The organism is Hymenobacter lucidus (assembly GCF_020447265.1).
GTDB classification, from domain to species: Bacteria; Bacteroidota; Bacteroidia; order Cytophagales; family Hymenobacteraceae; genus Hymenobacter; species Hymenobacter lucidus.
Genome location: NZ_JAJADR010000002.1, coordinates 632333 through 861144 on the forward strand (window position 1 = coordinate 632333; position 228812 = coordinate 861144).

Genomic DNA, 228812 nt, shown 5'->3' on the forward strand with positions numbered 1-228812 from the left:
CGATTAGGGACGACAGGATTTCGTTGATCCTGGCAATTACGGACGTCTGTCCCTGAATCTTGATTTCGTTGCCTCGCGAAATGATTTTGCTGCCGGGAAAGGCCGCGGCCAGCTGGCGGATGTTCTGGTTGTCGGGTCCAAGGAATTCGACAAGAGAGACGTTTTCGAGCGTGATGATTTTCTCGACCAAACTGTAGTTGCTTTTAAGCTGAGAGAGTTAGAGAATGATGATGGCAAAAGGGCGGCTGGTTCCGCCCAAATCGCCTACTTTTGCCGCCCCTAAAGCAGGGTAAACAATAGTACGAATAACTGAGAAATTCCGGCATGGGGCTGATTACGTTTCTGTCCGACTTTGGCTACCGCGACCATTACGTGGCCGCCGTGAAAGCACGGATTATGCAGCTGGCGCCCACCCAACCGGTTCTGGACATCAGCCACGCTGTCGAACCCTTTAACATCGCGCACGCCCTTCACGTTCTCGATTCCGTATTTCGAGACTTTCCCAAGGGCACGGTGCACCTCATCGGAGTGAACGACCACGGCGGCAGCAAGGGCAGCTGGCAGGCGGCGCTCTTCGAGGACCATTATTTCGTGGCGGCCAACAACGGCCTGCTGGCATTGCTCACCGATGGCAAGGCCGATGAAATAGTGAAGCTGCCCGCGCCGTCTACCTCCTCGCCTACCCGCGACATACTGGCCCCGGCCGCCGTGCATCTGGCCCAGGGCGGCCTGCTCACCGACCTCGGCCCCGCCGCCACCGACTCCTACCAGCTTCTGAACCGGCAGCTGCGCCTGCAGGACAACCGCATCACCGGCCACGTCATCCACGTCGACCACTACGGCAACCTGATTACCAACATCAGCCGCACGGCCCTGGAGGTTATCGGCCGCAACCGGCCCTGCACCATTCACTTCGCCCGCGAAACCGTGCGCGACATTGTCCCTCACTTCCAGGCCGCCGACCCTGGTGACGCAGTCTGCATCTTCAACAGCCAGGGCCGCCTGTGCATCGGCGTCAACCAGGGCAACGCTGCCGAGCTGCTGGGTCTCTACTTCGATTCACAGGTCGATATCCGCTTCCCGGCGGAAGGCTAAGCCGTTGGCTTTTGTCGGCAAAAACCCGTTTATTGAGCTGGAAACAGGCTTTATTAATCGTTTATTTATTATGTTAAGTAATTAAGGTCATTCTGTCAGCTAAGCCTTTTTCCGTCTTAACCCATTATATTTCATGCTGATTCGCATTGTGCGCCTGACGCTGCAGCCCGGACGGGTAGCCGATTTCCTGGCCATATTCCGGGACTCGGAAAATCAAATCCGGAATATGCCCGGCTGCCGCCACTTAGAACTGTGGCAGGATGCCGACGCGTCCAACATCTACTGCACCCACAGCCACTGGGACTCGGCCGCCGACCTGGATGCTTACCGCCACTCGGCGCTGTTTGGGCAGGTGTGGCCGGCTACCAAGGCGCTGTTTGCGGCCCCGCCCCTGGCTTTTTCCGTATACCCGGCCAGTGTGGAGCCTACCACCCCCTCCCTGCCCACTACCTAATGACAACCGACTACTTCGAATTCTACGGCCTGCCCGAAAGCTTCCAGCCCGACGCGGCCGCCCTGAAAAGCAAATACTACGCCCTCAGCCGCGAGTACCACCCCGACTTCCACGCCACGGCCGCGCCCGAGCGGCAGCAGGAGATATTACAGCTGGCCACGCGCAATACCAACGCCTACCGCACCCTCTCCGACCCCGACCAGCGCATGGCCTACATCCTGCACCGGCACGGGCTATTGGAGGAAGGCAAGCAGGAGCTGCCCCCGGATTTTCTAATGGAGGTAATGGAGCTCAACGAGCAGCTGATGGAACTGGAGTTTGAGCCCGACCCGGCAGCCGTGCAGCGCGTGGAGCACGAAACCCAGGCCCTGACCGACACGCTCGACGCGGGCATTGCGCCGGTTCTGGCTGGCTATGAGGGCCTCCCCGCCGACGTGCGCCCCCAGGCCCTGCAGCAGATTCGCACATATTATCTCAAAAAGCGGTATTTGTTGCGTATTCACGAAAGTCTCGCTAAGTTTGCAACCCGTTCCTGAGTCGTGGGAACGGAAAACGCCCGGATGGCGGAACTGGTAGACGCGTCGGTCTCAAACACCGATATCGAGAGATATGCCGGTTCGATTCCGGCTCCGGGTACTTTGGGAAGGTGAAAACTTCTCAGCCGTAAAGCGGCCTTTCTGAGCAATCGGGAAGGCCGCTTTTATGTTTTTTGGTGTCTTGGTTTAGATTTTTTGAACCCGCCCCACTCAACCATCCGGAGTGAAGAAACCGTACTACCCCAGAGGTTGCACCCGCTGTGCCACTGATTTCATTTCTTCCCTTCCGATTTATATGGCCCGTTTTACCCGCGCCGATGCCGTTACTCAGGCATTGCTGAGCCCGTTGATTCCCGTTTTTTACCACTCCGAAGGCCCGTATGCCCGGCGCGTGCTACAGGCCTGTTACGAAGGCGGTGTGCGGCTCTTCGAGTTTACCAACCGCGGGCCCAATGCCTTTAACATCTTCGCCGACTTGCAGCAGTTCGTGGAGGCCGAGTACCCAGATCTGCTGCTCGGGGCTGGCACTATTTACACGGTAGAGGAAGCCGAGCGGTTTATTGCGGCCGGCGCCGACTACATCGTGCAGCCTATTATCGGAGCGGATGTAGCCCGGCTGTGCCAGCAGCAGGACCTGGCTTGGCTGCCCGGCGTTTCTACGCTCAACGAAATTTACCAGGCCGAGCAATTGGGGGCAGCTTTTGCCAAGCTGTTTCCTGCCAGCGTGCTGGGCCCCGATTACCTGAAAGCTGTCCGCGGCCCCTTGCCGCAGGTGCGCTTTATGGTCACCGGCGGCATTCAGCCCACCCCGGAGGCCGTAGCGGCCTGGATGCAGGCCGGCGCAACCTGCGTAGGCGTGGATTCCCGGCTGCTGAAAACTGACGACCCGGCCGCGCTAACCGCACAGGTACGGCAGTTACTGGCAGCTATGAAGCCCGAAGTGGTTTAGCCAGCAGCGCCCGGCGCAGAAGGTTGTTTTCTCTAACCTAAGTGAACAGCAAGCCTAATACAAGCAGCACCAGCGTTGCCACCCTACTACCAAGACTGGACCTTACGACGAACGGGCGCCTTGGTAGACTTGGACTTCGGGGCAGCTTTCGTTTTTGACGCAGCCGGTTTGCGGGCTGGGGCTTTCTGCAATTTTTTCTTAGCTGGAGCTTTTTTGACTGCGGCTGCTTTCAGGCTGGCGGCTGTGGGCTCCACTCCATATTTTGCCTGAGCCGAATTCGGGCCGGAACTCACGAACAGATCGAACTCGACGCGGCGGTTACGGGCGCGGCCGGCTTCGGTGGTATTGCTGGCAATGGGGTGGCGCGCACCGTAGCCGCGCATGTCGATGCGGTTTTCTGCTACTCCTTTCTCCAGCAGGTAGCGACGCGCAGCGGCGGCTCTTTCCCGCGACAAAGCCAGGTTGAACGCCGCCGGCCCCTTACTGTCGGTGTGGCCGGCAATGCTCAGCGAATAGTCGGGGTACTCGGCTAGCACCGGCACCATGGCATCGAGCGTGGGATACGAGGAGGGCAGCAGCACCGCTTTGTTCAGCTCGAAGCGGATGGATTTGGTGGCTTCGCGCAGCTTCTGCCGCACCGCACTCACAATTTCGGGGCAGCCGCCGTTGCTGGCTGGGCCGGCACTGTTGGGGCAGCGGTCCTGGGCATTGAGCACGCCGTCGCCATCCGAATCCGGAGTATTAGGCGCGGGCGTAGCAGCGGGAGCAGCCGTCGAATCGTTCGGGATGGGGCAGCCGGTGAAATCGACGGTAGTGCCGGCGGTGGTATCCGGGCATTTGTCTTCCGCATCGGTGATACCGTCGCTGTCGGCGTCGGGGCAGCCGCGCAGCTCGGGCGGGCCGGCGGCATCGGGGCAGCTGTCTTCCTGGTCGGTTACGCCGTCGTTGTCTTTATCGGGGCACCCGCGCGACTCGGCCGAGCCGGCTTCAGTGGCGCAGGCATCGAGGTAGTCGGGTACGCCGTCTAGGTCACCATCCAGCGGGCAGCCGCTTTCGTTTACGGCCACTCCCTGGGGCGTGCCGGGGCACTTATCGAGTCGGTCGGCCACGCCGTCCTCGTCCATATCGAGAGCTTGGCCCATGTTAAATGTCAGGCCCACGGTATGCTGCAGAAACCGGTCGGCCCACCGCGGCGTCACCAGTTCAGCCGTGCCGTCGAGGTTGGCATTGAGCGGCAAGTGCTGACCGCTTTGCACAAACAAGCTGACGCCACCGCCCAGCCGGAAGTTGATACCGGCCGCCGTAAACAGGTCGACATAGCCTTTGTTGATATCGAGGCGGGTGATACTGTCGCGCCGGACCGCCTGGCTTGTATACGTCCAGCCGGAGGAGGCCAGCAGGTAGGGCTGAAAAAACGCATTTTCCTTAAGCGCCCAGCCGTTGTTGAGCTTGAGCTTGAAGCCCAGATTGATGTTGATCAGCGTGGTGGCAAAATAGTTATTGGCATTGCGTCGTCCGGTCAGCTCGCCGTAGAATATCTGGCTATTGAGGTCGAGGCCGCGAAAAAGGTACTGATTGATGGCCAGGCCGGGCGCAATTTTGATGTTGTCGGTCTTCCAGAAATCGGAGCCGAAGTCGCCCTTGTACTGCAGGCCACTAACCAGCAGGCCGACGCTGGTGCGGCGTTCGGGCGTTTGGCCCAGAATGGGCTGATAAAGCGCCAGCAGGAAAAATCCGGTCAGCAGCAGTCGGAAGTTGAGGAGCAAGTGTTTCATCGGGGGCGGCAGTACATAGGGCAAACTATCCGGCAATGGGTATACGGGCTTACCTGCTGTTCCACGGAAGCAACTTAATAATACACTTATTTCTGCTTTAGCCCACGCCTTTAACTAGCAGGCCAGCATAATTTCTATCGACCAGCAACAACGACGGCGCCGCGCCGGCACCGATAATCTATTCTTGATGGAAGCAGAATACTCAGGTAACATAGCAGTGGCACCTTTGCACCAGTAAATCACTCAAGCAAACTCTGTAGCCATGAAACACTTGCTGAAACGCTACCTGCTGTACGTCGCTGCGTCGCTGCGGCCGGCTACGCCCCGCCCAAAGTCCGGCAATGCTCCTTCCCTATTTGTATGATTTGGGCGGCCTGCTCGGGCTGTAGTTACCGCCCCCCCGTTGGGGTGCCGTACTGCGCTTCGAGCAGAGCGGCCCGCTCCTGCGGCAAAGCCTGGTAAACTTGCACCTAAATTATTGACAGCACTTCCTCCGGGTGGGAGGCAAGCAGCTTAAATATTTATTCCCTCTCGTATTATTCTGTATCTGCTACTATTTTCAGATTTAATAAAAAGCGGCCGGAGCATAGTGCTCCGGCCGCTTTTTGGTTTGCGCAAGTTTCCTTCTGTTGGTTCAGCAGCCCATTAGTAGTTTATCTGGAGTGTCTCCCCTTACGCCACAAGCTACTGTACAGCGGCCGTATAGCTAGTAGAATAGGGCTTATCGATTTTATAGTGTTACTAAAGCAAGTTATTCGGTAAGGCGGAGGTATATTTGAAACTATTTCTGTTCAGCTTAGGCTAACCGCCTGCGTTGATTCTTACGTCTGTTTTCCTGTTTGCCGCCTTATTTTTACCTGTTTCGTGCCTCGTTCAGCAGTACCTAGTTCTACTCAATCGTTACGTATAGCATTTATCAGTTCCTGCACCGGCGAGTGGGGTGGCAGTGAAGAACTTTGGGCGGGCACGGCCCTGTTGCTGGCCCAGGCAGGGCATACGGTGCATACTTTTAAAACCAATGTGCATGCTCAGCACCCACGGTTGATAGGGTTGCGGACGGCGGGGGCGGGCACTACTGAGCTGGCGCCATCGGTTTCACTGCTACGCCGCCTCACCAACCGCCTGCTGCCCTCACGCCGGCAATCGACTAGCGACTCATTGGTAATGAACGTTTTACGGCGGGCATTACGCAGGCTTCAACCCGATCTGGTGCTTATTTCCCAGGGTTCTAACTACGACGGCTACCGATTTGCCGACGTGTACCGCCGCGCCGGATTCGCTTATGTGCTGCTCTACCACAAAGCGACCAACTCGGCGGTTCCGCAGCTGTTTGAGCGTCAGTTGGTGCAGCAGGTTTATCAGGCCGCCCGGCGCAGCCTTTTTGTGTCGAAGCACAATCTTGAGCTCACGCAGCTGCAGTTGGGCTTGGTGCTGCCAGGTGCCGAAGTAGTCCGGAATCCATACAATGTACCTTTCCAGGGTGAGCTAGCCTGGCCAGCCTCTACCGATGGCATCACCCGCCTGGCGTGCGTGGGCCGCTTGTTTCTGTCGGACAAGGGTCAGGACGTATTGTTGCAGGTACTGGCCCAGGACCAGTGGCGGCAGCGGGCGGTTCACCTCACATTCTATGGGTCTGGCCCCGACGAAGCAGCCATCCATGGCATGGTCAGCTTTCTGGAGCTGGAGGCGCAGGTTAGCTTCGTTAGGCACGTGGCCGATATTGCCCAGGTCTGGCAAACACACCACGCACTTTTACTTCCCTCCCGCTACGAGGGCCTGCCTCTGGTGATGGTAGAGGCTATGCTCTCAGGCCGGCCGGTTATTGCGGCCGATGCGGGCGGTATTGCTGAGCTACTGGACGACAACAAAACCGGCTTTCTGGCAGCCGGCTCCACTTTTCAAGCCCTGAATGAAGCGTTGGAACGCAGCTGGGCAGCTCGCAGCCGCTGGCCGCAGATAGGGGCCGAAGCAGCCCGGCAGGTTCGGGCTCTGGTGCCGGTTAACGCCACAGAACTCCTGGCGCATAAGCTGTTGACTATACGCAGTGCAACATCTTATCAATCAGGCAGTAGAGCAGGCCTTAGCATTTCTGCACCAGCGCCAGCTGCATGACGGGCAGTTTGTGGCCTACACGGCGGGTGATAGTCCGATGCAGGCCTGGATTTCTGCCGACAACGCCCTGTTTCCGACGCTGCTCATGAGCCATTGTTTGCTGCACGTGGCCGAAAACCCACTCGCCGACGAAATGCTGACGAAGGTTACGCGGTTTGTGCGCAATGAAATGAACTATGGCGGGCTGTGGAATCATTACTCTAACAATCACTGGCTGCGCCGGATTTGCCCGCTTGATGCCGACGACACGGCCTGCGCCTCGGCCCTGTTGCGCGCCCGCGGCATCAACTGTCCGGTGCCCAGCAACGCGCCATTATTTATGGTTAACCGCAACGAGGCGGGGCTTTTTTACACGTGGTTTGTGATGCGGCTGCGCTGGATTCCCAGCCGCACTTTCTGGCAGATAACGGTGCGGGAGCTGCTACAGCCTATTCAGAGTCTGGTATTTTGGCGCGCAGTAGAGGCTAACCGCAACGATGTAGATGGCGTGGTGAATGCCAACGTGCTGTACTATCTGGGCGATGTTCCCCAAACCCAGCCCGTCATTGGGTACCTGCTGCGCATCATTGCCGAAAACCAGGAGCACGACTGCGACCTATGGTACCGGGACCCATTTGCCGTCTACTACTTCTTCACGCGCAACTACTACGTCGGTATCACCAAGCTCGAGCCGCTGCGGGAACCTATCATCACCCGCATTCTGGCCCAGGCCAAGCCCGACGGCCGCCTCGGCGAAACCCTGGCCGATACGGCCTGGGCCGTGTGCAGCCTGCTGAATATGCGCAGCAGCCCTCCCGAGCTGGAAGCGGCCGTGCGCTACATTCTGCAGGCGCAACTCCCTACCGGCAACTGGCCACGCTGGCTGCTCTACTACGGTGGGCCTAAGAAGGCAGTGGGCTGGGGCTCCGAGGAAATGACCACCAGCTTCTGCCTCGAAGCTCTGGCCCGCTACCAGGCGCTGACCCAATAATGCTCTGAGTAGCTGCTTGGCCACCCTCAGAAGCCTGGAGCAGCGAATCAGGGCTAGCAATGGCCCAGGTGCCCCCCCCTGGCCAGCAGGCCCTCTTTACTGCTCCCAATGCCTAGAACAGTAGGGCCGGAGCAGCTACTTACTTGTGAGCAGTAGGCTGCTCGGCCAGCAGGCGGGCCACCTGGGCCTGCAGCGTCAGCAGGGCGGCGTGGTCGGCGTCGGCCTGGGAAGCACGAGCCTGCAGGGCAGCATGCTGGTGGCGTAGTTCGGCCAGCTCGGCGGCCGGGGTGGCAGCGGGGCCGGCCGGGGCAGCAGTTCGCAGCTGCTGAAGCTGCTGCTGCTGGCGGGCGTTTTCGGTTTCTAGCAGCAGCACGCGGCGGTAAAGGGCCTGAATGGCAATGAGGTTCACCCCGTCGAAGTCGGCTTGGTTGATGCTGGTCTGATTGCCGCTGCGGCCCACCCCGTCGTGGCCGAAGGCCTGGTAGAAGTCCTGGGCCATGGGGCCGTAGTGGCGCATGGTGTCGGGGCTCTGGCCGAGGTAGTTCCAGGAGCCCAGGCGCATGCGGTTGATGCGGGCCAGGAACCGGTTGCCGTCGGCCAGTACCACCCGCTCTTTCTTGGTGGAGTCGGAAATCACCGACCAAGCGTTGCTGCCGGGCGTCAGCTCCACGCCCATAGGCGTACCCAGGGCCGTTACTCCGGCAGGGTCGGGGCGGGTGGCCACAGTGGTGAAGAGGCGGTAGCCCCCGGCAAAGCGGGCCGTAAACTGGTTGTAGTTGGTGCTGTACACCGAATCCTGCTGGCGGTCGGAGGGCGAGCCGTCAAGTATCGGCGACATGTCGGCAAAAACGAAGCTGCCGTAGTAGCCGCGGGTGCGGGCGTAGTAGCCCAGGGTGTAGGTGTTGCCCCGACTGGAGCGGGAGTAGCAGCCCTGCCCGAACGACAGGGACGGGGGCCAGTTTGGGACATACGCGCCCGCGGCGGCGGAGTAGTTGGCGAGCGTGGACCCCAGGACCTTGTTCTGGTAGCCGCCGATCAGGTTGTACCAGCCTTTGGGAGAGTTGCGCGCGCCCATTACTAGCCCGTAGAAGGACTGCACGATGTCGTTGTTGTTGCCCGTGACCAGCGTGCCCTCACTGTTGCGCATCCGGTTGTTCCAGCCGAAGGCGGTGGAGTAGAGGCTGCTGGCCTGGTTGTCGAGGCCGAAGGCCGCCGAGTAGTTGCCGATAGCGACGCTGCTGCTTCCCGCAGCCGTAGCGTTCCACCGGTCGCTGGTGACGCCGCCGGCCCGGAAGGCGCTATAGTACGAGAGCCACATCAGCCGGTCGCCGGCCCCGGTAACGGCGGGCGTCGAGTTGCCTTTGCCCTGGTCGGAGGTGATGACTACGTCCTGGTCAATATCGGTTAGGCGCACTCCGTAGCGGTTGGTGGAGTCGGCAGCCACGCGGGGGGCACCCACGGTGAGCAGGCCGTTGCCGTTGAGGGCGAGGCCGCCGCGGATGGCGCGGGCCGTGGTGCCGCCCACCAGTTTGTTGCCGTTCAGGTTGAGGTTCTGGGTGGCGACGTGGTTGCCCAGGTTGTCGGTCGTGGTACTGCCGTTGCCGCTGCGGGCCTTGTCGGGCAGGAAAAGCCAGGTGCTGCTCATGGCGTACCAGAAACCGGCCCGGCCGTTGGTCTGAAATACCATAAGGCCATCGGGCGGCGCGCTGATGCTGGTGCGCGTGAGGGAGTCCATGCGCGGAATGAGGAGGCCCTTGCCCGAGGCGTCGAGGTCGAGGATGGCGGCGGCATGGGGCGCACCGGCCGTGCCGATGCGCACCCCGCCGGGCGTGGTCTGGGCCCGGGCACCGGGGGCAGCAGCCAGCAGCAGGGCCGCCAGGGGCATGAGGAGGTAGCGGTGTTGCATAGGTGGGGAGAAAGGAAGTAGGAAGGAGCCCAGGCCCTGCGGCCCACCGGCACCGAGGGCTAACCTCTGGCGCCGGTGGGCCACCCGCTCCAGCTAGAGCGGTGGCCGAGCAACCCGGGAGGCTGGGGTGGTGGCCGACCAGCCCCAGCGGCTACAAACTTGCCCCCGCCCCCACGCTGTTTCCTAAAAGGGAGCGTAGACAAAGTGTAGACAGCTTTTGTAAGCCACTAGCTGCTAGGCGCTTATTTTTCTTCTTTCCACGCCGTGCCGCAAGCTTCCCCACTCCACCCAACACCTAAGTTGCCGCTGTCGGGGCGCACAAGCCGCCTATACTGCTGGCTACTGCCGCTGCCCCCTACTCCTGCCAGCCCTGATTTCTGCCGGATAACTACTACTTTGGGAGGATACTATCTGCTACCTATTACTTTGAATTGAATATGGAAGAGTTGAACTCCCCGGCGGCCGAACCCGAGTTGCCTACCACGCCCGAGGCCCGGGCCGCTTACATTAAAGCGGCCCAGACCAAGCCCGACCTGGATGCGCTCGGACGCCTGTTTGCGGCCGAGCTGCGGGCCCATCCCGCTCTGAAAGAAGCCATGGCCCCCTACCTCGCCCAAAGTGAGTCGTTCGTCGTGAGCCTTTATGCCAGCGCCAAAGCCGCCGCTTTCATTAAAGGGCCGTTTCTGTTGAAGCACGCAGGGTCGCGCTTCGTCGAGATTCGCGAGGCAGCGGCCCACGACCTGTGGGAGATTCAGCAGAAAAAGCTATTCGATTTGCAGTGCCGCTGGCGGGCTGAGCAGATTACGCTCCCCGGCGTGCGCCACACCGAGGAATTCCGGCAGTGGGAAAAGTACATCGACCATTGCCCGTGGCTGCCGCCCGTCACGGCCGACGAGGTGGCCCTGTACGAGTCGTATCTGCGCTCCGACCACTACGTACCCAACCATAACTGTGCCTGGCAGAACTACCGCCAGTTCCGGCGCACTGCCGAAGGAGGCGACCATGCCACCGCCGATGAGGAGGATGGCGACGACGGCTATGAGGCCGCTACGAAACAGGCGTACCGCGCCCTGCCCGCCTGGTATCAGTATCACAACGAAGCCACCGGCGAGAACCTGCTGCTGACGCTGCCCGATGTGCGCGGCGAAAAAGAGGCCTACTACATCGGGCTTACCGAAGCCGATAAAGAGGCGAAGCTGGCCGCTCAGCGGGCCCGCGGCGACATGGCCGCCTCGCTGCCGTGGCACCCCCTCTTCCTGCACCGCGACGACCTCACCCCATATTTTCGGCAGTTTGAAGATGCTGCCGACTTGCCCCGCCTGCTGCGCTGGTACGAGGCCAGCCGCCAGGATGAGCGCCGCCGCCATGGCTACCTATTTGAGGCCACTCTCTGGATAGAGAAGGCGCTGGAACACCAGGCGCACCCCTGGCCCATCGCCGCCCACGCCGACTGGCGGCAAGCGGTGGTCGCGGCCGGGATGCGGGCCTGGGGCCACCAGCTGGCCGAGGTGCTGACCGACGTGTGGCAGGAGGAGGAGCAAAACCGCGCGTTGGGCCTGCCCCTTACGGGGCCAAAAACATACGGCAAGCGTCCCCCCTTTGCCGAGGTGAACTGGGCCGAGGAAGAAACCTACCAGCCCAAGTTTATTCTGCGCGGCCGGGAGCTGGCCGGGGAGCCGCGCGACTTCAGCTTCTGAGTGGCCCCAGGCAGCCTCTGGCGGGTAAACCCCACCCGGCTGCCCGGGCCCCACCCCATTTTCTAGAGCGTTCCGGCGATAAGCCGGAACGCTTTTTTTGTATTGTTGCTGGCCGCTCCGAAAACAGAAGCTATAGCACGTTGTGGGTTGGCGCGCACCACGTACCGCCCTTTGACAAGGGCAACTGGCTGGGTGTAAACAAATAAAAATAAATTCGATTACACCCAGCCGCTACCATGTGGCTTGGGTGTAATCGAATTTATTTTTATTTGTTTACACCCAACACCCCACCTGCCCATGTCGCGCCGCGCCTATCCTTCCAACACCCTGGCCGCCGCCGTGCGTCGGCACTTTGGCCTAACCCAGGTCGAGCTGGCCGCCTTCGTGGGCGTGAGCCAGCAACAGTTGGCCCGCGTGGAGGCCGGCCGCAAGCAGCTCGGGCCCGGCCCTGATCAGCGCCTGCAAGTGCTGGCCCGCCAGCTGCCCCCGCCCGACGGCCACGGCCCTGGGGCCCCGGCCTTCACAGACGACGAGGCTCCCGCCGCCGAACGGGCCGAGGCTGCCGAGGGCCTGGCCGCCCTGCGCCAGCGCCTGGCCCGCTGCCAGTGGCTGCGCACCGACCTGGCCTACCAGATAGGGCAGCAGCGCCAGCCCGGCCAGCAGCGGCACCAGCGCCGCCAGTGGGCCGTGCGGGTGCTGGGGCCGCTGCTGGCCGCTCCCCTACCCCAGCCCGACTGGCTGGCCCCCGGCGGCCCGGCCCGGCCGCTGCCGCCCTACCCGCAGGCCACTCCCGACGCGGCCCGCGACACGCACTGGCTCCAGGGGCTGGCCCTGCGCCTGGCCGCTACCACGCCCCCCTTGCCCCCGGCGGCCGCCGCCCTGGCCCGCGCCCGCCTGGCCGGCCTCGACGCAGAAATCCAGGAACTTACGGCGGCTATGGGTGAGTTTTCGGAGTAGGAAGTGTAGCTTTAGAAGCCGGCGGGTACTCACGCGGTATTGTTATTTCCTTCTATCTTTTTAACACTACGTTTCTCATGGATTACTCTCTGCATTTGCTCACCACCCGGGCCCAGTGCGACGCCGTACTGGCCTACGCCACCGCCAAGCTTGGCCTGCTTACCTACCACGATGCCCAAACCGGCCGCCGCACCGGTAACCTGACCACCTCGGCTACCAACGACACCTCCGAGCTGGCCTCCCTGAATGCCTACATCACGGCCATGACCCCGGTGATTCCAACCCTGCTCGCCGGCAAGAACCGCGACAAACAAGTCAACGAACTGCGCACCAGCACCGACCGACGCGACACGCTGCTGGCCCGCCAGGGCCAGCAGGGCCCCGAGGTGCTCCTTGAGGCCGAGGCCGAGAGCGGCCTGGTCGATATCCAGGTGCCATTTATCGAGGACTTCATTGCCAAGGTCACGGCCCACCGCGCCACCCTGACCAGCTAGCCCGCCGCTAGTGTCCCAAAAAAGGCCGCCCCGGAGTACCGGGGCGGCCTTTTTGCTACGCGCCCACCGGGGGCCGGCTGCGGGCGCGGGGCCTGGTTCAGCAGGGGCCTACCACTGGCCGGCCGCAAACTCCCGGGTGGTAAAGTCCTGGACCGGGTCGGCCTCGGTGGGCGGGGCTTGCAGCAGCACCTGCGGGGTTAGGTGCGCGGATTCCGCCCCGTGCAGGGGCTCCGGGCCGTTATTCTTTTGCTGGCGCCCCGGCATCGGGGAGTAGCGGCGGCCCGCCGGCGGCAGCCATCTTCTTGTAGAGCCGGGTTTTGGCCCGCCGCACGCTGGCCGGGTCAATGTTGAGCAAAGCCGCAATTTCCTTGGTGGCCAGGTTGATGTGGAAGTAGCAATAGAGCCGCTGCTCGTGCTTGGTCAGGGCCGGGTACTTGGCCTGTAACTCCTCGAAGAAGCGCGGGTGCACCTGCTCGAAGTGCAGCTTGAACTTGCTCCAGTCTTCATCCAGGTACAGGTTGGTTTGCAGAATGGACTTGATGCCCGACAGCTCGGTTTGGGTGGCCGGGCTTTGGGTATTCAGCTCCTGAATCTGCTGCTTGAGCTCGGCCAGCAGGACGTTTTTCTGGGTTACGTACAGGGTGGTGGAAGCCAGCTCGCGCTGGTTGGCTTCCAGCTGCTCGCGCAGGTCCTGGTTGGCGGTCTGATGCTGCTCGTTGTCGGCGCTGAGCTGCCGGGTGTGCTGCTCGCGGGCCTGCTGCTGCCGCTGCAGCTCGAGCAGCGCTGCCTGGATGTGGCTGTTTTTGAGCACGATTTCCCGGTTGCGCAGCTCCTTCTCCTGAATATCCAGGGCCAGGTAGCGGGCCTCCTGCTCCGTGGTCAGCAAGGTGCGCTGCAGGTTCTGGAGGCGGATGCTGATGGCGGCCGAAAAGCACAGCGCGTGCGACACGATGGCCAGATCGGGCAGCAGCAGGTTGCCATTGTTATCGACGCCAACTACCACGTGGTACATTGCCTCCAGCAGGATACACAACATGGGCAGCACGTTGGCCAGCAGGTAGGTGCGGGCCAGTGGCAGCCGTTGCCGGTAGGCCACGATAGTCGTTACCAGCAGCAGGCTTATTACCCCGAGCACCAGGAGGTTATCGAATAGCAGGGTGTATTGGTTCAGATAAAAGCCACTCAAGTTGACTGCTCCCACTACCAGCGTAAAGGCGCAGTAGCCCCTCAGCGCGTAGCGCAGCCCGGCATCCAGGCGCGGCAGGCGGGCCTGGGTGGGTAGGTACGAGCGGGTCATCTGCACGAAGCCGAGGAGCAGCAGTACCACGCTTACGTGCATGAGCACGTTGTTGAAGGTGTAGCCGTAGCTCAGGCCGCTGGGCACCACTATCAGGCTAAAGATGGGAGTGGGAAACCACACCTTGAAAAAGCCCCGGAACGCCGTAAGGTACAGCACCGCGCCCACCTGCGTGCAGATGTAGTACAGGGTAGTGCGGTCCTGAAAGCGGGCGTAGGCGTGCACGTTGGTGAGCAGCAGCAACAGCAGCACGGCCAGCGACACGGCCCAGGCGGTACCGAAAAACCGTTCCGTACTGAGGGCTTCAGCTTCCTTTTCCAGCACTACCCGCAACTGCGCGGCAGCCGGCAACACGGCCCGCTGGCCCAGGTCTATCAGTACGTAGAACGTGGTGGTGGCGCGGGCCGGCAACCGGAGCGCTAGCCTCCCTTTGATGCGCTGACTGTCCGTGGCCACGGCTATACCGGCCCGCCGGGTTTGCCAGGTCCGAGCATCCTCATCGAAGTACAAGAGCGTGTTGTCGAGGTTGGGCAGAATCCGCAGCTGGGCAGCTTCGGAGTAGCCACTGTGGTTCACGGCTTGCAGCTTCAGCCAGAACCGGCGGCCCTGCGTTAGCCGCAGCGAATCGACCTTGCCAAACACGAGGGACGTATCGGTGCGGATTTTATCCCAGGAGTAATTCCGGTCTGGCAGCAAGCCCACCCGCACCAGGTCGAGATGAGCAGGAGCTGCCTCGGCCGTGGCAGGCTGGGCCACTACGTGCGGCATACCTGCACACAAACAGAGGAGCAACAGGCATAGTCGTTTAAGCACAGAGGAAGCGTTGGGCAGAAGAGGTGCAGGAGGCGTGGGGCAGTGTAGAAAGGCAAAGATAACGGAAGCGCTACGCTTAATTAGCTGCCAGCCAGCCACGAACAGTGGGCAGTAGCAACTGGCGACGCGGCGCGGGCGTGAGCCAGCGGCTTACCAGCTGGCTTAGGCACCACAAAAAAGATTCGGCCCGTGGGCCGAATCTTTTCAAACGTTGGGGATAATACGAGCCGGCACTTCGGGGCTGAGGTGCCTCAGCCCCGAAGTGCCGGGCAGCGGCCAGGCTACTGCGGAAAATCGGCAGAGTCGCCGATGGCGGCCACTTCTTCCAGCTCTTTCACCAGGCCGGCAAACTTCTCGCGGGCGCCTTTCACGGCGGCTTTGCCTAGGGGCAGATGCAGGGGCGGGTTTTCCTGGCGTACCAGGTCGTACATAATCTGGGCGGCGCGGGCCGGGTCGCCGGGCTGGCGGCCGCTGTAGCTCTGGATGCCCTTCAGGTTTTCGCCCACCGTGGCCTGGTAGTCGTCAATCTTGGTAACGGCGAAGGTAGCCGAGCTGCCGGCCCACTCGGTGCGGAAGCCGCTGGGCTCAATATTGGTAACCTTGATGCCGAGCGGCGCAACCTGCTGGGCCAGACTTTCGCCAATGGCTTCGAGGGCAAACTTGCTGGCGTTGTAGACGCCCACGCCGGGGAAAGTTTTCAGGCCGCCGATGCTGGTGATGTTGAGCACGTGGCCGCTGCGCCGCTCGCGCAGGTGGGGCAGCACGGCCCGCAGCACGTGCAGGGGTCCGAACACGTTGACGTCGAACTGACGCTGCACTTCGGCCGCGTCGATTTCCTCGATGCTGCCCAACGAGCCGTAGCCAGCGTTGTTGACGATAACGTCGAGGTGGCCGAAATGGGCAATGGCGTCGGCAACGCCCTGCTTCACCTGAGCTTCGTCGGTTACTTCTACAACGAAGCCCCGGCCGTGGGCGCCGGCTTTTTGGGTGAAGGCATCGGCCTGCTCCTGCTTGCGGAAGGTAGCCGCTACGTTGTCGCCTTTTTCGAGCAACAGCTCGGCCAGGGCCGCGCCGAATCCGGTGCTGACGCCGGTAATAAACCAGTTTTTGGGTGTGGTGGCCATTCGCTAGTGGTGTATACGGTTGAATACGCGCCGGCACGCGCCGGCCGGCTGTTTCAACTCCCGCAGACGGTCGAAGGTTTGGTGTAAAGCTGAATTAGCAGCGGCAGTACTAGCCGCAGCCCGGCGCGGCCACGACGTCGGGGCTGGCGGCACAGCAGCCAAGCCACTGATTTACAAACCCCTCCTACCCTGTTGCTCTTACTCAGCTTCCGGCGCAGCGGGCGGATAGTCGTTGAAGCCTTTCACCATCAGCCACACGGCCACTCCTATCTGAATTGGCAGCAATGGCATGGCCATGGGCCCGATGGAGGGATACCCCAGCAGCATCATCAGGGTTACGCCAATGAACTGCGACGTGACGCCCAGCAGCCCCAGCACCGCCAACCCACGCGGCACCAGCCGAAAGCGGAACAGCCCAATGTAGAACACCAGCAACCAAGCACCAATAGCCACCAGCTGCGTAATATGAGCCGAGCGCCGGGCGGCCGCCACCGCTGCCCCCACCACCTGGTACAGCCCCGCCTCGGTGGCCCCAGAGGTAACGAAGGCTTTGCTGATAGCCAGCATCGACAGAATGGTGCCGGCCTGCACCACATCCAGGGTACAGCTAACCGCACAAACGGCTAGGAACCAGAGTGCCACCGATAGACTGTAGCGCCGCAGTACCGGAAATGCCGCGACGCCCAGATAAACCGTTAGCCCGGAGCCGACGAAAGAAAGCAGCACTGCCGCCCGAACCCGCCAGAAGTTCTCAGCCACCGCCGTCAGGAAAGCCGGCGAGCCAACCGTTATGGATTTCGACAGGATAAAGGGTAGCGTAAGAGCCGCCGCCAGCTGCAGCAACAGCAGGATGCCAACCTTCCGCCCGGTTCTGAAGGCAGCGCGCGAGGAATTCGGCACCCTCACTTCGTCCCGGCTAAGTGCATCAGAGGCTGGCATGGCAAGTAGTTGGGAGGATGCTGGAAATTCAACGGGTAATGAATAAGCCAGCTCAGGATGGCAAACTCCGGCGGGGTGAATTACGGTTCGCCCGACCAGCTCGCGCCTACCGGCGGTGGGCGGAGCGGCTGCGGGGGGCCGCTTTGAGACTGGGCTTGGCAGGAGCCTTTACGGAAGCCGTGGCCGCGCTGCCTGCCAGCGGGCTGGCCGTGGTGACTTTGGCCACCAGATTCATCGTGGGTGTAGCTTCGGTTTTGAGCAGGATGGGCGTGGCCGTGAAGTACGACGCGCCTACCTGCCCGTGCTCATTGTCGCCCCAGCCCCAGAGCGTGCCATCCTGAGCTACAGCCACGGTGTGGCTCCAGCCGGAGGCCAGAGCCGCGCAGGGTTTGGCCAAGCTAATTTGGAGCGGTACGGTGCTGCCGGCAATGGCGCTGCCAAACGTGCTGCCGAGCTGCCCGGCCGTGCCCTCACCCCAGGCCCAAAGCGTGCCGTTGGCGCGCAGGGCCGCCGAGTGCGTGGCCCCGGCTGCTATGCGCGTCCAGGTAGTGGCGGTACCTACCTGCACCGGCACCGGGCTGCTGACGACGGTGCCGGTGCCGAGCTGTCCTTTCTCATTGTGCCCCCAAGCCCAGAGCGTGCCATCCTGGCGCAGGGCCAGGGAATGACCGGCACCGGCCGAAACCAGGGCCCAGGTGGCTTCTTTGCCAATCTGAACCGGTACCACGCTTTTCATTGTGCCACCGTTGCCCAACTGGCCGTGCTCATTGTTGCCCCAGGCCCAGAGCGTACCATCGGTTCGGATGGCCAGGGTATGGTCGGAGCCGGCGGCTACTTTTGCCCAGGTTTTGAGGGTATCAATCTGCACTGGCAGCGGGGAGCTGGTGGTACCGTTGTTGCCGAGGGCGCCGTACTCATTATAACCCCAGCCCCAGAGCGTACCGTCTTGGCGCAGGGCCATGGAATGGCTGGAGCCGGCCGCTACCATGGCCCAGTTGGTGGCGCTGCCAATGCGGACAGGACTGGCGCTGGCCGTAGTGCTGCCGGTGCCGAGCTGGCCGCTGCCATTGTCGCCCCAGGCCCAGAGCGTACCGTCGCGGCGCAGAGCCAGCGTGTGGTTGGCCGTGGCCAGCGTGGCCCAGGTAGTAGCCGTATCGATGCGGATGGGCTCGATGGTGCTAGTGGTGGTGCCGTCGCCGAGCTGGCCTTTTTCGTTGTTGCCCCAGGCCCAAAGCGTGCCATCCTGCCGCAAACCCAGCGAGTGGCCGGTGCCCGCTACCACCCGGGCCCACGTGGCAGCAACGCCGGCCTGGTAGGGTGCCGGGGCGGAAATCGTGGTCAATTCGGAGCAGCCAATCTGACCGGCGCTGTTGTCGCCCCAGGCCCAGAGTTTGCCATCGGTATTCAGAGCCACGGTGTGCTCCGAGCCCACGGCCACGCTGCTCCAGGTGCTGGGCTTGCCAATCTGGGTGGGCGCCAGGTTAGTGGCGGTATTGCCGTTGCCGAGCTGCCCAAAATCATTCTCGCCCCACGACCAGAGCGGGCCGTTGGCGGCCAACGCTACCGAATGGCCGGCGCTGGTAGCCACGCGGGCCCAAGTAGTGCCCGGCGCAATCCGGACCGGCACGATGCTGTTGTTGGTGACTTCGTTGCTGAGCTGGCCGTTCTTGTTGCTGCCCCAGCCCCAGAGTGAGCCGTCGGTCCGCAAAGCCAGCGTGTGGTCGGAAGCAGCCACTACCTCCGACCAATTCGTGTTTTTATCGACCTGCGAGGGGCCGGAGAAATTGTCTTGGGTGTTGTTGCCGAGCTGGCCGCTGTCGTTGTTGCCCCAGGCCCACAGGGTACCATCGGCCCGCACGGCCAGGGTATGGCCCGAGCCGGCCGCTATTTTGGTCCAGGTGGTACCAGTGCCCACGCGCACGGGGCTATAGTAGGTGTGCATGGTGCCATTGCCGAGCTGCCCATATTTATTGTCGCCCCAGGCCCAGAGGCTGCCGTCGGTGCGCAGCGCTACCGTGTGGCTGGTGCCCACGGCCACGGCCGCCCAGCCGGTTTCACTACCTACCTGCATAGGGCTGGTGCCAAATGTGGCCGAGCGCCCCGGCAGCGTGCCGATACCGAGCTGCCCGCTGGCATTGCTGCCCCAGGCCCAGAGCGTGCCGTCCTGGCGGATAGCCAGCGTATGATCCGGCCCGGTGACGACAGTGAGCCAGCTGTTGTCGGTACCAACTTGTACAGGCTTGCTCACGCTGAGCTTGTTGCCGATGCCGAGCTGTCCGAATTTATTGTCACCCCAGGCCCAGAGGGTGCCGTCGGGGTAGATGGCCAGCGTGTGCGACTGACTGGCGGTGATGACGGCGCGCCGCCCCTGCGCGGCAGTCAGCAACGGAAATAGAAGGCAAAAAGTGGCAATACAGGTGTAGAGGTGTTTTGGCATAGGTCAGGATGTAGAGCAGAAAGATCAAATATATATTCAAATAGTATAATTATGAAACGCAAATAGATTATTACCCAGATTCAATATAATAATGCCTGTTGCAGCTGGTAGGGCAGTAAAAACGACAAGCCGCCCGTTCGCAGAAACAGGCGGCTTGTCGGCAAATAGCTTAGGTGAGCTATACCCGGAAAGTAAGTACCGGCGGCGCGGCGTGCACGGCCACATTTTCGGCCACGTTGTGGTGTAGGTAATGGCTCAGGCCGGTGTGGGCGTGAGTAGGCATCACCACCAGATCGGCGTGGGCCTGCCGGGCAAACAGCGGAATTCCCACGCTCGCATCGGCTGCATCGATTACCTCGGGCTCGCAGTGCTCCAAGTGGTGGCGCTCGGCAAAGGCCTCAATCCGGGCCATTGCTTCGGCATACTGGTCGATGTCGGGCACCACTTTGAGCAGGTGTAGCGTGGCATCGGGAAACACGGCCTGAATCCGCTGCAGATCAGGCACGGCCCGGTCGGCCTCGGCGGAAAAGTCGGAAGGAAAAACGATGTGCTGCACGTTGAACTGCAGCTCGGGGTGTTTTACGGTGAGCACCGGGCACGGAGCCAGGCGCACCAGCTTCTCGGTATTGGAGCCCGCAAAAAAGTGCTGCCACGAGCTGTGTTCCTGCGCACCCATCACCACCAGGTCAATTTTCTGCTCGGCAATAACCTCCAGGATAGAATTGACGACGCTGGAAGTACGCAGCAAATCCTGCACCGGCACGCCCTCGGCAATGCGGCGGCCCTCGGCCATCAGCTCGTGCATCTGGTGCTTAATTTTCTGCATAAACTTAAGCATGAACACGTCCTCCATCGTGACGCCCCCAATGCGGCCGCCAGAGGAGCTGAAGTGGGGCGTGTCGCCACGCTCTTCCACGTGCAACAGCGTGATGCGGCCGCCAGTGCGCTGGGCCAGGCGCAACGCTACCTCAAAGGCGTTGTGCGCGGCGGGAGAAAAGTCGGTGGGAACCAGAATGTTTCTCATGAGAATGAACGTAAATGAGCCCTGTTTCTTTGTCACCCGCTGCCAGCGGAAGCCCGGCCATGCTGCCCCACGCACGAGTGGCTGGCAGCAGTAACATCCGGTTATCAACCCGGATAATATATATATAATCCATAATTATTACAACTAAAGCCGGAAAAATAAACAGTGCCATGAAAAAGCTAGGCTTCCCGCTGCGCAGCCTCCTTGCCAGCTCCACCCAGCCCTTTTTCCAAGCCACCGTTTTCGCCGGTGGCCAGCTAATAGTCGCAACGGCTATACCTTTGGGTAGCTGCCGCACTACCTCGCTATGAAAAAACTCACTTCCAACCTCACGTTTCAGGTACTCACGGCCATTGCGCTGGGCGTTACGGTCGGGGCGCTGTTTCCGGCCTTTGGCGCGGCCCTGAAGCCCATCGGCGACACGTTTATCAACCTGATTAAAATGCTCATCGCGCCCATCATCTTCCTGACGGTGGTGCTGGGCATTGGGGGCATGGGCGACTTGAAAAAGGTGGGGCGTGTGGGCGGCAAGGCCCTGCTTTACTTCGAAATCGTAACGACGCTGGCCCTAGTTATCGGCATCACGGCGGCCAACCTCACCCACCCCGGCGCGGGCGTGGATGCCCGGGCCTCGGTGGCCACCCAAACGGCCGCCCAGGCCGCCGAAGCCTCGAAATACACGGCCCAGGCTGGGGAAATGAACTGGGTGGAGTTTTTCACCCACGTAGTGCCGCACAGCGTAGTGGGTGCGTTTGCCGAGGGCGACGTGCTGCAGGTGCTGCTCTTCGCGGTGCTCTTTGGTATGGCCCTGGGCCGCATTCCGGTCTCCTACAGCCAGCCCCTGATTGGGACCTTTGAGCGGTTGTCGCACGCCATGTTTGCCGTGCTGGGGCTGGTCATGAAGCTGGCTCCATTGGGCGCGTTCGGGGGCATGGCCTTCACCATCGGCAAGTACGGGCTGGCCACGCTGCTGCCGCTGGGCAAGCTGATGCTGGTGGTATACCTGACGATGTTCCTATTCATTTTTGGGGTTCTGAACGCTATTATGCGCTATTACGGGCTGAGCCTGTGGCGCTTTCTGGGCTTTATCAAAGAGGAAATTCTGCTGGTGCTGGGCACTTCGTCATCGGAGTCGGCTTTGCCCCGCATGATCGACAAGCTGGAGCGCTACGGCTGCTCCCGCTCGGTGGCCGGCCTGGTGATTCCTACGGGCTACTCCTTCAACCTCGATGGCACGTCCATCTACCTGTCCATTGCCGCCATTTTCCTGGCCCAGGCCTTCGGTATCGAGCTTTCCCTGACCCAGGAGCTGACGCTTATCGGCATTCTGATGCTGACCAGCAAGGGCGCGGCGGGCGTTACCGGGTCGGGCTTTATTGTGCTGGCTTCCACGCTGGCTGCTACCAAAATCATTCCGGTGGAAGGCGTGGCGCTGCTGCTGGGCGTCGACCGGTTTATGAGCGAGGCGCGGGCCATTACCAACGTCATCGGCAATGGCGTGGCCACGCTGGTTATTGCCAAGAGTGAGGGCGAATTTGATGAGGCGCGGCACCAACTGGCCGTGCAAGGCCGCCTGGTGGCTGAGTCGGATCTGGAGCTGACCGCGCGGCCGAACAGCTCCGCTACGGCCTTGCCCAACGAACCGGCTTAGCCAGCCTACTGCTGCCATTTTCTACCACTGCACCCGTCACGAGCGGTTTTATTGAGCTTTCCTCCTTTTTATGCGTATTTCCTGGCCTTCAACCAGCATAGTGAAAACTGGTGTATTGAGTCTGCTATTGAGCCTGCCAGCCCTTGGCCTGGCCCAGCAGCCGGCCCCCAACACGATTCTGTTCGTGGGCAACAGCTTTTTCCACGCCCGCTACGACCCGGCCTTTAGCTACAACGCCGCCAACATCACAATTGAAAAGGTGGGAAAGCAGAAAATTGGCCCCTGGGGTGGTATTCCTGGCATTTTCAAGCAGTTTACCGAGCAGGCCGGCCTGCGCTACGACGTGCATTTTGAGTGCATCAACGGCGAATCCCTGAAAATGCACTACGACAGCGCCCTCTACATCATCGGGCAGCCGCGCTGGCACACAGTGGTGCTGCAGGAGCACAGCATGTGGCCGCTGCCGACGGCGCGCAAGGGCAAGCCCGCCGTGTTTCGCGACTACGCCACCCGCCTCGAACAGGCCGTGCACCAGGCCAACCCCGCTGCCCGGCTCTACTTCTACCAAACCTGGGCCCGCGCCGACCAGACTTACCCGCCCAACCAGGCCTATTCCGGTCTGCCCATCGACTCGATGGCCCAGGACCTGCACCGCGGCTACTACCAGGCAGCGCGGCAAAATGGCCGTTTCGCGGGCGTGGCCCCGGCCGGCGACGCCTGGCTGCGGGCCATTGAGGCGGGCGTGGCCCTGCGCAACCCCTACGCGCCCGAGGCCGATAAAGTCGATTTGTGGGGCCCCGACCACTACCACCCTAGCACCTGGGGCGCCTACCTGAATGCCTGCGTGTTGCTGGGCGAAATAACCGGCTACGACCCGCGCCGGCTGGGCCCAGCCGAGCAGGCCGCCGCCGCGCTGGGCATTGCCCCGGCCGAGGCCAGTAGCCTGCAGCGCATTGCCGCCGAGCAGGTGCTGGCCGCCCGGCCCACTGCCTTTACGCCCGCTGCCACCAAGCATAAAACTCCCCGGCCAGCCAGGTCGAAACGGCGGCAAAAGCAGGCTACTAGTAGTCGCTGACACCACCCAAACAGACAAACGGCGCGCTTTTTTGAGTATACTAGCCGTCTGCTATTCTTAGTTAGAACCGCTTACCCCGCGTATGAAGCTCGATATCCTGATGATTGCCGCGCACCCCGACGATGCCGAAGTAGGCTGCGCGGGCACCCTGATGAAGCACGTAGCCAAGGGCCGGCGCGTGGGCGTGGTCGACCTGACGCGGGGGGAGCTGGGCACCCGCGGCTCGGCCGAGCTGCGCGATGTGGAAGCCGCCGACTCGGCCCGTATCATGGGCCTGCACGTGCGCGAAAATCTGCGGATGCGCGACGGATTCTTTCTCAACGACGAGGCGCACCAGCTGCAGGTTATTCAAGTAATCCGCCGGTTTCGGCCCTCCATTATCCTGACTAATCCCAACGTGGACCGCCACCCCGACCACGGCCGGGCCGCCAACCTGGTGCACGACGCGGCGTTTCTGTCGGGCCTGCCCAAGATTGAAACCCAGTGGCAGGGCCAGCCTCAGCCCGCGTGGCGGCCCGATTTGATGCTGCAGGTAATTCACAACACCTACGTGAAGCCCGACATCGTGGTGGACATTACTGAGTATTGGGAGCGGAAGCTGGAGGCCGTTACGGCGTTTAAAAGCCAGTTTTATCACCCCGATTACGACGATCCGACCTCGACCTACATTTCCTCGCCCGACTTCCTGAAGATACTCGAGGGCCAGGCCCGCGACTGTGGCAAGTACATCAACGTGGCCTTTGCCGAGGGCTTCACCTGCCGCCGCCTGCTGGGCGTCGACGACCTGTTTCAGCTACGCTAGCGGCCGGCCGGTTGGGCGTGTGGCCGCGCCTGTGTACTATTGTAGCGGTTGCGCTATCCTGATTTCACCTGTTCGCTACGGAATGCATTCTTATACTCCCGGGCTTCATATTCTGGCCACCTTCCGGGCTTCGGCGGCTCTGCTGACGGATGCCACGGCCTGCCAGGCTTTTTTTGATCAGCAGATCAACCACTTACAGCTCGTAAAAGTGGGCGAAGTGTACCACACGTTTCCCAATGGCAGCTTTACGGCGGTGGTCGGCCTCACCGAGTCGCACCTGAGTATTCATACCTGGCCCGAGTTTGAGCAGGCGACCTTCGACGTGTTTCTGTCGAACTACCAGCGCGACAACTCGGCCACGGCCCGGCAGCTCTACACCGCCACGCTGCGCTTCTTCGAAGCCACCGAGCTGAGCAAAACCGAGGTGCAACGATGAGCGGGCTGGCCACAACGATGGAAGCCCGCTTGGCCTGCCCGGCCTGCCAGGAGCAGCTCACCTACTACGACGTGGTAAACAGCACGCACTTCGCCTGTCCGGCGTGCCATGTGCTGTTCAGCCAGCCTGCCCAGGGTCCGGCCCTGAAGGTGCGGCAGTTTCAGGATGTGCCGCGGCTGCCGCCCTGCCTGCCGCTGGGCAGCCTGGGCACCATGCCCGACGGCCTGCCCTACCGCGTGACGGGCTACATGCTGCGCAAAGAGAAAAGCTCGCCGGCCCGCTGGCAGGAGTTTATGCTCTTCAACCCCACCGCCGGCTACGCCCAGCTGGCCCTCTACGAAGGCCATTGGACGTTTATCAAACCCGCCGCCGAGCTGCGCTCCAAGCAGCAGGAGCCCCAGAGCAAAACCCGCACGCAACGCTACGTGTTGGACAACGACATTGCCTACGCTCTTTATAATAAGTACCAGCCCCGTATTCTGTACGCCCGCGGCGAGTTCGATTGGAATATTCTGGACGACGAGCGGCTGAATGTGTTCGAATACGTGGCCCCACCCCACATGCTGGTGCAGGAAACGGGCATGGGCCAACAGCCCCAGTGGTACCGGGCCGAGCACATCGAGCCGGCCGCCGTGGCCCGGGCCTTTGGCGTAGCCATATCGCAGCTGCCCGACCGCGACACTGTGGGGGCCATTCAGCCCGCGCCGGGCGGCGACTCGTGGCCGGCGGTGCGGCGGTTCACCCTGCTGCTGCTGGGCCTGCTGGTGCTCACCGAAATCGTGCTGGCCTCGCTGCGGCCCTCGCGGCAGCTGCTCAGTCAGCACTTCGTGAGCGGGGCAAGCCAGGCGCTGCCCTCCTTCCGCCCCGATTCAACCGAAAAAGTGCTGGTATCGTCGCCGTTTGAGATTACCGAGCCTTCCACGGTGCTGGACATTAACCTGCGGGCCGAAATTGACAACAGCTGGCTGGAGCTGCCGGTAAGCCTGGTAAACGAGCAAACCGGGCAGGGCTTCGAATTCACTAAGAATATGGAGTACTACCACGGCGTCGAAAGCGGGGAAAGCTGGTCGGAAGGCAGCGTGCAGGCTGATGCCACCCTGACCAAAATACCCGCCGGCCGCTACCACCTGAACCTGTACCCGGTATCGGAAAACAACCGGCCCGTAGGATTCTCGCTCACCGTAACCGAGAATTCGTGGCAGCCCGGCAACTTCTTTCTGTTTGGGCTGGCCCTACTCGTGTACCCCGGCCTGCTCTACTGGCGGCGCTACAACCACGAGCAAGCCCGCTGGGCACAAAGCAACTACGGCCCACTCACCTAACCCCGCCGCCCGAGTATGAACCTTCCCGACCTCTCTAAAATCCGAGTGTATGCTGCCCTGGCGCTGCTGGCCTTTGGCGGCTACGTGTGGGCCGGCCTGCACGGCCTAGCCTTCCTCGGCGACGACAACGAATCCACGGAAAACATCAACGGCACCGGCGGCACCTCCGGCGGCAGCCACGGCGGCCGGGCCACTTACTTTCACAAATAGGTGAAGTTGTAAAGGGTGAAGTTGTGAGCTGCTTGCCCCAAGCTCTGGCTGCGCAACGGCCTCCGGCCGCACCATAAGCCCACAATTTCACCTTTCACAACTTCACTCTTCGCAACTTCACTATATGGAATATCTCAACCTCAAGCTGATTACGGCCTCCATCGTGTACTCCGTTATTGGCATCCTGATTCTGGTTATCAGCTTCGTCATCATCGACAAGCTCACGCCCAAAACGCTCTGGAAGGAAATCGTGGACGAGCACAACAACGCCTTGGCCATCGTGGCGGCGGCCTTTATGTTGTCGGTAGCCCTTATTATCAGCGCGGCCATTCATGGGTAACGAGCCGGTGCTGCCCCCACCCGCCCGGGGCCGCCGCGCCGCCGCTACCAGTGCCGACCACCTGCCGGCGCTGCTGCTGGGCTCGGTATTCGTTATTGCCACCTGCGGGCTGATTTACGAGCTGATTGCCGGCACGCTGGCCTCCTACCTGCTCGGCGACTCGGTGACGCAGTTTTCCACCATCATCGGGGCCTACCTGTTTTCGATGGGCATCGGCTCCTGGCTGTCGCGCTACCTCGATGGGGCCCTGCTGAAGTGGTTTATCCGGCTCGAAATTCTAGTGGGGCTGGTCGGCGGTTTTTCGGCGCCGCTGCTCTTCGTGCTCTTCGAGTACGTCAGTTCCTTCCGCCTGATTCTGTATTCCCTGGTGGGGCTCACCGGCATTCTGGTGGGCCTGGAAATACCGCTGCTGATGCGGATTCTGGAAAACCGCTACGAGTTCAAGGACCTGGTTTCGCGCGTATTTACCTTCGACTACATCGGGGCGCTGCTGGCTTCGCTTATCTTTCCGCTGGTGCTGGTGCCGCAGCTGGGCCTGATTCGCACGTCCCTGTTTTTCGGGGCCCTGAACGTGGTAGTAGCCGCCGTGGCGCTCTACCGCTTTCCTGAAACCCGCCCCTACCGGCGCAGCTTCTCGGGTATCATGGTGGTGGCCCTGGTGCTGCTGGCCGTGGGGTTTGGCTACGCCGAGCGCATCATGAGCTACACCGAAACCCTGGCGTTTCAGGACCAGGTGATTTACAGCAAAAGCACTGTTTACCAGCGCATTGTGCTTACTCGTAATAATAGGGAGTTGCGCCTGTTCCTCAACGGCAACCTGCAGTTCAGCTCGGCCGATGAGTACCGCTACCACGAGGCCCTGGTGCACCCCGCCATGCAGGCCCTGCCTCGGGCAAAGCGTGTGCTGGTGCTGGGCGGCGGCGACGGGCTGGCCGTGCGCGAGCTGCTGAAATATCCGCAGCTGGAGAGCATCCGCCTCGTCGACCTCGACGCGGGCATGACGGCGCTGTTTCAGCACAATGCCATGCTGCTGGCCCTCAACAAGGGAGCCTTACTCTCGCCGAAAGTGCAGGTTATCAACGGCGACGCCTACCAGTGGGTGCGCCGCGACACAACCCGCTACGACTTGCTGGTCATCGACTTTCCCGATCCTTCTAACTACTCCATCGGCAAGCTCTACAGCACTTCGTTTTACCGGGAGCTCGATAAGCTGTTGGCCCCGAATGGGCTGATGGTGGTGCAAAGCACCTCGCCCTACGTGGCCCAAAAATCGTTTTGGTGCATTAGCCACACGCTGCAGGCCGCCGGGTTTCACACCATTCCCTACCACACCTACGTGCCTTCCTTCGGCGAGTGGGGCTACGTGCTGGCCGGCCGCAACGGCCACTGGCGCGGCGACGGCCCCCTGCCCGCGGGCCTGCGCTACCTCACGCCCGGCACCCTGAAGGAAATGCTGCACTTCCCGCCCGATATGGCCGAAGTTCCCACCGAAATCAACCAGCTCAATAACCAGGTGCTGGTGCGCTATTTCGAGGACGACTGGGGGCCCTACACCCACTAGCTATGGCCGGCACCAACTTACCGCAATGCCCGTTTATGCCCGGCCGTCGCGCGTTCCTCGGCCGCACCGGCGCGGGCCTGGCCGGGCTGCTGCTCAGCCCCGGCCTGCTCGAATCGTGCGCGCCCGGCTCGGCGCGGGCGCACATTCGCGGCAGTTTGCGCGGGGCCAACCAAGCCACGGGCCACAAGCTCTGGAACCCGACGAAGCTGCCGGCGCCCAGTCGTACCATACAGACTGGCATTATCATCGTGGGCGGCGGCGTGGCGGGCTTATCGGCCAAGCGGTGGCTGGAGCGCCACGGCCGCCCCGACGTGCTGCTGCTGGAGCTCGATGAGCAGGTAGGCGGCAACTCGGCCGCCGGCCGCAATGGGGTGTCGGCCTACCCCTGGGGCGCCCACTACCTGCCCGTGCCCGACCCGCGCAACCACGAATTGCTGGAATTTCTGCGCGAAGCCGGCACCGTTACGGGCTTTGCCCCCGATGGCCAACCGATTTACAACGAGTACCACCTCTGCCTCGACCCCGAGGAGCGCCTGCACATCAACGGCCACTGGCAAACCGGCCTTGTGCCCGAAATGGGCGTGCCCGCCGCCGACCGGCAGCAGATAGCCCGGTTTTTTGCCCTCATCGAGGAAATGCGCCAGGCCAAGGGCCAGGATGGGCTCGACGCCTTCGTGATTCCGCTGGACCATTCTTCCACCGACGAGCAGTTTCGCCAACTCGACGCGCTGACTTTTGCCGACTACCTTACCGGCCAGGGCTTTACCTCACCTTACCTGCGCTGGTATCTCGACTACTGCTGTAAGGACGACTACGGCACCACGGCGGCCCAAACCTCAGCCTGGGCGGGTATTCACTACTTCGCCGCGCGCAAAGGACAGGCCCACAACGCCACCAGCGCCGATGTGCTGACCTGGCCTCAGGGCAACGGATTCCTGGTGGAAAACCTGCGCCAACAGGCCGCAGAGGGCATCATGACGCACACGTTGGCCTACGCCGTGCACGAAACCCCGACCGGCGTGGAAGTGCTGGCCTACGATGCCGCCACCCACGAAACCCTGCGTATCACCGCGCCCCAGGTGCTGCTGGCCACGCCGCAGTTCGTCACGCGCCGGCTGCTGAAGGATGTACCGGGCCTTATTCAGCCCCGGCAGCCGCTGCACCACACGCCCTGGGTGGTGGCCAACCTGACCGTGGACGGCCTGCCCCAGGGGCCCGGCGCGCCCCTAAGCTGGGACAACGTGCTGTATGGCAGCCCTTCGGTGGGCTACGTGAATGCCAACCAGCAGGAACTGCAGCTCGGCAACCAGCAGAAAGTCATTACCTACTACTGGCCCCTGACGGACGAAGCACCCGAAGCAGCCCGCCGCCGGGCCTACAAAACCACTTACGACGAGTGGCTGCAACGCATTCTGGCCGAGCTGGAAAAGGCCCACACCGGCATTACAGCCCGGGTGCAGCAGGCCGATGTGTGGGTGTGGGGCCATGGCATGGTAGCGCCCGCGCCCGGCACGCTCTGGCACGCCGAACGCCAGCAGATGGCGCTACCGCTGCGCAACAAGCTCTTTTTTGCCCACACGGACCTGAGCGGTATGTCGATTTTCGAGGAAGGGTTTTACCAGGGCATCCGGGCAGCCCGGCAAATACTGAGCGGCGTATGAGCAAGCTGGCTGTAAGCAAGTCCCAGCCCTGGATTCGGTCGGCCGGCTTTGATGGGCTCTGGCTGTTGGCGCCGCCTTTTCTGGCACTGCTGGTGGTGCTGCTGCTGCCGGCCCGGTTTCAGGCCTCGGCCAGCATGCCGCTCTGGGGCTGGGTGGTGCTGGTGGTGCTCATTGATGTGGCCCACGTCTACAGCACCCTGTTCCGCACCTATTTCGACGCCGCGCGCCGCCGGGAGCAGCAGCGGCTGCTGTGGCTGGTGCCCTTGGGCTGCTACGCGGCGGGCGTGGCGCTGCACCAGCTGGGCGGCGGCCTCGTGTTCTGGCGGGTGCTGGCCTACCTGGCCGTATTTCACTTCATCCGGCAGCAATACGGCTTTCTGCGCCTGTATGCCCGCCACGAGCCGCCCCAGCCCGGCCGCTGGCTCGACACGGCCCTCATTTACTATGCCACGCTGTATCCGCTGCTCTACTGGCATTTCTCGGCGGCTCGCAACTTCAACTGGTTTATCGACGGCGACTTTGTGCAGCGCGACTGGCCCATCGGCCGCGCGGTAGCCACGGTGCTCTACACGCTGCTTATCGGGTTGTATGTAGCCAAGGAAATTCGCCAGTGGCTGACAGTCCGCAGCTTCAACGCGCCCCGCAACCTGCTAATGGCCGGCACCTTGCTGTCCTGGTATTTCGGCATCGTGTACTTCAACGGCGACCTGGCCTTCACCTTGCTGAACGTAGTGTCGCATGGTATTCCGTATCTGGCTTTGATCTGGATTAGCCGGTCCATTTCGGCCCGCTCCCGCAAGGCTGGGCCCACATCCAGTCTGCAGAAGTACGGCGTGGCGGGATTTCTGGGGCTTCTTTTCGTGCTGGCCTACGTCGAGGAAGGGTTCTGGGACGGGCTGGTGTGGCGGGAGCACGGCACCGTGTTCGGCTGGTTTCAGCACCTGCCGCAAGTGAGCCAACCGACGCTGGTGGCCTGGCTGGTGCCGCTGCTCGCCCTTCCCCAGGCCACCCACTACGTGCTGGATGGCTTTATCTGGCGCCGCCCCAAGAGCGCGTAGCTACAGCTGTGCCAATCAGTGCCGCGCTGAGTCAGTCGAGAGCCAGTTCGACTAGTACCGCCGTGGAACCGCCCGCGTCGTCGTCCGTTACGAGCAGGGCTTCGAAGCGGTTGGCACTCAGCGCCCGGCGCACCACCACGCTTTCCACTTTGCCCCGGTAGGGCTTGCCATCGGGCAGCGCCAGGTGCGCCAAAGCCAGCAGAGGCTGCTTATTCGCACCTTGCTCGGCCGGCAGGATACCCACGAAGCTGCCCAGCACCTCGCCATCGGCCACGGCATCGAGTGTATCCTCGACGGAAGCCGTGATAAAGACCTGGTTCTGGAACGTGCAGGCCCCAGAAAATCCCGCCGCCTTGCCCTGAATGGCGGGCAGCTGATAAAGCTGCTGCTGAAACGCCGGCACTTCGCGCTGCTGCCGGATACAATCCAGGGCGGGCAGCAGTGGCAGGCGGAACACGATGTTGCCGGCTTCCGAGCCCACCGTGCGCTGAAACAGCAGCAGCTCGGTGGCCGTAGCGGTAGCCGCCTCCAGGTTGAGCACCACGCCCGCGGGCAGCATCTGGCGCAGGGCGGTATAGAGCCGGCTCAGCGAAACGGGCTGCACCGTGGCCGTACCAGGGCCGGCCGGCAAGGCCACCCAGAAGCCCTGCTCCCGGGCCGCCGTAGCCCCGGAGCCGAATACCAGCAGGCCCGTTTCGCCGGTGGCAGCAGTAATGGCAGCTACGCATTCCAGGTCTGGTTTGCGGTCCTTCGGGATGCGGCCCGAGCTGAAATGGGCGGTTTCAAACAGGGCCAGCGGCGTATTGGGCGCCAACGACTGCGCCGCGAAGCTGTAGAGAAACGGGGCATCGTCGCCGATGATGTAGGCCGTGTTGCCTACTATTTCGATTCCGGAGGCCGAGGGCAGTTGCGGTAGGTCAAACTGGCGAAGAATGGTGGCTTTCATTGCGGACCGGGCTAAGCGGGAAGGTCAGACAAACGGTTTACGCAATGGCAAACCCGGTAGCTATTCGCGGAAAGCTACTGTTTGGTTATCGTAAACTCGACCCGCCGGTTCAGCTTGCGGGTTTCTTCCTTGTCGTTGCTGGCCCGGGGCTTGCTGCCCCCAAAGCCGATGGTGGTGATGCGCGCCTCCGCAATGCCGCGCGTAACGAGGTAGCGTCTCACTTCCCGCACCCGGTCTTCCGAGAGCTTCTGGTTCAAATCGGCGTTGCCCTGGTTATCGGTGTGGCCTTCCAGCCTAATGGCCACGGTGGGGTTGTCGGTCAGGGTGCGGGCTAGCCGGTTCAGCTCGGCATAAGAACCGGGTAGCAACGTAAACTTGCCCTGCGCGAAAATAAGCGTGGGCAGCTCCAGCTTCGCCCCTACCGCGGCCGGCACCAGCAATATTTCTCGCGTCAGCGAAGCCGTGATGCGCACGGTGTCGGTACCCGCCAGGAAACCGGGGCTGCCCGCGGCCAGCCGGTAGCGCCCCACGGGCAATGAAAACTGGTAGGTTCCGCTGGCATCCGTGCGCAGGGTAGCGTTGAAGGCAATATCGTTGTCGAGGCGAATGGCTTTTACTTCGGCCTTCACTGGCTGCCGCGTCTTGGCATCCAGCACTTTGCCCGTGAGCATGGCGCGCTGGGCAATAGTGGGCGCGGTAGGCACAGGCTTCACGGTGTCGGCGGGGGCCACGCCGCTGGCGCTGGTCCGAAACAGGTCGGCCGGGCCGTTGGGCGTGCGGGAAGCGGCGTAGTAGGCCTGCTTGCCATCGGCGCTGAGCATAAAGTACGCGTCGAAACCCGGGCCGTTGAGGGTTGGGCCCAGGTTGCGGGGCTCACTCCACTTAGTCCAGGTTTCGTCTTGGCGGGTACTCACAAAAATATCGGCGCTGCCGTAGCCGGCGTGCCCATACGAGGAGAAATAGAGGGTGCGACCATCCGGCGCCAGCCAGGGCGCAAACTCAAAACCGGGCGAGTTCAGCACGCCGCCCAGGTTCAGGGGCTCACTCCACGCGCCGTCGGCCTTGGGCTGACTCACGTACAGATCGTTGCCGCCAAACGAGTCGCCGCGCTCCAGGGAAAGCAGCAGCACCTTTTGGTCGGCCGACATGAAAAAGGTCGTCGCGGCCCCGGCCGAGTAGTAGTTGATGATGTCCAAAGACCCGGCACGGCTGGCTTTGCCTTTGGGGCTGTCCGCCCGCGGAACGAGCGAAACGCCTTCGTCCCGGAAGCTACCGTCGCGCTCATACAGGCCTCGCACCAGCAGCAGGTCGCCCTGCGGCCCCACCACCGACATCACGCCGTTGTTCTGGCGCGTGTTCAAGGCATCGAGGCGCACGGCCGGGGCCCAGGTTTGCCCGTCGGCCGACTGGCTTACCCAGATATCCCCCGATTCGGTGACGCCTTCGGTATTGCCCGCGTATTTGGTGCGCGCCAGGTAGAGCGTTTTGCCATCGGGCGCCAGCACCGGCTGCAGCTCATTGCCCGGAGTGTTCAGAGCCGTGAGCGGCTGGGCCGGGCCAAAGCCGGGTTGGCTGGCATCGAGGTTGAGCCGAAGCTTAAAGAGCCGCCACTGCTGCGTAGCCCGGTTGGCCGGGCGCTGCGCCACGATGGGTGTTCCGTTAAACTTGTCGGAAGAGGCGACGGCGGCACATTTGTCGTTACCACGGTTTACCAGCTCGTAGCTGCCAATGGGCCCGGCCGGCACCAGTTTCCACTGCTGATAAAAGCTGCCCGTCCAGGGCCGTTGAGCCAGCGGCGCGTTTTCATCGGGCTTTTCGGCCGTGAGGCATTTGCCGCTGTGCTTGGCTTCCAGCCGAAAGTACTCCCCGCCTGCTGTAATGCGTACAAAACGCCACTGCTGGCTCGGGGCGTGCGTAAACTCCCACTGGACCGCAACTGTTCCTGCCTCCGCCGACGAACCGGTAATATCCAGGGAACGGCCGCTACCGCGGGCAACGACACCGTACCAGGCATTTTCATCGGGACTAAACCCGAGCTGTTGGGCCGCCAGGGGCGCGGCCAGCAGCAATAAGGAGAGAAGCAGGAAGCTACGGAAGGAACGGGGCATGCACGCAGAACGGATGGACAGGCGCGCAAGTTAAGCGAAATCCGGGGTGGGAACCGGGCCCGGGCGGCCTGCGGAAGATACCGGCCCCTATTGCCAGGGCACCACCGGCACTTTCCGCAGGACACTATTATGCGTGCAGGCTGGCAATCAGTCGTTGTTGATGTACTTGAAACGCACGAACCGTTCGTTTTCGTAGATGGCCGTGAAATGGCCGCCACTAGCTTTAGAGTCCGTTTTCCGCTCAGCAGCCCGGCTTGATTTAGCAGGCATGGAAGCAGTGGGGTAAGCGCCGGGCATCATCTCGGGCACGTGGCAAATAAAGGATAGAATTTTGGACGCCATGATGTGTTGAGTTAGGTGTTAGAAGGAATGAGGAGAAACTTCAAGTGAGAAATGAAAAGCAAGAGAAGCAAACAAAATGAAGATTAATATTTGAATAGTTCACTAAAATACCTGTTGAACAAATATAAAGATATTATCATTCGATTGAATGATGCTAAGGTATATTTTTTCTAAGTATAATCTAGTCCGTACCAACCCGCAATTTTTTATCCGTGCCAGCACGGATAAACTCACCATTTGGGTTTGAGAGCAGCCATGGTACTAGCAGCGACATTCTTTTCCTCGCACAGTCGGCCTTACGAAATCAATTTATTGCGTAAGGCGTACTTAATCAGACCGATAATAGACTTGGACTTGGTTTTGGTGAGGATGTTTTTGCGGTGCGACTCCACGGTTCTTTCACTAATGAACAGCTGCTCAGCAATGTGTTGGTTGGAATGCTCGTGCGCGATGAGCTGCAGGATTTCCGATTCGCGGGTTGTCAGCTCAACGGCTGCTTCTGCGCGGCGCTTGCCCTGCCCGGCCTGTATTTCCATGCTTTGAATCATGGTGGCTGTTACCTCCTGGCTGAAATAGCGCTGCCCGGCCGCTACAGCCCGAATGGCCGTACTCAGCTCCTGCCGGTTGGTGCTCTTGAGCAGATAGCCCGAGCCACCAGCTTCCAGCACGTCGGCCACAGAGGCGTGGTCCTGGAAAGTACTGAGCATCAGGGTGCGCACGTGCGGGTGTTGCTGCCGAATCAGCTGCGCCAGCTCCACCCCCGTCATGTGCGGCATGTTCAGATCGAGCAGGGCCACGCCGATTTCGGGGTGCCGCGCCAGAATCTGGAGGGCTTCATTGCCACTACCGGTTTCGGCCAGTATCTGAATGTCAACCTCGGGCTGCAACAAGGTTTTGATGCCCGCAATAACCAACGGATGGTCGTCGACCACTAAGACGAAAATGGTAGAAACGTCCGTTACAGTTTTATCCATGACCCAAAGCTTCACACACAGGACTCACTCAACAATGGCTGTGTTAGCAACACATTACCAACCAACTACACTTACTTCATCGGATGAGCACTTTTAATGCTTCATCTATCAGTACAGTTTAAACTTAAACAAATACCACCAGCTTTCCAAAAAGCAGCAATATTGGCATATTACTGTTTATAACTCCTTAATTCACATATACCTAGGCCACTGCCAACGGCTTTTCCGTGTAAATCAGCAGCCAATAAGGGCAGAATAAGCACAACCATAGCACCTAAAATGACAAGAAGTTGTACACTCTCCTGATCTGGCCTTCCGTCGGCTCTCAACGCAAAAAGGCCCTGCTTGTCGGAAGCAGGGCCTTTTCGGACTATTGGTTCGTTGATCTTACTTCATACCATACTTGCCGCGGAATTTCTGGTTCAGATAGGTTTGCTTGTTGGTCAGGTTGAAAGCCCGGCCGTCGATGAAGGCCCGCGTCACGTTATTGGTGCGCATGTCCAGCAAGTCACCGCTGCTAACAACGAGCGTGGCGCTTTTGCCGGCTTCCAGGCTGCCGTAGTCCTTATCGAGGCCCATGATGCGGGCCGAACTGAGCGTGACGGCCGTGAGGGCCTGCTCCTTGGTGAGGCCGTGGCCAGCAGCGGTGCCGGCAATAAAGGCCAGATTGCGCGAACCGGCCGTTTCCTGGTCGCCCTCATAGTCGAGGCAGAACCGCACGCCGGCCTGCTGCAACAGACTGGGCAGCTTGTAGGGCAGGTCGTAGTCGTCGCCGGAGCGGCGGGGCAGCGCGTGAATGCGTGACAACACCACGGCCACGTCGTTCTGCTTAAGAAAGTCGAGCATCATCCAGGCGTCGCGGGCCCCGATGACGGTAACCTTCTGCACGCCCAGCCGCTTGGCAAACCGCACGCCTTCGATGATTTCCTTGCCGTAGTCGGCGTGAACGAACAGGGTTTTGGAGCCGTCAAACAAGCCGCTCAGCGACGAAAGGCGCAGGTTTTCGCGGCGGCCGGCGGGCAGCGCACGGTAGGCCGAGGCTTCCGAGAGCAGCTGCTCCAGGTCACGCAGTTGCTGCTGCCGGGCTTTTTCGCGCTTTTCTACCGCCATCTGGTCTTCGGTCGGGTTGAGCTTGAGCACCATCGGCGGCCAGTTCAGGTGCAGGCCGTCATCGGCTTTTACCACCGCATCCTGCCAGTTCCAGGCATCGAGCTGCACTACACTGCTCTGGCCCGAGAGCAGGCCGCCGCGGGGCGTTATCTGGGCCAGCAGCACGCCGTTGGTGCGCACCGTCGGGATGATGTCGGAATCGGTATTATAGGCCACCAATGCCCGCACGTTGGGGTTCAGAGTGCCTACTTCCCGCTCGTCCACGGTGGCCCGAATGGCTTCTACTTCCGTCAGGCCAAGGGTAGTGTTGGGCAAGATCAGGCCGGGGTAGATTTCCTGGCCTTTCACGTCCACCACTTCATAAGCGGCTTTGTCTTGGCTGAAACCCGCCTGGGCCCCGGCGTAGGTGATGCGGCCTTTGTCGAAGGCCACGGCGGCGTCGGGCACTACGGTGCCGTTGCCAACGTGCAGCGTACCACCCACGAGCAGCACGGGCTTGCTTTGGGCCGGGGCCGGAGTGGGCACCTGCGCCAGCAGCGGCGTGGTCGTGAGCAGGCCGAGCGAAAGAAGAATATGCTTCATGTGCGTTATGTCGTTAATAGTCTGGCGGCCGGCTAGTTGTCCAGCTCTTTGTCTTCGCCCATCGTGTCGCAGTGGAAGTGCTTGTTGGCCTTGGCCGTAGCGCCCTGCGTGGGCGCGCCGGCCTTTTTGGCATCCAGCATTTTCTGCACGATGCGCAGCCGCTCCTTTTCCACTTCCTGGCGCATGCGGGCATCCGATTCGACGTCGAACAGCTGGCGGCCATCCACGAAGGTGCGCTCGGGGTGAGCGTAAATGCTCAGCGGATGGTCGGTCCAGAGCACCACGTCGGCGTCCTTGCCTTCCTTGATGCTGCCCATGTTCTTGTCGAGGTGCAGCATTTTAGCCGGATTGATGGTCACCAGTTTCAGGGCTTCTTCCTCAGAAAGGCCGCCGTACTTCACCGTTTTGGCGGCTTCCTGATTCAGGCGGCGGCTCATTTCAGCGTCGTCCGAGTTGATGGCCACGTTCAGGCCCGCGTCGTGCATGATGGCTGCGTTGTAGGGAATGGCGTCGCGCACCTCGTTCTTGTAGGCCCACCAGTCGGAAAACGTACTGGCGTTGGCGCCGTGGGCCTTCATCTTATCGGCCACCTTGTAACCTTCCAGAATGTGAGTAAAGGTGTTGACCTTGAAGCCCATCCGGTTGGCCACGTTCAGCAGCATATTGATTTCGCTCTGCACGTAGCTGTGGCAGGTAATGAAGCGTTGCTGGTTCAGGATTTCCACCAGGGCTTCCAGCTCCAGGTCGCGGCGCGGGGCCTCGCCTTTCTTTTGCTTGCCTTTGCCCAGCTTGTTCCAGGCTTTCCACTCCTGCTCGTATTCCTTGGCCCGGGTAAAGGCATCCACGAACACCTGCTCCACACCCATGCGGGTCTGGGGGAAGCGCAGCACATTCAATTCGCCCCAGTTGCTTTGCTTCACGTTTTCGCCCAGGGCGAACTTGATGAAGCCCGGCGCGCCCTCGATTTTCATCTGCTCGGCCGTCATGCCCCAGCGCAGCTTTATCAGGGCCGACTGCCCGCCGATGGGGTTGGCCGAGCCGTGCAGCAGCTGTGAGGCCACTACCCCGCCGGCCAGGTCGCGGTACACGTCCACGTCCTCGGCATCGACCACGTCGCTGACCCGCACTTCGCTGGTTACGGCCTGGGTGCCTTCGTTTACGCCCTCACTGATGGCAATGTGGGAGTGCTCGTCGATGATGCCCGGCGTGAGGTGCTTGCCGGTACCGTCGATGCTGCGGCCGCCCTTGGGCACCGCGAGGTTTTTACCAATCTTCTGGATTTTGCCATTCTGGAGCAGCACGTCGGTGTTTTCCAGCTTGCCGGCGGCCTCACTGGTCCATACGGTAGCATTCTTGATGACCACGGTTTCCTGCGCGGGCACCTGGGCCCGGCCAAAGGCCACAAACGGGTATTGTACTTGCCCCAGCTGCACCGGCTCCGGTGCTTTAGCCGAGTCGCGGCGGGCGGCGCGGGTAGCTTCTTCCTGGCGCTGGGCGCTCCATTTCACCGGCGTAGCATCGGCCAGCTGCCCGTCGCCCTGAAACAGGCGGGTTTCGGGCGTGTAGAAACCGCTGAGCCGCACGGCCGCACCCTTGGTTTTGGGCGTCGGGTTATAGACGATGGTCGCCAATTCTCCATTCACGGATATGCTACCTTTTGCCGTATCACCGGGAGCCTGCACGATTTTCAGCTCCGGCGCTTCTGGCTTTCCTTGAATGAGCAGGCGCATATCAGCGCTAATCTTGAACTCGTTCTTCAGGACTTTTTCTGCCGTTGCCAGCTTAAGCGTATACACTCCCCGGAAATCGGTGGGCACGGTACTGAGCTGGTAGCGCTGGCCCTGCACCCAGTTGTCAAGCAGCACGTTGTCGTCGGCAAAGAGGCGGTTGGAGCACACCAGGAAATTGGCCACCATACCGGCTTTGAGGCTACCCACCTGGTTCTGCGCCTTCAGCAGTTCGGCGGGCGTAGCCGTGAGGGCACGCAGGGCCTGCTCCTCGCTCAGGCCGTGTTGGATGGCCTTTTTCAGATTGGGCAAAAATTTCTTCTTGTCTTTTAAGTCGGCAGCCGACAGCGCGAAGGGCACGCCGGCTTTAGCCAGCATAGCCGCATTGGCTGGGGCCATTTCCCAGTGCTTGAGCTCCTCCAGCGAAATGCGCGACGCGTCGTACACGTCGTCCACGTTATAAGCATCAGGAAAGTTGAGGCTGACGATAATGGGAGCCTTGGTAGCCTGGATATCGGCCAGGCGCTGGTACTCGTCACCGTTGCCTTTCAGGATGTACTGCACCCCAAACTCGTCGCCCACCTTATCGGCCCGCAGTGCCGACTGCTTGTCGCGCACCTCAAAAATCTGGGGCAACTGGCGCTGCTGGTTGAAGGCCCGCAAGGACAGGTTTTGCTCCTTGGTGGGGTTGCGCTGGTTCCAGTCGGCGTTGAGGTAGGTCTGGCGCAGCAGCGCAATACTGCCCATCAACGAGCTGGGGTAATCCTGGGGGCTGGTGCCTTTGTCGAAGGAAAACGCGGCGGCGGCGCGGTCGGCCAGTACCACTTCCTGCTCTTTGCGGGCCGTGTTCAGCGTAACCAGCGCGGCCGTGCCGCGGGCAATACCATCGGCCTGCTGGGTGAGCACCGCCCCGAAGCCCAGGCGGCGGTACACGTCGGCCTGCTCCTCGTTGACTTTAAATAGCTCGGCGGCACTGGTTTCGGGGTGAATAGCCTGATTCCAGTCGTAGGCTCCGGCTTTCTGGCTGTCAAACTGCGGCCCGCTGCGCCGCCCCTGCCGCTCGGGCGCTTTCACTTCGGGCAGCCCGTAGCCGGCGTACAGATCCACAAAGCCAGGGTAAATGAAGCGGCCCTTCAAATCGGTGATGACGGCGCCGGCCGGAATTTTCACATTGGTGCCCACAGCCTCCACGCGACCATCCCAGATAACGAGCGTGGCATCGGTCAGGCGGGTTTTATAGTCGGTGAAAATGGTGGCGTGGGTGAAGGCATACAGGCCAGGGCGCTGGTCGTACACGCCGTTGCGCGGATACGTGCTGGGCTGGGCCACAGCCGTGAGGCCCGTGAGCAGCAGGCCGCCGGCCAGCCCCAGCTGGCGTAGAGAAATAGACATCGAGGAATGGTGGAAGATGAGGAATAAGGCGTCGGGGTGGAAAGGTAGCGGCAGCCCCGCACTTTTCGGGCTTTCCCACTGAAAAATCCGCAATCAAGCGTGGCATTTATGGGTTAACTCAACATTTTGGCCTCAAAGTCTGTACCTCAGGTATTACTCGCTCTAACTACTCCCACCATGCGCAAAGGCACCCTCGTCAGCTGGAAATACGGCACCGGTACGGCCACCGGCAAGATTGAAGAAACCCACAAAGAGTCCGTCACGCGCAAGCTGAAGGGCAGCGACATTACCCGCAACGGCACGCCCGACAACCCAGCGTTTATCATCGTGCAGGAAAACGGTGACCGGGTCATCAAGCTTCAAAGTGAGGTAACAGCAGTGGCGGCCAAGAGCAAGAAGTAACAGGGCGTCATTATTCGACTGGGAAAGAGCGCCATGCAGAGCATAGCGAAGCATCTCTACCGAATGCTGATTAATTGCTCTTGCAACGCAGCAGAGATGCTTCGGCTCCGCGTTGCTGCGCTCAGCATGACTGTTCTATGCACCTGTTCTAAAAACAAAAGCCCCGCCAGCGCAATGCTGACGGGGCTTTTTTGTGGAATACGTTGAAACCTAGCGGTTATGTACGTCGGGCTCGATGAAGGCTTGCTCTTCCATTTCGGTGGGCACCACCACGATGCCCTTCTGGAGCATGGAGTTGCGCTTGCCGTAGAGGAAATACACGATGAAGCCGAGCACCATCCAGCCCATGGCCACTTTCAGCGTGAAGGCGTCGAGGGCCAGAATCATCAGTGTGCACACCAGAATGCCCATGATGGGCACGAAGGGAAACACGGGCGACGACAGGGGCGCGCGGAACGGGCGGTGCTGCTCGGGGTCGGAGCGGCGCATGATCCAGACGCCAGCCGACACCAGCACGAAGGCCAGCAGCGTACCGAACGAGGTCAAATCACCAGCCAAAGAGCCGGGCACGAAAGCGGCGAAACCGCCCACGAAAATCAGCAGGGCAATGTTTGACTTATAAGGCGTACCGAAGCGCGGGTGCAGCTCCGAAAAGGCTTTTGGCATCAGACCATCCTTGGCCATCGAGAAGAACACGCGGCTCTGGCCCATCAGCATCACCAGAATTACCGACGAGAAGCCCAACAAAATAGCTACCGTTACGGCAGTGCTCAGCCACTCGTAGCCGGGCATGTGCGCCTTGATGGCGTAGGTTACGGAAGCCTCGCCACCCAGGGCCGGGTCGGCAAACTCGCGCCAGTTGGCAACGCCCGTCAGCACGTGGCCAAACAGGATGTAGAGCACGGTGCAGACGGCCAAGGAGCCGAGGATACCGATGGGCATGTCGCGCTTGGGATTCTTAGCTTCCTGAGCCGCGGTACTCACGGCGTCGAAACCGATAAAGGCAAAGAACACGATGGCCGCACCGCCCAGGATACCGCCCCAGCCGTGCTTGTTCCACTCGGTGTACTCGCGCACCACGGTGCCAGCCGCGTTTTTCACGGGCTCGGCGTTTTCCGGAATCAGGTAGGGCGTGTGGTTGGCGGGGTTGATAAACTGCCAGCCCACAGCAATGAAAACCAGCACGATGGCCACTTTTAACACCACTACTACGGCGTTGAACATAGCCGACTCCTGTGTACCCTTGATCAGCAGCAGCGAAAGGGCCACGATGATCAGCAGGGCGGGCAGGTTAATCAGGCCGTGCTCGGTAACGCCGTTGACTACGGCACTTTCGAAGGGCGAGTGACTCAGGTTGTACGGTATGCTGGTGCCAAAGACCTCCAGGAGCTTGTTGAGGTATTCGCTCCAGGCAATGGACACCGTGGCGGCCCCCAGCGCGTATTCCATAATCAGTGCCCAGCCAATAACCCAGGCCACAAACTCGCCCATGGTGGTGTAGGCGTAGGTGTAGGCCGAGCCGGCAATGGGAATCATAGCGGCAAACTCGGCGTAGCACAGGCCCGCGAATACGCAGCCGATGGCGGCCACTACGAAAGCCAGCGTAACGCCGGGGCCCGAAGCCTGGGCGGCGGCGGCGGCAGTGCGCACAAACAGACCCGCGCCAATGATGGCGCCCACGCCCAGCGCGACGAGGTTGCCGGCCCCGAGCGTGCGTTTCAGCGTGCCGTGGCCGGTGGAGTTAGCCTCGCCCAGCAGCTGGGCCAGTGGTTTTTTGGCGAAAATGTTTGCCATACAATAGAAAAGAGAGAAGAAAGAAAGGTGAGAGGTATGGAAATGTCAATTTCGGTATCAGGAGCCGAATATAGGCGATAATCAGCATTTCGCCCCTAAAGAGCCCGGACCCGCCGCATAGTTGCACTGCCTGGCTCCGATAACGCGGCTTTAAACCCTGGCGCCCCTCGCCCATCCAACGGCCGTACCTGTATCCTAACTTCTCCCCGATGAAAACCGCCTTTGCCTTCCTGACTGCCCTCGCGCTGACTACCACCACCGCCTGGGCCCAAACTGCGCCTTCAACTACTGCCCCGGCCGGCCCGGCTGCCCGCCACCGCGGTGGCCGCATGGCCCAGGCCACGCCCGAGCAGCGCGCCGAAATGATGACCAAGCACCTCACCCAGCAGCTGAGCCTCTCGACCGAGCAAACCGCCAGAGTGCAGCAGCTGGCCCTCACCAACACCCACCAGATGGAAGCCGTACGCAGCAAATATGCCACCGCCGCCGACCGGAAAGGCATGGGCCAGGAACTCAAAACCCTCAAGGAGCAGAACGATGCCCAGCTCAAGCAAATCCTGACGGCCGAGCAGTTTACCAAGTATTCGCAGCTGCAGGCCGACCGCATGGCCAAGCGCCAGCAGCATGGCCAGGGCGGCAAAATGAAGCTGAAGAGCGAATTGTAGCCCTGCCTCGTTGAGCAGTTGCCAAAAACCCCGACCCTGGTGGCCGGGGTTTTTCTTTGGCCGATTATCCCCACATTTCCCGGAGCCGTTTGTTATATTTGACCTATCCGCCTGCCTTTCGAGGCCCGGCGTCCACCAACGTTATACCCCATGAGTCCGCTTCCCAGTAGTACCGCGTCGGTACAGATTCAGCAATTCTACGACAAGGGCCTGGCCCACGCCAGCTACGCCATCCGCTGCGGCCGGCAGGTCGCCATCATCGACCCCGCCCGCGACCCGCAGCAGTATTACGATTTCGCCGATGAGCACGAGGCCAACATTGTGGCCGTTATCGAAACCCATCCGCACGCTGATTTTGTGTCGTCGCACCTGGAAATAGCACAGGAAACCGACGCCGTTATTTACTGCAGTAAGCTGGTGAAAGCCAGCTACCCCCACCGCCCCTTCGACGACGGCGACCGGATAACGCTGGGCACCATCGAGCTGCACGCCCTCAACACCCCCGGCCACTCGCCCGACAGCATCTCGATTTTGCTCATCGACGACCTGGCTCAGACCCGCGCCGTGTTTACCGGCGACACGCTCTTCGTGGGCGACGTAGGTCGGCCCGACCTGCGCGAAAACGAGCTGGTGGGCGGCCATAAGCGCGAGGAGCTGGCGGCCCAGATGTACCACAGCACCCGCACCAAGCTCATGACCCTGCCCGCTACCACGCGGGTATACCCGGCCCATGGCCCCGGCAGCCTCTGCGGCAAAACTACCAGCACCGACCTCGACAGCACCATCGGTAAGGAGCTCAAAACCAACTACGCCCTGCAGCCCATGAGCGAGCAGGAATTCGTGAAAGTGCTCCTCGAAGACCAGCCTTTCGTGCCCAAGTACTTCGGCCACGATGTACAGCTCAACAAGGTCGGGGCCCTGCCTTTCGAAGACAGCGTGCGGGCCGTACCGCGCCTGCAGCCCGATGCGTTGCTGGCAGCCGGCGTCGTTATCATTGATACGCGCCCGCAGGCTGAGTTCAAGCAAGGCCATTTGCCCGGCGCCATCAATCTGCAGGACGGCGGCAAGTTTGAAACCTGGCTGGGCTCGGTCGTAGGCCCCAACGAGCCGTTCTACCTTATTGCCGACTCCCAGATTGCGCTGGATACCGTGATTCGCAAAACGGCTAAAATCGGCTACGAAAGCAACATCAAAGGCGCCCTGCTCACCCCGTCGGCCCTGCCCGCCACCAGCCCGGTAGCCGACGTGGAGCACGTGCGCGAACGGCCCGAAGAATTTACCATCGTCGATATCCGCAACTACACCGAGGCCAAGCAGCCCGTCTTTGCCGACGCCTTGGTGATTCCGCTGCCCGAGCTGCGGGAGCGCGCCCACGAAGTACCCACCACCAAGCCGATTCTGGTGCATTGCGCCGGCGGCTACCGCTCGGCGGCCGGCAGCAGCATCCTGGAAGCCGCGCTGCCCGGTGCCCAGATCATAGATTTGAGCGACGCCATTACGGAGTTTCAACCCGTTTCAACACACGCCTAATCTTTAGTTGTTTACTGGTAGAGTGGTGAAACAGCCTTCAAAGCAGGGCTATTTCACCACTCTATTTTTATTTTCGCAATGCACCTGTTCGATTCTTCAAAAATCAAGCATCAGATTCTTCTCTTCATCAGAGAATGGATTGCCTTACTTTTTGAAGAGAAATTTGCTGAAGCCTGCAACAGAATTGACGGATCTATTCATCCCGAAAATAGCGTTGCATGGACTCCTGAGCTTTTGAACGAGGTGCTCATGGATTACGCTTGGCATGAAAGAATGCCTGTAGTAACCAACCCTGCTAAAATGGATTTGACGGACGAGCAGGTCTACTTTTACAAATATGATTCACCTGCCCAACACGGATACGCTGTTGAATATGACATTCCTCTCGATGGAGAGTGGAGTGATTTGACAGCTCAATTCTCTTTTGTTGAGAACTCCAATAATCTGTACACCATCACATTGGAGGGCATTCACGTTTTATAATTCCATGCGCGCACTACATACCGCCGATTGGCACCTGGGCCAGCGCTTTATCAGCGGCCACGAACGGACCGACGAGCACCGCTACTTTCTGGAGTGGCTGGTCGAGGTCGTGCGCGAGCAGCGGGTGGAAGTGCTGGTCGTGGCCGGCGACATTTTTGATACCGGCTCGCCGTCCAACCAGGCGTTGGAGTTGTACTACTCGTTTCTGCTGAACATGCGCGGCACCGCCTGCCGCGACATCGTGGTGGTGGGCGGCAACCACGACTCGCCGGCCACGCTCAACGCTCCGGCCCGGCTGCTGCGCCACCTGCGCGTGCACGTGGTGGGCTGCGTGCCCGAGTGCTTCGACGACCAGGTGCTGGTGCTCGACGATGCCGCCGGTAAGCCTGGCCTGGTGGTGTGCGCCGTGCCTTTCCTGCGCGACCGGGACGTGCGCCTCTCGGTGCCGGGCGAGTCGGCTGAGGAGCGCGAGGCCCGCATCAAGCAGGGCATTGCCGACCACTACGCCCGCGTGGCCGACGTAGAGCGGGTGTGGCAGCTCAAGGACTTAGGCCTGCCGGTGCTGGCTACCGGCCACCTCTACGCCGCCGGAGCCGCCCCTTCCGATTCGGAGCGCACGATTCACGTGGGCAACCTGGGCCAAGTCACGGCCGACCATTTCCCGACCATTTTCGACTACGTGGCGCTGGGCCACTTGCACCGGCCCCAGCGCGTGGGCGGCCGGGAGCATATCCGTTACAGCGGCTCGCCCATCCCGCTCTCGTTTTCGGAAGTCGACCACCCCAAGGAAATCTTGCTGCTTGATTTCGCTGAAGGCAAGCTAGCAACTCTGGAAGCTCTGCCGGTACCTGGCACGCGCCGCCTGGCCCGGTTTCATGGCGCGCTGGATGAAGTTATTGCCAGCCTGGTGGCCTACGACAACACGGGCTTTCTGCTGCCGGCCTGGGTGGATGTGGAAGTTCGCTCGGAGCTGACGCAGCTGGAAGTAGCCGAGCAGCTGCTCAAAACCATCGAGCAGCTCGACCGGCACCACATCGAGGTGCTGGCCCGCCGCCACTTCCGGCTCGTGACGCTGCGAGCCCTAGGCGACGAGGCCGATACCGAGCCCCTCACCCCCAGCCTCGACGACTTCACGGAGCGGGAAGTGTTTGAGCGCCGCCTCGAAGACGAGCCCGAAGCCAGCCGCTCCGAGCTGCTGGGCGCTTTTGACGAGCTGCTGGAATGGATGCGCGAAGACCGGGCCTGATGCGGCGCGGGCGTTAATCCTGCTTTATCTTTACAAGTACCTGTTGTCCTTGCCTGTCGGCACTGCTTTTTCCTCGTAGCCTGAGGCTTTCTGAATGAAGATTCTCCGCGTCCGTTTTTTTAACCTGAACTCCCTGCGCGGGCAGCACGAAGTCGATTTTGCGGCTTCTCCCCTGTCCGATGCGGGTTTGTTTGCCATTACCGGCCCCACCGGCGCGGGCAAAACCACCATTCTGGACGCCATTACGCTGGCCCTCTACGGCCAGGTGCCCCGCCACGACGGCAGCGGCCCCGAGCAGGTGATGAGCCACGGCACGGGGGAAAGCTGGGCCGAAGTAGAGTTTCAGGTCAACGACAAGCACTACCGCTCGAAGTGGGGCCAGTACCGGGCCCGCAAGCAGCCGGGCGGCAACCTGCAGCCGCCCAAAATGGAGCTGAGCGAGCGGCAGATTGCCGACGATGGCGAGGAAACTTGGCCATTTCTGGAAACCTACAAGATGAAGGTGCCAGCCCGCGTAGCCGAACTCAGCGGCCTTGAATACCGCCAGTTTCTGCGCTCGGTATTGCTGGCCCAGGGCGAATTCACCCGGTTTCTGAAGTCGAGCCCCGGCGAGCGGGCCCAGCTGCTGGAGAAGATTACCGACACGCGCAAGTACTCCGACATTTCCCGCGCCGCCTTCGACAAAGCCAAGCAGGAAGCCCAGCAGGTAGACGTATTGCGGGCCGGCCTGGCCGGTGTGGTGCTGCTCAGTGCCGAGGAAGTGGCTTTTCTGGACACGGAAGTAACTAGTTACCAAAACCAGATTACAACCGTCGCGGCCGAGCAGCAGCGCCTGAATGAGGCCCAAAGCTGGCTCCGGCGCCTGCAGGAGCTGACTACCCGCCAGCAGCACGGCCAGCAGCGGCTGCTTTCCCTGGCCCAGGAAGCCGAAGTTCTGTCGCCGATCCGGCGGCGGGTGAGCCAGCACGAGCAGGCCCTGCCCTTCCGCACGCCCTGGGCCCTGCTGCAGCAAACCGAAACCCAGATTCAGCGGCTGCAGCGCGAGGCCGAACAGCTCACCCAGCAGCTGCCCCGGCTGCAGGAGCAGTTTGAAGCCGCCCGTCTGGCCCGCCAGCAAGCCCAACAAATCCGCGACACGGCCCACGCTGCTCAGCAGCAGCAGGAACCCATGCTGCGCGCCGCCGAAAAGCTCGATACGGTTGTTCAACTCAAGGAAGCCGAGCTACTTAAGGACCGGCAGAGCTACGACGCCAACAACGAGCACTGCAAGCAGCTGAAAGCCAACGCTGAGCAGGCTGGCACCCGGCTGCGGGAAATCCAGGCTCAGTTGAAGGAGCTTGGTAAGTGGCTGGAGCTGAACGCCAACGTGAGCGAGCTGGCCCAGGTACTGCCCGAGCTGTCGGCCAATATTCAGGACTGGGAACACCTGAGCGCCGAGCTTGGCCAATTGCGCCAGCGGCTGCAGGAAATCCGGCAGCGCCAGCAGCAGGCTGAAGCCGCCGTGGCCCAATATCAGCAGGCCGCCGCCGCCGCCCGGCAGCAGCAGCAGCAGCTGACTGCCGAGCAGCAGGCCGCTATTCTGGACCGCAACCGCTGGCTGCGCCGCCTGCGCCACCAGGTAGCCGCCCTGCAGAAAGAGCAGCAAACCCAGCAGCAGCACTGGGACGATTTGCGCCGCAGCCTGCAGATGCAGCAACTCGTTCTTTCGCACACCGAAACCCGGCAGCTGCTGGTGGCCGGTGAGCCGTGCCCCGTGTGCGGCGCGCTCGAGCACCCCTACCTGGCCGGCGTGCTGGGTATCAGCCACGACTCGGTGCAGCGCGACGCCGACCGGGAAGAAGCGCTGGGCCAGCAGGTACGGGCCCTGGGCACGCGCTTCAACCGGCTCAATACCTACGTCACGATGCTGGAGCAAACCAGCGGCGACGCCGAGCCTGACCTCGATGAGCCCATTCAGCTGCTGCCCGAAAGCGAGGAGCCGAGCGTAGGTGAGCAGGTACGGACGTTGGTAAAGCAACTGCAGGACATGGCGCGGCAGCACGCGGCCATAGAGCTACAGCTGGCCCAGGCCAGCAGTCAGCAGGCCAGCGCCGCCCAGCAGCAGGAAACCCACGCCCAGGATGTGCGCCAGCTCAGTGAGCTGCTCCGCGACGCCGAGGAGCGCGCACCCACGGTGCGGGGCGTTATTGTGAGTATGCTGCGCAACTTCGGGCTGGAGTTTACCGAGCAGAACGGCCGGGCTATTATGGAATCGGCCAGCCAGCGGGCGGTAGAATTTGGCCGTAAGCAGCAGGAACGCAACAAAGCCGAGCAGGAGTTGAGCGGTATCAGCGCTGCTTTTCAGCAAACCGAGGATGAACGGGAGCGGCTGCAGAGCAAGCTGCGCGCGCACAAGCAGGAGCTGCTGGAAAAACACGCGGCCATTCAGCAGTTGAAGCAGGAGCGCCACGAGCTGTTTGCCGGCACCAACGTAGCCGCGGCGCTCCGGACGCTGGCTGTGGCCATAGAGGAAGCCACGCAGCAGCTGGAAAAAGCCGCCGAAATGCTGAAGACGCGGGAAACCGCTTTGCAGGTAGCCACCGAAAGCCTACGCAAAAGTCAGCAGGAAGCCGCCCGCCAGCAGCAGGAGCACGAGCAGCAGCACGCCGCGCTGGTAGCTGAGCTGCAAACCGCCGGCCTGGCCCCCGACCCGGCCGCGCTCAGCACCCTACTCCTGCCCGATACCGAAGTACGCCGCCTCGCCGAGCAGCTCCAGACCCATGAGCAGGCCGTAGCCGTTACCCAGCAAAACCTGGCCGATGCCGCCCAGCAGTTTCAGCAGGAACAAACGCGGAACCTGACCACCGAGCCGGCCGAAACCGTGAGCCAGCAGCTGCAAAGTCTGGGCGAGCAGCTGGCTCAGCTCAACCAGCAGCTCGGCCAGCGCCAGCAGCGCCTCCTCGACCACCACCGCGGTCTGGAACAGCACGCCGCCTTGGCCCAGCAGCTCGAAAAGCAGCAGCAGGAAGCCCGGCGCTGGCGGCAGCTGGCTGACCTCATCGGCTCGGCCGACGGCAAGAAGTTCAGCGAGTTTGCCCAGGGCCTCACCCTGGCCCGCCTCGTGGAGCTGGCCAACCGCCACCTGCACCGCCTCACCGACCGCTACCGCATCATGCGCAACCCGCAGGAGCACCTCGATTTGCTGATCGTGGATGAGTACCAGGCCGGCAACAGCCGCTCGATGAACTCACTGTCGGGTGGGGAAAGCTTCCTGGTAAGTTTGGCTTTGGCCCTGGGCCTGAGCGAGCTGGCGGGTCGCAAAACCCAGATCGACACGCTCTTCATCGACGAGGGCTTTGGCACACTCGACCCCGACACGCTCGAAATAGCTCTTTCGGCCCTGGAAACACTGCAGGGCACGGGCAAAACCATCGGCATCATCTCCCACGTCGAAGCCCTCAAGGAGCGCGTAAGCACCCAGATCAACGTGCGCAAGGGGGCCGGCGGCGTCAGCTCCCTGCGTGTCGTAGGCTTCGGCGTCGACTTGGAGTAGGCTGCCACTTCTGGTAAACAAGGCCTTTCAAGGAGTCAAACCCTCAGCCACCCGCCGCCCGGATTTCGGCCCACGACCAATAGCGCCGGGGCTGGATATGGGCGTAACCCTGCCGGAAAAAGGCTACCACCAACTGCTCCAGCTCTTGCGGCGCAATAGCTGAGGCATGAATAGGCCGCTGGTTGGGGTCGGCGTAGCGCTCGGCTTTCTGCAGCGTTTTGCCTGCCAGGCGCAGCAGCGGCCCGGTGTCGGTGATACCGTCGAAGGTCCAGCGGTGCGGGCTTTGCTCCCGGGCGTTCAACTGCTCGGCCAGCACCTGCAGTGGCAGCCGCGGCAGCGTGGGCCGCGACTCCAGATCAATCCAGGTGGTGTATTTATACTCCAGTTCGTAGCGTTGTTCGTCGTAGATACTCAGCACGATATCGAAACCGGCCGTGGGGCCGAACAGAGCATAATACGGCAGCGGCTCGGGCGTACGGATTACCACCAAGCCGATTTCGGGGTAGCGCGTGAGCTGCGTAGCGGGGCTTTGCATGATGGCCGCCGCCCCGCGCACCCGCTCGTATTCCAGCTCCCAGGCCGCCCGGCCACTTTCCGGATCAAGCAGCACGTCGGCGAAGCGGGGCAAAAACCACTCGAACTTCTCTACCGAGGCTTCGTCTTCGCGGCGGCGCAGCACCGGCGCACCGAAGGGCGGGTAGAACAGCTCCTTTTCTTTGGCGTTGAGCCAGCACACCAGTTTCAGTGCGTGGTCGGCGGCCGGATTCGTCCAGTCCAGCTCCCGGAAGTCGCCGAGCAGGGCCGTGAGGCGCAGCAGCGGCTCGTGTTGCAGGGCCAGCTCCGGGTGGAGCATACTCCAGACGCCCACGAAGCCGTCCACATCGAAATGATTGGCCGTTACGACCGTAGCTTCCAGGCCCGGCGTGGCCGGCGCGTGCAGGGCCCGCAGCACCGAGCCGGCGCTGGTATCGTCGCGCAAGGGCAGCGGCGTGGGCGCCCCCCGCCAGTGGGCCAGCACCAGGGCCGCCGCGTTGGCCGTGCTATCCACGACGATGGTGGGCTGCCGGCGCAACGCCTGAAACGGGACAAATCGGTACGACATGGCAGAAATACGAACGGAAGCAATAGCGCGGGACCTTCAGCCGCCAAAGCTAGGCGGCCGGGCTCATAGCTCCTACTTTCGCCGCCGGTTCGAAATATGCTCCACCCGGCTGCGGCGCACCCAGTGCAGATATTTTTGCAGCTCAGGGGCCAGCTGCAGCGCCTCCACCGTGGCGTAGCGGCGGGCCAGCTCCCGGTTGGTAAGCAGCAGATGCACGGTGCTGTGGCAAGGCTGGCAAAGCGCTACCGTGGGCCCGTAGCGCCCTCCTTCTTCGCGCGGCACCAGATGATGCCGCGACACAGTGCTTACCTGCCGCTGGCACAGCTCACAGCGCGGCTCGGAACTGGCCGCAAGCCGGTGGGACTCCGGCCAGTTTATTTGCTTGGCAGATCGGCGAGACATAAATAAAAGAGGAGCAAGCGGTTGGGCTGCACCACTTGGCATAGTTTTTATAAATGGCTACCGACGAGAAATAAAAAAAGATGTTGCATCTGCATTCAATTTAATTCTATATTTGGTTGCGGAGATGGAGTACGTACACTGCCAGGCTACATTTTGGATGTTTTAACAACTTGTCAATGCTTGCTATTACGGGATGGGAAACCCTTAAAAATCCTATTTCTTCTCTCTTTTAATCTTGTCTTCCTAACCTTTTTACCTACACACCATGAGTGACTTTACTCACAACACTTCACTGCGCCTCTCACATCTGCTCCGGGCAGCCGGCTTAGTGCTGGCCTTGTTGGTACTGACTCCAACAGCCTCCCATGCCCAGACCTGGCTGGTTTCAACCGACGCCTACATTAAGATGGGAGTCATGGACAAGTTTGGCCAGTTGGGCACCTACTCGGCCCGCTTCGTAGTCACCGACCAGAGCACCGGCAAGGCGTACGTTCTGGTTAAACAGATTGAAAAAGGCCAGAACGGTATCGACGTTATTTTCCCGTCGGAGCCTTCCGACCCTGATTATTTCAAAACCGAGGCAGGCGAGGCCGCTAAGGGCACGCCCGGCCGCTACACCTGGGAATGCCAGGTAGCCGGCAAGAAAGTAGTAGGGGGCCGCTTCACGTTCCCCGAGGTAGGCAACGATATTACCCAGGTCGACCGGCGCTAGCGCGGGAAGTTTTTGCACTCCGAAAAAGCCCGTTCCTGCGTCGCCAGGAGCGGGTTTTTTCTGGTTTAGCTGATGCCTTAAACCAGCCGGGGCGCGTATATGAAACCGGCGGCCGTGCAGGCTGCCGTTGGAAGCTGACCACCTAATACCCAATAGCAATGCCCAAGAAATCATTCAGTGAACTAATCAACAGCCCTGGAATGCCGGTTCTGGTCGACTTTTATGCTGACTGGTGCGGGCCCTGCAAAACGATGGCCCCGATTCTGGAACAGGTGGCGGCCCAGCACCAGGGCAAACTCAAAATCATCAAGATTGACGTGGACCGCAACCCGGCCGTGGCCCAGCAGTTTCGGGTGCAGGGCATCCCCACGCTGATTCTGTTTCACAAAGGCCAACCGGTATGGCGGCAGTCGGGCGTGGTGCCCGCGCAGCAGCTGAGCCAGACGGTGCAATCTTACCTGTAGCAAGCAACCCTTGCCCCTGTTCCCGGCTCTATACAGGAGTATCCCGCTGGTAGGAGTACGCGGAAACAGGACCAAGCTGCTACCGGCGGCGGCCTGCTGTCGGTAGTACCCTCAGCAACAGGTAGTAGCCGTAAACTATCCGCAGGAATCCGGCGTTTGGCAAGCCAGGCTGACTACCTTTGCGTTAGCCTGTCTCTATTTGCCCCAATGCGTTTATACCTCTCCGCGCTTCAGTTTAGCCTTTTCGTATTCCTTAGTGCGTTGCCGCTGCTGGCCCATGCGCAACAGCGCTTTACTCTGAGTGGCGTCGTGCGCTCGGCGGCCGACCGTAGCGTGTTGCCGGGGGCCTCGGTGGCCGTGCCCGCACTCGGTACCGGCGTCACGGCCGATTCGGCGGGCTTTTATTCCCTGACCTTGCCGGCGGGCCGCCACCAGTTGGCTATTTCCTTTATCGGCTACCAGAGCCAGACGCGGGAGTTGAACCTCGTGAAGTCGCAGCGCCTTTCTTTTAGCCTGCCCGAAGCCAGCAACGAGCTGGGCGAGGTCGTGATTGAGGGCACCGGCACGCTGGAACAGAAGCTCCAAACCACCCAAATGAGTGTAGAGCACCTCAACGCCCGCGACGCCAAGCTGCTGCCGGCGCTGTTTGGGGAAGTGGACTTGTTGAAAACGCTGCAGCTTAAGCCTGGCGTGCAAAACGGTGGCGAAGGCACCAGCGGACTGTTTGTGCGCGGCGGCTCGGCCGACCAGAACTTGTTTCTGCTGGATGATGCCCTGGTGTATAACCCGTCCCACCTGTTTGGGCTGTTTTCGGTATTTAACTCCGACGCTATCCAGAGTGTGGACCTCTACAAGGGCGGGTTTCCGGCGCAGTACGGTGGCCGGCTTTCGTCGGTGGTGGATGTAAAGACCCGGGACGGTAATGCGCAGAAGTTCGGCGTGAGTGGCGGGCTGGGCCTTATTTCGTCGCGCCTGACGGTGGAAGGCCCCATTGTAAAGGATAAAGGCTCGTTTGTGCTGTCGGGCCGGCGCACGTATTTCGACGTGTTTACCCGCCAGATCAACAAGCTCAACGAGGATACGGAGGATTACAACCCCATTCCCGACTACTATTTCTACGATTTCAACGCCAAGGCCAACTACAAACTCGGCGAGAAAGACCAGCTTTTCCTGACCGGTTACTACGGCCGTGACGTTTTCGGCTTCAACAGCACCGGGGGCTTCAACTTCGACTTTACCTGGGGCAACACTGTGGGCTCGTTGCGCTGGAGCCACGCCTTTTCGCCCAAGCTGTTTCTGAATACCACCGTTTCGACGACGCGCTACCAGTATCAGATTGCCAACAAACTCGACCAGTTCGGCTTCAGTCTGTCGTCGGAAATCCGCGACTACGCCGTGCGCTCCGACCTCGACTACCTGCTCAACGACAAGCACACCATCAAGCTCGGCGTGAGTGCCACAAATCACCGCTTCAACGTGGGCCGCCTGTCGGCCAGCAGTACCGATGGCAGCCTGAATATCGGCTCCGAAACAGTGTATACCGGCCAGGAAGCCTCGGCCTACGCCTCCGACAACTTCAAGGTGAGTGATAAGCTGCAGTTCGACTACGGCCTGCGCCTCACCGGCTTCCAGAGCGGTACCGACCGGTTTGCGGCCCTCGAGCCCCGGGGCGCGCTGCGCTACTCACTCACACCTAAAACCTCGCTCAAGGCCAGCTACGCCATGATGTACCAGTATGTGCACCTGGTCAGCAATTCGGGGGCCTCGCTGCCCACCGACATCTGGTACCCGTCGCGCCTGAACGTGAAGCCCCAACGCTCCCAGCAGGTAGCAACTGGCGTGAGCTTCCTGCTGGGCCAGGGCAAATATCTGCTCACCAACGAGGTGTATTACAAATGGGCCCGCAACCAGGTAGATTTCCGCGACGGAGCCCAGCTGTTCGGCAATTCCGACCTCGACGCGGAGTTCCTCTTCGGCAAGGGCTGGGCCTACGGCAACGAGCTGTACCTGGAGAAGAAAGCGGGCCGCACCACGGGCTGGGTAGGTTATTCCCTGGCCTGGACCCAGCGGCAGTTTCCGGTGCAGCGCGGCAGCAGCGGCGTAAACAACGGCAAGGTATTTTACCCCACCTACGACCGGCGGCACAACATCACGGTGGTGGGGCTGCACCAGCTCAACACGCGCATCAACCTGACTGCCTCATTCGTCTTTACCTCCGGCGCGCCTACTACACTGCCCTCGGGCCGCTTTCTGCTCCAAGACATTTTCGGCGACGATGTGGAAGCCGTGCCGATTTACCCCGACCGCAACACCTACCGCATGGCCTCCTACCACCGCATCGACCTGGGCATGGTGTACAAGCTGCGGCCCAAGCACGGCGAGTCGGACCTGACTTTCTCAGTGTATAACGCCTACAACCGGCGCAACCCCTACTTCATCTACTTCGAGCAGGTGCGTAACAAGGAAACCGGTGACGTAACCAATTTCCGGGCGCGGCAGGTTTCTTTATTTCCGGTTATTCCCTCGGTGACGTATAACTTTAAGTTCTAAGCCTTTCCGGTGTTTTCGCGGGGCCTATATCTATGACTTGCCTTCTTCCCTTGACGTATACTCTTCTTAAATCCCTGCGGTGCGGTGCCGTGGCGGGCCTGCTGTGCTTGATTTTCACGGGCTGCAACCTGCAGAAAGACATTGATGTGGAGCTGCCCGCCGTGCCCTCACAGCTGGTAGTAGAGTGCTACCTGGAGCCCGGCCAGGTGCCCCGCCTCACGGTGAGCGAAACCGTGCCCTACCTGAGCAGCCCCACTCCTACTCTGCTCACCGACGTATCGGTGGTACTTACGCTGCCCTCGGGTCAGAAAGAAGCCTTCCGCTTTACGCCCGGCCTCGATACGCTGACCCAGAAATTCTTTACCCATAAAGGCAAAAATCCATTGGTGGCCAAACCCGGTGACACCTTCAAGCTTGACGTGCAGGACACTCAGGGCCGCCACGTAACGGGCACGGCCACTATGCCGGCTCTGGTTCCGATTGACTCCATCCGCTGGAAATTCAACGATAAGTCGACCGAGGAGCGGCGGGCCTACCTGCTGGTGAAATTCCAGGACCCGGCCGCCACCGCCGACTTCTACCGCCTTCAGATTCACAAGGACAGCATTTCGAAGGACCCCAACCGCGACTTCGAGCTCGATGACCGCCTCACTAACGGGCAGCTCATGACCCTGGGCACCAGCTACCGGTATTCCACCAACGATACGCTGCTGGTCACGCTCTACCACATCGACCAGCCCTACTACCGGTTTCTGCAGTCGGTGAATGATGCCCAGAACGCCAACGGCAACCCCTTCGCCCAGCCCGCCGCCGTGCGCTCCACCGTCGAGGGCGGTGTGGGCGTCTTCACGATTCTGAGCTATAACCGTAAGCAGGTTATTGTGCGGTGATAGTTGTTTGTTATCAGTTGTTAATTGTCAGTTGTCAGTGCGGTGCTTAATCCTACTAACAACCGACAACTAACAACTAACAACTAACAACTAACAACTAAACCTATTGCCGCTCCAGCACCGCTTTGAGCAAAGCCGTGAGGCGGGGCTCAGCTTCGGCCGCTACCCGCAGAATATCAGCAATGGCGACGCGCTTGAGCTTACCGGGCGAGCATAAATCGGTGATGACGGAAATGGCCAGCACCGGCAGGCCCGCATGTACGGCGGCAATAACCTCGGGCACGGTGCTCATGCCCACCGCGTCGGCCCCGATAGTGCGCAGGTAGCGGTATTCGGCGGGCGTTTCGAGCATGGGGCCGGGCAGGCTGGCGTACACGCCGCGCCGCACTTTGTGGGCAAAGCCCAGAGCCTGGGCCGCGTCCTGGGCCTGGGTAAGCAGGGCGTGGTCGTAGGGCTCCAGCATATCGGGAAAGCGCGGGCCCAATTCGTCGAGGTTGCGGCCCACCAGCGGGTTGGTCGGCTGCAGGTTGATGTGGTCCTCAATCAGCATCAGGTCGCCGTAGTCGTAGTCGGGGTTCAGGCCGCCGCTGGCATTGCTCACAAACAGCTTCTGAATGCCCAGCAGCTTCATTACGCGCACCGGAAACACCACCTGCGGCATGCTGTAGCCCTCGTAATAGTGAAAGCGCCCCTGCATAACGAGCACCCGGCGGCCGGCCAGCGTACCGGCCAGCAAATTGCCCGAGTGGCTTTCGACCGTGGAAACCGGGAAGTGCGGAATATCGGCGTAGGGCAGCGTGAAGGCAATATCGATATCGTGGACCAGGGCGCCCAGGCCGGTGCCGAGGATGATACCAAATTCGGGCTGAAAGTCGCCGATGCGTTGACGAACATGGGCGGCGGCTTCTTGGAGTTGTTGCATGCAGGTGTTGTTAGGGCCGCAAGGTAGTGCTTGCGCCAGGAGTTTGTAATGAGCGGGGTTGACTTGGGGTTCAAACAATTCTGGCCAAACAATTTAAATTGTTTGGCCAGAATTGTTTGAACCGTCCGAAGTCGGAATACTTACCGCACGTTCAGCTCAAACGGCAGCCGGGCCTGCACGCCGGTCATGGTCGAGAGCTTCTTGTACTGCTCGTATACGGGGTAGAGCGGGCCCATTTCCTCGCGCACGAAATGCATGCGGGCTTCTTCACTGATGCCGCTGAACACGTTTTCGAGCATATTCTTCTGGCGCGGCAGGCGCTGAATTTTATAGTCGCTGGGCTCCAGGTTGGCGCGGCGGGCCGCAATGCGCAGGGCATCATCAAACGAGCCGAGCACGTCCACGAGGCCCCGCTCCTTGGCTTCGGCGCCCGACCATACCCGGCCCGAAGCGAAGCGCCGCAGCCGTTCGACGGGCATGTGGCGGCCCTGGGCGGCTTTGGTGGTGAAGTCGGCGTAGATGCGGTTTACCTCATTCTGAAACTGCTGCTTCTCGTAGGCCGACAGTGGCCGGGTGATGGTCGGAAAGTCCGAGAACTTGCCCGTCGTAACCCGGTCGGTGGTGATGCCGAGCTTGTCGCGCAGCAGGGGCTCGATGTTGGGCAACACCCCAAACACGCCAATGCTGCCGGTAATAGTGCTAGGCTGGGCCACAATGGTGTCGCAGGCCATGGCAATCATGTAGCCGCCCGAGGCCGCCACGTCCGACATAGAGCAGATAATGGGCTTCACCTGTTTGGTGAGGGCCACTTCGCGATAAATGATGTCAGAAGCCAAAGATGAGCCGCCGGGCGAATTCACGCGCAGCACCACAGCCTTCACCTTGTCGTCGAGGCGGGCCTGGCGGATGGCCTCAGCGAAGCGGGTGCTGCCGATGCTGCCGTTGCCGCCCTTACCCGTCACGATGTCGCCCTCGGCGTAGATGACGGCAATGCGGTTGTCGCTGCTGCTCTCGTCGTCATCATCGGCCGATTTGGTGTAGTCCGACAAGCCCACGAGGCTGAGCTTTTTGTCTTTGGCCACGCCCACTTTGCCCTTCATGTAGTCGAGGGCCTGGTCGTAGTAGCCCAGGTTGGTCACGAGGCCGTAGCGCTTGGCATCCTCGGCGTTGTGTACCAGCGTCGAGTCGTTGATGACCTTGAGGCGGGCGGGGTCAATCTTGCGCGACTTGGCCACGTGGGCCAGCATGAAGTCGTTGAGCGAGTTGAGGAACGAGGAGGTCTGCAGGCGGGCAGAGTCCGACATACTGTCGCGGAAAAACGGCTCGACGGCGCTTTTAAACGAGCCCACGCGGAAGATCTGGGCATCGATACCGGCCTTCTCGAACAGGTTCTTGTAGTACATCGTCTCGGAGCTGGCCCCGTTGAATTCGAGCGTGCCCTGCGGATTGAGGTAGATTTTGTTGGCTACCGAAGCCAGGTAGTAGCTACCCTCCGACTGCGCGTCGGCGTAGGACACGATAAACTTGCCCGACTTCTTGAAGTCGAGCAGGGCCTCGCGGATTTCCTCCAGTGAGGCGCGGCCGGCCTGTACCAGCTCCACGTTCAGGAAAATGCCCTTGATGTCGCCGTCGTTCTTGGCCCGCTTGATGCTGGCCTTGATGTTGTCGAGCCCGATGTTATCGGCCTGGCTGCTAAACAAAGCCCCCAGCGACTCGCGGCTTTCGCGCTCGTCAATCGGCTTGTCGAGCTTAAGCTCCAGCACCGAATCCTTGGCCACGGTCACGCTGTCGTCGTCGCTGACGGCGGCTACCAGCATACCCAGCCCGATGATGAAGGTGACGAACCCAAACAGGACGAGCCCGGTGAGGGTGGCCAGTACGTATTTCAAAAACTGTCTCATGGGAAAAGGAAAGGAATAGCGCGTTGGATAGTCAACAAATGTAGAAGGCTTTCGGCACTCCTGCATAGAGGCGAAAAACCGGGCCGGGGTTGCCTGTAGCAGTACTGACGAAAGCGGCCCGCCAATATTTTAGGCTGGTGAGTAACGAAACGTCATATCGAGGCATGGGGCGCATCAAGCCGGGGCCGCAGCATCTCGCATGCTGACGTTCAGAAGGTGTTCAACTTTGTCCTAATACCCGTACTTCTGGCCCCACCACTGCTTTAGGCGCTCCTGAATCTTAGTTTCTTGGGCATTGTGGCCGGGCTCGTAGAAGCGCTGGCCGCTCAGGGCGGCGGGCATGAACTCCTGGGCGGCGAAGTTGCCGGCGTAGTCGTGCGAATACTGGTACTCGTCGCCGTAGCCCAGCTCTTTCATGAGCTTGGTGGGCGCGTTGCGCAGCGGAATGGGCACGGGCTGCACGCCCTGCTGGCGCACCAGGGCCCGGGCCGCCCGGATGGCCTTGTAGCTGGCGTTGCTCTTGGGCGAAGTAGCCAGGTACACCACCGTCTGGCCCAGAATAATGTCGCCTTCGGGCATGCCGATAACCGTGACGGCCTGGAAGCAGCTCTGGGCCAGCATCAGGGCGTTGGGGTTGGCCATGCCCACGTCTTCGGAAGCCAGAATGAGCAGGCGGCGGGCAATGAACTTGGGGTCTTCGCCGCCTTCGAGCATTACGGCCAGATAGTAGAGCGCCGCGTTGGGGTCGGAGCCGCGTATACTCTTAATAAAGGCCGAAATGACGTCGTAGTGCATTTCGCCGCCTTTGTCGTAGCGGGCCAGGTTTTGCTGAGCCAGCTGCTGCACCACGGCATCGGTGATGACGATTTCGCCGGTTTTAGCATCCGGCAGGCTCGATTCCACCACGATTTCGAGCAGGTTGAGCAGCTTGCGCGCATCACCACCCGAAATCATGAGCAGCGCCCCATACTCGGCCACGCGCACTTTTTTCTGCTGTAACTTCTCGTCTTCCGCCAGGGCCTTGTCTACCAGCTCGGTCAGCACTTCCTTGCTCAGGGGCTCCAGCACGTACACCTGAGCCCGGCTGAGCACGGCCGGAATCACCTCGAACGACGGATTCTCGGTGGTAGCCCCAATGAGCGTGACGATGCCCTGCTCCACGGCGCCCAGCAGCGCATCCTGCTGCGACTTGCTGAAGCGGTGAATTTCGTCGATAAACAGCACCGTGCCGCGCTGCTTACGGGCCCGCTCTATCACGTCGCGCACGTCTTTTACGCCGGCATTCACGGCGCTGAGGGCCGCAAAGGGCTGACCCAGAGCCTCGGCCAGCAGGTGGGCCAGGGTGGTTTTGCCCACGCCCGGCGGCCCCCACAGGATCAGGGACGGTAGGCGCTTGGCATTCAGGTAGCGCCGCAGCACGCCGTCGGGGCCCACCAGGTGCTGCTGGCCGGCGTATTCGTCGAGGGTGCGGGGGCGGCGGCGCTCGGCCAGGGGCGCGTTGGCCGCCGCGGCGGGCCGGGTAGGCGTGGCCGAAGGTTCGGAGTCGAAAAGGGAGCCGGTAGTAGCCATAGGAAAGGAAACAGCCGGGCCCGCGGCAAAAGCTACGGGCCGGGCAAAGAAGTACGGGATAAAAAGGACGCGTAGGCACCGGAAAACGTTCGGCTGGCCTGTTGATACGCGAATACCACTCAAAGGTCCGCAAAGCTAAAGTTTGCGCTACTACCTTCGCCGCTCATGAAGAATTCTCTCCGCGTCCACGCCGCTTTGTTTATCGTGGCCGTCATCTATGCCGCCAACTACAGCCTTTCCAAAGACGTGATGCCGCACTACATGGGCCCTTTCGGCATCGTGACGCTGCGGATTCTGGGCGCGGCGCTGTTCTTTGCCCTCGTCAGCCGGCTCGTAGCCCCTAAAGACCGTATCCGGGGCCGCGCCGACAATATCCGGGCAATTCTGTGCGGCATTATCGGCATTGGCGGCAACCAGCTGCTGTTCTTTTCGGGCCTGAATTTCACTTCGCCCATCAATGCCTCCCTGCTGCAAACCATTGCCCCGATTGTGGTGGTCGTGGCCTCGGCCGTGCTGCTGGGCGAGAAAATAACCCTGCTGCGGGTGCTGGGCATCGTGCTGGGCGGCATCGGGGCGGCCACCGTTATTCTGAGCCGCACGGCGGGCAATATCGTGTACCCCAATGCCACGCTGGGCAACATCTTTATTCTGCTCAATGCCACGGCTTTCGGGGTGTATTTGGTGCTCGTGACGCCCCTGATGCGCAAATACCACCCCTTCACGGTACTGGCCCGCATTTTCCTGGTGGGGGCCTTCGTGGCCGTGCCCTTCGGCTGGCGTGGCGTGCTGGCCGCCGACTACAGTAGCTTCCCGCTCTACATCTGGGCCGAAATCGTGTACATGATTGTCTGCCTCACGATTCTGGCTTATCTGCTCAACAACTGGGCGCTGAAATACGCCTCGCCGGCTTTGCTGGGCGTGTATATTTACCTGCAACCCATTCTAGCGGTGCTCATTGCCGTGAGTCTGGGCAAAGACCATTTCACCGGGGCGCGGGCCCTGCAGGCCGCGCTGATATTCGGCGGCGTGTTTCTGGTGAGCCGCAAGCCCAAAGCAGCCCCGGCCCCCGCGGATGACGCTATTCCACTAGAGCCGGTGCAGGATTGACGTTCTCATTTAATCCGTAATATCGCACTAGTATTATATAGACGGCCTCATGACTACGCCTAGCTCTACTCCTTACCACCCGGTGCCGGTGCTGGAAACGGCCCGCCTGCTGCTGCGCGGCTATAAGCCCGACGACCTGCCAGCTTTCCTGGCTATGTTTCAGCAGCCAGAGTTTTACCGCTACCTCACCGGCAAGCCGGTAGTAGAAGAGGAAGCTTGGACCACGATTCTGCGCAGCGCGGGCCATTGGGTGCTGCAGGGCTTCGGCTTCTGGGCGGTGGAGGAAAAAGCCACCGGCCGCTTTATCGGCTCCGTCGGCTTCGTGGATCGGAAGCGCGACATCGTACCGGCCATCAATGGGGCCCCGGAAATCGGCTGGGTACTCGACCCCGCCATTCACGGCCGGGGCTACGCCTCCGAAGCCGTGGAAACGGTGCTGGCCTGGGGCGACGCGCATTTCCGGGGCGCCCGCACCGTCTGCATTATGGACCCCGACAACGAGGCTTCCCGTCGCGTGGCCGAGAAGTTTGGCTACCGCGAATACGCCCGCACCACGTACCACGACAAGCCCACGGTGATGCTGGAGCGTGCGGCGCAGCCGCTGCTGTAACGCACAGCTTCGGAGCAAGTGCCCGCGCTATTTGCGTAAATTTGGAGCTAGATTTTATCTATAGCTCCTCCGAATTCTCGCTTTATGCTCTTGTTACGCGGCAGCCTGCTTCTGCTGATTTCCCTGACCGCCACTGTTGCTTTTGGGCAAGCCAAACCGGCCGCCAGTCCGGCCCGGCCCGATACCACTTTGGCAAAAAAATATACCTACACCGAAACAATGCCGGTGTTTCCGGGTGGGCAGCAGCGCATGATGGAGTTGCTCACCGACAGTCTGCGCTACCCGCCCCTGGCCCTGCGCGACCAAGCCCAGGGCAAAGTATTCCTGTCGTTTACCATCGACCCTACCGGCATCATGACCAATATCGTGGTCAAGCAAGGAGTACGGCCTGATCTGGACGCGGAGGCTTTGCGGCTGCTGCGCCGCCTGGTGCCCATCCGGTGGCAGCCAGGCACCCAAAATGGCCGGCCCGTATCGGTGGTGTATACCGTGCCGCTTACTTTCAGCATCAGCAATAAGCTGCAACCACTCGCGCCCGACTCGCTCGACGCGGCGCCCGGTCCGGCCATTGTGCTGCCCACGCGCAGCTGGTCGGCGGGCAGCAAGGCGCTGCCGGCTGATAAGGGCGTGATTTACGGCAGCTTTGTACAGCGGCTGGGCTTCAGCAGCGGCGGCCTGGGCCAGTACGTGCGCCTGCACAACCTGACGACCCATAAAGTAGTGCGCATTCTGGTGAAGCCCGTGATGCGCAGCCGGCCGGAAAACGAGTTTTGCGTAGCCCTGCCACCGGGCCGCTATGCCTTGTATCAGTACGAGTACAACTACGGCTTCGAGCAGGTGCGCAAGCTCCGCAACAGCCCCCCACTGGCCGACACCCGCTACATTTTCGTAGTGCAGCCGGGGCAGCTGCACTACGTCGGCACCTGGGATTTGAGTCAGCCGATGCAGCCCCGTTTCAGCAGCCACAAACCTGAGCTGGACCAGCGCATCGGCGCGGAATACCCGGCCCTGCCGCTGGCCGAAGCTGTGGAAGCACTGCCCAAATAAGTGCCGCATTTTCGCGCTACCAAAGCTTGTTACATCCTTATGCTCAGCAGCAAGAATCCTTCACATAGGTAAATGTCTACAAATCTGATGACCGAATTTCTCCAAAAATTAAAGCTGGTAGATTATTTCACCGCTGAGCTGGAAATTGAGCAAGCTGAATTTGCCGGCAAGCTGCAGAAATCGGTCGACAAGGCTGACATCGGCATGTTCTCGGGTATTGCCGACATTTTTTCCGCGAGTAAAAACCAGTTCAAAGGTTCGGTCGATGGAGCCGGCTTCAGGCTCAAGCGCAAAAGAAAGCTCTTCGACACAACCAGGAGTCTGGCTCTGGCCGAAGGCACTTTTTCGCAGCAGGATCAGCTACTGGTTATTGCCACGAAAGTCAATGGCTTCTCCGGCATGATGATTCCGTATTTTATCTTTTTGCTGATCTTCTACTGCTTATTTGTTGGCGGCTTCTTTCTGATGGCCAGCAGCACGGGCCGGCAGGTAGCGCTTATGCTGCCATTCGTAGCGCTGCACGCGGCCATCATGTTTGGCATTCCCTATTTTATGATGCGCAGAAGCGTGAAACAGATGAAAGCCAACCTGGTGCGCGAGTTCGATGATGCCAGCAGAAAGTAGCGGCCTATGACCGTACAATCAATCACCGAAGAGTGGCGGGTGAAAGTATTTGGGGACAACCTCGGCATAGATGACTACGACACCGAAGCCCTCTTGCCACAGGAAGCCCAAGCCATTATTAGGCAACAGCCGTTTCACCAGTTGGTGAACTGAGGTGACTATACAAAGAAAAAGCCTGGCTTACTCAGCCAGGCTTTTTCTTTCAATCAATCCGAAAGATTACAGGTGAATTACTTCGCCGTAGGCAGCGGCAGCGGCTTCCATGATGGCCTCGCTCATGGTGGGGTGCGGGTGCACCGACTTGATGATTTCGTGGCCGGTGGTTTCGAGCTTGCGGGCTACGACTACCTCGGCAATCATTTCGGTTACGTTGGCGCCAATCATGTGGGCACCGAGCCACTCGCCGTACTTCTTGTCGAAGATGACTTTCACGAAGCCATCCTTGGCACCGGCGGCCGAAGCCTTGCCCGACGCCGAGAAGGGGAATTTGCCGACCAGAATATCCAGGCCTTTGTCGCGGGCTTCTTTCTCAGTGAGGCCGACGCTGGCAATTTCGGGCTGGGCGTAGGTGCAGCCGGGAATGTTCTGGTAGTTGAGCGGCTCGGGGTGGTGGCCGGTAATCTGCTCAACGCAGATGATGCCTTCGGCCGAGGCTACGTGGGCCAGCGCGGGGCCGGGCACGATGTCGCCGATGGCGTAGATGCCGGGCACGGACGTCTGGTAGTAGTCGTCCACGATGACGCGGCCCTTCTCCACCTTGATACCCAACTCTTCCAGGCCCAGGTTTTCGAGGTTCGTGACTACGCCAGCGGCGCTAAGCACGATGTCGCAGGCAATCTGCTGCTCACCCTTGGCCGTTTTCACGGTTACGTTGCAGCCGGCGCCGGCGGTGTCCACTTTGGTTACCTCAGCGGCCGTCATTACCTCGATGCCGATTTTCTTGAAGGACTTCTCCATCTGCCGGCTCACTTCCTCGTCTTCCACGGGCACGATGCGGGGCAGGTATTCCACCACCGTTACCTCCGTGCCCATGGTACGGTAGAAGTAGGCAAACTCGACGCCGATAGCGCCCGAGCCCACGACTACCATCTTCTTGGGCAGCGCGGGCAGCGTCATGGCCTGGCGGTAGCCGATGATTTTCTTGCCGTCAATTGGCAACGCGGGCAGCTCGCGCGAGCGGGCCCCGGTAGCCAGAATGATGTGCTTGGCTTCCACGGTTTCTTTCGAGCCGTCTTCTTTGGTCACCTCCACCTTGCCGGGAGCCAGCAGCTTGCCCACACCCGATACGGTTTCGATTTTATTCTTTTTGAACAGGAAGTTGATGCCCTTGCTCATGCCGTCGGCCACGCCGCGGCTGCGCTTGATAACAGCTTCGAAGTCGAAGCCAGTCTCCCCCACTTTCAGACCGTAGTCCTGGGCGTGCTGGAGGTACTCATACACCTGGGCCGTTTTGAGCAGGGCTTTGGTGGGAATGCAGCCCCAGTTGAGGCAGATTCCGCCGAGCGACTCGCGCTCTACCACGCCTACTTTCAAGCCGAGCTGGGAAGCCCGGATAGCAGCTACGTAGCCTCCGGGGCCGCTGCCGATAACGACCAGGTCGTATTGCAATGCCATATTGGTTTGGGTTTTAGAAAGAGCTGGCACTAACCTGCAAGTCAGGTTAAAATCACCTCTTCTTGTTGCAACTAAAAAGAATCTGCCACTGAGCCTGCGTGGCCCACTATGGTGGGGTAAAGATAAGGAGCGAATCCGTCTTGCCGCACTATGCGCCGCTTTCTGCCGGGCCCGGTTTTCTAACCTCTGCCCGCTGTCCTTGCTCATTCATTCTGCCCAGAGGAAACCTCTTTCTGCCAGGCTTGTTTTTCGGGCTCTTTCCTACTCAGCTGCTTGTGTGCCCACGGCCACACCCGGCCCCCGCCGGCCAGGCGCTTTTTTTGCGCAAAATGGTAACCTCTGCGCCTGCTTCACGTCTACACGCTGAGCACGCCCTACGCCACTTATGCCGGGCTGCCGGCCAGGTTCGTGCGGTGGGTTTTGTTCTGACAGTCTGCTTTTTATAAAATGAAGAAAATCCTACTACACCTCGTAGCCGGTACCGCTACGGTTCTGCTTACCACCCAGTGCGCCTCCACCGCCGAAAATGATACGCCGGGCTCCCGCCGGGCTGTGTCTACGGAAACCTCGGCCGCGCGCCTGCCCACGGCTTCGGCCGTAACGGAGGCCTCGGCCGCTACGGCTGCGCCGGTGGCTACCACCCCCACGGCCAGTACGGCCCCCACGCCGACGATAGTAGAGCCGGCGGCCCGCAAAAACAACGCGGACTACAAAGCCGATATCCGCACGGCCGATGCGGCTCTGAAAGCCAAGCCCAAGGATGCCGAGGCGCTGCTGTTGCGGGCCAAGGCCAAAAGCCACCTGAAAGACTACCGCGAGGCCGTGACGGACTACAACACGGTGCTGCGCCTGAAGCCTACCAACGCCGAAGCCTACTACAACCGGGGCCTCACACGCCTTAAACTCAAGGAATATACGCCCGCCATCAGCGACTTTTCCAAAGCCCTGAAATACCGTCCCGACGATAAGGAGGCCTTTTTCGGCCGGGGCGCGGCTAAGATGCAGCTCTTCAACTTCAAGGGTGCCATTCCGGATTTCAGCAAGGCCATCGGCCTCGACAGCGCCTACGCCGATGCCTGGGAGTACCGCGGCATCAGCTACTCCTCCATCAATAAGCCCAAGGAAGCCAAGCTGGACCTGGAAAAAGCCGCCAAGCTAAACCCCGAAGCCACCAAAAGCCTGCGTCGCTACGCGGGAAAGGAATAGGTATTGGTTGCTGATTGGTGATTATTTTTCGACTCTCCTGCTTCATCTGACGTCCGCAGAGCAAAGGGCCTTCCTCGCCTACCCCACTGCAGGCTTTACCAACGTAAAAAGCCTTTTCCTACTCGTGCGGGAAAGGGCTTTTCACATTTAATGAATCTTGTCACCCAAGTGAGGGAGGTCCTCTGCTGCACTCCATTTCGCTCAGGATGCCAACCGAAAAAACAATCAACTACCAACAAACAACTATCCTCTATTTTCCCCCAAACAACAGCTTCACATAAAACCCCGGCTGGCGGAGCCGCTCGCGCAGATTCAGGTCCAAGAACATACTGGACAGGGTTTCGGCTAGTGTGGCGTTGTTGGCGGCGCGGTTGGCCACGAAGTTGAACAGAGCCGGGAACTGGAGCAGCCGCTGCAGCCAGTAACTCAGGCGCAGTTCCTGGCCCAGGCGGTGGTATACGGCCGCGTCGTACTGCTTCAGGAAAGCGGCGCTGGTATCGTTGGCGGCCAGGGCGCGGGTGGCCCAGTCGGCCGCGTGCCGCCCGCTCACCATGGCGTGGCTGATGCCTTCGCCGGTGAAAGGGTCGATAAGGGAGGCCGCGTCGCCGAGCAGCAAGTACCCTTCTCCCGAAATGGCGCGGCGCTTCGAGCCCAGCGGCAGCCCGAAGCCCCGCACCGGCGTGAGACGCGTGGCCGTGCCAAACCGCTCCTGCAGGGCCGGGTGGGTGGCCAGCATTTCGGCTAGCTTCTCGCGCAGGTTCACTTTTTTGGCCGATACCGCCTGGGTCAGCATGCCCACGCCCACGTTGGCCTGGCCGTTGGGCAAAGGAAAAATCCAGAGGTAGCCGGGCAGAAAGTCCTTGATGAAGTGCAGCTCGATGAAGTTGTCGGGGCTCAGGCCCGTAACGCCTTCGTAGTAGGCCCGCACCCCGGCGCAATGGTGCTCGGGCTCCATTATGCGCCCCCCGATCTGGCGGGCAAAGGCCGACTGCGCCCCATTGGCTACCAGCAGCACGTTGGCCGAGGCTACCGCTTCACCACTAGCGGTGCGCAGCAGCCAACGGCCGTCGGCGGTGCGCTCGTGCTGGGCAATATCGACGCCTTCCAGCAGCTCGATTTCGGGCTTTTGCCGCGCTTCCCGCACCAGAAAGTCGTCGAAGTCGAGGCGCTTGATGACGTGGCCGGCGGGAGCATCGGTAGCGGCATTATACTTGGGCTTGAACGGTACCGAGAGGCGGCGGCCATTAGGCGCGAAAAAGTCGATGCCCCAGGATGGGATTTGCGCGGCCGAGGCCGACAGGCGGCTGAGCACCTCGGGGCCTAGTCGGCGCAGCTCACTGATAACCTTGCCGCTCATACCATCACCGCAGATTTTGTCGCGGGGAAACACGGCCTTGTCGATGAGCAGTACTTGCTGGCCCGCCTTGGCTAGGTGCAGCGCGGCCGTAGCGCCGCCCGGTCCGGCCCCCAGAATACAGATTTCGACGTGGCGCATTTTAATCAGTTGTTAGTTGCTGGTTGTTCGTTGTTCGGCTGTTTGGCACCACGAAGCAAGGGCGAAGATGCGGACTTAATCCTGGTTTTAAGCCATTCTACCGACGCAGCACCCACTAGCTACGTATGCCACAGCCACCGCTTGGCTTTGCGTAAAAACTAACAACGGACAACTAGCAACTAACAACTAGAACCCTATCTTCGCCGCATGACGAAACTGCTCGACGGAAAAGTGGCCCTCATTACGGGTGCTTCCAAAGGAATTGGCCGCGCCATTGCGGTGTATTTCGCCCAGCTTGGGGCTAATGTGGCATTTACTTACCTCTCCAGCGTGGAGAAAGGCCAGCAGCTGGAACAGGAGCTGGCCGCCCACGGCACCAAAATCAAAGGCTTCCGCTCCGATGCCTCCGACTACGCCCAGGCCGAAAAGCTGGTGGAAGACGTGGTAGCCGAGTTCGGCAAGCTCGATATTCTTGTCAACAACGCCGGTATTACCATGGACGGCCTGCTGATGCGCATGAGCGAGCAGCAGTGGGACCAAGTGCTGGCCGTAAACCTGAAGTCGGTATTCAACCTGACTAAGGCCGCCACCAAGCCCATGATGCGCGCCAAAGCCGGCAGCATCATCAACATGACCTCGGTAGTAGGCATCAAGGGCAACGCGGGCCAGGCCAACTACGCCGCTTCCAAAGCCGGTATCATCGGCTTCACCAAGTCGGTAGCCCTGGAGCTGGGCTCGCGCAACATCCGCTGCAACGCCATTGCCCCCGGCTTCATCGAAACTGAAATGACCGGCGAGCTGGACCAGAAAGTGGTGGAAGAGTGGCGCAAAGCCATTCCGCTCAAGCGCGGCGGCACGCCCGAAGACGTGGCCAAAGCCACCGCCTTCCTCGCCTCCGACGACAGCAGCTACATCAGCGGCCAGGTGCTGCAAGTGGATGGCGGCATGCTGACGTAAGAAGCCAAGGTCAGACGAAATCACCACTAATAGCACGTCATGCTGAGCTTGCCGAAGCAGCTCTCCCGCAGTAGTAACTAAATTACTTTGGCGAGAGAGCTGCTTCGGCAAGCTCAGCATGACGTGCTTTTTGATAGGTTATTCCCATTCTCATGAAGCCTCGCCTGCTGCTGTTTCTGCTGCCATTGCTGCTGGTGGCATTTCTGGCCTACCCCCGTCTGCACCGCCGCTACGTGCGCCTGCAGGCCGGCCGCCACGCTGCCACGGTAGTTGCGGACGCCGCGCCCCGCCTCCACGACGGCGACCTTATTTTTCAGACTTCGCAGTCGGCGCAGAGCCAGGCCATTCAGCTGGCTACCAAGTCGCCCTACAGCCACTGCGGCATCCTGTTTCGGCGGGGTCGGGAGTGGCGTGTGTTCGAGGCCGTGCAGCCGGTAAGTGAAACGTCATTGGCCAAGTGGATAGCTCGGGGCAAATACGGCCACTTCGTGGTAAAGCGCCTGCGCGACGCCGAAACCGTGCTGACACCCGCCGTGTTGGAGCGCCTGCAAGCCGCCGGCCGGCAGTACCAGGGCAAGAGTTACGACCTCTATTTCGGCTGGAGCGACGAGCGAATTTACTGCTCGGAGCTGCTCTGGAAGATGTACAAAACTGCCACCGGCCGCGAAATCGGGCAGCTCCAGACCCTGCGCGAGTTTGATTTGAGCCACCCAGCCGTGCAGGCCAAGATGCGGGAGCGGTACGGCAAGAATATTCCGCTGGATGAAAAGGTTATTTCCCCGGTGCGGATGCTGGAGAGTGAAGAGTTAGTGACGGTACGGTAGGGCTGCACAATGGCTAAACAAGCTTCTGCCAGCCCCGCTTTTCAATAGTTCTGACGTTTACTACATCCTTCAAAGTCGCCAGATATTTAGTGAGGCTTAGCAGTTCATTGTCGTCCAGTTGGCCCGTATAAGCCACCGGGTAAATGGCATTGCCATAGTTGCTCAACACCTTGAAAGGCGTATCATCAACTATTAATACCCGTTGCAGATCATACCCTAGCCGCCGCACTTTCTTAAGCCGCTTGGCATATTCATACTGGCTTGAGTAATCGAGATTATAGAATCCAAACTCGTCGGTGTAGGGTACCAAAGCGGGTGTGCAGCGGCTTCTGCCCCAGACAAACTCTAGCTGTATGTCGGCCGGGAATATCTCTTTTACTATTTGCTGCACGTAATCGTCGCTGGCCGACGACCACACGGCGAGCCGGAAATGCTGCGCGCAGTAGCGGATGAATCCATCCAAGTAAGGCCGCTTGTAGACGTAGTAATGGTATAGCTGGAAGTCAAAATCGGGACGCAGCTCTCTGGCAGAAGCGTGAATCAGGGTTTCGTCTAAGTCCAGTATCAGAAGTATTTCTTTACCCACAGCATTCATATCAAGTAATCAAAATTACCCCAATTACTAACGGAACACTATTCATTGCCGAAGCTGTAATTTCGCCAGCAGTACTGCTTTGCGCTGATCTCCCGGCCCAAAGGAGCAACTTCCCGGCTATCTTCGGGGTTCTTAGTGCTCAATTCTTCGCTCTGCCTTTGCTGTCCACCGCTGCTTCTCCCTGGTTAATTCTGCTGTGCCTGGCCGTGGGCGCGGGTTATGCGGCCCTGTTGTATTCGGCTAAAGCTCCCTGGAGCAAGCCGGTAAACTACGCCCTGGCCGCCCTGCGCTTCACGGTGGTGAGCTTTCTGTGCTTTCTGCTGCTCTCGCCCTTCATCAAAACGACCAGCACCACCACCGAAAAGCCCACCATCGTGCTGGCGGTGGATAACTCCCAGTCGGTGGGGCTCTTTACGCCCCCGGCGGTACTAAGCCAGACGACAACTGGCATCGCGCAGCTGGCTACCGCGCTACGTGGCAAGGGCTTCGAGGTCGAAACCCGTACGCTCAGCTCCGGCACCCGCCCGGCCCGGCCCGATTCCCTGCGCTTCCAGGCTCCCGCTTCTGATATTGATGGGCTGCTCACCGGCATCGAGGAAAGTTACGAGGGGCGCAATCTGGCCGGTGTGGTACTCGTCTCGGATGGCATCGTGAATCAGGGCCGCAGCCCGGTGTACTCCGAGTTCCAGTTCCCGATTTACAGCGTGGCCGTGGGCGACACTCTGCCCAAGAAAGACGTGCGCCTGGCCCAACTCACCTACAACCGCGTGGCCTTCAGCGGCAACCGGTTCCCGATTGAGGCCGAAATCGACTACAGCGGCTTTAGCAGCGGGGATGCTTCGGTGCAGCTGCGCGAAAACGGTCGGGTGCTCGAAACCCGCCGCGTGCCGCTCACCGGTAGCCGGCGCAGCCAGAAAACCTCCTTTCTGCTCACGGCCAACGCGCCCGGCAAACACCGCTACGAAGTGGTAGTGCAGCCCCTAGCCGGCGAATTCACGACGCTCAACAACAGCAAAAGTGCCTACCTCGAAGTGGTAAAAGGCAAGCTGCGCGTGCTGCTGGCCGGCGCCGCACCCCACCCCGACCTGAAAGCCCTACGCGCTGCCATTCAGCAAAACGACAACTTCGCCCTGACCACCTACCTGCCCGGTATTACGCCACTGCCGGCCCAAAACTACGACGTGGCTATTCTGCACCAGCTGCCCGCCCAGGGTGGCGTGGGCGCCGAGGTGCTGGCGGCCGTGAAAAGCCGCCGCATCCCGACCTTCTACATCGTGGGGGCTCAGTCCGATTTCAACGCTTACAACTCCTTCGGAACCGGCCTCACCATTACGCCCCGCGGCTCCCAGACCGACGAGGTAACGCCCCTACTGAACCCGGCTTTTTCGCGCTTCACTTTCGAGGAAGACGCGCTACGGCGTTTCGCGGCGTATCCGCCCACGGCCGTGCCCTTTGGAGATTTGCGGGTGAATGGCGGCGCCGAAGTAGCGTTGTACCAGCAGGTGGGCCGGCTCAAAACGCGCAAGCCGCTGCTGGTGCTCGGGGGCGTGCCAGCCCAGCGCCAGGCCACACTGCTCACCGACGGCAGCTGGCAGTGGCGCCTGCAGGAAGCCGCCGACCACAACGACCGGCCCGAGGCCTATGACCGGCTCATCATCCGGACGCTGCAGCTGCTTACGGCCAATGCCAACAAGAAGCGCCTCGACGTATACCCCACCCAGGACGCGTTCAGCACCGCCGACGACGTGACGTTCGGGGCCGAAACCTACAACACTATTTTCGAGCGAATCTACGGCCAGCAAATCAAGCTGGCCCTGACGGATGAGCAGAACCGAACCCGCACCTTCAGCTTTACCAATAGCGAGGATGGTGCCCCGCTGCACCTGGGTGCCCTGCCCGGCGGCCTCTACCGCTACTCGGCCAGCGCCACGCTCGGTGGCCAGCCCCAGCAAGACCGAGGCGAATTGTTAGTGCAGGAGCAGCAGCTCGAAACCCTCGAAGCCCGCGCCGACCATAACCTGCTCTACCAACTGGCCCGTCGCAGCGGCTCGCGCCTGTATTACCCAGGCCAGTTTGCCCAGCTTACCCAGGATATTCAGAAGGCCAACGCCAAGCCCGTGCTCTACACCCAGGAGGATCTGAAGGACCTGATTAACCTGAAATGGCTGTTTTTCCTGCTCCTGGCACTGATTACGGCCGAGTGGGCTACCCGCAAGTATTCGGGCGGCATCTAAATCTGTAACACGAAGTTCCACTTCGCGGGTCGTTGAACGGCAGTCGTGCTTAGTAAACAACGGCTCGCGAAGGGAAACTTCGCGTTACACCCTTTCTTTACTTTTACTATGAAATACGGGTTCTTCTTTCTCGCCTCCCTGCTCATTGCCTGCACTTCCTCGCCCGAAAAGAAGGCCGAGGCCGCCGTGGCCGAATATGTGAGCAACCGCCTCGTCGACCCGCACTACTACCGCCCCGGCCCGTTTGAAACCAAGCCCTACACCCGTCAGGATTCGGTGGCGTATCTGGCCGGCATTGCCCAACTTAATGCGGACAGCACCACCGCCAAACCAGGCACCGCACCGAAAGTAGCGCAAGGCGGCGCGCAGATTGGTACCTTTGTGCGCCACGCCTACCAGGAGCACACCAAAGCCGGCGACATCCGCCGCGACAGTGGCGAGTTTGTGGTATACCCCAGCGGCGAGGTGGTGCAGCTCATTCCAAGTTACCGGCTCGGGCCACGCTAAGTGTGGTGCCCTTTTTTCTGATTTCCCTTACCCCAAGTTTTTACCCTGATGCGCTACGTTCTCGTCAACAAACCCTTCGAAGTTCTCACCCAATTTACCGACGAGAACGGCCGCGCTACGCTCAAGGATTTCGTGCCCGTTCCCGGCGTCTACCCCGTCGGCCGCCTCGACTACGACAGTGAGGGCCTCGTGCTGCTCACCGACGACAAGGGCCTGCAGCACCGTCTCTCGGAGCCCCGCTACAAAGTGCCAAAAACCTACCTGGTGCAAGTAGAAGGCCTGCCCACCGAGGAAGCCCTGGCCAACCTGCGCCGCGGCGTCGACATCAAAACCAGCTACACCGCACCCGCCGAAGCCGAACTGCTGCCCGAGCCGCCCGCCGATATGTGGGAGCGGAGCAAGCCCGTGCGCTTCCGGGCTGCTATTCCTACCTCGTGGCTGAAAATCACGATTTCGCAGGGCATGAACCGGCAGGTGCGCAAGATGACGGCCGCCGTGGGCTTCCCCACCCTGCGCCTCGTGCGCATCCAGATTGCCCACCTGCCCATTGCGGGCCTGGCCCCCGGCCAGTGGCGCGAGCTGACCGAAGCCGAAGCCGCCAAGCTGCGCTCGGCCTACTCGGCCACCAAAATGCCCGGCGAGCGGACTGTAGGCTCAAAAACGGATGCTGCCGCCGCTGCTAAGCCTGCCGGTGCACCCCGGCCCACCGGAACGAAACCAGCTGGAACCCGGCCCGCCGGTGCCCGCCCGGCAGCAGGCAAAGCCACTGGCGCGGGCAAACCAGCCGCAGCCGGCAAAGCTGGCCGCTTCAGCGACTCTGCCGACAAGCCCAAGGGCAAAGGCGGTTTCAAGCCGGCCGGTGGCGGCGCGGGCCGCAAAGCCGGACCCGACCGTAGTGCCGGCGGTGGCCGCAACTCGGGCCGCTAGTGAAGCGGAAGCTGCTCTGGCTGTTGCTGCTGGGTTTGCTGGCAGTCAATGCCGTGGCCTTTCTGCACGCCTGGCGCTTCACCCACTTCACCGACGAGCCCGGCCTACACACCGAGAACCCCGAGCAGCTTTCGGCGCTGGATAAGGCTGTGGTGCTGCTTACGGGCATCAAAAATCCCAAGCCGCGCAACAACGCGGTGCCGGCCTTTGCTTTTCGAACGGTTTTGATTCCGAGTCCGAATGGCAAGCTGGAAGCCTGGTACAGTCCGGTAGCATCGGCCCGGGGTACCGTGGCGCTGTTTCACGGCTACACCAGCAACAAATCGAAGCTGCTGACCGAGGCGGGCGTGTTTCGCCAGTTGGGTTACTCCGTGCTACTGCTCGATTTTGCCGGCAACGGCGGCTCCGAAGGTTTCCAGACCACAGTGGGCTTCCGCGAGTCGGCGGACGTGGCGGCGGCTTTTGCCTTTCTGCGCCAACAAACCACGGGGCCAATTATTCTATACGGCGCCTCAATGGGCGCCGTAGCTATTCTGCGGGCTGAGAGTGAACTGGGCGTCAAACCCACGGCAAACATTATCGAGTGCCCCTACGGCAGCATGCTCCAAACGGCTGAAAACCGCTTTAGCTCCATGCACGTCCCGGCGTTTCCGATGGCCAATCTGCTCGTATTCTGGGGCGGCGTACAAAACGGCTTCTGGGCCTTCAACCTCGATGCTACTCAATTTGCGCAGCACATTACCACGCCCACGCTGCTCATGTGGGGCGCTGCCGACCCGCGCGTCACCCGCGCCGAAACCGACGCTATTTACGCCGCCCTGCAAGGCCCCAAGCAGCGCCGCGACTTTCCCGGCGTGGGCCACGAGCCGTACTGGCACAAGTCCCCCCAGGAGTGGGAAACGACGATTTCGGGGTTTCTGAAGACGCTATAAAAGAATTTTCTTACCCCTACTGAGGTTTATTACCAACGCGAAAAGCCCTTTGCCGCTCCGCTGGCAAAGGGCTTTTCGCGTTGAATGAGGTTCATTATGGAAGCTAGCAAGATCTTTTCCCGCCTTATAGGATGACAGACGCAGGCTTTCCTACCAAGCCAGTATCTGCCCCGCTGGCAGGAAATCCGGCGGCGGTGTTTCCCATAAAAGTCAGTCCGTCGTAAAACCGGCCACCTAACTCGGATAAAATGACAATGTGTCACAGAAAAACCGCCTTTTTCGGGCTGGTACGCTGCTTGTAATTGGTCGGGAGCGAGTAAATCGCAGCTTTAACCAGACACCCCCAACACATACATACAACCAATCCAATGGGAAAAATAATCGGTATTGACCTCGGCACCACCAACTCGTGCGTGGCCGTTATGGAAGGCAACGAGCCGGTGGTGATTCCGAATAGCGAAGGCCGCCGCACGACTCCGTCGATTGTGGCGTTCCTCGACAACGGTAAAGGCGAGCGGAAAGTCGGTGACCCGGCTAAGCGTCAGGCCATTACCAATCCCCAGAACACGCTCCAGTCGATTAAGCGCTTCATGGGCCGCGGCTTCTCGGAAGTAACCGAAGAGTCGAAGCACATTTCGTACAAGCTGGTGAGCGGTTCCAACAACACGGTAGCCGTCCAAATCGGCGACCGGCAGTACACGCCGCAGGAAATTTCGGCGATGGTACTGCAGAAAATGAAGCAGACTGCCGAAGAATACTTGGGCCAGACGGTAACCGAAGCCGTTATTACGGTTCCGGCTTACTTCAACGACGCCCAGCGCCAGGCTACCAAAGAAGCCGGTGCCATTGCCGGCCTCGACGTGAAGCGCATCATCAACGAGCCCACGGCCGCTGCCCTAGCCTACGGCCTCGATAAAAAGCATAAAGACCAGAAGATTGCCGTGTACGACCTTGGCGGTGGCACCTTCGACATCTCGATTCTGGAGCTCGGCGACGGTGTATTCGAAGTACTGAGCACCAATGGTGACACCCACCTCGGCGGCGACGACTTCGACCAGGTTATCATCAACTTCCTGGCCGACCAGTTCAGCAGCGAAAACGAAGGCCTCGACCTGCGCAAAGACCCGATGGCCCTCCAGCGCCTGAAGGAAGCCGCCGAGAAAGCCAAAGTGGAGCTATCCAGCTCGTCGGAGACGGAAATCAATCTGCCCTACGTAACGGCTACCGCTTCGGGCCCCAAGCACTTGGTGGTGAAGCTGAGCCGCGCCAAGTTTGAGCAGCTCGCCGATTCGCTGGTGCGCCGCTCGATGGAGCCTTGCAAAAAGGCTCTGCAAGACGCCGGTTTGAGCACTTCCGACATCGACGAGGTAATCCTGGTAGGTGGTTCGACCCGCATTCCCCGCATTCAGGAGGAAGTAGAGAAGTTCTTCGGCAAGAAGCCTTCGAAAGGTGTAAACCCCGACGAAGTAGTAGCTATCGGCGCAGCCATCCAAGGCGGCGTACTGACCGGCGAAGTGAAGGACGTGCTGCTGCTCGACGTAACCCCGCTGAGCCTTGGTATAGAAACCATGGGCGGCGTGATGACCAAGCTCATCGAGAGCAATACCACGATTCCAACTAAAAAGTCGGAAACCTTCTCCACCGCTTCTGATTCGCAGCCTTCGGTTGAAATCCACGTGTTGCAGGGCGAGCGGCCATTGGCTTCGCAGAACCGCACCATCGGCCGTTTCCACCTCGACTCGATTCCACCAGCACCCCGCGGCGTTCCGCAGATCGAAGTAACCTTCGACATTGACGCCAACGGTATCCTGCACGTATCGGCCAAGGATAAAGGCACGGGCAAAGAGCAGAAAATCCGCATCGAAGCCTCTTCGGGCCTCACCGATGCCGACATCGAGCGGATGCGCCAGGAAGCTGCCGCCAACGCCGATGCCGACAAAGCCGAAACCGAGCGTATCGTGAAGGTAAACGCTGCCGACTCGATGATTTTCCAGACGGAAAAGCAGCTGAAAGAGTACGGTGACAAACTGAGCGCCGGCAACAAGACGGCCGTAGAAAATGCCCTTGCCGACCTGAAAAAGGCCCACGAGAGCAAAGACCTCGCGCAGATTGACACCGCCATGGAGGCTATCAACGCCGCCTGGCAGGCCGCTTCGCAGGAAATGTACGCTCAGGGTGGCGAAGGTCAGCCCCAGGGCTACCCCGGCGGTGGCGAAGGCCAAGCCCCGGGTGGCAATGGCCAGCAAGGCCAGCCGCACGACAACGTGACGGACGTAGACTACGAAGAAGTAGACGGCAGCGCCAAGTAATTGTCGCAGCAAAACGCATAGAAAAGGCCGGAAGCATATTGCTTCCGGCCTTTTTGCTTTACACCGCGGCCGATTTCAACCTACTGCTGACGAGCTGGGAAAGGCGGTCATTCTGGTTCAGCCTAGCTCGGCCATTCGCCGAATATCGTCAGACTTGTATACTTTCGCCGAATATCTGAGTGGGCCGGCCGTAGCACAGCCAGCCGCGTGCTTTTTCTTACGTATGGCAACTTTCATCCTTATTGGTGCTGGTATTGGGGGCCTCACCACGGCCCAGGCACTGCTGCGGCAAGGCCACACAGTGCACGTACACGAAGCCGCGCCGGAGCTGCGCGAGGTGGGCGCCGGCGTGGTGCTAGGCGCCAATGCTATGCGGGCCCTGGCCCGGCTGGGCCTGCAAGAAACAGTACAAACTCAGGGTACGCCCATCACGCAGATTTCTCTCTGCGACGGGCAGGGAAACTTGCTGCAAGCAGCCGACCCGGCGTTTTTCGCCCGGCAGGTAGGCTACGACAATCTGGGCATTCACCGGGCCGCGCTGCAACAGGTGCTGTTGGCAGGTTTGCCCGCGGGCACCGTCCGGCTCGGTTCCCGCTTCGAACGTTTTGAGACAATGGCGGATGGAGTAACCGTCTATTTTACCGACGGCACGCAGGCTACCGCCGACGCCCTTATTGCCGCTGATGGGCTGCATTCGCAGGTGCGCCGCCAACTCCTGCCCGAGTCTTTGCCCCGGTACGCGGGCTACACCTGCTGGCGGGCCGTGCTCGATGCCAGCGTCCTGCAGCTGCCGGTCGGCGACTCGTTTGAGTTCTGGGGTAGCGGCGGGCGGCGCTTCGGGTACGTGCCAGTGGGCCGGGGCCGCGTGTATTGGTTTGCCTGCCTCAACAGCCCCGAGTCCCGTAACACGCATTTACAAAGCTTCCGAGTAGCCGATTTACAGCGCACTTTCGCCGATTTCCCTGCTCCCATTCCCGCGCTGCTTGAGCTAACTCAGGATCAGAGCCTGCTTTGGAACGACATTCTGGACTTGCCACCGCTGAAGCAACTGGCCTACGGCCGTGTACTGCTGCTCGGCGACGCGGGCCATGCCACTACGCCCAACATGGGCCAGGGGGCCGGCCAGGCCGTGGAGGATGCTGCAGTGCTGGCCGAGTGCGTAGCCGCTGAAGCTGATCTAACTGCCGCATTCCGCGCCTTTGAGCAACGGCGCCTGCCCCGCACCACCCGCATCGTTACTACATCATGGCAGCTGGGCAAGATGGCACAGCTGGAAAACCCATTACTTATTGCCCTGCGCAACACGGGTATGCGGCTGCTGCCCAAGGCCATTAGTCAGCGGCAAATGGCGTGGCTCTACGAGCTATAAAGCCAGGGCCAAGGCTACGTGGTCAGCTCTTTCTTGGGCTCAGGCTTGGTGGCTTCTTCTTCTTCCTCCTCGTCTTCTTCCTCAAACCCTTCCTGAATCTTTTCTTCGGCTTCCTGGAAATCCTCCACGTCGGCCTGCTCGCAGTTTTCCTCCTGTTCTGCCTTATCCTGGGGCTCGTAGCTAAGCTTCAGATAGATGGGAAAATGGTCGGAGCCTACGTAGGGCATACGGTGCATTTCGTCCACCTTAAAGTCGGGCGACACGAAGACGTGGTCAAGGGGCCAGCGCAGCAGCAAGTGGTCGGCATGGAAGGTGGGCAGCAGGCCGCGGCCCACGCGCGGGTCGAGCAGGCCGCTGATGCGCCGGAACAGCTCGGAAGTATGGGACCAGGCCACGTCGTTCATGTCGCCGAATACAATGGTGGGCTCCTCTTTACGGTCAATTTCCTTGCCCACCAGCAGCAACTCTGCGTCGCGCTTCGTACTGGTTTTGGACTCGGCCGGGGCCGGAGGCTTGGGGTGTAGGCCGTAAATGCGCACCCAGGTTTGGCCATCGGCCAGCTGTACACGGCCGTGCAGGGAAGGCACATCATCATCAAGCAGATACTTAATTTCGCACTTATCCAGGGGCAGGCGCGAGAAAAACAGCAGGCCGTAGGTATTGTCGAGCGGCTCGTGGCAGGTGTAGGGGTGGGTTTCTTCCAGGGGCTTCAGCTGCTCATACCACCACTGGTCCGTCTCGACAGCCATAATCAGATCGGGGTCTACTTCCTGGAGTGCGGCCAGTGCTTTGGCGCCCTGCTTGTTGTATTGCAGTACGTTCATTACGGCCAGGCTCAGGTGACGCTTGCCGTCGGCGCGGGTACTATCGCCAATCTGCTTGCTGGCCACGGGCGTGTAGGGCACGATACGAAACGCCTGATAAACGACAGCCACGCCCAAAGCCCCCATCAGCCCCAGACCCCAATAGCCGGGCAGCTCTTGCCAGCCCAGTGCCAACGCCCCACCGATAGTCAGCAAGGCAATAGCTACGATCTGCAGGCGGGGGAAGTCGAAAATGCGGATCCACCAAGCTGTTTCACGTAGCAGCGGCAGCAGCGTGGCTACCAGCGTGGCCACAGCCAGCAGCAGCGTGAGTCCGTGGGCAATTAGGATCCAAAGAGGGGCGTCGAAGTCGGGCACTGTGTTGAAGGTATGAAGGTATGAGGGCGGGAAGTGGCGAGGGAAACGCTTTACTGGCGCAGGCCGCGCAGAGTGACGGCAAACTCACCAACTCACTATTTCACTATCTCACCTATTCGTCGCTGAAGCCGCCTTTCCGGAGCTCTTCAATAGTGCGCATCACTTTGTCTTTGAGCGAAGTACGGTACTTTTCCAATACATCGGCCAGGCGGGCGTTGCTCAGGGCCAGCATCTGAGTGGCCAGTACGGCGGCATTGGCAGCCCCGTCGATGGCCACGGTAGCCACGGGCACGCCGGCCGGCATTTGCAGCATGGAGAGCACCGAGTCGAGGCCGCGAATGGAGGTAGTGGAGTTGATGGGCACCCCAATTACGGGCAGTGTGGTGAACGAGGCCAGCATACCCGGCAGGTGGGCCGCGCCGCCCCCACCGGCAATAATGACGCGCATGCCGCGTTTGCGGGCCGTTTCGCCGTACTCGATGAGGCGGTAGGGCGTGCGGTGCGGCGACACCAGCGTAATTTCGTGGGGCACACCGAACTGGCGCAGCAGCTCGGCCGCGGCACTCATTATTTTCAGGTCGGACTGGCTACCCATCACAATGCCCACCAGGGGCGTGTCACGGTAATCGTCGGCGGCCGGAGCCGCGGGGGAAGCAGTAGTCATGCAAATAGGAAGAAAAAAAGGCGGGCGGATTGCCTTACGTGCGCTTGTACGCGGTAGCAGCGCCGTGGTTCAGTTTCCAAACATACCATTTTAACCTGTTTGCTGATACTCAATCCCTCGTACCTTTACCCGCCTTCCACTTCCCTGCTCCGGTACATGGAAATACTACTTGCGACCTTTACCACCCTGTTTTCCGTTGTCAATCCCTTCGGAGCCATGCCCGTGTTCCTGACGCTGACCGAGGACGACTCGCCCGGTCACCGGGCCCAGATCGGGCTGCGGGCCTGCCTGTATATGGTCGCCATTCTGTCGGTATCGTTTTTCGCGGGGCAATACGTGCTCAACTTCTTCGGCATCAATATTCACCATCTGCGCATTGCGGGGGGTATTCTGCTGATGCGCTCGGCCTTCGATTTGCTTACGCCGGGCGGCAACCGGGCCAAGGTATCGGACGCGACGCTGGAGGAAAGCATGCACAAGGAAGATATTTCGTTTACGCCCCTGGCTATGCCCATGCTGTCGGGGCCGGGCTCCATGGCCGTCTGCATCGGCCTGTTTACCAAGAAGCTCACGTACCTGGATATGGGCCTGATTTTCTTCGGTTTTGTACTGGTAGCCCTGGCCGCGTATATCATCCTGATGTCGTCGCTCCGGCTCACGCGCTTTCTGGGCCGGCCCGGCATGGCCGCCCTGGCCCGCATCATGGGCTTTCTGACGCTGGCCATCGGCGTTAATTTCCTGGCGACGGCCATTAAAGCCCTGTTTCAGGAGTAGCAGAACGTCGTAACAGAGCGGTGTGGTAGAACGTCTTAATAGAAAGCCACAACAGCACGCGTCATGTCTCGCTCTGTTCGACATGACGCGTGCTGACGTTGCAGTGCTATATGATTACCATTGCACGCGAAATTTCTCGGCTTCGCTCGGCATGACGTCTACTACGCCCTCTACTTTCCTCAAGCCTTTATTCCACCTCCGCTATGGCCGCTTTTGATACCACCGAACACTCGCACCGCCGCTTCAATCCCCTCACCGGCGAATGGATTCTGGTGTCGCCGCACCGCTCTAAACGCCCCTGGCAGGGCCAGCAGGAAGAGCCCGAAGCCGATGAGCGCCCGGCCTACGACCCGACCTGCTACCTCTGCCCCGGCAACACCCGCGCCAACGGCGCTGTGAACCCCAGCTACGACAGCACCTTCGTATTCGACAACGACTTTGCCGCCCTGCAGGCCGATGTGCCTACGGGCTCGGTGAACGTGGGCGGACTGCTGCGGGCCGAGGCCGAATCGGGGGTGGCCCGCGTTATCTGCTTTTCGCCCCGCCACGACCTGACGCTGCCCGAAATGGAGCCGGCTGCCATCCGCCGCGTGGTGGATGTGTGGACCGAGCAATACCAGGAATTGGGGGCCCGCAAGGATATCAACTATGTGCAGATTTTCGAGAACAAGGGCTTTATGATGGGCTGCTCGAATCCCCACCCCCACGGCCAGATCTGGGCCCAGCGCACCGTACCCGCCGACCCGGCCAAGGAAACCGTGCAGCAGCAGGCCTACTTCGAGGAGCACGGCTGCAGCCTGCTGCTCGACTACCTGGCCCTGGAGCTCAGGGAGCAAACCCGGGTGGTGTACCAGAACGAGCATTTCGTGACGCTGGTACCCTTCTGGGCCGTGTGGCCCTTCGAAACGATGGTACTGCCCCGCCGCCACGTTTCGTCCATCGAGCAGTTGACCGACGTCGAAAAGGACAGCTTTGCCCAGGCTCTGCGCGACATTACCATCCGCTACGACAACCTATTCCAGATTTCCTTCCCCTACTCAGCCGGCCTGCACCAGCGCCCTACCGACGGTCAAGAGCACACAAGCTGGCATCTGCATATGCACTTCTATCCGCCGCTGCTGCGCTCGGCCTCAGTGCGCAAATTCATGGTGGGCTATGAAATGCTGGCCAACCCCCAGCGCGACATCACGCCCGAGTGGGCCGCCGAGCGACTCCGCGGCCTGCCCACGGTGCACTACAAGCAGGCGGCTACTGCGTAGTATGACCCCGCCTTTTTACCAGAAAGCCCTTTATCGAACCAACGATAAAGGGCTTTTGCACATTGATAAAACCTGTGGTGGAATAAGTGAGGAAGGTTCTTCGCTGCACTTCGTTCTGCTCAGGATGACAGACGAAATAAACCCTGCTCGCAAGCATTGCTGAGCGGCAGGCCGTAACTTGCGCCCGATTTCCGGCCTTTGCGCCCTCTTCCTATGCTGAAAAACGACCTCCTGCTCCGCGCCGCCCGTGGCGAAGAAACCGAACGAACCCCCGTATGGCTGATGCGCCAGGCGGGCCGAATCCTGCCCGAGTACCGCGCCCTGCGCGGCCGGCTCAGCGGCTTCAAGGAGCTGGTTGAAACGCCGGAGCTGGCGGCCGAAGTCACGATTCAGCCTATAGATGCGCTGGATGTGGATGCGGCCATCATCTTCTCCGACATCCTGGTAGTGCCCGAAGCCATGGGCCTTACCTACGAAATGATAGAAGCCAAAGGCCCGCTGTTTCCCGAAACCATTAAGTCGGCGCAGGATGTGGCCCGCATGCGCATCGCCGACCCTGAGGAGCACTTGGGCTACGTACTCGAAGCCATTCGCGTGACCAAGCGCGCGTTGAACGGCCGGGTACCACTCATCGGCTTTGCCGGCGCGCCCTGGACGATTCTGGCCTACATGGTGGAGGGCCACGGCTCCAAGACCTTCAGCAAGGCCCGGCGCATGCTGTACACCAACCCCGAGCTGGCCCACGAGCTGCTCGACAAGATTACCCGTACCACCATTGCCTACCTGCAGGCCCAAGTAGAAGCCGGCGCCAACCTGGTGCAGGTATTCGACTCCTGGGCCGGTATTCTGCCCCCCGACCACTACCGTGAATTCTCGGCCCGCTACATTGCCGCTATCTGCGACGCCATGCCGGCCGGCGTGCCCGTCACGGTGTTTGCCAAAGGCGCGTGGTTTGCCGTCTCCGACTTCGCCCACTTCAACTGCCGCACCATCGGCCTCGACTGGAACGAAGACCCGCGCCTGGTGCGGGCGGCCATCGGCACGGGCAAAACTCTGCAGGGCAACCTCGACCCCTGCGCCCTCTACGGCACCCGGGAGCAGGTGCAGCAGGCCACCATCGAGATGCTGCGCCGCTTCGGCCCCCATGGCCACATTGCCAACCTCGGCCACGGCGTCTACCCCGATACCGACCCGGATAACGTGCGCGTGTTCGTGAATACGGTAAAGGAATTCAGCACCCTGGCGCGGGAAGGCAAGATTTAAAGCGTCAGCCTGCGCCTGTCATTGCGCGGTATTACTTCTGTCATTGCGAGCAACGCGAAGCAATCCGTCCTCTGCGCAGGTCGTCTCGTTCTTTTATTACAAAGCCCTCAACCGTAAGCATCGATTGAGGGCTTTTCACATTAGACAACTCGGCACGTTTCAGAGGACGGATTGCTTCGGCTACGCCTCGCAATGACACGTCTTTACGCTCCTACCCCACCACCAGCCCCGATTCCTGTGCTTCTTCGAGCAGGCGCTGCTTTTCGATTGGCACCACGCCTACCTGCTCGCACACCAGCCCGCCGCCGAGGTTGGCCAGCGCGGCCATTACCGGCGGCGCCAGGCCCAGGGCCACGCACAGGGCGGCAATGCTAATAACGGTGTCGCCTGCACCCGAGACATCGGAAATCATGCGCAGGTGGGCCGGAATGTAGCTACGCCCGCTCTGCTCCGACTCGCTGAAGACGCCGCGCTCCGAGAGGGTGACGAGCACGATTTCGGGCTGCAGCACTTCGCGCAGGCGCTGCACGGCGGCTTCAAATTCGGGCTGGTCGGCGGCGGTGTCGCCGAATTCCAGCTTGAGGCCCTCGCGCAGCTCTTTCAGATTGGGCTTGAACAGGGTGCAGTGCTGGTAGGCCAGGAAGTTCTTTTTCTTGGGGTCGACGACGGTGGGAATGCCGCGCTGCCGGGCCAGGTCAATGAAGTAGGCTATGCTGCCTGCGCTGAGCACGCCTTTATCGTAGTCCTCAAATATGACCACGTCGGCCTGGTCGATGAGGCTTTCGTAGCGCTGCTGCAGCAGACGGGCTTCGTCGGCGTTTAGGTCGGTTTCCACCTCCGAGTCGATGCGCAGCAGGTGCTGCCCGGCGGCCAGAATGCGCTGCTTCACGGTCGTGGGCCGAAACGCGCTACGGACGATGCCGGCGGCCGACAGCTCCTTGTCGCGCAGCAGCTCCAGCAGCTGGTCGCCGCCAGTGTCTTCACCGATAACGGCGCACAGCAGCGGCGTGGCGCCCAGGGCCTGCACGTTCAGGGCCACGTTGGCGGCCCCGCCCAGGCGCTGTTCGGTGCGGCTCACATTCACCACCGGCACCGGCGCTTCGGGCGAAATCCGCGCAACCTTGCCCCAGACGTAGGCATCCATCATCACGTCGCCCACGATGAGCACGGTCAGGCGGTTGAAGGCAGCAAATATGGCGGGCAGAGTGGTCAGGGCAGTAGCAGTCGACATCAGGGCGTTTCAAAGGGAAGCCGCAAAGGTAAACAGGCGCGGCGGAATGGGCAGATAGCTGGGCAGCATGTCTTTTCGGCTGTCATCCTGAGCCCTGCGAAGTACCTTCCTCACCTACCCCACTGAAGGCTTTGCCAATGTAAAAAGCCCTTTCCCGTCGCAACGAGAAAAGGCTTTGTGGTAAAAGGCTGTGTCGTACTGCGCAGAGGACGGATTGCTTCGCGTTGCTCGCAATGACATATTTGGTTATCCCAGCTTTTCCAGGCACGCTTTGATGCGAGTGAAGGCCTCGCGCAGCTTTTCATCGGAGGCGGCGGTGCTGAAGCGGATGCAGTTAGGCGCGCCAAAGGCCTCGCCCGTCACGGCAGCTACGTGGCCCTCGTTGAGCATGTATAGGGCCAGATCGGTGGCAGTGCTGATGCGCGAGCCATCGGGTGCGGTGCGGCCGAAGTAGGCGCTGACGTCGGGGAAGATGTAGAAGGCGCCGCTGGGCGTGGGCGTTTTGAAGCCCGGAATTTCCTGCACCTGGGTTAGCACCATGTCGCGGCGGCGGCGGTAAGCTTCCACCATCGTATCGGCCGAGGTGCGGCCGCCCTGCAACGCGGCCAGGGCCGCGCGCTGGGCTACCGAGCAGGTGCCGGAGGTAATCTGGCTCTGCATTTTCTCGCAGGCGGCGGCAATTTCGCGGGTGGCGGCCAGGTAGCCCACGCGCCAGCCCGTCATGGCGTAGCCCTTCGAGAAGCCATTGACGGTGATGACCCGGTCTTTGATATCGCCGAACTGGGCCAGGCTGACGTGCTCCCCTACAAAATTAATGTACTCGTAAATCTCGTCGGCCAGCACGTGAATGCGTGGGTGGCGGGCCACTACCTCGGCAATGCCGCTCAGCTCCTGGCGCGTAAACACCGAGCCGGTGGGGTTGCAGGGCGAGGAGTACATGATGAGCTTGGTGCGGGGCGTAATGGCCGCTTCCAGCTGCGCGGCCGTTACTTTGTAATCGTTTTCGAGGGTACCCAGCAGCGTCACGGTTACGCCCTCGGCCAGGCGTACCATTTCCTCGTAGCTCACCCAATAGGGGGCAAACACGATAACCTCGTCGCCGGGATTTACCAAACTCATCACGGCGTTGGCCAGCGCCTGCTTGGCCCCGGTGCTTACCACAATGTTTTCGGGCTTGTAGGCCAGCTGGTTTTCGCGCTGCAATTTATCGGCAATGGCCTGGCGCAGATCGGGGTAGCCGGGCACGGGCGTGTACTTGGTGTAGCCCGCATCCATGGCTTTCTTGGCCGCCTCCCGGATGTATTCGGGCGTTTCGAAGTCCGGCTCGCCGAAGCTCAGATTAATCACATCAATGCCCTGGGCCATCAGCTCGCGGGCTTTTTTGGCCATGGCAATCGTCTGGGACTCCTGCAAGGCACTGATGCGGTCGGATAAAATGGAAGGAGCAAGCACGGCGGCGGAATTAAGCATACAAAACAGGTTGGGGGTGGGAGGCGCAAAAGTAGGGATTTGCGAGTGGATTGGCCGGAGGTGAGGCGCGTGCGACAGGTCTATGAAATGGTACAGAACGTCCTTCCAAGCGAAGCCGAGGAATCTCGCGTGCAATGGCATTCGTCTTCCATTGCGGTAAAGATGCTTCGCTAAGCAGCCGCTAGATCAAGCATAGCCGTCTTTTTATGTTGTTCTTTTTCCAACAAACTCAGCCAGCGAGATTCCTCGCCTTCGCTCGGAAGGACGTTCTTTTCAGCCTCTCCGCTCGGAAAGAGCCCGCATCAAAACCCAAACAATTCTGAGCAAACAATTTAAATTGTTTGCTCAGAATTGTTTGGGTTTTGATGCTCCTTTACCCCTGCCGGCCCAGTTCGCGCAGGCAGCGTAGCACGATGCTGACATCCGTGGAGGGCTCATAGTCTTTGGCGTAGAGCAGCTCGAGGCGGCGGCGGGTGGCTTCGGGCAGGGAAGTGTTGGCGTGGGCAGCATCGGCGGGCGAGAGAATAGCACGGGCGGTGCGGCGCGGGGCCACGGCGTGGCGCAGGCCCACCCAGGTGCAGCGGCCGCTGAGCACGCGCAGGCAGTTGCGCAGAAAGCCGGCTTTTTCCTTTTGCAGCCAGATAAGCAGCGGCGCACTTAGCAGCAGGGCCAGGCTCAGCAGCACGTCGAGCAGGCGCTTGTTGCGGGCGTGCTGGGGCTGGTAGAGGTTCAGGGCAATATCGAGGGCGTAGTAGTCGCCGGGGGCGTCTTTCGAGGAGCTGCCGATAATGTACTCACTGTCTTCGGGCAGAATCTTGTAGGCCACCGGCGGCTGCTGGGGCAGCTCCACCATGAGGGCAATAATCTGACTGGCCGACAGGTCTTTGCCGCAGAAAATCAGCTCATCCAGCGCGTAAATGCGGATAATATCGTCGAGCTGCCGCACCTCGCCCAAAGAGTCTTCGGTAGGGGTATGAGGGTATGAGGGTATGGGGGCATGAGGGTCGGGCGCGACTACATCGGGCGTGACGTAGCCGATGATACGGGCCTGCACGGCGGCCGTTTCCAGGAGTTGGCGCACCCGGCGGCTTTCGGTAGCCGAGCCCACGATGGCCACGTTTTTCTGCCGCCGCTCGTTGAGGCGCAGGTCGCGGTAGCGGTAGAAATGCAGCGCCAGCCGCCGCCCCACCATGGCCGCAATGCTCCAGACCCCGCCCAAGATGATGAGGGCTTTGGAAAAGCGGTAGGCGTCGAGGAAGTTGGAAAAGGCCGAAATAAGCACCGTGCCCAGAAAAATACCCCGCACGATGCGCCCGGTTTTGGGAGGCTGGTCGTAGGCCCCGCTGAAGTAGGCCGACGTAAGCCAGACCACGATGTAGGCGGGCACGGCCACGAGCATAAACTCGGGCGGGTAGTCGGTGCGGACGTACTTGTGGTTTTGCTCCCAGTAGTTTTTCAGGAAGTACATGCCCGCGTAAATCAGGCCCGCATCGAGCAGCACGGGTGCGGCCTGTACCAGCAGGCGCTGGGCCACGGCCAGCCCGGCCCGCAACCAGATGGCCAGGTTTATCAGCAACGAAAACGTGCCGGCGCGCTGGGGGGCAAAGTGCTTGCGGGCAAAAATGACCATAGCCCGGTAGAACACGAACACGTAGTTGACGCTCGTGCGCTTAGTACTTTCGCCCTTGTAGTGAATGATGCGGGTGCCGGGGAAATAGTAGTTTTTCCAGCCGCCCTGGGTGAGGCGGTACGAGAGGTCAATGTCCTCGCCGTACATGAAGTAGTCTTCGTCGAGCAGCCCGACTTGGTCGAGGGCGGTGCGGCGCATCAGCATAAAGGCACCGCTGAGCACCTCTATTTCGTGGGTTTCGTCTTTATCGAGGTAGCCGAGGTGGTAGCGGCCAAAGGTGCGCGACTTCGGAAACAAACTGGCCAGCCCGAAAATCTTGTAGAAGGCCACCGCCGGCGTGGGCAGTCCCCGCTTGCTTTCGGGCAGAAACTTACCCTGGCCGTCGAGCATTTTCACGCCCAGTCCGCCCCCGTCGGGGTAGGCATCCATGAAGTCGCAGCAGGCCCGGAAGGTGTCTTCCTCCACCACCGTATCAGGGTTAAGGAGCAGAATATACTCGCCCTGGGCCACGCGCATCGCCTGGTTGTTGGCCTTGCTGAAGCCTGGATTATCCTTATTCTCAATCAAAATGACCTCCGGGAAGCGCGCCCGCACCATGGCCACTGAACCGTCGACGGAGTTGTTGTCGACGACGAATACCTCGGCCGGCGCGCCCAGCTTTTCCACCGCCCGCCGCACCGACAACAGGGCCTGCTCCAGAAAATAGCAGACGTTGTAATTGACGATAACGACGGAAAGCTTCACGGAATGCACGAGGGGCGGCGGGTTCGGGGCGGCGAAAGTTACGCAGGAAACGTGTATCCCGGCTTTTTAACCCAGGGTGGCCAGCCTAAACCGCACCGAGCCAGCGGCTTTGCCCCACCAGTGGCGCCATTGGTCCCTACAATACGGGTATGTATCCACCGGGCATGCTATTCTACCATTATTCCGGTAGGCTTGTAGGGCAACAACGACTTACCCCTTCCTCTATCCTCTTCGCCTTTAAACCATTACCACCATGTCAAACGCTGCATACTCCATCACCTCATCCAAAACCCTGAGCGTGGCCAGCCCCTTTGGCCTGCTGAATTCCTTTTACCCCCAGCCCGCAACCCTGACGCCCGCCGAATACACGGGCGAAGAGCTGTTTCGCGGCCTGTTCTTTTTCGAAGGCCAGGTAGCCGCCCAAATTCCCTCGTTCGATGCGTATCGGGCGCTGCGGCACAGCCTCACCACCGAGCACCCCGAGCGGCTGGCCCGGCACACCGCCACGCTCAACGCCCTGGTGCAGACTGTGCGCAGCAACTGTCCTACTTACTTCGCCGAGCTGAAGCAGGCTATTCAGTCGGGCAGCAAGGAGCGTATCAAGGTGGCGTTGCGCCAGGGCACGGCCCTGAGCGAGGCTGCGGCTCTGGCCACACTGACCACGCCGGAAGCCCGGCAGGCGTTTCTGGCGCGGCGGCACGTAATCCAGACCCTGAACCTGGGCCAGTACAACTTCAAGCGCGAAAAGGACATTCGGCGTTTTCAGGATGACATCCGGCAGGCGCTGCGCGAGGCGGGCTACCGCGCGGGCGTGGCCCAGGATGCGCCGGTGGTTATTACCGAGAGTGTACATGCTTGGCTCGATCAGCTGGCCGACCCGTCGAGCATTTGCCAAAAACAGGCCGCCAAGCTGATAGAGGAACTGGCCGGCAGCCTGCACTACATCGGCGCGGCCGCCTGATAACCGCCAAAAAAAGAGGAAGGCCCACCGGGAGCCTTCCTCTTCGCCTGAGCCGCAAAGGCCGCAGTTTATTGCTTCACCTGCCGGGTGCGCTCCACGATGGAGCGGCCCAGCGTGATTTCGTCGGCATATTCCAACTCGCCGCCCATCGGAATGCCGCGGGCAATGGTACTGATGTTGACGTCGGGAAACTCGCGCAGCTTGCGCGACAGGAAAAAGGCCGTGGTGTCGCCTTCCATCGTGGGGCTAATGGCCAAGATGATTTCCTTGATTTCCGACTCAGGAATGCGGGTCAGCAGCGTGTCGATGTGCAGGTCGGAGGGGCCGATGCCCTCAATGGGCGAAATCACGCCGCCCAGTACGTGGTACACACCCTGGTACTGGCCCGTGTTTTCGATGGCAATTACGTCGCGGATATCCGACACGACGCACACCATCGAATGGTCGCGCAGCTTATTGGCGCAGATGCCGCACTCCTCGGTGTCGGAGATATTGTGGCAGGTCTGGCAATAGGTTATTTCGAAGCGCATCTTGGCCAGGGCCTCGGCTAGGGAGCTGGTGGCCTCGGTTTCGGCCTTGAGCAGGTGCAGCGTGAGGCGCAGCGCCGTTTTGCGCCCGATACCGGGCAGCTTGGCCAACTCACCTACCGCGTTTTCTATCAGTTTGGAAGGAAACTCCATTAAATATTAATGTGGTTGAATGTGGGTAATGTGCTGAATGTGGGTAATGTAATGGGAGTGTACTGATAGAATGTTGACGACAGGCTATCCAAACTTTGGGCTATTCGGATAGCATATTCGTCACATTTTTCACATTCACCACATTTCTCACATTTCCTACAACACGTCGGCCGAAATGCCCCGGTCGTGGATGGCGGTGCACATGTCGGCCAGCTCCTCATAGGCCCCGTGCTTCACGGTGCACTGGCCCTTATGATGAATCAGCAGGGTGCATTGCTCGGCCTGTTCCGGCTCGTGGCCGCACACGTCGATAAGCGTCCGGATTACGTGCTCGAAGGTATTAACGTCGTCGTTGTACACGATTAGGTCGCGCACGTCGATAGTTTCCTCCAGCAGCAGTACGTCCTCGTCGTAGTCGATTTGTGGTTTGGTGGTCATGGCACAAAAGTACGGAAAAACGGGTAAAAAAGCGCGTTTACCGAGCTTCATCGGCTTAGTATAACCCACTTACGGCCAGAATCGTTTCCCGGCTCCGGGGTATTCTGAAGCGGGCGGCGCAAGGGCAGACGGACGGCGGCCAGCGGGCCGGAATCATTCGGGGCGGGCGGTGGAGTTCTTCATAAATCCGGCGTAATTTCCAGCCTTGAACCTTCCTCCCATTTCCCTTTTTATGCTCCACCTCCCTTCGCGTCTGGCTCTCTTGGTTGGGCTGGCGCTGGTACTGCAGCTGCCAGCTCAGGCTCAGCAGAAGCAGCTTACCATGGAAGACGCCTTCCTCAACCGCGCCCTGCAACCTCAGAACCTGCGGCAGCTCACCTGGCTGCCGGGCTCTAACGACGAATTCGCCTACGTGCGCGCCACCAACGGCCAGGATGAGCTGGTGCGCGGCACAGCCGGCACCGATAAGCTCACCCCCGCCGTCCCGCTGACTCAGCTCAGCACCGCCCTGAAAGCCGCCGGGGCCGACGAAGCCAAGAGCTTCCCGGCCGTGCAGTGGCTGAATGCTACCACGCTGCTGGTGACGAGCAAAAACCAGGTGTACCGCTACGATGTGGCCTCGGGCCAGGCGGCTAAAGTGGTGAGCTACGCCACTGAGGCCGACAACGTGGAGCTGGACCCCACTAAAACCCGCGTGGCCTACACCAAGGCCCAGAACCTCTACATTTCCCTGGCGGGCCGCGAAAACGAGGCCGTGACCCAGGAAACCAACCCGGCCATCGTGAACGGGCAGGCGGCGCACCGCTCGGAATTCGGTATCACGAAAGGCACGTTCTGGAGCCCCCAGGGCCGAAAGCTGGCCTTCTACCGCATGGACCAGACGATGGTAACCGACTACCCCATCGTGACGGTGCTGCCCACCCCGGCCCAGGCCACCCCGATAAAGTACCCGATGGCCGGCGACAAAAGCCACGAGGTAACAGTGGGCGTGTATGACGTGGATGCGCGCAAAACCGTGTTTCTGCAAACCGGGGAGCCCCGGGAGCAATACCTGACCAACATCAGCTGGAGCCCCGACGAGAAGTTCATCTACGTAGCCGTGCTGAACCGGGCTCAGAACGTCATGCAACTCAAGCAGTACGACGCCGCCTCGGGCGCTTTCGTCAAGACGCTGTTTGAGGAGAAAGACGACAAGTACGTGGAGCCCCAGCACCCGCTGCAGTTCGTGCCCGGCCACTCCGATCAGTTTGTCTGGCAGAGTCAGCGCGACGGATATAACCACCTCTACCTCTACTCCACCAGCGGCAAGCTGCTGCGCCAGCTCACCAAGGGCAATTTTGTGGTAACCGACGTGCTGGGTTTCGACCCGAAAGGCAAGGAGGCTGTTTTCACGGCTACGGCCGAAAACGGGCTGGAGCGTCAGATTCAGGCGGTAAGTATGAGCGGCAAAATCCGGCGCATCTCGCAGGGTGCGGGCACGCACACCGGCACGCTCAGCCCCTCGGGCAAATACGTACTCGATAACTTCAGCAGCAGCACCACGCCCCGCTTCATCCGCACGCTGAGCGTGGCCGACGGCAAAGCCGGGCCGGCGCTATTTACGGCCCCCAACCCGCTGGAAGGCTACGCCCTGGGCCAGACCAAGCTGGTAACCGTACCCGCCGCCGACGGCCAGACCACGCTGAACGCCCGCGTGATTACGCCGCCCAACTTCGATCCCGCCAAGAAATACCCCACCGTGGTATACCTCTACGGCGGCCCGCACGTGCAGCTGGTAACCAACAGCTGGCTCAGCGGCTCCAACCTCTGGATGCAGCTGATGGCCCAGAAAGGCTACGTGGTATTTTCCATCGACTCGCGGGGCTCCGGCAACCGGGGCCGGGCATTTGAGCAGGCCACCTTCCGGCAGTTGGGCACCGCCGAAATGCAGGACCAGCTCAAGGGTGTGGAGTACCTCAAAAGCCTGCCCTACGTGGATGCGGCGCGGCTGGGAATCCACGGCTGGAGCTTCGGCGGCTTCATGACGACTACGATGATGACGCGCAGCCCCGGCACGTTCAAGGTGGGCATCGGCGGCGGCCCGGTTATCGACTGGCGGATGTACGAGGTGATGTACACGGAGCGCTACATGGACACGCCCCAGGAAAATCCCGAAGGCTACAAAACCGCGAATCTGCTCAACTACGCCGACAAACTGCAGGGTAAGCTGCTGCTCATTCACGGCACCGTGGATGATGTGGTGGTGTGGCAGCACAGCCTCGATTACCTCAAAAAGGCCATCGACCAGGGCATCCAGCTCGACTACTTCGTGTATCCGGGCCACCCGCACAACGTGGCCGGCAAAGACCGGGTACACCTCTACAACAAGATTACCCAGTACTTCGACGAGCATCTGTAAGCCGCTTTGTGGCTAATCTGCCTCTATTCCTGCCATTCCCACCTCCTTGTTCCGCCTCATGAAGTCTTTGCTATTCGCGGCCGGCGGCCTGTTGCTGCTGTTACTGGGGCCGCCCTCTTTCTGCCAGGCCCAGACGACGATGCCACAACCCGACACGGTACGCATCCGGCACATCAGTCCCGTTTCGGGCGACATGGTGGAAGTGGCCATCGACTCGGTGGCATTTATCAAGGCCGTAGCCATCAACGAGGTGTTGTTCAAAAACTTCAGCGGGCAGGCGTTTTTCGGGCTGGGTTTTGCGGCGGCGCAGTACGATGGGCTGAACAACCTGCTACGGGCGTCCGAATATCCCGAGGTGTCGGAAAACCAGCTCAGCTACGGCGGTGGCGGCAGCTTCCGCTTCAAGCGCTTCGTGCTGGGTATGGAAGGCGTGGTGTATGAAACCAAGCGCGAAACCGCCGACCGCAAAACGGCCCTTAGCTCGTCCAACGTCAACAATTACCTGGGCTACGCCTGGTTCAACCGGGCCGCTACTACCTGCTTCATGCCCACCGTGGGCCTCACCTACGGCTCGGCCGATATCACCCTGACCGACAAAACCCAGAACACCGGCACTACGGCCATCGGTGTGCTCACCGGCCCTGCCTACTCGCGCACCCTGCACTACCGCAGCACCGGCCTGGCTTTGGGCGCGCACTACGAGTTCTACCCCTTCGATGCCGTGGTGCTCAAGCGCTGCGTTATCGGGCTGCACCTCACCTACACCGCCCGCCTGGGCCAGGGCCGCTACTATGCCGACGACTTCAAGCAGAAAGTCTCCGGCCCGGCCCTGAACCCGCTGCTATTCTCGGCCCGTGGGGTGGTCGGCTTCGTGTTTTGAAGCCGATTTAGGAGTGTTATTTACCCTGTCATCCTGAGCAAAGCAAAGGACCTTCCTCGCCTGCCTCACCACGGCTTTTGCCATTGTAAAAAAGCCCTTTCCCGCGCAGACAGGAAAGGGCTTTTACACATCTAATCAGACTTGTCACTCAGGGGAAAAAGGTCCTTCGTTCCGCTTCGCTATACTCGGAATGACAGATAAAGAAAGATAATAGGCGAAATTTCTACTGCTTGATCTGCCGGTTTATGGTTTCGTCGGTAATCTTGTCGTCGTTCATCAGCAGCAGGGCTTTGCTCAGGATAATGGACAGCACCGCGTCGCCTTCGAAGGGCAGGAACACGTCGGTGGCGCCCGGGGCTTTGGTCGAGCGGTCGGGCACGATGCACAGGTACTGGTCGTTGGGCTCCATCAGGATGTTGCCGCTGCCCAAGTGAATCTTGTAGGTGCGCAGCTGGCCGCGCACCACCAGAAACCTGTCTTTTATTTCGCTCACCTTCCCTATTTTCATGCGGGGCACCAGCCGTTCCAGGGCCAATTTGCGGTTTTTGGCCACTTCGCCCAGTTCCCCGAAGCTGTAGCTTTCCCAATAGTTGCGGTAGGCGGGCAGGCCGCCGTTGTCGCGCCACTGCGGGTCGTTGCCCACGCTGCCCACGCCCACAAACAGGTCCACGTCGCGCATCACCTCCGAGAAAACCAGCGGCGGCACTTCCGGCAGCGGCACCGCCCCGTGGCCATTCACGAAGCGGACCTGGTCGGTGCTGATGTAATTCCAGATGCCGGTGGGGTTCATGGCGTCGTCGGCATTCACCTCGCTCACCCAAAACTGCGCCTCCAAGCCGTGGGCGGGCAGTTCCAGGGTGGCCGAGTCGGTTTCGTAGCCTTTGTCGTAGGCGCCCATGAGGCGGTAGCGCCAGCCCCGCAGCTTGGTGAGGGAGTTGAACTGGTGCTGCCGCAGCACGTGGGCGGCCATGCGGTTGGAGTACGTGCCGGTGCGCTCCTCGGGCGGTGTGAGCAGGTACAGTTCCCGGAAGGCCTGCTTCAGCGGCTGTCGGCGCTGCTCGTCTTCCAGCAGCTTGCGCCAGGCCAGCACTTCGTCGGCTGAAGCCAGCACCGGGTGCCAGAGCTGTACCCGCGCCTCGTCGGTCGGCGCGGGCATAGGCTGCCCCTGGGCATCACGCCAGGCGTCGCGCAGCCAGAGTGCGTCGGTATGAGAACCGCCGGGGTGGTGAAAGCGCCAGATGAGCTGGCGGGTGAGGTAGCTCAGCAGCCCGTGCTCGAAGTAGTACTGCCAGAACCACGGCAGCGGCAAGTGGCGGCCTTCGATAAAACTACGGTCGAGCCGCTCGCGCTGGGCGGTCAGGCTTTGCTGCACCTGGGTTTGGGTGCTTTTTAGCTCTTTCAGCTCGGCGGCGTGGGTTTTCTTCAGGGCTGCCGGCACCGATTTCAGCGCCTTGCCGTCTTTCGACCAGTGCAGCTCCGCTTTGCCATCGGCCAGTTCCAGCACGGCTTGGTAGTCGCCGCAGGTTAGCTCCAGGCGGCCACCTATGAGCCCGAAACCCGGCACGGCCATGTCCTCAATTTCGGCGGGCGTAACGCCCAGCGCCACCGAGGCTTTTTCGATGTGGTTACCAATCAGGGCCTGGGTGCTGGTTTGCTTCACCTTCTGGCGCAGGCGTGAAAGGTGCGAAATGCCCGGCAGCCCGGCCTGGGCCAGCGCCACCACGCAGGCATTGCCCAGGCTGGGCGCCACCGGCCCCTGCCCTGGTACCTTACGGTAGCTCTTCAGGGCCAGCTCGGCCAATGACGCCAGCATAGCCGGCGTGAGCAACGATGTACTCGTCCAGACCAGGCCCTTAGCTGTGTTCAGGTTGGAGTGCGTGAGCAGGTAGGAGTTGAAATAAGCATTGGGCTCGCCGTCGTGGGAGTAGCTTTTGACGGGCAGCTGGGAGAGGCCGTGCAGCCAGGCCCCATACTGCGCGGCCACCGCTGCCTCGCCAATAGCGGCAATGGCGGCCACCGCCTCCTTTTTGAACTTGGCCGTGGGCTGCGACCCGCTGGTTTTATGCCAGAGCTGCAACAACTGCAGCCAGAGCCGGGCCGTAACGGGGTTCAGCTCGGCCACAAACTCGTTCAGCGCCTGCCCGAAAGCATCATCGTTGGAAAAAACTACCGTGGGCAAGGCTTCCTGGTCGCTTTGCCCCAGCAGGTCCTGAATTTTTATCCGCACTTTCACCAGCGGGCCGTAGGAGGACTGCTCGTCCAGCTTGGCCAGCAGCGCCTTCAGGTAGGCGGTCAGTTCCTCGTTTAGCGGCTGCTTTTTGGCTTGCTTTTCCAGCTGCGTCAGGGCCGGTACCACGGGATAGGTATAGAGCGAGGCAACAACGGTATCGGGTGTAGCCTGCTGGCCCAGGTTGAACAGCTCCAGCAGCCGCACGAACCCTGCGTTGCTGAGCTCGATGGTGGAACGCAGCAGCACTTTGAGCAGGGCATCGAGCAGGTGCCGGGCTTTGCTGTCGTGCGAGAGGCCGGGCTGGGCCTCGGCTGCCGCCAGCACCAGCCGGCCCTTGTAGGCGGCATCCTGGCTTTTGACTTGCTGGTAGGCGGTCAGCTCCGATAAGGTCAGCTCCCAGTAGTAGCCGTTTTGGGCCTCAAACTCGGTGAGCAACTGCAGCAGAACGGGTTGCATTTCCAGGGCCTCGGCGCTGGTACTCTGCATTTTGGCAATATACGTTGCACTCTTGGTAGCCATAGCAAGAATCGGAGGGAGAAAATAGCGCGGCCCGGGGCCAGGGCTGTAGAACGGCCGGAAGGTAGCCCGCCTCAGCCGCCCACCAGCGGCGTGAGCTTGATAAAGCTGGCCGTGGCCCCGCTGCCGAGCCATACTTCCTCTTCCAGGCTATCCACCTGCCGGTCGTTGACCAGCACGAAGTAGCTGTTCTGCAGAAATCCTTCCAGGGCCTTATATAGTTGGATTTCGGTGTCAATAGGCTTTGCTTTGTGCAGCAGCCGAAAGCCGTTCAGCACCCGCTCCGACTCGGTGGGCTGCACCAGGCCCTGGAAGATGTCCTGCTGCCGGCTATTGTAGGCCGCTACTTCCTGGTACACGCGCTGGGCAATCAGCTCCCGCACGGTGAGCATTTCCTGGGCAATTTCCAGCTCCAGACGGTTGAGGATGCCGCCCGCGACAGTTTCATCCTGAATGGTGAGTAAGGCCATATGAAGAAGATAGTAGGTGACGAAATAAGGAGCCGGCTTAGCAAGACTAAACCCATTAGCCGAGGCAATGTACTAAAAAAGTTAGTAAACGCAATTCCGTAGCACCCGTTTTTCCCCGGGGGCGTATTGTCCTGATAGTCTTTTGTTCCAACCTGCGCTCCTGCCCCCATGCCCGTTCCCTCCGCCGAGTTCAAAAAAGCCCTCAAACGCCTGCCCGATGCCGACAAGGAAAAGCTGCTGCTCCGGGCCGTGCGCCGCGACGCGGAGCTCTACGAAACCTTCGTTTTTGAGCTGCTGCCCGACGTAACGGTGGAGCAGGTGTATGAGCAGACGTCGGACCGGATTCACGAGCTCTTTAACGTAGCCGTGACGGGTCGTCTGCTCAACCGCAGTCTGAACAAGGCCCTGGGCAAAGCCGTGAAGGAAACGGCCCGCGCCCGGCGCATTACCAAGGATAAGCGCCTGGAAATTGACCTGAACCTGTACGCGCTGCGCCTGATATTCGACAACTACACCGGCCAGTTCGATTCGCCCTACAACGGCTTCTACGTGAGTACGGCCCGCCTCACGGCCCGCACCGCCCAGCTGGTTCTCACGGCCCTGCATGAAGACCTGTGGCTGGAATATAAGTCTGAGCTCGACGACTTTCTGGGCCAGCTGCACGGCCGCAGCAAAAGCCGCAACCTGCGCTTCGAACTGCCCCGGGAGCTGGTTGTACCCGACTAGCACCCGCGGCTACCCAGGCCGGAATTATACAAAACCAAGGGCGGGCTGGATATATGCTATTTAAGCCCATGATGCTGTACAGGGAGAGAAACTATTGGATAGTTTTGTTGATTGGGCCGGACTGCCCGGTCCCATGATTCTATCTTTTCCCTCTTTTCTCTCTGTTATGCAGACATCATTTACACGTATTCTGGCGGGTGCCGCTTTGCTGCTAACGACTAGCTGTGCTGGCAGCTACACGGCCATTCGCCCGAGCACCATTACCAGTTATTCTTCGACTACGGCTCCCAACAGCCCGGTGGAATTCAGCTACCAGTACGGGGCCTTATCCCTGCACGGCGGCAACAAGAAGTACCTGAAAAAGGAGCGCAAGCGCGGCTACCAGACCGTGGCGGTCAGCATTAAGAACAACACGGACGCGGAGCTGAACTTTTCCCGCGACCTGGAGCTGTACTTCGGCGACCGGCCCGTGGCGCCCGTACCGGCCCTGCAGGCGGCCAACGATATGAAACAGGGCGTGGCCATCTATCTGCTTTATCTGCTGCTGAATTTTCAGGTGGGCGGCACGGTGACTACCAACCAGTATACCGGCCAGCAAACCACCACGGGCGGCACGTTCATTCCTACGGGCCCCTTCATTGCGGGCGGCAACATGCTGGGAGCCAGCGGCGCCAACAAGAATATGCGCCTGGAGCTGGTGAAGCACGATTTGACCAACAAAGTGCTGCGGCCCGGCGAAACCGTGTACGGCATCATCAGCTTGCGGGAAGTGAATGTGGCCCCGCTGCACCTAGTGCTGCGCAATAGCGCCGCCACTACCCGCCCGGCCAGCCCCATGCCCGCTACCGAGCCCGGCGCCCCGGCCCAGTCGCTGCCCGCGGGCGGTGGTCAGCGCTAAACCGTCTTTGGTCGTTCCGGAAAAGCCCAAAAGCTCCCGTTGCCGTGTGCGACGGGAGCTTTTTTTATGAGCTGCCTTGCGCCGGGCCTGCCGGCCAGTAGGCTGTTTTCCAACGGGCAGTGACTAATTAAGCCTTTCTTGTGCAAAATATAGCCTTCATACCTGTGCTCCGTCTGCTCTCCGCCACCGTATTGCTCAGCGGCCTCATTGGCTGCTCCGACGCACCCTCCAACCGCGCTGCTCCCGCTACCACTACGGCGGCTCCCGATACCGCTGCTATTCGGGCTGCCGCCCGGGAGTTTCGGGTGCATTACAACACGCCCATCAACCTCGACAGCACCGACTATTACCTGCTGCCCATTTCGGTGGTAGCGCAGGAAGGCGAAGGTCGGGGCGGAAAAAGCGGCTCGTTTTCCAGCTATGAATCGGACGAAAGCTCCAGCTCCAGCTTCGCGGTGGGCACCTGCTACAACCTGATTTTCCTACAGAAATCAACCCGGCAGGAATATCCATTGCTGCCTCACGGCCGGTTCGTTATTACAGAACTAGATATCGAGAAGAAGCCCGACGTGCGCTGGCCCTTTCTGTTTTATTCCATTATCAAGGCCGATACCAATACCGACGGCCGGCAGGGTGACGATGATGCCAGTGCCCTGTTCGTATCCGACCGGAGCGGCCGGCAGCTGCGCCAGCTCACGCCCGACGGCACTCGGTTTCAAACCCGCCTACTGCTGCCCAAAACCAGCCTGATGCTGGTGGAAGTGCAGCCCGATACCGACCACAACCGCCGCTATACCTACGCCGATGGCTCCTACTGGCTCCGCTTCGACCTGCGCGACCTGAACGCGCCGCCCGTGCGCCAGCCCGCTCCGGCTCTTACCAAAGCGTTGCAGCAGCAGATGCTGACCCGCCAGAGCCGGGCACCGCAGTAAACAGAATAAAAAAAGCCCGCCACATTGCTGTGACGGGCTTTTCATACTCAGCAGTACGAAGCCGTACCGCGCCGGATTATTGCTTGGCAATAACGTTGAAGCTCAGGGTGAAGTCGTTGTCAATGGCTTTGTCGCCAATGCTTTCAAAGAACGATTTCGAGCCGTATTTGATGTCGAACTGGGTACGGTCGATGGTAGCGGTGCCGGAAGCGGCGGCCACACCGTTTTTCACGCCGATTTTAGCGGGGAACGTAATTGGCTTGGTGATGCCCTTGATGGTCAGGTTGCCGGTGATGGTGGCATTGTTGGCATCAGCCGCGGCACCTTTGATAGTCGTAATCTTGGTGATTTTGAACGTCGCGGTGGGGTTCTTCTCGATGCTGAAGAAGTCGTCGGAACGCAGGTGGCCTACCAGTTTGCCGTTGGTGTCGGCATCGGTGATGTCGGTTACCTTCAGCGAGGTCATGTCCACGAGGAACGTGCCGCCGGTGATTTTGTCACCGTTTACGGTTACGTCGCCGCTCTTAAACTGCATAGTGCCGCTATGCTGGCCCGTTACTTTTTTGCCTACCCAACCGAGGGTGCTGAGCTGCGGCTGCACTTTGTACACCGTAGCCGCCTTAGTGCTGGTAGCTACCTTAGGAGCCGAAGGATCTTTGGCTACGGCCGGAGCAGCCATGATAGAAGCAACGAACAGAGCGGAAAGAGCGAATTTTTTCATGACTGAAATGAAGTGAAGAAAAAGCAAAAGGGATTGACTGAGAAACGTCAGTCGCGGATTTTATCAAGTAAAGTATTGAGCTGCACAGCCTCTTCGGCCGTCAGGTTCTGCAGGCCGTTTTCCCGCTTCATCACGCCCTCATCCATGCGCTGCAGCAGATCCAGGCCGGCATCGGTGATGCGGATATCCACGGCCCGGCGGTTGCTGGGGCACACGGTGCGCGTCACCAGGCTTTTGGCCTCCAGCTTGTCCACGATACGCGAGGCGTTGCTGGTTTTGTCGAGCATGCGCTCAATGAGCAAGTTGACGGTGGCCGGCTTGGGATGCTGCCCCCGCAGGATGCGCAGAATGTTGAACTGGGGCAGCGTAATATCGAACTCCCGAAACGCGGCCTGTTGCTGCTGCTGCAGCCAGCCCGCCGTGTACACCAGGTTGATATACCCTTTCTGGTAGTCGCTCTGGAATACGGGCTGCTTGATTTCGTCTTCGATTTTCATGTAGTGCATTCAGCGGGGGCTGGATTACGTTGCAAATATATGTACATACATTTAATGTCGCAACACAGTTCCCAAATTTCTTTTTTCTTCCTCCTGGGGTTGGACAGAACCGAATCAGGGCAAACGCGTAAGTTCAGCCTGTCAACCAAACTCCGCGCCATGAATCGCCACCTGCTCCCCGCCCTGCTGTTACTGGCCTTGTCGGCCCCGCTTAGCGCTGCCGCCCAAGGTACGCCCGCTCGCCCAGCCGGAGCCGTAGAAACCGGCAGCAACGACCAGTTTCTGATGCGCGACGGCGAGGTAGTGCTGCGCCAGGGCTCGGCTACCAAGCCTCTAACCAAGAACGTGGCCCTGCCCAACGGCACGAAAGTAAACTATAAGAGCGGTATTGTGGAGCTGCCCGGGGGCAAGAAGACCACGCTGAAGGAAGGCGACTACGTAACGATGAAGGGCGACATCGTATTTGCCACGCCCGGCAGCGCCGCCGCTTCGGCCGGCACCGCCCCCCCGGCTGGTGGGCAATACGAGCAGTACGTGGACCGTAACTCGCCGCCGACTACGGCCGATATGGAAACCCGCCTGAGCAGCCTCAACAGCCGCATCACGCTCATGGCCCAGAAAATTCAGTTGCTCAACGACAAGATAAGCCTGCTTAGCAGCGGCACCCAGCGCCCCACCGACACGAGCCAGCTCGACCAGCAGATCAAGGCGCTGGACGCTCAGTTGCAGCAGGTAAAGTAGGATTTCGTTCTGTATCGGCTACTGCTTGTAGTATCAACAAAAAAGCGCCACCCATTGCGGGTGGCGCTTTTTTGTTGGCAGGCAGCCAACTCTATTTCAACCGGATGCCCCGCGCTTTTAAAACCGTCTGCTTTTTAATCTCCACCAGTTCCTTCACATAGTTGCCATACACGGCCGTGGCTTTCCCGTTTTCCACTTTATAGTACGGCGCCGGAAACGTCTTGCTAACCCACTCCGGCGCAGCCTGCGACACATCTATTACGACTGGCTCCCGGAATTTTATTATTTCCGGCTTGATTCCAGAATCAGGACCGAGGGCAGCGTAATCGGAGGCTGAATAAGGAGCAGCCCACTGGTTGCCGGCCGTTTTGTACAGACTGTAGTATTGGTATTTCTGATGCACCAGTTCCTGGCAGTATTCACTCACAAACAGGAGTACGTGGCTGTATTTGCTGAAGGCCGGAGTGCCGTAATGGTCGTAGGCCACAAACCGGATGGTATCCCTGGGAAAGCCGCCGGCAACGTTCTGCAAGACTTTGTACTGCGCGTTATAGCCCCTATCCATCATAATAGTGTTGCAATAGTACTTGCGCTTGGCTACGGTCACCTTCACCTTCTCGCCAACGAAAACGAAATGCTTCGGCAGCGTATCCTTGCACGGCACGTAGGGCTGGCACACTTCGGGTAGTAGCCTGATGCTAATGGCCTTCCTCTTCAGCAAATCCTTCACCGCGTATTTCTGGGGAATATGCTCGAAGGATTCAAAATAGAGCGAGTCGCGCAGCCGGGCCCGTATGCTAAACGCCCCGTTGGCTTTGGTCCGCACTCTGTAGACAGTATCAGTTATAATCCACCGATAATCAGCGGGGTTACGCTGTGGCAAATCCAAGAACTTATTTATCGTATCGTTCAGCACCACCGTTACCCGGTTACGCCCCTTGGTGGAATCCAGTGCCGTGCCTTTGATGAGTACCGTTTGGGAATGAGTGACTCCGGAAAGCAGACAGAGGCAGAATAGGAGCAGATATTTTTTCATAGGCGTTTCTTTTAGTTGCCAAGCCAGCGAATGGGCAAAATACAACTGCGGCCAGCTCAGCCCACCACCGGCCGCAGCGTACTCCAACACACGGGCAAGGCCGTCAGCAGGCCGTGCTGCTCCCGCACCAGCCCGAAGGGCTCGTCGCGCAGGATGAGGAAGCCGTCGAGGTCACAGACGTCGGCCAGGTGGCTGAGCTGCAACGCCGACCAGATACCCAGCGAGGTTTCGACCATGCAACCAATCATGGTTTGCAGGCCGTGGGCGCGGGTTTGTTGTAGTAGCCGGATGCCGTTGAGGTAGCCACCGGCTTTCATCAGCTTCATATTTACGCCGTGAAACTGGGCGGCAATTTCGGTGAAGTTGGCCGTGTCAGTCACCGATTCGTCGGCGAAAACCGGGTAGGGTGAACGGCGGCGCAGGTAGCGGTAGTCATCGGGGCAGGTGGCGGGCATGGGCTGCTCCAGCAGGCGCACGCGCAGGCCGGGCAGCGCCGGCAGCTTTTCCAGGAACCCCAGCAGCGCGTCGGCATCGGTCCAGGCTTCGTTGCCGTCGATAATCAGCTCCCGACCGGGCAGGGCCTGCGTTAAAGCCCGCAGCAGCTCGAAGCCGCTTTCCTGGTTGACCTTGATTTTGAGCACCGAAAATCGGCTCATCTGCTGCTCGGCCACAAAACCAGCCACCGCGCCGGGCTCCATAATGGGCAGCGTGAAGGCCGTAGCTACCGGCACACTGGGCGCGGCCACGCCCAGCCACGCCGCCACCGACTGCCCCGCCAGCGCCGCCGCCCGGTGCACGAAGGCCGACTCCAGAGCAAAGCGCAGGGCGTGGGCCGGGTTGTGCATGGCCAGAAACTCCTCCAGCTCGTGCAGCCGCGTAAGCTCCCCTAGCCCGGCCCGCACCAGCGCCTCAAACTCGGCTGTCAGCCCTTCCGGCGTTTCGCCGTAGCGCACGTTGGGCGCGGCCTCGCCCCAGCCCGAGGCGGCACCCTCCCCCACCCGCACCAGCAGGTTGGTTTTGGTGGTGGAGGCGTTGCGGGATATTTTCCAGGTGAAGCGGAGCGGCAGCTCATAGGCGGCCAGAGTCCAGGGTAGCGGCACGGCAGATAGGCTAAAGCGGGATACTGTACAGAGGTACGAAAAACAAGATTGAAACGGGCAATCCGCCACGAAAGCCAAAAACCTATCTTTGCTGAGTTTCCCGCCGATTTCCTCCTCCGATTTTCTTTCGCATGAAGTTCTCCCGCATTGTTCCCGTGGTTCTGCTGCTACTGGTGGTAGCCCTGGCCCTCACCGTTTTGCACGCCTACAACATTGGTGGCCTGCCCGATGCCGCCCCCACAATAGCCCGCTGGCTGGCCCTGGCCGTGTTGATAGTGTATGCCACCCAGCGCCGCTCCATTACGTTCTGGATTGTGGTCAGCATGTTTGTCGGGGCCGAAATCGGACACGACTTCCCGGTGCAGGCCCAAAGTCTGAAGGTGCTCAGCGACGTATTCCTGCGCCTGGTCAAAACCATCATTGCGCCACTGGTCTTCGCCACGCTCGTGGTAGGTATTGCCGGCCACGCCGACCTCAAACAGGTGGGCAAGATGGGCATCAAGGCCTTGGTGTACTTCGAAGTCGTCACCACCTTTGCGCTGTTCATCGGCCTGGCCGCCATCAACTTAACCAAGGCCGGCGTGGGCATCAGCCAGGCCGGGGTGGATGTAGCGGCCGAAAAGCTGCAGACCGTGGAGCAAACTACCTCGGATATCATTCTGCACATCTTCCCCGAAAATATTGCCAAATCCATTGCCGAAGGCCAGGTGCTGCAGGTCGTAGTTTTCGCCATCATCTTCGCCATCGGCCTGGCCATGGTGCACGGCAAGCACCGCCGCCCGATGCTGGAATTTGCCGAAAGCCTGTCGGAGGTAATGTTTAAGTTTACCAACGTGGTCATGTTCTTCGCGCCTATCGGCGTGGGTGGGGCCCTGGCATACACGGTAGGCAAAATGGGCTTTGCGCCCCTGCTGAACGCCTTCAAGCTCCTGCTGACGCTATACGGTGCCCTGGCCGCCTTCCTGCTGCTGGTGCTGGTGCCGGTGGCCCTCATTGCCCGCATTCCACTCAAGCGCTTCATTCAGGCCATTGCCGAGCCCGTCAGCATTGCGTTTGCCACTACTTCCTCGGAAGCAGCTTTGCCCCGGGCCATGGAAGCCATGGAAAGCATCGGAGTGCCGCGCCGTGTAGTGGCTTTCGTAATGCCCACGGGCTATTCCTTCAACCTCGACGGCACCACGCTCTACCTGTCGCTGGCCGCCGTTTTCGTGGCCCAGGCCGCCGGCATCGACTTGTCGTTGGGTCAGCAGCTGGTAATGGTGTTTACCCTGATGCTGACCAGCAAGGGCGTGGCCGGCGTGCCGCGCGCGTCCCTGGTGATTCTGCTGGCCACGGTGGCATCGTTCAACCTGCCCTCGTGGCCGGTGTTCATCATTCTGGGTATCGATGCGCTGATGGACATGGCCCGCACGGCCGTAAACGTAATCGGCAACTGCCTGGCTACGGCCGTAGTAGCCCGCTGGGAAGGCGAGTTTATCGACGATTACGTGGCTCCGCCCATTACCGAGCTGGCCGAAGCCGACAGCAGCCTGGCCCAGCCGGTACACTAAATCAAATTTAACATATATAGAAACAACAAAGGCAGGACGCTAGTCCTGCCTTTGTTGTTTCTATAATCCAGAGAACAGAAAATATAACCATGCGACGATTTATAGGATTATGTAAACCTGTTGGTGTAATTCGCGGTACAAGCTACGTAGTAGCTAACCCGCCATTCTCTCTAACACCAATTGTATGAAGCGTTTAGTTCGGATTTCCTTGTTTAGTTTATTGCTTCTTTCGGTTGGTTGCCGCTCGATGAATAAGGCACTGTTTGCCATTCCAGCGGCTCCGCTAGCCACACGCCTGCCACTGCTGGACGTGGGCGTGGATGCCAACGTGTTTCAGGCCTCGGCGGGAGCTAATCCCGAAGATGCCCAGAAGCTGTTTCGGCTGGAGCTGGAGCGCAACCTGATGGATGCCAAGGACACGACTACTTACGGCTCGGTGAAGTTGCAGCTAACCAAATCGGACTTGCAGCGCACGGGCCGCGGCCTGCACATCTTTCAGCTGGCTACCCTGATGACGCCCACCATCCTGGGTATTCCGGCCGAGTTTTTCCACGGCAACGTGCAGGCCGAAGTTCAGATTATCGATGTGAAAGGCAACGTGTTGGCCACCTACACCGGCAAAGGCAAATCCAATATTACGGTAGCCATGTACTACGGCTACTCGCAGAAAGGCTCGCCGCGCCTGGCCGACGTGCAGGCATTGCGCGAGGCTCTAAACGAAATCCGGCCCCAGCTGGCCGCCGACGCGGCCGCGCTGCGCGAGCAGCTTATTCTGGCCAAAACGGCCGGCGTGGTAACCGTCGGCGAGTTGCCCGGTATCAGCACCGACGCGCCGGAGCCGGCCCCCGCCGATTCGACGGCGACACCGGCCGTTACTCCCGACACCGGCAAATAAGCAAGCGTTTTTTCTGACTGAAACCGAGCAGGCAACACACATGTGTTGCCTGCTCGGTTTTTCTGGCTTTCGGCCGCATGCGGCCGGCTGAAAATTGGCCCTCTATGTGCAACCTTTACGGGGCTGGCCGTTCCTTTGGCGCACGATGCGCCGGCACGGCGTGCTACCGTTCCCCCACTTCTTTTTCCTTGCATGAAACACTCTGTGCAGATCTGGCTGTTAGCGGCCGGGCTTCTGGCGACGCCCCTGGCCCAGGCGCAACAAAAGGCCACTCCGGCCGCCGCTAAATCCGCTGCCCCGGCCCCGGCTTTCCCCTACCCCATGCAGCAAAAGCAGCTGGCCAACGGTCTGAACGTGGTAACCGTACCCTTCGACTCACCCGGGCTGGCTTCCTTTTTTCTGGTGGTGCGGGCCGGCTCGCGCGACGAGGTGGAACCGGGCCATACCGGCTTTGCGCACTTCTTCGAGCACGTCATGTTTCGGGGCACCGACAAGTACACCAAGGAACAGTACGACCAGGTGCTGAAGTCGGTGGGTGCGTCGGCCAACGCCAACACGTCGTTGGACCGCACTGTGTACCACATGACCGGCAACGCGACAATGCTGGAGAAGATGTTTGAGGTGGAGGCCGACCGGTTTCAGCACCTGAAATACTCCGAGCACGACTTCAAGGCCGAAGCCGGGGCCGTGAAGGGCGAATACACCAAGAACTCGGCCTCGCTCTACACCCAGCTCAATGAGAAAGTAGCCGACGCGGCCTTCGACAAGCACACGTATGAGCACACGACCATGGGCTTTTTCAAGGACGTGGTGGATATGCCCAATCAGTACCAGTATTCCCTCTCGTTCTTCGACCGGTTTTACCGCCCCGAATACACCACGCTGCTGGTGGTGGGCGACGTGAAGCCCGAGCAGGTTAATCAGCTGGCCGATAAGTATTTCAGCATGTGGAAGCGCGGCAGCTACCAGCCCGCAATTACACCCGAGCCCGAGCAGACGGCCCCGCGCTACGTGCATATTCAGAACGCCAACTTCCCGCCCTTGCTGAGTTTGAGCTACCGGGCCCCGGCTTTCAACGACCAGAGCAAAGACCTGCCCGCTCTGGATATTCTGACTACGATGCTGTTTTCGGATAACTCGCCACTGTACCAGAAGCTGGTGGTGAAAGAGCAGAAAGTGCGCTTCGTGGGCGGCTCGCCCAACTACACCCGCGACCCTTACCTGCTCTCGTTGCGGGCCTCGGTGGTGAAAGCAGCCGATATGCCCTACGTGAAGGAGGAAATTACCAAAGCCCTGGAGGAGCTCAAAACCAAGCCCATTGATGCCAAGCGCCTCGCCGATACCAAGTCGGCGCTGAAGTACGGCTTCCTGATGGGCCTCGATTCGCCGGACCAGATTGCCAACGGCCTGGCCGAATTTATCTGGCTGACCGGCAACCCGCAGAGCTTGAACAATTTCTACGCGTTGTATGACCAGGTAACGCCCGCCGACATTCAGGCTGCCGCCCGCAAGTACTTCGTGCCCGAGCATCTCACCGTGGGCACCATTGGCCCCAACGCCACGGGTGGCATTCAGTAGCGTTTTTTAGTTGTCAGTTGGTCGTTATCAGTTGTCAGGCTCCTGACTCAGAAATGATAACGACCAAAAACTAACAACTGACAACAACCAACTAACAACCTCTTCTAATGAAACATATTATTTCCCGCTTCCTGCTGGCCGCAGCTTTGGGCACGGCCGCCGTGGCCCCGCTGCAGGCCGCCGACGTAGTGGAGCTGCGCCAGCCCAACGCCTCGAAAGTGGTAGTTAAGCTGCAGTTTCGTACGGGTTCCGCTGCCGACCCGGTGGGCAAGGAAGGCCTTACCTACCTTACCAGCCAGCTCGTGGTTGAAGGCGGTACTAAGGCCATGACGGCGGCCCAGCTCAAGGACTTCCTCTATCCGATGGCCACCAATTACTACGCCACCACCGACAAGGAAGCCACCACATTCACCTTCGAGTTTCACCGCGACTTTATCGACAAGTTTTACCCCGTGCTGCAGGGCCTGATTCTGACGCCCAGCTTCACCCAGGAAGACTTCGACCGGCTTAAGTCCAACCAGCTCAACTATGTAGAGCAAGTAATTCGGGCTTCGTCGGATGAAGACTACAGCAAATTTGCCCTCGAAGACCAGCTGTTTCGCGGCACCCGCTTTCAGCACATGACGCGCGGCACGGCCGCCGGGGTGCGAGGCCTCACGCTGGCCGACGTGAAAAAGCAGTATGCCGCTGCTTTCGGCCAAGACAACCTGACCATTGGCATTGCCGGCAACTACCCGGCCGCGTTTGCCAAGCAGCTGAAAGCCGACTTGGAGAAGCTACCCAAAAGCACCGTAAAAACGGTGGTACCGACCGTGGCCGCGCCCAAAGGCATTCACGTTGAAATCATCAGCAAGCCCGACGCGCTGGGCTCGGCCGTGTACGCGGGCTTCCCCATCCAGACCACCCGCGCCGCCGACGACTTTGCGGCGCTGATGGTAGCCAACTCCTACCTGGGAGAACACCGCAAAAGCTACGGCCGCCTCTACGACAAGATCCGGACAACCCGCTCGATGAACTACGGCGACTACAGCTACATCGAGTGGTACGAAAACGGCGGTCAGAACATGCTGCCCGTACCCGGCGTGCCGCGCCACGCCAACTATGCCAGCCTTTGGCTGCGCCCGGTTCAGATTGCCGAAGGCCTGCGCAAGCAGTACCCTACCGAGCTGGGCACCCTCACGGTGGGCCATGCGCCGTTTGCGCTGCGCCTGGCCGTGCGCGAAATGGATAACCTGGTGAAGAATGGCCTGAGCAAGGAAGACTTCGACATCACCCGCACCTTTCTGCGCTCCTACGTGAAGCTCTACGGCACCACGCCGTCCAAGCAGCTCGGCTTCTTGCTCGACTCGAAATTTTACGGCCGCAAAGACTACCTCAAAGAGCTGGATGGGCAACTGGCCAAGCTCACGCTCGACGACGTGAACCGGGCCATCAAAAAGCACTGGCAAACCCAGAATATGTACGTCACCATCGTAACGGACGACAGCGAGGCTCAGCCCCTGGCCGATGTGCTGAAGCAAAACACGGCCTCGCCCATGAGCTACGCCAAAGTGGTGAGCGAAGGGCTGCCCAAGGCCGTAGTGGCCGAAGACGCGCAGGTGGCTACCTACAAGCTGAACGTAACGGAGGTGAAGGTAATTGACACGAAAGACACGTTTAAGTAAACCGAATTCCGTCTTCTGACTATAGTAAAACCGCTCCAGCACACGTTGGGGCGGTTTTTTTTCGTTGGCTGATTAAACGTTGCCGCGCGGCGGGCATCTATGGTCCGGAAATCAGTAACAACGCTACCTGCATCTGCCTTATGAAAACCTCTCTGCTCAAATCCTGCACCCTGCTTTTGGCTGCGCTGCTCATCGGCTTCGGCACGCTGGCCAAAGGCCGCCACGACGAAAAGCCCGGCCGCAAAGAAGTACACGCCTATTATCAGGCCAACGTGCTGCCCGTAGTGCGGCAGCAGCGCCAGAAGCTGGAAGCCCAACTGGCCGCCGACGACAAAGCCCAGCTGGCCACCTACCGCACCCAGCTCCGCGACCTGCGCCTGCGCGGCAAAGCCCTGCGGGAAAGTTTGCGGCCCGCCGGCAGCACCGAAGCCCGCCCCGCCCCGACCGACGCCCAGAAGCAGCAGTTGCAGGAGTTGCACTCCCAGAGCCGGGAAATCATGGTGAAAGTGGGGCTGATGGCCAAAAAGTATGAGGCCCCGCTTGCCCAGCTCACCCAGGAAATTCAGCCCCAAAAAGACAAGTGGAATGCCGACCTCAAGGCTATTGCTGCTAAATATGCCCCGGCCGGGCAGCCCGCCAGCACCGGTGAGCTGGCCGAGCCGCGTCGGGGAAACCGCCTGGGGGGCCACCACGGCAAAGGCCCGATGGGCCAGTTTTTCCGCCCCGCGAAGTTCCTGCTGCTGGACCCCAATGCCCCCGCCCCGGCAGCTGCCACTGGTGGTGCTACTGGCATGAACGTGTATCCAAACCCGGCCGTAGCTACCAATCAGCTGGAATACTCGGTGAAGAAAGCCGGCCCCGTTACCATCGAAATTCTGGATGGCCGCGGCAACACTCTGCGCCCCGTGCTGCAGAATGAGCAGCAGGAAAAAGGCAGCCACACGCTCAGCACCAACCTCAGCGACCTGCCGGCCGGTACCTACTTCTACAAAATCACGACCCGCTCGGGCGCCGAAACCAAGCGCTTCGTGAAGCAATAAGGCAGGCCCTTCGTTCGTATAAAAGCCAGCTCCCGTGGGAGCTGGCTTTTTTTATGCACCGCCGATTTACCCCGTTTTAGCCCCCGATACCACAATCTTGCGTTTGGGGCGCTACCTTTACTCTTCCTATGCAACGCAATCTGCTCACCTGGTTTCTTCTGCTCGGCTCAGCTCTGGCTATTTCGGCCTGCTGCGCCAACAACGAGTGCGTGTGCCTCGACAACACGGACGACGCCGTGTACCTCAAATTCAGCCTCGATTCCCTGGGCGGTACGGGCTTTTTCTACCGGGAGCTCCGCACTATCTATATCCGCCGTATTCCGGTGCGCGGTGCCAACGAAACCGCCGTTCTGCCCGCCCCCGATTCCGTTCTGATTACCCGTACCCGCACGCAGCTCCGGGATACCATCGTGCTGAGCCCCACGACGCCGTTTACCAGTAGTGGCCGCCGCTTCGATGCGTATTCTTACGTTATTCGGCTGGCCCGCCGCGAGAAAGACCCAAAGCCGTTCATTATATCAAATTTATCGGTACAAGGCGTTTTCGACGAAGCCAGCGGCTGCTGCACCTGCTACCGGAATTCAGTCAAAACCTTCAAGCTTACCAATGGGCTCAAGAACAACAAGCCCGATACCATACGATACAACTTTTCGGGCCTGCCCGCTCAAACACTGGTGCTGAAGCGCTAAATTTTCGGAGCTGGGCACAGCCGGCCCGACTGCCAGCCCGGTAGCTTACGTATAGGCTTGAGCAGGCTCCGGACATATTGTGAATCAATCCGCCGGGATGCGCTGTTATACCGGCACTTATGTTACGAGAACCTACCGTCCGCCCTGCGGCTCCCGCTTCCTCCCTGGCTTTTCCCTTCAAGACGACGCTTAGTCTGGAGCCAATTATTGCCTACTGGCAGGCTCGGGAAAACGACCCCAACCCGGGCGTAGCGCTGCTGGCCCGCTCCATCGGCGAGCAGGTGGCCGATGCCCCTTGGTGCCGGGGCGCCATCACCGATCTGAGCGTGCTGGATTGCAGCTGCGACCTGGTCGAAACGCTGCTCATGGCTGTGTTCCCGCCCGCGTCGTTCCAAACCGATATCAGCGGGGCCGTGGCGCCTTTCCAGCGCCTGAGCTTTTACCACACGCCCAAGTTTGCGGAAATTCTGCTCAACCAAAACAAAACCGTTAAGCAGCCGCTCAATTTCGACACCCGCACCATGGATATCTACATGGCGCGCATGGTGTACCAACTTATTCTGGACAAAATTTACGGCGTTTATCTGCCGTTGCAGGGCACTATCATCTTCACCGTGCCCGATTACAATATCGGTTCCTACCGGCACTACGGCGTGGGCTACCACTCCTCGTTTGTGGATGTGCGCGTGGTGGGCGAAAAGCCCGAGTTGACCCCGGAACAGATTGAGCACCTAAGCCACAACCTGCACCGCGCCGACCTTTGGCATGAGCTGCTGCCGCCCGAGCGTTTCGAGCTGGAAGGCTTCAACATTCTGCACCTGGTGGACGTGACGGAGCAGGAAATCCTTTCGGAGCTGAAGTATGACCTGCTGGAGCGCGACGTGCTGCAGGCCTCCGACCGGCTCGAGCAGATTCAGGAAAAGTTGCGGGTGCTCTTCGGGCGGCCGTTTCTGCAGCTCGGTATTGCCGCCTACGACGAGAAAAAACAGGCTTTCGTGGATTTTGGCCGCAAAATCAACCACAGCTTCCTCACCAAGCAGCTCAACAACCAGGACGCCGGCTCGGGCTTCCGCCGCATCTACAACCAGCTCTTGCAGGACCGCCAGCCCCTGGTGCTGCAGAACGTGGAGCAGGCCGATATTCCCGAAGACCTGCGCCAGCAGATTCTCGGTATCGGCATCAAAAGCACCATTCTGGCCCTGCTGCCCTACGGCGACGATACGGTGGGCTTGCTGGAACTGGGCTCACCCAATATCGGCGACTTGGACGAGTTCTGCATTGAGCAGGTGGCGCAGTTTGTGCCCCTGTTTGCGGTGGCTGTAAAGCGCAACTCGGAGGAAATCCAGACCCGGGTGCAATCTATCATTAAAGAGAAATTCACGGCCATTCACCCCACTATGGAGTGGCGCTTTACGGATGCGGCTCTGAACCTGCTCAACAAGCTGGAGGACGGCAACAAAAGCGCCGAAATGGAGGATATTGTCTTTCACGAGGTGTACCCATTGCACGGCGCCAGCGACATTCGGGGCAGCAGCACGGCCCGCAACGAAGCCATTCAGGGTGACCTGATTGAGCACCTGACGCTGGCTAACAAAGTGCTGAAAAAAGCCTCCGATTTCCAGCAGTTGCCGATTCTGGACGAGCTGAAGTTCTACGTCAACAAGAACCTGCGCCGCCTGCGCCAAGGCATCCTGACCGGCGACGAGGTCAGCATCTTCGAGTCGCTAAAGGCCGAGGTGGAGCCGCTTTTTGAGTATCTGGGCACCAATACCCCCGAGCTGCGCCCCATCATTGCCCACTACTGGAGCAATATTGACCCCGAGCTGGGTATTCTGTACAAGCGCCGCAAGGCCTTTGAGCAGAGCGTGACGCTGCTCAACGATACGGTGAGCGACTACCTCGACGAGGAAGAAGCCAAGGCCCAGCTGATGTTTCCGCACTACTTCCAGCGTTTCAAAACCGACGGCGTGGAGCATAACATCTACGTGGGTGCCTCGCTGGTCGAGAACAAGCCTTTCGACCTGGTTTTCCTGAAAAACCTGCGTTTGTGGCAGTTGCTGGTAACCGTGGAAATAGCCCGCCTGACGGCCGCCCTGCAGCCCCGCCTAGCCGTGCCCCTCGAAACCACCCAGCTTATCCTCATTCACGGCCAGCCCTTAAGCATCCGCTTCCGCCAGGATGAGCGGCAGTTCGATGTGGACGGAGCGTACAACATCCGCTACGAAATCATCAAGAAGCGGGTGGATAAAGCTACCGTGCTTGGCACCGGGGAGCGGCTTACCCAGCCCGGCAAAATTGCCCTGGTATACGCCCAGCTCCGCGAAGCTGCTGAATATATGGAGTACATCGACTACCTCCAGGACCGTGGCATGCTGGAGCCCGAGGTGGAAGAGTTGGAGTTGGAAGAGCTGCAAGGCGTAAAAGGCCTGCTTGCCCTGCGGGTGAAAGTAAAATTGTAATGTGCTAATGAGTAATGTGCTCATGTGCTAATCTCAACCTGTTATTGTGAGCACAGCGAAGCAATCCGTCCTCTGAAATGTGCTGACTTTCCCTAACTGAAAAGCCCTTTCTCGTCACAACGAGAAAGGGCTTTCTGGTAAAAGGGCGTTTGTCACTAGCAGAGGACAGATTACTTCGTCATTCTTCCTCGCAATGACAAACGATTAGCACATCAGCACATTACCCCCTAAGCACATTGCTTTCCCGCCACCACAGATGCAGGCCGGAGCGGAGCAGCACCAACCAGCCCAGGCCAGCTGTGAAGCCAGCCAGCACATCGGTGGCGTAGTGCACGTGCAGGTAGATGCGGGTGAGGCCGATAACGACGGCCCAGAGCAGCAGCGCTACCGCCCAAAGCGGGTGCCGGCCGTGGCGCCAGAGCAACCACGCCACGCAGCCGTAGAAAGCCATACCAATCATGGCGTGGCCACTGGGAAAGCTCAGGCCCAGTTGCGGCAGCAGGGCCGTATCGGGGCGCAGGCGGTGAAAGTGCGTCTTGAAAATCTGGTTGAGAATAGCCGCGCCGGCCACGGCCCAGAACACTTCCAGGGCTTCGCGCTTGCGCTGCCGCCACGCCAGCAGCGCCGGCCCTATGATGGCCACGCCCACCAGAAACGGGGCTGAAGCAAAGAACGTGACGCGCAGCACCCACGGCGTGAGCCAGGGGGCGGCGGCCCGCAGCTGGTCCATAAGGTCGAAAGCGGCCTGGTCGAGCACCAGGGAGTGCTGCACGAACACAACCCGCGTGAGGTAGAAAAAAGCCGCCAGGGCGCTCAGAAATACCAGCAGCAGCACACCCACTTCCACCACGAGGAAAGTAAGCAGCGTGAGCAGGCGCGTGACCAGGTTTTTCATACCAGCAGATTACAAGCGGCAGCAGCAATACGAGTGGCACAGCCGGAAAGACCGGAAAACAAAAAAGCCGATCCTTTCGGATCGGCTTTCGTGGTGCGCTCGGAGAGACTCGAACTCTCACACCTTGCGGAACTGCCGCCTGAAGACAGCGCGTCTACCAATTTCGCCACAAGCGCAGCTCTTTGTTGTCAGTCATAATCCCTTCCGGGGTGCCTTTCAACGATGCAAAGATACAAGGCTTCGTCTTAGTTTATCAAGCATTGGGCGAAAAAAAACATGAAAAATCTTCGTCAAAACGCTATTCAGGCTGTTTTTCAGCCAATTGCGGCGATGATCTTGTTCGATTTTTTACGGTTTTCTCAATTTGCTGCAGCAGCGGAATGGCAATCAGTAGCCAAACCAGGCCGGCGGTGAAGCCCGCCAGCACATCGGAGGCGTAGTGCACCCGCAGGTACACGCGGGTGATGCCGATGAGCAGCACCAGACTAATGAGTAGAACAATAAGCACCCAACGCAGAACTTTTTGCCGGCGCACGTGTGTCATTACCAGGTAGATCAGCAAGCCATAAAACGAAGCGCTGATCATGGCGTGGCCGCTGGGAAAGCTCAGCCCGGAAGCCGACACCAGGGGCAGCAGCGGCCGGGGACGCTGGTAGGTGTTCTTAAGCACCAGATTCAGCGTGATACTACCCAGGGCTACCACTGGTACCAACAGCGTGTACCAGCGGTGCCGCCTAAGAAAGAGAAAGTAGCCGATAAGCAGCAGCGCCACGGCCGTAATGAAGTTGCGTGAGGCCAGAAAAGTAACCTGCTCGACCCAGCCGCTCTGGTTGTCGCCCAGCAGACGGTGCGCCCAGCGAAAAGCCCGGGCGTCGAATACGGCCGCATCCTGATCGAGAACCTCGCGGCCCAGTGCCAGAAACCCCACCACGCCCACTACGCCAATACCCAACGTTAGGGCAAACTCCGCCACGAATAGCAGGAAGCCGGCCATGATCCGGCGGAAATAACTCGTCATTGCGGCCTGGGAGGAATGGTAAACCTTGCTGCATACGATACGGCCCGCCTTCTGGCTACTGCTTCACCGGCAACTCATGCTGCGCTCCTTATTTTTACCTGGCTTTTCCTTGTTTTATGTCCCTTGCTGATACCGGCTTCGACCGGGTAGCCGCTTTTTATGATCCGCTGGCCCGGCTGGTGTTTGGCAATGCCCTGCGGCAAGCTCAGCAGGCGGCCCTGGCCGGGCTGCCGGCCGGCCAGGGCCGGGTGCTCATCATCGGGGGCGGCACGGGCTGGGTGCTGGGCGAAGTGCTGGCGCGCCGCCCCGATGCCCGCGTACTGTACCTGGAAGCCTCGGCCGTAATGCTAGCCAAGTCGCGCGAAACGCTGCTACAACGCTCCCCCACGCATGCGGCCCAGGTGGAGTTTCGGCTGGGTACGGAGCAGGCGCTGCAGCCGGGCGAGTCGTTTGACGCCATCATTACCTTCTTCTTTCTCGACCTGTTTGAGCCCGTCCGGCTGCGCGCCATTCTTGCCCGCCTGGAGCAGGCCCGCCGGCCGGCCGCGCCGTGGCTCCTAGCCGACTTCCGGCCCACCCAAACGCTCTGGCAGCGGGTGCTACTCACGCTGATGTACCGGTTTTTCAGCCTGACCACTGGTATTAGCGGGCGTAACATGCCCGATCTGCACCGAGAGTTGGCCGCCTTTGGGCTGCAGGTGCGCCAGCAGCAGCTTTTCTTCCGGGGTATGGTTGAAGCAGCCGTGTTTGGTTGATTGACTAAAGCTGATTCTGCTTCGTTTGGGATATCGTCTCTCATCCTTCGCTTTGCTCAGGATGACATCATTAAACAACACATTGCCCGCATATTCCCGGGAAAAACAGCGGCGGTAAAACCAACTAGCGCCGGGGTGCCCTATTTTTAGGCGTCCATCCTCGTTTCTCCTTGATTTATGCGGAAATCCGCCGCCACTCTCCTGCTGGCTCTGGCCCTGCCCTTCGGGGCGCTGGCCCAGGCCCCGGTTCAGTATACCGTTGCGTTTCCCAACGCCGTTCACCACGAAGCCCGAGTTACCGTCGTATTTGCTGAGTTGCCCGCCGGGCCGCTGCAGGTGCGCATGGCCCGCAGCTCGCCGGGCCGCTATGCCCTGCACGAATTTGCCAAGAACGTGTACGACGTACAGGCCACCGATTCGAAAGGCAAAACCCTGGCTGTCGGCCGGCCCGACCCCTACGGCTGGGACGTGAGCGGGCACGATGGCACGGTGCGCTTCACCTACACCCTGTTTGGCGACCGGACCGACGGCACCTACGCCGGCATCGACGCCGGGCATGCTCACCTGAATATGCCCGCCACGCTGGCTTTTGCCCGGGGGCTGGAGCAGCGCCCGGCCGAGGTGAAGTTCGACACGCCCACCGGCTGGCAGGTAGCCACCCAGTTGCGCCCCGACGCCGCCAAAGGCACGTACTACGCCCCGCATCTGCAATATCTGATGGACAGCCCGACCTCCTTGGGGCCGCAGAAAGTGCGCTCCTGGCAGCAGCAAGGCCAGACCATTGAAATGAGCGTGCTACACGAGGGCACCGATGCCGAGCTGGATACCTACGTCGACTGGACCAAGAAAATCGTGCAGGAAGCCGGCGCCGTTTTCGGGGAGTTGCCCGCCTATGACTTCGGGCGCTACACCTTCGTGGCCAACTACCTGCCCCAAACCAGCGGCGACGGCATGGAGCACCGCAACTCGACCTCGCTTACCAGCAACCGCCCCCTGCGTGGCCCCGGCGCCATCGACAACCTGGGCACGGTGTCGCACGAGTTTTTCCACGCCTGGAACGTGGAGCGCATCCGCCCCCGCGACCTGGAGCCCTTCGACTTTGAGCGGGCCAACATGAGTAACTCGCTCTGGTTTGCTGAGGGCTTCACACAGTATTACGGAGAGCTGCTGCTGCGCCGGGCCGGGATTTATAACGATGCCGACTACTGCCAGGAAGCGCTGGGCGGCCTGGTGGGCGCCATGCTGAACTCGCCGGGCGCGGCCCGCTACTCGCCGGTGCAGATGAGCCAGCAGGCCCCCTTCGTGGATGCCGCCGCCGCCATCGACCCCAACAACCGGGGTAACACCTACCTCTCCTACTACTACATCGGCGGAGCCAACGCGCTGGCCCTGGACATGATGCTGCGTCAGCAACACAAAACCACCCTCGACGCCTACATGCGGGCCGTGTGGCAGCAGCACGGTAAAACTCAGCAGAACTACGCTCCTGCCAAGCCCTACACCCTGGCCGATCTGCAGCGCATTCTGGGCGAAGTGAGCAAGGATACGGCCTTCGCGGGGCAGTTTTTCCGCCAGCACATTCTGGGCCACGAGCTGCCCAAGTTTGAGGAGCTGCTGGCCCCGGCCGGCCTGCTGGTGCGCCGCGCCCGCGCTGGGCAGGCCAGCCTGGTGGGCCGCCTCACCTTCAACCCCGCCGACAGCACCGCTACGCTGGGCAGCACCCTCATTGGCAGCCCGCTCTACCAGGCTGGCCTCGACCGGGAAGACGTGCTCCAGAAGATTGACGGGCAGCGCCTGAGCAGCGCCAAAGCCGTGCAGGATCTGCTAGCTACCCACAAGCCCGGCGACGCGCTGCCAGTGGAATACCGCACCCGCGGCGGCCTGCGCACGGCCCAGGTCACGCTGGCCGAAGACCCGACGCTGGAAGTAGTACCCTACGAAACCGTGAAACGCCCCGTCACCAAGGCCATGAAGAAATTCCGGGCCGACTGGCTGGGTGGGAAAGCCAAGTAGCGGCTGTTTGCCAACAAAAGCAGAAGGGACGCCAGGAGCTGGCGTCCCTTCTGCTTTCCGGGTATTTGACTATAGTTCTGACAGAATAAAGCCAATTTCACCCTGCCGCGGCTATTTCCGCCGCCCACCGTTTAATGCCCAGGGACGCCCGCCTGCCGCTGATTTACGCCATCATCCTGCTCGACGTCATCGTGGGAGCGGCCATCGGGCCGATTATGCCGGAGTTTGTGCGCGGGCTGCGGCAGCCGCAGGTGTGGCTTTCGGTGGGCACGGCGCTGTTTCTGGGCGTGCAGCTGTTTTCGGCGCCGGTGCTGGGCAAGCTCTCCGATGGCTACGGCCGCCGGCCCATTCTCATTGTGGCAGCTCTGGGCACTTTGTTGGCCAACTGCCTGCTGCTGCCCGTGCGGGCCGGCCTCTACTTCACCAACCGCCTCAGCGACGGACTCACCAACGGCATGTATGCCACCGTGCGCTCGGCCATTACCGACATTTCGGCCAAAGAGGACCTGTTCAAAAACCTGGGCATCGAGGGGGCTATTATCTCCCTGGGCTTTGTGCTGGGCCCTATGGCGGCCGGGGCACTGCTCACGGTGCTGGCCGTGCCGCCCGGCCAGCAAGCCACTTACGTGGTAGGCATGGCCGTGGCCCTGGCGGCCCTGAACGTGGTGCTGAGCCTGCTGCTGCGCGAAACCCACGCCCAGCGCACCGGCGTGCGGGGCGCCGAGCTGCGGGCCGAGCTAAGCCGCTCGGTAAACGTGCTGACCATCTGGAGCCGGCTGAAAAGCAAGGATACACCCGTCCGGGGGCTGCGCGCCATCGTGTTGATGCAGGTGGCCCTCACGATGAGTACGGGCTACTATTTTTACTTCGTGCCCTTCGCCAGCCTGGGTCCGCTGCGTATGGATGCCCGGGCGCTGTCGTACTTCTTCATGTTTTTCGGCACCCTAAGCATTGCCATCAACTATATCTTCTACACCTACCTAGCCGACCGGCTCAACCAGCGCAAAGCCATTTTCTGGTTGGCCGTGGCGAGTGTGCCCGTGCTGGCCAGCTACGGCGTAGTGGGCGCGTCGCGGCCGTTGCTCTACGCCATCATCACCATCGACTGCCTCACCATTTCCCTGATTCAGGGCTTACTGGAAGGCTTGCTGGCCCAGCGCACCACCGAGGCCGACCGGGGCGAAATTTTCGGGCTGAACCAGGCGGTACAGGGCTTGGCCAGCTTTGCCACGGTGCTGGTGTGCGGCGGCCTGTCGGTGCTGCAGCTGGAGCTGCCCTTTGCCTGGTTTGCAGCCTGCATGGCGGCCGTGGCCTGGCAGGCTTGGCGCAGCCTGCGCCGGGCGGACTAACGCGGTAAATTGAGTAGCCAGGATGCAACTTCGGCGGCCCAAAACTGTTCCTGCTAAACGAAGCCCAACCGGTATATATCTGCAGGCCGTGGTTAGAAAAGGAAATTGGGCGGGGCACCTGGCCGTGGTATTCTTTTTCCTGTAGCCACGTTTCGTATCTTGTTGAACCAACCTATGCGCTACCTCTCATTCCCTTTGGCTATGCTCCGTTCTACCTTTGTTCTGAGTGCGTTGACGGCTTGTTTTGCCGGCACCGCCGCCGCCCAAACCGCCACGCTGCCCACCCAGCCCGTGCCGGCCGATGCCGCGCCCAAGCTGGGTATTATCGGGCCGCGCACGTCGTATAGCGTCAATGCGGGCTTTATTACGGCGGGGCGGTTTGGCTCGGCCTCCTACCTCACGCCCCTGGCTTCGTACCAGCTGACCAAGCGGTTTTCGGTGTTTGCCGGCGTTACTTACATGCATATCGTACCCGGCATTGGGGCCACCACGCCGGAAGGGGCGCGTACCATTGGCGTTTCGGGCCTGAACCGCTACGTGGTGCAGGGCGGCGGGGCCTACGCCTTGTCGCCGCGCGTGACGCTGGTGGGCTCAGCCTGGAAAGACCTGACGCCGGCCACGTTTGGCAACGGCGTAAACCCCTACGCAGGCTTTACCAACAACATGGGCTCGGGCGTGAATATGCGGGCCGACTTTAAGATAACGGAGCACATGACGGTGTCGGGCGGCGTGCGGGTTTCCAACGGCGCGGCCCCGGGCTATTCGCCTTTCTCCATCGGCCCGTTTGGGTATTGATTCCGGCCCGTTACGCGCAGTAGCTTCAGGCCCCGGGAATTTTCCGGGGCTTTGCTGTTTCTTTGGCTCCCCTGTTACCCTGACTTTCCTGCCCGCATGGCCGCCCGCATTACCTACCTCCGCAACGAACAGCTCCGCACCGTAAAGCCCGAGTACGCTGGCAACAAGCTGTTCGGCAACCAGTTTGCCAACGGCGAGGAGCTCTACACGCCCAGCTTCAGCAACGTTTTCCGCTGGAAATTCCTGACCGAAAACCCGCAGAAAGAAGAGAAGAAGGCCGACACCTGGACGCCGGCAGTGGTAAGCTGCACCGAGTTTCTGCAAAGCCAGGAAGATGGATTGGTCTGGCTGGGCCATGCCACTTTCGTGCTGCGCACCAGCGGAAAAACGCTGCTCTTCGACCCGCTACTCTTCGACTCTACATTTCTGAAGCGCCGCCACGCCCTGCCCTGCCGCCCCGAGGAGCTCACCGGCATCGACTGGCTGCTGCTCAGCCACGGCCACCGCGACCATCTCGACGACAAATCCATCCGGCTCCTGGCCCGCCAGAATCCGAACATGCAGGTGCTATCGTCGCTGCGAATGGCGCCGCTGCTGCGTGGTATGGCGCCGCAGCTGCAGGTGCAGGAAGCCGGCTGGTGGCAACAGTATGACCTCGGCCCCGAGGCGCCGCTGGGAATCTACTACCTGCCCGCCGCCCACTGGCACCGCCGCGGCCTAAACGATTTGAATCAGGTGCTCTGGGGCAGCTTTCTGCTCCGGACTCAAGACAAGCTCATCTACTTTGCCGCCGACAGCGCCTATGCCGGCCACTTCGAGGAAATCGAGCGGCAGTTTGGCCCTATTGACATCTGCCTGGTCGGCATCGGGGCCTACAAGCCGGCGTTTATGATGCAGCTGAGCCACACCAACCCCCACGAGGCGGCCAAAGCGGCCAACGTGCTGCGCGCCGGCCACGTGGTGCCTATGCACCACGGCACCTTCGACCTGAGCGACGAGCCGGCTTCCGAACCGATTCGCACCATCGAGGAAATTGCGGCCGGGGGTATGCTGCGTGGCGAGCTTCATGCGCCGGCCGTGGGCGAGGTAATGCACTGGCCGGAGTGGGAATAATGCCCGCATCTGCTACAAGCAAAAGGCCCGCTCAACTGAACTGAGCGGGCCTTTTGCTTTCACCAGAACTTGCTTCACAGCTTATTGGCGCACTACTTTTTTCACAATCAATCCGACGGCAGTATGTAGCTGCACGGAGTAAATACCGGTCGGTAATGCACTCAAATCCAGCGCGACCTGGCTCTGGTGCGGCGGCAGCGTCAGGCGCTGCACTACCTGGCCCAGGCCGTTGACGACCTCCACCGGCATAGGGGCCGAGCCAGGCAGATTTGGCAGCTCCAGCGTGGCCACGCCCGTGGTGGGGTTGGGGTAGAGCTGTGTTTGAGCGGCCAGGGCGGCAGTAGGTTTCGTGCCCAACGTAATGCTCTGGAAGTCGCTATAGGTGTGTTTGAGCGAGCTTTCGTAGGCTTTGCTCGTCGTGTTGTAGTTCTGCCGCACTTTGGCCAGCAGGTCGTGGGCGGCGTTGTAGCGCAGCAGGTAGCGGTAGGCCTCGCCAATGGTCCAGACGTTATTAGCAAAGGATTCCGACACGTTGCCCAGCTCGTTACCCCACTCGTCGTAGCTGTGGGCATAGCGGTAGAGGCCCACCCAGGCGTTGTTCTGGCGCTGCTCAAACAGGCCCTGCGAGCTGCCGTTGGGCAGATAGGTAGTTGTGAAGCGGTTCTCCAGCTGCCAGCTACCGTTAATCCACCCTTCGCCTTCCGACGAGATAACCCGGTCCTGAGCGTCATACACGAAGTTGCTCACGCGCTGCTGGTTTACGTAGGCCCCGCTTTGCCACCGCTGCGACACCTGCCCCGAAACCAGCAGCGAGCTGGCGCTGGGGTACGTGTAGAGGTAGCGGGTATTGGGCTGGTAGATACCGGTAGCCGTATCCAGCAGGCTCTCCAGCTCTTCTACTACCGCGCCGGCCGCGTTGTAGGTGCGCGTTGCCCGGCCGCCGTAGGTCGTTACCCAGGCATTGTTGCGCCACTCCTCGTTGCTCCAGGCCAGGTAGCGGTTGTGAGCATCGTACTGCACCGTAGCCCGAAACAGGTTCTGCCAGGCGCCGTTTTGCCACACCTGCTCCAAGTGCTCGGTCAGCAGCCCCGCGCTGTTGTAGGCATCCTGCGAGCGACTCTGATTCTGCCAGGCCGCGTTATTCCAGATTTCGTTCAGGCTGCTCGTCTGGGCGCCGGCCGCGTTGTAAGTCCAGCTGACGCGGTTATGGAGCTGCCCCGTAATCGAGTCCTGCTCCACAATCTGTGTCGTCTGGCCGCTGGCATCGTAGCTGAACACCTCGACCCGGGCCGTGGTGGCCCACTGGTTGCCCAGGTAGTTCCAGTTGTAGATGGCACTTTTACCGGGCTTGCGCACGGTGGTGGCGCGCCGGGCCGGAGCAACCGCAACGGCTTTTTTCGCCAGCAGCTGCCGTAGCTCCCGCGGTAGCTCCGAAAGCTGGCGCCCCGCCATTTCCGGCCCCGACTGCGCGTGTAGGGCGCCCAGGCTAAACAGGCCGAGGGCTGCGGTAAGTAGTTGTTTCTTCATAAAACGAGAAGGGTAGAGACGATAATTACCTGTAAAGGTACTCGGTATGAGCCATGTAAAACTCCACCCGGCTACAAAATCCGAGTGAGCATGCGCTATGCACATTGCCTGTGCCATTCCTGCTATAGTACCAAATCCTACCCGCCACCTAGCCGCCGCCGAGCTGAGACCTTCCCGCCATCTACCCCCCGCCAGTACGTTAGCCCGGCTCTGGCTACCATCCCCAATAAATCCAACTAACCATCCGGCTCCGGCCCAACTTTTTGCGGCAGTCCCGCCGGGCACAGTATCTTTACCCGCCCATTCCCCGCGCCGTATGTCCCCTACCCTCATCCTGAGCCTGATTGCCGGCTACTTCACCATTCTTATCGTCATTGCCCTGCTCACCTCGCGCAAGGCTACCAGCGCCAGCTTCTTCGTGGCCAACCGCAACGTGCCCTGGTACATGGTGGCCTTCGCCATGATTGGCACCTCGCTGTCGGGCGTCTCGTTCATTTCGGTGCCGGGCATGGTGCAGGATAAAGCCTGGAGCTACATGGCCGTCGTTATGGGCTATCTGGTGGGCTACCTTGTTATCGGCCTGGTGCTGCTGCCGCTCTACTACCGGCTCAATCTGGTGTCGATTTACACCTACCTCGAGCAGCGTTTCGGCTTCTGGAGCTACAAGACCGGCGCGGCGCTGTTCCTTATTTCCCGGGCCATCGGGGCGGCCCTGCGCCTCTACGTGGTAGCCGGCGTGCTGCAGGTGGCCGTGTTTGATGATCTGGGCGTACCCTTCGCCGTGACGGTGGCCGTGAGCATTCTGCTGATTTACCTCTACACCTTCCGGGGCGGCCTGAAAACCATTCTCTGGACCGATACTTTCCAGACCCTGGCCATGCTCACCTCGGTGGGCATTTCAGTGTATCTGATTTCGAATGAGCTGAACCTGGGCTTCAAACAGGTTATTCAGACCGTGAGTCAGTCGGAGATGTCGCGGGTGTTTTTCTGGGAATGGACCGACTCGCGCAAGTTCTGGACGCAGTTCATTTCCGGCATGTTCATCACCATCGTCATGACCGGCCTCGACCAGGATTTGATGCAGAAAAACCTGAGCTGCCGCTCCCTCAAGGATGCCCAGAAGAACATGTTCTGGTTTGCCCTCATTCTGGTACCCGTCAATGTGCTGTTCCTGTCCTTGGGCGTGCTGCTCTACCAATACGCCGCCGCCAAGGGCATTACGCTACCCGTCAACGCGGCCGGCAAGGTCATCGGCGACGACGTATTTCCGCTGCTGGCCACCGAGCACTTCTCCATCTTCGCCGGCATCGTCTTCATCCTGGGCATCATTGCCGTCACCTACTCCTCCGCCGACTCGGCCCTGACGGCCCTCACCACCTCCTTCTGCGTCGATTTCCTGACCATCGGCAACTACCCCGAAAACCGGCAGCGCGTATTGCGCCAGCGCACCCACCTCATGTTCACAGTGGTGCTGGTTGTCATCATCCTGATTTTTCGGCTCATGAACGACCAGAGTTTGATTTCGGCCGTCTTCAAAGCCGCCGGCTACACCTACGGGCCGCTGCTGGGCCTCTTCAGCTTCGGCATCTTCACCCGGCGCCAGCTCCTCGACAAGTACGTGCCCTGGATGTGCGTCTGGCCGCCCGTGTTCTGCTACATTCTCAACGCCAACTCCAAGGCCTGGCTGGGCGGCTACGAGTTCGGGTTTGAGATTTTGCTGGTTAATGGCCTACTCACCTTCGTGGGGCTGCTGGCCATTTCGCGCCAGCCCGTTGCCGAATTGAACCCTGCCTAGCGCATAGTGTTTAGGAAGAGCCCGGGCGCTTGGGGTTTCCCTGCGTACCTTTGCGCGGTCCGAGTGGGGCCTGCGCGGGTTTAGTGCGGGCCGTTTCTCCTCGTGTTGCTTTCTTCCATGAAACATCTTCTCTTCATCTTCCTGCTCGTAGGTTTGGCCCTGCAGGCCCGGGCCCAGCAGCCGGCCAAGGCACCCACGGTACTGAAGCCCGGCCGGATGCAGGCCCAGGCCCGCCCCGCCGCCAACCGGCCCGACGTGCCACCGCAGTTTCCGGGCGGGGCCCAGGCCCTGAGCGAGTTTTTTCAGCAGCAGATAAAGTATCCGGAGGCCGCGCGCGTCAATAAGATTACGGGCAGCGTACTAACGGCTTTTACCATCGACACTGATGGCCGCGTGAGCAGCCCCAGCGTGGTCAAAAGGCTCAGCCCCGAGTGTGATGCCGAAGCCCTGCGCGTGCTTGGTACCATGCCCGCCTGGAAGCCCGCCACCCGCAAAGGCCAGCCCGTAGCTATCCAGGTGCAGCTGCCGGTGCCGTTTGGCGACGCCAGCACGCTGAAAGTGGAAAAGGGCAAAACGAAATTTGAGTAAGAATTAGGAATTGGTGCCTAGTGCTTGGTGCTTAGTTATTGGTGTTTGCGGCTACTATTTGAATATGCAGCACCTTTTCAACTAAGCACCAACGCCCAACAACTAAGCACTAAGTACTAAGCACTAAGTACCCAGAATGGCTAGAAGTGGAATGAATACCAGCGGCACGACCCTTGATCCGGACGTGCCCAAAAAGAAAATAACCAAGGAGAGCTTTCAGCACGGCCTGCGGATTTTCCGCTACGTGCTGCCCTACCGCGTTAAGTTTGTCTTCGGCATGATCCTGCTGGCCTTGTCCAGCGCTACGACCATGGCCTTTCCCTGGGTCATCGGCAAGCTCACCGACACGGCCAACGGCAAGCCTTTTCTGCTGCCCAACGGCCACGTCATTACCATCAACCAGATTGCGCTGGGCCTGTTTGCCGTTATTCTGGTGCAGGGCACTTTTTCGTTTGGTCGCATCTGGCTGTTTACGCAGGTCAGTGAGTTTACCGTGCGCGACATTCGCCAGGCACTCTACCGCAAGTTTGTCACGCTGCCCATTCCTTATTTCGAGAAGCACCGCGTGGGCGCCATCACCTCCCGCATCACGTCGGATGTGGCCATGATTCAGGACTCGTTTTCCCTGACCCTGGCCGAGCTGTTTCGGCAGGTAACCACGCTGATAGTAGGCATCACCTTCATCATGCTGGTGTCGGTGAAGCTCTCGTTGTTTATGCTGCTTACCTTCCCGCCCATCGTGGTGGTGGCCATGATTTTCGGCCGCAAAATCCGGGTATTGGCCAAGCAGACCCAGGAAGAGCTGGCCAAAACGAACGTCATCGTGGAAGAAACCCTGCAGGGCATCAACACGGTGAAGGCGTTTACCAACGAGCAGTTTGAAACCAACCGCTACGGCGCCTCGCTCACCCGTACCGTGCAGGCCGCGTTGCGCAGCAACCTCTACCGCGGCGGCTTCGTGTCGTTTGTCATTATTGGCTTGTTTGGCGGCATCATTATGGTGCTGTGGCGGGCGGCTTCCCTGGTAGCAGCCGGCCAGATGACCATCGGCGACCTGACTTCCTTTGCGCTCTACACCATCTTTATCGGGGCTTCTGTGGGCGGCCTGGGTGAGCTCTATGGCAAGGTGCAAAGCACGCTGGGCGCCTCCGAGCGGATTCTGGAAATCCTCGACGAGCCCTCCGAGCCCACCCACCGGCCCCGCGTGGCCGGCACCGCCCCGCTGCAGGTGCGCGGCGACATCGAGTACCGCAACGTGGCCTTCAGCTACCCTACCCGCCCCGATCTGCCGGTGCTCAAAAACATCGACTTCGACATTCAGGCCGGCGAGAAGATTGCGCTGGTGGGCCCCTCGGGCGCGGGCAAAAGCACCATTGTGCAGTTACTGATGCAGTTTTACGAGCTGAGCGGCGGCAAAATCCTGGTCGATGGGCGCGATATTCAGCTCTACGACCTCACCGAGCTGCGCCGCCATATCGGCATCGTGCCCCAGGAAACGCTGCTCTTTGGCGGCTCCATCCGGGAGAACATTGCCTATGGCAAGCTGGATGCCACCGACGAGGAAATCATGGCGGCGGCGCGCAAGGCCAACGCCTGGCAGTTCATTGCCTCCTTCCCCGAAGGCCTCGACACGCTGGTGGGCGAGCGGGGAGTGAAGCTCTCGGGCGGACAGCGGCAGCGCATTGCCATTGCCCGCGCCATCCTGAAAAACCCGGCCATCCTGCTCCTCGACGAAGCCACCTCGGCCCTCGACTCGGAAAGCGAAAAGCTGGTGCAGGGCGCCATGGACGAGCTGATGCAGAACCGCACCAGCATCATCATTGCCCACCGCCTGAGCACCATCCGCAAAGTCGACAAGATTCTGGTTATCGACGGCGGCCGTATCGTGGAGCAGGGCACCCACGACGAGCTCAGCAACAGTGAAAACGGGCTGTACGCCAATCTGCTGAAGCTGCAGTTTGAGCTGAGCTAAGCGCAGCCAATTTGTGAGTAGAAAGGGCGAAGCATTGCTTCGCCCTTTCTGTTTCTAACGGTTATCTTACTTGCCGAATATGTCCTCTATGCCTTATGCAGACTTTGCCTTACGTCCGTCGTCACCCTATCATGTATTCGCACGGCATGAGCGGTACGGCTGCAATGGCGTTTGTTCTGGTTTTATTCTATATGGCAATAGGCCGGCCTCAGTCTCCTTTTGCAGAGCCTTATTTACAATTGCCTACTGCCACGCGTAATTATATCTGTATCCTACCAGAAGGTTATAGCCTAACTATTTCCATCGACGCAAAAAGCCGAGCTTATATTACTATAAGCGAGCAGGATCTGCAACTGGCAATTGTTCGGCAAATAGCTAAGAAGCATCAGATACGGCTTTCTGCAGCCCAACTTCGGGAGCAACGAAATACCCCATTTCTAAGTCAGGATATCCGACAACTGCCCATGTGGATTCCAGATTCTATACAGGAACGCCAGCAGATAAGCACAGGTATTCCGTCCATTTTGGGGAATGATGAGTTGTCAGAATATATTGCTACCAGTATTTCTGTGACTCGCGCACTATACGGCAGCGCCTTGCATGTCAACCTTCGGGTGGATCGACGCCAATCAACCGCGCGGGTAAAACGCCTGTTTCAGCTGTTGCGCAACCAAGGTATCCACCGAGTCACTCTGCTCGCAGATCAGGAACCGCAACCGTATTCTATATAATTGCTTTAAGTTGCCGACTCTTTCTACCTCCACCCTTTCTGCCCCCATCCAGGTAGCGCCGGCCGCCGTTTCGTTTGCCGACTACCAAGCCATTCACCAGGAGCAGCAGCGGCGGCGCTACCCCGAGCAGCCAGCTTCTAAGTCCGTTGCCTCCGAGTCCTGGAAAATGAAAGCCTGGCGCTGGGTATTGGTGGGGGCCGCTTTGTTTACGGTGTTCTCCCTGGTACGCCCCAAACAGCTGGTCGGGTGGCTCATCCTGTATGCCATTTCTACAGTACTAGGCCTGCTTCATCAGTGGTGGAAATACCGGCAGGCCTACCGCCAACTCCCCGACAAGCAGCAGGCTACCGGCTTTTCCGCCGAGCCGAAAGGCGTTACCGTCACGCAAGCCGGCCGCTCCCGCTTCTTCCGCTGGACTGACTTCTACAGCATTCAGCAGGTACCAGGCTGGGTGTTGCTCTACACCTCCGTAGAGCATTGCTATTACCTGAAGCTGAGCCTAGTGCAGCCCCCGGCTACGGCCGCCGATATTGAACGGCTGCTAGTGGCGCAGGACGTGGCGCCGACTACTGAGTTAGCATAAATTTCTAATTATTTTAGCATTTTCTGCCGGTACAAACCCGTCCATGCGGCGGGTTTTGCTATTTTTACCCCATCAACTTCTCCACAATCACCTTTCCTATGTTCTCTACTTCCTTTCCGAAGTCTTCGCGCGCCCTGGGGGCCACTCTGCTCGTAAGCGGCTTGCTGCTCAGCGGCGCGGCCTCGGCCCAGATTGCCACGCCCGCCGCCAGCCCCAAAAGCACCGTTACCCAGCGCGTGGGCCTCACCGACGTTACCATCACCTATTCGCGCCCCAGCGTGAAAGGCCGCCTGGTGTTCGGCGACTCTACCTCCAAGGCCATCGTGCCGTTTGCCAAGCGCTGGCGCACGGGTGCCAACCAGACTACCACCATCAAGTTTGCGGATGACGTGGTGCTGGAAGGCAAGAAGATTCCGGCCGGCGAATATGGCCTCTACACCATTCCGGGCAAAACCATCTGGACGGTGGTGCTGAGCAAAAACACCAAGCAGGGCGCCGACGTCGACGGCTTCAAGGCGGCTGATGAGGTGGCCCGCATTTCGGCCAAGTCCACCAAGCTGGCCAACAAGGTGGAAACCTTCACCATCAATTTCTCGGACCTCACGCCTTCTACCGCCAACGTAGACATGCAGTGGGAACTGACCAGCGCCAAGTTTAAAATCACGACCGACGTAGACACGAAGGTTATGGCCCAGATTGACGAGAAAGTGGTGAAAGGCACCGCGGCTACGGCCAACGACTACGCCGCCGCCGCCGTCTACTACTACGACAACGACAAGGACCTGAAGCAGGCGTTGAGCTGGATTCAGAAGGCCAACGAGAAGGACGCCAAGTTCTGGAACGTGCACACCGAGGCTAAAATCCGGATGAAGATGAAGGACTACAAAGGCGCCACCACGGCTGCCGAGCAGTCGAAGAAGCTGGCCGTAGAAGCTAAAAACGCCGATTACGCCAAGATGAACGACGAGCTGATTGCCCAGGCCAAGAAAGCCAAGTAGGTTGTAATATGCTGATGTGAGGAATGTGCTGATGTGCTAATGCTCCGCCTGTCATTGCGGGCGAAGCGCGGCAATCCGTCCTCTGCGCAGTAAGACGCTCCCTTTTACCGGAAAGCCCTTTATTCCAGCCGGAGTAAAGGGCTTTTTATTGTAGCGCGAAGTTCCACTTCGCGTTGCATCATTTCGGCGTCCGGGTTTGTCAGTGAAGGCAGCGCAACACATTTCAGAGGACGGATTGCTTCGCGCTGCTCGCAAGGACAATAGATTCGCAATGACACGGCGGCCTGCTACACCGGGCGGGCTACGGCTCGGGCTGGTTCGGGGCTGGTTTTCTGGCTGAGCAGGGCCAGCAGCATCACGAGGGCGCAGCCGATGATGTTGTACCAGAGGTAGGCAATATCGGTGGTGAAGAAGAGCAGGAAGATGAGCAGCTGGGTAGCAATGGCGGCCCGGAACACGGCCCGGCTACCGATATTCTTCATGAAAAAGGCCACCACGAATATACCCAGAATGGTGCCGTAGAAGATGGAGCCCAGGATGTTGACGGCCTGAATCAGGTTTTCGAGGCGGGCGGCGAAGAGGGCGAAGCCGATACCCAGCACGCCCCAGCCGATGGTAGCCCAGCGCGAGGCCCGCACGCAGTGCAGCTCGCCCAGATGGGGGCGCGAGGGTTTATAGAGGTCAATGATGGTGGTGCTGGCCAGGGCGTTGAGGCCGGCGGCGGCGGAGCTCATAGCGGCGCTGAGCACTACCGCAATCAGCAGGCCAACGAGGCCGTGGGGCATGTAGCGCAGCACGAAGGAGAGGAAGATGTAGTCCGTGTCCTTGGCTTCGGCGGTGGGCGCTGCCTGCCGCAGGAAGGTCTGAGTTTCGGTGCGCAGGCCGCGGGTGGCCGCTTCAGTAGTTTGCAGGTGGGTGCGGGCGGCAGCAATCAGCACTGCGTTTTCGGTTTGCAGGGCCTCTACCAGCTCGGTGGTGGCTTCGCGCCGGGCCAGAAACAGCGTGGTCTGGCGCTTCTCCAGCTCGTGCAGCCCCCGGGCGTACTGGGGGCTTTGGGCAATTTGCTCGCGCACGGGAATATTGAAGGTGAGCGGGGGCTGGTTGAACTGGTAGAACACGAACAGCAGCACCCCGATAAGCAGGATGCCGAACTGCATGGGCACTTTCACGAGGCCGTTCATGAGCAGGCCCAGGCGGCTTTCGGTAGTGCTTTGGCCGGATAGGTAGCGCTGCACCTGGCTTTGGTCGGTGCCGAAGTACGAGAGGGCCAGGAACAGGCCGCCGGTCATGCCGGTCCAGAAATTGTAGCGGTCCTTGGGGTCGAAGTGGAAGTCGATGAGGTTCATCTTGCCGTGGAAGCCGGCTACCTGTACGGCTTCGGTGAAGCCCACACCAGCAGGCAGGTAATGTACCAGCAGGTAGCCGGCCACCACCATGCCGGTGAAGATGACGGCCACCTGCCACTGCTGGGTAACGGCTACGGCCCGGGTGCCGCCGGCCACAGTATAGCTAATCATCAGCCCGCCAATAAGCCAGACGGTAAAACTCACGTTCCAGCCCAGAATGGCCGATAGTACCAGCGCCGGCGCGTAGAGCGAGAGGCCGTTGCTCAGGCCGCGCTGCACCAGAAACAGCACGGCGGCCAGGGTGCGGGTGCGGCGGTCGAAGCGGGTTTCGAGGTATTCGTAGGCCGTAAATACCTGGAGGCGCTGGTAGATGGGCACGGCCACGGCGGCAATGAGCACCATGGCCAGGGGCAGGCCGAAGTAGAACTGAATGAAGCGCATCCCGTCGTCGTAGGCCTGGCCGGGGGTGCTGAGGAAGGTGACGGCCGAGGCCTGGGTGGCAATGATGCTCAGGCCGATGCCCCACCAGCCAGCCTGCCGGTTGCCGAGCAGGTAGGCGTCGAGGGTGTGGCTGCCCCGGGTGCGCCAAGTGCCGTAGCCCACGATGAAGAGCAGGGTGCCGCCGAGTACGAGCCAGTCGAGCAGACTCATGCGAAGGTGCGGGTCAGGATCAGGAACAAAACCAGCTCGGCGGCCAGGGCAGCCATTACCAGGGCATACCAGGCCCGCCAGGAGTCGAGCAGCGGGGGTTTATCGGTTTCGGGGGCGGCGGGCAAGGGGCGGTTGAATTAGTGGGCGGATTGGAACGGCAAGATAGCGCGAGGCGGCGGAACCTCCCCCTGCCCCCTCGCCCTGAGAGAGGGAGAGCCTGACGAGTGTCAACGCGAAAAAGGCACTGGGTTCAGGCTGTCGGATAGCTGTGTGGCGGGGTGCAGGAATAGGCTGATCCTTTGCAGGAGATACGTGGCGGAGTGCGGCAGATATCTGGCGCCATGCAGGAGATGTCTGACGCAGTGCAGGAGCTATGTGGCACAGTGCAGCAGATATCTGTCAGGTGGTAGGTGAAGGCTGACGGGCAGTAGGCACTATGTGGCGGGTGGCAGGTGAAGGCTGATGGGGTGTGGAGACGCGTATTTGCGTTTCAATCGTTGCTGACGGTGTTGGTAACGGGGTTATTCAGGCGCGGGCCGTTCAACGACGAGACCCAAGTATGCGTCTCTACATCGGGTGGGCGGGGTCAATCGTTGCTTATTGCCACTTACAGACGCTGATTTTGGGGCAGCGCTGCTTGGGGGCCGGCAATGGCGGGCAGCCGGGCGAGTTGGCTGGCCAGAAAGGTGAAGAGCACGACGAGCCAGACGGAGAACAGCACATCGGAGAGGTAGTGCATATCGAGCACCAGGCGGCCCAGGCCGATGAGTACGGGCACGATCAGCAGGGGCCGTAAGCGCGGGAAAGCCAGCACTAACGGTAAAAACAGGCTGAAGAACGTAGCGGTATGGGCGCTGGGAAAAGACCCTGTGTGCGGGTGGTGAGGGTAGTTGAAGCCCAAACCGGGGTAGCCAGGGTTAAATAAGGCGGCGGGGCGCAGGCGGTTTAGCACACCTTTGAGCACGTTGGACGTGGGCACGCTGGCCAGGTGAACTAGCAGCAGCACGAGAAACACATTGGCCTGCGGCAGCTTCAGCAGCCACCGGCCCACGACGTAACTGATGCCCAATCCCAGAAACAGGGCCGGGATTTTGAACAGGCGGGCCCGAAGCGTGGCTTCGTAGATGAGTTCAGCGGCACCGGTGAAGCTGCCGAAAAAGGGCTGCCAGGCAGCGCAGTGCTGGTGGATGAAGCGGGCCAGGGGCTGGTCGAGCCAGAGGATGAGCAGCAGGCAGGCGGGCAACAGCCCGGCCGTGAGACGCAGAAACTGGCGGGGTGTGAGTAGCGCGGGGCTAGGGAACATGGATGGGCGTGAGGGTGGCGGTGAAGCTACGCTATTGCGCTGGGCAAACCCGGATGAGTTGGTGGTTTGTTCCTTCTGGTTGAGTTTCGTGGTTGGCTATGCTTTTTACAAAAAGCCCTCTTCTGTTATCACGGAAGAGGGCTTTTTGGATCAATAGGCAGGCTACCGTACCCGATGGGGTTCTAGCTCACGGCTCACTTCACGATTAGCGGCCCGTTATACTGTGTTATAGCACCGTTAGATGGAGCGCGGCGGTTAGTGCTAATTAGGGGCACAACTTTATGTGCTGATTCTAATCCATTTAACCAAGCTATATACTGTTACAAAAGCCATGAATCCGATGAGAATGAAGCTAGATATTAGCTCTCCTTTTTGACTCATGCCCGGCTGAATAAATACAGTCGGATATTTGGACAAATGAAGCCGTTTCGTAGACTTCAGATTTTACACATAAGCCCTATACTCCCGGTCAATCTGCGCTGTATATTCTTGCTGTTGGTACAGGAAATGCAAGGAGTAAAAATACCGTTTTCCTTGATTGTGTTCAGCAACGCGTAGTACATCAACGTCGACAAGCTTTCCTGATTGCGCTATTTCCTTGACTTGTATCTCGTTGGCAAGTCCCAACGAGAACATGACAGCCATAAAGCCACATAAGAGAAACATTACTAGCCAAATACTCAGAAAACGCATAAGCAGTTTTTATCGTCTAGCACGAGTGTTATCGGCTAGAGTCATACATCTAGAACTAGCCTTTTAAATAATAAACAGTTTCTTTTTTTGTCATCAAACAAAGAAAGAAACTGTTTATTAAAAAATTACAACACAGAAAACAATTATTCAATAAACACACTTACACCAGCCACCTTCTTACATAAATCAAGAGATAAATTATTACCAGCAAAGGCACAAAGTTGATTTCGATATAATATATTTCGGCAGCATCATTTGAAAATAGTGATCCTATATCAGGAAAATGGCTTTTGAATGACCAAACATCATTTTTGTACGCAATCAAAACTGAAACTACTCGGACTCTGCTTTATACCAACGCAAGGTTAGTCGGCGCGCACTATATCCCATGTATTTGTGCTTCTGTCTTATCTACCCAATGACACCATATTGGTGAGCAGGCGGTAGGCGCCGGGGACGCCGGCGGGCAGCTCGCGGAAAAGCGAAAGGCCGGTGTAGATGTAGTGACCTTTGCCGTAGTCGGCCACGAGGATGGCGCTTTCCTTGGCCGGCTCGCCGGGGTCGTGGCTGCTGATGACCGTCTGGTATTTGGCATCCCACTGGCTGGGGTAGTAGAGGCCCTGCTCCTGCTGCCAGCCTTCGAAGTCCTTGGCGGTGATTTTGTTGGGCGTATTCAGTAGCGGCTGCTTGGGGTTGAGGAAAGTAACGGGGGCATTTTCGACGGTGACCCGGTCGTTGCTGAGCTTCATGGGGTACGGGCCGATTTCGGGCAGCACGGTGCCGCGGTTGACGGTGTACTGGACGATGACGTTGCCACCATTTTCGACGTACTTAAGCAAGTTGGGCTGCAGGGTTTTGAGCCGGTCGAGGGTGTTGTAGGCCCGGATGCCGAGCACCACCGCGTCGAAGCGGCGGAGGTAGTCGGGGGTGAGGTCGTCGGGCTTAAGCAGGGTCACGTTGTAGCCGATCTGGCGCAGCGCGTCGGGCACGTCGTCGCCGGCGCCCATGAGGTAGCCGATTTCCTGGCCCTTACGCTTGAGGTCGAGCTTGACGAGCGGGGCCACGGCTTCAGGAAACAGCGTCTGGGTCGGAATGTGGTTGTACTGGATGGCCTGGTAGCCGCGCGAATACGCCTGGCCGTCCACGGTAGCCACGGCCCGCAGCTCTGATTTGCCCTCGGCCGCGCCGGGGCCGGGCTGCACCCGAAACTGCACGGTTTGCTCGGCGTCTTTGGCAGCGAGGTCGAAGGGAATACTGGCGGGCTCGGCTTTCCAGCCGGCGGGCAGCGTGAGGGCCAGGGTGCCTTTCACGCCGGCCTTCCCGGCGCGCAACGTCACGGGGACGGTTTTGGGCAAGTTATCGGCGAAGACGTAGGCGTGGCCGCCGATGTTGACGGCCACGGGTGGCACTACAGTGAGCGGGCGGTACTTCTCCCCTTCTACCGGGTCGGTGCTTTTGTATTGGACGGGGACGGTGTAGGTCACATATTCGCCCTGCACTTTGGCTTGCACCTCAACGGCCAGATACCCCGGTGTTTCCGCATTGCCAACTAGCTGCTGCTGAATAATGACCCGTTGATTTTCTTTCCCAGTGGACTGTAGTGCCTTGTTAGCCGCAGTTGGCTCCGCCTGTGGTATCATTATCTGAGCTGGCACGGCGTACATACCCACCGTACCTGGCTCCCGTAACCAATAAGGCTGCGAGGCAGGCACCTGGGCATTTAGCGGCACATTCAGAGGCAGAGCTAGCGTTTGTCCGGCCAGCAAATCTTTATTTACCGGGTTAGCTGTACCGAAGCCGTTGGCGCCGATACTCACTACGCCCACCGATACCGAAGAGCGGTTCAGAGCCGTAATGGTTATTGGCAACGTTTGCCCCGACGCAACACTCGGCTCAGCAACTGTTGCTTCTAAGAATAAGCCCGTGCAGGCCTGAATGAGTTGTTCGAGCTGTTCGCGTTTTGTTTCTATCCAGAAGTAATCGGCTTGTTTGGTTCGGTTCGCTCCATAAATGCCCCCCCAGCCAGCCATTTTTTCCCTAACGGCCAACAGCCCGGCGACACTAGCCGACGGATTAGCCGGGTCATACTTGCGAATCACTTCGTCAATCATCTTTCCCACGGCCGCGCCATCCTTGAGTCGGTTCCAGCTTTGGTCGATGCCTTCAAAGGGGTCTTTGTTGGCCTTGTCGCCTTTTACCTGTTGTAGGTACTCCAGCGCCTCGCCGCGGGTGGCGGCCGAGCCGAATCCCTGGCTTTTGTGCTGGGAGCGGCTGCGGGCGGCAATTTCGCCGTAGCTCTGGCCCAGCAGCGGGTTGTAGCCGCCGGCATCGAGCTTAAGGTAGCCGTCCATGTTTTCGCCGGGCTTCACGAAAAAGGAGCCGGTGTTCCAGAACAGGCGCTTGGGCTGCCACACCTGCACGTACTGCAGCTGCTCGGGGAAACGCTTGGAGTCCCCGGCGGCGTCGAAGGCTTCGGCGGCCAGAATGGCGGAGGCCGTGTGGTGGCCGTGGCCGGCGCGGGCGTCGGGCGGGAAGCGGGTGATGAGCACGTCGGGCCGGCGCTGCCGGATCACCCAGACCATATCGGCCAGCACCTGCTCCTTGTTCCAGATGGTGAAGGTTTCCTCGGCGGTTTTGGAGAAGCCGAAGTCGTTGGCGCGGGTAAAGAACTGCCGGCCGCCGTCGATGCGACGGGCCGCCAGCAGCTCTTGGGTACGAATCACGCCGAGCTGCTCGCGCAGTTCGGGGCCAATGAGGTTCTGGCCCCCGTCGCCGCGGGTGCAGCTCAGGTAGCCGGTTTCGAGCAGGCGGCCGTTGGCCATGTAGGCAATCAGGCGGGTGTTTTCATCGTCGGGATGAGCGGCCATGTACATGACCGAGCCCAGCACGTTGAGCTTTTTGAGGCCCAGCAGGATTTCCGAGGAGGTGTAGGTTTTCGGAGCCTGGGCGTGGGCGGCGGGCAGCAGGGTGCCGCAGGCCAGCAGCAAAGCCGTGGCGTAACGGGCAGCAGAAAAGGAAAAGAAGCGCATAAGCGAACAAACCGGATTAGGGCCGTGAAGTTAGTAGACAGCCGTTTCGCGCCGAGGCGAATTTTAGCCGGAGGCCAGGTGGCCAGCGGTTTTGCGGGCCGCTCCGGCACGTTGCCCGTGGGCTGGCTCGGCTGGCGGCCCGCACCACAAGAGCTGCGCAGCCGAGGCTGCCGGGTGCTTAAATAGTGGATATCTGGCCGCTGTCGATGATTTTCCAGCCCTGGGCAGTTCGTTCGTAGATAAAGATGGAGTCCCAGCCGATGCTTTGCTGAGCCTGGCCGCGCACGATAAGCACGTAGCGGCCACTGGCCGAAAACAGGGGCAGACTGGCGTAGCTCACGAAGCGGTCTTGCTGCGGCCCGCGGTTCCACTCGGCTATGGCCGCGCTGATTTCCTGGCGCTGGGCCGGGGTGATGAATTGCACCTGCCGGGCCCGGGCGGGGCTGAGCGTATCGGCGGTGCTGCGCACAAACACGAACTGCCCCAGCAGCTTCGGCTGCCACGCAAAGCGGCGTTGTGCGGCGGTATCCAAGGTTAGGATCTGCTGTCGGAACTCGCGCAGCACGGCCGGGGGCGTGTTGAGAAAAACGGCTGGCCGAATAGCAGGGTCGGCACTGTCGGGCGGGGCCAGCTTGGCGACAATGTCGGCATCAAGACTGTAGGTACGGGCGTAGAAAAAGTAGCCCCCGTCGCTGCGCACGTCGTAGTGGTCCCGAAAGGAAATACGAATGGTTTGCCGCAGAAAAGCGTGACAGGAGTCTGAATTGGGCGTGTTCAGCGGCGGCACGGTGGAGGCGGCTGGGACCTCGGGCGGCTGGCTGGGCGAACGGTCGGGGGTGGAACAGGCGGCCAGCAGCAGGACCGGCAGGCTTTTCAGCAGGTTTTTCACGGGTAGCGGAGGGCCCATACGGGTCAAGGCGGGCCGGAAGATAAATTTTTCGGCCGCAGCAGAGCTGGGAACTGGAACATTATTCAGCAGAAAGCGGCAGCTACCAGTAAGTTGCCCAGGAAAAATACTCCGCCAGCTATGCCCCGGCCTATGCGTTGAACGGCTGCCGGGCCGGATATGCCCGTGGCGGGAACATATAGCGGTACGATAATGGTTTGGCACTGAAACCCACCGGCGCGGCAACGGTTTCCGCCAATTGCCGTCAGTGGTTCTATCTTGCCTTTTCCTATCTCTCCCCGACCTATTGCCGCATGAGCTTCATTTCCCGTTTGTTTTTAAATTCTCTGGGGCTGGCGCTGCTGCTGCCGGCCGCTTCCTTCGCCCAAAGTGTATTGGCTCCTACCCCGCCGCCGGCCGCTACCGTGCAGCAATGGACGCACCTCGACCCGCAGAAGGACAAGGTAATGGGCATCAGTACCCAGCGCGCCTACGATGAGCTGCTCAAAACCCGCACCGCCTCTCCCGTCATCGTGGCCGTCATTGATGCCGGCATCGATACCACCCACGAGGATCTGAAGCGGGTGCTGTGGAAAAACCCGCGCGAAATCGTGGGCAACGGCATCGACGACGATAAGAACGGCTACGTGGACGACATTCACGGCTGGAATTTCCTGGGCGGCAAAGACGGCCGCAACGTGGACGTGGACCTGTATGAGGAAACCCGCCTGGTTGCCAAGCTCAAGCCGCTGTACGAGGGTAAAGTCCGGACGGCAGTGCCGGCTGCCAAGCGGGCCGAGTACGACCTTTATCAGAAAGTGAAGAAGGACTTCGCCGAGAAGGTGAAGGAAGAAACCGAGCAGCTGCAAGAATACAAGCCGTTGGCCGAAAACCTGGCGAGCATCAATGAGCAGCTGAAAATGGTGCTGGGCGTAGAGCGCATCGATACTGCTGTGCTGCGCCGCCCACCGGTGAAGAACCCCGATGCCCGTCTTATTGGTCTTACTTCCCAGCTCTACGAAAGCCTGAAATCGTCGGGCCTGCCCGATATGGATGCCGTAGTAAAGCAGGTGCAAGAAGGGACGGTGGAAACCCAGAAGCACCTCGACTTCTCGCTCAACCCGGCCTATAAGCCCCGCGCCATCGTGGGCGACGACGAAGACAATACCAAGGACCGCAATTACGGCAACCCCGACATTACCGGCCCCGATGCGCTGCATGGCACCCACGTGGCCGGCATCATTGCTGCCGACCGCGACAATAGCCTCGGCATTCAGGGCGTGGCCGGCTCTTCGGTGCGCGTGATGGGCGTGCGGGCCGTGCCCAATGGCGACGAGCACGACAAGGACGTAGCCAATGCCATCCGCTACGCCGTGGATAATGGCGCCCAGATCATCAACATGAGCTTCGGCAAGTACTACTCGCCCCACCGCGACGCGGTGGAAGAGGCCATTCGCTACGCCGGCTCCAAGGGCGTGCTGCTGGTACACGCGGCCGGCAACGAGTCGAAGAACGTGGACGTGGTGACGCACTACCCAGCCCCAGCGCCGCTGACTGGCACGGCTTATCCCAACTTTATTACGGTGGGCGCCTCGGGCAGCACCAACGACGCCCAGCTGACGGCCAACTTCTCCAACTACGGCAAGAAAGTCGACGTTTTCGCGCCCGGCGTGGGCATTTACTCCACTATGCCCGGCAGCAAATACGGCAATGAAAGCGGCACCAGCATGGCCGCACCCACCGTGGCCGGCGTAGCAGCAGTGCTCAAGTCGTACTTCCCCCAGCTCACGGCCACTGATTTGAAGCGCATCATCATGCAGTCGGCCGCGCCGGTACATACCAAAGTGCCACAGCCCGGCGACAAGAAAACGGTGGACTTCACCCAGCTTTCGAGCACCGGCGGCGTAGTGAATCTGTATAAAGCCGTGCAGCTGGCCGCCCAGCAAACCCAGAAAGGCAGCAGCTCGGGCCAATAAATCTGAGGTAAACACAACCACAAAAAGAGGCAACGGCGCAAGTCGTTGCCTCTTTTGTTTGTCAAACGAGTAGTGGCAAGGCCGCCTCAGCGAAACACGTACAGGTGAAAGGCCACATAGTTCAGCCCCACGCTGGCCATGATGCTGAGCACCACCACCAGCGTAGCCCGCCAGATGGCGCCCACCCACCGCAGCCCCAGGGCCTGCCGGCTCACCAGCACCAGATACAGCAGAATAATAAGCACCTGCAGGGAGTTGCCAATGTTGTTGACGGCCTGTACCTTAATCTGTAATGCCCACAAACCCAGCCATAGCGCCAGCAGATACAGATGAAACGCCGAGCCGATGACGACGTGCACGAAAAAGCTTTCGGCGTAATTCAGGCCCCGTGGCCGGTATATGAGCCAGGTAAAGAGCGAGTAAATCGGCAAGAGCAGTAGCAGCCACCAGATATTATAGTACTTGCCCACGTAGCGAAAATACTCACCGACCCGCGCCACGTGCAGCGCCGCCATGTGGCTGGCGTAGCGCTGCTGCATTTCGTTGCCGGTGAGGTCGTAGTAATGCAGCAGCGCGGCAGCCGCGGCGGCAAAGCCCACGACCAGCAGCAGAAACTGGAACGGGTTGAAGTAGCGCTTGCGCCGGCCGGCCAGATAATCGGCCACCACTTGGCCGGGCTGTAGCAGCACCTGCATTATGTAGCGCCCGATGGTGCTGTCGGCATGAGTGAAGCTGTGCACTATTTCGTGCAGCACATGCCTCACCGAGAGGCGGTGCGGGCGTTTCTGGCCGCAGGCCGGGCAATAGTTTCCTGTCAGCTCGGGCTGGCCGCAGTTCAGGCAAGGGGCTGAAGCAGAAGTAGACATGGAGCAACCGAAGGGCAATGCTAGGCCCGTAAAGAAAGAACTTTTCGCGGCCTTTCCACCGGAGCTTCGCCTACGTTGCCTAGCTGCTTACCTTTGGGCTATGGCCGCTCCTCTCATCCTCTCCGACCTCTACATTTACCCCGTCAAGTCCCTGGGCGGTATCCGCGTTACGGAAGCCGTGGTGGAGGCCCGCGGCCTGCGCCACGACCGGCGCTGGCTGATTGTGGACGAGCGGAATCAGTTTATGACCCAGCGCCAAACAGCTGAAATGGCCCTGCTGAAAGTGCTGCCGGCCTACAACGGCTTTCTGCTGACCCACACCGGCCGCCCCGAGCTACTACCGCTCTACGTGCCCTTCGAAGCCACGCCCGAGCGCACGTTGTTCGTCACCATCTGGGACGATATGGTGTTTGCCTGGCGCGGTACTCCCGCCGCCGATGCCTGGCTGACCGACGCCCTGGGCCGCGTGTGCCGACTGGTATACATGTCGGATATGGTGATGCGCGGCACCGACGGCGGCGCGGTAGCCGGCAATGTAAGCTTCGCCGATGCCTACCCGTTTCTAGTTATCGGCGAGTCGTCGTTGCAGGAGCTGAACGCGCGCCTGGCACAGCCCGTACCCATGGACCGTTTCCGCCCCAACCTGGTGTTCAGCGGCGGGACGCCCTACGAGGAAGAAACCTGGCGCGACTTTCACATCGGCGGGCTGCCATTCCAGGGCGTGCGGCCCTGCGGCCGGTGCGTCGTCACCACCATCGACCAGGAAACTGCCCAAAAAAGTGCCGAGCCGCTCCGCACCTTAGCCACCTACCGCACCCAGGGCAACAAGGTCATGTTTGGGCAGAACGCCACCGGACCGAGCACCGGCGTGTTGCGCCTCGGCGACGAACTGACCGTTCGTAGCCATTTGGCCTAAAGAAAGTGGAGCTGCTGACTGTAAGAAGGGTTCCTTATTCTACTGCGCCAGCATGGCCGGTTAGAGCCAAGTTCTGTGCTATCAAAAAGTTAACGGTGCTTTTTGCTGCTTATGGAAATTCACGTTAGCTTTGAAAATCAATTGAAACCGTAAATAATTCAACTTATGCTGCTTTCGACTTTTTGAGTTGCTGGCAGTTGGCGGCCCCATCAGCCCGCTCCGTTTTGTTCTTTGCCGTCTTTGCCGCCCTTCCCTCCCCGCCGCCTATTTTGCGCATGAAGAATTCCTTTGCTGCCACCTGGTTTTCGGTACTCCTGACCTGGTTTTGTGTCCTGCCCGTGCTGGCTGCCCAGCCCACGCCGCCCGGCCCGGCCGCCCAGGCCCTGCACGCCCCCTGGAACGAGCTGCTGCACCGCCACGTGACGCGGGAAGGAATGGTCGACTATGAAGGCTTTCTGGAAGATGAAGAACAGCTCGACGCGTACCTGCAGACGATCCGCAAAACGGCGCCCGACGAAGCCAAGTGGTCGAAAGCAGAAATTGAAGCTTACTGGCTGAACGTGTACAACGCGGCCACCATTTACACAGTGCTGCAATACTACCCGGTAGCCAGCATGAACGAAATCCGGGTGAAGGTGCTCAAGGGCTACAAGTCGGCCTGGGAGGCGGATGCGGTGAACGTAGGCGGCAAAAACTACTCGCTCAACGCCATTGAAAAGGAGATTCTGCGGCCCCGGTTTCAGGATGCGCGCGTGCATTTCGCCCTCGTGTGCGCCGCCACCTCTTCGCCACCCCTGCTCAACGAAGCCTACGACGGCGCCCTGCTCAACCAGCAGCTCGACGCCCAGGCCCGCCTCTTTCTCAACCGCACTGGCCTCAACCAGCTTACGGCCACCAACGTGCGCCTCTCCAGCCTATTTGATTGGTATGCCGCCGAGTTTGGCGAAGGCCCCAAGCTGATTGCCTTCCTCAACCGCTACTCAACTGTCAAAATCGAACCCACGGCCACCATCGAGTTTCTGCCCTTCGACTGGGCCCTGAATAACCGCAAGCCCACACCCGATACGCAGGCCCTGCGCCAACGCTAAAACCGGTTCAAGAACCCAAGGAGCCAATTCAGCCCTTTGAATTCTTGAACCGGTTTTAGCATTCTACAGTCCGGGCGAATAGGCTGGCTTACCGCGCGTTTCCGGTCAACCGGCCGCTCAGCTACACCCCGGTAAATTTCACCGTCACGATGGGCCGGGTTTCGTCGCACCGGATCAGGTGGGGCTGGTTAGCCAGCAGCGCGGCCGAGTCTTTGTAGGCGAAGTCGAACTCCTGCAGAATGCTACTGTCGAAGTCGCCCTGCCGGTTCAGCAGCTCCGCAAAGCGTTGACGGTACGCGTCCTTTTCCGCCTTCTTGAGCGAATGCCAGAACTTGAGCGTATCGGTGCGGCTATACCGGCGGCCAGCCCCGTGCGCGCAGCTCCAGAGGGCCTGCTGTAGCGCCGGATGCCAGCAGTTGGGCTTCACAATCAGGGAGCCCCGGCTCATGGAAAGCGGAATAACGACCTCGCCCTCGCCCACTAGCTGCGTACTGCCCTTGCGGTGAATGACGCCCTCGGCGGTAAACTCCAGCAGGTTGTGGCAGCTGTCGGCAAATACGGGCGTACCAGCAGCCACATACTGGTTGCGCCGCAGGAAGTCATAGGTTTTATCCAGAAATTCCCGACGCCGACCGGCCGCGTAGCGCAGCACCCGCTCGTACTCTTGGCGGTAGTCAGGCGTGGCCACTTCCATGGGCAGCCACTCGTGGCCAGGATTGTGCTGCTCAAGCAGGCTGCAGTTGTGCTGGTACATATAAATGCCCAGGTTGCGGCTGCCGGTGTGCACGATGAGGTACAGATAGTCGGCCGAGGACTCCAGCGCCAGAAAGTGGTTGCCGCCGCCCAGGCCCTCTTCCGTCATGCGGTGCACCTCCCGCTCCAGGGCGCGGTAGTGCCGGGCTTTGTCGAAGGGGCGTAATACTTCCTGCCGGGGAATGCGCAGGTAAGCCACGCCGCAACCCATATCCTTGCCCGTTACCAGCGGGTAAAAAACATCGGTGGTTTGAAAGGCCACCCCTACCGGAATGGAACGTTCGGAGCAGTAGTGGATATCGGGAAAAGCGGCAATTGGCCCGATGTTTTCTTTTTCCTCGAAGGCGAGAAGGGACTGTAGCGCGTTCTGCTCCACGCCGCTACGATCCGTAAAGTAGACTGTTTGCACGAGGTCTTCTTTAGGAGATAACAGAAATTAAAAGGACGCGCGCCGGGAAGCAGCCGCATAATGCGCGCGAGTTGAGGGCCTCAGCATAGGCCGCGACAAAGGTAGAAAAATATGTGATTCAGCCGGCTTGACAAATTGTCGGCTATTTCAGCGGTATTTCTCCCCACCAAGGCGCTTTTTTCCGGGTTTTGGTGTTAGCCTTCCTCTATGGATAGACACTTCGTTCTCACGTTTCTGCGCGAGCTGGCCGCCAACAATCATAAGTCTTGGATGGATGCCCACCGCGCCGACTACCACCAGGCCCGCGCCATTTTCACCGAGCTGACCGCCGAGCTGCTGCGGCGCGGCCAAAGCTTCGAGCTGGGTCTCACCGGCCTCAAGCCCTCGGATGTGATGTTCCGCATCAATAAAAACGACCGGTTTCAGCAAAGCAACGAGCCCTATAAGCGCCACATGGGCTCGGGCCTGAAGCCCGGCGGCCGGCACAGCCCGTGGGCCGGCTACTTCATAGCCCTCGAGCCCGGCGGCGAAACCTACGTGGGCGCCGGCCGCTGGATGCCTGAGCCCGCCCAGCTGGCCCGCATCCGCCAGGAAATTCACTACTCGCCCGATACCTTTCACGCCCTACGCCAGGACGCGGCTCTGCTGCGCGAGTTCCCCGCGGGCCTCGACCTGAGCCAGAGCCTGCGCACCGCCCCCAAAGGCTACGACCGCACCGACCCCGACATCGAGTGGCTACGGCTGAAAAGCTTCTTCGTGTGGCGCTCCTTCTCCGACGAGGAAGTGCTGCGCCCCGATTTCTTGGACCGCGTCATCACAGCCTGGCAGGCTGCCCAGCCCTGGGTGCAGTTCCTGAACGAAGCCATGACGGAGGCTTAAGCAGTAGGAATCAGGGGTATTTGGTTTGGGATTCCAGATTGCATAAAAAAGGCCCGCTGAGCTGTCATTGGGCCTTTTTTTATTCTTTTCGATAGTTGCTTCGGCGCTAAAACAGGCCGAACAGGGTGCTGTTGATCTTCTCGATGATGATACCCAGATCTTCGGGATTGTTCACGTAGTCGAGGTTGTTCACATCCACAATCAGCAGCTTGCCAAATTTATAGTTGCTAATCCACCGCTCGTAATTCTCGTTGAGGTTTTTGAGGTACTCAATCTTGATGTTGTTCTCGTAGTCGCGGTTGCGCTTGTCGATTTGCTGAATGAGCTTGGGCAAGTCGGCTTTGAGGTAGAGCAGCAAGTCCGGCGGGTCTACCATGCTGATCATCGACTCGAACAGGGCCAGATAGTTCTGGTAGTCCCGCTCGCTCATCAATCCCGATTCGTGCAGGTTAGCCGCAAAAATGTGGGCGTCCTCATAAATCGTGCGGTCCTGGATAACGCCCTTGCTGGCACTCTGCAGCTTCTTGATGTGCTGGGTCTGGCGGAAGCGGCTGTTCAGAAAATAAACCTGCAGGTGAAATGCCCAGCGCGGCATATCATCGTAAAAATCCTTCAGATAAGGATTGTGGTCGACATCCTCCAGGAATACTTCCCAGTTAAAATGATGCGCCAGTTTGTTAGCCAGCGTGGTTTTGCCGGCGCCAATGTTGCCGACGATTGCAATGTGCATGAGCGGGGGTGCGGGGTGCGAAACGAAAAAAGAGCCCACAAAAGTAGCGGAAACCAGCCAACCGCCCGCATCAAAACGCGGCCCGAAAATATCCTGGTTTTGCTATGTAAAATAATGTATCTTAATAGTCTAGCACTTCCGGCCACTATGGCAACCGCCCGGCTGGCTGTTTGCTCGTTTTTCAGTATCTAACGTTCCTATTGGGGCCGCTTTGGCCCTTATTCCTGCCCCGTTTCATACTCCCGCCCTGCCTACCCGCCTCCCCTTTTATGACGAGCCTATCCACGTCTTATCTTGAACTTGGAACGGTGGTCGACGACCACGGCCAGCTCATTGCCTCCTTTCGTCACTACCCCGACCAGCAGCTGCTCTACATCCGCTGGACTGGCAACCTCACAGGCCTCGAAGTCATCAAAGTAGCTAAGGCCGCCGGGCCCATTCAGCAGCAATACCACTGTCCACTGCTGCTCAACGACAAAACCGACTCCACCGGCGACTGGTCGGAGGCCCTGCCCTGGCTGGAATACGAATGGCTGCCGGTGGCCATGGAAGAAGGCCTGCGGGCCTTTGCCTACGTTTTTTCCCCCGATCTGCAGAATCAGTTTATCAGCGTCGAGTTTGCTGAGCACGTTGGGCAGCACCTGCCCATTCAGCTTTTCTACGATGTAAGCACCGCCCTGGAATGGCTGCGGCGGCAGCACGCGGCGGCCTAGCGCACAAGGCTTCCTACAAAGGCAAAGACGAAACAAAAAAAGGGTGCCCGCTCGGGCACCCTTTAGCTTATCCGGTTGGTTGGACTCAACTTCAGAATTAACTACTCCTTCATCAGGTCCTTCGCGTCGCGGGCTTTTTCCAGGGTGCGAAACTCGGCTTGTAACGACCGGATACGGACCCGCTCTTCCAGCGGCAGCTGCTCGCGCACCTGCTCGTAGCGGGCATTAAGGCGCTCCAGCACGGTACTGGCGGCGCTCCAATCGGCCTGCGTCCAGCCGCGGCGCTGCTCCCGGGTGGTTTCGAGCAGGTGCAGGTAGAGTTCGGGCAGCTCGTTGGCGCGGGCCTTACTGATGGTCACGGTTTCGTTGAGCAGGCGGCGCTGAGCGGCACTGGCCGTTTCGGGCTTACGAGCCGCTGCATCCAGGCTATCCTGCTTGGATTCCCAATTCTGGTAGCGCTTCTTCTGGGTCGAATACTCGCGCTTGCTCTGGTTCGAAAGGCTGTCGATGGCCGTATCGAGGCGCTTGCTCTGGCGCTCGAAGTCCTCCTTGATGCGGGGCAATTCGCGCTTGACGCCCACTTCGGCGCGGTCCAGCTTATCGTTCACCCAGTCGCTGAACACATCCAGGTCCCGCTCGATGGCCGAGGGGGTGGAGGCGGTGGGCTGCTTGGCCGGGGTTGATTTTTGCTGAGCCGTAGCAGCCAGCGGCGTACCGCTGAGGCCGGCGGCCAGCAGAGTTATCGGAAGCAGGAATCGTTTCATAGGACGGGGTAGAGGACGAAGAAAGTCAAACGACGGGCCAAGCGGCCCGCGTATGCGTACTGGCAATTTCTGACCCAAAACGTGGTTTGAGGCGGCGGGGGTTCGTTTTTTCGCTAAAAAATGCCGTTTTTGCACCATATGTCTGCTTCCAATCCTACTGCAATTACTATTCAGCCCGCCACGCTGGCCGATATTCCGACGATTATCCAGTTGGCCGAAGCCACCTGGGAGCCGACGTACCGCTTCATCGTTTCGAAGGAGCAAATCGAGTACATGTACCGCGTGATTTACACGCCTACTTCCCTCCAGCGCCAAATCAGCGAAGAAGGCCACACCTTCCTGCTGCTCTACGCCGACGGGCATCCGGCCGGCTACGCGTCTTTTTCGCGCCTGCCCGCCGGCGACGAGCTGTTTAAGCTGCACAAAATCTACATTCTGCCTTCCCACCAGGGCCAGGGTCTGGGCCAGAATTTGATTGAAGCCGCTGAGCAATCCGTGCGGCAAATCGGCGGTAAAACTCTGGAGCTGAACGTCAACCGCCACAATCCCGCTATTTCCTTTTATGAGCGTCTGGGCTTTCAGCGTCACCGCGAGGAAGACATTGCCATCGGGCCTTATTGGATGAATGACTACGTAATGCGCAAAGAACTAGCGTAATTGCGCAGTCTTTGAGCTTTTTCCTTTTCGTTTCCCGTATGGGCTTTTCTACTTTTCTTTCGCGCCGCGGCTTGCTAAGCGCGGCTATGTGCGTGCTGGTCAGCCACCTGAGCATGGGCCAGATTCTCAAGCAAAAGCATCTGGAGCTGATCAAGGCCCGCAGTGAAACCTGGAACCGCGCCTTCAATAGCCGCGACACCACGGCGCTATACGGCTTGTTTAACCCCGGCATCACGGTGAGCACGGCCACTGGCAGCCGCACCAGCGAAGCAGCGGCCCGCCAGTGGTTTCGCAGCCGCTTCCGCCAGCGCCCCGATGTGACCTGGATGAACCGCACCATGAACGTGGAGCTGAGCGACCAGGGCCAGCTGGCCTACGAAACCGGCGAATGGGCCCAGGCCTGGACCGACACCCAGGACAAGGCTAAAAACCGCATCATCGGCAAATACTGGCTGATGTGGAAGTTCGAAAACAACGCCTGGACCATCTTGTCGGCTACCTACACGCCCCTTTCGTGCGCCGGTAAAAATTGTCTCGATTAACGCCTTCCGCTTACCCACCATCTCTTCATCACCCGATTTTTCTTCCCGTATGGCTACCAAACTTACCGTCCTCAGCAACGGCTCCCTCCGCGTGGAGGGCGACTTCGAACTCGTAGACGCCCAGGGCCAGCCCTACGGCCTGGCGGGCCGGGAGCGAATCAGCATCTGCCGCTGCGGCCTATCGAAAAACAAGCCCTTTTGCGACGGTTCGCACAAAGGCCACTTCGAGCACAACGCCGAAGCCTTCGACCTGCCCGCGCCTAAAGTATAGATGTAGCTAAAGCCTGTCGTTGCAGAAAGACGTGTCATTGCGAGCGAAGCGCGGCAATCCGTCCTCTGAAATGTGCCGAGTATCCTGAAGTGAAAAGCCCTTTCCTGCGTATGCGGGAAAGGGCTTTCTGGTAAAAGGACAGGACGTACTGCGCAGAGGACGGATTGCTTCGGCTCACGCCTCGCAATGACACGTTTTCTTCTCAGCAAGGCGAGACTTATGCGCCTTGGAAGAGGGAATTGATCAGGTCCACGTATTCCTGGCGGGCATCGTCCTGACTTTTGCCGCTGAGGCTGGCCCAGGCGTCGTATTTGGCAATGCCTTTGAAGTCGAAGCCACCGGGCCGGTCGCCGGTTACGTCGCCTTCGGAGGCTTGCTTGTAGAGGGCATACATCTGGAGCAGCACCATGTTGTTGGGCTTGGTAGGCAGTTGCTGAGCGCGCTGAGCAGCGGCTTCGAATTCTTCGGGAGTGGCCATGAAAGCGGGAAAATAGGAGTTAGTTGCGGATACCGGCCCCAGGAAAGCAGGGCCGGCGTCAAGGTACGGAATCCGGCGGATGTAGGCGGCATGCAGCGTAAATCTATGTTGTACCTTGGCTGCTTCCCTCCCACTGCTAACCTCTTCCCTATGCCCCGATTTCGACTCCCGGCCCTGGCGGCTTTGTTCTGCGTGCTGCCCCTGGCTTCGGCTTTTGCCCAGAAAACCTACCTGCACTGCGGCCGTCTGCTCGATATGCGCGCCGGCAAAGCCCAGACCCAGACCGAAATGACTATCGTGGTAGAAAAAGGCCGGGTAGTGGCCGTACAGAGCGGTTACACTGCCGGCAGCGGCACGGAGGTAGTTATCGACCTGAAAAACAAGACCGTGCTACCGGGCCTTATCGACTGCCACGTGCACCTGGAAGGCGAAACCAGCAAGGATGGCTTTCTGAAGGAATTGACCGAAAACCCGGCCGACGTAGCGTTCGGCTCGCTCGACCACGCCCGCAAAACCCTGCTGGCCGGCTTCACGACGGTGCGCGACCTGGGCGGTTCGGGCGTGAATGTGGCCTTGCGCAACGCCATCAACCGCGGGCAGGTGACGGGGCCGCGCATCTTTACGGCGGGCAAAGCCATATCCGGCACCGGCGGCCACATGGACCCCACCAACGGCTACCGCCAGGATCTGATGGGCATGCCGGGCCCCGTGGATGGGGTGGCTAACGGACCCGACCAGTGCCGGCAGGCTGTGCGCGAGCAGTACAAGCGCGGCTCCGATTTGATCAAGATAGCCTCCACTGGCGGGGTACTCAGCGTGGCCAAAGACGGCAGCAGCGCCCAGATGACCGAGGACGAAATAAAGGCGGTAGTAGAAACAGCGCGGGATTTGGGCCTGCAAGTGGCCTGCCACGCCCACGGGGCCGAGGGTATGAAGCGCGCCATCCGGGCCGGGGTGGTTAGCATTGAGCACGGCACGCTGATGGACGACGAGACGATGAAGCTCATGAAGAAATTCGGGACTTGGTACGTGCCCACTATCACAGCCGGCAAGTCGGTGGCCGACTCGGCCCGGATTCCGAACTACTACCCGCCGCTGGTGACGCCCAAGGCCCTGGCCATTGGCCCCAAGCTGCAGGGCACGTTTGGCCGCGCCTACAAGGCCGGGGTGAAAATTGCGTTTGGCACCGATGCCTCCGTGTACCGCCACGGCGTGAATGCGCTGGAGTTTCAGTACATGGTAGAAGCCGGCATGCCCGCCTACGAGGCGCTACGGGCCGCTACCGCGTCGGCGGCCGAGCTGCTGGGCCAGAGCGACAATCTGGGCACGCTGGAAGCCGGCAAGCTGGCCGACGTAGTGGCCGTGGACGGCGACCCGACCCAGGATATCAAGGTCATGCAACGGGTGCGCTTCGTAATGAAGCAGGGCGTGGTGTACCGGCAGGAGTAAATTTCCTGAGCAGCTCCTCGCTTCAGGCCTGCCCGGTGACGCGGCGGGCCTGACGTTTTTAGGCCGACGAGTAGGCACTATGCCAGGCCTGCCGCAAGCCATTACCGACGAGCTTATTGCACTATTATCATAGTCGAGCTTACCGGCGCGGGGCCAACCTAACGGCAAAAATCCAGTATAGCAGCGGGTACGGCTCCTTTATTCTTTATGAAACCAGCTGAAATTTCTGCTCTCGTAAAACGCTTTATCCAATACAAGCTCACCCTGGCTTTTGCCGAAAGCTGCACGGCTGGCATGTTGCCCTCGGGGCTGGTAGAAGCCGAGGGCGCCAGCAGCGTACTGTTGGGCTCTATCGTTACGTATCATCCCGAGGCCAAGCACAAGCTGCTGGGCGTGAGCCGGCAAACGCTGGATGTATACACGGCCGAGTCGCAGCAGGTGACGAATGAGATGGTGATGGGCCTCCACAAAAAGCTGGGGGCCGACGTGTGCGTGGCCGTCACGGGCCTGTGCGCCGCCGGGGGTTCCGAAACCGACGAAAAGCCCGCTGGCACGCTGTTTTTCACGTTTCTCTACCAGAACCGGGCCGAGGAGCACCGGCAAGAATTTCAGGGCAGCTGCCAGAGCGTGCGCCAGCAGGCCGTGGATTTCGTGTACCGCAAGCTGGGCGAACTGCTCGACCGGTTCCCGCCCGACCAGGAAAAGCTGACCGAATAAGCCAGTTATTCGGGGCGCGGACGGGCCAGCAGCATCATTTTCAGGTTTTGGTGTACCACGTCGCCCATGCTGCGGCACCGGTCGAAGGCGGTGGTGGCGTAGTGCTGATTGAGCTGCTGCTTGAGCTGGGCGGTTTTTTCGGGCGTTGAGGTTTCGTCGCGCCGCATCACATCCATCAGGGCCTTCAGGCGGTAGCGCTCCAGGCGCACGCGCCGGGCAATGAGGGTGCGTTCCTCGGCCTGGTACTGCCGGATGGTTTCGGTTTTGAGCAGCTGACTGCACATCTGCACCACCTTGCGGTTGTCCTTGAAAAACTGGGGCAGGTACATGTTTTTCTTGCCCTCGTAACTCTGCTGGTCGAAGTCGATGGAGCGCACGCGGTACTGCTCATCCTCGAAGTCGGGGGTGGCAATGATGACGTAGTTGTAGGCCCGCATATCGCCGAGCAGGCGGGCAAAGCACCGCTCGTTGAACTTAACGAACTCCTTGGCAATACGCACCTGATTCAGGTGGGGCCGCTTGAGATGGTCGCGAATGAAGTCGTCGCCGGGAATACCGGCAATGTGCTCCTCGATGAGCGAGTCGCCGCAGACGAGGTAGTTGATGCGGTTTGGCGAGAGCAAATGCTCCAGCTCCAGGCCGTACACGCGCGAGGCATCGGCCTGCTTCACGTAGAAATAGTCGTAGTTGTCGTTGAGCTGGTTCACAATACGCACCCGAAACGGGTTACTGTTGCCAAACTGACAGTAGTCGATACGGTCGGCCAGCAGGTGGTCGGTAAACGATAGGTCGCCGTCGGTGCGGAGCAGGGCATACACCTCGGCCAGCCCCGCCGACAGCTCCACCAGCGTGCTGGGCTCATAAAAAACGGTTTGCCAGAGCGTGTCGCGGCCGTTGCGGTCCATCAGCGGAAATGAGCCACTGTAGCGCAGCAGGTCGCGGTATGTCACGGGCAGGCGGCTTTCCCGGTCGTACTCGTGCAGGTAGGCGCGCAGCTCCTTGCTGATGGTATAGTGGATCTTCTTTTTGGATATGAGCGTCATGGAATAGTTGATAGTTGTTCGTTGTCCGTTGTCAGTTATTGGGCGAAGGTACAAGTCAGCTACCCGTGGCCAGGTAAATGCCGGAGCCCGGCCCCAGTAACCGGCCCGACGCCCGGCTCTGGCAATAACGCACAATCGTTGCCCAACAGCTAACAACTGACAACGAACAACTAATAACTGACCCATACTTTTTCAGTGCAAAATTCCGACCTTCGCGGGGCCTTCTGTCCGGGCTTCATTTTCTCCTATGAAAAAGCATTTACTCACGTTGGCGCTGGTGCTGCTCTGCCCGTTTTTCTCGTCGGGCTGGGGCTTTTTGGCCCACCGCACCATCAACCAGATAGCCGTGTATACCCTGCCCAAATCGATGCAGGGGTTTTACTACCGGCACCTGCCGGAAATCGTGCGGCTGGCTACCGCCCCCGATGAGCGGCGCGACGACGACCCCAAAGAAGCCCCGCGGCACTACATCGACATGGACCACTTTGGCGACGACCCGTTCGGGGCCATGCCCAAGCTCTGGGAAAAAGCCATTGCCAAATATTCGGCCGATACGCTGCGCAAGTACGGCACCGTGCCGTGGGTAGTGCTCGAAACCAAGGAATCATTGACCCAGGCCTTCCGCCAGCGTGATTCGGCGGCCATTGTGCGCCTCTCGGCCGAGCTGGGCCACTACGTAGCCGATGCCTACGTGCCGCTGCACACCACCGTAAACTACGACGGGCAGCTTACCAACCAGCACGGCATGCACAGCCTCTGGGAATCGAAGCTACCGGAGCGCCACCTGGCCGACTGGAAGCTCGACAGCGAGAAGGCCGAGTACCTGAAAGACCCGCTCCGCTCCATCTGGACGGTGGTGCAGGAGTCGTACGGCTTTCTGGGCGACACCTTCGACAAGGAGGAAAAGGTGACGCGCACTTTCACCAACGAAACCAAGTACACCTTCTCGCACAAGTACGGAAAAACCCGCCGCGCCTATTCCGACGCCTTCGCCGATGCCTACAACAAGGAAGTAGGTGCGCAGGTAGCCTACCGCCTCAAGCAGGCGCCCACAATGGTAGCCTCGATGTGGCTTTCGGCCTGGCAGGACGCGGGCAAGCCCGACCTGGATAACCTGTTGGGCAAAAAGCCGAGCAAGGAGGAAAAGGAGAAGCTGGCCCTGGAGCTCAAGGCCTGGGACAAGAATGAGCTGATTACCCAGGATTTGCTGCTGGCTTTCCACAAGGAAAAAGCCGTGGAAAAAGCCGATCAGATCAACTCAGCCCAGGATATGGCCCCGGCCATCGTAGACACGCCCGCGCCGGCTGCCCCCGCTCCTACTCCCGCCACTACGCCGGTTGTGGAGCCGGAAAAGGTGAAGGTGAAAACCAAAACCGACGAGGGCAGCACCAAGCGGAAGGAGAAGAAAAAGAAGGAGGAGAAAAAGGAAAATGACGGCTGGAACTAGCGCCATTGGCCATGCCTGACTTCTCCCTGCAACCCCACCTGGAAAACGACAAAGTCCGCCTGCTCCCCTTGCAGCAGGCGGACTTTGTAGATTTATACGCCGTGGCCGCCGACCCTAAAATCTGGGAGCAGCACCCCAATAAGGACCGTTGGCAAAAAGAGGTATTCAGCACCTTTTTTGAGGGCGCGATGCTCAGCCGGGGTGCCTTCAAGATAGTAGATAAAGCCACGGGCGCCACCATGGGCAGTACTCGGCTCTACGACTACGACCCGCAGGACAACAGCATCCTGATCGGCTACACATTTTACGGCACGCAGTACTGGGGCCAGGGCATCAACCAGGCGGTAAAAGCACTACTGCTGGACTACCTGTTTCAGTACGTCGATACGGTGCGGTTTCACATCGGGGCCGGCAACGTCCGCTCCCAGATTGCCATTCAGCGGCTGGGCGCCACCAAGGTTGCCGAGCAGGAGCTGGCCTATTACGGCGAGCCAACCCGGCTCAACTTCGTGTACGAAATAGCCAAAACCGCCTGGCTGGCCCGCACCGCAGGAGATGCCCAGGCCCACGGATAGCGCACTTCCTACTTCCAGCCGCCGCCCAGAGCCCGGTACACATTCACGGTAGCGTTGAGCTGCTGCATCTTGGTTTCGACCAGGTCGAACTTCGATTCCAGGGCGTCGCGCTGGGTGAAGAGCACCTCGGTGTAGTCGGCGCGGGCGGAGTTGAACAGGCTGCTGGAAATCGTGCTCGACTGATTCAGGGCTTCCACTTCCCGAGACTTCTCATCGTACGCCTTGGCCAGATTACTGATGCTGGCCAGTTGGTTGGCCACCTCCACGTAGGCATTGAGCACCGTCCGCTCGTAGTTGTACACGGCCTGAGTCTGGCGGGCGTTGGCGCCGTAGTACGTGGCCTTAATGCCGTTCTTGTTGATGAGCGGCGCGGCCATATCACCCGCTACCGACAGCAGCACCGACTCAGGCAGCGTGGCCAATAGGCCGGGCTGGAAGGCGGCCGAGCCGACGGCTCCGGTGATGCGCAGCGACGGGTAGAAATTGGCCCGGGCCACCTGCACGTCCAGTTTGGCGGCCACCAGATTCTGCTCGGCCTGCCGCACGTCGGGGCGGTTTTGCAGCAGCTGGGCGGGTACGCCGGCCTGCATGGCTTTGGGCACCAGGTCATTGAACGAAGCATCGTTGCGCACTACCGGCTGCGGGTAACGACCCGCCAAGAAGTTGATGCGGTTTTCCGTTTCCGTGATGCGCTGCTGAATGGCGTACTGAATGGCCTGGGTGTGGTGCACCTGCGCCTCGAAGCGGCGCACGGCCAGCTCGGTTACCCGGGCCGCATCCTTTTGCAGGCGCACCGCCTTCAGCGCGTTGCTTTGATTTTCAAGGTTTTGCCGGATGATGGCCAACTGGTTGTCGAGGGCCAGCAGCTCGTAGTACGAGTTGGCAATTTCAGCTACCAGATTAGTCACGGTGAAGTTTTTACCTTCCACCGAAGCTAGGTAGCGCGCCGCGGCGGCCTGGCGGGCGTTGCGCAGCTTGTGCCAGATATCCACTTCCCAGCTGGCCAGGGCGGCCACTTGGAAGTTGGTTAGCGGGTCGGGCGTGGCGCGGGCGGGCTTGATGTCGATACTTTCCTCCGTGGCCCCCGGCAGCGTGTAGCGGGCCGCTTTTTCAACGCCCGCGCCAATGCCCAGGCCCACCGTGGGCAGATATTCGCCCTTGCGGGCCCGCACTTCCTGGCGGGCAATTTCGATTTCCTGGCGCGTGATATTTAGCTCCTGGTTGCGCAGTAGGGCCGTATCGATGAGGGCCACCAGGCTGGGGTCGGTGAAAAACTCCTGCCACGGCATCCGGGTCACGTTGGTCGAGTCCGTGGATGGGCTGCCGGTGAAGCTGGCGGGCACGGCGCGGCTCTCCGTTTTCTGCACCAGCGTGGGGGCTTTGCAGGCACCCACGGCCAGCGTCAGGCAAGCCGCGCTCAGGCTTTGATAAATGCGTTTCTTAAGCATGAGTCTCAACTTCTTCAACTATAACGTGGGGCTCGAATTCGGACAGAGGGTGTTCATTCTCGTCCCCGATGAGCTTGCGGCCGGCGGCCAGCGTGCCAAAAATGTAGTACAGGCCCGGCACGATGATGACGCCGAAAATGGTACCGAACAGCATGCCGCCCAGGGCTGAGGTACCGATGGTGCGGTTGCCGATGGCACCCGCGCCGTGGGCCAGCACCAACGGAATCAGGCCGGCAATGAAGGCGAAGGAAGTCATCAGAATGGGGCGGAAACGCACCTTGGCGCCTTCAATGGCCGCGGCCCGCACGCTCATGCCCTCCTCGTGCTTCTGCACCGCAAACTCCACGATGAGCACTGCGTTTTTACCCAGCAACCCCACCAGCATAACCAGGCCTACCTGGGCGTAGATGTTGTTGGCTAGGCCCAGGGTTTTGATCAGCAAAAAGGAGCCGAAAATGCCGGCCGGCAGGGAGAAAATAACAGCCAGCGGCAGCAGAAAGCTTTCATACTGCGCGGCCAGCACCAGATACACGAAGGCCAGCACCACCAGGAAGATGTAAATGGCCTCGTTGCCGCGGCTTGCCTCATCTTTCGACAGGCCGCCCCAGTCGATATCGTAGCCGCGGGGCAGGGTTTTAGCCGCCACTTCTTGCACCGCCTTGATGGCTTCACCCGAGCTGAAGCCGGCAGCCGCGTCGCCGCGGATGGAGGCCGTGGGATACATATTGTAGCGGTTGATTTCGTTGGCGCCCTGGCTTTTCACGATCTTCATGAAGGCCGACAGCGGCACCATCTCGCCCTTGTCGTTTTTCACCCACATATCCAGCACGTCTTTGGGCAGGCGGCGGTACTCGGGCGAGGCTTGCACAAACACTTTGAAAAAGCGCTGGTACTTGATGAAGCCCAGCTCGTAGGTCGAGCCGATCATGATGCTGAGCGTGTTCATGGCGTTGCCAATGCTCACGCCTTTCTGCATGGCCAGCTGGTTGTCGATCTGCAGCTCGTACTGCGGATAGTTGGCCGAGAAGAAGGTAAATAGCCCGGCTAGTTCCTTGCGCTTTTTGAGCTCGGCCATAAAGTCCTCGTTCACCTTTTCCAGCGCCTTATAGTCGCCGGTGCTGGTTTTGTCGAGCAGCTGCAGCTGGAAGCCACCCGCCGCGCCGTAGCCCGGCACTGCCGGCGGCTCGAAGAATTCGATGGTCGCGCCCGGAATTTCCTTGGCCTTTTCCTCCAGGCTCATCACGATATCGTGCACCGACTCCTTGCGCTCCGACCAGGGCTTGAGGCTGATGAGCAGCGTGCCGGCGTTGGAGCCGCGGCCTTCGGTAAGTACTTCGTAACCAGCCAGCGACGAAATGCTTTCGATGCCGGGCACCTTTTCGGCTAGCTTGGAAAGCTGCTGCGACAAGGCGTTGGTGCGCTCCAGCGTGGAGCCGGGCGGCGTCTGGATAATGGCGTAGAGCATGCCCTGATCCTCGGCCGGGATGAAGCCGGTGGGCAACGTAGACGAGATGCCGAAAATGCCCGCGCCGAAGGCAATCAGGATCAGGAAGGTGAAGATGCGGCGGTCGACTACCTTCTCCAGGAAGTTGGTGTAGTGGCCGGTCAGGCGCTCGAAGCCGCGGTTAAACCAATCGATGAAGCGGTTGATGGGCGTTTTCTTGCGGGGCTGGCCGTGGTTGTTCTTCAGAATCATGGCGCAGAGCACCGGCGTCAGCGTCAGGGCCACGATGCCGGAAATGACAATGGATGAGGCCATCGTAATGGAAAACTGCCGGTAGAAAATGCCCACCGGACCGCTCATAAAGGCCACCGGCACGAATACGGCCGTCATCAGGATGGTAATGGCAATGATGGCCCCGCTGATTTCACCTACTACTTCGCGCACCGCGCCATAGGGCGAAAGGTGCTTTTCCTCCATTTTGGCGTGCACCGCTTCCACTACCACAATGGCATCGTCGACCACGATGCCGATGGCCAGCACCAGCGCAAACAGGGTAATCATGTTGATGGTCATCCCAAAGGCCTGCATGGCAATGAAGGCGCCCACGAGCGACACCGGCACGGCAATAATCGGGATGAGCGTGGAGCGCCAGTCGCCTAGGAACAGGAACACCACGATGGCCACCAGAATAAAGGCGTCGCGCAGGGTGTGAATTACGTTTTCGGTGGACGCGTCGAGGAAGTTCGACACGTCGTAGCTGATCTTGTAATCCATGCCCGGCGGCATGGTTTTCTTCAGCTCTTCCAGCTTGGCCTTCACGCTTTTAATCACGTCGGAGGCATTAGAGCCGTAGGTTTGCTTGAGCATAATGGCGGCCGAAGGGTAGCCGTCGAGGTTGGAGTAGATGTCGTAGAATTCCGAGCCCAGCTCCACGTTTGCCACGTCCTTGAGGCGCAGGGTTTCGCCGTTGGAGTTGGCCTTGATGATGACGTTCTTATACTCCTCCACGTCGTTGAAGCGGCCCTTGTAGGTCAGCACGTACTCCAGCGCCGAGGCCTCCTTGCCATCGGAGCGGCCGATGCGGCCCGGGGAGCCAATCACGCTCTGGTCGTTGAGGGCTTCCATCACGTCGTCCACCGACAGGTTGTAGGCCCGCATTCGGTCGGGCTTGAGCCACACGCGCATGGCATACTGCCGGGAGCCCAGGATGCTGGCCCGCCCGATACCATCGATGCGCTGAATTTCGGGCAGCATGTTTACCCCAGCAAAGTTGAAGAGGTACCGCATGTCGGTATTCTTGTCTTTGCTGTAGAGGTTCACATACATCAGCATGTTGGGCACCACGCGGTTTACCACCACGCCCTCGCGCTGCACCAGCGTGGGCAGGCGGTTCAGAATCTGGGCAATGCGGGTGTTTACGTTCACTACCGCCTGCTCGGGGTCGGTGCCCAGGTTGAAGACAATCTGGATGTTGGCTTCCCCGGCCGACACGGCGTCGGAGGTCATGTACTTCATGCCGGGCACGCCGTTAATGGCCTGCTCCAGCGGAATAAGCACCGATTCGGTGAGCACCTTGGCGCTGGCGCCTGGATACGCCGTGCTGACCATCACCATAGGCGGCGAAATCTCGGGAAACTGAGACGTGGGCAGCGTCTTGATAGCCAGCATGCCCAGGAACATGATTACCACCGATATGACGATGGCAAACACGGGGCGACGAAGGAATCTACTAAACATATCGGATGAGTTTAGTTGTCCGTTGCTCGTTGTCAGTTGTTAGGATAAAAACGCACTAACAACTGACAACCAACAGCCAACAACTATTCAGAGTACACTTTCAGGTGGGCAATGACCGACTTGGGCTCCTGGTAGGTGAAGTCGATTTTGTCGCCGTCCTTCACTTTGCGGATGCCTTCGAGCATGATTTTGTCGCCCGCTTTCAGCCCAGAGGAGATGATGTAGAGGTCCGGCATTTCGGAGGCCACGGTCACTTCGCGCTGATGCACCACGTTGTGGCTATCGACCACATACAGGAATTTCTTTTCCAACACTTCAAAAGTGGCTTTCTGGGGTACAATCAGGGCATTTTTCAGCGGCACGGTCATTAGCACGCTGCCGGTTTCGCCGTTGCGCAGCAGCCCCTTAGGGTTGGGGAAAGTAGCCCGGAAGGCAATGTTGCCGGTTTCATTATTGAAGTCGGCTTCGATGGTTTGCACAATGCCGGGATACTCGAATTCCTCATTGTTGGCCATGCGCAGCTTGACGTGCGGCTTATCCTCAGCCTGCACGTGGGTTTTATAAGCCAGATACTCGGCTTCGGGCACATTGAAGTACACCCACATTTTGCTGTTATCGGAGAGAGTCGTGAGCAGGTCACCCTCATCGACGAGGCTACCGAGCCGGGCCTGGAAGTGGTCCATGATGCCGCTGAACGGCGCCCGGATGGTGGTGAAGCCCAGGTGCGTCTGAGCCAGCGACACCTCCGCTTTGGCCTTTTCTACTTTCGCCTGTGAGAGGGCCAGTTCGTTGGGCGACACGATTTTACCATCGGCCAGCTTCTTGGTATTCTGATACTCGATGCTGACGAATTTAGCCTCGGCCTCGGCTTTTTTCAGCTCGGCCTGGTACAGCAGGGGCATGATCTGGAACATGAGTTGCCCCTTCTCGATGCTCTGCCCCTCGTCCACGAAAATCTTCTGCAGATAGCCTTTTTCCAGGGCCCGCACCTCAATGTGCTGGATGGAGTGAATCTGCGAGACGTACTCCTTGGTGATGGTCGTATCCTGCTGCAGCGGACTAGTGACCAGGAATTTCACTTTTTCTTCTTTAACCTCTTCTTTGTGGGCGCAGCTAGTAAAGCATTGCACGCTGCACAAGCTCAGCAGAGTGAGCAGGAATGTTCTTTTCATCAGAAATGTAAGGCAGACTGGCGGTAAAATGCGGCGGGTCATACAGGGTTTCACAGGTTCAGCGCACAAACCAAGCGCCGGTTGCGTGAAGTGAATATGAAGCAGGCCATATTCTGCTCGAAGCAGCAAATTATGCTGAGCAAAGCCCGTCAGTAAGGCCCACAGCGCAGTCTGGCCACGGGTGGTATTCCCACGCGCCGCCGGCAATACGCATCAGCCGCCATTGGCCAGGAATATGGCTTGTGCCCCCGATACTTTACTTTTGGGTTACTGCCCTCGTAGAGGAAACAACCGCCTTATTCGTCCCCGCACCGTCCCGCTCCTTTCCTTCCGCCCTCATTCTACTTCCAATGGCATCTTTTCCCAGGCCCCTATTTCCTACCGCGGCCCGCTGCGGCGCACTGCTCACGGCGGGCCTGTGGCTAGTCGGCTGCAACCAGACGCCGCCAGTAACTGAGGCCCCTGCCGCCGCCACGCCCGCCCCGGTGCCCGGCCCCGACCTGGTAACGCTGGCCGATTCCAACGCCGCGAGTGTGCTTCGGGAGTACGGGCAGCAGTACCCGGGCTCGGAGCTGGTGCTGCACACCCGCCACGGCGACATGCGCGTGCGCCTCTACGATGACACGCCCATCCACAAGGCCAACTTCCTGCTGCTGGCCCGCAAAGGCGTGTTTGATGAAACCGTTTTCAACCGGGTGGTTAATGGCTTTGCCATTCAGGGGGGCCGCTCCGACCACCGCACCATTCGGATTACGCCCTACCACTTGCCACCCGAAATCAGCACGGCACACTTTCATAAGCGCGGGGCCCTGGGCATGGCCCGCTTCGACGACGAAAAAAACCCGGGCAAGCTGTCTTCCAACACCGATTTTTACCTAGTGCAGGGCGAGAAACTCACGCCCGATCAGTCGCAGGCCATGGCGGGCCGGCCACTCACGGCCGAGCAGCAGCGCGTGTACGCCACGGTAGGCGGCGCCCCTTCCCTGGATGGCAAGTACACCGTTTTCGGGGAAGTAGTGGAGGGTCTGGAGGTAATCGACAAAATTGCCGCCGAGCCCGTCACGCCCGATAAGTGGCCCGTCAAGGACGTCGACATCAAGATTGATGTGCTGAAGTAAGCAGCTGGCTATTTCTCGGATTGTACCGCTCGCCGCACGTTTACCAGCTGGGTTTTGAGTGCGTCGCCGGCCTGGGGCTGCAGCAGGCCGGATAGTTCGGCGCGGGTGTAGCCAATGATTTTATCCGACGCCTGGAAGTCGGGCTGGGTCAGGTCGGCGGCCGGGTCGGCGGCTTCCTTGCGGGCCGGGTGCAGGTAGGCGCTGTCGGGCGTGACGCGGTAGAGGTGGTAGAAAAAATAGCGCGTATTGGTGGTGCCCTGGGGTTGAAACCGCACCACGTACACGTCGCCCACCAGTGGGTTATCTACCCGGAACTTCGGCTCGGAGGGCGGCGGCGGCGGCACTTCGGTTTCGGCAGCCGCCGGCTCCTGCGCAGCTTGCTTGGAATCGGAGGAAGACTGGCAGGCCCCGCAGAGCAGCAAGGCACCCAGCAAGGGTGCGAACAGCGTTTTTTGCATGCCGCAAGATAAAGCACGGGGTAGAAAGTAGGGCCGGACCGGTGCGGCACGCACAAAAAAAGGAGGCTGACACCAGGTCAGCCTCCTTTTCAATAAACAACAAACCGGTATCCGGCGACTACCAGATCTTAGCCCGCTCGGCGGTGGCGCGTACCATTTTGGCGTCGTCCTTGCAGCCAAAGGCCTCGAAGAACTGGGGCATGTTCTGCAGCGGCCCGTTGGTGCGGAACTGGGCCGGAGAGTGCGGGTCGGTGAGTACCTGCTGGCGAATGGCCTCGGGGCGCTGGTTGGTGCGCCAGATCTGGGCGTAGGCCAGGAAGAAGCGCTGCTCGGGCGTGAAGCCATCGACCTTGGTTTTGGGCTTGCCCGCCAGCGTCTTTTGCAGGGCCGTGTAAGCAATGTTGAGCCCGCCGAGGTCGGCCAGATTTTCGCCCATCGTGAGCTTGCCGTTCACGTGCACCGAATCAAGGGGCGTGAAGGCGTCGAACTGGCTGCCTACCAGCGCGGCCCGCTGGGTAAACTTGTCGGCGTCTTCCTTGGTCCACCAGTCGCGCAGGTTGCCTTCCGAGTCGTACTGCCGGCCCTGGTCGTCGAAGCCGTGGGTCATTTCGTGGCCGATTACGGCCCCGATGCCCCCGTAGTTTACCGCGTCATCAGCCTTGGGGTCGTAGAAGGGCGGCTGCAGAATACCGGCCGGAAACACGATTTCGTTCATCGGCGGGTTGTAGTAGGCATTCACTGTGGGCGGCGTCATGCCCCACTCGTTCCGGTCGATGGGCTTGCCGAACTTGCTGTTCTCGTCGTTGGCCGCCCACATGCGCGAGGCCAGCACGTTTTGCAGGTAAGAGTCGCGGGTGATGCTCAGGGCCGAATAGTCCTTCCACTTGTCGGGGTAGCCGATTTTAACGGTAAAGGCGTTGAGCTTTTTCAGCGCCTCAGCCTTAGTAGCGGCGCTCATCCACTCGTTACTCTGAATGTGCTCGGCAAAGGCAGCTTTCAGGTTATTGACCATCTCCAGGGCCTTGGCTTTGGCTTCCGGTGTGAAGGCCTTATCCACGTACACCTGGCCGAAAGCTTCGCCCAGGGCGGCGTCCGTCGAACGCAGCATCCGCTTCCAGCGCGGCTGCATTTTCTTGGCGCCGGTCAGCAGCTGGTTGTACTTGAAGGTTTCGTCGACGTAGGCTTTGGGCAGGGCATTGGCCACCGAGCTAACCAGGTGCCAGCGCAGATAGGTTTTCCAGTCGGCAATGGGCTCGGCCTTCAGCATCACGTTGGCTTCCTTCACGAAAGCGGGCTGGCCCACGATGATGGTTTTGGCGGCCGAGAGGTTCTGCTGGGCCAGCAGGGTAGGAAAGCCCACGTTGGGAAACTGCTTCTGCAGTTCCGCCACGGTCATTTTGTTGTAGTTGGCCTGGGGGTCGCGCAGGTCCACGCGGCTTTTGCTGGCTTTGGCCAAGCGGGTTTCCAGACGCATGATGGTAGCGGCATTCTTCGCGGCTACGGCCGGCGTTTCGCCCATCAGCTTAAACGTGTTGGTAATGTAGGTGACGTAGGCGCTGCGAATGGCCTTGGAGCGGGCATCATCGCGCAGGTAGTAGTCCCGGTCGGGCATGCGCAGGCCGCCCTGGTAGAGCAGCACGGCATACTGGGTGGTGTTTTTCTCGTCCTGGCCCACGCCCATATTGAACACCGAGCCGGTGCCGATGAGTTGCTGTCGGCCCAGCGAGGCCTGCAGTCCTTTCAGATCCTTAATAGCGTCGATGCGGGCCAGCTCGGGTTTTAGGGGCGCAATGCCGGCTTTTTCGATGGCCATCGAGTCCATAGCGGAAGCGTAGAAGTCGCCTACTTTCTGCTCGTTCGTGCCTTTGGCGGCATTGCGGTTGGCGGCAGCTTCGTCCAGAATCTGGCGCTGCACGGCGTTGTTCTTGTCGAAGAGCTCATTGAAGCTGCCCCAGCTTACCTCGGCTTCCGGAATCGGATTGTTTTTCAGCCAGTTGCCCGAAGCATACTGAAAGAAGTTGTCGCAGGGGGCCACCGTTTTATCGATGTTAGCCACGTCCAGGCCCACGCCTTTCACTACGGGCTCCTCGGCGGGCGTTGTAGCAGCAGTGGCAGCCGGGGCGGTGGTAGTGGCAGCGGTATTGCTGGTGGCGCAGCCAGCCAGAGTCAGGCCAGCGGCAGCTACGGCGGCCAGGGTTAGTTTGTTTCTGTTTTTCATGCGGAAAGGTTAGTAGAAAGGCGGGTTTGGCTGGAAAGGTAAAAGAAAAAGGTCATTGACGGCACTGGGCTGTTCTTTTGCCGGCGGCGGGCTTTTCGTCCCAAACCGCCAACATTGGCTCGGCCTGCGGGTTGCATAGCCGGCTGGCGTGGTAAAGATGCGGGATGCCGCCGAACCGTTGCCTTATTGCCCGCTGGTTGCCGCGCCCCTAATTCGTACCTTGCTGCCCTATGCCGCCCCTGTTTAATCGTCGTCCGGAACCGGGCCTTGCTCCTGCCCTGCCGCCCGTAGCTATGCCCCTGGCCGAGCTGCTGGTGCGGGTGCGCCAAGCCGTGGAAACCCGCTTTGCCGACTCCTACTGGGTGCTAGCCGAAATTGCCGACCTCACCCTACCCCGCCACGACGGCGGCCACTGCTACCTCGTGCTCACCGACCAGCACGTTACCGGCCGCGGGGCCCAACTCAAAGCCCAGGCCCGGGCCACCATCTGGAGCCAGCGCTACCAGCAGCTGGCCCCGGCCTTCCTAGACCAGACCGGCCAAGAGCTGCGGCCGGGCCTCAAGCTGATGCTGCGGGTGCAGGTCAAGTTTCACGAGCAGTACGGGCTGAGCCTCGACGTATTGACCATCGACCCGAGCTACACCGTGGGCGACCTGGCCCGGCAGCGCCTCGAAACCGTGCGCAAGCTGGAAGCCAAAGGCCTGCTGGAGCGCCAGAAAAAGCTACCCCTACCGCTGGGCCCGCAGCGCTTGGCCGTCATTTCGTCGCCCACGGCGGCCGGCTTCCAGGATTTCGTGCAGCAGCTCGGCGAGTCGCCCTACGACTTTGCCGTGGCCCTGTTTCCGGCTGTGATGCAGGGCACCGAGTCGCCGGCCAGCATTCTGGCGGCGCTGGATGGCATCCGGGCGCAGCGGGCGGCTTTTGATGTAGTCGTCATTATCCGGGGTGGCGGGGCCAAAACCGACCTGTTAGCCTTCGACGACTACGGGCTGGCCGCCGCCGTGGGTGCTTTTCCGCTGCCGGTACTCACGGGTATCGGGCACGAGCGCGACGAAGCGGTGCTAGACCTGACGGCGCACCTGGCCCTGAAAACGCCCACGGCTGTGGCCGCCTTTCTGGCCGAGCGCCTGGCCCGCCTCGACGCGGTATTTTCGGGCTACGCCGACCGGATTCGGGAACTGGCCGCCCGGCAGCTCGACGAGGCTGCCGACCTGCTCGGGCAGGCGGGCCGCTACGTATTTCAGGCTGCACGCGAGCAGCTGCAAGGCCACCGCGCCGAGCTATACCAGCGCATCCGAATAGCAGCTACTGTGCCGCGCCAGGTGGTGCAGCAGCAGCAGCGCCACCTGAGCCGCCACCGCCACGTGCTGCACCGCAGCACCCGCCGGGCCCTGGTGCGGCAGCAACAGCAGCTGCGCACGTTTGGCCGGGCGCTGGCCCAGCGGTTTCGGCGCCTGCACCGCCGCCGCCGCGAGCAGCTGCTGCGCCACCGCTACCAACTGCAGCTGGCTGCCGAGCGACTTTTGCACCGGGCCACGCTCCGGCTAGCCCAGCTCAGCACGCCCCCGCTGCCCGATGCCGCTGCCCTGGCCCGCCACGGCTACGTGCAGCTTATCACCGACCAGCCGCAACCCGATACTACCCTGCAGCCCGGCGACGAAGTACGGCTGCTGTTGCCCCACCTCACGCTGGCCGCCCAGATTACGGACCGCACCCCGCATCTGGCTCCGGCCTTATCCGCTTCCGATAGTTCGGCCAATTCGGCCCCGCACTCATGACCAACGATACCACCTACCGCCAAGCCATTGAAGAGCTCGAAACCATTCTGCGGGCCCTTGAAACCGATACCGTTGACGTAGACGACCTGACGGCCCGCGTGCACCGTTCGGCCGAGCTGATTCGACTCTGCAAGCAAAAGCTGCGCAACGCGGAGTCGGCCATTGAGCGGGTGTTTGAAAACCTGGAAGAGGAAGACGACCACGACCCCACGGACGAAGCCGAGCTGCCCCCGCCTACCCCGCCGACTGGTCCCAGCCGCCCACCGGGCAAGGGTCGGGCTACTGGTCAGCTGCCGTTTTAGCAGCGGCCGGGGTTTAAGGAAAAGAGTTAGGTTGCTTGCATCCGCTACGGTTTGCCCTATATTTGGATGTTCTATTTGAGAACAAATTTGTTCAAATCTTTCTTTAATACCTCCTAACCACACCGCAGTATGTCAGTATTCGATGGCAACGAAGGCTCCATTGTAACCGAAACAGTAGCAGCAGGCATGACGCATAATTATCGGGAATGGCCCGATGATTCTAAGCCGGTATTCAATGGCCAGTTTTTCGGTAAAAACAAGCTCAAAGAACTGATAGACGACTGTGGATCAGAATTCATGGGCATCCGCATCTATAACGCTGTAGATGACAACGGTGCTCCGGGCTTTGTCCTGGTCGGCGTAAAAGCGGATGAAAACGACCTTACGGATAAAGTCATGCTGGCCTCCGGGCCGGCCTGCCCTACGTGCTGTGCTTCAAGTAGCCCTCTGATGTAAAAAGCAATACGCCTGCCTTACTCCGCACTCTAGAATGCCAACGTTAGATAGTACTGAACTGGTTAGCTTAGCTAAACAACTGAACCTGGTGTCAGTAGTCAGCTATTTATTGCCTTTGCTGGTATGCATCTGGCGTTGGCCTTCTTTACTGCCGGAGCATCGGCGCTTTATACTGGGTGCCTTGTTGACCAGCCTGACACTAAATATTCTGTCAGAAGTTGGCCGGCAGGTATGGCACAGCAACATCCTGTTCATTTACCTGATTGCCTGGACCGAGACACTCTTCCTTAGCTGGGTATACTATCATGCATTTCATACCCTGCGAAATCGTCGGTGGCTGCTGATAGGGGTCGCGCTGTTCGTGCTAGTGGCTTCCTTCGAGTCATTCTACCTGCACGGGCTGTATGGAGCCCGCACATATACGCGTGTTTCTCAGAGCATTCTTTTGGTTGGAGCAGCTCTTGTCTATTTTGAGCAGGTACTCCGAGAGCTGCGAAATATTCGGCTGGAGCGCGACCCGGTATTTCTGGTCAGTGTTGGCGTCACGCTGTACTACTCGGGCACACTAATGGTCTTCGTGTTGGAAGATTCCATGCACAAACAGCAGCAAACTAATCAAATATGGGTTATGTACATTGTTGAATCCATCTTACTCATCGGGTTCAACATTCTACTGGCTATTGCTCTTCGTCATGCCGGCCGATCAGTACCTAGCCACTCCTTACCCTCCTCTGCCTCCAGTAACTAGACGCTACGCCGAGAAAGACAGCTTCACGAAAGCATGGCTCGGTGTTGCTGGCGGCTGCTCCCAGCACCCAGCCACTGCGCAGTTTCCGTAGTTGGATTCATTGCCTGCGAAGCCCACTCCTCCCCTGCCTCGCCCTTTGTCAGTACCCGCTCTTATGATAAATACCCTTGAATAGCGAGGAGCTGGTACGTTTTGCCAAACTGTTCAACGTCGTAGCCCTGCTTACCTACCTGATACCGTTGGGCGTAGGCTTGTACCGTTGGCGCAGCCTACAGGCGGTATACCGGCCCTTATTCTGGTTTGTGCTGATTCCGGGCTGCCTACTAAACGGCGCCCTGGCCGAATTTGGCCGGCATGTGCTGCACAACAATGTTTTGTTTCTGCAGCTGGCCACCGTTGGCGAAACGCTGCTGCTCGGCTGGGCCTATTACGGCTGCCTGCACTCGGAGCGGGCCCGCCAGATTCTGCTGGCGGCTTTGGGCATCTTTACCGGCATCTACCTCTTCGAATTACTCTATCTCAACGGAGGCAACTTTCGCGCCGCGCAGGATGTGTATACCCACGTGGCGCAGAGCATTCTACTTATCAGCGCAGCCGTAGCCTATTTCGAGCAGACCCTGCGTGAGCTGCGCAACATTGACCTAGGCCAGGATTCTATGTTTATGGTTAGTGTGGGCTCTATCCTTTACTACGCCGGCACGCTGATGGTATTTGTACTGGAGGGCCAGTTGCAGAACCAGCCCGACCTAATTTGGATGATGTATATTATCCAGTTTATTCTGCTGATTGTATTCAACACCTTTCTGGCTATTGCACTCTGGAACGGTAATCGACAAATAGAAGCTGCTGATGTGCCCCTGGGATGGCCCAACGGTTACCTATAGTAGTCAGCTCATTTTCCCATCTAATCCTGCCAAACTTCTGCGAGATTTTGTAATTTTCTCTCGCCCTTCGCCCCTTCTCCCACACCTCTGCCACGTTTTGCATGCATATTCCTTCGTGGCTTCTCACCTTCTGTGAATACCTGGAGCAAACGGCCAGTCTGGTGGTGCTGCTGCCGCTGGGACTGGCTTTCTGGCGCTGGCCACGGCTGCCCAAAACGATGCGTCTGATGACGGTCTATCTGGTATTTACGGAGCTGGTGCTATTAGCCTCGAGCCTGGTAGAGCTGTACCGGCCAGCCTGGAGCTACGGTATCTGGCACTTCTTTACCCTGGTCCAGACGCTGCTGTTTTTTCGCATCTACTACCTTACCCTTTCGTCACCAGCCGTCCGGCTGCTCATCCAATTCGCGGCCGTGGGCTTTACTGTTTTCGCCTTCCTCGACTCGCTGTATCTGGAAGGACTGCAGCAGGTCAACTCCTACACCCATGTGGCGCAAAGCGCGCTGCTTATCGGGCTGGCCCTGCTCTATTTCGAGCAGCTGCTCAATGAGCTCCATATTACCCGACTGGAGCAAGACCCACTTTTTTTGGTAAGTACCGCGGTTGTTTTGTATTTTTCGGGTACTGTATTGCTGTATGTGTTCGTCAACAAGCTTTCTGCACCCGCCGACTACGCGAGCCATCAGGTGATTTATACGCTTAATTCTATGGTCAATCTGGTTCAGTACCTGTTATTTGCCTTGGCGTTTTGGTATGCAGGTCGTACTCTGCCTTCCCAGTCCCGGCCATGAACAGCTGGCTCCTCCCGGTGATGCTGGCCACGCCGGTGCTGCTGCTGCTGGCACTGGGTATCGTCGGGTTTGTGCTGCGCTACCAGCGGCGGCTGCTGCGGCAGCAGGAGCAGCTACGCCAAGTGCGCGACGCCTCCCAGCAGCAGGCCCTGGAAGCAGCACTGCTGGCCCAGGAGGATGAGCGCCGCCGTATTGCTGCCGACCTGCACGATGGCGTAGGTACTACCCTAGCCATTGCCAAGCTGCACCTGAGCACCCTGGGCCAGCCCAACCTTACGGAGGAAGCTACGGCCTTGCTCGATCAGGCCATTGGTGAGGTAAGGCGCATTTCACGCAACCTGCTGCCCGCTGCTCTCCAGAAATTCGGCTTACCCTTTGCCCTCGACGCGCTGGCCCGCACCGTGCCCGCCGATGGCCCTACGCACGTTATCATCGAGCAGCGCGGCCAGCCCCGCCGCCTCGACCCCAAACGGGAGCTTATTGTATTCCGGGTGGTGCAGGAGCTGCTGGGCAACGGCCTGCGCCATGCCCACGCCGAAACCATCGAAGTCAGTGTCGACTTCGGCCCCGACTACCTTTCCCTCCAATACCGCGACAATGGCGTGGGTTTCGACCCGGCCGCCGGCGACCTGCCACCCGCGCCAGGTACCCGTTCGGGCCTGGGCCTCACCAACCTGCGCAGCCGCGTAGCCGTGCTGCACGGTACCCTGCGCCACGATTCGGCCCCGGGCGCGGGCAGCAAAGTTTGGATTTCCTTCCCTATTCCGTATCTTCCGGCCGATCAAAAGCCCGCCCTAACTACCTCTGTATGAGCACACCTACTATCCGTTTAGCTGTAGTCGACGACCATATCCTGTTTCGGAAGGGCCTGCGTGCCCTCATTAGCGGCTTTCCTGATATGGAAGTACTCTTTGAAGCGGGTGATGGCCAGGAGCTTCTGGAGCACCTCGACCAAGGCATTGTACCCGACGTAGTGCTAATGGATTTGCAGATGCCCACCCTGGATGGCTTGCAGACTGTGCGCCTGATGCGGGCCCAATACCCCCGCGTGCGGGTGGTCATCATCTCGATGCATGACGAGCCCGAACTCATTGATAGCCTGCACACCGAAGGCGCCCACGGCTACCTGCTCAAGAATGCCAACCCCGAGGAAGTGCGCGGCGCTATTCTGGCCGCGGCCGACCACGCTACCACCCGGCCCAGCCTGGCAGTGCTGTAGGTCGATTAGCCTTCTTTTCTACCGAAATGCCTCTGCTCGTCAGGGGTATTTTTTTGCCCGGGCCACTAACCACTAATTTGTTAAGCCCAACAAGACAGTAATAGTCGGGCTATTGGCAAACTCCGTCCGGCTTTTTAGCTTTGACTTTACTTCTTACCCTACTGCCTTGAAACCTCGGCTTTTACTCCTGCTTTGCTTCATCATCAGTGAGTCTCACGCTCAAACTCCAATATACCAGGTAAGCCTGCGGGAGCAGAAGTTGGTGGTCGATAATCCCACCTTTCACATCACCGAAGTGCTCGACTTACGCGCGCAGCACCAGATTATCGGGTGGGTGCAGCGGGGCATGGGCAACGTGCGGGTTCCGGCCAATCTAGCGGGCGGCGTGGCGGCCGGCCTTGGGGGTTGGCTGCAGGTGCAACTGCCGCCCCGCCCCGGCAGCCGCCCCGTGCTGATGCGCGTGCACGAGCTGCGCATCGGCGAGCAGACCAAGGCAACCTCGGAAAAGGCTACCGCCGACGTGGATATCGACTTTGTGTACCAACAGCCTGATGGCCGCTACCAGGTGGTGCAGCGCTACATTGAGCAGGAAGAAAGTAAGGGCCTGGAAACCACCGGCCGCCACGACGACAACATCGTGGCGTGCCTGCAACGGGCCTGCACCCAGCTCAACGCCATCGACTGGGCGCAGCGCCTGAGCCTGGCCCCGGCTCTGACCACTGAGCAGGTGCGCTACCGCGGGGGCCGCAAGTCCCTGCCCTACGACTATGCTATTCTGACGGCGGCCTCCCGGCCCGCCGGTGTGTACTACACCTTTCTCGACTTTCGCAACAACAAGCCCGAAGCCGCGCCCGGCCTGAAAGTGGAGCAGTCGGTTGCCGGCAACCGGCCCATTACGGAAGAAGTAGAAGCCTCGGTAACAACGGCCACCGGTCCGCAGCCCTTGCGCGACGTATGGGGCTTTTCGGATGGGGAGCAGGTGTACGTATTGCGCCAAAAGCATTTCTACCCCCTGAAGCGGGCCGGCGACGATTTCACCTTCACCGGCTGGGCCAGCGCCGACCCGGGCGCGATGAGCACGGCGGCTGTGGTAGGTGGCTTGGCCGGGGCCGCCGTAGCGGCGGCTACTACGCACGGTGAGCCCCAGGAATATATGCTCGACATGGCCACCGGCCGCGTTGCCGACTTCGATTACCTCGACCAGCTGGCCCGGCACGATACGGCTTCGGTAGTGGTGTACCGGCGGCCAGGCGGCAGCAAAAAGCCGCTCACGGTACTGCTCAACGGCCAGGAGTTGCAGACGCTGCCCGCCAACGACTTCGTGCTGATTCCGTGGACCAGCAAAACGCGGGAAATTTCGCTCTGCCTGGCCGGTGCTGAGTCTGGGTGTTATTCCTTCATTCCCGTGTTTGGCAAAACGATGTACGTGGAGCTAAAGGCCCGCACCGACGCCGAAAAGCCTTCTTTGGAATACGTGCCCAATAAGGAGGGCGACTATTACGTGAAAAAGATGCGCCGCTAAACCAGCTCGGCACTGGGGTCCCAGAATCGGGTTTTGAAATCCTGCACCTGGTCGTCGACCACCCGAATTCCCTCGGCTTCCAGAAACTCCTGCATGGCCGTGGGTGTGGCGAAGTGCTGACGACCAGTAAGCAGCCCCAGCCGGTTTACAACGCGGTAGGCCGGCACGGCCTGCGGCCCCACAGCCGGGTGGGCCGCCATCATGGCCCAGCCCACCATACGGGCCCCGTGCCGGGCACCGAGGTAGTGGGCAATAGCACCGTAGGTAGTAACGCGGCCGGCCGGAATCAGGCGCACCACGTCGTGCACGTCGCGGAAGAAGTTACGGTGGGCTTCGGTGGGTTCTTTGGGCGTCTTCATGGAGTCAAAGTACGGGGAAATGCGCGGGTGGATACCGCCAATTCAAAGCTCAACAGTGGTTTTCACGAGCTGAACCTACTGCTGTTGGGGCGCGTAGACGGGTACTCCTGCTCCCGCAGGAAAGCACTATTCCTTCACTCCCAACCTAACCCTACCCGCTATGTTCGACAAACTCAAAAGCCTCGATGACCTGTTTCAGGAGCAGTTGAAAGACCTTTACAGCGCTGAAACCCAGCTCACCAAAGCCCTGCCCGATATGGCCAAGGAAGCCCGTGACCCACGCCTGCAGCAAGCCTTCGACACCCACCTGAAGGAAACCAAGAACCAGCTTGCCCGCCTCGAGCAAATCGGGCGCGGCCTGAACCTGGAACTGGACGGCCACACCTGCAAAGCCATGCAGGGCTTGGTGGCCGAGGGCAAGGAAACCATTGCCGAAGATGCTACCGACGAGGTAAAAGATGCCGCCCTAATTGCCGCCGCGCAACGCGTGGAACACTACGAAATAGCCGGCTACGGCACGGCGGCCCACTATGCCGAGCGCCTAGGCCACTCCCAGGCCGCCGAGTTGCTGCGCCAAACGCTGCAGGAAGAGCAGGCTACCGATACTCTGCTTAACAATCTGGCGAAGAGCTCGATAAACGCCAAAGCCATGTAGCGGCTGCGGCCCTTGAAAGAAAAAGCCTGCAACCCGCAGGCTTTTTTTGTGTCTTACCCCCTGTGACAAACCACGCCCCGGCATTTGCCCGAACCCTTCGGGCCGGCCTGTCGTTGTGGAACGTCAGTGGCTCCAGCAGGGGCCGCATCGATTGAGTTGGGAAACACCCCTTTATACATGCAATACGAAGAAGAAACAGTAGAAACAGAGGCGCGCCCCGGGCGCAAGGTGTTGTGGATTCTGATAGCTGTGGCCCTTGTTGCCGCTTTGGTATTCGTTAAGATCAAATACTTTCCCTCGCCCAATGCCGATGCCAAAGGTGGCGGCGGGGGCCGCGGCGCCGCCGGAGGCGGTGGCAAAGGGGGCCCTGGCGGCGGGGCAGGCGGCAAAGGGGGTGGCCAAAAACTACCCGTGCAGGTATATGTGGTGAAGCCCACCAACCTCTCCGACGAAGTAGCCGCTACTGGCTCCGTAATGGCCGATGAGTCGGTGGTGATTAAGAGCGAGCTGTCGGGCAAAATTACCAGCCTCAACATCCGGGAAGGTCAGCCGGTGAGCAAAGGGCAACTGCTGTTCAGCATTAATGCCGACGAAGCGCAGGCCGCCATCCGCAAGCAACAGTACAACATCCAGCTGTTCCGCGACCAGGAAAAGCGCCAGCGCACCTTGCTCGACAAGGAATATATCAGCGCCCAGGAATACGAGCAGGCCAACAACCAGCTCCAGACGGCCCAGGCCGACTTGCGGGCGTTGCAGGCTTCACTGGCCAAAGCCTACGTACGGGCTCCGTTCAACGGGGTGCTGGGCCTGACCACGGCTACTGTAGGCACTTACGTAAGCCCCGGCACTGAAATAACGACCCTTTCACGCGTGCGACCGGTTAAGATTGACTTTGCCGTACCTGGCCGCTTTGCCTCCAAGGTGCGGGTTGGCGACGTGGTCAGCATCACGGACGAAGGCACCAACAAAAAGTACGACGCCAAGGTCTACGCCATCGACCCGCAGATTGACCCCGTGAGTCGCACCCAGCCCGTGCGCGCCCGCTACGCCAATACCAACGACGAGCTGCGCCCCGGTGCTTTCGTGAAAGTGAACCTGCAGCTCGGCGAATCGACCGACGCGCTGCAAGTGCCCACCGAATCGGTGATTCCGGAGGCTAGCGGCTACAGCGTGTACACTGTAAAAGGTGGGAAGATGGTGCCGAAGAAAGTCAAAATCGGTATCCGCTCCGACAAAGTGATTCAGATTACCGACGGCCTGGCCGTGGGGGATTCCGTGATTCGCACCGGCATTCTGCAGGTGAAACCGGGAGATGCCGTGAAGGCCACCAAATAGATTTCACACAGTGCCGCGCAGTGGGTTTCGCCGTATTTCGCGGTAAGCCGTTCAATGTGAGGCACTGCGAAACATTGCGTGAAATACCATGAGCTTATCATCAACCAGTATAAACCGCCCGGTCCTCGCCATCGTGATGAGCCTCGTCATCGTGATTTTCGGCGTCATCGGGTTTCGCTACCTCAGTATCCGGGAATATCCGAGCGTTGACCCGCCGATTATCACCGTGTCGGCCAGCTACACCGGGGCCTCGGCCGACGTGATGCAGGGCCAGGTAACCGAGCCGCTCGAAGAAGCCCTCAACGGTATTGCCGGCATCAAAAACCTGACCTCGAACTCGCGCGACGGCCGCACCCAGATTACGGTGGAGTTTGACCTCGACGCCGACCTGGAAACCGCCGCCAACGACGTGCGCGACAAGGTTTCCGGGGCCCAGGGCCGCCTCCCGCGCGACATCGACCCGCCCATCGTGAGCAAGGCCAATGCCGACTCGCAGCCCATTGTAATGACCTACCTCAGCTCCAGCAAACGGACCCTGCTGGAACTGACCGACTACGCCAACAACACCCTGAAAGAGCGCCTGCAAACCATTCCGGGCGTATCGGAGGTGCGGGTGTACGGCGAGCGGAAATACTCGATGCGCCTCTGGATGGACCCCGTGAAGCTCTCGGCCCTGGGCGTGAGCCCGGTGGACGTGCAGGCCGCCCTGACCCGCGAAAACGTGGAGTTGCCCAGCGGCTCGGTGCAGGGCCAGAACACCCAGCTTACCCTGCGCACCATGGGCCGCCTCACCTCGGTGCAGGATTTCAACAACCTGATTATCCGCAAGGACGAATCGTCGCTGGTGCGCTTCTCCGACATCGGCTATGCCGAGCTGTACCCCGAAAATGACCAGACCATCTTTAAGGTGAACGGCGTGCCGATGGTGGGCCTGGCCGTTATTCCGCAGCCGGGCTCCAACCAGATTGACATTGCCGACGAGTTCAATAAGCGCATCGAGCTCTACGGCAAAGACTTGCCCAAAGACCTGGTACTCAAGCCCGGCTTCGACAACTCGGTGTTTATCCGTAAGTCCATTGAGGAAGTGGAGCACACTATCATCGAGGCCTTCGTGCTGGTGGTCATTATCATCTTCCTGTTTCTGCGCGACTGGCGCTCCACGCTTATTCCGGTAGTAGCCATTCCGGTATCATTGGTGGGTATTTTCTTCGTGATGTACCTGCTCGACTTCTCCATTAACGTGCTCACGCTGCTGGCCATCGTGCTGGCCATCGGCCTCGTGGTGGATGATGCCATTGTGGTACTGGAAAACATCTATTCGCGCATCGAGGAAGGCGAAGACCCGAAAGAGGCCGCCATTAAGGGCTCCGAGGAAATTCTGATGGCTGTTATCAGTACCACGATTGTACTGGCGGCCGTGTTTCTGCCGGTGGTGTTTCTCACGGGTATCACGGGCCGCCTGTTCCGCGAGTTTGGCATTGTGGTAGCCGGCTCGGTGCTGATTTCCGCGTTTGTGTCGCTCACGCTCACGCCCATGATGTGCTCATTGCTGCTCAAGCGCGAGGAAAAGCACAACTGGTTTTACCGCAAGACCGAGCCCTTTTTCGAGAGCATGATTGGCGGCTACCAGGACAGCCTCAAAACCTTTCTGCGCAACCGCTGGCTAGCCTGGGTAGTGGTAGCCGGTACCGGTGTGGGCATCTGGTTTTTCATGAAAGTCATTCCCTCGGAGCTGGCCCCGGTGGAAGACCGCAGCCGCGTCAATATTAACGCTACCGGCCCGGAAGGCGCGTCTTTCGAGTACATGGATGCCTACATGGCCCAGATTACCAAGATGGCCATGGACTCGGTGGGCGAGAAAAGTCTGAGCAGCGTGTTTGCCGTAACCTCGCCGGGTTTCGGCGGCGGCTCCAACTCGGGCACGGCCCGCGTGCTGCTCCTCGATGCCGACCAGCGTCCCCGCACCCAGGACCAGATTGCCAGCGGCCTTACCGCCGGGGTAAAACGCCTCACGGCCGCCCGCACGTCCGTATCCCAGGACCAGAGTATAGGCGGCGGGGGTGGCGGCGGAGGTGGCCTGCCGGTGCAGTTCGTTATCCAGACCCAGGACTTCGAGAAGCTGCGCGCCGCGGTACCCAAGTTTCTGGATGCCGCCCGCCAGGACCCCACGTTCCAGTTCGTGGATGTGAACCTGAAATTCAACAAGCCCGAGCTGCGCGTCAACATCGACCGGGAAAAAGCCCAGAGCCTGGGCGTGTCGGTGCAAAGCATTTCGCAAACCTTGCAGTCGGGCCTGAGCGGGCAGCGCTTCGGCTACTTTATCCGGGAAGGCAAGCAGTACCAGATTATCGGGCAGGTGGCGCGCGAAGATCGTAACCAGCCGCTCGACGTGCGGCTGCTGTCGGTGAAAAGCACCGACGGCACGCTCGTGCAGCTCGACAACGTCATTAACCTGACCGAAAGCAGCACGCCGCCCCAGCTCTACCGTTTCAACCGCTACAACTCGGCCACTTTCTCGGCCTCGCTGGCGCCCGGCAAAACCCTCGGCGACGGTATTGCCGCCATGCAAAGCATTGCCGACAAAAACCTGGACGAAACCTTCTCCACCGAGCTGTCGGGCGCCTCCCGTGACTTCCAGGAAAGCTCCTCGTCCTTGGTGTTTGCCTTCGGCCTGGCTCTGGTGCTGATTTACCTGGTGCTGGCCGCGCAGTTTGAGAGCTTCCGCGACCCGGTCATCATCATGGTAACGGTGCCGCTGGCTTTGTCGGGCGCATTGCTCAGCCTATGGTATTTCAATCAGACGCTCAACCTGTTCTCCCAGATCGGCATTATCATGCTGGTGGGACTGGTAACCAAAAACGGTATCCTCATCGTGGAGTTTGCCAACCAGCAGGTCGAAAACGGCAAGGACTACATGACCGGCCTCATTGAGGGCGCCACGGCCCGCTTCCGCCCCATTCTGATGACCTCGCTGTGTGCCATTCTCGGCATTCTGCCCATTGCCATTGCTACTGGTGCGGGAGCCCTCAGCCGCCGCGCCATGGGTATTGGAGTAGTGGGCGGGCTGTTCTTCGCCACCGGCCTCACGCTTTACGTAGTGCCCGTGATGTACTCGTACTTCGCCACGGCCAAAAAGCACGGCAAAAAGCAGGAAGAAGCCAACCAGAAAAAGGCCGTAACGGCGTAGTCAGAATCAGAAAGGCCGTTCTACTGAGCTTGCCGAAGCATCTCTTCCGCAATGGTAATCAACACCGTTGCCACGAAGCAGCAGAGATACTTCGGCAAGCTCAATGTGACGGCCTACTTTAACTTATCCGAATGCAGTTTTCCGCCCGTCTTTTCCATTACCCACACATCCTGTTACTGCTGTTGTTGCTGTCGGTGCCGGCTCTGGCCCAACAGCCAGTGCTGATGCCGCGGCAGCCCGCCGGCAAGCCGGAGGCCAAACCCCAGACGGCTAAGCCCGCTACCGTGGCCCCGGCCGCGCCGCTTACGCTGGCCGAGGCCATCCAGATTGGGCTGGAAAACAACTACAACATTCGCCTGTCGCGCACCGATGAACAGATTGCCGAAAATAACGTCACGCGCGGCAACGCGGGCCAGCTGCCCACGGTGAACGGCAACGTCACCCGCAACTTCAACCGCAACAACATCAATCAGCAGTTTGGCACGCGCGACTCCGTCGGTAATCCTACGCCGGCCCGGGTTGTTAATGGCGGTACCAGCAACCAGCTTAATGCCAACGTAGCCGCTACCTGGACTATTTTCGACGGCTTCGGAATGTTCATTGCCTACGACCGGCTCCGCACCCTGGAGCAAAGTCAGCGCCAGCTGACCCGTGCCACGCTGGAGGAAACCGTAGCCGATATTACCAGCGCCTACTTTGCCGTGGTGCGCGAGTCGGGCAAAATCAAGTCGATTGAGGAAGCCTTGAAAATCGGACAGGCCCGCATCGACCTGACTCAGGCCCGGGTGGATGTGGGCGTGAGTGCCAAAGTGGAAGTGCTGACGGCCCGCGTCGACTACAACGCCGACCAGTCGGCCCTGATTCAGCAGCAGGAAGCCTTGAGCACAGCCAAAATTAATCTGAACAACATCCTGGGCCGCAGCCCCCGCCTCGACTTTCAACCTGCCGACTCCATCGTGGTAGCCCGCGACCTGAACCGGGATGCCGTGGTGCAGGCTATTGCGCAAAACAACCCGCGCCTGCAGCAAGCCAAGCTCAACACCGAAGTAGCTACCTACGACCGGAAGCTGGTGCGGGCCTCGCGCTTTCCCCAGATTGGCCTCACCAGCGGCTACGCCCTAAACCGCAACATCAACAATGCGGCCTTCGCCGGCACCCAGCTGACGTCCAGCACCAACACCACCAACGGCCTCAACTACGGTATAGTGGCTTCGGTACCCATCTTCGACGGCTTCAACCGCCGCCGGCTCGAGCAGAACGCCCGCATCGGGGAAGAGCAGAGCCAGCTGCTGCTGAGCCAGACCCAATTGCAACTCGAAGCTGAGGCAGAGCAGGCCTACGCGCAGTACCAGAACCGCCTGCAGCTGCTGGAGCTCGAAGAAGCCAATATTCTGCTGGCCCGCGAAAACGTGGCTATTGCCCTGGAGCGCTACCGCCTGGGACTGCTCACGCCCATCGTGCTGCGCGAGGCCCAGCGCACCCAGCTCGACGCCGAAGTACGCCTGCTCGATATCCGCTTCCAGGCCAAGCAGGCCGAAATAGTGCTGCGCCGCCTGAGCAGCGGCCTGGTACAGCAGCAGGGCCAATAACCGGGTGGCCGAGCGGCAGCAGGAGCCTGCGTATCTTACGGGCCCCTGTTTTCCGCTCCGTATGCCCTCCGAATCTTCCCCGCTTTCCGGCCTGTGCGACATTGTGTACCGGCCCGACCTGCACCTGCTCGTAGGCCGCTGGCTTGGCGATGCGCCGGTGCCGCAGCTACAGGCCGACTATGAGGCCCTACTAACGGCCGCCCAGGAGCATAGCGCGGGCCGCTGGCTGCTCGATGTGCGCCGCCGCGACCAACTCCACCCCACCCTGGGCCAGTGGACGACCACTACATTTTACCCCGCCGCCACTGCCGCGCTGGTCCCGGAGCGGCTGCGCATTGGCGTGCTCTGCTCCCCGGCCCGCCTGGCCGTGTACGATGCCGACGCCCAGCAGAAAGAGTATCTGCAATTTGGCCTGGCAGCTGAGCGGCCTTACCAACTCCGGCTTTTCGGGCAGGAAGGCCAGGCAATGGAATGGCTGTATAGTTAAAACCTGTTGCTACTGTTCAGGTTACTGTTTGGCACATTGCCCCGTCACTCCTGCCCTATATGCCCGCTTACCCCGATTCGCCCCTACTCGACCTGCTCTACCGCCCCGATTTGCATATTCTGACCGCCCGCTGGCTGCGTGACGCGCCCTTGGAAGACCTCCAGGCGGCCCATCGGGCCCTGCAGGCGAAGGCCCACACATACAATTCCTTTTGCTGGCTCATGGACCGTCGCCGGCTTAATCCAACGGCGGAAATAGCACAGTGGGTGGCCCACGAATGGCTGCCGGCTGTGGTGCGCGAAGCCACGGCCCCGTTGCGGCTGGCCTCGCTGGTTTCGCCCGAGCTGTGGCAATTCATCAGCACCCAGAATGGATTCCGCGACGCTACCACCACCGTACTAGCCGCGCATCAGCCCTACCACGTCAAAGTATTCATGGACGAGGGCGAAGCGGTGCGCTGGCTCACTGGCAAATAACCAAGTAACACCCCAAGGTCTATCCGTCTACTTGACAAAAAAGGCGCTGCGGACAAGAACCGGAGCGCCTTTTTTGTGCTTTCAAAATTAGTCTACTTCACCTCCGTGGTACGCAGCTGCTGCAGGGCTTCCTGGGTTTCCTTGCGCTTGTCGGCTTCTTTTTCTTCTTCATCCTTGGGCTCTTTGGGCGCAGTGCCAAAAAAGGCCAGGATGTTTTGCTTCTGGGGCCCGCTGATGCCTTCAAACTTGCCTTTGGCCAGCTGCCGCACCCACTCGCCATAGGTTTCGTCGGCCAGGGCATATTCGCCGGCTTTGGTTTGATGGCCCGTGTCGAAGTCGGCATTAGGAATAGGCCGGCCAGCTACCAGGGTATCCTTGGGCTCCTGCTCCACCAGCACGCAATAGTTCTTGATTACCTGCTGGAAGCTGGCCTTAAACAGCTCCTGGGCCTCGGGAGTGGGAGGCCGGAAAGCAAACGGCGCCAGCGGCCCGATCTTGGGCAGCACCCGCACGAAATATGACAGGATGCGCGCCCCGGTGCCGGGGTGCTCGTAGGCGGTGCCGTATTGCTTGCGGAATTTCCGCTCACTCTCCGTGTACACGTATTCGCGGCGGCGGGCCCGGGGGCTTAGCTCCCGAATTTCCTTTTTCTGGGACTGCCAGGCGGCGCGGCTAGCCACCGGAATAAGCTGGCGCACGGCAAAGCGGAAAGAGCCGATGCTCAGGTCCACGTTGAAAATAACCTGTCCCAGCTCCAGGCCGTAAGTTTTCTTGAACGCGGTTTCCAGCACCCGCTTGCTTACCTGAAAGCCCACGTAGCGCTGATAGTCGCTGGTGCGGTAGCGGCCGGCGGCCACCTGCACCACGTCGAAGGCAAACTCCAGCTGGGTGTGCTGCTTGGGAGCTTCCACGTAGGTAATGTTGGCCCCGTACTGCTTGGCCAGCTCGGGGTACACCAGCGGCATAGCCTTGTTGGTACCTTCGGGGTGGCCGTTAAGGTCGGCGGCGTAGTGGCCCAGCGCGCCCAGGGCAAAGGCGTACTCGTTGCGGTCCTTCGCCTCATCGAGCAGGTTGCGCACGAAGTCGCCGCTGCGCACGTAGTGGGTCAGGTTGGTGAAAAGCGTGGAACCGAAGGGGTAGAAGCCCATATCCTGAATGATGGAGCCGCCGTAGGCGTAGGACTTGGCTTCGAGCAGCTGCTCTTCGGTGGCGCCGGGGTAGCGGCGTTGTAGCAGCGGCGCCAGGCAGCGCTTCCAGGTCGAGTCGATGTTGGCCTGGTGGGTGAGCACCGAGTAGCCGGAAGCGGAAAGCGGCGCGAGCAACAAGGCCCAGACGCCGCAGAATAACCATTTGAGCATGCAATAGGATACTTCCGCGCAGGACTGCGGTGTCGGGGTGGGAAGCTCTGACTGTACGCGAAAGCTCAACCGGAGTTGTAGTTCCACAACCGGCACATTCCCGAACCCAGCCCGTACTAAGGCAACGGCCAGGGGCCGTTGCCTTAGCCCTTTCAAACCCGGCTTGACTATAGCGCAAACTTTCGCTCCGTCGGCCCACTGGTTATAGTGCGCAGGGCTGGCAGCGCCCAGTGGCCACGGCTACTCTGCCACGCGGGCTGCAAACTTCGCGCTACTCGCCCGGTGCGGAAAGCAAGAGTTACTGAAAGTGGTAGAGAAAGGTAATAACGCCGCTGTAAGCGGGCTTTTTCGCGTCGCGCACTTCCATTGTCACTTCGATGCGGGCCTTAGCAATACCGCGCAGGTCTTTCACCGACAGCAGCTTGGCCCGCAGCCGTACGTCGCTATCGACGGCCACGGCCTGGTTGAAGCGCAGGCTCTCGATTTCGTAGTTCACCTGCATCTTCAGGTTTTCAATCTGCACAATCTGGGTCCAGAGGTAGGGCAGCAGCGACACGGTGAGGTAGCCGTGGGCAATGGTAGCACCAAAGGGCGACTCGGCCCGGGCTTTTTCGGGCTCGGTATGAATCCACTGAAAGTCGAGGGTGGCGGCGGCAAATTGGTTGATCTGCTCTTGGGTGATGGTGTGGTAGTCGGAGACGCCCAGCTCCTGGCCTTCATATTGCTCTAGTTCCTGAAGGCTGTTGATGGTTACCGTGCTCATGCGGGTTGGGGAAGTGGTGGAAAGGTAGAGACGCATATTCGCCTTCTGGCGTTGGGCAATTCTGCGGCGGGGCAGAAATTGCATCTCAACGATACGCCGCAAAGATGCAGCGCTGCTTCGGTTTTCTACCGGTGCCGTAGCGCTGCCCCGGCTGCACGCGCCCCACAGCTGGTTTTGCCAACATACAAAGCCCCTTACCACGCCAGTAGTAAAGGGCTTTTTATGTTGAATACAATATCTCGCCTTTACTGCGCCGAAAGGCGGAAGGCAGCGGGCGTCAGGCCGGTTTTGCTTTTGAAAAGGCGGGTGAAATACTGCGGATATTCGAAGCCGAGCTGAAACGCCGTTTCATTAATGCTCAGCGAAGTAGACAGTAGCAGCTGCTTGGCTTTTTCAATCAGGCCATAGTGAATATGCTGCTGCGTGTTCTGGCCCGTGAGGGTGCGCAGCATGTCGCTCAAGTAAGCCGGCGACACATGCAGGGCATCGGCGAAGTGCTGCACGGTGGGCAGCGGCTGCTCGTTGCTGTGGGCAAAATACGCCGCCAACAACTCCTCAAAGCGGCTGAGCAAATCGTGCTCGGCGGGGCGACGGGTGAGAAACTGCCGGTGATAGTACCGGTTGGCGTAGCTGAGCAGCACTTCCAGCTGCGACACGAGCACCTCCTGACTGAAGGCGTCGATACCCTGCCCGGACTCGTAGCGAATGTTGCCAAACAGGCCGTCGAGCACCAGCTCCTCCCGCTCGGAAAGGTGTAGTGCCTCGCTGATCTGGTAGGAGAAAAAGCCGTAGCTGGCTATTTTCTTGCCCAACGGGTACTTGTGCAGCAAATCGGGGTGGAAGGCCAGCAGCCAGCCGCTCATTTCTGAAATATCCACCGAGTCGGTGGCTTCGCAGAGCTGGCCGGGGGCGTAGAAGGCCAGCACGCCGGCGTTGAAGTCGTAAGCGCCGCGCCCGTATTGAATCTGCCCCTTCAGGTTTTTCTTCAGGGCAATGATGTACAGCTCCCGGTAGGCCGGGCCCGCAGTCGGCGGCGGGTTGCGGTGCTGGCTCAGGTCCACAACGGTGAGCAGCGGGTGCGTCGGCGGCGGAAATCCGAAGTGCCGGGCAAACTCCGACACGGAAGCCAGGAGCGTGAATTCTTTGGCGGGCTGTTTCATGGCAGAAATGAGAAGCGGAAGGCAGGCTTTAGCACGGCGTTATTCCAGAACACTGTAAGTAACACGTCATTCCGAGCGAAGTCGAGGAATGACGTGTTACTTACAGTGTTCTGGAATAAGCTTCTAGCCAATACAACAAATAAACCTAGAAACCGGCCGGATACGCTGCGCCGGCCGCGCTGCCGACGGGCATAATGGCGGCCAGCTCGGCTAGCTCGGCGGCACTGAGCACAATGCTGGCAGCGGCTACGTTGGCTTCGAGGTAGGTGCGGCGCTTGGTGCCGGGAATCACCACTACGTCTTGGGCCAGCACCCAGGCTAGGGCCAGCTGGGCAGCCGTTACGCCTTTGGTGTGGGCCAGAGCTTTAAGCTTTTCTACCAGCTCCAGGTTTTTATAAAAATTCTCACCCTGGTAGCGCGGGAAAAAGCGGCGCGAGTCGTTGGCCTCGAAGTCGTCGGGCGTTTTGATGTCGCCGGACAGGAAGCCCCGGCCCAGCGGCGAGTAGGCCACAAAGCCGATACCCATAGCACGGGCAGCCTCAAGGATACCTTCGTCTTCCACGCGCCGGTCGAAGAGTGAATACTCGGTTTCGAGGGCTGAAATGGGATGCACCGCGTGGGCGCGGCGCAGGATATCGGCGGGCACTTCCGAAAGGCCCAGGTAGCGCACCTTGCCTTCTTCTACGAGGCGGCTCATGGCTCCAACGGTATCTTCGATGGGTGTGGCCGGGTCGAGGCGGTGCAGGTAGTAGAGGTCCACGTAGTCGGTGCCCAGGTTGCGCAACGAGCGTTCAATGGACTTGCGCACGTACTCGGGCCGGCCGTTGTAGCCGCCGGTCCAGTTTTCCTGGTCATCTACTTCGAAGCCGAACTTAGTGGCAACCGTGTACTGGTCGCGCCGGCCGGCCAGGGCTTTGCCCACCAGCCGCTCGTTCAGCATGGGGCCATAGAGGTCGGCTGTGTCGAGCATCGTGACGCCCAGCTCCAGGGCGCGGTGCAGGGTGGCCAGGCTTTCGGCTTCGTCGGCCTCACCGTATACGCTCATGCCGTTGATGCCGCCGGTCATGCCCATGCAGCCCAGCCCTTCTACCGATACCGTGAGGCCCTGGCTGCCCAGCGGTACTTGTTTGATTGTGCTCATTTCCTGTTTGGTAAAGAGTATGGTGGTGTTTTTTTACCCTGCAAAGGTCAGAACCCAAGCACCGGGCGGGATTATACAAACCGGCGCTTCTGCAACACAAAACGGGGCTCACCCGCTACTACCAGCCCTGCACGGTATGCCCGCCGAAGATGGAGCGGTTGACGGCGGGCGTGAAAATGCCGTAGGGAAAGGCCGGGGCCACGGCGCTGGCCTCGGTCAGGGTTTGGAGCTGCCCGGCGGTGAGGCGCACGTCGAGCGAGGCCAGATTGTCGTGCAGCTGCTCGGGGCGGCTGGCGCCAATAATGGGCGACGTGATGCCGGGCTGGGCCGACGCCCAGGCCAGAGCCACCTGCGCCAACGGCTTTTCAGCCTGCCCGGCCACGGTGCGCAGCACGTCCAGCACCCGCCAGTTGTGGTCCGTAAACTTCGTGTTGCCGAACGGATTGGGGCCCGTGAGCCGCCCCGCACCAGTAGCCCCCACACCGTCGCGCTGGTATTTGCCGGCCAGAAAGCCCGCCGCCAACGGGCTCCAGGGCATAATTCCCATTCCACACTCCCGGGCGGCCGGCGCGTACTCCCACTCGATGCCGCGCTCTACCAACGAGTATTCGACCTGCATAGCTACGGGGCCGAGCACGCCGTGGGCCGCGGCCAGCGTGGCGGCTTTGGCAGCGTACCAGGCGGGCATATCGGAGAAGCCGAAGTAGCAGATTTTGCCCGCCCGCACTAAGTCGCCCAGCGTTTGGAGCACTTCCTCGGCGGGCGTCACCATGTCCCACACGTGCAGCCAGTAGAGGTCCACGTAGTCGGTGCGGAGGCGGCGCAGGGAGCCTTCGAGGGCCCGGTGAATGTTTTTGCGGCCGTTGCCGCCGGCGTTGGGGTTGCCGGGCTGGGCATTGAAGCCAAACTTAGTGGCCAGCACCAGTTGGTCGCGCAGGCGGCGGCTGGCCACGTAGCCGCCCAGCAGCTCCTCGCTCCGGCCGCCAGCATACACGTCGGCCGTGTCGATGGAGTTGCCGCCGGCGTCCACGTAGTCGTTGAAGATGGTTTGAGAAACGTCATCAGGGGAGCCCCAGCGCTGGGTGCCAAAGGTCATGGTGCCCAAGGTGAGCGGGCTGACGATGAGGCCGGAGCGGCCCAAGGTGCGAAAGTTGGTGAGGGACATGGTTGGGTTGGTAAGGTTGCGGGCGGTGGCAGTAGGCACAATGGCTGATGCCCCAAAGGTGGCGGCCCGCTACCCGGCCGGGGCTATACAAACCGAAGCTTCTACAACACAAACTGCCGCTTTAAGCCGCACCGGAACTAGAAGCCGGCCCTGCTTTCCTCTTCATACTCCCTTCACTGCCGGGCCCGGAATTTTGAGGCGTTGAATCCATGCAGCCATTCCTGCTGGCTGGCCCCGACCGGGCCGTACGGCGGCCGGGGCGGCGCCTTGGCTTAAATTTCATCGGCTTCAGCCTGCAGCCTGCTTACTTCTGCCGTATTTTGACTTGCTTTCCAACCTGCGCGCTTCACCCGGGCCGAAGGTTATGATTTCTATCCCACCCGTTCCGTTTCATTCTGCTTTTTATGAACGTTCTGATAGTTGAAGACGACAACGCCCTGGCCCAAGAACTGGCCCGCTACCTGCAGCACCAGCACTACCACTGCGACTTTGCCCGCACCGGTGCCGAGGCTTCCGAAAAGCTCTATGTAAACGAATATGACTTCGTGCTGCTCGACCTGGGCCTGCCCGACCGGGACGGCCTGCAGCTGCTGGCCGAAGCTCGGCGGCAGCACAACAGCCAGGCGTCCATCATCATTCTGAGTGCCCGCGGCTCGGTCGATGACCGCATCAGCGGCCTGCAGCTGGGGGCCGATGACTATTTACCCAAGCCCTACTCGCTCATGGAGCTGGAGTCGCGGATGCAGGCCATTACCCGGCGCAAGCACGGCGTGACGCAGGATACGTTGTCGTTCGGCGGCTTTGTTATCAACCTCAGCGAACGGTCGTTGCGGCACGGCGGCGCGGAAGTGGTGCTCACCCGCCGCGAATTCGATTTGCTGCACTACCTGCTGCTTCACCGGGGCCGGGTGCTCACGCGCATGCAGCTCAGCGAGCATATCTGGGGCAATATGATCAGTGACCGGGACGACCACGACTCGAATTTCATCGACGTACACGTCAAGAACATCCGTAAGAAGCTGGCTGCCTACGACACCCGCGACTGGGTCGATACCGTGCGCGGCATCGGCTACCGCTTCAAGCCCACCCAGGAAGCGTGAAGCTGCAGCAGAAGCTCGTATTGCTCACCACCCTTTCCAAGGCCCTAATGGCGGCGGTGCTGCTGCTAGCCCTGCCCTGGATTGTGGAAACGCTGGCCCTGCGTCACACCGATGAGCGCCTGCGCAGCGAGCAGAAGCGTGTGATGCACCGCATCGGGCAAGTAGGCATTGAGAGCTTTCTGAACGAGTCTTACCCCGACCAGAAAGTGCACTACGATTTGCTGCAGGACGAATTCATTGACCTGCGCCGCGCCACCGAGGCCCAGCCCGATACCGTAGCCACGCTGCCCCGGCAGCAGCACGGCGTGCTGGTCGATTTTCGGGTGCTGCGCCACACGTTTCAGCTGCGGGGCCAAGCGTACGTGGTTGAAATCGGGAAGAGCATTGCTTCCGTCGAGGACGTGTATTCCCTGCTCCGCTCCCTGGCCGCCTACGCCCTGATCTTCGCCGTGCTGACTACGCTACTCATCGAGCTGGGCGTAATCAATTACCTGTTGCGGCCCGTGGATGAGATTGTAGCGCGGCTGCGGGCTGTGCAGGGGCCCATGCCTCCTCCCCTGCCGCCGCTGCGCACCACCACTTCTGACTTCCAGTACCTGGATGCCACCATCCGGCGGATGCTGCAGAAAATCAAGCTGGTATTTGAGCAGGAGCGCGAGTTTATTGCCAATGCCTCCCACGAGCTACTCACGCCGGTCAGCATTTTGCAAAACCGCTTCGAGAACATGCTGCAAGCCGAAAACCTGCCCGAGGAAGCCGAGCAGCAAATCGTGACTTCCCAACGGACGCTGCACCGCCTCACGGCCACGCTACGCACGTTGCTGATGATTTCGCGCATCGAAAACGAGCAGTACGCCCGCCACGATACGGTGAACGTGCGCACTATGCTGCAGGAGGTAGTGGCCGAACTGGAAGACCGGATTGCCGACGAAAATCTGACCGTGGAATGGGCTTTGGAAGGTGACCCGCAGATAACGTCGGCCAACGGCAGTCTGCTGTTCACCTTCTTCTATAATCTGCTCAGCAACGCGGTGAAATACAACCACACCGGGGGCCGGATACGCCTTACGGGGCAGCAGCAGTCCGGCCAGCCCTACCGGTTGCAGGTTTTCAACACGGGCCAGCCCATTCCGGCCGAGCACCTGCCCCACCTCTTCGAGCGGTTTCGACGGGCTTCCAACGTGCATTCGGCCGAGGGTTACGGCCTGGGTCTGGCGCTGGTACGCACCATCGCGCAGTTCCATGCCTTTCGGCTGCAGGCCGAGTCGGATGCGGCGGGCAATACGTTCACGGTGTGGCTGCCTACGGCCACGCTGGCCTGAGCAGCCGCGCACCCGCCTGACCGCCGCTTTGCCGGCTACGTGACTTGTTTATGCAGCGGCAACGCGCCTGGCGGCCGGTAATCGTTGGCCCTTATTTTACCTTTGAAGTCGGCTTCGGCCGACTTTTCTGTTTTGCCCCGGCTTTCGGCTGCTTAGCTGCCGGGGCTGCCTGTTTCAGGACCATTGGCGCCGAAACCCTTCAGATACGGACCCTAAGCTCTGCTGTAGGAGCCTATGCCAGACCAGAATCTTTGCTGACAGCCAAGTCAGTGGAGCAAGCAGCCGCTGGCCTGACCAAAACGACGTAACCGGCTTTTTTGGGGCTTCTCTGTTGCGCAGCAGCCTGCTGCGTTTGCAAGTAGCTTCAACTGTTGCGCCAAAACTGCGTTACTATAGTTCTGCTCTCGTTCACTCCCTGCTTCCACCTTTCTCTTGACCAATCCGGCTTCCATAGCGCTTCGGCTTCGTGCCTTCCTGCTCACTGGGTTGCTGTGCTGGCTACTGGGGGCGCCGCAATGCGCGGCGGCTACTCCCCGCACCGCGGTAGTCCGGCCCACTAGCCCATTGGTTGCCCAACGGGCCTGGCCGGTAGCAACTGATGCCCGGCAGGACGAGTATTTCGCCGCTTCCGATTGTGGGCACCTTCGCCTTGGTCTGCTCGGAGTGGCCCTGCTGCCCCCGGAGCCAGGGTATGAGTTGCGAGGCAGCCGGGCCAAGGTAGCGCGGACCCATACTGTGCCGTCTGCCTTGCCCGTACTGCCCTGGCTGCGCGACTGGCTACGCGCCTCCGTGTCGCCAAACGCGCCCTGAACTCAGGGGCAGGTAGCTGGCCGCGGGCCGTGTATCAACTGCGTATACAGTAAAAAGCCGGTTGGCTGGCATTTTACCGGTTTGTTCAGCTTGCGGCCAATAGGTTGTTTGCCGACCGTTTTTCAATGGTCGGAATTCTTTTTCATTGCCGGCCAGCCATTCCGCTTTGTGCGGAGCGACTCCCTTTTGCCCGGCGTTTCAATTTCTTTCAATGCCTCTCTACACAACTACTCTGGTAATTCTGGGGGTGGCTATCCTGGGTGTGGCCTGGCTGCCGTCGCTGCTGGAAAAGTACCCGCTGTCTTACCCCGTCATTTACCTAGGCCTGGGCATGGCCATCTACGCCCTCCCCCTAGATTTACCTACCGACCCGTTTCAACACGAAGCCCTGGCCACGCACATCTCGGAGCTGTGCGTCATTGTGGCTCTCACCGGCACGGGCCTGAAAATAGACCGACCGTTTTCGTTCCGGGCCTGGCGCACGCCGCTGCTGCTGGTGCTGGTGCTCATGGTGCTTACCATTGCTAGTCTCACGCTGGTGGGCTGGGCCCTGGTGGGGCTGCCCCTGGCCAGCGCCTTGCTGCTGGCCGCCACCCTGGCCCCCACCGACCCCGTACTGGCCGGCGACGTGCAGGTGGGCGACCCTGGCGAAGGCCGCGAAGATAACGTGCGCTTTGCTCTCACGGGCGAAGCCGGGCTGAACGACGGCCTAGCGTTTCCTTTCGTGTACCTGGCTCTGGCCTTGCTGCCAGTGGCCGGGCCGCTGTCGGCCAAGCTGGGCCACTGGCTCTGGCTCGACCTTTTTTACCGCACCGGCGCGGCTTTGCTCCTGGGAATTCTGTCGGGTAAAGGGTTGGCCTACCTCATTTTCAACCTGCCTAAGCGCATCAGCATTAAACCCGGAGCCTATGGCTTCGTGGCGCTGGCCGTTACGCTCATCACCTACGGCATCACCGAGCTGCTGCACGGCTATGGCTTTCTGGCAGTATTCATTGCCGCCATTACGCTGCGCAGCCACGAGCGGCGCCACGAGTACCACAAGCACATGCACGCCTTCACCGACCAGCTTGAGCGGCTGTTCATCGTCGTCATTCTTATTTTGTTTGGCGGGGCCATCATGCGTGGGCTGCTGGCCCCGCTCACCTGGGCCGGGGCGCTACTGGGCCTACTGCTGCTACTCGTTATCCGGCCCATCGGCGGCATGCTCACACTGGCCCGCTCCCCGCGCGTGACGCTAGCCGAGCGCGGGGTTATTTCCTTTTTCGGTATCCGGGGCATTGGCTCTATCTTTTACTTGGCTTTTGCCCTGGAGAAAGCCGATTTTCCTCATGCCCGCCAGCTGTGGGCTATTGTAGGCTTCACGATGCTGGTTTCCATCAGTTTGCACGGTATTCTGGCCACGCCCATTATGAACTGGCTAGACCGCCGCCACGGCCGTAAGATTACCTCGGAGCTAAGCCAGGCAGCGGAAGCTGAGTGACGCGCCTGCTCATAACCTCAATTGCTTATGCTTATTCCGCAACTCATCGTTCTGCGTCAGCTTCGCCAACGTCTTCCCCCTTCCATGTCTGCTACTCCCACTCCTCCTGCTGCTGATTCCGGCAACCTGTTCGAAAAAATTAAAAACCTGGGCCTCATCGTGCTCGGCATTCTGTGCGCCGGCATGGGCCTAAAGGGCTTCCTACTCTCCAGCCACTTCATTGATGGCGGCGTGACGGGCATTTCCATGCTCATTTCGGCCACTTTGGATGTGCCGCTTTCCTGGCTGCTGCTCATCATCAACCTGCCCTTTGTGGTGCTGGGCTACCGTCAGATCGGGCTGGGCTTTGCCCTGAAAAGCGCCGCCGCCATTGCCGGCCTGGCCCTGTGCATTGCCGTGGTACCCTACCCCGACATGACCAAGGACCTGCTGCTGACGGCCGTATTCGGCGGCGTGTTTATCGGGGCCGGCATTGGGTTTGCCATGCGCGGCGGGGCCGTGCTCGATGGTACTGAGGTAGCCGCACTGCTCATCAACCGGCACAGCTCGTTGCTCAAAGTCAGTGACGTAATTCTGGTGCTGAATATCTTCATCTTCGGGGTGGCGGCTTTCGTGCTGGGTGCTCAAACGGCCATGTACTCCATCCTGACCTACGTGGCGGCTTCCAAAACCCTTGATTTCCTGCTCAACGGCATTGAGCAGTACACGGGCGTCACTATTATTTCGGGCCAGAGCGAGGCCATCCGCCAGGCCATTACCAACACCCTGGGCCGGGGCGTGACGCTCTATCAGGGCAAGCGCGGCTACGGCAAGCGCGGCGACCAGGACCTAGATATGGACATCGTGTTTACCGTCGTGACGCGGCTGGAGCTGCCGCAGCTGCGCACCGAAATTCGCCGCATCGACCCGCAGGCGTTTGTAATTCAGCACAGCATCGACGACGCTGAGGGCGGCATGGTCAAGAAGCGGCCGTTTCACTAGGCTTCACAGCTTCGGGCAGCCAAGGCTTACCAGGACAGAGCGGCCGGCATTTCCACTCGGGGAAAGCGCCGGCCGCTTTTGCTGCCACAGCTAGCAAAGTGTAGTCGGCTTACTTCCAACTGAATTTTGGCCCCAGCCATTTCTCTGCTGCATCATCAAACCCTTGAGTCAGCAAGCTGGGTTTCAGCCTGCAAACTAACAAACGTTTGTTTTTGATAGTTAATCATTCTACTTTTAATAGCCGGCTTTCTCTATCCCCGCCTCTGAACTGCTGCCTATGCTTTTCCAACCCGACATAGAACGGATGCCGCTGGCCCAACTGCGCGAGCTGCAGAACACCCGCCTCAAGCACCAGGTAGCGTACGTCTACGAGCGGGTGCCCTTCTACAAGCACAAGTTTGACGCCCTGGGCGTGCATCCGTCCACTTTCCGAGGCCTGGCAGAGCTGACTAAGCTGGGCTTTACCAAAAAGGCCGACTTCCGCGACAACTACCCCTTCGGCCTGTTTGCCGTGCCCCAACCAGAAGTAGCGCGCCTGCACTGCTCCAGCGGCACTACCGGCAAGGCTACCGTAGTGGGCTACACCGCCCAGGATCTGGATATTTTCGCCGAAGTCGTGGCCCGCTCCCTGGCCGTGGCGGGCTGCCGGCCGGGCATGAAAATGCAGAACGCCTACGGCTACGGCCTGTTTACGGGTGGCCTGGGCATTCATTACGGGGCCGAAAAGCTGGGCCTGACCGTCATTCCCGTGTCAGGCGGCGGCACCGACCGGCAGCTGCAGCTGCTCCAGGATTTTCAGCCCGAAATCATCTGCGCCACGCCTTCCTACGCCCAGGTGCTGGCCGAGGAGCTGCACCGGCGCGGTATTCCGCTCGACGCTATTAATTTGCAGCACGCCGTGCTGGGCGCCGAGCCATGGACCGACACCATCCGGCAGCAGGTGGAAACCGGGCTGGGCGTGCGGGCTACCAATATTTACGGGCTGAGCGAAATTATGGGTCCGGGCGTGGCCCAGGAAGACGTGAACGAGCGGGGCACGGGCAGCTACATCTGGGAAGACCATTTCTACCCCGAAATCGTGGACAAGGACACCGGCGAGCCAGTGGCCGAGGGCGAGCTGGGCGTGCTGGTTTTCACCACGCTTACCAAGCAGGCCATGCCCATTCTGCGCTACTGGACCAACGACATTACCAACCTGTATTATTCGGAGTCGCGGAGCCGCACCCATGTCAAGATGGGCCCGATTCGGGGCCGGGCCGACGATATGCTCATCATTCGGGGCGTCAATTTCTTCCACACCCAGGTTGAGGATATTCTCCAGGGGCTCGACAACGTGAGCCCCTACTACCAAGTGGTGGCCTCGCGCCGCGGCAGTATGGACGAGGTGGAAGTGAGCGTGGAAATCAGCGAGGAGCTGATGCGCCGCTTGGAGCTGGACACCCTAACGGAAACTAGCGTGCAGCAGCACGAGTGCCTGCGCACGTTGCAGGGCGCGTTTGCCAAGAAAATTAAGGACAATATCGGGCTCAGCATGAACGTGCGGCTGCTGGGCTTCGGGCAGCTGCCGCGCAGTGAGGGCGGCAAGCTCAGCCGGGTGCAGGATCTGCGTCATCTTGCCTGAGCCCGGCGCACAGAAATTCGGGGCTTCTTCTAGCTTTACCCACCCAAACCGGCCAAGCCCGCCGTCTGCCTACTTTTTCCTGATGCTGAATGGCTAAGAAAGTCAAAACCAACAAACGACAGATTATCCTGGAAGAAGCCGCCAAGCTCTTCAAAGCCAAGGGATTCGGCGGTACTTCCATGCGCGACCTGGGCTCCCAGGTGGGCATGGAGGCGGCCAGCATGTACAACCACATCAGCTCCAAGGACGACATTCTGGAAAGCATCTGCTTTCACGTGTCGAACACCTATATCTCCCAACTCAACGAAATTGAGCAGCTGCCCGTCTCGTACGTCGACAAACTCAAGGCCCTGATCCGGCTCCATATCCGGCTCATGATTGAGGACGGCGCGGCCGTATCGGTGGCTAACAACGACTGGAAATACCTCAGCGACGACAAGCTGCAGCAGTTCAAAGACGCCCGCAAAACCTACGAAAAAGGCTTTGCCGAGCTCATTGAGCAAGGTATTGCGGCCGGCGAGTTTCAGCCCGTCAACGTGTCGGTGGCGCTGTTCACGATTCTGTCGGCTGTACGCTGGGTGGAGCTCTGGTACCGCCCCGGCCGGGGCATTTCGGCCGAGGAGCTGGAAGAAAATATCATGACCATCCTGCTGAATGGCTTGGCCAAGTGAAGCCGTTGTCAGTTGCTCGTTGCCAGTTGTCAGTTAGTGCTGGCGCCTGCTCCTAACAACTGACAACCAACAACTGACAACTAGAAGTACATGAGTCGATTTCATAAAGTCCGCATCAAGCGTATTACCAAGGAAACGCCCGACGCGGTAGTTGTGTCGCTGGATGTGCCCGCCGAGCTGCGCGACACGTTTCGTTTCACCCAGGGCCAGTACCTCACGTTCCGGCGTGAGCACAACGGCGAGGAACTACGCCGCTCCTACTCCATTTGCAGCAGCCCGCTGGAAAACGAGTGGCAGGTAGCCATCAAGAAAGTACCTGAAGGCCGCTTTTCGTCATTGGCTGTCGATTCCCTAAAAGTAGGCGAAGAGTTGGACGTAATGCCGCCGGCCGGCCATTTCTACACCGAGCTGCACCCCGAGCACGCCAAGCACTACGTCATGGTTGCGGCCGGCAGCGGCATTACGCCGGTGTTCAGCATCATCAAAACCGTGCTGCTGACCGAGCCGAATAGCCAGGTAACCCTGATTTACGGCAACCGGGGCCGCAACTCCATCATCTTCAAGGAAGGCATCGAGGCGCTCAAGAACAAGTTTTTGAACCGTCTGAGCGTGTACCACGTCCTGAGCCGGGAACAGGGTGCCACCGACCTGCTCTTCGGCCGCATCGACCAGGCCAAAACGGAGCTGTTCCTACAGAAAATCCTGCCCGCCGCCCAAATTGACGAGTGCTTTATCTGCGGCCCTGAAGAAATGATTCTGGGCGTAAAAGCGGCCCTGACCAATGCCGGGGTGGCCCCGGAGAAGATTCACTTCGAAATGTTTACCTCGGCGGGCAGCGGCAAAACCCAGTCCGGCCCCGCCAAGGTGCGGCCCGTGGGCGAAGACGACAAGCATAGCCAGGTAACCGTGCAGCTCGATGGCACGACGCGCATCCTGGAAATGTCGTACTATGGCAACACCGTGCTGGACGCCCTGCTCGAAACCGGCGTGGACGCGCCCTACTCCTGCAAAAACGGCATGTGCAGCACCTGCCGCTGCCGGGTGGTGGAAGGCACCGTGGAAATGGACGTGAACTACTCCCTATCCGACAAGGAAGTGGCCAAAGGCTATGTGCTGTCCTGCCAGGCCCGCCCGACTTCGGAGAAGGTGAAAGTGGATTTCGACCAGTAGAACGACAATTCCTCTCCTTCCTTCAAATTCCGCGCATCAAGCGGCGTAGGTGCCCGAAGGGCGGGGTGGCGAATCGTTGTTGTGTTGAACGAGTTTTGACTCTAGCTCTAACTATCGTTCTGCGGTTTCAACCTCCCCTAACCCCTCCTTATCTAAGGAGGGGAAGTAGCCGTAGATATGGAAACCCGATATTTTTCTTACTTTTAACTAACGAATGTTAGTTAAACATTGTTGAAAGCGCATGGAAACGGTAGAAATCAACCTCGAAGAGCAGTTTCAGGCCCGCATTGACGCGGACATCAGCATTGAGCCCAAAGACTGGATGCCCGACGCGTACCGTAAGACGCTGATCCGGCAGATTTCCCAGCACGCGCACTCTGAGCTGGTGGGGATGCTGCCCGAAGGCAACTGGATTACCCGCGCCCCGTCGCTGAAGCGGAAGTCCATTCTGCTAAGCAAAGTGCAGGACGAAGCCGGCCACGGCCTCTACCTCTACTCGGCGGCCGAAACCCTGGGTACTACGCGGGACCAAATGCTGGCCGACCTGCACTCAGGCAAAGCCAAGTATTCCAGCATTTTCAACTACCCAACTCTTTCGTGGGCTGATATGGGTACCGTGGGCTGGCTCGTGGATGGCGCCGCCATTCTGAACCAGGTGCCGCTGTGCCGCACCAGCTACGGCCCCTACGCCCGGGCCATGGTGCGGGTGTGCAAGGAAGAAAGCTTCCACCAGCGCCAGGGCTTCGAAATCATGCAGACGCTGTGCGAAGGCACGCCGGTGCAGAAGGAAATGGCCCAGGAAGCCCTGAACCGCTGGTGGTGGCCCACGCTGATGATGTTTGGTCCCAAAGACGCCGACTCGCCCAACACGGCTCAGAGCATGAACTGGCGCATCAAGCGCTTCACCAACGACGAGCTGCGCCAGAAATTCGTGGATATGATGGTGCCCCAGGCCGAGTTTCTGGGCCTCACCGTGCCCGACCCTGCCCTGAAGTGGAACGAAACCAAGCAGGGCTACGACTTTGGCGACGTGAACTGGGAGGAATTCTGGAACGTGGTGAAGGGCAACGGCATGTGCAACAAGGACCGTCTCGGGGCCCGCGTGAAAGCCCATGAGGAAGGCGCCTGGGTGCGCGAAGCCGCCCTGGCCCACGCCAAGAAGCGCGCCGAGCGGGCCGAGGCAGCGTAACCGTTTCGCCTCACCCCTAGTCCCTCTCCGAAAAGGAGAGGGGAACTAGCTTTTAGTTTTTCAGACACAAAAAACAGTCTTTCCCACTAGCCTACACTAGCCTCTAGCCAGCTAGAGCTAGTTTCCCCTCTCCTCTTTCGGAGAGGGGGCTAGGGGGTGAGGCGCACACCAGACCGATGACGCAATCCGAATGGCCGCTGTGGGAAGTTTTTATCCGCAGCAAGCAGGGCCTCGACCATAAGCACGTGGGCAGCCTGCACGCCGCCGACGCCACTATGGCCATCCAGAACGCCCGCGACGTGTACACGCGCCGCCTCGAAGGCATCAGCATCTGGGTGGTGGAAAGCAAGCACGTGCACGCCTCCAACCCCGACGACGCCGAGGCCTTCTTCGACCCGGCTAACGACAAAGTGTACCGCCACCCCACGTTCTACGACGTGCCGGCCTCCATCAAGCACATGTAATTCTGCGCCTTATGCAAGTTGCCCCTTCCGAAACGTCGGCCCTGAATAACTACGTGCCTGAGCTACGCCAGCAGCTGTTTCACTACGTGCTGCAGCTGGCCGATACCAGCCTGATTCTGGGCCACCGCCTCTCGGAGTGGTGCGGGCACGGCCCGGTGCTGGAGCAGGACCTGGCCATGGCCAACATTGCCCTCGACTTGCTGGGTGAAACCCGCAGCCTCTACCAGTACGCCGCCGAGCTGGAAGGCAAAGGTGGCACCGAGGACGACTTGGCGTTTCTGCGCATTGCCACCGAGTACCGCAACCCGCTGCTGGTGGAGCAGCCCAACGGCGACTTCGCCGCTACCGTTGCCCGCCAGTTTCTGTTCGACAACTTCCACTACCACTTTCTGCGGGAGCTGCACGCCAGCACCGATGAGCGCCTAGCCGCCATTGCCGAAAAGGCCGTGAAGGAAGCGGCCTACCACCTCAAATGGACCTCGGAGTGGCTGATCCGGCTGGGCGATGGTACCGAGGAAAGCCGACAGCGCCTCGACCAGGCCCTAGCCAGCCTCTGGCGCTATTCGGGTGAGCTGACGACCCCAACGGCTACCGAAAAAGCCCTGCAGGCCGCCGGCATCATTCCCGATTACGCCGGCCTGCTGCCCAAAATGGAAGCCCACCTGAACCACGTTTTCCAGGAAGCTACCGTGCCCGTGCCCCAGGGCGTGTTCATGATGACCGGTGGCAAGGAAGGCCGGCACAGCGAGCATCTGGGCTACATTCTGGCCGAGCTACAGTACATGCAGCGCACCTACCCGGGCATGAAATGGTAACAACGGCGCCCACGGAAGAACGCATCTGGCAGCTGCTGGAAGAAGTTTCGGACCCCGAAGTGCCCGTGCTCAGCATTCTGGATCTGGGTATCGTGCGCTCAGTGCAGGTTGAGGGCGAAAAAGTCACGGTCAGCATCACGCCTACCTACTCGGGCTGCCCGGCCATGAACACCATTGCCACCGATATCCGGCTGCGGCTGTTGGCCGAGGGCATTACCAGCGTCACGATTCACAACCAGCTCAGCCCCGCCTGGACCACCGACTGGATGAGCCAAGCCGGCCGCCAGAAGCTGGAAGCCTACGGTATTGCCCCGCCCGTGGATGGCACCGCTACCGGCCACGTGCTCAACCTCTTCGGCAAGGACACTGCCGTGCGTTGCCCGCTCTGTAAGTCCGACCACACCCACCTCGTTAGTCAGTTCGGCTCCACGGCCTGCAAAGCCCACTACCAGTGCGACGACTGCCACGAGCCCTTCGATTACTTCAAGTGCCACGCCTAAGGTGAAATTGTGAAGGGTGAAGTTGTGAATTGTTCTACCAGCAAGACTGACTCCACACTTTTCCCTTTTTTCATTTCGCCACTTCACAACCTCACCACTTCACCTTTATGGTTATCGGAATTATCGGCAGCGGCGCCATGGGCGCGGGAATTGCGCAGGTGGTAGCCACCGCCGGCCACACCGTGCGCCTGCTCGACCAGAACCGCCAGGCCCTGGACCGCGCCGGGAAGTCGATTCAGGGCAGCCTGGATAAGCTGACCGAAAAGGGTAAGCTGACCACGGAGAAGGCTGCCGCCATCTTCAGCCGCCTGCAGCTGACGGAGGACATCGGCGCTTTCAACGACTGTGAATTGGTGCTTGAAGCCATTGTGGAAGACTTGGCCGTGAAGCAGCAGCTGTTCCGGGAAGTGGAAATGCTGGTGCCCGACACCTGCATTCTGGCTTCCAACACGTCGTCGTTGTCTATTGCCTCTATTGCCGCTGCCTGCCAGAAGCCCGAGCGGTTTATCGGTATTCATTTCTTCAACCCTGCGCCCATTATGCAGCTGGTGGAAGTTATTCCGGCCGTGCAGACGCGTGAAGGATTGGCCGAAGAAGTGCGGGACTTAGTGCAGAGCTGGGGCAAGCTGCCGGTACTGACCAAGGACACGCCGGGCTTTATCGTGAACCGTGTGGCCCGCCCGTTCTACGGCGAGGCCATCCGCATTCTGGAAGAAGGCCTGGCCGACATGGCCACCATCGACAGGGCCATGACCGAGCTGGGCGGCTTCCGGATGGGCCCGTTTACGCTGATGGACTTTATCGGCCACGACGTGAATTACCGCGTGACGGAGTCGGTTTTCACCGCCTTTTTCTACGACCCGCGCTTCAAGCCGTCCTTCACTCAAAAACGTTTGTTCGAGGCCGGCTACTACGGCCGCAAGTCGGGCCGGGGCTTCTATAGCTACGCCGAGGGAGCCGTGCCGCCCGAACCCATCCGCGACGAAGCCCTGGGCCGCGCCGTGCTCAGCCGCATTCTGGCCATGCTCATCAACGAAGCCGCCGACGCACTAGCCATGAACGTGGCTTCGAAAAACGACCTGGAGTTGGCCATGACCAAGGGGGTGAATTACCCCAAAGGCTTGCTGGCCTGGGCCGATGAGCTGGGCCTCGAAAACGTGCTCCAAACCCTCGACGACCTCTACGACGAGTACCACGAAGACCGGTACCGCGCCAGCGCCCTGCTGCGCCGTATGGTGCGCCAGAATCAGACCTTTTTTCAGCATGAGTCAGTCGCCAGCCACCAATAACAGTGTGGCCGAAACCGTGAAGGAACGTATGCTCCGCCACGACACCTTTACCCAGCTGCTGGGCCTGGAAGTGGATGCGGTAGCACCCGGCTACTGCCGCCTGCACTTCACGGTGCGCCCCGATATGCTGAATGGCTTTCAGGCTCTGCACGGCGGCGTCACGTTTTCGGCCGCCGACTCGGCCTTTGCTTTTGCCTGCAACAGCCACGGCCGCCAGAGCGTGGGCCTCTCGGCCACCATCGACTACCTCGAAGCCGGCAAGCTCGGCGACGTCATCACCGTGGAAGCTCGTGAGGAAGGTCTCAAGCACAAAGTGGGCGTGTACGCCATTCGCCTTACCAACCAGCACGGCACGCTGCTGGCTTTGTTCAAAGGCACCGCCTACCGCACCAGCAACGAAATATTGTAATGCTAAAGTAACTGTCATGCCGAGAGAATTCGGAGCATTTCTCCCGCAGCAGTAATTCATTTTACCGTTGCAGGAGAGATGCTTCGACTTCACTCAGCGCGACGTTCTTGAAAAACAAAACACTCCATGAAGCAAGCCTATTTAGTTGACGGAATCCGGACGCCCATTGGTAACTTCGGCGGCACCCTCGCCACCGTACGCCCCGACGATATGGCCGCGCTGGTGCTGCAGGATCTGCTGAAACGCAACCCCACCGCCGACCCGGCCGCCATTGCCGACGTGATTCTGGGCTGCGCCAACCAAGCTGGGGAAGACAACCGCAACGTGGCCCGCATGGCCCTGCTGCTAGCCGGCCTGCCCACTTCGGTGCCCGGCGAAACCGTGAACCGCCTGTGCGCCTCGGGCCTCTCGGCCGGCATTGCCGCCGCCCGGGCCATCCAGAGCGGCGACGGGGACTTGTTCCTGGCCGGGGGCGTGGAGAGCATGACTCGCGCGCCCTTCGTGATGTCGAAGCCCAGCAAAGCCTTTGGCACCGACTCCAAAATGTACGATTCGAGCTTTGGCTGGCGCTTCGTGAATGAGAAGCTGGAAGCCATGTACGGCATCGACGCCATGGGCGAAACGGCCGAAAACCTGGTGGATCAGTACCACATCAGCCGCGAGGATCAGGACCAGTTTGCCTACGAGTCGCACCAACGGGCCGGCCGGGCCCGCGACTCAGGCCGCTTCGCCGCGGAAATCGTGGCCGTGCCCATTCCCCAGCGTAAGGGCGAGCCGGTGCTGTTTGCCCACGACGAGTTTATCAAAGCCGACACCACACTCGACGTACTGGCCAAGCTGCGACCCGCGTTTCGGAAGAACGGCTCCGTAACGGCCGGCAACTCCTCGGGCCTGAACGATGGCGCGGCGGCTTTGCTCTGGGCATCGGAAGACGGCCTCAAGCAGCACAGCCTTACGCCCCGCGCCCGGCTAGTGTCGATGGGTGTGGCCGGCGTGGAGCCCCGCACGATGGGCATCGGGCCGGTACCGGCCTCGCAGCTGGCTTTGAAGAAAGCGGGCCTCACGCTGGATCAAATGGATATCATCGAGTTCAACGAAGCCTTTGCCGCCCAAACGCTGGCTTGCGTGCGGGGCCTGGGCCTCGAAGGCAATGACCCGCGCATCAACCCCAACGGCGGCGCCATTGCCCTGGGCCACCCCCTGGGCATGAGCGGGGCGCGCATTCTGAACACGGCTGCTCTGGAGCTGCACCGGCAGCACAAGCGCTACGCCCTCATCACGATGTGCATAGGCGTGGGTCAGGGCTACGCGGCCATCATCGAGCGGGTATGATTTACTCCTTCAACGGCTTTATTCCGGTGGTGCACGAGTCGGCTTTCGTGCACCCGCAGGCTACGGTTACGGGCAACGTCATCATCGGCCGCAACGTGTACATCGGGCCGGGCGCGGCCATTCGCGGCGACTGGGGCCAGATTATCATCGAAGACAACTGCAACGTGCAGGAAAACTGCACCGTGCATATGTTCCCGGGCACCACTACGCGGCTCAAGGAAATGGCGCACATCGGCCACGGTGCCATTATTCACGGCGCCACCGTGGGCCGCAATGTGCTGGTGGGCATGAACGCCGTACTTATGGACCGGGTCGAAATCGGCGACGAGTGCGTGATTGGGGCCTTAAGCTTCATCAAGGCCGACGAAATCATTCCGCCCCGCAGCCTAGTAGTGGGCAATCCGCACAAGATCATCCGGCAGGTAACCGACGACATGCTGGCCTGGAAAACCCAGGGCACCCAGATTTACATGCAACTGCCCGCCGACTGCCACGCCACGCTGCAAGCTTGCGAGCCGCTACGCGAAGTACCCGCCGACCGGCCCGTGCAGCAAGCCAGCTACCAAACCTGGAATGAGCGCAAGCAGTAGCGCGAACTGTGTAGTTCGCGTACCCCACGCCGTTTCCACAATTGTCGTTCAACCACGCGAACTACACAGTTCGCGCTACTCCTCCCTCCTTTCCTCTCCCAATATGAAAACGCCCACCCTTGAAAACTACGCCCTGGGCCGCTGGATGCCCGGCACGGGCCAGTCGCAGGAGCTCTTCGATGCCAGCACCGGCGAGCTGATTGCCACCACCAGCAGCGAAGGACTCGACTACGCGGCCATGCTGGACTATGCCCGTCAGAAAGGCAACAAGGCCCTGCGCAAAATGACTTTTCATGAGCGGGGCCGAATGATCAAGGCCCTGGCCCTGCACCTCGACAGCAAAAAGGAGGACTTCTACACCCTCAGCTACCGCAGCGGCGCCACCCGCGCCGACTCCTGGATTGACATCGAGGGCGGTATCGGCAACCTGTTTGCCAATGCCTCGCTGCGTCGCAAATTCCCGGACAAGCCTTTCTACGTCGAGTCGGACCCGATTGCGCTGTCGAAAGCCGGCAACTTCATCGGCCACCACATCATGGTACCCAAGGAAGGCGTAGCTATTCACATCAATGCCTACAACTTCCCGATCTGGGGAATGCTGGAGAAAATTGCGGTAAACCTGCTGGCCGGTATGCCCGCCATTGTGAAGCCCGCCGTGCCTTCGGCCTACCTTACCGAAGCCGTAGTGCGCGAAATCATTGCCTCCAAAATCCTGCCCGAAGGCGCGCTGCAGCTCGTGTGCGGCACCGGCATCGGCATCCTCGACCACGTCACCTACCAGGATGTCGTTACCTTCACGGGCTCGGCCGAAACGGGCCGCAAGCTCAAGGGCCACCCGCGCATTCTCGCCGAAGCCGTGCCCTTCAACATGGAGGCCGACTCGCTGAACTCGGCCGTGCTGGGCCCCGATGCCGTACCCGGCACCGCCGAATTTGACCTGTTTATCAAGGAAATCCGCAAGGAAATGACGGCCAAGGCCGGGCAGAAATGCACCGCCATCCGCCGCGTTATCGTGCCCGAAAACCTGCTCGAAGATGTGCAGATTGCCCTCGGCAAAGCGTTGGCCCAAACCACCATCGGCCACCCGCAGGCCGAGGGCGTGCGCATGGGCGCGCTGGCCGGCATGGAGCAGGTGCGCAAAGTTCGGGAGCAGGTGCGCCACCTCGCCCAGCATACGCCCATCGTGTACGGCGACCTGGACAACGTGCAGGTTATCGGGGGTGACTGCAAAGTAGGCGCGTTTATGTCGCCCATCGTATTGTTGAATTCCGAGCCGTTCAAATTCACCGACACCCACGATATCGAAGCTTTCGGCCCCGTGGCTACGCTGATGCCCTACAAGGACGTGGATGAGGCCATTGCGCTGGCGAATCTGGGCAAGGGCTCCTTGGTGTGCTCGGTGGCTACCAACGACCCACGCACGGCCCAGGATTTCGTGCTGGGCGCGGCCACCCACCACGGCCGGATTCTGGTTATCAATGAGGAAGTGGCCAAGGAAAGCACCGGCCACGGCTCCCCCCTGCCCCTGCTCATCCACGGTGGCCCGGGTCGGGCCGGCGGCGGCCAGGAAATGGGCGGCATGCGCGGCGTGGAGCACTTTATGCAGCGCGTCGCCATTCAGGGCTCCCCGAGCATGATTACGGCCATTACGGAAGTGTATCAGCCGAAAGCCAAGCAAATTGAGCGCGACAAGCACCCGTTTCAGCACTACTTCGAGGAGCTGGAAATCGGGCAGACCTATACCACCCACCGCCACACCGTCACGGAAGCCGACATCACCAGCTTTGCCCAGGTGTCGGGCGACAATTTCTACGCTCACGTAGACGCTACTTCCCTGGAAGGCACGCTCTTTACGGGCCGTGTGGCCCACGGCTACTACATTCTGAGTAAGGCCGCCGGCATGTTCGTGGATCCGCGCAAAGGGCCAGTGCTGCTGAATTATGGCCTCGACGAGTGCCGCTTCACCAAGCCCGTGTACCCGGGCATGACCATCGGCGTGAAGCTGACCGTGAAGGAGAAAATTGGCCAGGAGAAGCGCGACGCCGAGGACGTTGCCAAGGGCATCGTGCGCTGGCTGGTGGACGTGAGCGACGAAACCGGCGAAACGGTGGCGGTGGCTACGATTCTGACAATGGTTAAGAAGAAGGATCAGGCATAGAATATCCCAACAATAGAACGTCATGTCGGCCAGCAGGAGACATGACGTTCATATTCCCAACCTCTCCCATGACAACCACCGATACCCTTTCCGCCGGCAAAGTCGAAGTAACCACCGACGCCCACGGCATCAGCACCGTTTCGTTTTTCCACCCCAGCCATAACTCCCTGCCTGGCGTGCTGCTCAACGAGCTGGCCCGTACCATTACTGCCACCGGCCAGAATGCCGCTACCAAAGTCATCATTCTGCGCAGTGAGGGCGAGCGGACGTTCTGCGCCGGGGCCAGCTTCGACGAGCTGATTGCCATTGAGGACGAAGCCCAGGGCTTGGCGTTTTTCTCGGGTTTTGCCCAGGTGATTAACGCCTGCCGCACCTGCTCCAAAATCATCATCGGCCGGGTGCAGGGCAAGGCCATTGGCGGTGGCGTGGGCGTGGCCGCCTCCACCGACTACTGCTTTGCCACCGCCCAGGCCGCCGTGAAGCTCAGCGAGCTGGTGGTCGGCATCGGGCCATTCGTGGTGGGCCCAGCCGTGGAGCGCAAAATCGGCAACGCGGCCTACACGCAACTGGCCCTGGATGCCGCCGAATTTCGCTCGGCTGAGTGGGCGCAGGCGCGGGGCCTCTACGCCGAAGTGCTAGCCACCACCGCCGAACTGGACCTAGCCGTGCAAACCTTCGCCGAAAAGCTGGCCACTTACAACCCCGAGGCCCTGACCGAACTGAAGCAGGTGTGCTGGCAGGGCACCGAGCACTGGGATACGCTGCTTCCTGAGCGGGCTGCCATCAGCGGCCGGCTGGTGCTGTCGGAATTTACCCGCGCAGCTATTGCGCAGTTTAAGAACCGCTGATCAGCCTTCTAGCACGTCAAAGCGCCCGTTTCCAGCAGTGGAAACGGGCGCTTTGGTGTTTAGACCAAGGTCAGTCGGCGGCAGAGCGACGAAGTTTCAGGGAGCGGGAAGGCCGTTACGAGTTGCATCTTTTTGAATATATTTATTAAGCCGCATACAGAGGTCACCGGGCGGCTTCGTGGTTTCGGCAGGCGGGCGAAAAGGCACTGCCGCCTGCCTATCCCGATTAAATGGTCATTTAACCACCTTTCGGTTCCGATCATGAAACAGCCGTTGCCTTATTGGTTTCTCTGCCTGCCGCTGGCTTTACTGAGTTGGAGTTGCAGCGAGAAGAAGGCCACCCCGTCCCGTAAGGCGCTCAATGAAATGAACCTCAAAGCGGGCAAGGTTATCATCTGTGGACTGCCCGACGCGCAGTTTGGTACGGTGCGTTTTCCCATTGCCTGTCCCGGCCCGGCCCAGGAAAGCTTCGGCCTGGGTCTCAAGCTGCTGCATTCCTTCGAGTACGAGGAAGCCGAGAAAGTCTTTGCCGGTATTATTCGCACTCAGCCTACTTGTGCCATGGCCTACTGGGGCGTGGCCATGAGCAATTTCCACCCGCTTTGGGCCCCGCCCACGGAAGCCGAGCTGCAGAAAGGCGCTAAAGCTGTGGCTATTGCCCGCGCCCTGCCGCAATTGCCGGCCCGGGAAGCCGATTACCTCGCCACCATTGCCGCCTTCTACCAGGACTGGCCTACCGTAGACCACCGGACGCGGTGCCTGCGCTTTGAGCAGGCCACGGAGCAGCTGGCCCAGAAGTACCCGGATGATAAGGAGGCCACCGTTTTTTACGCTCTGGCCCTGACGGCTGCCGCGGCCCCAACCGATACCACGTTTACCAAGCAGAAAAAGGCCGGCCGGATTCTGGCCGCCCTATACCCCGACAATCTGAACCATCCGGGCATCGTGCATTACCTTATTCACGCCTACGATACGCCCACGCTGGCCGTCCGGGCCCTGCCGGCTGCCCGCCGCTATGCCGCGGTGGCGCCTTCCTCGGCCCATGCCCAGCACATGCCCTCCCATATTTTCACCCGGCTGGGCCTCTGGACGGAGAATATTGAGTCGAATCTTGCCTCAGTAGCGGCGGCGCAGTGCTACGCCCAGCAAGCCGGCATAAAAGGCCACTGGGATGAGGAGCTGCACGGTCTCGACTACCTGATGTACGCTTACCTGCAGAAAGGCGAAAACCGCCTGGCCCGCCAGCAGTGGGACTATCTGCAAACCATCCAACAGGTTGAGCCGCTCACGTTTAAGGTAGCTTATTCCTTTGCCGCCATACCCGCCCGCTACCTGCTCGAAAACCGCAATTGGCCGGAAGCCGCCACCTTGCAAAGCCATGCCACCGACTTTCCCTGGGAAAAATTTCCGTGGCAGAAAGCCATTATCCATTTCGCCCGGCTAATGGGGGCGGCGCACACCCACAACCGGCCCGCCGCCCAAGCTGAGGTGCAGGAGCTGCGGCGGCTGCAGGCGCTTCTATTGCAACAGAAAGACGCCTACAAAGCTACTCAGGTCGAAATCCAGCTTACCAGTGGCCTGGCTTGGCTGGATATGCAGGACGGAAAACCCGAGCAGGCCCTGCGCCGGATGCGGGCCGCTGCCGACCTGGAAGACCGCACCGAAAAGCCCCCCGTAACCCCTGGCGAAGTACTGCCGGCACGCGAGCTGCTGGGCGACATGCTCCTGCAGTTACACCGGCCAAACGAGGCGCTGGCGGCCTACGAGGAGGATTTGCGCCGGCACCCCAACCGATTCAACGGGCTCTACGGCGCCGGGCTAGCGGCAGGGCAAATTGGCAATGAAGCCAAAGCCAACCGGTATTACCAACAGCTACTGACGCAGGCGTCCGGCTCTACCCGGCCCGAATTAAGCGCTGCCCGCCGTTTTCTAGCCGTCCATAGCCAGCCGACAGCAGCCAGTGATTCTCCGGTTCGGTATACTTCGTACGCGGCGCACCCAGCCAGCCGGTAGCCGTTACACAAGCAGCTGGCTACGAAACCGGCGCGGCACAAAAAAGCCCATCCGACTCGCGGATGGGCTTTTTCACTGGCAATTAGCGCGGCACTTATTGGCCCAGCTTAGCTTTCAGGTTCGTGTCCAGGGCTTCCAGGAACTCCTCGGTGTAGAGGTAGTCGCGGCCGTGCTCCACTTTGTTGCCGTGGATGCAGACGGCCAGGTCCTTGGTCATCTTGCCGCTTTCCACGGTTTCGATGCATACGGCTTCCAGCTTGTGGCAGAAGTCGATAAGCTCCTGATTGTCGTCGAGCTTGCCGCGGAACTCCAGGCCGCGCGTCCAGGCGAAGATGCTGGCAATGGGGTTGGTGGAGGTGGGCTTGCCTTTCTGATGGTCGCGGTAGTGGCGCGTCACGGTGCCGTGGGCCGCTTCGGCTTCCATGGTGCCGCCGTCGGGCGTTACCAGCGTCGAGGTCATCAGGCCCAACGAGCCGAAGCCCTGAGCTACGGTGTCGCTCTGCACGTCGCCGTCGTAGTTTTTGCAGGCCCACACGAAGTTGCCGTTCCATTTCAGGGCCGAGGCTACCATGTCGTCAATCAGCCGGTGCTCGTAGGTGATGCCGGCTTCCGTAAACTTAGCCTGGTAGTCCTGCTCGTAGATTTCCTGGAAGATGTCCTTGAAGCGGCCATCGTACTTTTTCAGGATGGTGTTTTTGGTCGACAAATACAGCGGCCAGCCTTTCATCAACGCCTGGTTGAAGCAGGCGTGGGCAAAGCCGCGGATGGATTCGTCGGTGTTGTACATGGCCAGGGCCACACCGTCGCTTTTGAAGTTGTAGACCTCAAACGATTGTGCTTCGCCGCCGTCTTCGGGCTGGAAGCTGATGGTGAGCTTGCCTTTGCCCTTGGTCACGAAATCGGTGGCGCGGTACTGGTCGCCGAAAGCGTGGCGGCCGATGCAGATCGGGGCCGTCCAGTTGGGTACCAGGCGGGGCACGTTGCTCATCACGATTGGCTCGCGGAACACGGTGCCGTCCAGAATGTTGCGGATGGTGCCGTTCGGCGACTTCCACATCTGCTTGAGGTTGAACTCCTTCACGCGCTCCTCGTCGGGCGTAATGGTGGCACACTTGATGCCCACGCCGTATTGCTTGATGGCGTTGGCCGCGTCGATGGTTACCTGGTCGTTGGTTTCGTCGCGGTACTCGATTCCCAGATCGTAGTACTTAATGTCCAGCTCCAGGTACGGGGTAATCAGCTTATCCTTGATGAATTTCCAGATGATACGCGTCATCTCGTCGCCGTCAAGCTCCACGACCGGGTTAGCTACTTTAATCTTTGCCATTGTTGAGAGTTTGGATTGAGCCCGCAATGTACACACGCCGCGTAGACCTACGTAGCGTCTGCTTTGCATTGAGGTCGTAATACGTAGCCGGGCCGGTATAGTCTAGCCGCCGGGCTCAAAGCTAGTTGGCCGTATCAAGCGCAAGGAGCGTTTCTACTGTACTTTTACCGCTGCCTGCTATCGTCCGACCCTTCCCTTTGCGCCAGGCTTGAGGCAAGTACCCATTTCCAGAGTCTAATCCAGTCATTGTATGCACAATCTATTTCGCCGGGCCGCGCTACGCAAAGCCCTGATAGTTGGCGCCACCTTGTGCTCCACGCTTTTCCTGACCCCGGCCGCCACGGCCCAGAGCTTTGCCAAAGGCGCCGACGTGGGTTGGCTGCAGCAGATGGAAGCCACCGGCTACGTGTTCTACAACGACCAGGGCGTGGCCCAGGACTGTTTCCAGATCCTGAAAGACAAAGGCATCAACTCCATTCGGCTGCGCGTGTTCGTTAATCCTTCCAACGACAAAGCAAGCGGCCATTGCAGCCCGGCCGAAGTGGTAATGATGGCCAAGCGGGCCAAAAATCTGGGTTTCCGCCTCATGATTGACTTCCACTACAGCGACACCTGGGCCGACCCGGCCAAGCAGGCCAAGCCCGCCGCTTGGGCCAGCCACCCATTTCCACAGCTAATGCAGGATGTGTACGACCACACCTTCAGCGTGATGACCAGCCTGAAGGCCAGCGGCGTCACCCCCGAATGGGTCCAGATTGGCAACGAGATACCCAATGGCATGATGTGGCCCGAGGGCAGCACCACTAACTTCAGCCAGCTTACCCAGCTCATCAATAAGGGCTATGACGCGGTGAAGGCCGTGAGTGCCAGCTCGAAGGTAATTGTGCACCTCGACCGGGGCAACGACAGTGCCCTGTACCGCTCGTTCTTCGACAATCTGACCGCCAACAAGGGCAAATACGACGTCATCGGCATGTCGTACTATCCTTTCTGGCTGAAGCAGGATTACACGGCCTCCATCGACAACCTGCAGGCCAACATGAACGACATGGTAAGCCGCTACGGCAAAGAAGTAATCATCACCGAAGTAGGCGGCGACTACAAGCTGCCGCAGAATACCTACGACATGCTGGTGGCCGTCATCAAGGCTACCCAGGCGGTGCCCAACGGCAAGGGGCTGGGGGTGTTTTACTGGGAGCCGCAAGGCGCCAAAAGCTGGAGCGGCTACCAGCTCAGCGCCTGGGGCGACGATGGCCGCCCCACCCCGGCGCTCAACGCCTTCCTCTACGACAACCGGCTGACCAATCCCGGCCTCAAGCCCAATACATCACCCCGCAAAAGCCAGCCGGCTAAGCCTGCGCCTAAGCCAAAACGCGCCAGCAAAACAACGCCTGCTGGCTCCGCAAAGCCGGTTCGGTAACAACTTACTACCAAATAAAAAGGGCCGCAGCAACTGTAATATACAGTGCTGCGGCCCTTTTCGGGTACAGTTGGCAGCTAAGAGCTAGTCCCAGATGCCGTTGGCCGAGGTAAGGATCAGGGGCTGGCCGTCGGTGACTACCAGCGTGTGCTCGTGCTGGGCCACAAAGCTGCCATCTTTGGTAGCCAGCGTCCAGCCGTCGTTGTTGAGTTGGTGGGCAAAGCTGGCGCGGGTAGAAATGAATGTTTCGACGGCTACCACCGAGTTCTTCTTGAAACGCTTCAGGTTGTGGCGGTCGTAGTAGTTGGGAATTTCGCTGGGCTCCTCGTGCAGGCTGCGCCCGATGCCGTGCCCCACGAGGTTTTTGATGACGCGGAAGCCGGCTTTGCGGGCTTCGGTTTCAATCAGTCCGCCAATATCGGCGATGCGCACCCCGCCCCGGATGCGGCTGATGGCCGTGCGCAGGATCTGCCGAGAGGCATCTACCAAAGGCTGGTGCTGATGTATGTCGGTGCCGAGCACAAATGAGCCACCGTTGTCGGCCCAGTAGCCGCCCTTCTCCGCCGACACGTCGATGTTGACTAGGTCGCCTTCCCGCAGCACTTTATGCGCCGCCGGAATGCCGTGCGCCACTTCCTGATTGACGCTGATGCACGTCCAGCCCGGGAAGCCGTAGGCAAGGCGCGGGGCCGAGCGGGCGCCCATCGAGGTCAGCAGGCGGCCGCCGTATTCGTCCAGCTCCTTGGTGCTCATACCGGGCTGGGCGTAGGCGCGCATCTGCTGGAGAGTATTGGCCACGGCGGCGCTGATCTGCTGGAGGCCGGTCAGCTCGGCTTGGGAGGTGATGGACATGGCAAGGAGTTGGTTGTCGTAATTCAGTTGGGGCTAGTGCCCTATTCCTAAAGGAGGAATGTGCCCAACACAGAGCAAACATGCAAGATTCATTCTGCGTTTTTTGTTCCTACCAAAAACGAAAAACCCCGCTTGCGTAATGCAAACGGGGTTTTCTGTAGAGAGCGAGGGATTCGAACCCCCGGAGGTTTAACCCTCAACGGTTTTCAAGACCGCCGCAATCGACCACTCTGCCAGCTCTCTAGATGTGGTAAATACGCGTGTTCGTGGTAAAAAAGCAGTTGCCGCACGATCTGCGGCAACGAACGAGTAGAGAGGGGGGGATTCGAACCCCCGATACCCTTGCAGGTATAACGGATTTCGAATCCGTCGCATTCGACCACTCTGCCACCTCTCTATAAGGTTGTAATGAATGGTTTCGGGACGACAAAAGTAATAGGCCACCGTTAGCAGACAATACCGCCAACGTATTTTTTTTGCTTTTTTCTGGTCAAAAAAAGCCTTTCTGCTTCATGCTGACCAGCATTCCAACGTGTTAGCAATTCACGCTGAACGTCTTATCGGGTTTTCAGCCGCCCGGTCACGGCATCGATGCTCACGTTGACTTCGAAGCCCAGAATCAGGGTCATGCACACGAAATCGAGCCACACCATGAAGCCTACGAGCGTGCCGATGGAGCCGTAGAAGTGGTTGTAGCTGTCGAAAATCTTGACGTAGAGAATAAACAGGAACGAGACCAGAAAGATGAGCAGCGTGGCCACAATGGCCCCGGCCGAGAGAAACGGCCATTTGTCGTGTACCGGTGGCACGTAGTAGTACACCAGGCAGGTAGTGAGCAGAAACAGGCCCACTACCGAGCCGTACTTTAGAATCGAAATAAGCTGGCTGGTGAACTGCTCGGGCACGATTTCGTGGAACACCAGCGCGTCGATGATGTAGGTACCGAAGAAAATGCCGGCAATGGCAAACAGCAGCACCGACGACAGCACGATGGTGAGCAGCGTGGCAATGACGCGCTTGCGCAGATACGTGCGCCGCTTGAACGACGGATATTTCTTCTCAAACGCGTCGAGCAAAGCCATGATGCCGTTGGAGCTGAGCACCAGGGCCGTGGCAAAACCGAACGAGAGCAAGCCCCCATGCGGAATGTTCACGATATCCTCAATGGTGCCCGACACGGCCAAATACATTTCCCGCGGTATCAGGTCGCCCAGAAACTGCAGGATGTCCACGTTCAGGTTGGGCACCGGAATGTAGGGAATCAGGGTGAAGAGGAAGATGATGGTCGGAAACAGGGCCACCGTAAAGTTGAAGGCCATGTAGCTGGCCCGCTTGGTGATGCTGTCGAGTTTCAGCTCCTGAATCATCCTGTCCACCACGTCGTAGACCGAGGCGCGGCCGTGGGCAATGTGCAGCTGCTTGAGCCACACGATAAACTTGCGGTAGGAACGCCGGCGGCGCACGTCGGGCAGGTGGTAGCGGCGAACGGGCAGGCGCATTGCCATCTTACTCGGTGGGTTGGGCGGGCTTGTTGGGAATGAAAGCAGCGGCGGCCGGGGCTTCGGCAGGCAGCTTCTGGGCGGCGGGCGTCACGGGGCCCACCAGCTCATCATCGGTAAAATACGGGGCCAGCTTGCTCTGGATTTCGGCCGGAATCGGGACGGGGCGGCCCGTGGTGGTGCTTACAAACACCATCAACGTGTGGCCCTCAGTGAGCAGTTCCTGGGCCTCGTTGTAGATTTCGTACTCAAACAGCACCCGTGAGCCTTCGGCGGGCTGCTTCAGCATGAGGCGCACCGTGAGCAGGTCGTCATAGCGGGCCGGGCGCCGGAACCGGGTGCGGATTTCCCCCACCGGCATGCCTACGCCGTCGGCCTCCAGATCTTTGTAACGGATGCCGAGCTGCCGAAAGGCCTCGGTCCGGGCCACTTCAAAAAACGCCGCGTAGTTGCCATGATAGACGTAGCCCATCTGGTCGGTTTCGGCGTAGCGCACGCGGATCTGGGTGTCGGAGCTATACATGAAAGAAATGAGGTTACGGGTGAAAGGTTGAAAGTTCTTGGGTCACGTTTCACCAGCAGATGTACATTCCAGGAACGGAAAAGCTACATACGTAAAGCAGCGCTGTAAGAAAAACCAGTCCAACAAGCAGTAAACGGCGGCGTATAGTTGGCGCATACCAGATAGTAAGTCCCGCAAAAGGCACCCATACCGCCGCTACCAACACCGACGCAGCTACTGCCAAACAAGAATTGCTTTTGATAGTGTGCATAAAGCTTGGAGCACCTGCAGGCAGGTTTCCCAGCCCATCCCCATGATAATATTCTGACTGATAGAAGAAATACAGAAAGCAGTACACGCTGAAAATACTTAACAGCATCAGCAGCGCAGTATGTATTCTTTCGATTCTCTTAATTGTCAGTTCCTGCATGGCTGCACTCAATACTTACTTCATAATCCCGGCGCGGCTCAGGGCGGCTTGGTAGCGGCGGGCGTTTACGAGGTGGCCGGCCTCGTTGGTGGCAAAGGCGTGGTAGCCGCTGAAATCCTCCTTGGCGCAGAAATACAGGTAGTTGTGCTCCTCGGGGTTCAGCACCGCGTCGATGCTAGCAATGCTGGGCAGGTTGATGGGACCGGGCGGCAGACCGGCGTATTTGTAGGTGTTGTAGGGCGAATCCTTCTGCAGATGCACGTTCAGCACCCGCTTGATGGTGAAGTCATTGTTGGCATACACCACCGTGGGGTCGGCCTGCAGCTTCATGCCACGCTTAAGGCGGTTGAGGTACACGCCCGCCACGCGGGGCCGCTCGTCGGCGTGCTGCTGCTGCTCGGCCTCCACGATGCTGGCCAGCGTACTGACCTGGGCGCGGGTGAGGTCAAACTTTTTGCGCTTGGCATCCCGGGCCGGCGTCCAGAACTTCTCGTACTCCTTTTTCATGCGCTGCATGAGGTTGTCGGCCGAGGAGTTCCAGTACAGCTCGTAGGTATTCGGGATGAACATGGTCATGATGTTCGTCGTGTCGAAACCTAGGCTTTTGGTGTATGTGGGGCTGCTCAGCAGCGAGTCGAACTGGCCGGGGCGGGTGTCGATGGCGGTGCTGAGCTTGCGGGCCAGCTCCTGGCGCAGGCGGATGTTCTGAAACGTGAGCTTCAGCGGCGACTGGCGACCGGCCCGCAGGTCGGAAATCAGCTGGCGGTTGGTGTAGCCGTCCTTCAGCTCGTAGCGGCCGGGCTTCACCAGCTTGTCATATTTCATCAGGCGGGCTACGAAGTACATCGAAAGCCGGTCGACAATAACGCCGGTCTTGTCGATGGAGTCGAGCACGGCCTTGCTGGTTTGGCCGCGCCGCACCAGCACGTAGGTTGGCCGGCCCTTGGTTTCGACGTTGGGCGTGAAGAAAACCTGGTAGAAATAGTAGAAGAAAGTAATGAAAATGATGCCCAGCACGCCGGTGGTATAGGCGAAGCGGTTACGACGCTTGAGCGCCTGGGCTTTGTAGTCGATGCGGGGTTTGGTCATTGCAAACGAAGAGCGAGTCAGAATGTCAGAATGATGCGAAGAAGCGCAACGGGCTACCACAGCAGTAGCGGCGCGGAGCTTTCCGCATCAAAAGTACGCCTTATCGGTTGTTCCACCATTCTCGCTGCAGTCCGGCAATAGTCCAGCGCCGCGCAAAGCTATTCCTTGCTGGTTGCGGCTAACGGTATCGGTAGAGAAGCTGGCTTTTGGGGCAAAAAGGCTAACATAGCAGTTATTGCATACTTCATCATACACCCGCAGAGCAATGATAACTTACTGGTAACATTGGGGCAAGACACACAAAATTTGGGGGTTGCGTGGTATTAACTTAGTTTTAGCTCGAAACCTGCGTATACCGCACTTTTCAGAGCTTTGTCATTTCCTTACCTTAGCCTCCGGTTCGAGGCGTGGGTCCAACCAACGGCTTCATTTCACTTTTACTCTCACTTTTTCCAACTGACTATCGTGGCACTCTTTACTCCTACTCTTGCGCAGCTGCGCATTCTGCCCGTGGCTGCCCTGCTGCTCAGCTTCTCGCTCTCGGCCCAGGCTCAGACTCCAATCGCCATTACGGGCGGCACCAGCGTTTATCGTCAGGATTTTGATGGTATGACTCCTACGGGCATCACCTATCCTACTGGCTGGACTGGTGTCCGGTTTGCTGGCTCCGGCGCCGCTGGTGAAACGCTGGCTCCCACTGTTCTGACAGCTACCAGCGCATCGGGAGCCGTATACAATGCCGGCACCAGCGGTGGTGCTACCGACAACGACCGGGCGCTAGGCGGTTTGGCTTCGGGCAGCACGGTTCCTGTTTTCGGCGCTGTGTTCACCAACAGCAGCGGAGCGGCTATTACGCGCCTGACCATCACGGCCCGCCATGAGCAGTGGCGCGCCGGCGACAACGCCAACGTTGAAACGACGGCCTTCGAATACAGCCTCAATGCAACGGGTATCAACTCGGCCGGTGCTACCTGGACGCCAGTAACGGCTCTGGATCTGGTAGAGCTCAACAATACGGCTCCCGTAGGCAGCATAGACGGCAACGCCGCTGCCAACTCTAAGTTCATTGGTGGTGTAGTGACGGGCCTGACCTGGCCTGCCGGCACTACTATGTGGATTCGCTGGAGAGACAACAACGACTTCGGTGCTGATGCCGTTTTGGCCGTTGACGACTTCGCCCTGGCTACCGGCAACACCACGCTGGCCAACCAGAACAAGGCCCTGCAAAGCGCCCTGAACATTTTCCCGAACCCCGCTACTAACCGCATTACCCTGCAGGTCGGCAAAGAGGGCGTTGGTGCTTCAGTTGAAATCTTCAACGCGCTGGGTCAGCGGGTGCAGCAGGCTACGGCCAGCCAGGAGGCCTTCGGCCTCGACGTATCGGCGCTGCGTACCGGTGTCTACACCGTGCGGTTCACCACCGCCGGCGGCACGGCTACCCGCTCGTTCGTGAAGCAATAAGCATTTGTACTTCGCTTTCAAAAAGCCCTGGCCGCTCTGGCCGGGGCTTTTTTTATGGCTTTTCTGAGCTCACAGGGTAACCCTACCGACAAAATGTGCGAATGAGTGGTAGTTGTGTAGCGCAGCGACTACCTTGTCCTGCCCCAAACGCCGCCGGCGTTTTTGTTTTCTCACCTCTTCCCTACCCCGCTATGGCCGCCACGCTGCTCCGCATCCACCCCGACAACCCGCCCCAAAACCGTATTCAGCAAGTTGTGGAGGTGCTCCGCAAAGGTGGCATCATTATATACCCCACCGATACGGTCTATGGTATCGGCTGCGACATTCACAATGCCAAAGCCGTGGATAAGCTCTGCCGCATCAAAGGGCTGAATCCGGATAAGGCCAACCTCAGCTTTATCTGCTCCGACCTTTCCCACATTGCCGATTACGCCCACGGTATTACCACGCCTACCTACAAGGTCATCAAGAAGGCCCTGCCCGGTCCGTTTACCTTTATCTTCGAGGCCAGCTCGAAAGCGCCCCGCCAGGGCGGCAACAAGCGTAAAACCGTCGGTATCCGGGTGCCCGACAGCACCATCATCATTCAGTTGGTAAAAGAACTGGGCAACCCCATCTTCAGCACGTCGGTGCGGGAAGATGAAAACACGCTCGACGAGTACGTAACTGACCCCGACCTGATTTTCGAGAAATACCGGCTGCTGGTGGATCTGGTCATCGACGGCGGCTTCGGCGGCAACGTACCCAGCACCATCATCGACTGTACCAACGACGACTTCGAGCTGGTGCGTCAGGGTGCCGGCGACATCGAGCAATATCTGTAAGACAGTAAAATGGCGGGGTTGAGGTTCTGGATGGCGCAAAATTGCTCATCCAGAACCTCAACCCCGCCATTTTACTATCTCACCTCTTGTGCTTCCAGCGGCGGTGCGTCCATAAGTAGCTGGCCGGCTGCGCCTGAATATCCCGCTCCAGATGGCGGGCAAAGGCCTCCGTTACCACGTTAGCGTCCTTATCCAGAGGCGAGTTGCCGTCGTGCAGCGGCAGAATTACCAACTCGTAATAGCCCCGCTTCACGCGTTTGATATTGACGTAAACCACCGGGCAGTTGAACTGCGAGGCTAGTCGGTCGGCGCTGCTGTAGAAGCTGGTATCCTGGTTGAGAAAGTTGGTCCAATACGGGCGGTCTTCGGGCCCGGCGGCCTGGTCGGTGAGCATGCTCATGGCCCGGCCCTCGGTGCGCCGCCTGACTAGGTCGCGCAGCGTGTCGCGCATCGGAATCAGGTGGGCCCCGCTGCGGGTGCGCAGCCGGTAGAGAAACTCCTCGAAAAACGGGTTGCTGAGCGGCTTGTATACCCCGTACGCCCGGCCCGGAAACTCCAGCGCCCCGGAAGGCAGAATCCACTCCCAGTTGCCCGCGTGCGAGCCCAACGCCAGCACCGTGCGCCCTTGTGCAAATGGCCCCGACAGCAGCTCCGGGTTACGAATCGTTACCCGCCGCCGTAGTTCTATCTCCGACATGGCCGCCAGCTTCAGAATTTCGACCATCACCTGCGCGAAATGCCAATAGAACTCCTTCCTGATTTGCTGAATCTCAGCAGCTGTTTTTTCCGGAAACGAGTTGCGCAGATTTTCCAAAACGACCCGCTTGCGGTAGCCCACCACGTAGTTCATCAGCAGATATAGCCCCCCGGCCAAGCCGTACAAGACGGAAAGCGGTAGGTAGGCCAGGCCCGTCAGAAGCCAGTCGAAGGGCCGATAGTACCAAGGGTAGTTGCGGGCAGTGCTTGTTGTCATTGAGGAGCTACAACGCCCGCCGGGGCGTATTCGGCCACGTTACGGTGCAGACGCGCATTTTTAGAGGAGAGAATTTTGTTTTTGGTGTCGCGCATTTCTATGGTTAGCGTATAGTCGCCGGCAGGCAGTTTGCTCATATCCAGCTCGCCCACGACGGGCGTACTCTGGCCGGCCTGGCCCCGAATGGCGACGTTCGTTACCAGCACATCCTTCGTTGCACCTTCCGAGCGCAGCCGGTAACGTGCCTGGGCCGTTTGCTCAGGCTTAGAGTTGTAGAGCTCAGCGTAGAAAAACACCTTGTCGGCACCACGGCCATAGAGCCCACCCGGCGCCCGGGTAAGGCTGTAGCCACCGCGGGCAAAGTTACTCGGCTCCGACGATTTTGCCGCCGCCCGAGCCAATAGCACTACATCACTCAGCGCCAGCGCCTTGCCGGCCGACTCTACTACCAGCGGCTGTTCTACCACGTTGTTCTGGCCCTTACGGTACTGGTCGCGCACTTGCCCCCGGAGCGTATACTTACCGTCTGGCAGCAGAATCCGCTTCTGGAAGCTGACCGGGTTTTTTAGGCTGATGGAGGTGTCGCTCAGCACTGGCGGCTTTAGCGTGATAGTTTCTTGGTAGGCGGCCGAGCCATCTTCCCGAATTATTTCCAATGTCACGCTGGCCGCCGCCTGAAACACTTTGGGTGCCCGCCGCTTATAGGTGAGCGACTGGCCGGGCACGGTGGCATACAGCTCAATCACGGCGCCTTTCACGGCCATATCCTCGTTGCGGAAACGGGCGACATCAAGCAACAGCTGGGGCGGCACGGCGGCGTAGGCCGTCAGGGAGAAAAACAGAGCGAGTACTAGCAGACAGGCACGCATAATGTCAGGTTGACGTAATATGGGAGGACAACGTTCAGCCCAGAAGCAGTTTTGAGAAGCTAATGGTTCAGCCCTCAAACCGTGCCCAATGATTTTGAAAAAGTATTTACATTCCTTATAGGGCAAATACTATTTTTTCCTTTATTTCTTGCGGCGTATTCTATCTAATCTGCCTCTTCTCCCCTGCCAGTGCCCATCCTTTTCGAATCCCAGTACAATCCGCCCGCCCAGTTCTTTGCCGAGTTGGCCGGCCACGATGCCCTCTGGCTGGAGCGCCACGACAACTACCGCAAGCAAACCTACCGCAACCGTTGCCTGATCCTAACGGCCCAGGGCGTGAAGCCCCTTACGGTGCCCGTTATTGATGGCAACCGCAGCGAAAAGGTGCTCACCTCGGCCATTGAAATAGACTACCGCCAGAACTGGGTACACCAACACTGGCGTGGGCTGCAAACCGCTTACGGCGGCACGCCGTACTTTGAGTACTACGCCGACTATCTGCACGACATCTACGTACAGAAGCCTGCCCTACTGTTTGATCTGAATCTGGCTTTTCTGCGGTTTTACCTGCGCTGCCTGCGGTTGCCGACTCCCGTGGAGTTTACCACCGAATATCACGCTCACTACGACTCCCCCATCGTGCTCGACCGGCGCGATTGTCTGACACCCAAAGCTGCTTTGGCCCCCGAACCTGACAGGAAGTCGGTAAGACCATATCTACAGACCTTTGGTAAAGATTTTGTACCGGGACTCAGCATCTTAGACCTGCTTTTTATGCAGGGACCGGCCGCCGGCAGTTTTCTTGCGTAGTGCAGTTACTGCCTCCGAACCTTCGCCCGTATTTACCTGTTTTCAGGTTACTTCGGCCCAACCCGCTTATAGTTCAGTAAATCTTGGCTTGCGGGGCACCGTTTTTCTTCATTACTTATCTGCATGGAAGCTAAATTCTCAAATCGAGTCAAGGAGGTCATCTCCCTGAGCCGGGAAGAGGCCATCCGGCTCGGTCACGACTATATCGGTACCGAACACCTATTACTAGGCATGATTCGCGAAGGGGAAGGCACTGCTATCGGCTTGCTCAAGAAATTGGGCGTCTCGGTAGAAGAGCTGAAATACGCCCTTGAGCAAGCAACTCGTAATACGGCCACTCAGGGAACGAGCATTACCGGCTCGATTCCGCTGACAAAACAGACCGAGAAAGTTCTCAAGATCACCTATCTGGAGGCCAAAATCTTCAAGAGTGAAATCATCGGCACGGAACACCTGCTGCTCTCGATTTTGCGCGATGAAGACAACATTTCGTCCCAAATTCTCAGCAAATTCAACGTGAACTACGAAGCCGTTCGCGACTCGCTGGACTACCACGGCAACACTGCCCCCACCGACCGCGCCCCCGACACTGACGACGACGACAACGACAAACTCTTTGGAGGCAGCGCCGGTCGTGGCGCTTCGGGCAGCAGCTCGGCCGCCAAAAAGCCCGGTGAAAAGTCGCGTACCCCCGTTCTCGACAACTTTGGCCGTGACCTGACCAAACTGGCCGAGGAAGACAAGCTCGACCCCATTGTGGGCCGCGAAAAGGAGATTGAGCGGGTAGCTCAGATCCTGTCGCGCCGCAAGAAGAACAACCCGATTCTGATCGGTGAGCCCGGCGTGGGTAAAACGGCTATTGCCGAAGGCCTCGCCCTACGCATCATCCAGAAGAAGGTGTCGCGCGTGCTCTTCGGTAAGCGCGTCGTAACCCTCGACCTTGCCTCACTGGTAGCTGGCACGAAATATCGTGGTCAGTTTGAAGAGCGTATGAAGGCCGTAATGAACGAACTGGAGAAGTCGCCTGACGTTATCCTGTTCATCGACGAGCTCCACACCATCGTGGGTGCTGGCGGTGCTTCCGGCTCGCTCGACGCCTCGAACATGTTCAAACCAGCCCTGGCCCGCGGCGAAATTCAATGCATCGGTGCCACCACGCTGGACGAGTACCGGCAGTATATCGAGAAAGACGGCGCCCTGGCCCGTCGTTTCCAGATGGTGATGGTGGACCCCACCACGCCCGAGGAAACCATCGAAATCCTGCACAACATCAAGGACAAGTATCAGGACCACCATCACGTAGTGTACACCGACAAGGCCATTGAGGCCTGCGTTAAGCTGTCGGACCGCTACATGAGTGACCGGTTCCTGCCCGACAAGGCCATCGACATTCTCGATGAGGCTGGTGCGCGCGTACACATCAACAACATCGTGGTGCCAGAGGATATCCTGAAGCTTGAGGAAAGCATCGAGAATATCAAGACGGAGAAAAACCGCGTGGTGAAGTCGCAGAAATACGAAGAAGCTGCTCAGCTTCGCGACAAGGAGAAGAAGCTGCTCGAACAGCTCGACACCGCCAAGAAAAACTGGGAGGACGAGACCAAGAAGAAGCGCTACACGGTAAAAGAGGAAAATGTGGCAGAAGTTATTGCCATGATGACCGGTATTCCCGTGAGCCGCGTGGCCCAAAACGAAAGCCAGAAGCTGCTCAACATGGGCGAAGAGCTTCAGGGCCGCGTAATTGGTCAGGACAAAGCCATTAAGCAGCTGGTGAAAGCCATTCAGCGCACCCGCGTGGGCCTGAAGGACCCCAAGAAGCCGATTGGCTCGTTCGTATTCCTGGGCCCAACCGGCGTAGGTAAGACGGAGTTGGCCAAAGTACTGGCAACCTACCTCTTCGACAAGGAAGATGCCTTGGTACGTGTCGACATGAGCGAATACATGGAGAAATTCAGCGTATCGCGCCTTGTGGGGGCACCTCCCGGCTACGTGGGCTACGAGGAAGGCGGTCAGCTGACGGAGAAAATCCGCCGCAAGCCGTACTCGGTCATCTTGCTCGACGAGATTGAAAAGGCTCACCCCGACGTGTATAACCTGCTCCTGCAGGTGCTCGACGACGGTATCCTGACCGACGGCCTGGGCCGTAAGGTTGACTTCCGGAACACCATCATCATCATGACCTCCAACATCGGGGCACGTGACCTGGCAGACTTCGGCGCTGGTATCGGTTTCGGTACCAAGGCCCGGACGGAAAACCTGGACGAGATTACCAAAGGCACTATCACCAATGCCCTACGGAAAACCTTCTCGCCCGAGTTCCTCAACCGTTTGGATGACGTTATCGTCTTCAACTCGCTCGAGAAAAAGGATATCCACAAGATCATCGACATCTCGCTGTCGAAGCTGCTCTCGCGCATTCAGACGCTCGGCTACAAAGTGGAGCTGACCGAAGCCGCCAAGGATTTCGTGGCCGAGAAAGGCTACGACCCCAAGTACGGCGCACGGCCACTGAACCGGGCTATCCAGAAGTACATCGAAGATCCGATTGCGGAGGAAATCCTGAAAGCAGAAATTGCGCAGGGTGATGTTATTACTGCTGACTTTACGGAAGGCGCCGAAGAGCTTGTTTTCTCGGTCAGCAAGAGCGGAGAGGCCACAAACCTTGCCAGCGACGAGCGGCCTGAAGAGGCTCCCGAGTCGCCGGACACGGAGAAAGGCAAGTAAGCTGCTTTAATTTGAGTACAGAAAAGCCAGTCCTTCTCAGGACTGGCTTTTCTGTTTCACTGACTTCTTGACCCTAGTTCATAAACCTGAAAAGGCTGCCTAAAACTGGTGCGGCTTTTTTTGCGCCCTTACGTTACCTTTGACTTCCTTACTCATCCCCACCAGTTCCCTCGAATGTCCGATCCGCACGCTGAAGCCCAATTAAGCAAACTCGAAATTCTCGACCGCAAAAACCAGGAGGCCCTGCTCGGCGGTGGCCAGGCCCGCATCGATGCCCAACACGCTAAAGGCAAGCTCACGGCCCGGGAACGGGTGGATTTGCTGATGGATGAAGGCTCGTTCGAGGAAATCGGCAAGTTCGTGATGCACCGCTCCAAGGACTTCGGCCTGGACAAGGAGTACTACCTCGGCGACGGGGTTATTACGGGCTACGGCACGGTGCACGGCCGCTTGGTGTACGTTTTCTCCCAGGATTTCACGGTGTTTGGCGGCTCACTGAGCGAAACCCACGCCGAGAAAATCGTGAAGATTATGGATCTGGCCATGAAGAACGGCGCGCCCGTTATCGGCCTCAATGACTCGGGCGGAGCCCGGATTCAGGAAGGCGTGGTGAGCCTGGGCGGCTACGCCGACATTTTCTACAAGAATACTCTGGCCTCGGGTGTGGTGCCACAGTTGTCGGCCATTATGGGGCCCTGCGCAGGCGGTGCGGTGTACTCGCCAGCCATTACGGACTTTATCCTGATGGTGGAAAATACGAGCTACATGTTCGTGACGGGTCCGAACGTGGTGAAGACGGTGACCCACGAAAACGTGACCAGTGAGGAACTGGGCGGCGCCAGCACTCACTCTGCCAAGAGCGGCGTGACGCACTTCAGCTGCGCCAACGAGGTAGCCTGTATCAACCACCTCAAGGCCCTGCTGAGCTACATGCCGCAGAACTGCGAGGAAACGGCCCCAATGCTGCCCTACGAGGCCCAGGGCGACGAATCTCGGCCGGCGCTGAACAACATCATTCCCGAAAACCCGAACCAGCCCTACGACATCCGCGAGGTTATTGAAGGCATCATCGACGCGGATTCCTTCCTGGAAGTACACCAGAACTTTGCCGAGAATATCGTAGTAGGTTTTGCCCGCCTCGGCGGCCGCAGCATTGGCATCGTGGGCAACCAGCCCGCCGTACTAGCCGGGGTGCTCGACATCAACGCCTCTACCAAAGCCGCCCGCTTCGTGCGGTTCTGCGACTCGTTCAACATTCCGCTGCTGGTGCTGGAAGACGTGCCCGGCTTCTTGCCCGGCACCGACCAGGAGTGGCGCGGCATTATTACCAACGGGGCCAAACTGCTCTACGCTTTCTGCGAAGCCACCGTGCCGCGCATCACCGTTATTACCCGTAAAGCATACGGCGGGGCATATGATGTGATGAACTCCAAGCACATCGGGGCTGACCTGAACTACGCTTGGCCCACAGCCGAAATTGCGGTAATGGGCGCCAAAGGCGCCGCCGAAATCATCTTCAAACGGGAAATTGCCACCGCCGCCGACCCCGAGGCCAAGCTGCAGGAAAAGGTGGACGAATACCAGCAGAAGTTTGCCACGCCTTACCGGGCCGCGCACCGGGGCTTTGTGGATGAAGTTATCCTGCCGGCTCAGACGCGTCAGAAGTTAATTCGGGCCTTTAAGATGCTGGAAAACAAGGTAGATGTGCTGCCACGCAAGAAACACGGCAATATTCCGCTATAGATTAAATCGATTTTAATCATAATATCGTAACTGGCCTGCCATCTTGGTTGCAGCCGGTTGTAGCGCCGTCCTTTTTGGCAGCTGCTATTCTATCTTTTCATACCGCTTAAAACGCGGTTTCGCTCGACTCTCCATGCGTAAAGAAAGCTTTGATTTCCTTCAGCGCTACCTGAATAATGCCTCGCCCACCGGCTTCGAAAAAGAAGGGCAGAAACTCTGGCTCGACTACCTCAAACCCTACATCGACGAGTACTTCGTGGACACATATGGCACCGTTGTCGGCGTTATCAATCCAGAAGCCAAGTACAAGGTCGTTATCGAAGCCCACGCCGATGAAATCAGCTACTTCGTCAACTATATTACCAAGGAAGGCTACATCTATCTGCGCCGCAATGGCGGCTCCGATGCGCTGGTAGCGCCTTCCAAGCGGGTAAATATCCACACCGACAAAGGTGTGGTGAAGGCCGTGTTCGGCTGGCCCGCCATCCACGTGCGTAAGGTGGAGCAGGATAAGGCGCCGACCATCGAGACGATTTACCTGGACTGCGGCGCCGCATCGCAGAAGGAAGTCGAAGACATGGGCATTCACGTGGGCTCGGTCGTCACCTTCGAAGACGAGTTCATGGTAATGAACGACAAGTTTTACGTGGGTCGGGCCCTCGACAACCGCGTGGGTGGCTTCATGATTGCCGAAGTGGCCCGCATGCTCAAGGAAAACGGCAAAACGCTGCCCTTCGGCCTCTACATCGTGAATGCGGTGCAGGAGGAAATCGGGCTGCGCGGCGCCGAGATGGTAGCCCACCGCATCAACCCCGACGTGGCCATCATCACCGACGTGACGCACGATACTCAGTCGCCGATGTATGAGAAAAAGACGGCCGGCGACCTGCACTGCGGCAAAGGCCCGGTTATTACCTACGGCCCGGCGGTGCAGAACAACCTGCGGGACCTGATTATCAAGACTGCCCAGGAAGCTGAAATTCCGTTTCAGCGCGCCGCAGCTACCCGGGCCACCGGCACCGATACCGACGCCTTTGCCTACTCGGGCTCGGGTGTGGCGGCGGCCCTCATTTCGCTACCGCTGAAGTACATGCACACCACCGTCGAAACCGTGCACGCCGATGATGTCGACAACGTGACTAAGCTGATCTACGAGACGCTGCTGCGCATCGAGGACGGCCACGACTTCCGCTATTTCAGCTAAGCCTATCTTTGCGCCCGTGCTGTAGAACGCATGGCCGGCTTGCTTTCGGGCAACGCCGGCCATGCGTTTCTGTATCCTCCTCTCCTTACCGTTTCCCTCTGCCATGAAAATTGCCGGCTTTACCATCGTCCGAAATGCCGTTCTCAACGACTACCCGGTTGTGGAAGCCATTCGGTCGATTCTGCCCGTGGTAGATGAAATGGTGGTCAGCATCGGCGACAGTGACGACGGCACCGAGGCGTTGATACGCAGCATCGACTCGCCCAAGTTGCGCATCGTGCATTCCGTCTGGGACCCGACGTTACGCAAGGGCGGTACTGTGCTGGCCGTGGAAACTGACAAGGCATTTCGGCAAATTTCGCCCGATGCCGACTGGGCTTTCTACATTCAGGCCGACGAGGTGGTGCACGAGCAGTACCACGCCGCCATAAGAGCCGCCGCCCAGCGCCACCTAGCCGATAAACAAGTGGAGGGCCTGTTGTTCAAATACCTGCACTTCTACGGCACCTTCGATTACGTGGGCGACTCGCGCCGCTGGTACGGGCACGAGGTCCGTATCATTCGCAACGACCCGGCCATTACCTCCTACAAGGATGCGCAGGGATTTCGTCGCCACGGGGAAAAGCTGCGTGTAAAGCCTGCCGATGCCTTTGTGTACCATTATGGCTGGGTAAAAAACCCGGCCCAAATGCTGCAAAAGATGAAGCATATCAACCAATTCTGGCACGGCGACAAACCAGCGGCAGAGCAGCCGCTGGCCACTACGGAGGTGTTCAACTTCGATGACTTCGACTCGCTGGAGAAATTTCAAGGCACCCACCCCAGCGTGATGACGCCGCGCATTGCCCGCCTGAACTGGCAGGTAGCCATCGACGTGACGCAGAAGCACTTTTCGCTCAAAGGCAAGGTGCTTTACTGGATTGAAAAAGCCACGGGCAAGCGCCTGTTTGAGTACCGGAACTACAAGCTCCTGTAACGCCCTTCATCAACCGCCACTCTTGGAACTGCCCTTCATTCAGCCGCCCCTTACTTTCACCGACCAGATACAGCGGCGCGTCACAGTGGCGTATCCGCCGCAGCGCATTGTGTCGCTGGTGCCTTCCCAAACGGAGCTGCTCTACGATTTGGGCCTCGGCAGCCGCGTGGTGGGCGTCACTAAGTTCTGTATTCATCCGGCCCAGGCCCGGCAGCAGGCCACGGTAATCGGGGGCACCAAAAACTTCGACTTTGCCAAAATCGACGAGTTGAAGCCCGACTTAATTATCGGCAACAAGGAAGAAAACTACCAGGCCGGTATCGAGCAGCTGGCGGCCTCCTATCCGGTCTGGATGAGTGACATCAGCACCCTGAACGACGCGCTGGAGATGATTCGGAGGGTGGGTATGTTAACCGGCCGGCAGCGCGAAGCTGAGCCGCTAGCCACGGAAATAGCTGCTTCCTTTGCCGCCCTGCCCACGCCCGCCACGTTGGTTTCGGCGGCTTATTTCATCTGGCGCAAGCCCTACATGGTAGCTGCCGGCGGTACTTTCATCGATGATATGCTGCCACGGGCTGGTTTTCGGAACGTGTTCGGCACCGCCGCCCGCTACCCCGAAATTACGGCCGACCAGCTGGCCGTGGCAGCTCCCGCGGTGATTCTGCTTTCCTCCGAGCCCTATCCTTTCGCCGAAAAGCACGTAGCCGAGTTCCAGAAAATCTGTCCCTCGGCCACGGTGCGTATCGTTGATGGGGAGCTGTTCAGCTGGTACGGCAGCCGGCTCCGGCATTCAGCGGCTTATTTCCAGACGCTGACCACCTAACTCAGCGTTGCTCGGTTATGGCAAAGCCCGCCTTAACCAGCTCTTTCCAGAATTGGGGGTACGATTTGCGCACCACATTCGGGGCCAGTACCGTGAGCGGACCGCGCAGCGCCAGCGGGGCAAAGGCCATGGCCATGCGGTGGTCGTGGTAGGTTTCGACTACCTGCCCCTGCACTGCAAATGATGCCACCGGCACCCGGAACCGTCCTTCGCCTTCGTCCAGCATAGCTCCGCCAAACTTGGCCAACTCTATCTGCAGCGCCGCAATCCGGTCGGTTTCTTTGATGCGCAGACTTTCCAGCCCCGTGAGTACCAGCTCCACACCGGTAGCAGCGGCTACTACGGCCACGGTCTGAGCCAAGTCGGGGCAGTCGGTGAAATCCTGCTCGACGGCACCGCCGGCGAGTTGCTGGGTGAGCGTCACGCCGTCTTCGCCAAATTCGGTAGCTACGCCTAGCTGGGCCATAATAGCCACAATGGCCTGGTCGCCCTGCCACGAATGGCGGCGCAGGCCGGGCAGCGTGATGGAGGAGCCGGCAGGCGCCAGCGCCACCATAGCATACCAGTAGCTGGCCGCCGACCAGTCCGACTCAATCGTGTAGTCGGCGGGCTGGTAGGGCTGGGGGCGCACTTCTACTACTTCGCCCAGGTCGCGGCACTGCGCCCCAAAATGCTGCATCAGCGACTGGGTCATGCGGATGTAGGGCCGGGAACCGACTTTGCCAATCAGGCGCAGCCGCAGCCCGCCGGGTAGCTCTGGTCCCACCATCATCAGCGCCGAAATGTACTGGCTGCTAATGTCGCCGCGCACTCGCAGCTCGGTTGGCTCGTTTTGCCCGCTCGGCTGCGGGGCGCGGCCCTGCAGCTGCAGCGGCGGGTAGCCATCCTGCTCGGTATAGCTGATAGTGGCGCCCAGCTCCCGCAGCGCATCGACTAGCACGCCAATGGGCCGCTGCCGCATGCGGGCGGTGCCGGTGAGCAATACTTGGCGCCCGGTTACGGCCAGGTAGGCCGTCAGAAAGCGCATCACGGTGCCGGCATCCTCGGCGTTGAGCGTGGCAACGGTAGTCGGCTCGGCCAGTAGCCGCTGCATCAGCTCAGTATCGTTGGCGTCGGAAAGGTTGCTAAGCTGCCCGCCCCCGGCCAGAGCCCGAATGATGAGGGCGCGGTTGCTCTCACTTTTGGAAGCCGGCAGCTGGGCGCTGCCGCTCAGGCGGGTGCCCGGCCACTGTAGTGCTAAGGAAAGAGAAGTATCGATGAGTGAAAAGGGTTAAGCTGAAGAAAAATACCTGGCTGCAAATTAGTCCGCTACAACCGATGATAGTAGCGCAGCGACTCGGCAATTTCGGCTACCGTCACGGGCTGGTCGTACACGGCCCGACCAATACCATCGAGCAGGGTACAGTTGATAGTGGAGCCGCTGTTCTTTTTGTCCTGCAGCGCAAACTGCGCAATGGCATCGGTTTCGAGCGTCACAAACTGCACTTTCTCGAACACCGAAAACAGGAAGGTTTCGATGCTCTCCTGCTCCGACGCGCTGAGCAAACCGCGCTGTGCCGACAGCCAAGTTTCGCACACCATGCCGGCCGCTACGGCCTCGCCGTGCAGTATTTCGCGGCCCGACTGCAGCAGTAGGTAGCTTTCCAGCGCATGGCCCACGGTGTGGCCGAAGTTGAGCATCTTGCGCAGCCCTGATTCCAGCGGGTCGGCCTCCACAATCTGCTGCTTGGTAGCCACCGACGAGCGGATAATCGGGGCCCAGTCCTGCACCAGCACGCCTTCCTGACGCTGAGTAGCAAAGGCCTGAGCATCGGCAATGAGCCAGTGCTTTACCACTTCCGCATAGCCCGATTTCAGCTGGCGGGCATCGAGCGTAGCCAGAAACTGTGGGTCGATGAACACAGCGGCCGGCTCCTGAAACACGCCAATCTGGTTTTTGAAGCCCAGAAAGTCGACTCCGGTTTTGCCACCCACGCTAGCATCTACCTGGGCCAGCAGCGTGGTGGGCACCTGCACAAACCGGATGCCCCGCTTGTAGGTGGCCGCGCAGAAGCCGCCCAGGTCCGTCACTACCCCGCCGCCCAGATTTACCACCACGGCAAATCGGTCAGCGGAGCTTTCGGTCAGCTCGTTCCAGACCAGCTCGCAGGTAGCCAGGGTTTTGTATTGCTCGCCTACCGGAATTTCGACCAGCTTATGTTTGGGCAGGTAAGGCTCCAGCAACGGGTAGCAGTGGCGAGCAGTATTGGTGTCGACTACTACAAAAACCTGACTTACAGCAGCTTGCCCTAGCATTTCGGCCAACTCTGGTAGCGCTTGGCCACCAATTACAACGCTATTATTCAAACCATTCATCATTAAACAAAATATTATTCAGCTGAAGCATGTTTTAAGCCAAGAATACCTTACTTTGGTACAAAAAATAGCTACGCTTGTATTACGCGTTTGGAAAGTTAACAACTACTTTATTGCCACATGAAAGCCTCCTACTTGTCCTGGGCCTGCCTCTTTATGATTACCACTACCGGCGCATCCTGTAGCCGAGACTCCATGCCGACGATGGAAGACCAGCTCGTAGGCCGCTGGGAGTGGGTGCAGAGTGCCAACCCAGCCGGTATAGGACCTTCCACCCCGGCTACCACCGGCCACACCGTCGTTGTCGAATTTGACCGCCGAGGCCGGGCCCGCTTCTACCAAGATGGCGCCATGATTGGGGCGGCCAAGTTCCGGCTGAAGGCCGTGAGTAACGGTTGGCGCAAAAGCAAAAACCTTATCATCTACCGGGGCTACAAAAGTCAGCAGTTCTATTCCGTGTCCGGCAACAAGCTTATTCTGCAAGACACAGAGAACGGCAAGGGCGGCAATGTGTACTACAAAGGCAAGCACAGCGCCCAGTATACCAACTTCGTGGGCAAGCAGTAATTCCGCATTCTCATCAATCAGGCCGTTGCAGAATCTCGGTTTGCTTCCGGATGCTTTCCAGATGAATAAGCTTGTAAAGCTCGGCCACAAACTTTTCGTTGACGCGGAGCTTGGCCGCCCACTGTAACCGCGAGGTGAAGATTTCGTTCCAGCGGTCCAGCTGTAGAATCTTGACGTTGTTTTCGCGCTTGTACTCGGCTAGCTCTTCTACCAGCGACATACGCCGGGCCAGTGCCTCAATGATTTCACGGTCGGCCACGTCCATTTTCTGCCGCAGCTCTTCGGCCTTGTTCAGGTAGTCTTCATTGTCACTGGAGCGGTAGCGGTACTTCAGCTCCGCCAAAATTTCGCCCAGCCGCTGCGGGGTCACCTGCTGCTCGGCGTCGCTGAGGGCGTGGTCGGGGTCGGGGTGGGTTTCAATCATCAGCCCGTCGTAGTCCAGGTCCAAAGCTTTCTGAGCAATGGGCAGCAGCAGGTCGCGGCGCCCCCCGATGTGGCTGGGGTCGCAGATCAGGGGAATGTGGGAAAAGCGGGTTTTGAGCTCAATAGCCAGCTGCCAGGTAGGCGCGTTGCGGTAGCGTGAGGGCGCAAACGTGCTAAAGCCGCG

The 228812-nt window shown here is 59.9% G+C and carries 199 protein-coding genes and 4 tRNA genes (2 of these 203 running past the window's edge); 128 read left to right on the forward strand and 75 right to left on the reverse strand.

What is annotated here, in order from left to right; all coding sequences use genetic code 11:
• Nucleotides 1–190 carry the 5' end (the start) of a PhoH family protein gene (locus LGH74_RS09440; protein WP_226175013.1) on the reverse strand. It extends 920 nt beyond the left edge of the window, so only the first 190 of its 1110 coding nucleotides appear in the window; it begins with the start codon at nucleotides 188–190; the stop codon falls past the left edge of the window.
• A gap of 134 nt (nucleotides 191–324) precedes the next feature.
• Here LGH74_RS09440 and LGH74_RS09445 point away from each other — a divergent pair, with 134 nt between their 5' ends.
• The 5 genes from LGH74_RS09445 (at nucleotide 325) to LGH74_RS09465 (ending at nucleotide 3034) form a co-directional block, all read left to right on the forward strand.
• Nucleotides 325–1095 (forward strand): SAM hydrolase/SAM-dependent halogenase family protein, encoded by a 771-nt coding sequence (locus LGH74_RS09445; protein WP_226175015.1) that lies wholly within the window; start codon nucleotides 325–327, stop codon nucleotides 1093–1095.
• Between the two features lie 133 nt (nucleotides 1096–1228).
• Nucleotides 1229–1549 carry a putative quinol monooxygenase gene (locus tag LGH74_RS09450; RefSeq protein WP_226175017.1) on the forward strand — a complete coding sequence of 107 codons (321 nt, stop codon included), beginning with the start codon at nucleotides 1229–1231 and terminating at the stop codon, nucleotides 1547–1549.
• Nucleotides 1549–2085 carry a Fe-S protein assembly co-chaperone HscB gene (gene hscB / locus LGH74_RS09455; RefSeq protein WP_226175019.1) on the forward strand — a complete coding sequence of 179 codons (537 nt, stop codon included), beginning with the start codon at nucleotides 1549–1551 and terminating at the stop codon, nucleotides 2083–2085. The genes LGH74_RS09450 and hscB overlap by 1 nt, the downstream gene beginning before the upstream one ends.
• A gap of 18 nt (nucleotides 2086–2103) precedes the next feature.
• A tRNA-Leu gene (locus LGH74_RS09460) sits at nucleotides 2104–2185 on the forward strand.
• 195 nt (nucleotides 2186–2380) lie between these two features.
• On the forward strand, nucleotides 2381–3034 hold the full coding sequence (locus LGH74_RS09465) for a beta/alpha barrel domain-containing protein (protein WP_226175021.1): 654 nt from the start codon (nucleotides 2381–2383) through the stop codon (nucleotides 3032–3034).
• 86 nt (nucleotides 3035–3120) lie between these two features.
• Here LGH74_RS09465 and LGH74_RS25015 read toward each other — a convergent pair whose 3' ends face one another.
• Nucleotides 3121–4809 (reverse strand): OmpA family protein, encoded by a 1689-nt coding sequence (locus LGH74_RS25015; RefSeq protein WP_284439290.1) that lies wholly within the window; start codon nucleotides 4807–4809, stop codon nucleotides 3121–3123.
• 1209 nt (nucleotides 4810–6018) lie between these two features.
• On the opposite strand from LGH74_RS25015, the gene LGH74_RS09480 reads away from it, so the two are divergent.
• Complete coding sequence (locus LGH74_RS09480; protein ID WP_226175023.1) at nucleotides 6019–6921, forward strand: glycosyltransferase; 903 nt, start codon at nucleotides 6019–6021, stop codon at nucleotides 6919–6921.
• The gene (locus tag LGH74_RS09485) at nucleotides 6854–7891 is read left to right on the forward strand and encodes a hypothetical protein (protein WP_226175025.1); all 1038 of its coding nucleotides are present in this window, start codon (nucleotides 6854–6856) and stop codon (nucleotides 7889–7891) included. The genes LGH74_RS09480 and LGH74_RS09485 overlap by 68 nt, the downstream gene beginning before the upstream one ends.
• Nucleotides 7892–8030: 139 nt before the next feature.
• Here LGH74_RS09485 and LGH74_RS09490 read toward each other — a convergent pair whose 3' ends face one another.
• Nucleotides 8031–9797: a tail fiber domain-containing protein gene (locus LGH74_RS09490; protein ID WP_226175027.1), complete on the reverse strand. Its 1767-nt coding sequence runs from the start codon at nucleotides 9795–9797 to the stop codon at nucleotides 8031–8033.
• A 437-nt stretch (nucleotides 9798–10234) separates the two neighbouring features.
• On the opposite strand from LGH74_RS09490, the gene LGH74_RS09495 reads away from it, so the two are divergent.
• The 3 genes from LGH74_RS09495 to LGH74_RS09505 all read left to right on the forward strand — a co-directional run bounded on the left by LGH74_RS09495 (nucleotide 10235) and on the right by LGH74_RS09505 (nucleotide 12945).
• Nucleotides 10235–11494 (forward strand): hypothetical protein, encoded by a 1260-nt coding sequence (locus LGH74_RS09495; protein WP_226175028.1) that lies wholly within the window; start codon nucleotides 10235–10237, stop codon nucleotides 11492–11494.
• A 297-nt stretch (nucleotides 11495–11791) separates the two neighbouring features.
• On the forward strand, nucleotides 11792–12451 hold the full coding sequence (locus LGH74_RS09500; protein ID WP_226175030.1) for a helix-turn-helix domain-containing protein: 660 nt from the start codon (nucleotides 11792–11794) through the stop codon (nucleotides 12449–12451).
• Between the two features lie 77 nt (nucleotides 12452–12528).
• Nucleotides 12529–12945: a hypothetical protein gene (locus tag LGH74_RS09505; protein WP_226175039.1), complete on the forward strand. Its 417-nt coding sequence runs from the start codon at nucleotides 12529–12531 to the stop codon at nucleotides 12943–12945.
• 108 nt (nucleotides 12946–13053) lie between these two features.
• Here LGH74_RS09505 and LGH74_RS09510 read toward each other — a convergent pair whose 3' ends face one another.
• The 6 genes from LGH74_RS09510 to LGH74_RS09535 all read right to left on the reverse strand — a co-directional run bounded on the left by LGH74_RS09510 (nucleotide 13054) and on the right by LGH74_RS09535 (nucleotide 20579).
• On the reverse strand, nucleotides 13054–13209 hold the full coding sequence (locus LGH74_RS09510; RefSeq protein WP_226175041.1) for a hypothetical protein: 156 nt from the start codon (nucleotides 13207–13209) through the stop codon (nucleotides 13054–13056).
• Nucleotides 13184–15010, reverse strand: a complete 1827-nt coding sequence (locus tag LGH74_RS09515) for a 7TM diverse intracellular signaling domain-containing protein (RefSeq protein ID WP_226175043.1) — start codon at nucleotides 15008–15010, stop codon at nucleotides 13184–13186. The genes LGH74_RS09510 and LGH74_RS09515 overlap by 26 nt, the downstream gene beginning before the upstream one ends.
• A 326-nt stretch (nucleotides 15011–15336) precedes the next feature.
• Nucleotides 15337–16179 carry an oxidoreductase gene (locus LGH74_RS09520; RefSeq protein ID WP_226175045.1) on the reverse strand — a complete coding sequence of 281 codons (843 nt, stop codon included), beginning with the start codon at nucleotides 16177–16179 and terminating at the stop codon, nucleotides 15337–15339.
• A gap of 198 nt (nucleotides 16180–16377) precedes the next feature.
• Nucleotides 16378–17118, reverse strand: a complete 741-nt coding sequence (locus LGH74_RS09525) for a DUF4386 domain-containing protein (protein WP_226175046.1) — start codon at nucleotides 17116–17118, stop codon at nucleotides 16378–16380.
• Nucleotides 17119–17224: 106 nt separating this feature from the next.
• The gene (locus LGH74_RS09530) at nucleotides 17225–19555 is read right to left on the reverse strand and encodes an RCC1 domain-containing protein (RefSeq protein WP_226175048.1); all 2331 of its coding nucleotides are present in this window, start codon (nucleotides 19553–19555) and stop codon (nucleotides 17225–17227) included.
• 178 nt (nucleotides 19556–19733) lie between these two features.
• Entirely contained in the window at nucleotides 19734–20579 is an 846-nt protein-coding gene (locus tag LGH74_RS09535; RefSeq protein WP_226175050.1) for a universal stress protein, read from the reverse strand.
• Between the two features lie 307 nt (nucleotides 20580–20886).
• Here LGH74_RS09535 and LGH74_RS09540 point away from each other — a divergent pair, with 307 nt between their 5' ends.
• From LGH74_RS09540 to LGH74_RS09585, 10 genes are all read left to right on the forward strand, one after another.
• The gene (locus tag LGH74_RS09540; RefSeq protein ID WP_226175052.1) at nucleotides 20887–22230 is read left to right on the forward strand and encodes a dicarboxylate/amino acid:cation symporter; all 1344 of its coding nucleotides are present in this window, start codon (nucleotides 20887–20889) and stop codon (nucleotides 22228–22230) included.
• 70 nt (nucleotides 22231–22300) lie between these two features.
• Nucleotides 22301–23305, forward strand: coding sequence for an SGNH/GDSL hydrolase family protein (locus LGH74_RS09545; protein ID WP_226175054.1), 1005 nt, complete (start codon nucleotides 22301–22303; stop codon nucleotides 23303–23305).
• 82 nt (nucleotides 23306–23387) lie between these two features.
• The gene (gene bshB1 / locus LGH74_RS09550) at nucleotides 23388–24107 is read left to right on the forward strand and encodes a bacillithiol biosynthesis deacetylase BshB1 (RefSeq protein ID WP_226175056.1); all 720 of its coding nucleotides are present in this window, start codon (nucleotides 23388–23390) and stop codon (nucleotides 24105–24107) included.
• A gap of 82 nt (nucleotides 24108–24189) precedes the next feature.
• Nucleotides 24190–24543 (forward strand): S-adenosylmethionine decarboxylase family protein, encoded by a 354-nt coding sequence (locus LGH74_RS09555; protein ID WP_226175058.1) that lies wholly within the window; start codon nucleotides 24190–24192, stop codon nucleotides 24541–24543.
• The gene (locus LGH74_RS09560) at nucleotides 24540–25865 is read left to right on the forward strand and encodes a DUF4178 domain-containing protein (RefSeq protein ID WP_226175060.1); all 1326 of its coding nucleotides are present in this window, start codon (nucleotides 24540–24542) and stop codon (nucleotides 25863–25865) included. The genes LGH74_RS09555 and LGH74_RS09560 overlap by 4 nt, the downstream gene beginning before the upstream one ends.
• Nucleotides 25866–25880: 15 nt before the next feature.
• Nucleotides 25881–26075, forward strand: a complete 195-nt coding sequence (locus tag LGH74_RS09565; RefSeq protein ID WP_226175062.1) for a hypothetical protein — start codon at nucleotides 25881–25883, stop codon at nucleotides 26073–26075.
• 124 nt (nucleotides 26076–26199) lie between these two features.
• Entirely contained in the window at nucleotides 26200–26415 is a 216-nt protein-coding gene (locus LGH74_RS09570; RefSeq protein ID WP_226175064.1) for a DUF350 domain-containing protein, read from the forward strand.
• Nucleotides 26408–27976 (forward strand): polyamine aminopropyltransferase, encoded by a 1569-nt coding sequence (locus LGH74_RS09575; RefSeq protein WP_226175066.1) that lies wholly within the window; start codon nucleotides 26408–26410, stop codon nucleotides 27974–27976. Before LGH74_RS09570 ends, LGH74_RS09575 begins: the two co-directional genes overlap by 8 nt.
• 35 nt (nucleotides 27977–28011) lie before the next feature.
• A complete protein-coding gene (locus tag LGH74_RS09580; RefSeq protein ID WP_226175074.1) occupies nucleotides 28012–29637 on the forward strand; it encodes an FAD-dependent oxidoreductase in 1626 nt (541 codons plus the stop codon).
• The gene (locus tag LGH74_RS09585) at nucleotides 29634–30695 is read left to right on the forward strand and encodes a hypothetical protein (protein WP_226175076.1); all 1062 of its coding nucleotides are present in this window, start codon (nucleotides 29634–29636) and stop codon (nucleotides 30693–30695) included. Before LGH74_RS09580 ends, LGH74_RS09585 begins: the two co-directional genes overlap by 4 nt.
• 31 nt (nucleotides 30696–30726) lie before the next feature.
• Here LGH74_RS09585 and LGH74_RS09590 read toward each other — a convergent pair whose 3' ends face one another.
• From LGH74_RS09590 to LGH74_RS09615, 6 genes are all read right to left on the reverse strand, one after another.
• On the reverse strand, nucleotides 30727–31641 hold the full coding sequence (locus LGH74_RS09590) for a DUF6929 family protein (RefSeq protein ID WP_226175078.1): 915 nt from the start codon (nucleotides 31639–31641) through the stop codon (nucleotides 30727–30729).
• A gap of 74 nt (nucleotides 31642–31715) precedes the next feature.
• Nucleotides 31716–33749, reverse strand: coding sequence for an RICIN domain-containing protein (locus LGH74_RS09595; protein WP_226175080.1), 2034 nt, complete (start codon nucleotides 33747–33749; stop codon nucleotides 31716–31718).
• A gap of 147 nt (nucleotides 33750–33896) precedes the next feature.
• Entirely contained in the window at nucleotides 33897–34091 is a 195-nt protein-coding gene (locus LGH74_RS09600) for a hypothetical protein (protein WP_226175082.1), read from the reverse strand.
• A gap of 296 nt (nucleotides 34092–34387) precedes the next feature.
• The gene (locus LGH74_RS09605; RefSeq protein ID WP_226175084.1) at nucleotides 34388–35065 is read right to left on the reverse strand and encodes a response regulator; all 678 of its coding nucleotides are present in this window, start codon (nucleotides 35063–35065) and stop codon (nucleotides 34388–34390) included.
• A 387-nt stretch (nucleotides 35066–35452) separates the two neighbouring features.
• On the reverse strand, nucleotides 35453–36757 hold the full coding sequence (locus tag LGH74_RS09610) for an amidohydrolase family protein (protein ID WP_226175086.1): 1305 nt from the start codon (nucleotides 36755–36757) through the stop codon (nucleotides 35453–35455).
• A 32-nt stretch (nucleotides 36758–36789) separates the two neighbouring features.
• On the reverse strand, nucleotides 36790–39876 hold the full coding sequence (locus LGH74_RS09615) for an amidohydrolase family protein (RefSeq protein WP_226175088.1): 3087 nt from the start codon (nucleotides 39874–39876) through the stop codon (nucleotides 36790–36792).
• Nucleotides 39877–40053: 177 nt separating this feature from the next.
• On the opposite strand from LGH74_RS09615, the gene LGH74_RS09620 reads away from it, so the two are divergent.
• Nucleotides 40054–40278 carry a hypervirulence associated TUDOR domain-containing protein gene (locus LGH74_RS09620; RefSeq protein WP_226175090.1) on the forward strand — a complete coding sequence of 75 codons (225 nt, stop codon included), beginning with the start codon at nucleotides 40054–40056 and terminating at the stop codon, nucleotides 40276–40278.
• Between the two features lie 210 nt (nucleotides 40279–40488).
• On the opposite strand, the gene LGH74_RS09625 is transcribed toward LGH74_RS09620, so the two are convergent.
• Nucleotides 40489–42072, reverse strand: coding sequence for an amino acid permease (locus tag LGH74_RS09625; protein ID WP_226175092.1), 1584 nt, complete (start codon nucleotides 42070–42072; stop codon nucleotides 40489–40491).
• Nucleotides 42073–42281: 209 nt separating this feature from the next.
• Between LGH74_RS09625 and LGH74_RS09630 the strand changes: the two genes are divergently transcribed.
• The 5 genes from LGH74_RS09630 to LGH74_RS09650 all read left to right on the forward strand — a co-directional run bounded on the left by LGH74_RS09630 (nucleotide 42282) and on the right by LGH74_RS09650 (nucleotide 49528).
• A complete protein-coding gene (locus LGH74_RS09630) occupies nucleotides 42282–42737 on the forward strand; it encodes a DUF4890 domain-containing protein (protein WP_226175094.1) in 456 nt (151 codons plus the stop codon).
• A gap of 150 nt (nucleotides 42738–42887) precedes the next feature.
• A complete protein-coding gene (locus LGH74_RS09635) occupies nucleotides 42888–44267 on the forward strand; it encodes an MBL fold metallo-hydrolase (protein WP_226175096.1) in 1380 nt (459 codons plus the stop codon).
• A gap of 78 nt (nucleotides 44268–44345) precedes the next feature.
• The gene (locus tag LGH74_RS09640) at nucleotides 44346–44750 is read left to right on the forward strand and encodes a DUF7668 domain-containing protein (RefSeq protein ID WP_226175098.1); all 405 of its coding nucleotides are present in this window, start codon (nucleotides 44346–44348) and stop codon (nucleotides 44748–44750) included.
• 4 nt (nucleotides 44751–44754) lie between these two features.
• Nucleotides 44755–45996, forward strand: a complete 1242-nt coding sequence (locus LGH74_RS09645) for an exonuclease SbcCD subunit D C-terminal domain-containing protein (protein WP_226175100.1) — start codon at nucleotides 44755–44757, stop codon at nucleotides 45994–45996.
• Nucleotides 45997–46090: 94 nt separating this feature from the next.
• Entirely contained in the window at nucleotides 46091–49528 is a 3438-nt protein-coding gene (locus LGH74_RS09650) for an AAA family ATPase (RefSeq protein WP_226175102.1), read from the forward strand.
• A gap of 43 nt (nucleotides 49529–49571) precedes the next feature.
• Here LGH74_RS09650 and LGH74_RS09655 read toward each other — a convergent pair whose 3' ends face one another.
• Nucleotides 49572–50630 (reverse strand): DUF6687 family protein, encoded by a 1059-nt coding sequence (locus tag LGH74_RS09655; RefSeq protein WP_226175104.1) that lies wholly within the window; start codon nucleotides 50628–50630, stop codon nucleotides 49572–49574.
• 72 nt (nucleotides 50631–50702) lie between these two features.
• The gene (locus LGH74_RS09660) at nucleotides 50703–51032 is read right to left on the reverse strand and encodes an HNH endonuclease (RefSeq protein ID WP_226175106.1); all 330 of its coding nucleotides are present in this window, start codon (nucleotides 51030–51032) and stop codon (nucleotides 50703–50705) included.
• Between the two features lie 265 nt (nucleotides 51033–51297).
• Between LGH74_RS09660 and LGH74_RS09665 the strand changes: the two genes are divergently transcribed.
• The 4 genes from LGH74_RS09665 (at nucleotide 51298) to LGH74_RS09680 (ending at nucleotide 55648) form a co-directional block, all read left to right on the forward strand.
• A complete protein-coding gene (locus tag LGH74_RS09665; RefSeq protein WP_226175108.1) occupies nucleotides 51298–51744 on the forward strand; it encodes a hypothetical protein in 447 nt (148 codons plus the stop codon).
• Nucleotides 51745–51902: 158 nt separating this feature from the next.
• Nucleotides 51903–52208 (forward strand): thioredoxin, encoded by a 306-nt coding sequence (gene trxA / locus LGH74_RS09670; protein WP_226175110.1) that lies wholly within the window; start codon nucleotides 51903–51905, stop codon nucleotides 52206–52208.
• Between the two features lie 207 nt (nucleotides 52209–52415).
• Complete coding sequence (locus LGH74_RS09675) at nucleotides 52416–54758, forward strand: TonB-dependent receptor (RefSeq protein ID WP_226175112.1); 2343 nt, start codon at nucleotides 52416–52418, stop codon at nucleotides 54756–54758.
• A gap of 50 nt (nucleotides 54759–54808) precedes the next feature.
• Nucleotides 54809–55648, forward strand: coding sequence for a DUF4249 domain-containing protein (locus LGH74_RS09680; protein ID WP_226175114.1), 840 nt, complete (start codon nucleotides 54809–54811; stop codon nucleotides 55646–55648).
• A gap of 103 nt (nucleotides 55649–55751) precedes the next feature.
• Here the strand turns inward: LGH74_RS09680 and LGH74_RS09685 are convergent, their stop codons facing one another.
• The 3 genes from LGH74_RS09685 to LGH74_RS09695 all read right to left on the reverse strand — a co-directional run bounded on the left by LGH74_RS09685 (nucleotide 55752) and on the right by LGH74_RS09695 (nucleotide 60040).
• The gene (locus tag LGH74_RS09685) at nucleotides 55752–56570 is read right to left on the reverse strand and encodes a purine-nucleoside phosphorylase (RefSeq protein WP_226175116.1); all 819 of its coding nucleotides are present in this window, start codon (nucleotides 56568–56570) and stop codon (nucleotides 55752–55754) included.
• Nucleotides 56571–56710: 140 nt separating this feature from the next.
• Nucleotides 56711–58471 (reverse strand): signal peptide peptidase SppA, encoded by a 1761-nt coding sequence (sppA, locus tag LGH74_RS09690; protein WP_226175118.1) that lies wholly within the window; start codon nucleotides 58469–58471, stop codon nucleotides 56711–56713.
• A 231-nt stretch (nucleotides 58472–58702) separates the two neighbouring features.
• Nucleotides 58703–60040 (reverse strand): replication-associated recombination protein A, encoded by a 1338-nt coding sequence (locus LGH74_RS09695; RefSeq protein WP_226175121.1) that lies wholly within the window; start codon nucleotides 60038–60040, stop codon nucleotides 58703–58705.
• 165 nt (nucleotides 60041–60205) lie between these two features.
• Between LGH74_RS09695 and LGH74_RS09700 the strand changes: the two genes are divergently transcribed.
• From LGH74_RS09700 to LGH74_RS09720, 5 genes are all read left to right on the forward strand, one after another.
• A complete protein-coding gene (locus LGH74_RS09700; protein WP_226175123.1) occupies nucleotides 60206–61147 on the forward strand; it encodes a DMT family transporter in 942 nt (313 codons plus the stop codon).
• A gap of 49 nt (nucleotides 61148–61196) precedes the next feature.
• Nucleotides 61197–61757, forward strand: a complete 561-nt coding sequence (locus LGH74_RS09705) for a GNAT family N-acetyltransferase (protein WP_226175124.1) — start codon at nucleotides 61197–61199, stop codon at nucleotides 61755–61757.
• Between the two features lie 84 nt (nucleotides 61758–61841).
• Entirely contained in the window at nucleotides 61842–62804 is a 963-nt protein-coding gene (locus LGH74_RS09710) for an energy transducer TonB (protein ID WP_226175126.1), read from the forward strand.
• An 87-nt stretch (nucleotides 62805–62891) separates the two neighbouring features.
• The gene (locus tag LGH74_RS09715) at nucleotides 62892–63428 is read left to right on the forward strand and encodes a hypothetical protein (protein ID WP_226175128.1); all 537 of its coding nucleotides are present in this window, start codon (nucleotides 62892–62894) and stop codon (nucleotides 63426–63428) included.
• Between the two features lie 6 nt (nucleotides 63429–63434).
• Nucleotides 63435–63581, forward strand: coding sequence for a hypothetical protein (locus LGH74_RS09720; protein ID WP_226175130.1), 147 nt, complete (start codon nucleotides 63435–63437; stop codon nucleotides 63579–63581).
• A 66-nt stretch (nucleotides 63582–63647) separates the two neighbouring features.
• On the opposite strand, the gene lpdA is transcribed toward LGH74_RS09720, so the two are convergent.
• Nucleotides 63648–65042, reverse strand: coding sequence for a dihydrolipoyl dehydrogenase (gene lpdA / locus LGH74_RS09725; RefSeq protein WP_226175137.1), 1395 nt, complete (start codon nucleotides 65040–65042; stop codon nucleotides 63648–63650).
• A gap of 447 nt (nucleotides 65043–65489) precedes the next feature.
• Here lpdA and LGH74_RS09730 point away from each other — a divergent pair, with 447 nt between their 5' ends.
• Entirely contained in the window at nucleotides 65490–66248 is a 759-nt protein-coding gene (locus tag LGH74_RS09730; RefSeq protein WP_226175138.1) for a tetratricopeptide repeat protein, read from the forward strand.
• Between the two features lie 250 nt (nucleotides 66249–66498).
• Here the strand turns inward: LGH74_RS09730 and LGH74_RS09735 are convergent, their stop codons facing one another.
• Nucleotides 66499–67743 carry an NAD(P)/FAD-dependent oxidoreductase gene (locus LGH74_RS09735; protein ID WP_226175140.1) on the reverse strand — a complete coding sequence of 415 codons (1245 nt, stop codon included), beginning with the start codon at nucleotides 67741–67743 and terminating at the stop codon, nucleotides 66499–66501.
• Nucleotides 67744–67950: 207 nt separating this feature from the next.
• Between LGH74_RS09735 and fabG the strand changes: the two genes are divergently transcribed.
• Together fabG and LGH74_RS09745 are read left to right on the forward strand one after the other, a co-directional pair.
• Nucleotides 67951–68700, forward strand: coding sequence for a 3-oxoacyl-[acyl-carrier-protein] reductase (gene fabG / locus LGH74_RS09740; RefSeq protein ID WP_135462973.1), 750 nt, complete (start codon nucleotides 67951–67953; stop codon nucleotides 68698–68700).
• A 152-nt stretch (nucleotides 68701–68852) separates the two neighbouring features.
• Nucleotides 68853–69524, forward strand: a complete 672-nt coding sequence (locus tag LGH74_RS09745) for a YiiX family permuted papain-like enzyme (RefSeq protein WP_226175142.1) — start codon at nucleotides 68853–68855, stop codon at nucleotides 69522–69524.
• A gap of 13 nt (nucleotides 69525–69537) precedes the next feature.
• Here LGH74_RS09745 and LGH74_RS09750 read toward each other — a convergent pair whose 3' ends face one another.
• Nucleotides 69538–70119 carry an NIF family HAD-type phosphatase gene (locus LGH74_RS09750; protein WP_226175144.1) on the reverse strand — a complete coding sequence of 194 codons (582 nt, stop codon included), beginning with the start codon at nucleotides 70117–70119 and terminating at the stop codon, nucleotides 69538–69540.
• A gap of 158 nt (nucleotides 70120–70277) precedes the next feature.
• Here LGH74_RS09750 and LGH74_RS09755 point away from each other — a divergent pair, with 158 nt between their 5' ends.
• The 6 genes from LGH74_RS09755 (at nucleotide 70278) to LGH74_RS09780 (ending at nucleotide 78397) form a co-directional block, all read left to right on the forward strand.
• The gene (locus LGH74_RS09755; RefSeq protein WP_226175146.1) at nucleotides 70278–72353 is read left to right on the forward strand and encodes a VWA domain-containing protein; all 2076 of its coding nucleotides are present in this window, start codon (nucleotides 70278–70280) and stop codon (nucleotides 72351–72353) included.
• Nucleotides 72354–72461: 108 nt separating this feature from the next.
• Complete coding sequence (locus LGH74_RS09760; protein ID WP_226175147.1) at nucleotides 72462–72860, forward strand: hypothetical protein; 399 nt, start codon at nucleotides 72462–72464, stop codon at nucleotides 72858–72860.
• 48 nt (nucleotides 72861–72908) lie between these two features.
• Complete coding sequence (locus tag LGH74_RS09765; protein ID WP_226175149.1) at nucleotides 72909–73787, forward strand: pseudouridine synthase; 879 nt, start codon at nucleotides 72909–72911, stop codon at nucleotides 73785–73787.
• Nucleotides 73787–74719 carry an alpha/beta hydrolase gene (locus LGH74_RS09770; RefSeq protein WP_226175151.1) on the forward strand — a complete coding sequence of 311 codons (933 nt, stop codon included), beginning with the start codon at nucleotides 73787–73789 and terminating at the stop codon, nucleotides 74717–74719. The genes LGH74_RS09765 and LGH74_RS09770 overlap by 1 nt, the downstream gene beginning before the upstream one ends.
• A gap of 368 nt (nucleotides 74720–75087) precedes the next feature.
• On the forward strand, nucleotides 75088–77028 hold the full coding sequence (gene dnaK / locus LGH74_RS09775) for a molecular chaperone DnaK (RefSeq protein WP_226175153.1): 1941 nt from the start codon (nucleotides 75088–75090) through the stop codon (nucleotides 77026–77028).
• Nucleotides 77029–77251: 223 nt separating this feature from the next.
• A complete protein-coding gene (locus LGH74_RS09780) occupies nucleotides 77252–78397 on the forward strand; it encodes an FAD-dependent monooxygenase (RefSeq protein ID WP_226175155.1) in 1146 nt (381 codons plus the stop codon).
• A gap of 14 nt (nucleotides 78398–78411) precedes the next feature.
• Here LGH74_RS09780 and LGH74_RS09785 read toward each other — a convergent pair whose 3' ends face one another.
• Nucleotides 78412–79578, reverse strand: a complete 1167-nt coding sequence (locus tag LGH74_RS09785) for an endonuclease/exonuclease/phosphatase family protein (protein WP_226175157.1) — start codon at nucleotides 79576–79578, stop codon at nucleotides 78412–78414.
• Between the two features lie 112 nt (nucleotides 79579–79690).
• Nucleotides 79691–80242 (reverse strand): 5-(carboxyamino)imidazole ribonucleotide mutase, encoded by a 552-nt coding sequence (gene purE / locus LGH74_RS09790; protein WP_226175159.1) that lies wholly within the window; start codon nucleotides 80240–80242, stop codon nucleotides 79691–79693.
• 156 nt (nucleotides 80243–80398) lie between these two features.
• Here purE and LGH74_RS09795 point away from each other — a divergent pair, with 156 nt between their 5' ends.
• From LGH74_RS09795 to hemE, 3 genes are all read left to right on the forward strand, one after another.
• A complete protein-coding gene (locus LGH74_RS09795; RefSeq protein ID WP_226175161.1) occupies nucleotides 80399–81016 on the forward strand; it encodes a MarC family protein in 618 nt (205 codons plus the stop codon).
• 203 nt (nucleotides 81017–81219) lie between these two features.
• Nucleotides 81220–82275, forward strand: a complete 1056-nt coding sequence (locus LGH74_RS09800) for a UDP-glucose--hexose-1-phosphate uridylyltransferase (protein WP_226175163.1) — start codon at nucleotides 81220–81222, stop codon at nucleotides 82273–82275.
• A 213-nt stretch (nucleotides 82276–82488) separates the two neighbouring features.
• A complete protein-coding gene (gene hemE / locus LGH74_RS09805; RefSeq protein ID WP_226175165.1) occupies nucleotides 82489–83538 on the forward strand; it encodes a uroporphyrinogen decarboxylase in 1050 nt (349 codons plus the stop codon).
• Between the two features lie 211 nt (nucleotides 83539–83749).
• Here the strand turns inward: hemE and LGH74_RS09810 are convergent, their stop codons facing one another.
• The 3 genes from LGH74_RS09810 to LGH74_RS09820 form a co-directional block, all read right to left on the reverse strand.
• Nucleotides 83750–84769: a bifunctional heptose 7-phosphate kinase/heptose 1-phosphate adenyltransferase gene (locus tag LGH74_RS09810; protein ID WP_226175167.1), complete on the reverse strand. Its 1020-nt coding sequence runs from the start codon at nucleotides 84767–84769 to the stop codon at nucleotides 83750–83752.
• A 246-nt stretch (nucleotides 84770–85015) separates the two neighbouring features.
• A complete protein-coding gene (locus tag LGH74_RS09815; RefSeq protein ID WP_226175169.1) occupies nucleotides 85016–86239 on the reverse strand; it encodes a pyridoxal phosphate-dependent aminotransferase in 1224 nt (407 codons plus the stop codon).
• A 373-nt stretch (nucleotides 86240–86612) separates the two neighbouring features.
• A complete protein-coding gene (locus LGH74_RS09820) occupies nucleotides 86613–88613 on the reverse strand; it encodes a glycosyltransferase (RefSeq protein ID WP_226175171.1) in 2001 nt (666 codons plus the stop codon).
• Between the two features lie 253 nt (nucleotides 88614–88866).
• Here LGH74_RS09820 and LGH74_RS09825 point away from each other — a divergent pair, with 253 nt between their 5' ends.
• Nucleotides 88867–89574 (forward strand): sporulation delaying protein family toxin, encoded by a 708-nt coding sequence (locus tag LGH74_RS09825; protein WP_226175173.1) that lies wholly within the window; start codon nucleotides 88867–88869, stop codon nucleotides 89572–89574.
• Nucleotides 89575–89642: 68 nt separating this feature from the next.
• Here the strand turns inward: LGH74_RS09825 and recR are convergent, their stop codons facing one another.
• Together recR and LGH74_RS09835 are read right to left on the reverse strand one after the other, a co-directional pair.
• A complete protein-coding gene (recR, locus tag LGH74_RS09830; RefSeq protein WP_226175175.1) occupies nucleotides 89643–90254 on the reverse strand; it encodes a recombination mediator RecR in 612 nt (203 codons plus the stop codon).
• Nucleotides 90255–90410: 156 nt separating this feature from the next.
• The gene (locus LGH74_RS09835) at nucleotides 90411–90692 is read right to left on the reverse strand and encodes an ATP-dependent Clp protease adaptor ClpS (RefSeq protein WP_100334938.1); all 282 of its coding nucleotides are present in this window, start codon (nucleotides 90690–90692) and stop codon (nucleotides 90411–90413) included.
• A 232-nt stretch (nucleotides 90693–90924) separates the two neighbouring features.
• Here LGH74_RS09835 and LGH74_RS09840 point away from each other — a divergent pair, with 232 nt between their 5' ends.
• Both LGH74_RS09840 and LGH74_RS09845 read left to right on the forward strand, forming a co-directional pair.
• A complete protein-coding gene (locus LGH74_RS09840) occupies nucleotides 90925–93090 on the forward strand; it encodes a S9 family peptidase (protein ID WP_226175177.1) in 2166 nt (721 codons plus the stop codon).
• Between the two features lie 58 nt (nucleotides 93091–93148).
• Entirely contained in the window at nucleotides 93149–93970 is an 822-nt protein-coding gene (locus LGH74_RS09845) for a hypothetical protein (RefSeq protein ID WP_226175179.1), read from the forward strand.
• 223 nt (nucleotides 93971–94193) lie between these two features.
• Here LGH74_RS09845 and LGH74_RS09850 read toward each other — a convergent pair whose 3' ends face one another.
• Nucleotides 94194–96719, reverse strand: coding sequence for a DUF4132 domain-containing protein (locus tag LGH74_RS09850; protein ID WP_226175181.1), 2526 nt, complete (start codon nucleotides 96717–96719; stop codon nucleotides 94194–94196).
• Between the two features lie 71 nt (nucleotides 96720–96790).
• Nucleotides 96791–97186: a hypothetical protein gene (locus tag LGH74_RS09855; protein WP_226175183.1), complete on the reverse strand. Its 396-nt coding sequence runs from the start codon at nucleotides 97184–97186 to the stop codon at nucleotides 96791–96793.
• Between the two features lie 168 nt (nucleotides 97187–97354).
• Between LGH74_RS09855 and LGH74_RS09860 the strand changes: the two genes are divergently transcribed.
• From LGH74_RS09860 to LGH74_RS09870, 3 genes are all read left to right on the forward strand, one after another.
• Nucleotides 97355–97912 carry a hypothetical protein gene (locus LGH74_RS09860; protein WP_226175185.1) on the forward strand — a complete coding sequence of 186 codons (558 nt, stop codon included), beginning with the start codon at nucleotides 97355–97357 and terminating at the stop codon, nucleotides 97910–97912.
• Nucleotides 97913–98078: 166 nt separating this feature from the next.
• Nucleotides 98079–98810, forward strand: a complete 732-nt coding sequence (locus LGH74_RS09865) for a hypothetical protein (RefSeq protein WP_226175187.1) — start codon at nucleotides 98079–98081, stop codon at nucleotides 98808–98810.
• A gap of 164 nt (nucleotides 98811–98974) precedes the next feature.
• Nucleotides 98975–99742 (forward strand): hypothetical protein, encoded by a 768-nt coding sequence (locus tag LGH74_RS09870; protein ID WP_226175189.1) that lies wholly within the window; start codon nucleotides 98975–98977, stop codon nucleotides 99740–99742.
• 76 nt (nucleotides 99743–99818) lie between these two features.
• Here the strand turns inward: LGH74_RS09870 and LGH74_RS09875 are convergent, their stop codons facing one another.
• Complete coding sequence (locus LGH74_RS09875; RefSeq protein ID WP_226175191.1) at nucleotides 99819–100463, reverse strand: YceI family protein; 645 nt, start codon at nucleotides 100461–100463, stop codon at nucleotides 99819–99821.
• Between the two features lie 47 nt (nucleotides 100464–100510).
• Nucleotides 100511–100960 (reverse strand): MarR family winged helix-turn-helix transcriptional regulator, encoded by a 450-nt coding sequence (locus tag LGH74_RS09880; RefSeq protein ID WP_226175193.1) that lies wholly within the window; start codon nucleotides 100958–100960, stop codon nucleotides 100511–100513.
• A gap of 159 nt (nucleotides 100961–101119) precedes the next feature.
• Here LGH74_RS09880 and LGH74_RS09885 point away from each other — a divergent pair, with 159 nt between their 5' ends.
• Nucleotides 101120–101701: a DUF6799 domain-containing protein gene (locus LGH74_RS09885; protein ID WP_226175195.1), complete on the forward strand. Its 582-nt coding sequence runs from the start codon at nucleotides 101120–101122 to the stop codon at nucleotides 101699–101701.
• Between the two features lie 91 nt (nucleotides 101702–101792).
• On the opposite strand, the gene LGH74_RS09890 is transcribed toward LGH74_RS09885, so the two are convergent.
• Both LGH74_RS09890 and LGH74_RS25080 read right to left on the reverse strand, forming a co-directional pair.
• The gene (locus LGH74_RS09890) at nucleotides 101793–102737 is read right to left on the reverse strand and encodes a hypothetical protein (RefSeq protein WP_226175197.1); all 945 of its coding nucleotides are present in this window, start codon (nucleotides 102735–102737) and stop codon (nucleotides 101793–101795) included.
• A gap of 56 nt (nucleotides 102738–102793) precedes the next feature.
• Nucleotides 102794–103837, reverse strand: a complete 1044-nt coding sequence (locus LGH74_RS25080) for a dipeptide epimerase (protein ID WP_226175199.1) — start codon at nucleotides 103835–103837, stop codon at nucleotides 102794–102796.
• 131 nt (nucleotides 103838–103968) lie between these two features.
• On the opposite strand from LGH74_RS25080, the gene LGH74_RS09900 reads away from it, so the two are divergent.
• From LGH74_RS09900 to LGH74_RS09930, 7 genes are all read left to right on the forward strand, one after another.
• Entirely contained in the window at nucleotides 103969–105387 is a 1419-nt protein-coding gene (locus LGH74_RS09900; protein WP_226175201.1) for a dicarboxylate/amino acid:cation symporter, read from the forward strand.
• Nucleotides 105388–105634: 247 nt separating this feature from the next.
• On the forward strand, nucleotides 105635–106282 hold the full coding sequence (locus LGH74_RS09905) for a hypothetical protein (protein ID WP_226175203.1): 648 nt from the start codon (nucleotides 105635–105637) through the stop codon (nucleotides 106280–106282).
• Nucleotides 106283–106474: 192 nt separating this feature from the next.
• Nucleotides 106475–107860 carry a M16 family metallopeptidase gene (locus tag LGH74_RS09910; protein WP_226175205.1) on the forward strand — a complete coding sequence of 462 codons (1386 nt, stop codon included), beginning with the start codon at nucleotides 106475–106477 and terminating at the stop codon, nucleotides 107858–107860.
• A gap of 107 nt (nucleotides 107861–107967) precedes the next feature.
• Entirely contained in the window at nucleotides 107968–109524 is a 1557-nt protein-coding gene (locus LGH74_RS09915) for a M16 family metallopeptidase (RefSeq protein WP_226175207.1), read from the forward strand.
• A 140-nt stretch (nucleotides 109525–109664) separates the two neighbouring features.
• Nucleotides 109665–110564 carry a T9SS type A sorting domain-containing protein gene (locus tag LGH74_RS09920; protein WP_226175208.1) on the forward strand — a complete coding sequence of 300 codons (900 nt, stop codon included), beginning with the start codon at nucleotides 109665–109667 and terminating at the stop codon, nucleotides 110562–110564.
• A gap of 128 nt (nucleotides 110565–110692) precedes the next feature.
• The gene (locus LGH74_RS09925) at nucleotides 110693–111253 is read left to right on the forward strand and encodes a hypothetical protein (RefSeq protein ID WP_226175210.1); all 561 of its coding nucleotides are present in this window, start codon (nucleotides 110693–110695) and stop codon (nucleotides 111251–111253) included.
• 119 nt (nucleotides 111254–111372) lie between these two features.
• Nucleotides 111373–113712 (forward strand): GAF domain-containing protein, encoded by a 2340-nt coding sequence (locus LGH74_RS09930; protein WP_226175212.1) that lies wholly within the window; start codon nucleotides 111373–111375, stop codon nucleotides 113710–113712.
• A gap of 220 nt (nucleotides 113713–113932) precedes the next feature.
• Here the strand turns inward: LGH74_RS09930 and LGH74_RS09935 are convergent, their stop codons facing one another.
• The 3 genes from LGH74_RS09935 to LGH74_RS09945 form a co-directional block, all read right to left on the reverse strand.
• Nucleotides 113933–114607, reverse strand: coding sequence for a phosphatase PAP2 family protein (locus tag LGH74_RS09935; RefSeq protein ID WP_226175214.1), 675 nt, complete (start codon nucleotides 114605–114607; stop codon nucleotides 113933–113935).
• Nucleotides 114608–114698: 91 nt separating this feature from the next.
• A tRNA-Leu gene (locus LGH74_RS09940) sits at nucleotides 114699–114783 on the reverse strand.
• 122 nt (nucleotides 114784–114905) lie between these two features.
• Nucleotides 114906–115601 carry a phosphatase PAP2 family protein gene (locus LGH74_RS09945; protein WP_226175216.1) on the reverse strand — a complete coding sequence of 232 codons (696 nt, stop codon included), beginning with the start codon at nucleotides 115599–115601 and terminating at the stop codon, nucleotides 114906–114908.
• Between the two features lie 140 nt (nucleotides 115602–115741).
• Here LGH74_RS09945 and LGH74_RS09950 point away from each other — a divergent pair, with 140 nt between their 5' ends.
• The 5 genes from LGH74_RS09950 to LGH74_RS09970 all read left to right on the forward strand — a co-directional run bounded on the left by LGH74_RS09950 (nucleotide 115742) and on the right by LGH74_RS09970 (nucleotide 121650).
• Nucleotides 115742–116380, forward strand: coding sequence for a class I SAM-dependent methyltransferase (locus LGH74_RS09950; RefSeq protein WP_226175218.1), 639 nt, complete (start codon nucleotides 115742–115744; stop codon nucleotides 116378–116380).
• Nucleotides 116381–116557: 177 nt separating this feature from the next.
• On the forward strand, nucleotides 116558–118393 hold the full coding sequence (locus LGH74_RS09955) for a M61 family metallopeptidase (protein ID WP_226175220.1): 1836 nt from the start codon (nucleotides 116558–116560) through the stop codon (nucleotides 118391–118393).
• A gap of 134 nt (nucleotides 118394–118527) precedes the next feature.
• Nucleotides 118528–119742 (forward strand): MFS transporter, encoded by a 1215-nt coding sequence (locus tag LGH74_RS09960; RefSeq protein ID WP_226175222.1) that lies wholly within the window; start codon nucleotides 118528–118530, stop codon nucleotides 119740–119742.
• A 201-nt stretch (nucleotides 119743–119943) separates the two neighbouring features.
• Nucleotides 119944–120537, forward strand: coding sequence for a hypothetical protein (locus LGH74_RS09965; protein WP_226175224.1), 594 nt, complete (start codon nucleotides 119944–119946; stop codon nucleotides 120535–120537).
• 96 nt (nucleotides 120538–120633) lie between these two features.
• The gene (locus LGH74_RS09970) at nucleotides 120634–121650 is read left to right on the forward strand and encodes an MBL fold metallo-hydrolase (RefSeq protein ID WP_226175226.1); all 1017 of its coding nucleotides are present in this window, start codon (nucleotides 120634–120636) and stop codon (nucleotides 121648–121650) included.
• Nucleotides 121651–121731: 81 nt separating this feature from the next.
• On the opposite strand, the gene LGH74_RS09975 is transcribed toward LGH74_RS09970, so the two are convergent.
• On the reverse strand, nucleotides 121732–123177 hold the full coding sequence (locus tag LGH74_RS09975) for a T9SS type A sorting domain-containing protein (protein WP_226175233.1): 1446 nt from the start codon (nucleotides 123175–123177) through the stop codon (nucleotides 121732–121734).
• A 316-nt stretch (nucleotides 123178–123493) separates the two neighbouring features.
• Between LGH74_RS09975 and LGH74_RS09980 the strand changes: the two genes are divergently transcribed.
• The 6 genes from LGH74_RS09980 to LGH74_RS10005 all read left to right on the forward strand — a co-directional run bounded on the left by LGH74_RS09980 (nucleotide 123494) and on the right by LGH74_RS10005 (nucleotide 129844).
• Nucleotides 123494–124972, forward strand: coding sequence for a sodium:solute symporter (locus tag LGH74_RS09980; protein ID WP_226175235.1), 1479 nt, complete (start codon nucleotides 123494–123496; stop codon nucleotides 124970–124972).
• Between the two features lie 117 nt (nucleotides 124973–125089).
• Nucleotides 125090–125560 (forward strand): energy transducer TonB, encoded by a 471-nt coding sequence (locus LGH74_RS09985; protein ID WP_226175237.1) that lies wholly within the window; start codon nucleotides 125090–125092, stop codon nucleotides 125558–125560.
• Between the two features lie 136 nt (nucleotides 125561–125696).
• Complete coding sequence (locus LGH74_RS09990; protein WP_226175239.1) at nucleotides 125697–127532, forward strand: ABC transporter ATP-binding protein; 1836 nt, start codon at nucleotides 125697–125699, stop codon at nucleotides 127530–127532.
• Nucleotides 127533–127627: 95 nt separating this feature from the next.
• Nucleotides 127628–128263 (forward strand): hypothetical protein, encoded by a 636-nt coding sequence (locus LGH74_RS09995; RefSeq protein WP_226175241.1) that lies wholly within the window; start codon nucleotides 127628–127630, stop codon nucleotides 128261–128263.
• Nucleotides 128264–128273: 10 nt separating this feature from the next.
• Nucleotides 128274–128846, forward strand: a complete 573-nt coding sequence (locus LGH74_RS10000; protein ID WP_226175244.1) for a hypothetical protein — start codon at nucleotides 128274–128276, stop codon at nucleotides 128844–128846.
• Between the two features lie 98 nt (nucleotides 128847–128944).
• A complete protein-coding gene (locus LGH74_RS10005; protein WP_226175246.1) occupies nucleotides 128945–129844 on the forward strand; it encodes a DUF2911 domain-containing protein in 900 nt (299 codons plus the stop codon).
• Nucleotides 129845–130131: 287 nt separating this feature from the next.
• Here the strand turns inward: LGH74_RS10005 and LGH74_RS10010 are convergent, their stop codons facing one another.
• The 5 genes from LGH74_RS10010 to LGH74_RS10025 form a co-directional block, all read right to left on the reverse strand.
• Nucleotides 130132–131841 carry a sodium:solute symporter family protein gene (locus LGH74_RS10010; protein WP_226175248.1) on the reverse strand — a complete coding sequence of 570 codons (1710 nt, stop codon included), beginning with the start codon at nucleotides 131839–131841 and terminating at the stop codon, nucleotides 130132–130134.
• Nucleotides 131838–131966: a hypothetical protein gene (locus tag LGH74_RS24875; RefSeq protein WP_262904583.1), complete on the reverse strand. Its 129-nt coding sequence runs from the start codon at nucleotides 131964–131966 to the stop codon at nucleotides 131838–131840. The genes LGH74_RS10010 and LGH74_RS24875 overlap by 4 nt, the downstream gene beginning before the upstream one ends.
• Nucleotides 131967–132448: 482 nt before the next feature.
• Entirely contained in the window at nucleotides 132449–133144 is a 696-nt protein-coding gene (locus tag LGH74_RS10015; RefSeq protein WP_226175249.1) for a phosphatase PAP2 family protein, read from the reverse strand.
• Between the two features lie 1100 nt (nucleotides 133145–134244).
• A complete protein-coding gene (locus LGH74_RS10020) occupies nucleotides 134245–136866 on the reverse strand; it encodes a PIG-L family deacetylase (protein ID WP_226175251.1) in 2622 nt (873 codons plus the stop codon).
• A gap of 178 nt (nucleotides 136867–137044) precedes the next feature.
• Nucleotides 137045–137773: a hypothetical protein gene (locus tag LGH74_RS10025; RefSeq protein WP_226175253.1), complete on the reverse strand. Its 729-nt coding sequence runs from the start codon at nucleotides 137771–137773 to the stop codon at nucleotides 137045–137047.
• Nucleotides 137774–138066: 293 nt separating this feature from the next.
• Between LGH74_RS10025 and LGH74_RS10030 the strand changes: the two genes are divergently transcribed.
• Nucleotides 138067–139728 carry a S8 family peptidase gene (locus LGH74_RS10030; RefSeq protein ID WP_226175261.1) on the forward strand — a complete coding sequence of 554 codons (1662 nt, stop codon included), beginning with the start codon at nucleotides 138067–138069 and terminating at the stop codon, nucleotides 139726–139728.
• Between the two features lie 86 nt (nucleotides 139729–139814).
• Here the strand turns inward: LGH74_RS10030 and LGH74_RS10035 are convergent, their stop codons facing one another.
• Nucleotides 139815–140594, reverse strand: a complete 780-nt coding sequence (locus tag LGH74_RS10035; protein WP_226175263.1) for a DUF3667 domain-containing protein — start codon at nucleotides 140592–140594, stop codon at nucleotides 139815–139817.
• A gap of 100 nt (nucleotides 140595–140694) precedes the next feature.
• Here LGH74_RS10035 and LGH74_RS10040 point away from each other — a divergent pair, with 100 nt between their 5' ends.
• Nucleotides 140695–141510, forward strand: a complete 816-nt coding sequence (locus LGH74_RS10040; RefSeq protein ID WP_226175265.1) for an MOSC domain-containing protein — start codon at nucleotides 140695–140697, stop codon at nucleotides 141508–141510.
• A 275-nt stretch (nucleotides 141511–141785) separates the two neighbouring features.
• A complete protein-coding gene (locus tag LGH74_RS10045; protein ID WP_226175267.1) occupies nucleotides 141786–142598 on the forward strand; it encodes a DUF547 domain-containing protein in 813 nt (270 codons plus the stop codon).
• Nucleotides 142599–142719: 121 nt separating this feature from the next.
• Here LGH74_RS10045 and LGH74_RS10050 read toward each other — a convergent pair whose 3' ends face one another.
• Entirely contained in the window at nucleotides 142720–143760 is a 1041-nt protein-coding gene (locus tag LGH74_RS10050) for an RtcB family protein (protein WP_226175269.1), read from the reverse strand.
• Nucleotides 143761–143967: 207 nt separating this feature from the next.
• Between LGH74_RS10050 and LGH74_RS10055 the strand changes: the two genes are divergently transcribed.
• Nucleotides 143968–144639, forward strand: coding sequence for a DUF2461 domain-containing protein (locus LGH74_RS10055; RefSeq protein ID WP_226175271.1), 672 nt, complete (start codon nucleotides 143968–143970; stop codon nucleotides 144637–144639).
• Nucleotides 144640–144745: 106 nt separating this feature from the next.
• Here the strand turns inward: LGH74_RS10055 and LGH74_RS10060 are convergent, their stop codons facing one another.
• On the reverse strand, nucleotides 144746–145369 hold the full coding sequence (locus tag LGH74_RS10060) for a deoxynucleoside kinase (protein ID WP_226175273.1): 624 nt from the start codon (nucleotides 145367–145369) through the stop codon (nucleotides 144746–144748).
• Nucleotides 145370–145638: 269 nt separating this feature from the next.
• Here LGH74_RS10060 and LGH74_RS10065 point away from each other — a divergent pair, with 269 nt between their 5' ends.
• A complete protein-coding gene (locus tag LGH74_RS10065) occupies nucleotides 145639–146082 on the forward strand; it encodes a hypothetical protein (protein WP_226175275.1) in 444 nt (147 codons plus the stop codon).
• A gap of 101 nt (nucleotides 146083–146183) precedes the next feature.
• On the opposite strand, the gene LGH74_RS10070 is transcribed toward LGH74_RS10065, so the two are convergent.
• A complete protein-coding gene (locus LGH74_RS10070) occupies nucleotides 146184–146846 on the reverse strand; it encodes a DUF6565 domain-containing protein (RefSeq protein WP_226175277.1) in 663 nt (220 codons plus the stop codon).
• 138 nt (nucleotides 146847–146984) lie between these two features.
• Here LGH74_RS10070 and LGH74_RS10075 point away from each other — a divergent pair, with 138 nt between their 5' ends.
• Genes LGH74_RS10075 through LGH74_RS10085 form a run of 3 tightly spaced genes read left to right on the forward strand, consistent with a single transcriptional unit; the run spans nucleotide 146985 to nucleotide 148316 of the window.
• Nucleotides 146985–147503 carry a GNAT family N-acetyltransferase gene (locus LGH74_RS10075; RefSeq protein WP_226175279.1) on the forward strand — a complete coding sequence of 173 codons (519 nt, stop codon included), beginning with the start codon at nucleotides 146985–146987 and terminating at the stop codon, nucleotides 147501–147503.
• 38 nt (nucleotides 147504–147541) lie between these two features.
• Nucleotides 147542–148045 (forward strand): YybH family protein, encoded by a 504-nt coding sequence (locus LGH74_RS10080; protein ID WP_226175281.1) that lies wholly within the window; start codon nucleotides 147542–147544, stop codon nucleotides 148043–148045.
• Nucleotides 148046–148094: 49 nt separating this feature from the next.
• Nucleotides 148095–148316: a CDGSH iron-sulfur domain-containing protein gene (locus LGH74_RS10085; protein ID WP_100334891.1), complete on the forward strand. Its 222-nt coding sequence runs from the start codon at nucleotides 148095–148097 to the stop codon at nucleotides 148314–148316.
• Nucleotides 148317–148533: 217 nt separating this feature from the next.
• Here LGH74_RS10085 and LGH74_RS10090 read toward each other — a convergent pair whose 3' ends face one another.
• Nucleotides 148534–148794 (reverse strand): acyl-CoA-binding protein, encoded by a 261-nt coding sequence (locus tag LGH74_RS10090; protein ID WP_226175283.1) that lies wholly within the window; start codon nucleotides 148792–148794, stop codon nucleotides 148534–148536.
• 150 nt (nucleotides 148795–148944) lie between these two features.
• Between LGH74_RS10090 and LGH74_RS10095 the strand changes: the two genes are divergently transcribed.
• Both LGH74_RS10095 and LGH74_RS10100 read left to right on the forward strand, forming a co-directional pair.
• A complete protein-coding gene (locus LGH74_RS10095) occupies nucleotides 148945–150243 on the forward strand; it encodes a metal-dependent hydrolase family protein (protein WP_226175284.1) in 1299 nt (432 codons plus the stop codon).
• A gap of 207 nt (nucleotides 150244–150450) precedes the next feature.
• Nucleotides 150451–150960 carry a CinA family protein gene (locus LGH74_RS10100; RefSeq protein ID WP_226175286.1) on the forward strand — a complete coding sequence of 170 codons (510 nt, stop codon included), beginning with the start codon at nucleotides 150451–150453 and terminating at the stop codon, nucleotides 150958–150960.
• 5 nt (nucleotides 150961–150965) lie between these two features.
• Here LGH74_RS10100 and LGH74_RS10105 read toward each other — a convergent pair whose 3' ends face one another.
• Nucleotides 150966–152003, reverse strand: a complete 1038-nt coding sequence (locus LGH74_RS10105) for a hypothetical protein (RefSeq protein ID WP_226175288.1) — start codon at nucleotides 152001–152003, stop codon at nucleotides 150966–150968.
• 247 nt (nucleotides 152004–152250) lie between these two features.
• Between LGH74_RS10105 and LGH74_RS10110 the strand changes: the two genes are divergently transcribed.
• A complete protein-coding gene (locus LGH74_RS10110) occupies nucleotides 152251–153450 on the forward strand; it encodes a zinc dependent phospholipase C family protein (protein ID WP_226175290.1) in 1200 nt (399 codons plus the stop codon).
• An 11-nt stretch (nucleotides 153451–153461) separates the two neighbouring features.
• A complete protein-coding gene (locus LGH74_RS10115) occupies nucleotides 153462–154025 on the forward strand; it encodes a GNAT family N-acetyltransferase (protein WP_226175292.1) in 564 nt (187 codons plus the stop codon).
• A gap of 8 nt (nucleotides 154026–154033) precedes the next feature.
• Here LGH74_RS10115 and LGH74_RS10120 read toward each other — a convergent pair whose 3' ends face one another.
• The 3 genes from LGH74_RS10120 to LGH74_RS10130 form a co-directional block, all read right to left on the reverse strand.
• Nucleotides 154034–155473, reverse strand: a complete 1440-nt coding sequence (locus LGH74_RS10120) for a TolC family protein (protein ID WP_226175294.1) — start codon at nucleotides 155471–155473, stop codon at nucleotides 154034–154036.
• Nucleotides 155466–158654: an efflux RND transporter permease subunit gene (locus LGH74_RS10125; protein WP_226175297.1), complete on the reverse strand. Its 3189-nt coding sequence runs from the start codon at nucleotides 158652–158654 to the stop codon at nucleotides 155466–155468. Before LGH74_RS10125 ends, LGH74_RS10120 begins: the two co-directional genes overlap by 8 nt.
• 83 nt (nucleotides 158655–158737) lie before the next feature.
• Nucleotides 158738–159826, reverse strand: coding sequence for an efflux RND transporter periplasmic adaptor subunit (locus LGH74_RS10130; RefSeq protein ID WP_226175299.1), 1089 nt, complete (start codon nucleotides 159824–159826; stop codon nucleotides 158738–158740).
• Nucleotides 159827–160176: 350 nt separating this feature from the next.
• Between LGH74_RS10130 and LGH74_RS10135 the strand changes: the two genes are divergently transcribed.
• Complete coding sequence (locus LGH74_RS10135; protein WP_226175300.1) at nucleotides 160177–160944, forward strand: peptidylprolyl isomerase; 768 nt, start codon at nucleotides 160177–160179, stop codon at nucleotides 160942–160944.
• An 8-nt stretch (nucleotides 160945–160952) separates the two neighbouring features.
• Here the strand turns inward: LGH74_RS10135 and LGH74_RS10140 are convergent, their stop codons facing one another.
• Both LGH74_RS10140 and LGH74_RS10145 read right to left on the reverse strand, forming a co-directional pair.
• On the reverse strand, nucleotides 160953–161402 hold the full coding sequence (locus LGH74_RS10140) for a hypothetical protein (protein WP_226175302.1): 450 nt from the start codon (nucleotides 161400–161402) through the stop codon (nucleotides 160953–160955).
• A gap of 118 nt (nucleotides 161403–161520) precedes the next feature.
• Nucleotides 161521–163620, reverse strand: a complete 2100-nt coding sequence (locus LGH74_RS10145) for a M13 family metallopeptidase (protein ID WP_226175304.1) — start codon at nucleotides 163618–163620, stop codon at nucleotides 161521–161523.
• A 230-nt stretch (nucleotides 163621–163850) separates the two neighbouring features.
• On the opposite strand from LGH74_RS10145, the gene xseA reads away from it, so the two are divergent.
• From xseA to LGH74_RS10190, 9 genes are all read left to right on the forward strand, one after another.
• The gene (gene xseA / locus LGH74_RS10150) at nucleotides 163851–165398 is read left to right on the forward strand and encodes an exodeoxyribonuclease VII large subunit (RefSeq protein WP_226175306.1); all 1548 of its coding nucleotides are present in this window, start codon (nucleotides 163851–163853) and stop codon (nucleotides 165396–165398) included.
• Complete coding sequence (gene xseB, locus LGH74_RS10155; protein WP_226175313.1) at nucleotides 165395–165700, forward strand: exodeoxyribonuclease VII small subunit; 306 nt, start codon at nucleotides 165395–165397, stop codon at nucleotides 165698–165700. Before xseA ends, xseB begins: the two co-directional genes overlap by 4 nt.
• Before the next feature lie 129 nt (nucleotides 165701–165829).
• On the forward strand, nucleotides 165830–166156 hold the full coding sequence (locus tag LGH74_RS10160) for a hypothetical protein (protein WP_226175315.1): 327 nt from the start codon (nucleotides 165830–165832) through the stop codon (nucleotides 166154–166156).
• 34 nt (nucleotides 166157–166190) lie between these two features.
• Complete coding sequence (locus tag LGH74_RS10165; protein ID WP_226175316.1) at nucleotides 166191–166904, forward strand: hypothetical protein; 714 nt, start codon at nucleotides 166191–166193, stop codon at nucleotides 166902–166904.
• Nucleotides 166905–167071: 167 nt separating this feature from the next.
• Nucleotides 167072–167788: a hypothetical protein gene (locus LGH74_RS10170; RefSeq protein WP_226175322.1), complete on the forward strand. Its 717-nt coding sequence runs from the start codon at nucleotides 167072–167074 to the stop codon at nucleotides 167786–167788.
• 101 nt (nucleotides 167789–167889) lie between these two features.
• Entirely contained in the window at nucleotides 167890–168579 is a 690-nt protein-coding gene (locus LGH74_RS10175; RefSeq protein ID WP_226175324.1) for a hypothetical protein, read from the forward strand.
• Complete coding sequence (locus tag LGH74_RS10180; RefSeq protein ID WP_226175326.1) at nucleotides 168576–169391, forward strand: sensor histidine kinase; 816 nt, start codon at nucleotides 168576–168578, stop codon at nucleotides 169389–169391. The genes LGH74_RS10175 and LGH74_RS10180 overlap by 4 nt, the downstream gene beginning before the upstream one ends.
• A complete protein-coding gene (locus LGH74_RS10185; protein WP_226175328.1) occupies nucleotides 169388–169798 on the forward strand; it encodes a response regulator in 411 nt (136 codons plus the stop codon). The genes LGH74_RS10180 and LGH74_RS10185 overlap by 4 nt, the downstream gene beginning before the upstream one ends.
• A 166-nt stretch (nucleotides 169799–169964) precedes the next feature.
• Nucleotides 169965–171320, forward strand: a complete 1356-nt coding sequence (locus tag LGH74_RS10190; protein ID WP_226175330.1) for a hypothetical protein — start codon at nucleotides 169965–169967, stop codon at nucleotides 171318–171320.
• Here the strand turns inward: LGH74_RS10190 and LGH74_RS10195 are convergent.
• Nucleotides 171317–171679: an MGMT family protein gene (locus tag LGH74_RS10195; RefSeq protein ID WP_226175337.1), complete on the reverse strand. Its 363-nt coding sequence runs from the start codon at nucleotides 171677–171679 to the stop codon at nucleotides 171317–171319. The genes LGH74_RS10190 and LGH74_RS10195 overlap by 4 nt on opposite strands.
• Nucleotides 171680–171839: 160 nt before the next feature.
• Between LGH74_RS10195 and LGH74_RS10200 the strand changes: the two genes are divergently transcribed.
• The 6 genes from LGH74_RS10200 to LGH74_RS10225 all read left to right on the forward strand — a co-directional run bounded on the left by LGH74_RS10200 (nucleotide 171840) and on the right by LGH74_RS10225 (nucleotide 179408).
• Nucleotides 171840–172334 carry a YciE/YciF ferroxidase family protein gene (locus LGH74_RS10200; protein WP_226175339.1) on the forward strand — a complete coding sequence of 165 codons (495 nt, stop codon included), beginning with the start codon at nucleotides 171840–171842 and terminating at the stop codon, nucleotides 172332–172334.
• A gap of 177 nt (nucleotides 172335–172511) precedes the next feature.
• Complete coding sequence (locus tag LGH74_RS10205; protein ID WP_226175341.1) at nucleotides 172512–173669, forward strand: efflux RND transporter periplasmic adaptor subunit; 1158 nt, start codon at nucleotides 172512–172514, stop codon at nucleotides 173667–173669.
• Nucleotides 173670–173757: 88 nt separating this feature from the next.
• Nucleotides 173758–176856 carry an efflux RND transporter permease subunit gene (locus LGH74_RS10210; protein WP_226175343.1) on the forward strand — a complete coding sequence of 1033 codons (3099 nt, stop codon included), beginning with the start codon at nucleotides 173758–173760 and terminating at the stop codon, nucleotides 176854–176856.
• A gap of 131 nt (nucleotides 176857–176987) precedes the next feature.
• Nucleotides 176988–178445 (forward strand): TolC family protein, encoded by a 1458-nt coding sequence (locus LGH74_RS10215; protein ID WP_226175345.1) that lies wholly within the window; start codon nucleotides 176988–176990, stop codon nucleotides 178443–178445.
• A 61-nt stretch (nucleotides 178446–178506) separates the two neighbouring features.
• The gene (locus LGH74_RS10220) at nucleotides 178507–178932 is read left to right on the forward strand and encodes a hypothetical protein (protein ID WP_226175347.1); all 426 of its coding nucleotides are present in this window, start codon (nucleotides 178507–178509) and stop codon (nucleotides 178930–178932) included.
• Nucleotides 178933–178991: 59 nt separating this feature from the next.
• Nucleotides 178992–179408, forward strand: coding sequence for a hypothetical protein (locus LGH74_RS10225; RefSeq protein WP_226175349.1), 417 nt, complete (start codon nucleotides 178992–178994; stop codon nucleotides 179406–179408).
• Nucleotides 179409–179500: 92 nt separating this feature from the next.
• On the opposite strand, the gene LGH74_RS10230 is transcribed toward LGH74_RS10225, so the two are convergent.
• From LGH74_RS10230 to LGH74_RS10250, 5 genes are all read right to left on the reverse strand, one after another.
• Nucleotides 179501–180766 (reverse strand): zinc dependent phospholipase C family protein, encoded by a 1266-nt coding sequence (locus LGH74_RS10230; protein WP_226175351.1) that lies wholly within the window; start codon nucleotides 180764–180766, stop codon nucleotides 179501–179503.
• A 298-nt stretch (nucleotides 180767–181064) separates the two neighbouring features.
• Nucleotides 181065–181529, reverse strand: a complete 465-nt coding sequence (locus LGH74_RS10235; RefSeq protein ID WP_226175816.1) for a MaoC family dehydratase — start codon at nucleotides 181527–181529, stop codon at nucleotides 181065–181067.
• 245 nt (nucleotides 181530–181774) lie between these two features.
• On the reverse strand, nucleotides 181775–182689 hold the full coding sequence (locus tag LGH74_RS10240) for a helix-turn-helix domain-containing protein (protein WP_226175353.1): 915 nt from the start codon (nucleotides 182687–182689) through the stop codon (nucleotides 181775–181777).
• 145 nt (nucleotides 182690–182834) lie between these two features.
• Nucleotides 182835–183830, reverse strand: a complete 996-nt coding sequence (locus LGH74_RS10245) for an aldo/keto reductase (RefSeq protein WP_226175355.1) — start codon at nucleotides 183828–183830, stop codon at nucleotides 182835–182837.
• 118 nt (nucleotides 183831–183948) lie between these two features.
• The gene (locus LGH74_RS10250; RefSeq protein ID WP_226175357.1) at nucleotides 183949–184995 is read right to left on the reverse strand and encodes an aldo/keto reductase; all 1047 of its coding nucleotides are present in this window, start codon (nucleotides 184993–184995) and stop codon (nucleotides 183949–183951) included.
• Between the two features lie 404 nt (nucleotides 184996–185399).
• Between LGH74_RS10250 and LGH74_RS10255 the strand changes: the two genes are divergently transcribed.
• From LGH74_RS10255 to LGH74_RS10340, 18 genes are all read left to right on the forward strand, one after another.
• A complete protein-coding gene (locus LGH74_RS10255) occupies nucleotides 185400–186095 on the forward strand; it encodes a response regulator transcription factor (RefSeq protein WP_226175359.1) in 696 nt (231 codons plus the stop codon).
• Complete coding sequence (locus tag LGH74_RS10260) at nucleotides 186092–187417, forward strand: sensor histidine kinase (RefSeq protein WP_226175361.1); 1326 nt, start codon at nucleotides 186092–186094, stop codon at nucleotides 187415–187417. The genes LGH74_RS10255 and LGH74_RS10260 overlap by 4 nt, the downstream gene beginning before the upstream one ends.
• A 1021-nt stretch (nucleotides 187418–188438) precedes the next feature.
• Nucleotides 188439–189707 carry a cation:proton antiporter gene (locus LGH74_RS10265; RefSeq protein ID WP_226175370.1) on the forward strand — a complete coding sequence of 423 codons (1269 nt, stop codon included), beginning with the start codon at nucleotides 188439–188441 and terminating at the stop codon, nucleotides 189705–189707.
• Nucleotides 189708–189791: 84 nt separating this feature from the next.
• Nucleotides 189792–190688: a YitT family protein gene (locus LGH74_RS10270; protein WP_226175372.1), complete on the forward strand. Its 897-nt coding sequence runs from the start codon at nucleotides 189792–189794 to the stop codon at nucleotides 190686–190688.
• Between the two features lie 277 nt (nucleotides 190689–190965).
• Entirely contained in the window at nucleotides 190966–192309 is a 1344-nt protein-coding gene (locus tag LGH74_RS10275; protein ID WP_226175374.1) for a phenylacetate--CoA ligase family protein, read from the forward strand.
• 89 nt (nucleotides 192310–192398) lie between these two features.
• Entirely contained in the window at nucleotides 192399–192980 is a 582-nt protein-coding gene (locus LGH74_RS10280; RefSeq protein WP_226175376.1) for a TetR/AcrR family transcriptional regulator, read from the forward strand.
• A 90-nt stretch (nucleotides 192981–193070) separates the two neighbouring features.
• A complete protein-coding gene (gene paaE / locus LGH74_RS10285; protein ID WP_226175378.1) occupies nucleotides 193071–194150 on the forward strand; it encodes a 1,2-phenylacetyl-CoA epoxidase subunit PaaE in 1080 nt (359 codons plus the stop codon).
• A 241-nt stretch (nucleotides 194151–194391) separates the two neighbouring features.
• Nucleotides 194392–195339 carry a 1,2-phenylacetyl-CoA epoxidase subunit PaaA gene (gene paaA / locus LGH74_RS10290; RefSeq protein ID WP_226175380.1) on the forward strand — a complete coding sequence of 316 codons (948 nt, stop codon included), beginning with the start codon at nucleotides 194392–194394 and terminating at the stop codon, nucleotides 195337–195339.
• A gap of 176 nt (nucleotides 195340–195515) precedes the next feature.
• Nucleotides 195516–195803 (forward strand): 1,2-phenylacetyl-CoA epoxidase subunit PaaB, encoded by a 288-nt coding sequence (gene paaB / locus LGH74_RS10295; protein ID WP_226175381.1) that lies wholly within the window; start codon nucleotides 195516–195518, stop codon nucleotides 195801–195803.
• An 11-nt stretch (nucleotides 195804–195814) separates the two neighbouring features.
• The gene (gene paaC, locus LGH74_RS10300) at nucleotides 195815–196618 is read left to right on the forward strand and encodes a 1,2-phenylacetyl-CoA epoxidase subunit PaaC (protein ID WP_226175383.1); all 804 of its coding nucleotides are present in this window, start codon (nucleotides 195815–195817) and stop codon (nucleotides 196616–196618) included.
• Nucleotides 196612–197118 (forward strand): 1,2-phenylacetyl-CoA epoxidase subunit PaaD, encoded by a 507-nt coding sequence (gene paaD, locus LGH74_RS10305; protein WP_226175384.1) that lies wholly within the window; start codon nucleotides 196612–196614, stop codon nucleotides 197116–197118. Before paaC ends, paaD begins: the two co-directional genes overlap by 7 nt.
• Before the next feature lie 107 nt (nucleotides 197119–197225).
• Nucleotides 197226–198407: a 3-hydroxyacyl-CoA dehydrogenase NAD-binding domain-containing protein gene (locus LGH74_RS10310; protein ID WP_226175386.1), complete on the forward strand. Its 1182-nt coding sequence runs from the start codon at nucleotides 197226–197228 to the stop codon at nucleotides 198405–198407.
• Nucleotides 198382–198816: a hydroxyphenylacetyl-CoA thioesterase PaaI gene (gene paaI / locus LGH74_RS10315; RefSeq protein ID WP_226175388.1), complete on the forward strand. Its 435-nt coding sequence runs from the start codon at nucleotides 198382–198384 to the stop codon at nucleotides 198814–198816. The genes LGH74_RS10310 and paaI overlap by 26 nt, the downstream gene beginning before the upstream one ends.
• Before the next feature lie 126 nt (nucleotides 198817–198942).
• Nucleotides 198943–200148, forward strand: a complete 1206-nt coding sequence (gene pcaF / locus LGH74_RS10320; protein ID WP_226175390.1) for a 3-oxoadipyl-CoA thiolase — start codon at nucleotides 198943–198945, stop codon at nucleotides 200146–200148.
• The gene (locus LGH74_RS10325; protein ID WP_226175392.1) at nucleotides 200145–200738 is read left to right on the forward strand and encodes an acyltransferase; all 594 of its coding nucleotides are present in this window, start codon (nucleotides 200145–200147) and stop codon (nucleotides 200736–200738) included. Before pcaF ends, LGH74_RS10325 begins: the two co-directional genes overlap by 4 nt.
• Nucleotides 200739–200841: 103 nt before the next feature.
• A complete protein-coding gene (gene paaZ / locus LGH74_RS10330) occupies nucleotides 200842–202896 on the forward strand; it encodes a phenylacetic acid degradation bifunctional protein PaaZ (RefSeq protein WP_226175394.1) in 2055 nt (684 codons plus the stop codon).
• Between the two features lie 68 nt (nucleotides 202897–202964).
• The gene (locus LGH74_RS10335; RefSeq protein ID WP_226175396.1) at nucleotides 202965–203744 is read left to right on the forward strand and encodes an enoyl-CoA hydratase/isomerase family protein; all 780 of its coding nucleotides are present in this window, start codon (nucleotides 202965–202967) and stop codon (nucleotides 203742–203744) included.
• Between the two features lie 261 nt (nucleotides 203745–204005).
• On the forward strand, nucleotides 204006–205757 hold the full coding sequence (locus LGH74_RS10340; protein ID WP_226175398.1) for a tetratricopeptide repeat protein: 1752 nt from the start codon (nucleotides 204006–204008) through the stop codon (nucleotides 205755–205757).
• Nucleotides 205758–205851: 94 nt separating this feature from the next.
• Here the strand turns inward: LGH74_RS10340 and LGH74_RS10345 are convergent, their stop codons facing one another.
• Nucleotides 205852–207084: an NADP-dependent isocitrate dehydrogenase gene (locus LGH74_RS10345; RefSeq protein ID WP_226175400.1), complete on the reverse strand. Its 1233-nt coding sequence runs from the start codon at nucleotides 207082–207084 to the stop codon at nucleotides 205852–205854.
• Nucleotides 207085–207334: 250 nt separating this feature from the next.
• Here LGH74_RS10345 and LGH74_RS10350 point away from each other — a divergent pair, with 250 nt between their 5' ends.
• The gene (locus tag LGH74_RS10350; RefSeq protein ID WP_226175402.1) at nucleotides 207335–208504 is read left to right on the forward strand and encodes a glycoside hydrolase family 53 protein; all 1170 of its coding nucleotides are present in this window, start codon (nucleotides 207335–207337) and stop codon (nucleotides 208502–208504) included.
• A gap of 84 nt (nucleotides 208505–208588) precedes the next feature.
• Here the strand turns inward: LGH74_RS10350 and map are convergent, their stop codons facing one another.
• The 6 genes from map to mltG all read right to left on the reverse strand — a co-directional run bounded on the left by map (nucleotide 208589) and on the right by mltG (nucleotide 212876).
• Nucleotides 208589–209356 (reverse strand): type I methionyl aminopeptidase, encoded by a 768-nt coding sequence (map, locus tag LGH74_RS10355; RefSeq protein ID WP_226175404.1) that lies wholly within the window; start codon nucleotides 209354–209356, stop codon nucleotides 208589–208591.
• A 158-nt stretch (nucleotides 209357–209514) separates the two neighbouring features.
• A tRNA-Ser gene (locus tag LGH74_RS10360) sits at nucleotides 209515–209599 on the reverse strand.
• Nucleotides 209600–209666: 67 nt separating this feature from the next.
• Nucleotides 209667–209753: transfer RNA gene (locus LGH74_RS10365), tRNA-Ser, on the reverse strand.
• A gap of 160 nt (nucleotides 209754–209913) precedes the next feature.
• Complete coding sequence (locus LGH74_RS10370; RefSeq protein ID WP_226175406.1) at nucleotides 209914–210855, reverse strand: YihY/virulence factor BrkB family protein; 942 nt, start codon at nucleotides 210853–210855, stop codon at nucleotides 209914–209916.
• A 7-nt stretch (nucleotides 210856–210862) separates the two neighbouring features.
• Nucleotides 210863–211378 carry an acyl-CoA thioesterase gene (locus LGH74_RS10375; protein WP_226175408.1) on the reverse strand — a complete coding sequence of 172 codons (516 nt, stop codon included), beginning with the start codon at nucleotides 211376–211378 and terminating at the stop codon, nucleotides 210863–210865.
• Nucleotides 211379–211802: 424 nt separating this feature from the next.
• Nucleotides 211803–212876, reverse strand: coding sequence for an endolytic transglycosylase MltG (mltG, locus tag LGH74_RS10380; RefSeq protein WP_226175410.1), 1074 nt, complete (start codon nucleotides 212874–212876; stop codon nucleotides 211803–211805).
• A 465-nt stretch (nucleotides 212877–213341) separates the two neighbouring features.
• Here mltG and LGH74_RS25085 point away from each other — a divergent pair, with 465 nt between their 5' ends.
• Together LGH74_RS25085 and LGH74_RS10390 are read left to right on the forward strand one after the other, a co-directional pair.
• A complete protein-coding gene (locus LGH74_RS25085; RefSeq protein WP_226175412.1) occupies nucleotides 213342–214337 on the forward strand; it encodes a T9SS type A sorting domain-containing protein in 996 nt (331 codons plus the stop codon).
• A 191-nt stretch (nucleotides 214338–214528) separates the two neighbouring features.
• The gene (locus LGH74_RS10390) at nucleotides 214529–215161 is read left to right on the forward strand and encodes an L-threonylcarbamoyladenylate synthase (RefSeq protein ID WP_226175414.1); all 633 of its coding nucleotides are present in this window, start codon (nucleotides 214529–214531) and stop codon (nucleotides 215159–215161) included.
• A 79-nt stretch (nucleotides 215162–215240) separates the two neighbouring features.
• Here LGH74_RS10390 and LGH74_RS10395 read toward each other — a convergent pair whose 3' ends face one another.
• Both LGH74_RS10395 and LGH74_RS10400 read right to left on the reverse strand, forming a co-directional pair.
• Nucleotides 215241–216134 (reverse strand): lysophospholipid acyltransferase family protein, encoded by an 894-nt coding sequence (locus LGH74_RS10395; RefSeq protein WP_226175416.1) that lies wholly within the window; start codon nucleotides 216132–216134, stop codon nucleotides 215241–215243.
• Complete coding sequence (locus LGH74_RS10400) at nucleotides 216131–217003, reverse strand: hypothetical protein (RefSeq protein WP_226175418.1); 873 nt, start codon at nucleotides 217001–217003, stop codon at nucleotides 216131–216133. The genes LGH74_RS10395 and LGH74_RS10400 overlap by 4 nt, the downstream gene beginning before the upstream one ends.
• A gap of 189 nt (nucleotides 217004–217192) precedes the next feature.
• Here LGH74_RS10400 and LGH74_RS10405 point away from each other — a divergent pair, with 189 nt between their 5' ends.
• From LGH74_RS10405 to LGH74_RS10430, 6 genes are all read left to right on the forward strand, one after another.
• A complete protein-coding gene (locus tag LGH74_RS10405; protein ID WP_226175420.1) occupies nucleotides 217193–217813 on the forward strand; it encodes a WbqC family protein in 621 nt (206 codons plus the stop codon).
• A gap of 123 nt (nucleotides 217814–217936) precedes the next feature.
• The gene (locus LGH74_RS10410) at nucleotides 217937–220537 is read left to right on the forward strand and encodes an ATP-dependent Clp protease ATP-binding subunit (RefSeq protein WP_226175422.1); all 2601 of its coding nucleotides are present in this window, start codon (nucleotides 217937–217939) and stop codon (nucleotides 220535–220537) included.
• 174 nt (nucleotides 220538–220711) lie between these two features.
• On the forward strand, nucleotides 220712–222280 hold the full coding sequence (locus LGH74_RS10415; RefSeq protein ID WP_226175424.1) for an acyl-CoA carboxylase subunit beta: 1569 nt from the start codon (nucleotides 220712–220714) through the stop codon (nucleotides 222278–222280).
• Nucleotides 222281–222413: 133 nt separating this feature from the next.
• Nucleotides 222414–223484, forward strand: a complete 1071-nt coding sequence (locus tag LGH74_RS10420) for a M42 family metallopeptidase (protein ID WP_226175426.1) — start codon at nucleotides 222414–222416, stop codon at nucleotides 223482–223484.
• A gap of 103 nt (nucleotides 223485–223587) precedes the next feature.
• On the forward strand, nucleotides 223588–224460 hold the full coding sequence (locus LGH74_RS10425; RefSeq protein ID WP_226175428.1) for a glycosyltransferase family 2 protein: 873 nt from the start codon (nucleotides 223588–223590) through the stop codon (nucleotides 224458–224460).
• Nucleotides 224461–224482: 22 nt separating this feature from the next.
• On the forward strand, nucleotides 224483–225283 hold the full coding sequence (locus tag LGH74_RS10430) for a helical backbone metal receptor (RefSeq protein WP_226175430.1): 801 nt from the start codon (nucleotides 224483–224485) through the stop codon (nucleotides 225281–225283).
• Nucleotide 225284: 1 nt separating this feature from the next.
• Here LGH74_RS10430 and LGH74_RS10435 read toward each other — a convergent pair whose 3' ends face one another.
• Complete coding sequence (locus LGH74_RS10435) at nucleotides 225285–226376, reverse strand: 3-phosphoshikimate 1-carboxyvinyltransferase (RefSeq protein ID WP_226175432.1); 1092 nt, start codon at nucleotides 226374–226376, stop codon at nucleotides 225285–225287.
• 215 nt (nucleotides 226377–226591) lie between these two features.
• Nucleotides 226592–227641, reverse strand: coding sequence for a 3-dehydroquinate synthase (aroB, locus tag LGH74_RS10440; protein WP_348532989.1), 1050 nt, complete (start codon nucleotides 227639–227641; stop codon nucleotides 226592–226594).
• A gap of 117 nt (nucleotides 227642–227758) precedes the next feature.
• Here aroB and LGH74_RS10445 point away from each other — a divergent pair, with 117 nt between their 5' ends.
• Entirely contained in the window at nucleotides 227759–228205 is a 447-nt protein-coding gene (locus LGH74_RS10445) for a hypothetical protein (protein ID WP_226175434.1), read from the forward strand.
• Between the two features lie 13 nt (nucleotides 228206–228218).
• Here the strand turns inward: LGH74_RS10445 and LGH74_RS10450 are convergent, their stop codons facing one another.
• On the reverse strand, nucleotides 228219–228812 hold the 3' portion of the coding sequence (locus tag LGH74_RS10450) for a chorismate mutase (RefSeq protein WP_226175436.1). The gene runs 504 nt beyond the window's last position; only the last 594 of its 1098 coding nucleotides appear in the window; its start codon lies beyond the right edge, outside the window; its stop codon occupies nucleotides 228219–228221.

What these genes read in the sequence shown, in the direction of transcription:
- LGH74_RS09445 (WP_226175015.1), top strand. Translation starts at nt 325, where the DNA reads ATGGGGCTGATTACGTTTCTGTCCGACTTTGGCTACCGCGACCATTAC.
- LGH74_RS09450 (WP_226175017.1), top strand. Translation starts at nt 1,229, where the DNA reads ATGCTGATTCGCATTGTGCGCCTGACGCTGCAGCCCGGACGGGTAGCC.
- hscB (WP_226175019.1), top strand. Translation starts at nt 1,549, where the DNA reads ATGACAACCGACTACTTCGAATTCTACGGCCTGCCCGAAAGCTTCCAG.
- LGH74_RS09465 (WP_226175021.1), top strand. Translation starts at nt 2,381, where the DNA reads ATGGCCCGTTTTACCCGCGCCGATGCCGTTACTCAGGCATTGCTGAGC.
- LGH74_RS25015 (WP_284439290.1), bottom strand. Translation starts at nt 4,809, where the DNA reads ATGAAACACTTGCTCCTCAACTTCCGACTGCTGCTGACCGGATTTTTC.
- LGH74_RS09490 (WP_226175027.1), bottom strand. Translation starts at nt 9,797, where the DNA reads ATGCAACACCGCTACCTCCTCATGCCCCTGGCGGCCCTGCTGCTGGCT.
- LGH74_RS09495 (WP_226175028.1), top strand. Translation starts at nt 10,235, where the DNA reads ATGGAAGAGTTGAACTCCCCGGCGGCCGAACCCGAGTTGCCTACCACG.
- LGH74_RS09500 (WP_226175030.1), top strand. Translation starts at nt 11,792, where the DNA reads ATGTCGCGCCGCGCCTATCCTTCCAACACCCTGGCCGCCGCCGTGCGT.
- LGH74_RS09505 (WP_226175039.1), top strand. Translation starts at nt 12,529, where the DNA reads ATGGATTACTCTCTGCATTTGCTCACCACCCGGGCCCAGTGCGACGCC.
- LGH74_RS09510 (WP_226175041.1), bottom strand. Translation starts at nt 13,209, where the DNA reads ATGCCGGGGCGCCAGCAAAAGAATAACGGCCCGGAGCCCCTGCACGGG.
- LGH74_RS09515 (WP_226175043.1), bottom strand. Translation starts at nt 15,010, where the DNA reads ATGCCGCACGTAGTGGCCCAGCCTGCCACGGCCGAGGCAGCTCCTGCT.
- LGH74_RS09520 (WP_226175045.1), bottom strand. Translation starts at nt 16,179, where the DNA reads ATGGCCACCACACCCAAAAACTGGTTTATTACCGGCGTCAGCACCGGA.
- LGH74_RS09525 (WP_226175046.1), bottom strand. Translation starts at nt 17,118, where the DNA reads ATGCCAGCCTCTGATGCACTTAGCCGGGACGAAGTGAGGGTGCCGAAT.
- LGH74_RS09530 (WP_226175048.1), bottom strand. Translation starts at nt 19,555, where the DNA reads ATGCCAAAACACCTCTACACCTGTATTGCCACTTTTTGCCTTCTATTT.
- LGH74_RS09535 (WP_226175050.1), bottom strand. Translation starts at nt 20,579, where the DNA reads ATGAGAAACATTCTGGTTCCCACCGACTTTTCTCCCGCCGCGCACAAC.
- LGH74_RS09540 (WP_226175052.1), top strand. Translation starts at nt 20,887, where the DNA reads ATGAAAAAACTCACTTCCAACCTCACGTTTCAGGTACTCACGGCCATT.
- LGH74_RS09545 (WP_226175054.1), top strand. Translation starts at nt 22,301, where the DNA reads ATGCGTATTTCCTGGCCTTCAACCAGCATAGTGAAAACTGGTGTATTG.
- bshB1 (WP_226175056.1), top strand. Translation starts at nt 23,388, where the DNA reads ATGAAGCTCGATATCCTGATGATTGCCGCGCACCCCGACGATGCCGAA.
- LGH74_RS09555 (WP_226175058.1), top strand. Translation starts at nt 24,190, where the DNA reads ATGCATTCTTATACTCCCGGGCTTCATATTCTGGCCACCTTCCGGGCT.
- LGH74_RS09560 (WP_226175060.1), top strand. Translation starts at nt 24,540, where the DNA reads ATGAGCGGGCTGGCCACAACGATGGAAGCCCGCTTGGCCTGCCCGGCC.
- LGH74_RS09565 (WP_226175062.1), top strand. Translation starts at nt 25,881, where the DNA reads ATGAACCTTCCCGACCTCTCTAAAATCCGAGTGTATGCTGCCCTGGCG.
- LGH74_RS09570 (WP_226175064.1), top strand. Translation starts at nt 26,200, where the DNA reads ATGGAATATCTCAACCTCAAGCTGATTACGGCCTCCATCGTGTACTCC.
- LGH74_RS09575 (WP_226175066.1), top strand. Translation starts at nt 26,408, where the DNA reads ATGGGTAACGAGCCGGTGCTGCCCCCACCCGCCCGGGGCCGCCGCGCC.
- LGH74_RS09580 (WP_226175074.1), top strand. Translation starts at nt 28,012, where the DNA reads ATGCCCGGCCGTCGCGCGTTCCTCGGCCGCACCGGCGCGGGCCTGGCC.
- LGH74_RS09585 (WP_226175076.1), top strand. Translation starts at nt 29,634, where the DNA reads ATGAGCAAGCTGGCTGTAAGCAAGTCCCAGCCCTGGATTCGGTCGGCC.
- LGH74_RS09590 (WP_226175078.1), bottom strand. Translation starts at nt 31,641, where the DNA reads ATGAAAGCCACCATTCTTCGCCAGTTTGACCTACCGCAACTGCCCTCG.
- LGH74_RS09595 (WP_226175080.1), bottom strand. Translation starts at nt 33,749, where the DNA reads ATGCCCCGTTCCTTCCGTAGCTTCCTGCTTCTCTCCTTATTGCTGCTG.
- LGH74_RS09600 (WP_226175082.1), bottom strand. Translation starts at nt 34,091, where the DNA reads ATGGCGTCCAAAATTCTATCCTTTATTTGCCACGTGCCCGAGATGATG.
- LGH74_RS09605 (WP_226175084.1), bottom strand. Translation starts at nt 35,065, where the DNA reads ATGGATAAAACTGTAACGGACGTTTCTACCATTTTCGTCTTAGTGGTC.
- LGH74_RS09610 (WP_226175086.1), bottom strand. Translation starts at nt 36,757, where the DNA reads ATGAAGCATATTCTTCTTTCGCTCGGCCTGCTCACGACCACGCCGCTG.
- LGH74_RS09615 (WP_226175088.1), bottom strand. Translation starts at nt 39,876, where the DNA reads ATGTCTATTTCTCTACGCCAGCTGGGGCTGGCCGGCGGCCTGCTGCTC.
- LGH74_RS09620 (WP_226175090.1), top strand. Translation starts at nt 40,054, where the DNA reads ATGCGCAAAGGCACCCTCGTCAGCTGGAAATACGGCACCGGTACGGCC.
- LGH74_RS09625 (WP_226175092.1), bottom strand. Translation starts at nt 42,072, where the DNA reads ATGGCAAACATTTTCGCCAAAAAACCACTGGCCCAGCTGCTGGGCGAG.
- LGH74_RS09630 (WP_226175094.1), top strand. Translation starts at nt 42,282, where the DNA reads ATGAAAACCGCCTTTGCCTTCCTGACTGCCCTCGCGCTGACTACCACC.
- LGH74_RS09635 (WP_226175096.1), top strand. Translation starts at nt 42,888, where the DNA reads ATGAGTCCGCTTCCCAGTAGTACCGCGTCGGTACAGATTCAGCAATTC.
- LGH74_RS09640 (WP_226175098.1), top strand. Translation starts at nt 44,346, where the DNA reads ATGCACCTGTTCGATTCTTCAAAAATCAAGCATCAGATTCTTCTCTTC.
- LGH74_RS09645 (WP_226175100.1), top strand. Translation starts at nt 44,755, where the DNA reads ATGCGCGCACTACATACCGCCGATTGGCACCTGGGCCAGCGCTTTATC.
- LGH74_RS09650 (WP_226175102.1), top strand. Translation starts at nt 46,091, where the DNA reads ATGAAGATTCTCCGCGTCCGTTTTTTTAACCTGAACTCCCTGCGCGGG.
- LGH74_RS09655 (WP_226175104.1), bottom strand. Translation starts at nt 50,630, where the DNA reads ATGTCGTACCGATTTGTCCCGTTTCAGGCGTTGCGCCGGCAGCCCACC.
- LGH74_RS09660 (WP_226175106.1), bottom strand. Translation starts at nt 51,032, where the DNA reads ATGTCTCGCCGATCTGCCAAGCAAATAAACTGGCCGGAGTCCCACCGG.
- LGH74_RS09665 (WP_226175108.1), top strand. Translation starts at nt 51,298, where the DNA reads ATGAGTGACTTTACTCACAACACTTCACTGCGCCTCTCACATCTGCTC.
- trxA (WP_226175110.1), top strand. Translation starts at nt 51,903, where the DNA reads ATGCCCAAGAAATCATTCAGTGAACTAATCAACAGCCCTGGAATGCCG.
- LGH74_RS09675 (WP_226175112.1), top strand. Translation starts at nt 52,416, where the DNA reads ATGCGTTTATACCTCTCCGCGCTTCAGTTTAGCCTTTTCGTATTCCTT.
- LGH74_RS09685 (WP_226175116.1), bottom strand. Translation starts at nt 56,570, where the DNA reads ATGCAACAACTCCAAGAAGCCGCCGCCCATGTTCGTCAACGCATCGGC.
- sppA (WP_226175118.1), bottom strand. Translation starts at nt 58,471, where the DNA reads ATGAGACAGTTTTTGAAATACGTACTGGCCACCCTCACCGGGCTCGTC.
- LGH74_RS09695 (WP_226175121.1), bottom strand. Translation starts at nt 60,040, where the DNA reads ATGGCTACTACCGGCTCCCTTTTCGACTCCGAACCTTCGGCCACGCCT.
- LGH74_RS09700 (WP_226175123.1), top strand. Translation starts at nt 60,206, where the DNA reads ATGAAGAATTCTCTCCGCGTCCACGCCGCTTTGTTTATCGTGGCCGTC.
- LGH74_RS09705 (WP_226175124.1), top strand. Translation starts at nt 61,197, where the DNA reads ATGACTACGCCTAGCTCTACTCCTTACCACCCGGTGCCGGTGCTGGAA.
- LGH74_RS09710 (WP_226175126.1), top strand. Translation starts at nt 61,842, where the DNA reads ATGCTCTTGTTACGCGGCAGCCTGCTTCTGCTGATTTCCCTGACCGCC.
- LGH74_RS09715 (WP_226175128.1), top strand. Translation starts at nt 62,892, where the DNA reads ATGACCGAATTTCTCCAAAAATTAAAGCTGGTAGATTATTTCACCGCT.
- LGH74_RS09720 (WP_226175130.1), top strand. Translation starts at nt 63,435, where the DNA reads ATGACCGTACAATCAATCACCGAAGAGTGGCGGGTGAAAGTATTTGGG.
- lpdA (WP_226175137.1), bottom strand. Translation starts at nt 65,042, where the DNA reads ATGGCATTGCAATACGACCTGGTCGTTATCGGCAGCGGCCCCGGAGGC.
- LGH74_RS09730 (WP_226175138.1), top strand. Translation starts at nt 65,490, where the DNA reads ATGAAGAAAATCCTACTACACCTCGTAGCCGGTACCGCTACGGTTCTG.
- LGH74_RS09735 (WP_226175140.1), bottom strand. Translation starts at nt 67,743, where the DNA reads ATGCGCCACGTCGAAATCTGTATTCTGGGGGCCGGACCGGGCGGCGCT.
- fabG (WP_135462973.1), top strand. Translation starts at nt 67,951, where the DNA reads ATGACGAAACTGCTCGACGGAAAAGTGGCCCTCATTACGGGTGCTTCC.
- LGH74_RS09745 (WP_226175142.1), top strand. Translation starts at nt 68,853, where the DNA reads ATGAAGCCTCGCCTGCTGCTGTTTCTGCTGCCATTGCTGCTGGTGGCA.
- LGH74_RS09750 (WP_226175144.1), bottom strand. Translation starts at nt 70,119, where the DNA reads ATGAATGCTGTGGGTAAAGAAATACTTCTGATACTGGACTTAGACGAA.
- LGH74_RS09760 (WP_226175147.1), top strand. Translation starts at nt 72,462, where the DNA reads ATGAAATACGGGTTCTTCTTTCTCGCCTCCCTGCTCATTGCCTGCACT.
- LGH74_RS09765 (WP_226175149.1), top strand. Translation starts at nt 72,909, where the DNA reads ATGCGCTACGTTCTCGTCAACAAACCCTTCGAAGTTCTCACCCAATTT.
- dnaK (WP_226175153.1), top strand. Translation starts at nt 75,088, where the DNA reads ATGGGAAAAATAATCGGTATTGACCTCGGCACCACCAACTCGTGCGTG.
- LGH74_RS09780 (WP_226175155.1), top strand. Translation starts at nt 77,252, where the DNA reads ATGGCAACTTTCATCCTTATTGGTGCTGGTATTGGGGGCCTCACCACG.
- purE (WP_226175159.1), bottom strand. Translation starts at nt 80,242, where the DNA reads ATGACTACTGCTTCCCCCGCGGCTCCGGCCGCCGACGATTACCGTGAC.
- LGH74_RS09795 (WP_226175161.1), top strand. Translation starts at nt 80,399, where the DNA reads ATGGAAATACTACTTGCGACCTTTACCACCCTGTTTTCCGTTGTCAAT.
- LGH74_RS09800 (WP_226175163.1), top strand. Translation starts at nt 81,220, where the DNA reads ATGGCCGCTTTTGATACCACCGAACACTCGCACCGCCGCTTCAATCCC.
- hemE (WP_226175165.1), top strand. Translation starts at nt 82,489, where the DNA reads ATGCTGAAAAACGACCTCCTGCTCCGCGCCGCCCGTGGCGAAGAAACC.
- LGH74_RS09810 (WP_226175167.1), bottom strand. Translation starts at nt 84,769, where the DNA reads ATGTCGACTGCTACTGCCCTGACCACTCTGCCCGCCATATTTGCTGCC.
- LGH74_RS09815 (WP_226175169.1), bottom strand. Translation starts at nt 86,239, where the DNA reads ATGCTTAATTCCGCCGCCGTGCTTGCTCCTTCCATTTTATCCGACCGC.
- LGH74_RS09825 (WP_226175173.1), top strand. Translation starts at nt 88,867, where the DNA reads ATGTCAAACGCTGCATACTCCATCACCTCATCCAAAACCCTGAGCGTG.
- recR (WP_226175175.1), bottom strand. Translation starts at nt 90,254, where the DNA reads ATGGAGTTTCCTTCCAAACTGATAGAAAACGCGGTAGGTGAGTTGGCC.
- LGH74_RS09835 (WP_100334938.1), bottom strand. Translation starts at nt 90,692, where the DNA reads ATGACCACCAAACCACAAATCGACTACGACGAGGACGTACTGCTGCTG.
- LGH74_RS09840 (WP_226175177.1), top strand. Translation starts at nt 90,925, where the DNA reads ATGCTCCACCTCCCTTCGCGTCTGGCTCTCTTGGTTGGGCTGGCGCTG.
- LGH74_RS09845 (WP_226175179.1), top strand. Translation starts at nt 93,149, where the DNA reads ATGAAGTCTTTGCTATTCGCGGCCGGCGGCCTGTTGCTGCTGTTACTG.
- LGH74_RS09850 (WP_226175181.1), bottom strand. Translation starts at nt 96,719, where the DNA reads ATGGCTACCAAGAGTGCAACGTATATTGCCAAAATGCAGAGTACCAGC.
- LGH74_RS09855 (WP_226175183.1), bottom strand. Translation starts at nt 97,186, where the DNA reads ATGGCCTTACTCACCATTCAGGATGAAACTGTCGCGGGCGGCATCCTC.
- LGH74_RS09860 (WP_226175185.1), top strand. Translation starts at nt 97,355, where the DNA reads ATGCCCGTTCCCTCCGCCGAGTTCAAAAAAGCCCTCAAACGCCTGCCC.
- LGH74_RS09865 (WP_226175187.1), top strand. Translation starts at nt 98,079, where the DNA reads ATGCAGACATCATTTACACGTATTCTGGCGGGTGCCGCTTTGCTGCTA.
- LGH74_RS09875 (WP_226175191.1), bottom strand. Translation starts at nt 100,463, where the DNA reads ATGAAAAAATTCGCTCTTTCCGCTCTGTTCGTTGCTTCTATCATGGCT.
- LGH74_RS09880 (WP_226175193.1), bottom strand. Translation starts at nt 100,960, where the DNA reads ATGAAAATCGAAGACGAAATCAAGCAGCCCGTATTCCAGAGCGACTAC.
- LGH74_RS09885 (WP_226175195.1), top strand. Translation starts at nt 101,120, where the DNA reads ATGAATCGCCACCTGCTCCCCGCCCTGCTGTTACTGGCCTTGTCGGCC.
- LGH74_RS09890 (WP_226175197.1), bottom strand. Translation starts at nt 102,737, where the DNA reads ATGAAAAAATATCTGCTCCTATTCTGCCTCTGTCTGCTTTCCGGAGTC.
- LGH74_RS09900 (WP_226175201.1), top strand. Translation starts at nt 103,969, where the DNA reads ATGAAGTTCTCCCGCATTGTTCCCGTGGTTCTGCTGCTACTGGTGGTA.
- LGH74_RS09905 (WP_226175203.1), top strand. Translation starts at nt 105,635, where the DNA reads ATGAATAAGGCACTGTTTGCCATTCCAGCGGCTCCGCTAGCCACACGC.
- LGH74_RS09910 (WP_226175205.1), top strand. Translation starts at nt 106,475, where the DNA reads ATGAAACACTCTGTGCAGATCTGGCTGTTAGCGGCCGGGCTTCTGGCG.
- LGH74_RS09915 (WP_226175207.1), top strand. Translation starts at nt 107,968, where the DNA reads ATGAAACATATTATTTCCCGCTTCCTGCTGGCCGCAGCTTTGGGCACG.
- LGH74_RS09920 (WP_226175208.1), top strand. Translation starts at nt 109,665, where the DNA reads ATGAAAACCTCTCTGCTCAAATCCTGCACCCTGCTTTTGGCTGCGCTG.
- LGH74_RS09925 (WP_226175210.1), top strand. Translation starts at nt 110,693, where the DNA reads ATGCAACGCAATCTGCTCACCTGGTTTCTTCTGCTCGGCTCAGCTCTG.
- LGH74_RS09930 (WP_226175212.1), top strand. Translation starts at nt 111,373, where the DNA reads ATGTTACGAGAACCTACCGTCCGCCCTGCGGCTCCCGCTTCCTCCCTG.
- LGH74_RS09935 (WP_226175214.1), bottom strand. Translation starts at nt 114,607, where the DNA reads ATGAAAAACCTGGTCACGCGCCTGCTCACGCTGCTTACTTTCCTCGTG.
- LGH74_RS09945 (WP_226175216.1), bottom strand. Translation starts at nt 115,601, where the DNA reads ATGGCCGGCTTCCTGCTATTCGTGGCGGAGTTTGCCCTAACGTTGGGT.
- LGH74_RS09950 (WP_226175218.1), top strand. Translation starts at nt 115,742, where the DNA reads ATGTCCCTTGCTGATACCGGCTTCGACCGGGTAGCCGCTTTTTATGAT.
- LGH74_RS09955 (WP_226175220.1), top strand. Translation starts at nt 116,558, where the DNA reads ATGCGGAAATCCGCCGCCACTCTCCTGCTGGCTCTGGCCCTGCCCTTC.
- LGH74_RS09960 (WP_226175222.1), top strand. Translation starts at nt 118,528, where the DNA reads ATGCCCAGGGACGCCCGCCTGCCGCTGATTTACGCCATCATCCTGCTC.
- LGH74_RS09965 (WP_226175224.1), top strand. Translation starts at nt 119,944, where the DNA reads ATGCTCCGTTCTACCTTTGTTCTGAGTGCGTTGACGGCTTGTTTTGCC.
- LGH74_RS09970 (WP_226175226.1), top strand. Translation starts at nt 120,634, where the DNA reads ATGGCCGCCCGCATTACCTACCTCCGCAACGAACAGCTCCGCACCGTA.
- LGH74_RS09975 (WP_226175233.1), bottom strand. Translation starts at nt 123,177, where the DNA reads ATGAAGAAACAACTACTTACCGCAGCCCTCGGCCTGTTTAGCCTGGGC.
- LGH74_RS09980 (WP_226175235.1), top strand. Translation starts at nt 123,494, where the DNA reads ATGTCCCCTACCCTCATCCTGAGCCTGATTGCCGGCTACTTCACCATT.
- LGH74_RS09985 (WP_226175237.1), top strand. Translation starts at nt 125,090, where the DNA reads ATGAAACATCTTCTCTTCATCTTCCTGCTCGTAGGTTTGGCCCTGCAG.
- LGH74_RS09990 (WP_226175239.1), top strand. Translation starts at nt 125,697, where the DNA reads ATGGCTAGAAGTGGAATGAATACCAGCGGCACGACCCTTGATCCGGAC.
- LGH74_RS09995 (WP_226175241.1), top strand. Translation starts at nt 127,628, where the DNA reads ATGCAGACTTTGCCTTACGTCCGTCGTCACCCTATCATGTATTCGCAC.
- LGH74_RS10005 (WP_226175246.1), top strand. Translation starts at nt 128,945, where the DNA reads ATGTTCTCTACTTCCTTTCCGAAGTCTTCGCGCGCCCTGGGGGCCACT.
- LGH74_RS10010 (WP_226175248.1), bottom strand. Translation starts at nt 131,841, where the DNA reads ATGAGTCTGCTCGACTGGCTCGTACTCGGCGGCACCCTGCTCTTCATC.
- LGH74_RS10015 (WP_226175249.1), bottom strand. Translation starts at nt 133,144, where the DNA reads ATGTTCCCTAGCCCCGCGCTACTCACACCCCGCCAGTTTCTGCGTCTC.
- LGH74_RS10020 (WP_226175251.1), bottom strand. Translation starts at nt 136,866, where the DNA reads ATGCGCTTCTTTTCCTTTTCTGCTGCCCGTTACGCCACGGCTTTGCTG.
- LGH74_RS10025 (WP_226175253.1), bottom strand. Translation starts at nt 137,773, where the DNA reads ATGGGCCCTCCGCTACCCGTGAAAAACCTGCTGAAAAGCCTGCCGGTC.
- LGH74_RS10030 (WP_226175261.1), top strand. Translation starts at nt 138,067, where the DNA reads ATGAGCTTCATTTCCCGTTTGTTTTTAAATTCTCTGGGGCTGGCGCTG.
- LGH74_RS10035 (WP_226175263.1), bottom strand. Translation starts at nt 140,594, where the DNA reads ATGTCTACTTCTGCTTCAGCCCCTTGCCTGAACTGCGGCCAGCCCGAG.
- LGH74_RS10040 (WP_226175265.1), top strand. Translation starts at nt 140,695, where the DNA reads ATGGCCGCTCCTCTCATCCTCTCCGACCTCTACATTTACCCCGTCAAG.
- LGH74_RS10045 (WP_226175267.1), top strand. Translation starts at nt 141,786, where the DNA reads ATGAAGAATTCCTTTGCTGCCACCTGGTTTTCGGTACTCCTGACCTGG.
- LGH74_RS10055 (WP_226175271.1), top strand. Translation starts at nt 143,968, where the DNA reads ATGGATAGACACTTCGTTCTCACGTTTCTGCGCGAGCTGGCCGCCAAC.
- LGH74_RS10060 (WP_226175273.1), bottom strand. Translation starts at nt 145,369, where the DNA reads ATGCACATTGCAATCGTCGGCAACATTGGCGCCGGCAAAACCACGCTG.
- LGH74_RS10065 (WP_226175275.1), top strand. Translation starts at nt 145,639, where the DNA reads ATGACGAGCCTATCCACGTCTTATCTTGAACTTGGAACGGTGGTCGAC.
- LGH74_RS10070 (WP_226175277.1), bottom strand. Translation starts at nt 146,846, where the DNA reads ATGAAACGATTCCTGCTTCCGATAACTCTGCTGGCCGCCGGCCTCAGC.
- LGH74_RS10075 (WP_226175279.1), top strand. Translation starts at nt 146,985, where the DNA reads ATGTCTGCTTCCAATCCTACTGCAATTACTATTCAGCCCGCCACGCTG.
- LGH74_RS10080 (WP_226175281.1), top strand. Translation starts at nt 147,542, where the DNA reads ATGGGCTTTTCTACTTTTCTTTCGCGCCGCGGCTTGCTAAGCGCGGCT.
- LGH74_RS10085 (WP_100334891.1), top strand. Translation starts at nt 148,095, where the DNA reads ATGGCTACCAAACTTACCGTCCTCAGCAACGGCTCCCTCCGCGTGGAG.
- LGH74_RS10090 (WP_226175283.1), bottom strand. Translation starts at nt 148,794, where the DNA reads ATGGCCACTCCCGAAGAATTCGAAGCCGCTGCTCAGCGCGCTCAGCAA.
- LGH74_RS10095 (WP_226175284.1), top strand. Translation starts at nt 148,945, where the DNA reads ATGCCCCGATTTCGACTCCCGGCCCTGGCGGCTTTGTTCTGCGTGCTG.
- LGH74_RS10100 (WP_226175286.1), top strand. Translation starts at nt 150,451, where the DNA reads ATGAAACCAGCTGAAATTTCTGCTCTCGTAAAACGCTTTATCCAATAC.
- LGH74_RS10105 (WP_226175288.1), bottom strand. Translation starts at nt 152,003, where the DNA reads ATGACGCTCATATCCAAAAAGAAGATCCACTATACCATCAGCAAGGAG.
- LGH74_RS10110 (WP_226175290.1), top strand. Translation starts at nt 152,251, where the DNA reads ATGAAAAAGCATTTACTCACGTTGGCGCTGGTGCTGCTCTGCCCGTTT.
- LGH74_RS10115 (WP_226175292.1), top strand. Translation starts at nt 153,462, where the DNA reads ATGCCTGACTTCTCCCTGCAACCCCACCTGGAAAACGACAAAGTCCGC.
- LGH74_RS10120 (WP_226175294.1), bottom strand. Translation starts at nt 155,473, where the DNA reads ATGCTTAAGAAACGCATTTATCAAAGCCTGAGCGCGGCTTGCCTGACG.
- LGH74_RS10125 (WP_226175297.1), bottom strand. Translation starts at nt 158,654, where the DNA reads ATGTTTAGTAGATTCCTTCGTCGCCCCGTGTTTGCCATCGTCATATCG.
- LGH74_RS10130 (WP_226175299.1), bottom strand. Translation starts at nt 159,826, where the DNA reads ATGAAAAGAACATTCCTGCTCACTCTGCTGAGCTTGTGCAGCGTGCAA.
- LGH74_RS10135 (WP_226175300.1), top strand. Translation starts at nt 160,177, where the DNA reads ATGGCATCTTTTCCCAGGCCCCTATTTCCTACCGCGGCCCGCTGCGGC.
- LGH74_RS10140 (WP_226175302.1), bottom strand. Translation starts at nt 161,402, where the DNA reads ATGCAAAAAACGCTGTTCGCACCCTTGCTGGGTGCCTTGCTGCTCTGC.
- LGH74_RS10145 (WP_226175304.1), bottom strand. Translation starts at nt 163,620, where the DNA reads ATGAAAAACAGAAACAAACTAACCCTGGCCGCCGTAGCTGCCGCTGGC.
- xseA (WP_226175306.1), top strand. Translation starts at nt 163,851, where the DNA reads ATGCCGCCCCTGTTTAATCGTCGTCCGGAACCGGGCCTTGCTCCTGCC.
- xseB (WP_226175313.1), top strand. Translation starts at nt 165,395, where the DNA reads ATGACCAACGATACCACCTACCGCCAAGCCATTGAAGAGCTCGAAACC.
- LGH74_RS10160 (WP_226175315.1), top strand. Translation starts at nt 165,830, where the DNA reads ATGTCAGTATTCGATGGCAACGAAGGCTCCATTGTAACCGAAACAGTA.
- LGH74_RS10165 (WP_226175316.1), top strand. Translation starts at nt 166,191, where the DNA reads ATGCCAACGTTAGATAGTACTGAACTGGTTAGCTTAGCTAAACAACTG.
- LGH74_RS10175 (WP_226175324.1), top strand. Translation starts at nt 167,890, where the DNA reads ATGCATATTCCTTCGTGGCTTCTCACCTTCTGTGAATACCTGGAGCAA.
- LGH74_RS10180 (WP_226175326.1), top strand. Translation starts at nt 168,576, where the DNA reads ATGAACAGCTGGCTCCTCCCGGTGATGCTGGCCACGCCGGTGCTGCTG.
- LGH74_RS10185 (WP_226175328.1), top strand. Translation starts at nt 169,388, where the DNA reads ATGAGCACACCTACTATCCGTTTAGCTGTAGTCGACGACCATATCCTG.
- LGH74_RS10195 (WP_226175337.1), bottom strand. Translation starts at nt 171,679, where the DNA reads ATGAAGACGCCCAAAGAACCCACCGAAGCCCACCGTAACTTCTTCCGC.
- LGH74_RS10200 (WP_226175339.1), top strand. Translation starts at nt 171,840, where the DNA reads ATGTTCGACAAACTCAAAAGCCTCGATGACCTGTTTCAGGAGCAGTTG.
- LGH74_RS10205 (WP_226175341.1), top strand. Translation starts at nt 172,512, where the DNA reads ATGCAATACGAAGAAGAAACAGTAGAAACAGAGGCGCGCCCCGGGCGC.
- LGH74_RS10210 (WP_226175343.1), top strand. Translation starts at nt 173,758, where the DNA reads ATGAGCTTATCATCAACCAGTATAAACCGCCCGGTCCTCGCCATCGTG.
- LGH74_RS10215 (WP_226175345.1), top strand. Translation starts at nt 176,988, where the DNA reads ATGCAGTTTTCCGCCCGTCTTTTCCATTACCCACACATCCTGTTACTG.
- LGH74_RS10220 (WP_226175347.1), top strand. Translation starts at nt 178,507, where the DNA reads ATGCCCTCCGAATCTTCCCCGCTTTCCGGCCTGTGCGACATTGTGTAC.
- LGH74_RS10225 (WP_226175349.1), top strand. Translation starts at nt 178,992, where the DNA reads ATGCCCGCTTACCCCGATTCGCCCCTACTCGACCTGCTCTACCGCCCC.
- LGH74_RS10230 (WP_226175351.1), bottom strand. Translation starts at nt 180,766, where the DNA reads ATGCTCAAATGGTTATTCTGCGGCGTCTGGGCCTTGTTGCTCGCGCCG.
- LGH74_RS10235 (WP_226175816.1), bottom strand. Translation starts at nt 181,529, where the DNA reads ATGAGCACGGTAACCATCAACAGCCTTCAGGAACTAGAGCAATATGAA.
- LGH74_RS10240 (WP_226175353.1), bottom strand. Translation starts at nt 182,689, where the DNA reads ATGAAACAGCCCGCCAAAGAATTCACGCTCCTGGCTTCCGTGTCGGAG.
- LGH74_RS10245 (WP_226175355.1), bottom strand. Translation starts at nt 183,830, where the DNA reads ATGAGCACAATCAAACAAGTACCGCTGGGCAGCCAGGGCCTCACGGTA.
- LGH74_RS10250 (WP_226175357.1), bottom strand. Translation starts at nt 184,995, where the DNA reads ATGTCCCTCACCAACTTTCGCACCTTGGGCCGCTCCGGCCTCATCGTC.
- LGH74_RS10255 (WP_226175359.1), top strand. Translation starts at nt 185,400, where the DNA reads ATGAACGTTCTGATAGTTGAAGACGACAACGCCCTGGCCCAAGAACTG.
- LGH74_RS10265 (WP_226175370.1), top strand. Translation starts at nt 188,439, where the DNA reads ATGCCTCTCTACACAACTACTCTGGTAATTCTGGGGGTGGCTATCCTG.
- LGH74_RS10270 (WP_226175372.1), top strand. Translation starts at nt 189,792, where the DNA reads ATGTCTGCTACTCCCACTCCTCCTGCTGCTGATTCCGGCAACCTGTTC.
- LGH74_RS10275 (WP_226175374.1), top strand. Translation starts at nt 190,966, where the DNA reads ATGCTTTTCCAACCCGACATAGAACGGATGCCGCTGGCCCAACTGCGC.
- LGH74_RS10280 (WP_226175376.1), top strand. Translation starts at nt 192,399, where the DNA reads ATGGCTAAGAAAGTCAAAACCAACAAACGACAGATTATCCTGGAAGAA.
- paaE (WP_226175378.1), top strand. Translation starts at nt 193,071, where the DNA reads ATGAGTCGATTTCATAAAGTCCGCATCAAGCGTATTACCAAGGAAACG.
- paaA (WP_226175380.1), top strand. Translation starts at nt 194,392, where the DNA reads ATGGAAACGGTAGAAATCAACCTCGAAGAGCAGTTTCAGGCCCGCATT.
- paaB (WP_226175381.1), top strand. Translation starts at nt 195,516, where the DNA reads ATGACGCAATCCGAATGGCCGCTGTGGGAAGTTTTTATCCGCAGCAAG.
- paaC (WP_226175383.1), top strand. Translation starts at nt 195,815, where the DNA reads ATGCAAGTTGCCCCTTCCGAAACGTCGGCCCTGAATAACTACGTGCCT.
- paaD (WP_226175384.1), top strand. Translation starts at nt 196,612, where the DNA reads ATGGTAACAACGGCGCCCACGGAAGAACGCATCTGGCAGCTGCTGGAA.
- LGH74_RS10310 (WP_226175386.1), top strand. Translation starts at nt 197,226, where the DNA reads ATGGTTATCGGAATTATCGGCAGCGGCGCCATGGGCGCGGGAATTGCG.
- paaI (WP_226175388.1), top strand. Translation starts at nt 198,382, where the DNA reads ATGAGTCAGTCGCCAGCCACCAATAACAGTGTGGCCGAAACCGTGAAG.
- pcaF (WP_226175390.1), top strand. Translation starts at nt 198,943, where the DNA reads ATGAAGCAAGCCTATTTAGTTGACGGAATCCGGACGCCCATTGGTAAC.
- LGH74_RS10325 (WP_226175392.1), top strand. Translation starts at nt 200,145, where the DNA reads ATGATTTACTCCTTCAACGGCTTTATTCCGGTGGTGCACGAGTCGGCT.
- paaZ (WP_226175394.1), top strand. Translation starts at nt 200,842, where the DNA reads ATGAAAACGCCCACCCTTGAAAACTACGCCCTGGGCCGCTGGATGCCC.
- LGH74_RS10335 (WP_226175396.1), top strand. Translation starts at nt 202,965, where the DNA reads ATGACAACCACCGATACCCTTTCCGCCGGCAAAGTCGAAGTAACCACC.
- LGH74_RS10340 (WP_226175398.1), top strand. Translation starts at nt 204,006, where the DNA reads ATGAAACAGCCGTTGCCTTATTGGTTTCTCTGCCTGCCGCTGGCTTTA.
- LGH74_RS10345 (WP_226175400.1), bottom strand. Translation starts at nt 207,084, where the DNA reads ATGGCAAAGATTAAAGTAGCTAACCCGGTCGTGGAGCTTGACGGCGAC.
- LGH74_RS10350 (WP_226175402.1), top strand. Translation starts at nt 207,335, where the DNA reads ATGCACAATCTATTTCGCCGGGCCGCGCTACGCAAAGCCCTGATAGTT.
- map (WP_226175404.1), bottom strand. Translation starts at nt 209,356, where the DNA reads ATGTCCATCACCTCCCAAGCCGAGCTGACCGGCCTCCAGCAGATCAGC.
- LGH74_RS10370 (WP_226175406.1), bottom strand. Translation starts at nt 210,855, where the DNA reads ATGCGCCTGCCCGTTCGCCGCTACCACCTGCCCGACGTGCGCCGCCGG.
- LGH74_RS10375 (WP_226175408.1), bottom strand. Translation starts at nt 211,378, where the DNA reads ATGTATAGCTCCGACACCCAGATCCGCGTGCGCTACGCCGAAACCGAC.
- mltG (WP_226175410.1), bottom strand. Translation starts at nt 212,876, where the DNA reads ATGACCAAACCCCGCATCGACTACAAAGCCCAGGCGCTCAAGCGTCGT.
- LGH74_RS10390 (WP_226175414.1), top strand. Translation starts at nt 214,529, where the DNA reads ATGGCCGCCACGCTGCTCCGCATCCACCCCGACAACCCGCCCCAAAAC.
- LGH74_RS10395 (WP_226175416.1), bottom strand. Translation starts at nt 216,134, where the DNA reads ATGACAACAAGCACTGCCCGCAACTACCCTTGGTACTATCGGCCCTTC.
- LGH74_RS10400 (WP_226175418.1), bottom strand. Translation starts at nt 217,003, where the DNA reads ATGCGTGCCTGTCTGCTAGTACTCGCTCTGTTTTTCTCCCTGACGGCC.
- LGH74_RS10410 (WP_226175422.1), top strand. Translation starts at nt 217,937, where the DNA reads ATGGAAGCTAAATTCTCAAATCGAGTCAAGGAGGTCATCTCCCTGAGC.
- LGH74_RS10415 (WP_226175424.1), top strand. Translation starts at nt 220,712, where the DNA reads ATGTCCGATCCGCACGCTGAAGCCCAATTAAGCAAACTCGAAATTCTC.
- LGH74_RS10420 (WP_226175426.1), top strand. Translation starts at nt 222,414, where the DNA reads ATGCGTAAAGAAAGCTTTGATTTCCTTCAGCGCTACCTGAATAATGCC.
- LGH74_RS10425 (WP_226175428.1), top strand. Translation starts at nt 223,588, where the DNA reads ATGAAAATTGCCGGCTTTACCATCGTCCGAAATGCCGTTCTCAACGAC.
- LGH74_RS10435 (WP_226175432.1), bottom strand. Translation starts at nt 226,376, where the DNA reads ATGCAGCGGCTACTGGCCGAGCCGACTACCGTTGCCACGCTCAACGCC.
- aroB (WP_348532989.1), bottom strand. Translation starts at nt 227,641, where the DNA reads ATGATGAATGGTTTGAATAATAGCGTTGTAATTGGTGGCCAAGCGCTA.
- LGH74_RS10445 (WP_226175434.1), top strand. Translation starts at nt 227,759, where the DNA reads ATGAAAGCCTCCTACTTGTCCTGGGCCTGCCTCTTTATGATTACCACT.